181 protein-coding genes, 3 tRNA genes and 8 pseudogenes (1 of these 192 running past the window's edge) are annotated in these 184,287 nt (G+C 56.5%); 103 read left to right on the top strand and 89 right to left on the bottom strand.

Annotation, left to right across the window (positions count from 1 at the left end):
* Nucleotides 1-316 precede the first annotated feature (316 nt).
* Together BSF40_RS03130 and BSF40_RS03125 are read left to right on the top strand one after the other, a co-directional pair.
* The gene (locus BSF40_RS03130; RefSeq protein ID WP_095964050.1) at nt 317-1,858 is read left to right on the top strand and encodes an NCS1 family nucleobase:cation symporter-1; all 1,542 of its coding nucleotides are present in this window, start codon (nt 317-319) and stop codon (nt 1,856-1,858) included.
* 56 nt (nt 1,859-1,914) lie between these two features.
* Entirely contained in the window at nt 1,915-2,643 is a 729-nt protein-coding gene (locus tag BSF40_RS03125) for an aspartate/glutamate racemase family protein (RefSeq protein ID WP_095964049.1), read from the top strand.
* A gap of 115 nt (nt 2,644-2,758) precedes the next feature.
* Here BSF40_RS03125 and BSF40_RS03120 read toward each other — a convergent pair whose 3' ends face one another.
* Nucleotides 2,759-3,682 carry a LysR family transcriptional regulator gene (locus tag BSF40_RS03120; RefSeq protein WP_095964048.1) on the bottom strand — a complete coding sequence of 308 codons (924 nt, stop codon included), beginning with the start codon at nt 3,680-3,682 and terminating at the stop codon, nt 2,759-2,761.
* Nucleotides 3,683-3,806: 124 nt separating this feature from the next.
* Here BSF40_RS03120 and BSF40_RS03115 point away from each other — a divergent pair, with 124 nt between their 5' ends.
* The gene (locus BSF40_RS03115) at nt 3,807-4,553 is read left to right on the top strand and encodes a 3-oxoacyl-ACP reductase family protein (RefSeq protein ID WP_095964047.1); all 747 of its coding nucleotides are present in this window, start codon (nt 3,807-3,809) and stop codon (nt 4,551-4,553) included.
* A gap of 120 nt (nt 4,554-4,673) precedes the next feature.
* Here the strand turns inward: BSF40_RS03115 and BSF40_RS03110 are convergent, their stop codons facing one another.
* Nucleotides 4,674-5,369, bottom strand: coding sequence for an HAD-IA family hydrolase (locus tag BSF40_RS03110; protein WP_095964046.1), 696 nt, complete (start codon nt 5,367-5,369; stop codon nt 4,674-4,676).
* Nucleotides 5,370-5,616: 247 nt separating this feature from the next.
* Between BSF40_RS03110 and BSF40_RS03105 the strand changes: the two genes are divergently transcribed.
* Nucleotides 5,617-8,829, top strand: coding sequence for an RHS repeat-associated core domain-containing protein (locus BSF40_RS03105; protein WP_095964045.1), 3,213 nt, complete (start codon nt 5,617-5,619; stop codon nt 8,827-8,829).
* Here the strand turns inward: BSF40_RS03105 and BSF40_RS03100 are convergent.
* The 7 genes from BSF40_RS03100 to BSF40_RS03070 form a co-directional block, all read right to left on the bottom strand.
* Nucleotides 8,792-9,034, bottom strand: a complete 243-nt coding sequence (locus BSF40_RS03100) for a hypothetical protein (protein ID WP_095964044.1) — start codon at nt 9,032-9,034, stop codon at nt 8,792-8,794. The genes BSF40_RS03105 and BSF40_RS03100 overlap by 38 nt on opposite strands.
* 107 nt (nt 9,035-9,141) lie before the next feature.
* Nucleotides 9,142-9,324: a hypothetical protein gene (locus tag BSF40_RS03095; RefSeq protein WP_095964043.1), complete on the bottom strand. Its 183-nt coding sequence runs from the start codon at nt 9,322-9,324 to the stop codon at nt 9,142-9,144.
* A gap of 16 nt (nt 9,325-9,340) precedes the next feature.
* Nucleotides 9,341-9,808 carry a YMGG-like glycine zipper-containing protein gene (locus BSF40_RS03090; protein ID WP_095964042.1) on the bottom strand — a complete coding sequence of 156 codons (468 nt, stop codon included), beginning with the start codon at nt 9,806-9,808 and terminating at the stop codon, nt 9,341-9,343.
* Between the two features lie 111 nt (nt 9,809-9,919).
* Nucleotides 9,920-10,288, bottom strand: a complete 369-nt coding sequence (locus BSF40_RS03085) for a hypothetical protein (RefSeq protein ID WP_015096085.1) — start codon at nt 10,286-10,288, stop codon at nt 9,920-9,922.
* 310 nt (nt 10,289-10,598) lie between these two features.
* Nucleotides 10,599-10,787: a hypothetical protein gene (locus BSF40_RS03080; protein ID WP_033047548.1), complete on the bottom strand. Its 189-nt coding sequence runs from the start codon at nt 10,785-10,787 to the stop codon at nt 10,599-10,601.
* Nucleotides 10,788-10,931: 144 nt separating this feature from the next.
* Complete coding sequence (locus BSF40_RS03075; RefSeq protein ID WP_015096087.1) at nt 10,932-11,252, bottom strand: YbjQ family protein; 321 nt, start codon at nt 11,250-11,252, stop codon at nt 10,932-10,934.
* Nucleotides 11,249-12,592, bottom strand: a complete 1,344-nt coding sequence (locus BSF40_RS03070) for a serine hydrolase (protein WP_095964041.1) — start codon at nt 12,590-12,592, stop codon at nt 11,249-11,251. Before BSF40_RS03070 ends, BSF40_RS03075 begins: the two co-directional genes overlap by 4 nt.
* A 131-nt stretch (nt 12,593-12,723) precedes the next feature.
* Between BSF40_RS03070 and BSF40_RS03065 the strand changes: the two genes are divergently transcribed.
* The gene (locus BSF40_RS03065; RefSeq protein WP_095964040.1) at nt 12,724-13,308 is read left to right on the top strand and encodes a hypothetical protein; all 585 of its coding nucleotides are present in this window, start codon (nt 12,724-12,726) and stop codon (nt 13,306-13,308) included.
* Nucleotides 13,309-13,452: 144 nt separating this feature from the next.
* Here BSF40_RS03065 and BSF40_RS03060 read toward each other — a convergent pair whose 3' ends face one another.
* The 3 genes from BSF40_RS03060 to BSF40_RS03050 all read right to left on the bottom strand — a co-directional run bounded on the left by BSF40_RS03060 (nt 13,453) and on the right by BSF40_RS03050 (nt 14,443).
* A complete protein-coding gene (locus BSF40_RS03060) occupies nt 13,453-13,785 on the bottom strand; it encodes a type II toxin-antitoxin system HicB family antitoxin (protein WP_008017639.1) in 333 nt (110 codons plus the stop codon).
* Nucleotides 13,745-14,035, bottom strand: coding sequence for a type II toxin-antitoxin system HicA family toxin (locus BSF40_RS03055; RefSeq protein ID WP_095964039.1), 291 nt, complete (start codon nt 14,033-14,035; stop codon nt 13,745-13,747). Before BSF40_RS03055 ends, BSF40_RS03060 begins: the two co-directional genes overlap by 41 nt.
* A gap of 318 nt (nt 14,036-14,353) precedes the next feature.
* Nucleotides 14,354-14,443, bottom strand: a tRNA-Ser gene (locus BSF40_RS03050).
* Between the two features lie 308 nt (nt 14,444-14,751).
* Between BSF40_RS03050 and BSF40_RS03045 the strand changes: the two genes are divergently transcribed.
* The 3 genes from BSF40_RS03045 to BSF40_RS03035 all read left to right on the top strand — a co-directional run bounded on the left by BSF40_RS03045 (nt 14,752) and on the right by BSF40_RS03035 (nt 17,512).
* Nucleotides 14,752-15,441, top strand: a complete 690-nt coding sequence (locus BSF40_RS03045; RefSeq protein ID WP_095964038.1) for a crotonase/enoyl-CoA hydratase family protein — start codon at nt 14,752-14,754, stop codon at nt 15,439-15,441.
* Between the two features lie 214 nt (nt 15,442-15,655).
* Entirely contained in the window at nt 15,656-16,378 is a 723-nt protein-coding gene (locus tag BSF40_RS03040) for a 1-acyl-sn-glycerol-3-phosphate acyltransferase (RefSeq protein ID WP_095964037.1), read from the top strand.
* 162 nt (nt 16,379-16,540) lie between these two features.
* The gene (locus BSF40_RS03035) at nt 16,541-17,512 is read left to right on the top strand and encodes a magnesium and cobalt transport protein CorA (protein WP_095964036.1); all 972 of its coding nucleotides are present in this window, start codon (nt 16,541-16,543) and stop codon (nt 17,510-17,512) included.
* Between the two features lie 147 nt (nt 17,513-17,659).
* Here BSF40_RS03035 and BSF40_RS03030 read toward each other — a convergent pair whose 3' ends face one another.
* From BSF40_RS03030 to BSF40_RS03020, 3 genes are all read right to left on the bottom strand, one after another.
* Nucleotides 17,660-18,382, bottom strand: coding sequence for an amidotransferase (locus tag BSF40_RS03030; RefSeq protein ID WP_007971914.1), 723 nt, complete (start codon nt 18,380-18,382; stop codon nt 17,660-17,662).
* A 95-nt stretch (nt 18,383-18,477) separates the two neighbouring features.
* The gene (locus BSF40_RS03025; RefSeq protein ID WP_095964035.1) at nt 18,478-20,622 is read right to left on the bottom strand and encodes a 3-hydroxyacyl-CoA dehydrogenase NAD-binding domain-containing protein; all 2,145 of its coding nucleotides are present in this window, start codon (nt 20,620-20,622) and stop codon (nt 18,478-18,480) included.
* Nucleotides 20,623-20,646: 24 nt separating this feature from the next.
* Nucleotides 20,647-21,852 (bottom strand): acetyl-CoA C-acetyltransferase, encoded by a 1,206-nt coding sequence (locus BSF40_RS03020; protein ID WP_015096094.1) that lies wholly within the window; start codon nt 21,850-21,852, stop codon nt 20,647-20,649.
* Between the two features lie 625 nt (nt 21,853-22,477).
* On the opposite strand from BSF40_RS03020, the gene BSF40_RS03015 reads away from it, so the two are divergent.
* A complete protein-coding gene (locus BSF40_RS03015) occupies nt 22,478-23,278 on the top strand; it encodes a cytochrome c (RefSeq protein ID WP_095964034.1) in 801 nt (266 codons plus the stop codon).
* A gap of 105 nt (nt 23,279-23,383) precedes the next feature.
* Here BSF40_RS03015 and BSF40_RS03010 read toward each other — a convergent pair whose 3' ends face one another.
* The 10 genes from BSF40_RS03010 to BSF40_RS02965 form a co-directional block, all read right to left on the bottom strand.
* On the bottom strand, nt 23,384-24,193 hold the full coding sequence (locus BSF40_RS03010; RefSeq protein WP_095964033.1) for a transglutaminase family protein: 810 nt from the start codon (nt 24,191-24,193) through the stop codon (nt 23,384-23,386).
* The gene (locus tag BSF40_RS03005) at nt 24,190-25,140 is read right to left on the bottom strand and encodes an alpha-E domain-containing protein (RefSeq protein WP_007971901.1); all 951 of its coding nucleotides are present in this window, start codon (nt 25,138-25,140) and stop codon (nt 24,190-24,192) included. The genes BSF40_RS03010 and BSF40_RS03005 overlap by 4 nt, the downstream gene beginning before the upstream one ends.
* Before the next feature lie 12 nt (nt 25,141-25,152).
* The gene (locus BSF40_RS03000; protein WP_007971899.1) at nt 25,153-26,562 is read right to left on the bottom strand and encodes a circularly permuted type 2 ATP-grasp protein; all 1,410 of its coding nucleotides are present in this window, start codon (nt 26,560-26,562) and stop codon (nt 25,153-25,155) included.
* A 404-nt stretch (nt 26,563-26,966) separates the two neighbouring features.
* Complete coding sequence (locus BSF40_RS02995) at nt 26,967-27,311, bottom strand: ribonuclease E inhibitor RraB (RefSeq protein ID WP_007971898.1); 345 nt, start codon at nt 27,309-27,311, stop codon at nt 26,967-26,969.
* Between the two features lie 210 nt (nt 27,312-27,521).
* The gene (locus BSF40_RS02990) at nt 27,522-27,755 is read right to left on the bottom strand and encodes a hypothetical protein (protein ID WP_095964032.1); all 234 of its coding nucleotides are present in this window, start codon (nt 27,753-27,755) and stop codon (nt 27,522-27,524) included.
* Between the two features lie 201 nt (nt 27,756-27,956).
* Nucleotides 27,957-28,832 (bottom strand): polyamine aminopropyltransferase, encoded by an 876-nt coding sequence (speE, locus tag BSF40_RS02985; protein ID WP_095964031.1) that lies wholly within the window; start codon nt 28,830-28,832, stop codon nt 27,957-27,959.
* Nucleotides 28,833-29,085: 253 nt separating this feature from the next.
* Nucleotides 29,086-29,277 carry a PLD nuclease N-terminal domain-containing protein gene (locus tag BSF40_RS02980; RefSeq protein WP_095964030.1) on the bottom strand — a complete coding sequence of 64 codons (192 nt, stop codon included), beginning with the start codon at nt 29,275-29,277 and terminating at the stop codon, nt 29,086-29,088.
* Between the two features lie 83 nt (nt 29,278-29,360).
* Nucleotides 29,361-29,891, bottom strand: a complete 531-nt coding sequence (locus BSF40_RS02975) for a hypothetical protein (protein WP_095964029.1) — start codon at nt 29,889-29,891, stop codon at nt 29,361-29,363.
* A gap of 232 nt (nt 29,892-30,123) precedes the next feature.
* Nucleotides 30,124-30,642, bottom strand: a complete 519-nt coding sequence (locus BSF40_RS02970) for an ankyrin repeat domain-containing protein (protein WP_015096102.1) — start codon at nt 30,640-30,642, stop codon at nt 30,124-30,126.
* 97 nt (nt 30,643-30,739) lie between these two features.
* The gene (locus tag BSF40_RS02965) at nt 30,740-32,578 is read right to left on the bottom strand and encodes a long-chain-acyl-CoA synthetase (RefSeq protein WP_095964028.1); all 1,839 of its coding nucleotides are present in this window, start codon (nt 32,576-32,578) and stop codon (nt 30,740-30,742) included.
* 367 nt (nt 32,579-32,945) lie between these two features.
* On the opposite strand from BSF40_RS02965, the gene BSF40_RS02960 reads away from it, so the two are divergent.
* The gene (locus BSF40_RS02960) at nt 32,946-33,224 is read left to right on the top strand and encodes a DUF3509 domain-containing protein (protein ID WP_095964027.1); all 279 of its coding nucleotides are present in this window, start codon (nt 32,946-32,948) and stop codon (nt 33,222-33,224) included.
* Nucleotides 33,225-33,335: 111 nt separating this feature from the next.
* Here the strand turns inward: BSF40_RS02960 and mtnC are convergent, their stop codons facing one another.
* From mtnC to aroC, 5 genes are read right to left on the bottom strand one after another with little or no spacing between them, the layout of a single operon-like run.
* Nucleotides 33,336-34,019, bottom strand: a complete 684-nt coding sequence (gene mtnC / locus BSF40_RS02955; RefSeq protein ID WP_095964026.1) for an acireductone synthase — start codon at nt 34,017-34,019, stop codon at nt 33,336-33,338.
* A 4-nt stretch (nt 34,020-34,023) separates the two neighbouring features.
* Complete coding sequence (locus BSF40_RS02950) at nt 34,024-34,569, bottom strand: acireductone dioxygenase (RefSeq protein WP_007974895.1); 546 nt, start codon at nt 34,567-34,569, stop codon at nt 34,024-34,026.
* Between the two features lie 20 nt (nt 34,570-34,589).
* Nucleotides 34,590-35,216: a methylthioribulose 1-phosphate dehydratase gene (locus BSF40_RS02945; protein WP_095964025.1), complete on the bottom strand. Its 627-nt coding sequence runs from the start codon at nt 35,214-35,216 to the stop codon at nt 34,590-34,592.
* Nucleotides 35,213-36,364, bottom strand: a complete 1,152-nt coding sequence (locus BSF40_RS02940; protein WP_095964024.1) for an MFS transporter — start codon at nt 36,362-36,364, stop codon at nt 35,213-35,215. Before BSF40_RS02940 ends, BSF40_RS02945 begins: the two co-directional genes overlap by 4 nt.
* Nucleotides 36,365-36,393: 29 nt before the next feature.
* Nucleotides 36,394-37,485 carry a chorismate synthase gene (gene aroC / locus BSF40_RS02935; protein ID WP_085716874.1) on the bottom strand — a complete coding sequence of 364 codons (1,092 nt, stop codon included), beginning with the start codon at nt 37,483-37,485 and terminating at the stop codon, nt 36,394-36,396.
* Nucleotides 37,486-37,568: 83 nt separating this feature from the next.
* On the opposite strand from aroC, the gene BSF40_RS02930 reads away from it, so the two are divergent.
* Nucleotides 37,569-38,567 carry an alpha/beta hydrolase gene (locus tag BSF40_RS02930; RefSeq protein WP_095964023.1) on the top strand — a complete coding sequence of 333 codons (999 nt, stop codon included), beginning with the start codon at nt 37,569-37,571 and terminating at the stop codon, nt 38,565-38,567.
* A gap of 152 nt (nt 38,568-38,719) precedes the next feature.
* On the top strand, nt 38,720-39,511 hold the full coding sequence (locus BSF40_RS02925) for a hypothetical protein (protein ID WP_095964022.1): 792 nt from the start codon (nt 38,720-38,722) through the stop codon (nt 39,509-39,511).
* A 133-nt stretch (nt 39,512-39,644) separates the two neighbouring features.
* On the opposite strand, the gene prmB is transcribed toward BSF40_RS02925, so the two are convergent.
* Nucleotides 39,645-40,553 (bottom strand): 50S ribosomal protein L3 N(5)-glutamine methyltransferase, encoded by a 909-nt coding sequence (gene prmB / locus BSF40_RS02920; RefSeq protein WP_095964021.1) that lies wholly within the window; start codon nt 40,551-40,553, stop codon nt 39,645-39,647.
* A gap of 239 nt (nt 40,554-40,792) precedes the next feature.
* On the opposite strand from prmB, the gene BSF40_RS02915 reads away from it, so the two are divergent.
* The 5 genes from BSF40_RS02915 (at nt 40,793) to BSF40_RS02895 (ending at nt 43,570) form a co-directional block, all read left to right on the top strand.
* Nucleotides 40,793-41,383 (top strand): cysteine hydrolase family protein, encoded by a 591-nt coding sequence (locus tag BSF40_RS02915; protein WP_007974909.1) that lies wholly within the window; start codon nt 40,793-40,795, stop codon nt 41,381-41,383.
* A 131-nt stretch (nt 41,384-41,514) separates the two neighbouring features.
* Nucleotides 41,515-41,835, top strand: coding sequence for a hypothetical protein (locus tag BSF40_RS02910; RefSeq protein ID WP_015096113.1), 321 nt, complete (start codon nt 41,515-41,517; stop codon nt 41,833-41,835).
* Nucleotides 41,836-41,913: 78 nt separating this feature from the next.
* Nucleotides 41,914-42,471 carry a Smr/MutS family protein gene (locus tag BSF40_RS02905; protein ID WP_095964020.1) on the top strand — a complete coding sequence of 186 codons (558 nt, stop codon included), beginning with the start codon at nt 41,914-41,916 and terminating at the stop codon, nt 42,469-42,471.
* A 77-nt stretch (nt 42,472-42,548) separates the two neighbouring features.
* Complete coding sequence (gene folE / locus BSF40_RS02900) at nt 42,549-43,094, top strand: GTP cyclohydrolase I FolE (protein ID WP_007988130.1); 546 nt, start codon at nt 42,549-42,551, stop codon at nt 43,092-43,094.
* A 104-nt stretch (nt 43,095-43,198) separates the two neighbouring features.
* On the top strand, nt 43,199-43,570 hold the full coding sequence (locus BSF40_RS02895; protein WP_007988133.1) for a glutathione S-transferase N-terminal domain-containing protein: 372 nt from the start codon (nt 43,199-43,201) through the stop codon (nt 43,568-43,570).
* 168 nt (nt 43,571-43,738) lie between these two features.
* On the opposite strand, the gene BSF40_RS02890 is transcribed toward BSF40_RS02895, so the two are convergent.
* Nucleotides 43,739-44,905 (bottom strand): PLP-dependent aminotransferase family protein, encoded by a 1,167-nt coding sequence (locus BSF40_RS02890; RefSeq protein WP_095964019.1) that lies wholly within the window; start codon nt 44,903-44,905, stop codon nt 43,739-43,741.
* Nucleotides 44,906-44,987: 82 nt separating this feature from the next.
* On the opposite strand from BSF40_RS02890, the gene BSF40_RS02885 reads away from it, so the two are divergent.
* The 3 genes from BSF40_RS02885 (at nt 44,988) to BSF40_RS02875 (ending at nt 47,828) form a co-directional block, all read left to right on the top strand.
* Nucleotides 44,988-45,434, top strand: coding sequence for a MarR family winged helix-turn-helix transcriptional regulator (locus tag BSF40_RS02885; protein WP_095964018.1), 447 nt, complete (start codon nt 44,988-44,990; stop codon nt 45,432-45,434).
* Nucleotides 45,435-45,779: 345 nt separating this feature from the next.
* Nucleotides 45,780-47,129, top strand: a complete 1,350-nt coding sequence (locus BSF40_RS02880; RefSeq protein ID WP_095964017.1) for an NCS2 family permease — start codon at nt 45,780-45,782, stop codon at nt 47,127-47,129.
* A 72-nt stretch (nt 47,130-47,201) separates the two neighbouring features.
* Nucleotides 47,202-47,828, top strand: a complete 627-nt coding sequence (locus BSF40_RS02875; protein WP_095964016.1) for a LysE family translocator — start codon at nt 47,202-47,204, stop codon at nt 47,826-47,828.
* 192 nt (nt 47,829-48,020) lie between these two features.
* Here BSF40_RS02875 and uraH read toward each other — a convergent pair whose 3' ends face one another.
* Nucleotides 48,021-48,374, bottom strand: coding sequence for a hydroxyisourate hydrolase (gene uraH, locus BSF40_RS02870; RefSeq protein WP_007974925.1), 354 nt, complete (start codon nt 48,372-48,374; stop codon nt 48,021-48,023).
* 434 nt (nt 48,375-48,808) lie between these two features.
* Between uraH and puuE the strand changes: the two genes are divergently transcribed.
* The 9 genes from puuE to BSF40_RS02830 all read left to right on the top strand — a co-directional run bounded on the left by puuE (nt 48,809) and on the right by BSF40_RS02830 (nt 57,009).
* Entirely contained in the window at nt 48,809-49,735 is a 927-nt protein-coding gene (gene puuE / locus BSF40_RS02865; RefSeq protein WP_095964015.1) for an allantoinase PuuE, read from the top strand.
* Nucleotides 49,732-50,247, top strand: a complete 516-nt coding sequence (gene uraD, locus BSF40_RS02860) for a 2-oxo-4-hydroxy-4-carboxy-5-ureidoimidazoline decarboxylase (protein ID WP_095964014.1) — start codon at nt 49,732-49,734, stop codon at nt 50,245-50,247. The genes puuE and uraD overlap by 4 nt, the downstream gene beginning before the upstream one ends.
* A 90-nt stretch (nt 50,248-50,337) precedes the next feature.
* A complete protein-coding gene (gene alc / locus BSF40_RS02855) occupies nt 50,338-51,333 on the top strand; it encodes an allantoicase (RefSeq protein WP_007974931.1) in 996 nt (331 codons plus the stop codon).
* A 147-nt stretch (nt 51,334-51,480) separates the two neighbouring features.
* Nucleotides 51,481-51,984, top strand: a complete 504-nt coding sequence (locus BSF40_RS02850) for an ureidoglycolate lyase (RefSeq protein WP_007960046.1) — start codon at nt 51,481-51,483, stop codon at nt 51,982-51,984.
* Between the two features lie 50 nt (nt 51,985-52,034).
* Entirely contained in the window at nt 52,035-53,339 is a 1,305-nt protein-coding gene (locus BSF40_RS02845; protein ID WP_095964013.1) for a urate hydroxylase PuuD, read from the top strand.
* 193 nt (nt 53,340-53,532) lie between these two features.
* Nucleotides 53,533-54,891: a nucleobase:cation symporter-2 family protein gene (locus tag BSF40_RS02840; protein ID WP_095964012.1), complete on the top strand. Its 1,359-nt coding sequence runs from the start codon at nt 53,533-53,535 to the stop codon at nt 54,889-54,891.
* A 170-nt stretch (nt 54,892-55,061) separates the two neighbouring features.
* Nucleotides 55,062-55,847, top strand: a complete 786-nt coding sequence (locus BSF40_RS02835) for an outer membrane protein OmpK (protein WP_095964011.1) — start codon at nt 55,062-55,064, stop codon at nt 55,845-55,847.
* Nucleotides 55,847-56,191, top strand: a complete 345-nt coding sequence (locus tag BSF40_RS31450) for a hypothetical protein (protein WP_141249696.1) — start codon at nt 55,847-55,849, stop codon at nt 56,189-56,191. Before BSF40_RS02835 ends, BSF40_RS31450 begins: the two co-directional genes overlap by 1 nt.
* A gap of 32 nt (nt 56,192-56,223) precedes the next feature.
* The gene (locus tag BSF40_RS02830) at nt 56,224-57,009 is read left to right on the top strand and encodes an outer membrane protein OmpK (RefSeq protein WP_095964010.1); all 786 of its coding nucleotides are present in this window, start codon (nt 56,224-56,226) and stop codon (nt 57,007-57,009) included.
* Between the two features lie 98 nt (nt 57,010-57,107).
* Here the strand turns inward: BSF40_RS02830 and BSF40_RS02825 are convergent, their stop codons facing one another.
* Nucleotides 57,108-58,262, bottom strand: a complete 1,155-nt coding sequence (locus tag BSF40_RS02825) for a patatin-like phospholipase family protein (RefSeq protein ID WP_095964009.1) — start codon at nt 58,260-58,262, stop codon at nt 57,108-57,110.
* A 164-nt stretch (nt 58,263-58,426) separates the two neighbouring features.
* On the bottom strand, nt 58,427-59,359 hold the full coding sequence (locus tag BSF40_RS02820; RefSeq protein ID WP_095964008.1) for a lipid A biosynthesis lauroyl acyltransferase: 933 nt from the start codon (nt 59,357-59,359) through the stop codon (nt 58,427-58,429).
* Nucleotides 59,360-59,477: 118 nt separating this feature from the next.
* On the opposite strand from BSF40_RS02820, the gene minC reads away from it, so the two are divergent.
* The 7 genes from minC (at nt 59,478) to BSF40_RS02790 (ending at nt 66,294) form a co-directional block, all read left to right on the top strand.
* Complete coding sequence (gene minC, locus BSF40_RS02815) at nt 59,478-60,215, top strand: septum site-determining protein MinC (protein WP_095945248.1); 738 nt, start codon at nt 59,478-59,480, stop codon at nt 60,213-60,215.
* Between the two features lie 202 nt (nt 60,216-60,417).
* Nucleotides 60,418-61,230, top strand: a complete 813-nt coding sequence (minD, locus tag BSF40_RS02810; RefSeq protein WP_007974946.1) for a septum site-determining protein MinD — start codon at nt 60,418-60,420, stop codon at nt 61,228-61,230.
* Nucleotides 61,231-61,233: 3 nt separating this feature from the next.
* A complete protein-coding gene (gene minE, locus BSF40_RS02805; protein ID WP_007974947.1) occupies nt 61,234-61,488 on the top strand; it encodes a cell division topological specificity factor MinE in 255 nt (84 codons plus the stop codon).
* A gap of 91 nt (nt 61,489-61,579) precedes the next feature.
* Nucleotides 61,580-62,215 (top strand): RluA family pseudouridine synthase, encoded by a 636-nt coding sequence (locus BSF40_RS02800; RefSeq protein WP_007974948.1) that lies wholly within the window; start codon nt 61,580-61,582, stop codon nt 62,213-62,215.
* Between the two features lie 209 nt (nt 62,216-62,424).
* Entirely contained in the window at nt 62,425-63,714 is a 1,290-nt protein-coding gene (locus BSF40_RS02795) for a M18 family aminopeptidase (RefSeq protein ID WP_007974949.1), read from the top strand.
* Nucleotides 63,715-63,885: 171 nt separating this feature from the next.
* Complete coding sequence (locus BSF40_RS32660) at nt 63,886-64,062, top strand: hypothetical protein (RefSeq protein WP_015096128.1); 177 nt, start codon at nt 63,886-63,888, stop codon at nt 64,060-64,062.
* A gap of 78 nt (nt 64,063-64,140) precedes the next feature.
* The gene (locus BSF40_RS02790; protein WP_095964007.1) at nt 64,141-66,294 is read left to right on the top strand and encodes a mechanosensitive ion channel family protein; all 2,154 of its coding nucleotides are present in this window, start codon (nt 64,141-64,143) and stop codon (nt 66,292-66,294) included.
* 131 nt (nt 66,295-66,425) lie between these two features.
* Here BSF40_RS02790 and phnR read toward each other — a convergent pair whose 3' ends face one another.
* Nucleotides 66,426-67,139: a phosphonate utilization transcriptional regulator PhnR gene (phnR, locus tag BSF40_RS02785; protein ID WP_095964006.1), complete on the bottom strand. Its 714-nt coding sequence runs from the start codon at nt 67,137-67,139 to the stop codon at nt 66,426-66,428.
* A 363-nt stretch (nt 67,140-67,502) separates the two neighbouring features.
* Here phnR and BSF40_RS02780 point away from each other — a divergent pair, with 363 nt between their 5' ends.
* The 6 genes from BSF40_RS02780 (at nt 67,503) to BSF40_RS02755 (ending at nt 72,925) form a co-directional block, all read left to right on the top strand.
* Complete coding sequence (locus BSF40_RS02780; protein WP_095964005.1) at nt 67,503-68,567, top strand: ABC transporter substrate-binding protein; 1,065 nt, start codon at nt 67,503-67,505, stop codon at nt 68,565-68,567.
* Nucleotides 68,568-68,745: 178 nt separating this feature from the next.
* Nucleotides 68,746-69,552 (top strand): alkaline phosphatase family protein, encoded by an 807-nt coding sequence (locus tag BSF40_RS02775; RefSeq protein ID WP_095964004.1) that lies wholly within the window; start codon nt 68,746-68,748, stop codon nt 69,550-69,552.
* 5 nt (nt 69,553-69,557) lie between these two features.
* Nucleotides 69,558-70,394 carry an ABC transporter permease subunit gene (locus BSF40_RS02770; RefSeq protein WP_165824810.1) on the top strand — a complete coding sequence of 279 codons (837 nt, stop codon included), beginning with the start codon at nt 69,558-69,560 and terminating at the stop codon, nt 70,392-70,394.
* Nucleotides 70,381-71,181, top strand: a complete 801-nt coding sequence (locus tag BSF40_RS02765; protein ID WP_095964002.1) for an ABC transporter permease — start codon at nt 70,381-70,383, stop codon at nt 71,179-71,181. Before BSF40_RS02770 ends, BSF40_RS02765 begins: the two co-directional genes overlap by 14 nt.
* Nucleotides 71,178-72,167 carry an ABC transporter ATP-binding protein gene (locus tag BSF40_RS02760; protein WP_095964001.1) on the top strand — a complete coding sequence of 330 codons (990 nt, stop codon included), beginning with the start codon at nt 71,178-71,180 and terminating at the stop codon, nt 72,165-72,167. Before BSF40_RS02765 ends, BSF40_RS02760 begins: the two co-directional genes overlap by 4 nt.
* Nucleotides 72,168-72,271: 104 nt before the next feature.
* Nucleotides 72,272-72,925, top strand: coding sequence for an HAD family phosphatase (locus tag BSF40_RS02755; protein ID WP_095964000.1), 654 nt, complete (start codon nt 72,272-72,274; stop codon nt 72,923-72,925).
* 113 nt (nt 72,926-73,038) lie between these two features.
* Here the strand turns inward: BSF40_RS02755 and BSF40_RS02750 are convergent, their stop codons facing one another.
* Nucleotides 73,039-74,001 carry a zinc-binding dehydrogenase gene (locus BSF40_RS02750; RefSeq protein WP_095963999.1) on the bottom strand — a complete coding sequence of 321 codons (963 nt, stop codon included), beginning with the start codon at nt 73,999-74,001 and terminating at the stop codon, nt 73,039-73,041.
* Between the two features lie 138 nt (nt 74,002-74,139).
* Here BSF40_RS02750 and BSF40_RS02745 point away from each other — a divergent pair, with 138 nt between their 5' ends.
* Nucleotides 74,140-76,221, top strand: coding sequence for a carboxy terminal-processing peptidase (locus BSF40_RS02745; RefSeq protein ID WP_172435661.1), 2,082 nt, complete (start codon nt 74,140-74,142; stop codon nt 76,219-76,221).
* A gap of 146 nt (nt 76,222-76,367) precedes the next feature.
* Nucleotides 76,368-78,152 (top strand): bifunctional diguanylate cyclase/phosphodiesterase, encoded by a 1,785-nt coding sequence (locus BSF40_RS02740; RefSeq protein ID WP_095963997.1) that lies wholly within the window; start codon nt 76,368-76,370, stop codon nt 78,150-78,152.
* Nucleotides 78,153-78,623: 471 nt separating this feature from the next.
* Here the strand turns inward: BSF40_RS02740 and BSF40_RS02735 are convergent, their stop codons facing one another.
* From BSF40_RS02735 to BSF40_RS02715, 5 genes are all read right to left on the bottom strand, one after another.
* Nucleotides 78,624-79,031: a hypothetical protein gene (locus BSF40_RS02735; protein ID WP_095963996.1), complete on the bottom strand. Its 408-nt coding sequence runs from the start codon at nt 79,029-79,031 to the stop codon at nt 78,624-78,626.
* The gene (locus tag BSF40_RS02730; RefSeq protein ID WP_003223109.1) at nt 79,032-79,403 is read right to left on the bottom strand and encodes a hypothetical protein; all 372 of its coding nucleotides are present in this window, start codon (nt 79,401-79,403) and stop codon (nt 79,032-79,034) included.
* On the bottom strand, nt 79,400-79,741 hold the full coding sequence (locus tag BSF40_RS02725; RefSeq protein ID WP_015096140.1) for a helix-turn-helix transcriptional regulator: 342 nt from the start codon (nt 79,739-79,741) through the stop codon (nt 79,400-79,402). Before BSF40_RS02725 ends, BSF40_RS02730 begins: the two co-directional genes overlap by 4 nt.
* A 114-nt stretch (nt 79,742-79,855) precedes the next feature.
* Complete coding sequence (locus BSF40_RS02720) at nt 79,856-80,311, bottom strand: YkvA family protein (RefSeq protein WP_095963995.1); 456 nt, start codon at nt 80,309-80,311, stop codon at nt 79,856-79,858.
* Nucleotides 80,312-80,603: 292 nt separating this feature from the next.
* Nucleotides 80,604-81,320 carry an FKBP-type peptidyl-prolyl cis-trans isomerase gene (locus tag BSF40_RS02715; protein WP_007997283.1) on the bottom strand — a complete coding sequence of 239 codons (717 nt, stop codon included), beginning with the start codon at nt 81,318-81,320 and terminating at the stop codon, nt 80,604-80,606.
* A 267-nt stretch (nt 81,321-81,587) separates the two neighbouring features.
* Here BSF40_RS02715 and BSF40_RS02710 point away from each other — a divergent pair, with 267 nt between their 5' ends.
* Both BSF40_RS02710 and BSF40_RS02705 read left to right on the top strand, forming a co-directional pair.
* On the top strand, nt 81,588-83,390 hold the full coding sequence (locus BSF40_RS02710; protein ID WP_095964061.1) for a di-heme-cytochrome C peroxidase: 1,803 nt from the start codon (nt 81,588-81,590) through the stop codon (nt 83,388-83,390).
* A 28-nt stretch (nt 83,391-83,418) separates the two neighbouring features.
* Nucleotides 83,419-84,552, top strand: a complete 1,134-nt coding sequence (locus BSF40_RS02705; RefSeq protein ID WP_095963994.1) for a catalase family protein — start codon at nt 83,419-83,421, stop codon at nt 84,550-84,552.
* A gap of 128 nt (nt 84,553-84,680) precedes the next feature.
* Here BSF40_RS02705 and BSF40_RS02700 read toward each other — a convergent pair.
* The 3 genes and pseudogenes from BSF40_RS02700 to BSF40_RS02690 all read right to left on the bottom strand — a co-directional run bounded on the left by BSF40_RS02700 (nt 84,681) and on the right by BSF40_RS02690 (nt 86,736).
* Nucleotides 84,681-84,757, bottom strand: a tRNA-Asp gene (locus BSF40_RS02700).
* 19 nt (nt 84,758-84,776) lie between these two features.
* A tRNA-Val gene (locus tag BSF40_RS02695) sits at nt 84,777-84,852 on the bottom strand.
* Nucleotides 84,853-85,293: 441 nt separating this feature from the next.
* Nucleotides 85,294-86,736, bottom strand: a pseudogene (locus BSF40_RS02690) (IS66 family transposase).
* Nucleotides 86,737-87,161: 425 nt separating this feature from the next.
* Between BSF40_RS02690 and BSF40_RS31435 the strand changes: the two are divergent.
* Complete coding sequence (locus BSF40_RS31435) at nt 87,162-87,359, top strand: hypothetical protein (protein WP_141249694.1); 198 nt, start codon at nt 87,162-87,164, stop codon at nt 87,357-87,359.
* Between the two features lie 164 nt (nt 87,360-87,523).
* Here the strand turns inward: BSF40_RS31435 and BSF40_RS02685 are convergent, their stop codons facing one another.
* Nucleotides 87,524-88,246 carry a hydrolase gene (locus BSF40_RS02685; RefSeq protein ID WP_080957002.1) on the bottom strand — a complete coding sequence of 241 codons (723 nt, stop codon included), beginning with the start codon at nt 88,244-88,246 and terminating at the stop codon, nt 87,524-87,526.
* 28 nt (nt 88,247-88,274) lie between these two features.
* Nucleotides 88,275-88,970 carry a pirin family protein gene (locus BSF40_RS02680; protein ID WP_158231151.1) on the bottom strand — a complete coding sequence of 232 codons (696 nt, stop codon included), beginning with the start codon at nt 88,968-88,970 and terminating at the stop codon, nt 88,275-88,277.
* 180 nt (nt 88,971-89,150) lie between these two features.
* On the opposite strand from BSF40_RS02680, the gene BSF40_RS02675 reads away from it, so the two are divergent.
* A complete protein-coding gene (locus BSF40_RS02675; RefSeq protein WP_095963993.1) occupies nt 89,151-90,065 on the top strand; it encodes a LysR family transcriptional regulator in 915 nt (304 codons plus the stop codon).
* A 420-nt stretch (nt 90,066-90,485) separates the two neighbouring features.
* On the opposite strand, the gene BSF40_RS02670 is transcribed toward BSF40_RS02675, so the two are convergent.
* On the bottom strand, nt 90,486-90,680 hold the full coding sequence (locus tag BSF40_RS02670) for a hypothetical protein (protein WP_046816069.1): 195 nt from the start codon (nt 90,678-90,680) through the stop codon (nt 90,486-90,488).
* Nucleotides 90,681-90,904: 224 nt separating this feature from the next.
* On the opposite strand from BSF40_RS02670, the pseudogene BSF40_RS02665 reads away from it, so the two are divergent.
* Both BSF40_RS02665 and BSF40_RS02660 read left to right on the top strand, forming a co-directional pair.
* Nucleotides 90,905-91,152 (top strand): annotated as a pseudogene (locus BSF40_RS02665) (TraI domain-containing protein); the annotation flags it as partial.
* A gap of 198 nt (nt 91,153-91,350) precedes the next feature.
* Complete coding sequence (locus BSF40_RS02660; RefSeq protein WP_080956999.1) at nt 91,351-91,800, top strand: N-acetyltransferase; 450 nt, start codon at nt 91,351-91,353, stop codon at nt 91,798-91,800.
* 66 nt (nt 91,801-91,866) lie between these two features.
* Here BSF40_RS02660 and BSF40_RS02655 read toward each other — a convergent pair.
* A pseudogene (locus BSF40_RS02655) lies at nt 91,867-92,106 on the bottom strand (transposase); the annotation flags it as partial.
* Nucleotides 92,107-92,122: 16 nt separating this feature from the next.
* Here BSF40_RS02655 and BSF40_RS02650 point away from each other — a divergent pair.
* The 6 genes and pseudogenes from BSF40_RS02650 to tatC all read left to right on the top strand — a co-directional run.
* Nucleotides 92,123-92,770: pseudogene (locus BSF40_RS02650) on the top strand (IS630 family transposase); the annotation flags it as partial.
* Between the two features lie 264 nt (nt 92,771-93,034).
* A complete protein-coding gene (locus BSF40_RS02645; RefSeq protein WP_013973850.1) occupies nt 93,035-93,544 on the top strand; it encodes a RidA family protein in 510 nt (169 codons plus the stop codon).
* Nucleotides 93,545-93,877: 333 nt separating this feature from the next.
* Nucleotides 93,878-95,203: an OprD family outer membrane porin gene (locus tag BSF40_RS02640; protein ID WP_064614977.1), complete on the top strand. Its 1,326-nt coding sequence runs from the start codon at nt 93,878-93,880 to the stop codon at nt 95,201-95,203.
* A gap of 250 nt (nt 95,204-95,453) precedes the next feature.
* Nucleotides 95,454-95,732, top strand: a complete 279-nt coding sequence (locus BSF40_RS02635) for a twin-arginine translocase TatA/TatE family subunit (protein ID WP_024087607.1) — start codon at nt 95,454-95,456, stop codon at nt 95,730-95,732.
* 10 nt (nt 95,733-95,742) lie between these two features.
* Nucleotides 95,743-96,147 (top strand): Sec-independent protein translocase protein TatB, encoded by a 405-nt coding sequence (gene tatB / locus BSF40_RS02630; protein ID WP_095963992.1) that lies wholly within the window; start codon nt 95,743-95,745, stop codon nt 96,145-96,147.
* A complete protein-coding gene (tatC, locus tag BSF40_RS02625) occupies nt 96,144-96,938 on the top strand; it encodes a twin-arginine translocase subunit TatC (protein ID WP_064614978.1) in 795 nt (264 codons plus the stop codon). The genes tatB and tatC overlap by 4 nt, the downstream gene beginning before the upstream one ends.
* 174 nt (nt 96,939-97,112) lie before the next feature.
* Here tatC and ccmI read toward each other — a convergent pair whose 3' ends face one another.
* The 17 genes from ccmI to BSF40_RS33430 form a co-directional block, all read right to left on the bottom strand.
* The gene (gene ccmI, locus BSF40_RS02620; RefSeq protein ID WP_095963991.1) at nt 97,113-98,327 is read right to left on the bottom strand and encodes a c-type cytochrome biogenesis protein CcmI; all 1,215 of its coding nucleotides are present in this window, start codon (nt 98,325-98,327) and stop codon (nt 97,113-97,115) included.
* Nucleotides 98,320-98,793 carry a cytochrome c-type biogenesis protein gene (locus BSF40_RS02615; RefSeq protein WP_095963990.1) on the bottom strand — a complete coding sequence of 158 codons (474 nt, stop codon included), beginning with the start codon at nt 98,791-98,793 and terminating at the stop codon, nt 98,320-98,322. The genes ccmI and BSF40_RS02615 overlap by 8 nt, the downstream gene beginning before the upstream one ends.
* Nucleotides 98,790-99,326, bottom strand: a complete 537-nt coding sequence (locus BSF40_RS02610) for a DsbE family thiol:disulfide interchange protein (protein ID WP_095963989.1) — start codon at nt 99,324-99,326, stop codon at nt 98,790-98,792. The genes BSF40_RS02615 and BSF40_RS02610 overlap by 4 nt, the downstream gene beginning before the upstream one ends.
* On the bottom strand, nt 99,323-101,311 hold the full coding sequence (locus BSF40_RS02605; protein ID WP_095963988.1) for a heme lyase CcmF/NrfE family subunit: 1,989 nt from the start codon (nt 101,309-101,311) through the stop codon (nt 99,323-99,325). Before BSF40_RS02605 ends, BSF40_RS02610 begins: the two co-directional genes overlap by 4 nt.
* Nucleotides 101,312-101,314: 3 nt before the next feature.
* The gene (ccmE, locus tag BSF40_RS02600; protein ID WP_095963987.1) at nt 101,315-101,770 is read right to left on the bottom strand and encodes a cytochrome c maturation protein CcmE; all 456 of its coding nucleotides are present in this window, start codon (nt 101,768-101,770) and stop codon (nt 101,315-101,317) included.
* A complete protein-coding gene (ccmD, locus tag BSF40_RS02595) occupies nt 101,767-101,943 on the bottom strand; it encodes a heme exporter protein CcmD (protein ID WP_007939192.1) in 177 nt (58 codons plus the stop codon). The genes ccmE and ccmD overlap by 4 nt, the downstream gene beginning before the upstream one ends.
* On the bottom strand, nt 101,940-102,695 hold the full coding sequence (locus BSF40_RS02590; RefSeq protein WP_095963986.1) for a heme ABC transporter permease: 756 nt from the start codon (nt 102,693-102,695) through the stop codon (nt 101,940-101,942). Before BSF40_RS02590 ends, ccmD begins: the two co-directional genes overlap by 4 nt.
* 496 nt (nt 102,696-103,191) lie before the next feature.
* Nucleotides 103,192-103,818, bottom strand: a complete 627-nt coding sequence (locus tag BSF40_RS02585) for an isochorismatase family protein (RefSeq protein ID WP_013973861.1) — start codon at nt 103,816-103,818, stop codon at nt 103,192-103,194.
* Between the two features lie 37 nt (nt 103,819-103,855).
* Complete coding sequence (locus tag BSF40_RS02580; protein ID WP_095963985.1) at nt 103,856-104,887, bottom strand: leucyl aminopeptidase; 1,032 nt, start codon at nt 104,885-104,887, stop codon at nt 103,856-103,858.
* A gap of 11 nt (nt 104,888-104,898) precedes the next feature.
* Nucleotides 104,899-105,666: an alpha/beta fold hydrolase gene (locus BSF40_RS02575; RefSeq protein WP_013973863.1), complete on the bottom strand. Its 768-nt coding sequence runs from the start codon at nt 105,664-105,666 to the stop codon at nt 104,899-104,901.
* Entirely contained in the window at nt 105,666-106,367 is a 702-nt protein-coding gene (locus BSF40_RS02570; protein WP_135848050.1) for an Asp/Glu racemase, read from the bottom strand. The genes BSF40_RS02575 and BSF40_RS02570 overlap by 1 nt, the downstream gene beginning before the upstream one ends.
* Before the next feature lie 267 nt (nt 106,368-106,634).
* Nucleotides 106,635-107,552 (bottom strand): alpha/beta hydrolase, encoded by a 918-nt coding sequence (locus tag BSF40_RS02565; RefSeq protein ID WP_046816067.1) that lies wholly within the window; start codon nt 107,550-107,552, stop codon nt 106,635-106,637.
* A gap of 219 nt (nt 107,553-107,771) precedes the next feature.
* Nucleotides 107,772-108,953, bottom strand: coding sequence for a 6-hydroxy-3-succinoylpyridine 3-monooxygenase HspB (gene hspB / locus BSF40_RS02560; RefSeq protein ID WP_013973865.1), 1,182 nt, complete (start codon nt 108,951-108,953; stop codon nt 107,772-107,774).
* Between the two features lie 546 nt (nt 108,954-109,499).
* Entirely contained in the window at nt 109,500-111,590 is a 2,091-nt protein-coding gene (locus BSF40_RS02555) for a methyl-accepting chemotaxis protein (protein WP_095963984.1), read from the bottom strand.
* 587 nt (nt 111,591-112,177) lie between these two features.
* Nucleotides 112,178-113,134, bottom strand: coding sequence for a radical SAM protein (locus tag BSF40_RS02550; protein WP_046816057.1), 957 nt, complete (start codon nt 113,132-113,134; stop codon nt 112,178-112,180).
* Complete coding sequence (locus BSF40_RS02545; protein WP_024087615.1) at nt 113,124-114,104, bottom strand: XdhC family protein; 981 nt, start codon at nt 114,102-114,104, stop codon at nt 113,124-113,126. The genes BSF40_RS02550 and BSF40_RS02545 overlap by 11 nt, the downstream gene beginning before the upstream one ends.
* Before the next feature lie 966 nt (nt 114,105-115,070).
* Nucleotides 115,071-115,538: an FAD-dependent oxidoreductase gene (locus tag BSF40_RS33430; RefSeq protein ID WP_327127016.1), complete on the bottom strand. Its 468-nt coding sequence runs from the start codon at nt 115,536-115,538 to the stop codon at nt 115,071-115,073.
* Between BSF40_RS33430 and BSF40_RS02540 the strand changes: the two genes are divergently transcribed.
* A complete protein-coding gene (locus tag BSF40_RS02540; protein ID WP_135846678.1) occupies nt 115,419-115,712 on the top strand; it encodes a hypothetical protein in 294 nt (97 codons plus the stop codon). The genes BSF40_RS33430 and BSF40_RS02540 overlap by 120 nt on opposite strands.
* A gap of 312 nt (nt 115,713-116,024) precedes the next feature.
* On the opposite strand, the gene BSF40_RS31430 is transcribed toward BSF40_RS02540, so the two are convergent.
* Nucleotides 116,025-116,243 (bottom strand): hypothetical protein, encoded by a 219-nt coding sequence (locus BSF40_RS31430; protein ID WP_052760631.1) that lies wholly within the window; start codon nt 116,241-116,243, stop codon nt 116,025-116,027.
* A 106-nt stretch (nt 116,244-116,349) separates the two neighbouring features.
* Between BSF40_RS31430 and istA the strand changes: the two are divergent.
* From istA to BSF40_RS33420, 3 pseudogenes are all read left to right on the top strand, one after another.
* Nucleotides 116,350-117,786, top strand: a pseudogene (istA, locus tag BSF40_RS02535) (IS21 family transposase).
* A gap of 3 nt (nt 117,787-117,789) precedes the next feature.
* A pseudogene (gene istB, locus BSF40_RS33425) lies at nt 117,790-118,580 on the top strand (IS21-like element helper ATPase IstB).
* A gap of 215 nt (nt 118,581-118,795) precedes the next feature.
* Nucleotides 118,796-118,924, top strand: a pseudogene (locus tag BSF40_RS33420) (hypothetical protein); the annotation flags it as partial.
* Between the two features lie 289 nt (nt 118,925-119,213).
* Here the strand turns inward: BSF40_RS33420 and BSF40_RS02525 are convergent.
* The 14 genes from BSF40_RS02525 to BSF40_RS02460 all read right to left on the bottom strand — a co-directional run bounded on the left by BSF40_RS02525 (nt 119,214) and on the right by BSF40_RS02460 (nt 138,593).
* Nucleotides 119,214-120,479, bottom strand: coding sequence for an OprD family porin (locus BSF40_RS02525; RefSeq protein ID WP_095963983.1), 1,266 nt, complete (start codon nt 120,477-120,479; stop codon nt 119,214-119,216).
* 494 nt (nt 120,480-120,973) lie between these two features.
* Complete coding sequence (locus tag BSF40_RS02520) at nt 120,974-122,308, bottom strand: MFS transporter (RefSeq protein WP_095963982.1); 1,335 nt, start codon at nt 122,306-122,308, stop codon at nt 120,974-120,976.
* 112 nt (nt 122,309-122,420) lie between these two features.
* Nucleotides 122,421-123,599, bottom strand: coding sequence for a 2Fe-2S iron-sulfur cluster-binding protein (locus BSF40_RS02515; protein ID WP_013973876.1), 1,179 nt, complete (start codon nt 123,597-123,599; stop codon nt 122,421-122,423).
* Nucleotides 123,596-124,429, bottom strand: coding sequence for a xanthine dehydrogenase family protein subunit M (locus BSF40_RS02510; protein ID WP_095963981.1), 834 nt, complete (start codon nt 124,427-124,429; stop codon nt 123,596-123,598). Before BSF40_RS02510 ends, BSF40_RS02515 begins: the two co-directional genes overlap by 4 nt.
* On the bottom strand, nt 124,429-126,771 hold the full coding sequence (locus BSF40_RS02505; RefSeq protein ID WP_046816054.1) for a xanthine dehydrogenase family protein molybdopterin-binding subunit: 2,343 nt from the start codon (nt 126,769-126,771) through the stop codon (nt 124,429-124,431). The genes BSF40_RS02510 and BSF40_RS02505 overlap by 1 nt, the downstream gene beginning before the upstream one ends.
* Before the next feature lie 1,194 nt (nt 126,772-127,965).
* Nucleotides 127,966-129,390, bottom strand: coding sequence for an aldehyde dehydrogenase family protein (locus tag BSF40_RS02500; RefSeq protein ID WP_080956994.1), 1,425 nt, complete (start codon nt 129,388-129,390; stop codon nt 127,966-127,968).
* A complete protein-coding gene (locus tag BSF40_RS02495; protein ID WP_013973879.1) occupies nt 129,383-130,873 on the bottom strand; it encodes an NAD(P)/FAD-dependent oxidoreductase in 1,491 nt (496 codons plus the stop codon). Before BSF40_RS02495 ends, BSF40_RS02500 begins: the two co-directional genes overlap by 8 nt.
* 32 nt (nt 130,874-130,905) lie before the next feature.
* Complete coding sequence (locus BSF40_RS02490; protein ID WP_080563818.1) at nt 130,906-131,304, bottom strand: cytochrome c family protein; 399 nt, start codon at nt 131,302-131,304, stop codon at nt 130,906-130,908.
* A 31-nt stretch (nt 131,305-131,335) separates the two neighbouring features.
* Nucleotides 131,336-132,784 (bottom strand): NAD(P)/FAD-dependent oxidoreductase, encoded by a 1,449-nt coding sequence (locus BSF40_RS02485; protein WP_095963980.1) that lies wholly within the window; start codon nt 132,782-132,784, stop codon nt 131,336-131,338.
* 60 nt (nt 132,785-132,844) lie between these two features.
* On the bottom strand, nt 132,845-133,357 hold the full coding sequence (locus BSF40_RS02480) for a RidA family protein (RefSeq protein WP_024087621.1): 513 nt from the start codon (nt 133,355-133,357) through the stop codon (nt 132,845-132,847).
* Nucleotides 133,358-133,988: 631 nt separating this feature from the next.
* Complete coding sequence (locus BSF40_RS02475) at nt 133,989-135,485, bottom strand: PucR family transcriptional regulator (RefSeq protein WP_047934606.1); 1,497 nt, start codon at nt 135,483-135,485, stop codon at nt 133,989-133,991.
* A gap of 61 nt (nt 135,486-135,546) precedes the next feature.
* Nucleotides 135,547-136,719 (bottom strand): aromatic amino acid transport family protein, encoded by a 1,173-nt coding sequence (locus BSF40_RS02470; protein ID WP_371914707.1) that lies wholly within the window; start codon nt 136,717-136,719, stop codon nt 135,547-135,549.
* Nucleotides 136,720-136,827: 108 nt separating this feature from the next.
* Nucleotides 136,828-137,175: a cupin domain-containing protein gene (locus BSF40_RS02465; protein WP_046816048.1), complete on the bottom strand. Its 348-nt coding sequence runs from the start codon at nt 137,173-137,175 to the stop codon at nt 136,828-136,830.
* 11 nt (nt 137,176-137,186) lie between these two features.
* On the bottom strand, nt 137,187-138,593 hold the full coding sequence (locus BSF40_RS02460) for an FAD-binding oxidoreductase (RefSeq protein ID WP_095963979.1): 1,407 nt from the start codon (nt 138,591-138,593) through the stop codon (nt 137,187-137,189).
* Nucleotides 138,594-139,787: 1,194 nt separating this feature from the next.
* On the opposite strand from BSF40_RS02460, the pseudogene BSF40_RS32925 reads away from it, so the two are divergent.
* Nucleotides 139,788-140,276 (top strand): annotated as a pseudogene (locus tag BSF40_RS32925) (IS5/IS1182 family transposase); the annotation flags it as partial.
* Between the two features lie 657 nt (nt 140,277-140,933).
* Here BSF40_RS32925 and BSF40_RS02450 read toward each other — a convergent pair.
* A complete protein-coding gene (locus tag BSF40_RS02450) occupies nt 140,934-141,938 on the bottom strand; it encodes an AraC family transcriptional regulator (RefSeq protein WP_095963978.1) in 1,005 nt (334 codons plus the stop codon).
* A gap of 1,207 nt (nt 141,939-143,145) precedes the next feature.
* Here BSF40_RS02450 and BSF40_RS02445 point away from each other — a divergent pair.
* The 12 genes from BSF40_RS02445 to BSF40_RS02385 all read left to right on the top strand — a co-directional run bounded on the left by BSF40_RS02445 (nt 143,146) and on the right by BSF40_RS02385 (nt 154,773).
* A complete protein-coding gene (locus BSF40_RS02445; protein WP_095963977.1) occupies nt 143,146-143,862 on the top strand; it encodes a TetR/AcrR family transcriptional regulator in 717 nt (238 codons plus the stop codon).
* Between the two features lie 284 nt (nt 143,863-144,146).
* Nucleotides 144,147-144,545, top strand: a complete 399-nt coding sequence (locus BSF40_RS02440) for a nuclear transport factor 2 family protein (protein ID WP_024087625.1) — start codon at nt 144,147-144,149, stop codon at nt 144,543-144,545.
* Between the two features lie 580 nt (nt 144,546-145,125).
* Nucleotides 145,126-145,872: a hypothetical protein gene (locus BSF40_RS32920; RefSeq protein ID WP_046816045.1), complete on the top strand. Its 747-nt coding sequence runs from the start codon at nt 145,126-145,128 to the stop codon at nt 145,870-145,872.
* A 115-nt stretch (nt 145,873-145,987) separates the two neighbouring features.
* A complete protein-coding gene (locus BSF40_RS02430) occupies nt 145,988-146,218 on the top strand; it encodes an AlpA family phage regulatory protein (RefSeq protein ID WP_046816044.1) in 231 nt (76 codons plus the stop codon).
* A 4-nt stretch (nt 146,219-146,222) separates the two neighbouring features.
* Nucleotides 146,223-147,065 carry a ParA family protein gene (locus BSF40_RS02425; protein WP_095963976.1) on the top strand — a complete coding sequence of 281 codons (843 nt, stop codon included), beginning with the start codon at nt 146,223-146,225 and terminating at the stop codon, nt 147,063-147,065.
* A gap of 292 nt (nt 147,066-147,357) precedes the next feature.
* Nucleotides 147,358-148,941 carry a ParB family protein gene (locus BSF40_RS02415; protein WP_095963975.1) on the top strand — a complete coding sequence of 528 codons (1,584 nt, stop codon included), beginning with the start codon at nt 147,358-147,360 and terminating at the stop codon, nt 148,939-148,941.
* A complete protein-coding gene (locus BSF40_RS02410) occupies nt 148,938-149,486 on the top strand; it encodes a DUF2857 domain-containing protein (RefSeq protein ID WP_095963974.1) in 549 nt (182 codons plus the stop codon). The genes BSF40_RS02415 and BSF40_RS02410 overlap by 4 nt, the downstream gene beginning before the upstream one ends.
* Nucleotides 149,483-150,673, top strand: coding sequence for an STY4528 family pathogenicity island replication protein (locus tag BSF40_RS02405; RefSeq protein WP_095963973.1), 1,191 nt, complete (start codon nt 149,483-149,485; stop codon nt 150,671-150,673). The genes BSF40_RS02410 and BSF40_RS02405 overlap by 4 nt, the downstream gene beginning before the upstream one ends.
* Nucleotides 150,674-150,851: 178 nt before the next feature.
* Entirely contained in the window at nt 150,852-151,607 is a 756-nt protein-coding gene (locus tag BSF40_RS02400) for a PFL_4669 family integrating conjugative element protein (RefSeq protein WP_095963972.1), read from the top strand.
* On the top strand, nt 151,604-152,122 hold the full coding sequence (locus tag BSF40_RS02395; RefSeq protein WP_095963971.1) for a DUF3158 family protein: 519 nt from the start codon (nt 151,604-151,606) through the stop codon (nt 152,120-152,122). Before BSF40_RS02400 ends, BSF40_RS02395 begins: the two co-directional genes overlap by 4 nt.
* Nucleotides 152,119-152,574, top strand: coding sequence for a single-stranded DNA-binding protein (locus BSF40_RS02390; protein WP_095963970.1), 456 nt, complete (start codon nt 152,119-152,121; stop codon nt 152,572-152,574). The genes BSF40_RS02395 and BSF40_RS02390 overlap by 4 nt, the downstream gene beginning before the upstream one ends.
* Before the next feature lie 231 nt (nt 152,575-152,805).
* A complete protein-coding gene (locus tag BSF40_RS02385) occupies nt 152,806-154,773 on the top strand; it encodes a DNA topoisomerase III (RefSeq protein ID WP_095963969.1) in 1,968 nt (655 codons plus the stop codon).
* A 38-nt stretch (nt 154,774-154,811) separates the two neighbouring features.
* On the opposite strand, the gene BSF40_RS02380 is transcribed toward BSF40_RS02385, so the two are convergent.
* On the bottom strand, nt 154,812-155,165 hold the full coding sequence (locus BSF40_RS02380; RefSeq protein WP_237149618.1) for a hypothetical protein: 354 nt from the start codon (nt 155,163-155,165) through the stop codon (nt 154,812-154,814).
* Between the two features lie 95 nt (nt 155,166-155,260).
* On the opposite strand from BSF40_RS02380, the gene BSF40_RS02375 reads away from it, so the two are divergent.
* From BSF40_RS02375 to BSF40_RS02360, 4 genes are all read left to right on the top strand, one after another.
* Nucleotides 155,261-155,602, top strand: a complete 342-nt coding sequence (locus BSF40_RS02375; RefSeq protein ID WP_095963968.1) for a helix-turn-helix domain-containing protein — start codon at nt 155,261-155,263, stop codon at nt 155,600-155,602.
* 868 nt (nt 155,603-156,470) lie between these two features.
* Complete coding sequence (locus BSF40_RS02370; RefSeq protein ID WP_095963967.1) at nt 156,471-157,028, top strand: STY4534 family ICE replication protein; 558 nt, start codon at nt 156,471-156,473, stop codon at nt 157,026-157,028.
* Nucleotides 157,029-157,098: 70 nt separating this feature from the next.
* The gene (locus BSF40_RS02365) at nt 157,099-157,356 is read left to right on the top strand and encodes a hypothetical protein (RefSeq protein WP_095963966.1); all 258 of its coding nucleotides are present in this window, start codon (nt 157,099-157,101) and stop codon (nt 157,354-157,356) included.
* Between the two features lie 89 nt (nt 157,357-157,445).
* Nucleotides 157,446-157,916 carry a JAB domain-containing protein gene (locus BSF40_RS02360; protein WP_095963965.1) on the top strand — a complete coding sequence of 157 codons (471 nt, stop codon included), beginning with the start codon at nt 157,446-157,448 and terminating at the stop codon, nt 157,914-157,916.
* 3 nt (nt 157,917-157,919) lie between these two features.
* Here BSF40_RS02360 and BSF40_RS02355 read toward each other — a convergent pair.
* Nucleotides 157,920-159,088, bottom strand: a protein-coding gene (locus BSF40_RS02355) for an IS3 family transposase (RefSeq protein ID WP_095963964.1) whose coding sequence is annotated in 2 segments (ribosomal slippage) — nt 157,920-158,827 and nt 158,827-159,088 — 1,170 coding nt in all. Because the reading frame shifts where the segments join, the coding sequence is not laid out codon by codon here.
* Nucleotides 159,089-159,238: 150 nt separating this feature from the next.
* Here BSF40_RS02355 and BSF40_RS02350 point away from each other — a divergent pair.
* The 18 genes from BSF40_RS02350 (at nt 159,239) to BSF40_RS02265 (ending at nt 174,611) form a co-directional block, all read left to right on the top strand.
* Nucleotides 159,239-159,988, top strand: coding sequence for an ABC transporter substrate-binding protein (locus tag BSF40_RS02350; RefSeq protein ID WP_095963963.1), 750 nt, complete (start codon nt 159,239-159,241; stop codon nt 159,986-159,988).
* A gap of 102 nt (nt 159,989-160,090) precedes the next feature.
* Nucleotides 160,091-160,633: a PilL N-terminal domain-containing protein gene (locus BSF40_RS02345; protein ID WP_095963962.1), complete on the top strand. Its 543-nt coding sequence runs from the start codon at nt 160,091-160,093 to the stop codon at nt 160,631-160,633.
* Complete coding sequence (locus BSF40_RS02340) at nt 160,630-161,298, top strand: chemotaxis protein (RefSeq protein WP_095963961.1); 669 nt, start codon at nt 160,630-160,632, stop codon at nt 161,296-161,298. The genes BSF40_RS02345 and BSF40_RS02340 overlap by 4 nt, the downstream gene beginning before the upstream one ends.
* Nucleotides 161,299-161,307: 9 nt before the next feature.
* On the top strand, nt 161,308-162,027 hold the full coding sequence (locus BSF40_RS02335) for a TIGR03759 family integrating conjugative element protein (RefSeq protein ID WP_095963960.1): 720 nt from the start codon (nt 161,308-161,310) through the stop codon (nt 162,025-162,027).
* On the top strand, nt 162,009-162,557 hold the full coding sequence (locus BSF40_RS02330; RefSeq protein ID WP_095963959.1) for a lytic transglycosylase: 549 nt from the start codon (nt 162,009-162,011) through the stop codon (nt 162,555-162,557). The genes BSF40_RS02335 and BSF40_RS02330 overlap by 19 nt, the downstream gene beginning before the upstream one ends.
* Complete coding sequence (locus tag BSF40_RS02325) at nt 162,554-163,069, top strand: integrating conjugative element protein (protein ID WP_095963958.1); 516 nt, start codon at nt 162,554-162,556, stop codon at nt 163,067-163,069. Before BSF40_RS02330 ends, BSF40_RS02325 begins: the two co-directional genes overlap by 4 nt.
* A gap of 9 nt (nt 163,070-163,078) precedes the next feature.
* Nucleotides 163,079-165,184: a type IV conjugative transfer system coupling protein TraD gene (gene traD, locus BSF40_RS02320; RefSeq protein WP_095963957.1), complete on the top strand. Its 2,106-nt coding sequence runs from the start codon at nt 163,079-163,081 to the stop codon at nt 165,182-165,184.
* A 90-nt stretch (nt 165,185-165,274) separates the two neighbouring features.
* Nucleotides 165,275-166,006: a TIGR03747 family integrating conjugative element membrane protein gene (locus tag BSF40_RS02315; protein WP_095963956.1), complete on the top strand. Its 732-nt coding sequence runs from the start codon at nt 165,275-165,277 to the stop codon at nt 166,004-166,006.
* A 495-nt stretch (nt 166,007-166,501) separates the two neighbouring features.
* Nucleotides 166,502-166,903, top strand: a complete 402-nt coding sequence (locus tag BSF40_RS02310) for a helix-turn-helix domain-containing protein (RefSeq protein WP_095963955.1) — start codon at nt 166,502-166,504, stop codon at nt 166,901-166,903.
* 240 nt (nt 166,904-167,143) lie between these two features.
* On the top strand, nt 167,144-167,479 hold the full coding sequence (locus BSF40_RS02305) for an RAQPRD family integrative conjugative element protein (RefSeq protein WP_095963954.1): 336 nt from the start codon (nt 167,144-167,146) through the stop codon (nt 167,477-167,479).
* Complete coding sequence (locus BSF40_RS02300) at nt 167,476-167,715, top strand: TIGR03758 family integrating conjugative element protein (RefSeq protein ID WP_095963953.1); 240 nt, start codon at nt 167,476-167,478, stop codon at nt 167,713-167,715. The genes BSF40_RS02305 and BSF40_RS02300 overlap by 4 nt, the downstream gene beginning before the upstream one ends.
* A gap of 17 nt (nt 167,716-167,732) precedes the next feature.
* Entirely contained in the window at nt 167,733-168,104 is a 372-nt protein-coding gene (locus BSF40_RS02295; protein WP_095963952.1) for a TIGR03745 family integrating conjugative element membrane protein, read from the top strand.
* Nucleotides 168,105-168,111: 7 nt separating this feature from the next.
* Complete coding sequence (locus BSF40_RS02290) at nt 168,112-168,525, top strand: TIGR03750 family conjugal transfer protein (RefSeq protein ID WP_095963951.1); 414 nt, start codon at nt 168,112-168,114, stop codon at nt 168,523-168,525.
* The gene (locus tag BSF40_RS02285; protein WP_095963950.1) at nt 168,522-169,163 is read left to right on the top strand and encodes a PFL_4703 family integrating conjugative element protein; all 642 of its coding nucleotides are present in this window, start codon (nt 168,522-168,524) and stop codon (nt 169,161-169,163) included. The genes BSF40_RS02290 and BSF40_RS02285 overlap by 4 nt, the downstream gene beginning before the upstream one ends.
* Nucleotides 169,160-169,972 (top strand): TIGR03749 family integrating conjugative element protein, encoded by an 813-nt coding sequence (locus tag BSF40_RS02280; RefSeq protein ID WP_095963949.1) that lies wholly within the window; start codon nt 169,160-169,162, stop codon nt 169,970-169,972. Before BSF40_RS02285 ends, BSF40_RS02280 begins: the two co-directional genes overlap by 4 nt.
* Nucleotides 169,962-171,479, top strand: a complete 1,518-nt coding sequence (locus tag BSF40_RS02275; protein ID WP_095963948.1) for a TIGR03752 family integrating conjugative element protein — start codon at nt 169,962-169,964, stop codon at nt 171,477-171,479. The genes BSF40_RS02280 and BSF40_RS02275 overlap by 11 nt, the downstream gene beginning before the upstream one ends.
* On the top strand, nt 171,442-171,858 hold the full coding sequence (locus tag BSF40_RS02270; protein ID WP_095963947.1) for a TIGR03751 family conjugal transfer lipoprotein: 417 nt from the start codon (nt 171,442-171,444) through the stop codon (nt 171,856-171,858). Before BSF40_RS02275 ends, BSF40_RS02270 begins: the two co-directional genes overlap by 38 nt.
* A complete protein-coding gene (locus BSF40_RS02265; protein ID WP_095963946.1) occupies nt 171,858-174,611 on the top strand; it encodes a conjugative transfer ATPase in 2,754 nt (917 codons plus the stop codon). Before BSF40_RS02270 ends, BSF40_RS02265 begins: the two co-directional genes overlap by 1 nt.
* Nucleotides 174,612-174,653: 42 nt before the next feature.
* Here BSF40_RS02265 and BSF40_RS02260 read toward each other — a convergent pair whose 3' ends face one another.
* Nucleotides 174,654-174,911 (bottom strand): LasR-specific antiactivator QslA, encoded by a 258-nt coding sequence (locus BSF40_RS02260; protein WP_095963945.1) that lies wholly within the window; start codon nt 174,909-174,911, stop codon nt 174,654-174,656.
* Nucleotides 174,912-175,060: 149 nt separating this feature from the next.
* Here BSF40_RS02260 and BSF40_RS02255 point away from each other — a divergent pair, with 149 nt between their 5' ends.
* The 5 genes from BSF40_RS02255 (at nt 175,061) to BSF40_RS02235 (ending at nt 179,617) form a co-directional block, all read left to right on the top strand.
* Nucleotides 175,061-175,315 carry a helix-turn-helix domain-containing protein gene (locus tag BSF40_RS02255; RefSeq protein WP_095963944.1) on the top strand — a complete coding sequence of 85 codons (255 nt, stop codon included), beginning with the start codon at nt 175,061-175,063 and terminating at the stop codon, nt 175,313-175,315.
* Between the two features lie 105 nt (nt 175,316-175,420).
* Complete coding sequence (locus BSF40_RS02250) at nt 175,421-176,377, top strand: TIGR03756 family integrating conjugative element protein (RefSeq protein WP_095963943.1); 957 nt, start codon at nt 175,421-175,423, stop codon at nt 176,375-176,377.
* Nucleotides 176,374-177,756, top strand: a complete 1,383-nt coding sequence (locus BSF40_RS02245; protein ID WP_095963942.1) for an integrating conjugative element protein — start codon at nt 176,374-176,376, stop codon at nt 177,754-177,756. The genes BSF40_RS02250 and BSF40_RS02245 overlap by 4 nt, the downstream gene beginning before the upstream one ends.
* A gap of 3 nt (nt 177,757-177,759) precedes the next feature.
* The gene (locus BSF40_RS02240; RefSeq protein ID WP_095963941.1) at nt 177,760-178,068 is read left to right on the top strand and encodes a hypothetical protein; all 309 of its coding nucleotides are present in this window, start codon (nt 177,760-177,762) and stop codon (nt 178,066-178,068) included.
* A gap of 10 nt (nt 178,069-178,078) precedes the next feature.
* Nucleotides 178,079-179,617, top strand: coding sequence for a conjugal transfer protein TraG N-terminal domain-containing protein (locus tag BSF40_RS02235; protein WP_095963940.1), 1,539 nt, complete (start codon nt 178,079-178,081; stop codon nt 179,615-179,617).
* Here the strand turns inward: BSF40_RS02235 and BSF40_RS02230 are convergent.
* The 3 genes from BSF40_RS02230 to BSF40_RS02220 form a co-directional block, all read right to left on the bottom strand.
* Nucleotides 179,610-180,017, bottom strand: a complete 408-nt coding sequence (locus BSF40_RS02230; RefSeq protein WP_095963939.1) for a DUF3742 family protein — start codon at nt 180,015-180,017, stop codon at nt 179,610-179,612. The genes BSF40_RS02235 and BSF40_RS02230 overlap by 8 nt on opposite strands.
* A gap of 175 nt (nt 180,018-180,192) precedes the next feature.
* Nucleotides 180,193-180,786, bottom strand: a complete 594-nt coding sequence (locus tag BSF40_RS02225; protein ID WP_095963938.1) for a hypothetical protein — start codon at nt 180,784-180,786, stop codon at nt 180,193-180,195.
* Nucleotides 180,786-181,517 carry a hypothetical protein gene (locus BSF40_RS02220; RefSeq protein ID WP_095963937.1) on the bottom strand — a complete coding sequence of 244 codons (732 nt, stop codon included), beginning with the start codon at nt 181,515-181,517 and terminating at the stop codon, nt 180,786-180,788. The genes BSF40_RS02225 and BSF40_RS02220 overlap by 1 nt, the downstream gene beginning before the upstream one ends.
* A gap of 440 nt (nt 181,518-181,957) precedes the next feature.
* On the opposite strand from BSF40_RS02220, the gene BSF40_RS02215 reads away from it, so the two are divergent.
* Nucleotides 181,958-182,287, top strand: coding sequence for a hypothetical protein (locus BSF40_RS02215; RefSeq protein ID WP_095963936.1), 330 nt, complete (start codon nt 181,958-181,960; stop codon nt 182,285-182,287).
* A gap of 130 nt (nt 182,288-182,417) precedes the next feature.
* A complete protein-coding gene (locus BSF40_RS02210) occupies nt 182,418-183,377 on the top strand; it encodes an ArdC family protein (protein ID WP_095963935.1) in 960 nt (319 codons plus the stop codon).
* A 130-nt stretch (nt 183,378-183,507) separates the two neighbouring features.
* Here BSF40_RS02210 and BSF40_RS02205 read toward each other — a convergent pair whose 3' ends face one another.
* A complete protein-coding gene (locus BSF40_RS02205; protein WP_007901093.1) occupies nt 183,508-183,705 on the bottom strand; it encodes a hypothetical protein in 198 nt (65 codons plus the stop codon).
* Nucleotides 183,706-183,925: 220 nt separating this feature from the next.
* Between BSF40_RS02205 and mobH the strand changes: the two genes are divergently transcribed.
* Nucleotides 183,926-184,287, top strand: partial view of a MobH family relaxase gene (gene mobH, locus BSF40_RS02200; RefSeq protein ID WP_095963934.1) — the 5' portion only. It continues 1,366 nt past the right edge of the window; the window shows 362 of its 1,728 coding nt (coding positions 1-362); its start codon is at nt 183,926-183,928; its stop codon lies beyond the right edge, outside the window.

Here is a 184,287-nt window from a genome sequence, read left to right as displayed (position 1 = left end):
AAATAAATACCTGTTCAATCGGTCAATTTATATTGTCAATTTTTCAATAACTTGGCGAAAAGCCATAACAAAACGAAATGAACAGCGCCGTTCATAGAACGCTCGACTGGCATGGATCTGGCTTAAGTGCATACATGTTTTGTATACAATAATCTCAAAACATACACACACCTTAGATCCGCAAGCCTGAAGCGCCCTATCCCGTACAGGCTGCAGATGCCCCGTAACCAATGATATTCGCCACCCGCGACGAAGATTTGTCGAGCCAAGGCTCATGCACAGTCATCGCGGCGTCGAGCATCAGGAGCCTGCCGGAATGCGTACCAGTCTCTCCAATAACAATATCGCTCTGGATCTACCCTCCCCCCATTCCACCCACACCGCCGACAATCAGGCGCATGACTCCCCCGTGGTGCTCAGTCCTCGACTGCACAACAAGGACCTGGCACCGACCAAGGCCGAAGGCCGACGCTGGGGCCGCTACAGCATCTTTGCCTTGTGGACCAACGACGTTCACAACATTGCCAACTACTCCTTTGCCATCGGCCTGTATGCCCTGGGCCTGGGCGGCTGGCAGATCCTGTTGTCCCTGGGGATTGGTGCGGCGCTGGTTTACTTCCTCATGAACCTGTCCGGCTACATGGGCCAGAAAACCGGGGTGCCGTTTCCGGTCATCAGCCGGATCAGTTTCGGTATTCATGGGGCGCAGATTCCTGCGTTGATCCGCGCAGTGATCGCCATCGCCTGGTTCGGTATTCAGACGTACCTCGCGTCCGTCGTCTTTCGTGTGCTGTTGACGGCGATCCATCCCGGGTTCGCCGACTACGACCACAATTCGATCCTCGGCCTGTCGACCCTGGGCTGGGTGTGTTTCGTCGCGATCTGGTTCGTGCAACTGGCGATTCTTGCCTATGGCATGGAGATGGTGCGGCGCTACGAGGCGTTTGCCGGCCCGGTGATTCTGCTGACCGTCGCCGCCCTCGCCGCGTGGATGTACTTCCAGGCCAACGCGACCATTGCCTGGTCGATCCGTGAGCCGCTGACCGGTGGCGAGATGTGGCGCAACATCTTTGCCGGTGGCGCACTGTGGCTGGCGATCTACGGCACACTGATCCTCAATTTCTGCGACTTCGCCCGCTCTTCACCGTGCCGCAAGACCATCAAGGTCGGAAATTTCTGGGGCTTGCCGGTGAATATCCTGGTGTTCGCCAGCATCACTGTCCTGCTGTGCGGCGCGCAGTTCCAGATCAACGGCCGGATCATCGAAAGCCCGACCGAAATCATCGCCTCGATCCCCAACACCTTCTTCCTGGTGCTTGGTTGCCTGGCGTTCCTGATCGTCACCGTGGCGGTGAACATCATGGCCAACTTCGTCGCCCCGGCGTTCGTCCTCAGTAACCTGGCGCCGAAGTACCTGACGTTCCGTCGCGCCGGACTGATCAGCGCGACCATTGCCGTGCTGATCCTGCCGTGGAACCTCTACAACAGCCCACTGGTGATCGTGTACTTCCTGTCCGGCCTCGGTGCCCTGCTCGGCCCGTTGTACGGCGTGATCATGGTCGACTACTGGCTGATTCGAAAAGGCCAGGTCAACGTGCCGCAGTTGTACAGCGAAGACCCCAACGGCCCTTATTACTACAGCCGCGGGGTTAATTTGCGCGCCGTGGCGGCGTTCATTCCCGCCGCGTTGATCGCCATCGTCCTGGCCCTGGTGCCGGGTTTCCACAGCGTGTCGCCGTTCTCCTGGCTGATTGGTGCCGGCATCGCCGGAATGCTCTACCTGATCATCGCCAAGCGCCAGCCGCACTACGCCGACGTCAGCGGTGAAGCCATCGCGGTCGAAAACGTCAGCCATTAACTCCATGGCGGCCCGGCAATGTCGGGCCGCAGAACCATCCGCAATAAGGACTCCCCATGCGTATTCTCGTGGTCAACGTCAACACCACCGAATCCATCACCCAGGCCATCGCCCGCTCGGCGCAGGCCGTGGCCTCACCCGGCACGGAAATCGTCGGCCTCACCCCGCACTTCGGCGCCGACTCCATCGAGGGCAATTTCGAAAGTTACCTGGCGGCCATCGCGGTCATGGACCGGGTGATGTCCTACGACCAGCCGTTCGACGCGGTGATCCAGGCCGGCTACGGCGAGCACGGCCGCGAAGGCTTGCAGGAACTGCTCAACGTGCCGGTGGTGGACATCACCGATGCCGCCGCCAGCACGGCGATGTTTCTCGGTCACGCCTATTCCGTGGTCACCACCCTCGACCGCACCGTGCCCCTGATCGAAGACCGCCTCAAGCTCTCGGGCCTGTGGGACCGTTGCGCCTCGGTACGGGCCAGTGGCCTGGCGGTGCTGGAGCTGGAACACCAACCGCAACGCGCACTGGAAGCCATCGTGCACCAGGCCGAACTGGCGGTGACCCAGGACAAGGCCGAAGTGATTTGCCTCGGTTGCGGCGGCATGGCCGGGCTGGACGAGCAGATTCGCCGGCGTACCGGGGTACCGGTGGTGGATGGGGTGACGGCGGCGGTGACCATTGCCGAATCGCTGGTGCGGTTGGGACTGTCGACCTCGAAGGTGCGGACCTATGCGACGCCGCGGCCGAAAAACATCATCGGCTGGCCCGGGCGGTTTGCCCGGTAGACCGCGGCGCCCCCTTCGCGAGCAAGCCCGCTCCCACACTGGATATGCGCCGTTCACAATCCCCTTGTGGGAGCGGGCTTGCTCGCGAAGGGGGCAACTCGGTCCTGAGCCTGACTCAAAGAGCACTAAACCTCTGCCCCAACCCCCGCTCGGCAAACTGCTCGATGACGAAATCGACAAACGCCCGGGTCTTGCCAGGCAGCAGTTTGTGTTCGGCGTAATAGATAGAGGTGTAGCCGTCGTCGATGTACCAGTCCGGCAACACCCGCTGCAACCTGCCCGCCTCCAGGTAACCCGAGGCGAACGGCATACTCACCAGCGCAATGCCCAGACCTTGTGCGGCGGCGACGCAGGCGGCCTCGGAGTCGCTCATGGTCATCCGCGCCTTGAGCGTCAACGGGCTGTGTTGCTGATTGCGGTGGGTCAACTGCCAGGAGCGCACGCGACCGGTTTGCGGCGAGCGGATCAGAATTCCGTCGTGGTGCTTGAGGTCGTCCGGCTCGGTGATTGACGCATGTACCGCCAGGTAATCCGGCGAAGCCACCAATACCCGATGCGCCGGACTCAGCTTGCGCGCGACTACGCCCTGGGGTAATTCGAAGCCGCCGCCGATTGCCGCGTCGAACCCCTGCCCGATCAGATCGACCTGGCGGTTGTCGAAGTGCCAGTCCGGGTTGATCGCCGGGAATCGCCGCAGAAACTCGCCGAGCATCGGCACGATGTACAGGCAACCGAATACCGTCCCCATGCTGACTTTCAATGTACCCGCTGGCTGCCCACCGGCGCTGGCGAGGTTGGCCACGGCATTCTGGATGGTGTGCAGGCTGGTGCTGACTTCGCCGAGAAACAACTGGCCGGCCTCGGTCAGCGTCAGGCTGCGCGTGCTGCGCTGAAACAACCTGACGCCCAGGCGCGCCTCAAGCTTGGCAACGCTCTTGCCCACCGCCGCCGGTGTCAGGCTCAAGCGTCGCGCCGCTTCGGCGAAGCTGCCGACCTCGGCGCTGCGCACAAAGCATTCGATACTGCTGAAGGTTTCCATAGACGCCACTATAAACTTTTGGTTTACACAGACTATCGCAATTATGGCCTACACAGCTCGTAATCCTGAATCGATACTAGCCTCCATCAACCGGGACATCTCGCCTCGGGACTTGGAGATCGACATGACTACTCAGAACCTCAGCGGCAAAGTGGCATTGATTCAAGGTGGTTCCCGCGGTATCGGTGCAGCCATCGTCAAGCGCCTGGCCGCTGAAGGCGCGACCGTTGCCTTCACTTATGTCAGCTCGACAGCCAAAGCTGAAGAGTTGCAACACAGCATCACCGCCAAAGGCGGCAAGGCCCTGGCCATCAAGGCCGACAGCGCCGACGCCGACGCGATCCGCGGCGCCGTGTCCGCCACGGTGGAAGCCTTCGGTCGCCTGGATATCCTGGTCAACAATGCAGGCGTGCTGGCCGTCGCACCACTGGCCGACTTTAAACTCGAAGACTTCGACCAGACCCTGGCCATCAACGTACGCAGCGTGTTCATCGCCACCCAGGCCGCCGCCAGACACATGACCGAAGGCGGTCGCATCATCAACATCGGCAGCACCAACGCCGACCGCATGCCCTTTGCCGGTGGCGGCCCGTACGCCATGAGCAAGTCGGCACTGGTCGGCCTGACCAAAGGCCTGGCCCGTGACCTCGGCCCGCAAGGCATCACCATCAACAACGTGCAGCCGGGTCCGGTCGACACCGACATGAACCCGGCCGAGGGTGACTTTGCGGAAAGCCTGATCCCGTTGATGGCCGTGGGCCGTTACGGCAAGGCCGAAGAGATCGCCAGCTTCGTCGCCTACCTCGTCAGCCCGCAAGCCAGCTACATCACCGGGGCCAGCCTGACCATCGACGGCGGCTTCGGCGCCTGATGCGTTGAACGCAAAGCAAATGTGGGAGCGGGCTTGCTCGCGAAGGCGGTGGATCAGACGACATCAATGTTGCCTGACACACCGCCTTCGCGAGCAAGCCCGCTCCCACACTTTCCTTTGTCAGGCCCACTCAAGCGCAGGCAAACCAAAGGCGTCCGGCTCGAACGCCTTCAACGTACGAAGAATGCCATCGGCGTGTGCGTATCGGGCGTCGGCCATTGCCGCATCCGGAATCGCGATCGCCGTCATCCCCGCCGCTTTCGCCGCGGTGACACCAAAGGGCGAATCCTCGAACACCAGGCAATCCTCGGGCGCGACGCCCAGACGCCGCGCCGCCGTCAGAAAGATATCCGGCGCCGGTTTGGCTGCCCCCACCTCGGGGTCATCGGCGGTGACGATGAAGTCGAACAAGGTGAACCAGTCGCGGTGCAGGGTGGTTTTCTGACCAAACGACTGGCTCGATGAACTGGTACCCACGGCAATGGGAATGTTGTTGGCCTTCAGATGCCGCACCAGTTCCTGTGCGCCAGGCATCGCCTGTGCTGTAGGAAAGCGCTCGCGCATCAGCGGCTCGCGGATCACCAGAAACTCTTCGGCGGTAATCGGCAGGTCGAGCGCTTCAACCACATAGCGCGCCAGATCCCCTGCGCCCCGGCCAATGATGTTCTGCTTGATGCTCCAGTCGAACGTTCGGCCATAACGCGCGGCGATGATGGACGTGACTTCGGTGTAGATGCCCTCTGTATCCAGCAGCAAGCCGTCCATATCGAAAATCACGGCCTTGATCGGGCCGAATGTTTTGAGCGGTGCATTCATCGCATCTGATCCGTTTTCCAAGGCATCCCGGGCGGCGCAGGTGAGGCCCGCACCCGAATGGATTAAAGGATTCAGCAGCATAACGAGCGTGGCCGTCTCAGAGCAACGTTGAAATCCCGATCCACGCCGAATGGCTCTCGTGATTTAGCGATTCGCCCTACATCAAACGCCAACTTTCCCGACTTCTTTCCTGGAAGATCCTCCGCAGAGTCTCAGGTCCTACATTCCGCCAAGCGAAAGTCTGCAGATGTTCGATCCCCAAAAGGTATTGGCATGTCCCGCCAGCGGCCCCCTGAGACAGGTGCACAGGTTCCCCGCCAGTATCGATACCCTCGAGCGCACCACCCCGCACAACGGCCCGGTGTCGATGGTCACCGGCGAAGTATCGCTGGCCCTCACGGACGGCACCCTCGACGGGATCTTGCCGTTCGACTTCACCCGCCTCTATCGCACCCGTACCGTCGAACTCGACAGCGGGCTCGGTTTCGGGTGGCGGCACTCGCTGTCCCAGCATCTGGAATTCCACGGCGAGCAGGTGCTGTGGATCGACGCCGAAAACCGCCGCACGCCATTTCCATGGCCGACGACGGCGCGCCCATTGATCCGTAACAGACTGTCGCGGGCGGCGATTTACCTCGGCGAAGAACCGGGCGAACTGATCCTCGCCCAGGCTGGCGACGCGGCGCGTTTTTTTCATTTCCGCGATGGCCGACTGATCGCGATCAGCGACGCCTACGACAACCGCCTGACGGTACATCGGGACGGCCTTGAGCGGATTCAGCGCCTGGACAACGGCGCTGACCGTGCCTTGCTGCTGCGTTATGACCTCAAGCACCTGGTGGCCGTCGACTATCAGGTGTTTCAGCGCTGCGGGCCCAAGGCGTACTCCTGGTGCACCGAACAGACACTGGCCAGCTACCGCTACGACGCCCGCCAGCGTTTGGTCGAGGTGACCAACGCCGCGGGTGAAAGCGAGCGTTATGACTACGACGAGCAGCACGTGATCCTGCAACGGCAACTGGCGGGCGGCGCAAGTTTCTTCTGGGCGTGGGAACGCTCCGGCAAAACCGCCCGTTGCGTCCATCATTGGGCCTCGTTTGCGCAGATGGAGGCGCGTTACGTCTGGGACGATCAAGGCACCGTGACGGTGAACAACGCCGACGGCAGCCAAGAGGTTTACGTTCATGACCCATACGCGCGACTGGTGCGCCACATCGGGCTGGACGGCGGCGAACAGCACAAGGCCTACGACAATCTGGGCCGATTGATCTTCGAGCAGGACGCCCTCGGCGCCGTCACCCAATACCATTATGACGAAGCCGGTCGACTGAGCGCGCTGCTTGCGCCGGATGAGGCGCCCACGTCCTACAAATATCGCCACGGTTTCCTGCACGCCCGCACCCGCGCTCAGTCGACGTGGAGCTACCAGCGCAATGCCCAGGGAGACATCACTGCCGTCACCGATCCCGACGGACAGATCACCCACTATTCCTACGACTCGCTGGGGCGCTTGCTGACGATCCGCTTTCCAGACCAGAGCATTCACCGGTTTGTCTGGAGCGTCCTGGGGCAATTGCTGGAAGAAACCTTGCCCGATGGTTCTCAGCGCATTTTTTCCTACGATGCGTTGGGGCGGCGGATTACCGGGCAGGACGAACACGGTGCTATCACCCGTTATGAGTGGGACGCCGTGGGTCGACTGAGCCGGACCACGCTGCCCACGGGCGCCTGCCGTGCCTGGCGCTACAACGCCTACGGTCGGATCACCGCCGAGACTGACGAACTGGGACGGGTAACCCGTTACGAATACGCCGACGACCTGCATTTGATCAGCCGTCGGATCAACCCCGACGGCAGCGCGCTGAAGTACCGCTACGACCATGCGCAATTGTTGCTGACCGAGATCGAAAACGAGGTGGGCGACACTTACCGCCTGGACTACACCCCGGGAGGATTGATCCGACAGGAAACCGCCTTCGATGGACGTCGTACCACTTACAGCTACGACCCCAAAGGCCAATTGCTGAAGAAAACCGAGTTTGGCGACGAAGGTTCGCAACTGGTTACCGGCTATCAGCGTGACAGCGCCGGGCGGTTACGGGTCCAAACCTTGCCCGACGGAGTCAGGGTCGAGTACCACCACGACACGCTCGGGCGACTGGTCAGCGTCGATGACGGCCGGGACCCACCGTTGCAGTTCGAATACGACCTTCAGGACCGACTGATCACCGAGTATCAGGGCTGGGGCACCCTGCGTTACGACTACGACGTCTGCGGTCGACTCAAGTGCCTGCACCTGCCCGACGCCTGTATCCTCGTCTACCACCACGCCAAGGGAGGCGCCCTCACGGCCATCGACCTCAACGGCACACCCCTGACCCGCCATCGCTTTGTCGGCGGGCGCGAACAGCAGCGCCAACAGGGCCTTCTGCTCAGCGATTACGCCTACGACGAGCAAGGCCGTTTGCAGGCCCATGTCATCAGCCAAAAACAACGGCCGCTGTACCGCCGTGAGTATGCCTACAGCGCCAAGGGCAACCTCTTGAAGGTTACCGACAGCCGCCACGGTTCACGCCGCTATCAATACGATGCACTCGACCGCCTGACCGGCGTACATCACGCCCGCGACCAGTGCGCAGAGCACTTCACCCACGACCCGGCCGGTAACCTGCTGATCCACGAGCGTCCCGGCCCGTGTGCTTTCCAGAGCAACCGCCTGCAGCGCAGTGGCAGTGGCAATGACGGCAGCTATTACGACTACGACGCCTTCGGCAATCTGATCCGCGAACGCCGCGGCCTGCCGCCCCAGGTCACCGAATACACCTACGACAGCCAGCACCGCCTGATCAGCGTCAGCCCCCCGGACGGCAAAGGTGTCAGCTATCGCTACGACGCTTTCGGCCGGCGTATCCAGAAAACGGTTGAAGGCTACACCACGCAATACTTCTGGCAAGACGACCGGCTGATCGCAGAAAGCGGCCCCCGGCACTACCGAAGCTACATCTACGAACGCAGTGAAGCCGGTAGCTTCCGCCCGTTGGCGCTGCTCGACGGCAAAGGCCGGGCACAAGCCTGCGCCTACTACTTTCAACTCGACCACCTCGGCACCCCGCAGGAACTGACCGGCCACGGCGGTGCGATCGTCTGGTCGGCCAAATACACCGCCCACGGCAAACTCCGCAAATCGAGCCGCGAATGGCTCGAACAACCCTTACGGTTTCAGGGGCAATACTTCGACGCTGAGAGTGGCCTGCACTACAACCGGCATCGCTATTACCATCCGGACTTCGGTCGTTTTCTGACACCGGATCCGCGCAAGTCGGGCGGTGGGTTGAACCCGTATCGGTACACCCGCAACCCGACGGGGTGGGTGGACCCGCTGGGATCGGGCGACCCCCTCGGCTCGATTCGCTCAGCAAGCATTAAGGACCCGGATGCCCTCGCCGCCGCTTCGAAGTAGCCGGCTCTCCCGAGCCGTCGGTATCTGCATCGCGCTGATCGTGCGGATCTGCCTCGACATTCTCGTCGCTCTCGTCGCTCGGCACTTGCTCCACGCCGGCATCATCGTCCGGCGGTCGTTGGTCGCGGCTCAAGGAGTCGGTAGGTGACGGCAGCGGATATTCCGGAGTTTCATCAACGTCGAAGGCCTTTGGATCAGTGTTCATATCGCACCTCTCATCTGACCTCAAGAGCAGGTCATGACATATCGAAGACTGCGCGATGGACGCGTTCGACCCGGTAGACGATCGGTTGATTCGGCAACAGGGTTCAATCAGTCTTCGTCCTCTTCCTCATCATCAAACTCGATATTTCCCACATCGCCTGCATCATCAGCATCGTTAAGTGGCACCGTCGCATCATCCATCAGCGATCCCGGATCTTCATTGCCGGGATCGTTGATGGATGGCTGTCCACTTGGGTCTTTGTCTTGCGTGCCTTCGGATTCCAGAGTCATGGTATGCCTCACTCAATCAGTGATGCTTTTTGTGGTGCTTGTTCGAGTGTTTATGGCTGCCACCGGAATGGGAATGACCACTGTCATCCCCCAGATCATTGCCGATCGCGCCGCCGGCTGCACCGCCAAGGCCGGCACCGATGGCCGATCCGGTCGAACCGCCAAGACTGTTGCCGACCACCGATCCGCCTGCCGCGCCCAAACCGCCGCCTACTGCCGCTTCGGTGCGATTGCGCTTGGGCGCGGCAACGGCACTGCCGGCTGCTCCGCCGACACCCGCGCCAATCGCTGCGCCAGTACTGCCACCCACCTGGCCACCAACCACGTTACCCAGCACCCCTCCGAGACCACCGCCCACCGCGGCATCTCCATTACCGCCTGCCAGCGCCACCTGGGAGAGCAGCAATCCAAAAACAATCGCAGGCAACATCAATCGTCGAGTCATCGGGCTTGCGTTCTGTTTGCCGTCGGTTTGGGAGTTCATGGCACGCCTCGCATCTTCAGGGGTATGGAAGATTTGAGCCGCTACGGCGGGAATCGTTCATATATGAAAAAGCCCGGCATCAAGCCGGGCTATTTCAAATCTGGATCAGCATCAGTGACGCTTGTGACCGTTGGCCAGGTTGCTGCCTACGCCGCCGCCCAAGGCACCGCCCAGGCCTGCGCCGATGGTGGCACCGGACTTGCCACCCAGGCTTTTACCGATCACCGATCCACCCGCTGCGCCGACACCGCCACCGATGGCTGCGCTGGTGCGATGACCTTTTTTGGCGGCAACTGCGCTGCCCGCCGCGCCAGCAACGCCCGCACCGATCACTGCGCCAGTGCTGCCGCCCATCTTCTGGCCGACCACGTTACCCAATGCGCCGCCCAAGCCACCACCCAACGCGGCAGTACCGTCACCGGCCATTGCACCTTGAGCAACCAGAAGCCCCAGAACCAGAGCAGGCAGTGTTAAACGCATGACAAAAACCTCAAAAAATAGGGGTACACACAAGGGGGCGAGATTGAATGCTTTGGCGCGGATAGAGTCCAGCACGCCGGTCCAACTTCGCGATTGGCGACGGTTGGACAGCTATTTTGGAAAAGGTTTTACGACGGGCAAAAAAAAGCCCGCTGGGGAAACGGGCCAGGTGTTGCTTTCTAACGGATAAGTCGAGACTACGGCAGCTGTTGTGAAAAGTTTGTGAAAGATCTCCACTTTAAAAAACTCGTCATGAAAACCTTTCCGACACGAAAAACCCCGTTCAATGACGGGGTCTGCCTGCGTTCGTCTACTTCCTGACCGGTGCTGTCACCTTGGGCAGGAACTTGCCCTTCAGGACCCGGCACGCCCTGGTCTTGATCTTGTCGACCTCTGTCTGGTCCTCACCGAAACTGGCCACATACTGAGTCTGGCCACACTGCACGCAATTGTTGATCGGAAACTCTGCGCCATCGTCCTCGATATACGGATCAGCCATCTCTTCACCCCTTTCAAAGAGCGGGATCGACACCGGCAAGCCCTTTGCCTGAAAAATATCGATCGCCAAGGCTTTTGAGACTAGCCGGTCACTAATGGACTGTCCGTTCGAATCTCCATGTGACCGACGAATGGCTGCGATCCCTCATCGCAACTTGACCGCTGTCCCGGTCACAAACACGACGACCATTCCGCCCTTGCCGGCCGGCATGCTGATCTCATAGTCAAGCCCCACCACTGCGTCCGCCTGAAGCGCCCGCGCCCGCTCCTTGATCTCATCAGTGGCCTGAATGCGGGCTTCCTTCAACGCTCGCTCCAGCGTCTGGGAGCGCCCGCCGAAAATGTCGCGCATCCCGGCAAATACGTCACGAACAACGTTGATCCCTTGCACTGACTCGGCGCTGACGATGTCCAGGTAGGCGGTAATTTGCCGGCCTTCAATGGAGTGGGTTGTGGTGGTGATCATTGCTGTTTATTCCTGTTCAGATATTCAGCCAGCGCATCAAACGCCGGCAAAGTCACGGGATCATTGGCCGAGTTGCCGGTCACCGGGTGTGATGCGTAACGGACGATGACCATCTCGGCCTTCGGGTCGACATAGATACGCTGCCCGTGAACCCCGCGCGCCATGAACGCCCCGCCCTCCTTGTCCGTCACCCACCACATCGACCGGTAACTCCAGTCTTTGAGCAATGTGTACCCCGCCTTGGCGAAAGCCTGTTTATCGGCACCAGCACGGATATCGGCAATCACGGCCTCAGGCACGATCTGCTGACCATTGAACCGACCGCCGTTACGCAGCATCTCGCCAAACCGCGCCAAATCCCGAAGCCCCGTATTCAGGCCACCACCGGCGAACGGCGTGCCGATGGAGTCCACGGTGAAATAGGCGTCCTGTTCGGCGCCCAATCGACTCCAGATTTGCTCCGACAGCAGTTGCGCCACATTGCGTCCGGTGGCACGGGCAATGACCCAGCCCAGCACATCGGTGTTGACGGTTTTGTAGGCAAACGCCTTGCCGTGCTCGCCTTGTGGTTGCACCGTCTGCAGAAACTCGTAGTAACTGCGAGGGCCGTCATAACCCTTGGGTTTTGGCACCGGGCTGCCTGCCCTGGCATGGGCCCAGACCTCGGCATCCGGGTCCGCGTAGTCCTCGCTGTATTTGAGGCCCGTCGTCATGTCGAGCACCTGCCGTACCGTGGCGCCACCAAACGCGGAGTCCTTCAGCTCCGGTACATATTCGTCAACCCGTTTGCCAGCATCGATACGCCCTTGCGCCACCAACATGGCGCCCAGCGTGCCGACCACAGACTTGGTCACCGACATCGCGGCGTGTTGACCGTCCGCCTTCAACACACCGAAATAACGCTCATAGACAACCTTCCCGCGGTGCATCACCACAATGCCATCGGTGTAGGTAGCCGCCAGGGATTGCTCCCAGGTCATAGGCAACTGGGCACCAAGGGGGACGAAACTGATCGTGTCGATGTCGTCGCGCAACGTGGATACCAAGGGAACAGGCGAACCAAGCCCACGCGAAACATTGATCGTCGGCATCAGTTGCCGGAAATTCGAGACGCTCCAGCGCATTGCCGGAAACCGGAAATAGCTGCCGTCTTCAAAACGCACAGTGCGATCAGCGGGAGGTGGAGACCCGACCATCCAGCCCAGCCTGGCGGGGTCGCTGGCTTCGGCGTCGGGAAAGGTTGCAGGAACGGAAGCGAGGGCCAGTGATGACAGGGCGACCACCCACACAGTCACTATGAACCTGGCGGTACCACGAAAACTGACGCGAGGAGGGAGCATGATGTCGATTCCATTCGAAGAATCCGCACAGTCTAACAGCCGGCTCGCCTTGTTCACTGCTTGCGTGGCCAATGCCAGAGTGCCCTGCTGCTATGCTGAAACATCGGTTCCCTGCGCTGGAGACCATCAGCATGGCGGCAGAAGGCAATCATTCCCCGTTCACTTGCAAGGCTATGGCCTACTCGGCTGCAGGCTTCCTTATTGCCCTGATCATTGCCACAAAGCTGCTCGACACTTACTTCGAGCTGACGTTGTTGGCAGAGATCAAGGGCTGGCTGCTACGCACATGGAGCTGGCTTCAACTGGAAACGCCAATGCCGAACTGGTCGCTGCTGATGATTATCGGGGCGTTCGTCAGCACACTGACCTTAGTGATTTACTACTACCGCAGCAACGACGGAGCCTACAGTGAGCTACATGAGATAGAGCGAAAAATTTACAAAAAGAACAACCCACAATTTCCACAGCTGACAGATAACCAAACGCTACTGATGGAAGTGTTGGCCTATCACGCAAACTTCAGAAAAGTTGCAAACCTGGACTCGATTTGCAAGCTGGTCTCACTCAGCAAGCTGGAAGTTGAAGAGGGTCTGAAGCAACTCCAGGCTAAACGTCTTGTGAATCAAAAAGTGACTCGGGGTACGTTCGGCGCCACCATTTTTGAACTTACCCTGGCAGGTAAGGATTATGCGCAAGAGCGGTTTGAGCTGACGTAGTGGCTTTTTCTGCCACGATTTAAAATGAATGTGGTGCAGGCCAGTGAACTTGGCCATTTCTCTGCAAAAGCACTGATGCCAGTGCAGCAGTCCGATTCCGCAGTCACACCTGACCAGATACCGCAGTGAACAAATAACACAACCTTAGGCATGCGCTTCGCGATCAAGCACGTCGGCGACCCACTGATTGATACTCTTGTGAGCTAACTGCGCTTTTACCGCGACCGTCGCATGCAGTGCGGGGGCCAGACGCAGACTCAGGTTGCCCGAGTAGGGCTTCTGCGGTGCACGTCCGAGCTTGGCGCACGTTTCCAGATAGTCAGTGACGGCCTCTTCGAACGCCGCTCGGAGTTCCTGGACTGACTCGCCGTGAAACCCAACGACATCCTTGATGCCTGCGATGTGGCCGACAAACAGGCCATCTTCGTCGCTGTACTCAATTCTGGCTGCATAGCCGTTGTAATTCATCACGTTCACGCGTAACTCCTGCTTGTTCAAGGAAAGTCCGAGCGTCTCGCACCTGGTAGGGCTTGGCTTCTTTGTCGGGGTGGGGACGGTGAAAGGTGGCCACCACGCCATTGAGCTCAAAACGTACTCGCGATCCATGGCCTTCAATGGTTCTGGCGCCTGCTGCGCCGAGCAAGGACTCGATACGCGCCCACTCCAGCGTGGCTGGGGCAGGCCTTGAGAACACGGCTTTGAGCGTACTGAGCTGTTTATTATTCATGGTATTATATCATGATACCGCGTCGAATTTAGCAACCGCGAATGACATCGCTGATGCATGAAGCGCCCCTTCAACACGTGCGAAGAAAACGCCGCTTACCCAGCAATAGGAAAGCGGCGTTTTCGTGTCTGAGGTTCAGATTTTGTTTGGGCCGGTTACAAGAATATCCGGTGGGTCTCGCTGAAGTTGTAGGCAAAATCTGAGAGTTGCGTAAGGAGGTACGCTGCTTATTGTTCCCATATCGCCTTTTTTCAGACGCAAGAAATCACAAAACCCCGACTCTCTCTAGGAAAATCAGGGGTTTGTGTTTACTAAATGTGGCGGTGAAGGAGAGATTCGAACTCTCGATACAGTTTCCTGTATACACACTTTCCAGGCGTGCTCCTTAAGCCACTCGGACACTTCACCGTATCTCTTCAAACATGTTCTGTCTGTCGAGGCGCGCTAATGTAGTCGAAAGCTTTTCCGATGGCAAACATTTTTTTCAGAATTTTCATGCGGTTAACGCGATTCAGCGTTTGCGCTCCCTCCGGGCCATGGCAAACCGGCCAATCTCCGGCTTCGTGCCCTCCTCTATATAGAGGGGAATGCGCAGCAGGCGCGGCGGGCTGCGCCTGGCGAGCGGGCAAAGGGTGACTGGCGGGTCAGTCACGGCGCTTTACCTGGCCTGCGGCGGTGGGTAACGTCTGCCCAACTTTATTGAAAGGAATAGCGTCATGAGTGAGTTGATTTCATACCATCTCGAAGACGGTATCGCGACCCTGACCTTGAGCAATGGCAAGGTCAATGCCATCTCCCCGGATGTGATTGCCGAGTTCAACGCTGCGCTGGATCGGGCAGTGACTGATCGTGCGGTGGTGATCATTACCGGCCAGCCGGGCATTCTCTCTGGCGGCTATGACTTGAAGGTGATGACGGCCGGCCCTAGAGAAGCCGTGGCACTGGTGACCTCCGGCTCGACCCTGGCCCGCCGCCTGCTGTCGCACCCCTTCCCGGTGATCGTGGCGTGCCCGGGGCATGCGGTGGCCAAGGGTGCGTTCCTGCTGTTGTCGGCCGACTATCGCATCGGCGTAGACGGTCCGTTCAGCATTGGCCTGAACGAAGTGCAGATCGGCATGACCATGCACCACGCGGGCATCGAGATTGCCCGTGACCGCCTGAACAAAGTGGCGCTTCAGCGCTCGGTGGTCAACGGTGAGATGTTCAATCCACAAGGCGCCGTGGCTGCCGGCTTCCTGGATGTCGTGGTGTCGGCGGAAGAACTGCAAGGCGCGGCACTGGCGGCGGCTCGTCAGTTGAAGAAGATCAACATGACCGCGCACAAGAACACCAAATTGAAAGTGCGCAAAGCACTGCTGGAGGCCCTGGACAACGCGATCATCCAGGACCAGGAGCATTTGGGTTAAGCCCGGATCTGCTGCAACGAAGAGCCCGACCGTCGTGTCGGGCTTTTTCGTACCTGTCCTGGTAAAACTTCTGTGACCGCTCTAGACCGCATCTGACCAATTGGTCGGAAACATCAACACAAACATCGGCTATCTCTCACTACTCTGGCAGCAATTGCCGAAAACAGTGCACATCCGTACACTGCGCCACCTTTTGTCCCGGTGGGGCCTGTAAATGCTGTTTTTGTTCCGTATGTCATTGATGGGTCTGCATTTTATCGTGGCGGGCGTGCTGGGTGTAATCCTCGGCCTGTGCCGGCCTTTCAACCCGGACAACAGCCGCCTGTGCGCACGCCTGTATGCGTGGCCGGCCATGTGCATTTTGCGTTTGCGGGTGAAGGCCGAAGTCGGGCCGTTGATGGATAAACCTGACAGCTGCGTGATCATCGCCAATCATCAGTCCAACTATGACTTGTTTGTGTTTGGCAACGTGGTACCCCGCCGTACCGTGTGCATCGGCAAAAAGAGCCTGAAATGGGTGCCACTGTTCGGGCAGTTGTTCTGGCTGGCCGGCAATGTGCTGATCGACCGCGGCAATGCGCAAAAGGCGCGCAAGTCGATGTTGACCACCACCCACACCCTGCAAAACAAAGACACTTCGATCTGGGTATTCCCGGAAGGCACGCGCAACCTGGGTGAGGAGTTGCTCCCCTTCAAGAAAGGCGCATTCCAGATGGCCATTGCCGCCGGGGTACCCATCGTGCCGGTGTGTGTCAGCAGTTACGTCAAACACATGCAATTGAACCGCTGGCGCAGCGGGAAAATCCTGATTCGCTCGTTGCCGGCGATTCCTACCGCCGGATTGAGCCTGGACGACATGCCCCTGCTGATTGCCCAGTGCCGCGAGCAGATGCGTGAATGCATCGAGTCGATGGACCGGCAACTGCAAGCCGCCTGAACAAGAAACCCGCCTGGTGCGGGTTTTCTTTTGCCTGCGAGACTTTACCGGCGAACTCGGAAGATTTAACTGACTCTCAAACCCTTGCGAGGCTAAGCTGATCGACACTGCCATTGCATTTGTTGCCAATTGAAAGCTGCCAAGAAGAAGTGAAGCACCATCATGGGTAGAGTTGTTGCTGCTGCGGTTTATAGCGCCGGTAAGAAAGTCACCAATATCACCCTCGACGAAGGCGCAGCCTGGGCGGCAAAGCCCGGGCACTTTGTCTGGATCGGCCTCGAGGAGCCGAACGCCGAGGAGCTCTACAACCTGCAACGCCAGTTCAACCTGCACGAGCTGGCCATTGAAGACGCCCTGGAAAAACACAGCCGGCCGAAGCTGGAAACCTTCGGCGATGCGCTGTTCATCGTTACCTACTCGCCGATTCGTAATGAAGGCAAACTCGAGTTCATCGAAACACATATCTTTGCGGGCAAGGGTTACATCATTACCGCACGCAACGGCCATTCGGCTTCCTACGCCTATGTCCGACAGCGCTGTGAGGCACGTCCCATTCTGCTGGAGCACGGAGAAGATTTCGTACTTTACGCCATCCTCGACTTCGTCATCGAAAACTACCAGCCAATGGGTGAAGCCATCCATGCTGAAATCGATGAGCTGGAACACAACGTACTTTGCAGTGCGCTGAATGAGCATGACATTCAGAAACTTCATGGCTTGCGCCGGGATGTCTTGCGCCTGCGTCGTTACGCGGCGCCGATGGTGGAGATTGGCGAGGAACTGCAAAAGCTGAGCTTCCCGTTCATCGACAAGAACATGCGTCCGTACTTTCGCGATGTGCAGATCCATGTAACGCGGCAGATGGAAGACCTCACGACCCTGGCGGATATTGCCAGCCAGACGATTGAGGTCGGGGTGCTGCTGGAGGCCTCTCGCCAGAGCGTGGTGCAACGCAAGTTTGCGGCCTGGGCGGCGATTCTGGCCTTTCCGACGGCGGTGGCGGGGATTTACGGGATGAACTTCCAGAACATGCCGGAGTTGAGCTGGCACTACGGCTATTTCGGGGTGCTGGGGTTTATTACGGTGGGCTGCGTGGGGTTGTGGACGAGTTTCAAGAAATCGGGCTGGTTGTAGGAGCGAGCTCGCTCGCGAAAAAGCCAGAGGCGCCGCTGTCTCCCTGGTTCAACGCGCTATCGTTCACGACCTTCGCGAGCAAGCCCGCTCCCACATGTTGATCGCATTTCAATGTGGGAGCGGGCTTGCTCGCGAAGCATTCAGGTTTTAAACAGCTGCCGGTTTGTGCGCGACAAACCGCATCATCCATTCGGCAACCGTGGTGCCGTGGTGCTCCTGCTCCAGGCTCGCAATGCCTTTGGAGTAAATCTGCTGGCCCAGCGCATCCTGACGAATCTCCAGCAAGGCGCGGGAGTAGTCGTGGATGAATTCCGGATGCCCCTGGAAGCACAGCACCTGATCGTTGATGTGGTAGGCAGCATAGGGGCAGAAATCGCTGGAGGCGATGACTGTGGCGTTCTCCGGCAGCGACGTGACCTGATCCTGGTGGCTGATCAGCAGCGTCAGTTCCTCGCGTACAGGACTCATCCACGGGGCCTTGGCGGCCAGTTTGTAGTTGTGGGTGCCGACACCCCAACCCTGGGTCGCACGTTCGCTCTTGCCACCGAGCAGCAATGCCAGCAACTGATGACCGAAGCAGACGCCGAGCAACTTGTCGCCACGCTCGTAGCGGGTCAGCAGGTACTTCTTGAGGGTTTCGATCCACGGGTCGGTGCCGAAGGAATCGGCCTTGCTGCCCGTCACCAGGTAAGCGTCGAATGTCAGGTCGTCGCTTGGGTACTCACCCTGCACCACGTTGTAGACGGTGAACTCGGCGGCAATCGGCTGCTGCGAAAACAGGTGTTTGAACATCTGCCCGTAGCCCTGATATTGGTCAACCAATTCCGGACGCAGGTGGTCGGTTTCCAGAATGCAGATGCGTAACGACATAAAAAATACCTGACACGTGATGGGAATAATGCACACCCCAGAGCCTGCCTCGAAACACGGTAACAAGGCAAGCCCCGAAATGTGTCATCGCGCCCTTAGAAGGTCTCCCCTTTCGCCGCTTTTTCCAGGAGCAGTGCAGGCGGCGCGAACCGTTCGCCATATTGCTTGGCCAGGTACTGGGCGCGGGCGACAAAGTCCTGTACGCCGTACTGGTTGATGAACTGCAGTGCACCGCCGGTCCAGGCGGCGAAACCGATGCCGAAGATCGAGCCGACGTTGGCGTCCGCCGTCGAGGTCAACACACCCTCCTCCACACAACGCACGGTTTCGATGGCTTGCACGAACAGCAGGCGATCACGCACATCCACTGGCGAAATCTGCCCATCGACTTTCTCGAAGCGTTTTTTCAACTCCGGCCACAGGTATTTCTGGCCGCCCACCGGATACTCGTAGAAACCTCCACCGGCAGCCTTGCCCGGACGCTTGAACTCATTGAGCAGCAAGTCGATGACGGCAAACGCAGGATGTTCTGTCAGCGGCTTGCCTTCTGCTTGCAGGTCCTTGTCCGTTTGCAGGCGGATATGGTTCATCAGGCTGAGGGAAACTTCATCAGAGATCGCCAGCGGTCCTACAGGCATGCCGGCCTTGCGTGCTTCAGTCTCGATCATCGCCGCGTTCACACCTTCGCCCAGCATGGCAATGCCTTCGTTGGTGAAGGTGCCGAACACCCGCGACGTGAAGAAACCGCGGCTGTCGTTGACCACAATCGGGGTTTTCCTGATTTGCAGGACGTAATCGAATCCGCGGGCCAGGGTTTCGTCGCTGGTGTTGGCACCCTTGATGATTTCCACCAGCGGCATTTTTTCCACGGGGCTGAAAAAATGCAGGCCGATGAATTTGCTCTGATCGGGCACGGCGCACGCCAGGCCGCTGATCGGCAAGGTCGAGGTGTTGGACGCGATCACCGCGTCCGCGCCGACGACCTTCTGCGCGGCCAACGAGACTTTGGCCTTCAGGTCACGATCCTCGAACACCGCCTCGATGATCAGGTCGCAACCGGCCAGGTCAGCATCGTTTTCGCTGGCTTGAATACGCGCCAGCACCGCGTCACGCTGCTCGATGCTCATTTGTCCGCGGCCGACTTTCTTGTCCAGCAGCGCTGCCGAATGCGCCTTGCCCTTCTCGGCTGCGGCGAGATTGATGTCCTTGAGTACCACATCGATACCCGCCGACGCGCTGACAAACGCAATACCGGCGCCCATCATCCCGGCGCCGAGCACGCCGACCTTGCGGGTGACATAAGGCGCAAATCCTTGAGGCCGCGAGCCGCCGGCGTTGATTTCATTGAGCTGGAACCAGAATGTACCGATCAGGTTTTTCGAGACCTGGCCGGTGGTCAGCTCGGTGAAGTAGCGGGTTTCGATCAGGTGCGCGGTGTCGAAATCCACCTGCGCGCCCTCGACCGCTGCGCAGAGGATTTTCTCCGGCGCGGGCATCGTGCCCTGGGTTTTGCTGCGCAGGATAGACGGAGCAATCGCCAGCATCTGGGCGACTTTCGGGCTTGACGGTGTGCCGCCAGGAATCTGATAGCCCTTCACATCCCAGCGTTGGACCGCCACCGGGTTGGCGAGAATCCACGCCCGCGCCTTGACCAACAGATCTTCGCGGTCGGTCGCCAAGGCGTCGATCAGGCCTGCCTGCAATGCCTGTTGCGGCCGCACCTTCTTGCCTTCCAGCAGGTACGGCAGGGCTTTTTCGATCCCGAGCATACGCACCATGCGCACTACGCCACCACCGCCCGGCAACAGGCCGAGGGTGACTTCCGGCAGGCCGAGTTGCACCGCAGGATTATCCAGCGCCACCCGATGATGGCAGGCCAGGCAGATTTCCCAGCCGCCGCCGAGTGCCGCGCCGTTGATCGCCGCAACCACCGGCTTGCCCAGGGTTTCCAGGGTGCGCAACTGCCCCTTGAGGGTCAGCACCATGTCGTAGAAGGCTTTGGCTTCGGGCTTGCCGACCTTGATCAATTCATTGAGGTCGCCACCGGCAAAGAAGGTTTTCTTGGCCGACGTGATGATCACACCGGCGATGTTGTCCTTGTCGCCCACCAGGCGCGCGACGCAGTCGGCCATGGCCTCGCGGTACACCGCGTTCATGGTGTTGGCGCTCTGGTCCGGCAGGTCGATGGTCAGGACGACAATGCGGTCCTGGTCTTTTTCATAACGAATGGCTTCGCTCATAACGGGGTTCCTTGAAGTCCGGGCTCAGAGGCGTTCGATGATGGTGGCAATGCCCATGCCGCCGCCGACACACAGGGTCGCGAGGCCATAACGCAGGCGCCGGGCTTCCAGTTCATCCAGCAGCGTGCCGAGAATGGCGCAACCGGTGGCGCCCAGCGGGTGGCCCATGGCGATGGAACCGCCGTTGACATTGACCTTGTCCGGGTCGATCGCCATGTCCTTGATGAATTTCAACACCACCGAAGCGAACGCCTCGTTGACCTCGAACAGGTCGATGTCTTCGACCCGCAGCCCGGCCTTGGCCAACGCCTTGCGGGTCGCCGGCGCGGGGCCGGTGAGCATGATGGTCGGGTCGGTACTGGTGACCGCCGTGGCGACAATCCGCGCCCGGGGCTGCAGCCCCAGCTCCCGGCCCTTGGCTTCGGAGCCGATGAGCATCAGCGCCGCACCATCGACAATCCCGGAGCTGTTGCCGGGGGTGTGAACATGATTGATCCGTTCGACATGGCTGTAGACCCGCAGCGCGGTGGCATCGAACCCCATCTGCCCCATCATCTCGAAACTCGGCTTGAGCTTGCCCAGGCCTTCCAGGGTCGATTCGGCGCGGATGAACTCATCATGATCGAGCAGGATGATGCCGTTCTGGTCCTGCACCGGCACCAGCGACTTGTTGAACGAACCGTCGGCCCGCGCCCGCGCTGCCTTCTGCTGGGAATGCAGGGCATAGGCATCGACGTCCTGACGGCTGAAACCTTCAAGGGTGGCGATCAGGTCGGCACCCACCCCTTGCGGCGTGAAATGGCTGTGCAGGTTGGTCGCCGGGTCCAGCGCCCAGGCGCCGCCATCGCTGCCCATCGGCACCCGTGACATCGACTCGACACCACCGACCACCACCAGATCCTCGAAGCCGGAACGCACTTTCATTGCGCCGAGGTTGACCGCCTCCAGCCCCGAAGCGCAGAAACGGTTGATTTGTACCCCCGCCACACTGACATCCCAATCGGCCACCTGGGCGGCGGTTTTGGCGATGTCAGAACCTTGATCGCCAATCGGCGTCACGCAGCCGAGCACCACGTCATCGACCTGGCTGGTGTCCAGCGCCGTGCGCTGCTGCAGCGCAGTGAGCAAACCGGCCACCAGGTTCACCGGCTTGACACTGTGCAAGGCGCCGTCGGCCTTGCCTTTGCCACGGGGCGTGCGTAATGCGTCGAAAATCAATGCTTGGGTCATGACGTCCTCGAACCGCAGTGCAGGAGAGTAAATGCAGAGCGCTCACTCTTGGCCCGAGTCGCGTTTGATTCAATGACCGCAGCGCTCATAGATGTTGACGCACACGCTCAGACGGACGGTCGTCAACGATCGGATTAACCGATTCAGGATACCAAGCTGTCTAGCCAACGGGCGGCAAAGAAGCTGGCAATAGGCCTCATACCTTTTTTAAAGCTAATCGTAACTTCACCATACGAAATGGATCTAAACCAAGCGCGGCGCGGGCTCTAAGGTGAACTTGTACGAAGTTGTCGTCGGGTTTTGCCGAGGCGCTCGTCATTACAGGAAGTGCAACGCGCTGCCAACATGGAGATATGCAGGCAGGCATCAGGAAATAACAATAAAGGCGGTCAAGCCATGTTCAAACAATCGAAAGTACGTCAAGCCGGGCTCATCCTTTTTGCCACCACGCTGTTGTTGATACTGCCAAACCTGACCAAGGTCATCGGCTAGTCGCGTCTGAAAGATACGGCGTCACAGTTTTTGAATTGCCACTATCAAAATGTGACTGGCCCGCTTCCCGGGCCAGCGTGGCTGTGCCAACCTTCATGGCACTTCCACGACATGGACCGCGATCACTTTGAAAATGCTCATTCTGCTCGGGGCCCTGCTGTTCGGCTCGCCCCTTTATGCCGCACAGCTGAATCTGGATCTGGGCGCGAACAGTCGCACCTGGCAGACGGAGGAATTGCTCAAGCATCCTCAGGTGCAAACCCTCAACATCAGCAACGACGTTTCCTACAAACGGGACATGAGCTACCGCGCCGTACCTCTGTCCGCCCTGCTGACCGGCATCAGGCCTGACGACCACCTGCAAGCCGTGGCCCTGGATGGCTTTGCCGCCGAAATGGCCGCGGCGCCGCTGCTCAATACCCAAGGGGCGCGGGCCTGGCTGGCAATTGAAGACCCGGCCAAACCGTGGCCAGCGCTATCGGAAGGCAAGCCGGGTGCCGGGCCGTTCTACCTGGTCTGGACCGATCCGCAGGCCGGTAACATCAGCCCGGAGCAATGGCCGTTCCAGGTGGCGAGCATCAAGCGCCTGGCGCCCGTGGCCGAGCGTTTTCCTGCCCTGCTGCCCGATCCGTCCTTGAAGGCGGATGATCCGGTGAACAAGGGTTTTGTGTTGTTCCAGAAGAACTGCCTGGCGTGCCATCGACTCAATGGTGCCGGGGATGCGCAGTTCGGGCCGGACCTGAATATTCCATACAGCCCGACCGAATATTTCGGCGCGGACTTCCTCAAACGCTACATTCGCGATCCACAGAGTTTGCGTCAGTGGCCGCAGGCGAAGATGCCCGGGTTCTCGGCCGAGGTGTTGCCGGATGGGGATCTGGGGATGCTGGTGGGGTATTTGCAGCATATGGTCGGGCGCAAAATCAAGCCCTGAGTCTTGTGCTGCATGGACCGGCGTCTTCGCGAGCAAGCCCGCTCCCACATTGGAATGCGTTCCCCCTGTGGGAGCGGGCTTGCTCGCGAAGCGGTATCCCCGATTCTACTGTTGTTGCACTGAAATCACCGGCGCGGGCGTCGGTGAGACCAGCACCTTCGCGTGCATCTGCTCACACCCGCCGCCCCGGCGCATCCCGCGTACCGGGCAGGCATCCAGGTAATCCAGGCCCACGGCCAGTTTCAGGTGACGCTCCGGCCGGGCCAGTTCGTTGGTCACGTCGAAGCTGTACCAGGCGTCATCCAGCCAGGCTTCGGCCCAGGCGTGGCTGGCCAGGTGTTCGCTGCTTTCGCTGTACAGATAGCCCGACACATAACGTGCAGGAATGCCCAGGCTGCGGGTGCAGGCAAGAAACGCATGGGTATGGTCCTGACAGACGCCGGAGCGTCCGGCAAAGGCCTGGGCCGCGCTGGTGTCCACTTCCGTGGAACCGGGCGTGTAGGTCATATGCTGGTTGAGTCCATGCATCAGATCGATCAACGCCGTGCGGTCGCGGCGTTGCTTGCACGCCTTCTCCGCGAACGCTCGCAGGGCGGCATCAGCTTCAGTCAAACGGGTGAATCGCAGAAACGGCAGTGCCGACTGGCTTTCGTGTTCGGCCTCACGCCACTCATCGATATCGACCTGGCCGCGGGCACCGATGATGATCGCCTCGTGAGGCTCATCCATGGTCAGCACATGCAGAATATTGCCGAACGGATCGAGTTGCGCCCGCACCGGACGCGGCAGGTCGAGCTCCCAGCTGAGCACGTGCTGGCGCTCGCTGTCGTGGGGCGTCAGCCGCAGATACTGGATGCTCGCCCGCACCTTGTCTTCGTAGTGATAGGTGGTCTCGTGGCTAATGGAAAGTCTCATGCCGCCTCCAGATAAGAACTGTGAATCGCGTTACCCAACTGGCGCACCAGCGGGATGAACTCGGTCAGCCAGGCGTGCAGGCCTTCTTCGAGAATTTCATGGATGCCGGTGTAGCGCAGGCGTGCATCCATTTCTGCCGCCAGGCGCTGTGCAGGACGACCGTTGGCCCCCGGCAATTGTGCGAGGATCTGGTCGATTTCTTCGGTGCAGGCGCGCAGGGAACGCGGTACATCGGCGCGCAGCAACAGCAATTCGGCAACATGCCGGGCGCCAGGGGCGTCGCGGTAGATTTCCGTGTAGGCCTCGAACGATGACAACGCCCGCAACAACGCGCTCCACTGGTAATACGCGTGAGCGGTGCCATCGCTGACTGCTTCGGCCTGGTCGCCGGCCATTTCGTAGCGGGCATCGAGCAGGCGCAAGGTGTTGTCCGCCCGCTCGATGAAGGTCCCCAGACGAATGAAGCGAAACGCATCGTTGCGCATGATGGTGCCGTAGGACGCGCCCCGGAACAGGTGGGAACGCTCCTTGATCCACTCGCAGAAACGGCTCATGCCGTAGCGACTGAGGCCCTGTTCGGCGATGCCGCGAATCTCCAGCCAGGTGGCATTGATGTTTTCCCACATGTCGGCGGTGATGCGCCCACGCACCGCATGGGCGCTGGCCCGTGCGGCACCGAGGCAGCTGTAGATGCTCGCCGGGTTGGCCGCATCCAGGGCGAAGAAATGCAGCAGCCGTTCGGCATGCAGTTCGCCATGGCGTTCCAGGTAATCGTCCAGGGTGCCGGTGATCAACAGTGGCATGGCCAATTCGTGCAAACCGTCGCCACGGCCGTCTTGCGGCATCAACGACAGCGAATAGCTGATGTCGAGCATCCGTGCGAGGTTTTCCGCCCGCTCCAGGTAACGCGACATCCAATACAAATCCGAGGCAGTTCTACTTAACATGGCAGGCTTCCTTTAATCCTCGACCACCCAGGTGTCCTTGGTTCCGCCGCCCTGGGAGGAGTTGACCACCAGGGAGCCTTCGCGCAGGGCGACACGGGTCAAGCCGCCGGGCACCACCCGGGTCTCGCGACCCGACAGGACAAACGGCCGCAAGTCGATGTGGCGTGGCGCGATGCCGTTTTCGACAAAGGTCGGACAGGTCGACAGCGACAGCGTGGGTTGTGCGATATAGGCATGGGGCTTGGCGATGATGCGCGCGCGGAAGGCTTCGATTTCCGCCGCCGTCGCGGCCGGCCCCACCAGCATTCCGTAACCGCCGGAGCCTTGGGTTTCCTTGACCACCAGTTCTGGAAGATTGGCCAGCACATGGGACAGCTCAGACGGATTTCGGCACTGCCAGGTCGGCACGTTCTTCAGGATCGGTTCTTCATCGAGGTAGAAACGGATCATGTCGGTCACGAACGGATACACCGATTTGTCGTCTGCCACCCCCGTGCCGATGGCATTGGCCAACACCACGTTGCCGGAACGGTAGGACGACAGCAGCCCCGGCACACCGAGCATCGATTCCGGGTTGAAGGCCAGCGGATCGAGGAAGGCGTCGTCGAGGCGACGATAGATCACGTCGACCGCTTTCGGCCCGTCGGTGGTGCGCATGAAGACCTTGTCGTCACGCACGAACAGGTCCGCGCCTTCCACCAGTTCCACACCCATTTCCCGCGCCAGAAACGCATGCTCAAAGAACGCGCTGTTGAAGCGACCGGGGGTCAGCACCACCACGCTAGGGTTGTCGATGGGGCTGGAGCTTTTCAGGGTATCGAGCAACAGGTTCGGGTAATGGTCGATGGGCGCGATGCGTTGCGCCGCGAACAGTTCGGGGAACAGGCGCATCATCATCTTGCGGTCTTCGAGCATGTAGCTGACGCCGCTCGGTGTGCGCAGATTGTCTTCGAGCACGTAGTAGGTGCCGTCACCGTCGCGCACCAGGTCGACACCTGAGATGTGCGAGTAGATATCGCGGTGCAGGTCCAGCCCCTGCATCGCCAACTGGTACTGCTCGTTGGCCAGCACCTGCTCGGCCGGAATGATGCCGGCCTTGATGATGCGTTGCTCGTGATACAGGTCGGCGAGGAACATGTTCAACGCCTTGACCCGCTGGATGCACCCGCGCTCGACGACCCGCCATTCACTGGCGGGGATACTGCGGGGGATGGTGTCGAAAGGAATCAGGCGCTCTGTGCCCTGCTCGTCCCCATAGAGCGTGAAGGTAATCCCGGCGCGATGAAACAACAGATCGGCCTCGCGTCGCCGTTGTGCCAGAAGCTCGTCAGGCGTCTCGGCCAGCCAACGGGCAAACTCCCGATAATGCGGGCGGACCTGGCCGCCGGCATCGTACATCTCATCAAAATAGGTGCGGATCATGCCGTACTCCTTGTCACTCGGACGTCCAGACCTTCGCAAGGCCCGTGCCAGCGGCATAAACGCTTTGATATCAATCAGTTGGATAATCAACGCGCAAGTACCGCACCATTCCTGTGCGGCAAATGCTCCAATCTGATCGCCCCCGCTTCATTGCAAGGCGTGGTTATCGCCTATCACCAGCATAGCCAGAGTTGATTTCACTGCCCGGTAACAGGTGCGGATAATCCAGGCATTCGCTGAAAAGCCCACCGAACTTCCCTTTTAGCCGCCTGCTCAGGCGGTTTTTTTTTTGCCTTCTTGAAACAAGATCAAAAGATCGCAGCCTTCGGCAGCTCCTACAGACCAAAATGAAAACGGCCAACCCGAAGGTCAGCCGTCAATACCGGTTGTCACTGTTCATAAGCCTATGCGAGTCGCCCTCGTACCTCCTGTTTCACACCCCAGCCTTCGATGATGCCGCCCAACGGCTCGACCACCGCTTCGAAACCCTGTTCGAAATCGCCGATGTCGTCGTAGGTGGCATACATGACTTTGCACAACTCCAGCGCCCAGGCGCCATCGTCGCGCACACTGACTTGCGCATCCAGAGATTCACCACGGTGGAAATGACCTGCCGCCCTGCGTGCCCGCTCCTCGTCCGGGAAAATGGCGTAGAACTCGATGGGATGAAACCGCGAAAAGTCAAAACCGCCTTCTTTCATGCGGCGTAGCACGCTGCTGCTGATGTCTTCTTGATAGGCTGTGCTCATGAAACGTCCTCCTCAAAACGATGGATAGACTTTCCGTACTCCCTCACCCGCAACCGAACAGCGCGAGCGACGGCAACCGATGTGCCGGCGGGAAACAAGCATGGAGCTGACAAGACCAGACCTTAGCGATTCATTCGCTGATCTCGCTTGCAGAGTAGCCTCAAGATAGAGCCTCTGCCAAGGCCTGGATGTGAATGCGACAGGTGTCGTTCAGATTGGAGTAATGCCGAGGATTTCAATGCTGTTCTGGGACTTGAGCTCTTTGACGCTCGCATCGGCGGTCCGCCCTTCCAGATCGTTCAGATCCAGTTCGGCAGCGACAGGAAGAAGCCGGGACTTGATGAGCTTGGCGGCACGCTCGTTGTCCGGGCACTCATCGCACTCAAAGACCTCGTTAACGGTTTCGCCATGATCATCCACGAAAGTGATTTTCCACTTTGGCATTGATGCCTCCTCGATAAAACCCATGGATGGGCTTACCTTTATCTCGACCTTGTTAGCTGGCTAATTGTTCCGCCTGTTCTGCCGCAATTCAATGTGTGAGCGGGCTTGCTCGCGAATAAGGTGTGTCAGTTGACAGAATTGCTAACTGATACACCGCTTTCGCGAGCAAGCCCACTCCCACAGGTGTTGCATTTCATCCAATCAGTCGTTGCTTGGCTTGTTCACTGCCTGCAACACGTATTGCGGCAGGGCGAACGCGCCGATGTGGATTTCAGGATTGTAGTAGCGCGTGACGATGCCGCTGCCCGTGAAACGCTGTTGCAGGGTTTCGCGGGACAACTTGCGATAAGCGGCATCGGTCGCACCCCAGGCGAAGGTCATCGAGCCGCCGATGTAGGTCGGCACAGCGGCCTGGTAGAAGTGCCAGTCCGGGAACAGGCTGCGCAGGCGACCGGCGGTCGTCTTCACTTCTTCGATCTGCATGAACGGCGTGCCGTTCTGGGTCACCAGGATGCCGCCTTCGTTCAGGCAGCGGTGGCAAGCCTGGTAAAAGTTTTCCGAGAACAGCACTTCGCCCGGCCCGATCGGGTCAGTGGAGTCGGAAATGATCACGTCGAACTTTTCAGTGGTGGTGGCGACGAAACGCATGCCGTCGTCGATCACCAGGTTCAGGCGTGGATCGTCGAATGCACCCTTGGAGTGATTCGGCAGGAATTCCTTGCACATGTCGACCACGGTGCCGTCGATCTCGACCATGGTGATGTGCTCGACACTGCGGTGCTTGGCCACTTCACGCAACATGCCGCCGTCGCCGCCGCCGATGATCAGCACGCGCTTGGCGGTGCCGTGGGCGAGGATCGGTACGTGGGTCAGCATTTCGTGATAGATGAATTCGTCGGCTTCGGTGGTCTGGATCACGCCGTCCAGCGCCATCACGCGACCCATGCGCGGGTTCTCGAAGATCACCAGGTGCTGGTGTTCGGTGCGCACTTCGTGCAGCAGTTTTTCCATGCGAAAACGCTGGCCGTAGCCTTCGTAGAGGGTTTCCAGGTAGTCGCTGGTCGGGGTGATGCTCATGGGAAGTGCTCCGATGAATGCGGGTGGCAACGGACGGTTACCCGCCCATGATGGCCATTCGTTTGTCTCGAATGACCGGGAAAGGCGCGCATTCTACGTTGCGGAACATGACAGGTCGAACCTCACTTGTTCGACTTGCCACAATCCTGTGGGACGGGCTTGCTCGCGAAGGCGTAGTGCCAGTCACTATCGATGTTGACTGACTCACCGCTTTCGCGAGCAAGCCCGCTCCCACAGGTTCAGTGCCGCTTGTTCAGGCCCGTACGTTGCCCCGCGGCCCGGCGATAGCCCAAATGATCAGCCCCAGCACCGGTAACAGTGCGATCAACAGTACCCAGAGGACTTTCATCCCGGTCCCGGCACTACTTTTGAATACGTTGATGATGGCCCAGATGTCCAGGACAAAAATGATCAAGGCAACCAGGCTGTTGAACGTGGAACCCATGGTGACGCTCCTGAAGAGTGATTTGCCCTCTTAGGATAGACGGTCGTCGTGAGGGTTCCCTTTGATTTGACAGTATTTGGCTATCAGACGTGGATCGCCACTTTCAGGGCTTCCAGGGCGGGCGCGGCTGCGATGCCGGTTTCTGCGCACAATTGCAGCACGCGGGGCACGTCATTGCCGTACACCAGCACCACCTGCAATTCGTCATCGAGCAACTGGCTGAAGTTCATCAGCGTGTAGCCCCCGTTTTCCTTGTTCAGGCTGCTCATTTGCACCTGGATGCGGTTGAGCGCGGTCAAGGCTTCGGTCTTGGCCAGTTGCTTGGGCTTGAGATTGAATTCCACGCCCGGGCCGAACGAGGCGACGATCTGCGCGAACAGGTCCATGTAGGTGTCAGCCTGGAACAGCACCGTTTCCGGCAGGCTGCCGACCACCACCCATTCACCCAACGGGATCGGGAAGGTTTCGTCGTAGTTGATGTCCGGATTGGCGCTCAGAAAAGCCTGCGGATCGGCGTAGGCCTGGGCCGCTTCGTCTGCGACCTTGAGGATTTCGTCTTCGCCCATGCACCCGGAGCTGATTTTGCTGATGAGTTCGACGAGTGCGGCTTTCATGGGGAGGATCCTGTAGCGAGGGGGATTTTGAGGGCGCGAAGGATAGCGCATTAATGAGGGAAATGCGGACCTGTGGCGAGGGGGCTTGCCCCCGTTGGGTCGCGAAGCGGCCCCGAAACATTCAATTGGGGGTACATCAGAAAGACCGCATATGCTGACTTTACGACTGCTTCGCAGCCGAACGGGGGCAAGCCCCCTCGCCACAAAAGCTCCCTCGCCAAAGGGTTCAACGTCAGCCCAGCAGTTTTTCCAGTTGCGCAACCGTATCGGCAGCCCCCATGGTCCTGGCAGCCTCCAGCGCAGTGATGCCATTGGCGTCCTTGGCCTGCGGGTCGGCCCCCTTGCTGATCAGGTAGTCGACCACTTCGACGCGGTTGAACATCGCCGCCATCATCAGCGCCGTGCGGCCATCGAAGGACGAGCCTTCAACCTGCGCGCCGCCCTCGACCAAGGCCTTGATCACCGCCAGGTCACCCTTGAAGGCGGCGCCGGCAATCGGGCTCTGGCCGTTGTCGTTGCGGATCTCCGGATCGGCCTTGTGCTCCAGCAGGACTTTCACCGTGTCCACATGACCGTGGTACGCGGCCAGCATCAGCAAGGTATCGCCCTTGTGGTTACGCAGGTTCGGCGGCAAACCCTTGGTCAGCAGCGCGGCCATCATCGCCGCATCGCCCTCCCGTGCCTTGTTGAATACCTGTTCGGCAAATTCGGCGGCTTCTTCGGGGGTCATCTGGCGGCTTTTGTCTGACATTGGGCACTCCCTTTTCTGTCATTCGTAAAAGCCGACAGTTTCCCGAGCGGTCCCGGCACTGTCACTTGTTTTTTCTCATGGGCGGCCATAGCCAGATTCAATAGCGGTACTTGCCGCCGTGAATGTCGGACAACAACTGCTCCGTGACCTGCACGTAAGTCTGGGTTCCCGGCAGCCAGGCATAGATCGGATCATCACCGGTTCTACCCGGGTCGAAGGCTTCGTCCTTGAGCCGGGTCTTCTGATACTTGAAAGTCCCGGTGGTTTCCATTTTCACTTTCACCCGCAGGAACAATGGCACCGCATAAGCCGGCATTTGCTCACGGGCAAAGGCCAGCAATTCGCTGAAGTCCAGGGTGGCCAGGGATTCGGCGGGCGTGATCGCGGCCATCCCGGCCCGGCCATTGGTGTTGCGGATTTCCACGCCGTAGGCCACGGCTTCGGAAATATGCGGGTGCCGCAGGAGGATGTTCTCGACCTCCGTGGTCGACACGTTTTCCCCCTTCCAGCGGTAGGTGTCGCCCAGGCGGTCGACAAACTGCGCATGACCAAAGCCGATGTTGCGCAACAGGTCGCCGGTGTTGAAGTAGCGGTCACCCTTATCGAACACATCCTCAAGCACGACCCTGGCGGTTTTCTGCGGGTCGGTGTAACCGTCCAGCGGAGCCTTGTCGTCGATTTTTGCCAGCAACAACCCTTGCTCGCCCTTGGCGACCTTGCGCATCAGCCCATTGGCCTGACGAATCGGCGCCCCGCTGTCGTGGTCGTACGCGACCAGTTCCCAGGACATCAGGGAAAAACCTATGGTGTTGTCGAAATTGAGAATGTTGGTGAACCCGATATTGCCGTCGCTGGCGGCATAGAGTTCGCAGATGTGATTCACCGCAAAGCGGGTCTTGAACTCGTTCCAGGCGCCGGGACGCAGGCCGTTGCCGATCATCTTCTTCACATCGTGCCGGCTGTCGTTGGCGCTCGGTGGTTGATCGACCAGGTAGCGGCACAGTTCGCCGACATAACCGATGGTGGTTGCCTGGTATTTGCGTACGTCGCTCCAGAATTGACTGGCGCTGAATTTGCGGCGGATGGCGAACCCGCTGGCACCACTGACGGCCGAGCCCCAGCACACGCAAAGGCCCGTGGCGTGGTACAGCGGCAAGGTGCAATAGACGACATCCTCCGGGCGCATGTCCAGCGCGATCATGCCGAAGCTCGCGCAGCTGCGCATCCAGCGGCCATGCTTGAACACGCCGGCCTTGGGCAGCCCCGTGGTGCCCGAGGTGTAGATATAAAAGCAGGGATCGTCGAAGAAAATCTGCCGGCTGCTGGCCGGATTATCGCAGGCGTCGTCGAGGCTGACAGTCATCAGGTTGATGAACCCTTCAGGCGCGATACCCGGTTGGCGAGAGGTGTCCTGATCGGCGACGAACCAGGTTCGGGCAGACTGGATCGCCACCCGATCTCGTATCGCCAGATACGCCGGAACCAGCTCCTCACCGACAACGATCGCCACCGGCGCCACCAGATTCACACTGTGCACCAGGGTATCGCGGGTCTGCGAGGTATTGAGCAAGGCACTGATCGCGCCGACCTTGGCCACCGCCAGAATCGTCACCAGCAGTTCCGGGCGGTTCTCGATGAAGACCGCCACCACGTCGCCCTTGCCGATACCTTGGCCGATCAGGTGATGGGCGATGCGGTTGGCCCACTGGTTGACCTCGCAGTAACTGAGCGTGACGTCGTCCTGCAACAGCGCCGGGCCATCCGGGTTGCGCAATGTGGCTTGTTCGAAACTCCAGCCCAAACCACACGCCTGGGTCGGGTCCTTGACGTTGGCGGCCTTCATGCCCTTGACCACCCGGGGGATGGCTTTAGCGATGGAAGGCAGCTTGCGGAGCATCATGCCCCAGGTAATCGTGTCGTTCGACGTGCGGCTCATGATGCTCCCGTTCGCTGTTTTTTTATTGTCGGGCGGCGATGTCTGAGGCCGAAAATACGTCAACGGTTCTTGAGCTGTACACGCGGTTTTTGAAATGTTTTGTATCCGCGATCTTGATCCACGATCTGATCCACGGTCGATACGATGCCCCGCGTGAACCCTGCCATGAACAATGGTTCCATCGAATCGCCGAGCGACCTCGCAAAATGCAGGATGCACGATGGCCATTCATGCAGATTGCACGAATGCAAAAATCACAAGAAACAGTAAGCCATTGATTTTTATTGATATTTCTCAAATAAAAACACTGGCACAAAGGCTGCAACGGTCTCTCCACGCCATTCAAGTCATCACGGAGCTGAACGACATGAGCCTGATCCAGGAAAAATTTACGTCCCTGTTCTCCAACTACAAGGTCACCACCCAGGCCCGTCCTGACGGCGGGATCCTGCTGACCCTGAGCGGCGGCGAAGGCAAAGAGTTCAAACGCTCGATTTCCTACCAGCAATTGCACAACGGCGACCAACTGACGTGGGTCATCAGTGCGATTCGCCGCGACCTCGCCGAACAAGCCAGTGAACTGCCGCAGATTTCCTTGCTGCAAAGCCAGCAACGGTTTGCGTTGCCGACTTATCACTCGCTGTAAAAAACAATGTGGGAGCGGGCTTGCTCGCGAAGAGGGAGTGTCAGTCAACATCAACGTTGACTGGTACACCGCTTTCGCGAGCAAGCCCGCTCCCACAGGGGTTTGTGGCGTTTAGAAATTAGCGGGATCGATCCGCGCAAAACTGTCCACGGTGACATGCCCCGCCAGCTCCCCACCTTCGCGAGCCAGGCCGCAAGTGGCCATTCCTGCCGCGCGCGCCGCGTCGAGCTCTTCGACGATATCCGACAGAAACAGAATCTGCCCCGCCTCGAGGTTGATCACCTGGGTGATGTTGGCGTAGGACTGCGCCTCGCGCTTTGGCCCCGAAGTCGTATCGAAGTAGCCGCTGAACAGCGGCGTCAGGTCCCCCGCCACCGAACAGCCGAAGATCAGCCGCTGGGCCTGGATAGAGCCGGACGAATAAACAAACAGTTGAAAGCCATCCTGATGCCAGCGCTTGAGCGCTTCGACGGCGTCCGGGTACACGTGACCCTGCAACTGCCCGGCCTGATAGCCCTGCTCCCAGACCATGCCCTGCAACGCTTTCAACGGCGTGGCCTTGCGGTCTTCGGCAATCCAGCCCAACAGGATCTCGACGACCCGTTCGACGTCGGCGTCCGGCTCATTGCTGTCGCGGCGTACGGCGGCCAGTTGTTCGGCGACGTCAGCGCGCCCGGCCTGCTGACGAACAAACGCCGGCAGGTGTTTGGCGGCATAGGGAAACAGCACGTCGAAGACAAAACTCACCGCGCTGGTGGTGCCTTCGATGTCGGTGAGAATCGCTTTGATCGGCATCGACTCAGTCCTCCAGACGCGGGAATTGGCTGGCGATGTCTTCACCGGTGAAATTGGCCACCCAGCCTTCCGGGTTGTTGAACAGGCGGATTGCAATGAAATGCGGGTGCTCGCCCATGTCGAACCAGTGTTTGGTACCGGCCGGCACCGAGATCAGATCGTTTTTCTCGCACAGCACGGCGTAGACGTAATCGTCGATGTGCAGGGTAAACAGGCCACGGCCGGCGACAAAAAATCGTACTTCGTCTTCGCCATGGCGGTGCTCGTTGAGGAACTTGGCGCGCAGTTCGGCTTTTTGCGGGTGATCGCTGTTGAGGCTGATCACATCGACTGTGATGTAACCGCGCTCGGTCATCAGCTGGTCGATTTGCGCTTGATAGGCGCCAATCACTTCTTCCTGAGTGGCGCCCGGCTGAAGCCGGGTGGCGGCTTGCCAACGGTCGAAGCGCACGCCTTGTTCAGCCAGGGTCGAGGCGATGTCTTCGAAATGGGTCAGCACCTTGTTGGGGATTTCAGGGCTGGAGACGTGATAAACGGACAGGCTGCTCATCAGGGCAACTCCTTAACGGTTCATGCTTTAACGTTCAAGAGCGAGCGCATCTTCAACTCGCACTCGAACAAAAATTCAAAGGCCTCGATCTGCCGCAGGGCATCGCTCATACGCGCACCCCAGGTGTACAGGCCATGGCCACGAATCAGGTAGCCGACGCAATCGGGATGGGCGTCCAGCCAAGGCTGCACCTTGGCGGCCAGGCGCGCAATGTCCTGGTCGTTGTCGAAAATCGGCACACGCACCCGGGACTCGTGGGTCGTCACACCGCTGAAGGCTTTTTGCAGTTCGTAGTCTTCGAATTCGATGAAGTCTTGCGGCGTCAGGCGTGACAGTACGGTGGCATTCACCGAATGGGTGTGCAGCACCGCGCCGATCTCGGGCCGCCAGCTGTAAAGCTGAGTGTGCAGCAGGGTTTCGGCGGACGGCTTCTTGCCCGGCTCCAGGCTATTGCCTGACAGGTCGGTGGCCAGCACGTCGTCCATGCCCAACTGGCCCTTGTGCTTGCCGGAGACGGTCAGCAAGGCTTCGGTCGGCGACAGACGGGTCGAGTAATTGCTGCTGGTGGCCGGCGACCAACCGCGGCCATAGAGAAAACGCCCGGCGTCGATGATTTCCTGGGCGAGGTGTTCACGGGTAAGGCTCATGGCCTGTCCTCTTGCATACATGTGGCAATGATAACGGCAGCCGCGAGCGCTGCGAGGCTGGCAATACTAAAGGTCAATGAGGCGCCAAGGGCGTTCCAGCTGTAGCCGGAATACAAGGCGCCCATTGCGCCACCAGTGCCGGCCAGGGCGGCGTACAGGGCCTGACCCTGACCTTGCTGGCGCGCACCGAAGCTACGTTGCACGAATTGAATGGCAGCGGCGTGAAAGCTGCCGAATGTCGCCGCGTGCAACACCTGGGCAAACAACAGCACCCAGAGAAACTCCGCCAGCGAGCCCAGCAACAGCCAGCGCAACGCCGCCAGCAGAAAACTGGCCATCAGTACCCGACGCAATGAGAAGCGCGTGAGGATCCTGCTCATGGCCAAGAACATCAAAACTTCAGCCACCACGCCGACCGCCCAGAGCATGCCGATCACGCCGCGGCTGTAGCCCAGCCGCTCGAGGTGCAGGGTCAGAAACGTGTAATACGGCCCATGGCTCATCTGCATCAGCGCCACGCAGGCGTAAAACGCCAATACCCCGGGGCTGCGCAGTTGTTTGAGGAATCCTTCCCCCGCTACCCGGTTGCCCGGCGTCGGCTGGGCATTGGGCACCCACAGGCTGCTGAGCACGATGCCGGCCAGGATCAGCACCAGCGCCGCGGGGTAGATGTCGAGGCTCAGCCATTCGAACAGCCGGCCCAGCGCGACCACGGTGATGATGAAACCGATCGATCCCCACAGACGAATCTGGCTGTAGCGCGCGGTCTGCCCCTGCAGGTGCGCCAGGGTGATGACTTCGAACTGCGGCAACACCGCGTGCCAGAAGAACGCATGCAAGGCCATGACCATCGCCAGCCAGGCGTAGGTCTTGCTGACGAAAATCAGCGAGAAGGTCAGCAGTGTGCACACCGCGCCAAAACGCACGATGGCCAGCCGCTGCCCCGTGAAGTCGCCCAGCCAGCCCCAGATGTTCGGCGCCACGCAGCGCATCAGCATCGGGATCGCCACCAGTTCGCCGATGCGTGCGGCGCTGAATCCCAGATGATCGAAATACAGCGCCAGAAACGGCGCTGTCGAACCGAGCAAGGCGAAATAGAACAGATAGAAACTGGAGAGCCGCCAGTACGGGAGCGCCGCAGTCGCCATCAGACGGCTGCGACCAGGAGGTCAGCCATTTACAGCTGACCCAGCACCGGCGTGCTCACACGCACATCGGCATTCTGCCCACGGTGACGCAGCAGATGATCCATCAGCACGATGGCCATCATCGCCTCGGCGATCGGCGTGGCACGGATACCGACGCACGGGTCGTGACGGCCCTTGGTGATCACTTCCACCGGGTTGCCATGGATGTCGATGGAACGGCCCGGCGTGGTGATGCTCGACGTCGGCTTCAGCGCCAGGTGCGCAACGATAGGCTGCCCGGAGGAAATACCGCCGAGAATGCCGCCGGCGTTGTTGCTGAGGAAACCTTGCGGGGTCATTTCATCGCGATGCTCGGTGCCGCGCTGGGCGACGCTGGCGAAACCGGCGCCGATTTCCACGCCTTTGACCGCGTTGATGCTCATCAGCGCATGGGCCAGTTCGGCATCGAGACGGTCGAAGATCGGTTCCCCCAGGCCTGGCATCACACCTTCGGCCACCACGGTGATTTTCGCGCCGACCGAATCCTGGTCGCGGCGCAACTGGTCCATGTAGGCTTCCAGTTCCGGCACTTTATCCGGGTCCGGGCTGAAGAAGGCGTTCTGCTCGACCGATTCCCAGGTCTTGAACGGGATTTCAATCGGCCCGAGCTGGCTCATGTAGCCGCGAATCACGATGCCCTGGCTGGCCAGGTATTTTTTCGCAATCGCACCGGCCGCGACGCGCATCGCGGTTTCACGGGCCGAGCTGCGACCGCCACCGCGGTAGTCGCGCTCGCCGTATTTGTGGTGGTAGGTGTAGTCGGCGTGGGCCGGGCGGAACAGATCCTTGATCGCCGAGTAGTCCTTGGACTTCTGGTCGGTGTTGCGAATCAACAAACCGATGGCGCAACCCGTGGTGCGACCTTCGAACACGCCAGAGAGAATTTCGACTTCGTCGGCTTCCTGGCGCTGGGTGGTATGGCGGCTGGTGCCGGGCTTGCGGCGGTCCAGGTCACGCTGCAGATCCTCCAGGGATATCTCCAGGCCCGGCGGGCAGCCATCGACAATGGCGACCAACGCCGGGCCATGGCTTTCGCCCGCGGTGGTGACAGTGAACAGCTTGCCGTAGGTATTGCCGGACATGCAGGACGCTCCGTGAAATGAACCTGAATACGTAATGCGCGCCAGTATACGCAGGCTACCCAAGTAGTTCATCCTCGAACCTTATGGGTGCCTGTGAGTCCAACCGGCATCTTCTTGATGATGGCGTGATGATGCTGCGAGTTCTAGCCTTGAGCCTTACCCTGATTTCCGGCTTCGCCCAGGCGACTGTCCTGCAACGGCCGATCACGTTGGACACCGGCACCGGCGAGCTTTTCGGCTCTTTGCTGCTGCCCAAGTCCGACAACCCGGTACCCGTTGTCCTGATCATTTCCGGCTCCGGCCCTACGGATCGCGACGGCAACAACCCTGACGGCGGACGTAACGACAGCCTCAAGCGCCTGGCCTGGGTGCTGGCCAAACACAACATCGCCAGTGTGCGTTACGACAAACGCGGTGTTGCAGCAAGCCTGGCCGCGACGCCGGACGAACGCAATCTGACGGTCGACGCGTACGTTTCCGACGCCGAGGCCTGGGGCCAGAAGCTCAAGACTGATCCGCGTTTCGGCAAACTGATCGTGCTCGGACACAGCGAAGGCGCCTTGATCGCCAGCCTGGCCGCGCCAACCATCGACGCCGATGCGGTGATTTCCGTCTCGGGTAGCGCGCGACCGGTCGATCAGGTGATCCGCCAGCAACTGGGCAATCGCCTGCCACCGCCGTTATTACTGCGCAGTAATGAGTTGCTCGACAGCCTCAAGGCCGGGAAGCCCGATGACAATGTGCCGCCCCCCTTGCAGGCCATTTTCCGTCCGAGCGTGCAGCCGTACCTGATTTCCCTGTTCCGCCAGGAACCGGCTGCAGCGTTTGCCAGGTTGAAGATGCCAGCGCTGATCATCCAGGGCAGCAACGACATCCAGGTCGGCGTCAATGACGCCAGGCTGCTCAAGGCCGCCAAACCGGACGCCGAACTGGCCCTGATCGAGGGCATGAACCACGTCATGCGCATCGTGCCCAACGACGTCAAACGCCAGCTGGCTTCCTATAAGGACCCGCAATTGCCTCTGGCGGCGGAACTGGGCACGCGAATCCTTGGGTTTATCGACGGACTTCGCACCAGTTAAGCGCTACTGGGGGTGTTATCAACCCGTTTTCACGGCGTGAAAAATAGTTGATAACACCTCCTACCCTCCAGTCTTGGGAAAAACGGCCGATAAGCCTTTGTCGCCAACACATTGGTTGGCAACAAGCTGAGCTTGGACAGGATCTCGCCGTTATGACTGACACCCAGACTTCACCCGACAACCCCGCTGAAACAGAAGCACCGCCAGCGGTCGAGCTGCCCTGGGCGGACGTCCACGTCGAGCACCACAAGATGCTCCGTCTGGCACCGCTGAAGACTGATCGCAATACAGGCGGGCGCCCATTGCGCTTTGTCGAGTTCGGCTATGCCGAGCGCAACGACAAGGCGCGCAGCCTGATGCGCATGAGCATCACCCTGCCCGCCCAGCGCGTGCGCAAGGAACAGAATCATCTGGATGTGTGGGTCGATCACGCGGAAAAGCGCATGCATTTCGGACCGGAAAGCGGTTTGCAGGTCGAACCGCTGAACCGCGGCATCGGCCGATTCATGGCTGCCCAAGGCATCAACTGGGCGAAGAAGCGCTGGCCCACCTACACCGTCGACGGCTTTGACCTGAACAACAAGGAAGCGCTCAACGAAGACACCCGCCAGCGCCGCGATCATTTTTTGCGTGTGCACGGTTTCGACGTGGTGTATGCCGATGCCCAGCATTTGAAAGGCAGCGTCAAAGCAGTCAAGGTCGGCGACCTCGCGGGGGACTGGAACAGCGAAAAACTGCAGGTCGTGGAGATTCTCGAGGCGGCACAGATGCTCCAGCAAGCCGAGCAGAACCTGGCCGAGCAGGAAGTCAAACTCAAGAAACACGAAGAGAAGGTCAGCAAATACAAACGCGAAGACGCCGGACTGCGTTTCACCATTACGTGCCTGGTGGCGTTTGCGGTGTTTCAGGCGGGGTTGCTGATCTGGATTGCCACGCACCGTTAAAATTTTGAGCGCGCGGCGCACTCGTACTTTGTAGGAGCGAGCTTGCTCGCGATGGACTTGAGGGCGACGCGTTTATCCAGAATAAGCGCGTCATCGTTAACCTCCATCGCGAGCAAGCTCGCTCCTACAAGGGTCAAACGCGGGAAGCGAACAACGCCTGATGCTCCCGGCACTGCTGCGCGCTCAGCATGAACACACCGTGACCACCGCGCTCGAACTCCAGCCAGGCGAAGTCGACTTCCGGGTACAACGCCTCGACGTGCACCTGGCTGTTGCCCACTTCGACAATCAGCAAGCCTTTCTCGGTCAGATGATCCGCCGCTTCGGCAAGCATGCGACGCACCAGGTTCAAACCGTCATCGCCGCACGCCAGGCCCAATTCCGGTTCGTGCTGGTATTCGTCCGGCATGTCGGCGAAATCTTCCGAATCGACGTAGGGCGGGTTCGACACGATCAGGTCGAAACGTTGTCCCGGCAAGCCCTCGAAACCGTCACCCTGCACCGTGTACACGCGCTCATCGACACCATGGCGCTCGATGTTCTGGTTGGCCACTTCCAGCGCTTCGAACGACAGGTCCGCCAACACCACTTCGGCATGCTGGAACTCGTAGGCGCAAGCAATGCCGATGCAACCGGAGCCGGTGCACAAATCGAGAATCCGCGCCGGCTCGTTGGCCAGCCACGGGGTAAAACGGTTTTCGATCAGCTCGCCAATCGGCGAACGCGGGATCAACACACGCTGATCGACGATGAACGACATGCCGCAGAACCAGGCCTCGCCCAGCAGGTAGGCCGTTGGCACGCGCTCTTCGATGCGGCGCTTGAGCAGCAGCTGCAGGTGAACCACTTCGTCTTCTTCCAGATTGCAGTCGAGGTAGCTGTCGGCGATTTCCCACGGCAGGTGCAGCGCGCCCAGCACCAGTTGACGGGCTTCGTCCCAGGCATTGTCGGTGCCATGGCCGAAAAACAGATCCTCCCCATGGAAGCGGCTGACGGCCCAACGGATATGGTCACGCAGGGTGCGAAGGCGGGAAGTGATCACGACGGCAAACTCCAGAAAAATCGACGGGCGATTCTACCAGTCAAACGGCGCCACGACGACGCAGGAAAACGACCGACTCAAATGTAGGAGTTATCCGTTTTTTCGCCAGGCTATTGAACAAAACGTGACTATTGACAAGGCTAGAGGCCAGCAACCACGGCACCTACGATCGTAGCGATTCACAGAACCGCTCAGCCAGAGGACAATGGCGCAAAAGCCCCACTCCAAGGAGCCCCAGAATGTCCGTTCCAAAAACGATGTTTCAACTCAGCGGTCGCGGTTATCCGGCAGCCAAACTGAGTCATGCGACCCTTATCATCATCGATGCCCAGAAAGAGTATTTGAGCGGGCCGCTGGCCCTCAGCGGCATGGATGAGGCCGTCGCGAACATCAAGCAGTTACTCGCCGCGGCCCGTGCCGCCGGCCGGCCGATCGTGCATGTGCGCCACCTCGGCACGCTCGGTGGCATGTTCAACCCGCAAGGCGTCGGTGGTGAATTCATTCCGGGCCTTGAGCCACAGAGCGACGAAACCATCATCGGCAAATTGCTGCCGAGCGCGTTCCACGGTACCGAACTGGCCAAACGCCTGGAGGACCTCGGCGCCCTCGACCTGATCGTATGCGGCTTCATGAGTCACTCGAGCGTCAGCACCACGGTGCGCGCCGCGAAGAACCTGGGCTTCCGCTGCACGCTCATCGAAGACGCCTGCGCCACACGCGACCTGCCCTACAAGGGCGGTGTCCTGAGCGCCGCGCATGTTCATCAGACCGAAATGGCGATCATGGGCGACAACTTCGCCACCCTCGCGCTGACCTGTGAACTGATCTGATCGACGCTCAATGAGCGGCCTGGGGCGCCGCTCATCCGCAAAAACCTCTCATTTGCCGTAATTGTCTTAGCCTCAGGAACATCCCGGTCAACTCCCGGTCGAAGGGCCGATACCCATTGAGGAAGGTCGGAATGAAGTTATCCGATGGTTTTGACGCTCGCCGCTTGCGGCCCAAAGGCCAACGCAACTGGCGTTTTCGAATCGGCGCGACGTTCGCGGCATTGCTGGCGATGTGCGGCGTGTTGCTCGCCATGGCCGGTGCCGCCAGCCTGTTCGGCCACGTACCTGCCCTGGGTGAACTGAACACCAGCCGCACCGGTGCTGCCGTGATCCTGGCCATTGGCCTGTTCGTGCTGTACCTCGGTGTCTGGCTGTGGCGCCGTTGCCGCCGTCGCTCGCGGCAGTCGCGGGAACTGGCCATGTCCCCGCACTTGATGAAAAAACACGACTGAGCCAAGCGCCGCGCGCGTTTTTGTCGCGCCCGATTCGCTTCGAGTTGGGTAAACTGGCCGCCCTTCGCGGAGGCTGACATGCAAGACGACGATTTTTCCCTGTTCAAAAGCGCGATCCAAGGCGTCAAGCCGATCAAGCACGATCGCGCCGAAACCGGCAAACCCAAGAGTGACCGTGCGCAGATTGCCAAACTGCGTCAAGCGGCCACCGTGCGCACCGATGCCACCACCGTTGACGGTCTGTCCGATCAGTTCGTCATCGACGTCGGCCCTGAAGACGAGCTGATGTGGGCCCGCGATGGCGTGCAGGAAAGCCAGATGCGCAAGCTCAAGATCGGTCAGATTCCATTCGAAGGCAGCCTCGACCTGCACGGCATGAGCGTGGAAAAGGCCCGGGAAACCCTCTGGGCGTTCCTCGCCGAAGCAACCAGATTCGAAATCCGCTGCGTGCGCGTCACCCATGGCAAGGCGGTACGCCTGGACGGCAAGCGGCCGATGATCAAAAGCCACGTCAACACCTGGCTGCGCCAGCATCCGCAGGTGCTCGGCTTCACCTCGTGCCAGGCCAAACACGGCGGTGCCGGGGCGGTCTATGTGATGCTCAAACGCACCATGATGGAAGGTCGCGACGAGTAAAGCTGATGCGCCACGCTTGCAGCGTCGTGTCCGTCACCGTACCCTTGCCCTTTGCGTAAAATCCCACAGGTAGTTTCATGTCCCTGGAACAGAATTACACGGCGATCCTCGGCCAGCTCGGCGAGGACGTTTCCCGCGAAGGCCTGCTCGACACGCCAAAACGTGCCGCCAAAGCCATGCAGTACCTCTGCCGCGGCTATGAACAGACACTGGAAGAGGTCACCAATGGTGCCCTGTTCAGCTCCGACAACAGCGAAATGGTGCTGGTCAAGGACATCGAGTTGTACTCGTTGTGCGAACACCACCTGCTGCCGTTCATCGGCAAGGCGCACGTTGCCTACATTCCGAGCGGCAAGGTCCTGGGCCTGTCGAAGGTGGCGCGGATCGTTGATATGTACGCCCGTCGCCTGCAGATCCAGGAAAACCTCAGCCGCCAGATCGCCGACGCGGTCCAGCAGGTCACCGGCGCCCTGGGCGTTGCGGTGGTGATCGAGGCCAAGCACATGTGCATGATGATGCGCGGTGTGGAGAAGCAGAATTCGACGATGATCACCTCGGTGATGCTCGGTGAGTTCCGTGAGAACGCCGCGACCCGCAGCGAATTCCTCAGCCTCATCAAGTAATTCGCGGCACGAAGAAAACCGGCACTCATCGCCGGTTTTTTTTCGTCCGTGAAAAATCAGGTAAGCTGCGCGCCCTTCTTCATTTGCACCGTGAGGCTTTCAACGTGTTCGTAAAAGCGCTTCGTGTCGGCCTTGGCCAACTGATCATCTTCATCGACTTCATCACGCGCCCAGGCAAGAAAAAGCGCCCCGCCGCGGCTCAGGCCCAGGTCGAAGCGGCCGCCAAGGGCCTGACCCTGTATCAATTCCACGCCTGCCCGTTCTGCGTGAAGACTCGCCGCACCCTGCGCCGCCTGAACGTGCCGGTGGCCCTTCGCGATGCGAAGAACAACGAACAGGATCGCCAGACCTTGCTCGAGCAAGGCGGCAAGATCAAGGTGCCGTGCCTGCGTATCGAAGAAAATGGCCAGACCACCTGGATGTATGAGTCCAAGGTGATCATTGATTATCTGGACAAGCGTTTCGCGGCAGCCTGATGTTTTTTCGGTGAGGCTGATGGCCTCTTCGCGGGCAAGCCCGCTCCCACAGGTTTTGTGCACGCCACAGTTCCTCTGTGGGAGCGGGCTTGCTCGCGAAGAGGCCGGCACAGACACCGCAACACTTCAGACAAAAATAAACCGGCCCTTGCGCCGGTTTATTTGTTTTCAGGCCGCTTGCGCCGCCTGTGCCTGACGCACCACCGCCGCCAGCCGCTTGAGCCCCTCCTCCAGCCGCGCCGGGTCAATGTGGCTGAAGTTCAACCGCAAATACCCGTGATGCTTGTCCGGATCGGGGAAGAACGGCTCGCCCGGCATGAACGCCACATCCTTGGCCAACGCCGCATTGAGCAAGGTTCGAGTGTCTAGCGGCTGCTTGAGTTTCAACCAGAAAAACAGCCCGCCCTGTGGCTCGTTCCAGTCCGCCAGATCACAGAAGTGGGTTTGCAGCGCCAGCTGGAGCGCATCCCGGCGTTCCCGGTAAAAATCCCGTAGTTCACTGCGATGCTGCTGATACTTCTCGGTTCCGATCCATTGCAGTGCCTGCCACTGGCCAACCCGGTTGGTGTGCAGGTCCGCCGACTGCTTGAGTTTCAACAGATGGGGAAACAGATCCGGGCTGGCGATCAGATAGCCAACGCGCAAACCTGGCAACAGGGTTTTCGACACCGTACCGGTATAGATCCAGCTGGCCTTCTTCAAGCGACCGGCAATCGGCGTGGCGCTACCACCATCGAAAGTCAGTTCGCGATAAGGCTCGTCTTCGATCAGGGTGACGCCGAACTCATCGAGCAGCGCTGCCACCGCGTCGCGTTTGGCTTCGCTGTAACGCACCGCCGAAGGATTCTGGAAGGTCGGGATCAGGTAGATGAAGGCCGGGTGGTGGTGTTCCAGGCGAGCACGCAGCTCTGCCAGGTTCGGCCCGTCAGCCTCCAGCGGCACGGTCAGGCAATCGGCGCCGAACAGCTGGAAAATCTGCAATGCCGCCAGATAAGTCGGCGCTTCGAGCAGGATTTCGGTGCCCTTGTCGATGTAGAGCTTGGCGGCCAGATCCAGGGTTTGCTGTGAACCACTGACCACCAGCACCTGACTTGCCGCACATGCCACTCCCAACGCTCGCGCCTCGGCGGCCAACGCCTCACGCAACGCCGGTTCGCCCTCGCTCATGCCGTATTGGCCCATGGAAAGCGGCATGTCGGCCCAATCGACCTTCGGCAACATGGCTTCAGCCGGCAGACCTCCGGCGAACGACATCACTTGCGGGCGCTGGGCCGCGGCAAGGATTTCACGGATCAAAGAACTTTTAAGGCGTGAGACACGTTCGGAAAAAGCCATGGGGATCACCGGTAGCGAGGCATGAGGAAAATGAGTCAAACTTGTTGACCGAAATTACGCTTCTTCGAATGGATACGTCAACATGCTTGACCTTAAAAACCCGCTTTCCCAACAGCAAGCCATGGAAGCGTTTTTCTTCGGCTACCAGGCTTTCACCGCCAAGGCCGATGAAATGCTCGAACGCCGCGGCCTGAGCCGGGTGCATCAACGCATCGTGTTTTTCATCGCCCGCTATCCGAACCTGAGCGTCAAGGAATTGCTGGCCTTGCTTGGCGTGAGCAAGCAGGCGCTGAACATGCCGTTGCGGCAATTGCTGGAGATGCATCTGGTCGACAGCGTCGCGTCCGAGTCGGACAAGCGTAAGCGGTTGCTGGAGTTGACTGCTGAAGGTGTGCGGTTTGAGCAGGCATTGAGGCGTGAGCAGGTGAAATTGCTGGAGCGGGTATTTGCCGAGGCTGGGGAGACGGCGGTGAATGGGTGGCTGGCGGTGAATCTGGCGTTGGGGAAAAGTCAGGCGCTTACCGACTGAATCAGTCTGCCTGCTGATTTTTATGCTGGCTGTTCCGGCCTCTTCGCGGGCAAGCCCGCTCCCACAGTGATGGATGGTGTCCACAAATCTTGTGCCTGACCGGGTTTCCTGTGGGAGCGGGCTTGCCCGCGAAGGGGCCGGAACAGGCGATATATCCCTAAAGCCAAACTTTTCGTCGACAAAATCAAAAACATTATTTGCATTCTTTGTATACAAAAGCATAATCCACTTCGTGCGAGTTCCTGACCAAGCGGTCAACAAATTCGCAAATGCCTCAAAGGGCCGCTGCCACCCTCATGGGTCCGGCCCTGGAAATAAAAATAAAACTCTTGAGGAGTATTCGCTGTGGAAAGCCGCAAATCCGAAGCATCGACGCTGGATCTCTCGCCGCCATTACGCAATGGCTTGCTGGAGCGTCTGTTCAAACTCAGCTTGCATGGCACCACGGTGAAGACCGAGCTGATTGCCGGTCTAACAACCTTCATCACCATGGCTTACATCATTTTCGTCAACCCCAACATCATGGCCGACGCCGGGATCGATCATGGTGCGGCATTCGTCGCCACCTGTATCGCTGCCGCACTCGGTTGCCTGTTGATGGGCCTGTACGCCAACTGGCCGGTCGGCCTGGCGCCAGGCATGGGGCTCAACGCCTTCTTCACTTACACCGTAGTCGGCACCATGGGCTACAACTGGGAAACCGCCCTCGGCGCGGTGTTCGTGTCCGGTGTGTTGTTCATGATCCTGACCTTCTCGCGTATCCGCGAATGGCTGCTCAACAGCATCCCGGTCAGCCTGCGCTTCGCCATGGGCGCCGGCGTGGGTCTGTTCCTGGGGCTGATCGGCCTGAAAACCGCGGGTATCGTCGTCGATAGCCCGGCCACGCTGATCAAGCTCGGCTCCCTGCGCGAACCCGGCCCACTGCTCGCCGCCGTGTGCTTCCTGATGATCGCCATCCTCAGCTATCACAAGGTGTTCGGTGCGATCCTCATCAGCATCATCACCGTGACCCTCGCCGGTTGGGGCCTTGGGCTGGTGCACTACGAGGGCATCATGTCCGCCCCGCCGAGCCTGGCTCCGACCTGGATGGCCATGAACATCGCCGGCGTGTTCAACATCAGCATGGTCAGCGTGGTCCTGGCCTTCCTCTTCGTGCACATGTTCGACACCGCCGGCACCCTGATGGGTGTTGCCCAACGCGCCAACCTGGTAGGCGCTGACGGCAAGATCGAAAACCTCTCCCGCGCCATGAAAGCCGACAGTGCTTCCAGCGTATTCGGTGCAGTAGTCGGCGTTCCGCCGGTCACCAGCTACGTGGAAAGTGCAGCCGGTGTTGCAGCGGGTGGTCGGACTGGTCTTACCGCAGTGACCGTAGGTGTGCTATTTATTGCAGCCATGTTCTTCGCGCCGCTGGCCGGGATGATCCCTGCCTATGCAACCGCGGGTGCACTGATCTACGTAGCGATGCTGATGATGGGCGGCATGGCCCACATCGAATGGGATGAAGCGACCGACAGCATTCCGGCGATCGTTACCGCAATCATGATGCCACTGACCTTCTCGGTCGCCGACGGCATCGCGCTGGGCTTCATCACCTACGTGGCGATGAAGGCCGGTACCGGCAAGCACAAGGAAATTTCGGTGAGCCTGTGGGTGCTCTGCGCGATCTTCATCGCCAAGTTCATCTTCTTGTAAGCCACACGCGGTACACGCTTGAAAACAGCCTCACCCCGTCGGGTGGGGCTTTTGTGCAAATGGAGGAAAGTGATGAGTCTGGAAACCTGGCTGCTGTTCAGCGGCGCTGCGCTGATAGTGATCCTGATCCCGGGGCCACTGTCGTTGCTGATGATCAGCAACAGTCTGAATTACGGCCTGCGCCGCTCTTACCCGGCCTTTCTCGGCGGCGTGTCCGCATCGATCTGCCTGCTGAGTGCTTCGGCGCTGGGCCTGGGTGCGTTGTTGCTGGCGTCGGAACAGCTGTTCAGTGCCCTGAAGATACTTGGCGCCCTTTACCTGTTCTACCTCGCCTGGCAGAGCTGGCAGCAATCGCGCCTGCCTTCCCATGGCGCTGAAGTGCCACAGGCCGCGGCGGTGCCACGCTTTCGTGCGCTGTTCGGGCGTGCGTTCATGCTGGGCGCCAGCAACCCGAAGGACATCCTGTTCTTCGCCGCTTTCCTGCCGCAGTTCCTGAGTGCCGAACAGCCGTTCCTGCCGCAGCTGCTGGTGATGATCGTGACCTGGACCCTGCTCGACCTGCTGTGCAAGCTCGCCTACGGCCTCGGCGCCCATGGCGCGGCCCGGTATCTGCGCAGCGGCAAGGGGCAGAGCTGGTTCAACCGGATCAGTGCGGGGTTGTTCAGTGGTGCGGGGGCTGCGTCCCTGCTGAGCCGCTAAAGCTGTAGGAGCGAGCTTGCTCGCGATGGACGTTAACGATGACGCGGGCCATCTGAATGCCCGCGTTGTCTGGGCCTCCATCGCGAGCAAGCTCGCTCCTACAGACGAAAAAAAGCCCGCAGTGTGAGCGGGCGAAAGACCAAAGAAGCTATATGCGCAGTCGCTTCCAGGGTGCAGCTGCTGCTTGGGGGATCAGCTGCCGCGATAGGTGGAGTAGCTGTAAGGCGAAATCAACAACGGTACGTGGTAGTGATCCTGCTCGGCAGAGATGCCGAAACGCAGCACCACCACATCCAGGAAAGCCGGCTCCGGCAGCTTGACGCCGCGGGCGCGGTAGTAATCGCCGGCATGAAACTGAACCTGATAGACCCCGGTGCGGTAGTCATCGCCTTGCAGCAGCGGTGCATCGACACGGCCATCGCTGTTGGTTATCGCGCTGGCGACCAATTCCAGGTGCGACCCTTCAACGCGGTACAACTCGACCTTGATCGAGCTGCCCGGGCAACCGTGTGCTGCGTCCAAAACGTGTGTAGTCAAACGTCCCATTGATTCTGCGCGCCTGCCTGCGTGGAGCAGTCAGACTTCGCGCCTCCCGAAGTCAGTTGAAAAGGAGACCGCACCGATTCGGAGCACGAAAAGTTGCGGCGAGCGATTGATTAAGACACTTTTCAAAAAAATTGTACACAATAAAAACGACATTTTTCGCGTTATACCCCGCACCTGCACATTTACCGTCGATTTCCCGCCGAACCGCACACTCTGTGAACCCTTCATCAAATTACTGACCAGTCAGGCAGATTTCTTGCAGGCTCACGCCAATAGCAGTAAAAGATGACAGTCGGTTAAAAATGCGAAAATTCAGGCTTACAAAGTGAATATAAAGTTGTATACAATCAGCCCATCGCTGTGACGCCAGCCTGCCAACCAATCTTCAGCTGCGTCACACCAACCGTCATCATCGAACAAGAAGGAAGCCTGCAGTGAGCGCTGACTACCCACGCGACCTGGTCGGTTACGGCAGTAACCCTCCTCATCCACACTGGCCGGGCAATGCCCGCATAGCCCTGTCGTTCGTACTCAATTACGAAGAAGGCGGCGAGCGCAACATCCTGCACGGCGACAAAGAGTCCGAAGCCTTCCTCTCGGAAATGGTGTCTGCCCAGCCGCTGCAAGGCGCGCGCAACATGAGCATGGAATCGCTTTACGAGTATGGCAGCCGTGCCGGCGTGTGGCGGATCCTGAAGCTGTTCAAGGAATTCGACATTCCGCTGACCATTTTCGCCGTGGCCATGGCCGCCCAGCGTCACCCGGACGTGATCCGCGCCATGGTCGATGCCGGCCACGAGATCTGCAGCCACGGCTACCGCTGGATCGACTACCAGTACATGGACGAAAACCAGGAACGCGAGCACATGCTCGAAGCAATCCGCATCCTCACCGAAATCACCGGCGAACGCCCGCTGGGCTGGTACACCGGCCGCACCGGCCCGAACACCCGTCGCCTGGTAATGGAGGAAGGCGGTTTCCTCTACGACTGCGACACCTACGACGACGACCTGCCCTACTGGGAACCGAACAACCCGACCGGCAAGCCGCACCTGGTGATCCCGTACACCCTGGACACCAACGACATGCGCTTCACCCAGGTCCAGGGTTTCAACAAGGGCGACGACTTCTTCGAATACCTCAAGGATGCGTTCGACGTGCTTTACGCCGAAGGCGCCGAAGCACCGAAGATGCTGTCGATCGGCCTGCACTGCCGCCTGATCGGCCGTCCGGCGCGTCTGGCTTCGCTCAAGCGCTTTATCGAATACGCTAAAAGTCATGAACAGGTGTGGTTCAGCCGTCGCGTCGACATCGCGCGCCACTGGCAGCAAACCCACCCGTACCAAGGGGCCGCGAAATGAGCGCCTTTCAAACATTGAAACCCTCGACATTGAGCCGCGACGCCTTCGTCAAAGCCTTCGCCGACATCTACGAACATTCGCCATGGGTGGCCGAAAAGGCCTTCGACCTGGGCCAGGACGCTTCGATCGACGAGATCGAAACCCTGCACCAGCGCATGAGCGACATCCTGTTGAGCGCCGATCACGCCAGCCAGTTGGCTCTGATCAACGCTCACCCGGACCTGGCCGGCAAAGCCGCCGTCCAGGGCCAGTTGACCGAAGCCAGCACCCATGAACAGGCTGGCGCCGGTATTCACCAATGCACGGCCGAAGAGTTCCAGCGCTTCACCGAGCTGAACGACGCCTACAAAGCCAAGTTCAAGTTTCCCTTCATCATGGCGGTAAAAGGCAGCAACCGGCATCAGATCCTCGCAGCGTTCGAAACGCGCATCCACAACCCGGTCGACACCGAGTTCAAGTGCGCGCTGGCGCAGATCAACAAGATCGCCCTGTTCCGATTACTGACCCTATAGCAAGCCTGGCCCTCGCGAATTCAAGAACGCCGAATCCGCACAGGGCCTCGCAAGCATCCCAAGCCACTTATTTAAAGGCAGACAAGAAGAATGAAAGCTTACGCCGTACCTTTCGAGAAGTTCGTCAACCTGGCCGACGCCCGCCTGGGCACCAAAATCATCTCGGTCACCGATGACTGGTTCGCAGACGCCAACCGTCTGTTCCAACCGACCCCGGCCGTATGGAAGGAGGGCGTGTTCGATGACAACGGCAAGTGGATGGACGGCTGGGAATCGCGCCGCAAGCGCTTCGAAGGCTTCGACAGCGCCGTGATCCGCCTGGGCGTACCGGGTTCGATCAAGGGCGTCGACATCGACACTTCATTCTTCACCGGCAACTTCCCGCCATCGGCGTCCCTGGAAGCCTGCTTCCTGGCGTCGGGCGAGCCTGATGAAAACACCCAGTGGACTGAAGTGCTGTCTGCCGTGGAGCTGCAAGGCAACAGCCATCACTACCACGAAATCAGCAACGACCAGGCCTTCAGCCACCTGCGCTTCAACATCTACCCGGATGGCGGCGTGGCCCGTCTGCGTGTGTACGGCGTGCCGTTCCGCGACTGGTCGGCCATCGGCGACAACGAGCAAGTCGACCTGGCCGCGGCCCTCAACGGTGGCCGCGCCCTCGCCTGCTCCGATGAACACTTCGGCCGCATGAGCAACATCCTCAACCCGGGCCGCGGCATCAACATGGGCGACGGCTGGGAAACCGCGCGTCGCCGTACCCCGGGCAATGACTGGGTCATCGTCGCGCTGGGTCATGCCGGTGAAGTCGAGAAAGTCATCGTCGACACCCTGCACTTCAAGGGCAACTACCCAGACAGCTGCTCGATCCAGGGCGCCTTCGTGAAGGGCGGCACCGACAGCCAGATCGAAACCCAATCGCTGTTCTGGCGCGAACTGCTGCCAAGCCAGAAGCTGGAAATGCACGCCGAACACACCTTCGCCGAGCAGATCAAGGCACTGGGCCCGATCACCCACATCCGCCTGAACGTGTTCCCGGACGGTGGTGTGAGCCGCCTGCGCGTTTTAGGCAAGGTCGCGAAGTAATGCTGAGCCTGTAGGAGCGAGCTTGCTCGCGATGGTCGTCAACGAAAACGCGCCCAATCTGAATGAATGCGGTGTCTTGACGTTTTTCGCGAGCAAGCTCGCTCCTACAAAGAACCATCAATACCTAAACAGATTAAGAAGAACAGCATGCGCACACTGACGATTGAACCGCTGACCAAAGAAGCCTTCGCCCCTTTCGGTGACGTGATCGAAACCGACGGCAGCGATCACTTCATGATCAACAACGGTTCGACCATGCGCTTCCATAAACTGGCGACGGTGGAAACCGCCACGCCAGAGGACAACGCGATCATCAGCATTTTCCGCGCCGACGCGCAGGACATGCCGCTGACCGTCAGCATGCTGGAGCGTCATCCGCTGGGCAGCCAGGCTTTCATTCCGCTGCTCGGCAACCCCTTTCTGATCGTGGTCGCGCCACTTGGCGATGAACCTGTATCAGGCTTGGTCCGCGCCTTCGTCACCAACGGCAGGCAGGGCATTAATTACCATCGCGGCGTCTGGCACCACCCGGTGCTGACGATCGAAAAGCGGGATGACTTCCTGGTGGTTGATCGCAGTGGCACAGGCAATAACTGCGATGAGCATTTTTTCAAAGAGGATGAGCGTTTGATCCTCGCCCCCCACCAATAAGAGAAGGTCTGATCACTCGACAACAGAGTGACAGGCGAGAGGTAAAGACTGTGGAAGCACATCTGTTGGAATGGCTGAACCTGAGCGTGCGCTGGGTTCACATGATTACTGGCGTGGCCTGGATCGGTGCGTCGTTCTATTTCGTCTGGCTGGAAAACAACCTCAACCGGGTCAACCCGAGAACCGGCCTGGCCGGCGATTTGTGGGCGATCCACGGCGGCGGTATCTACCACCTGGAAAAATACAAACTGGCTCCACCGACCATGCCGGACAACCTGCACTGGTTCAAATGGGAAGCCTACTTCACCTGGATGTCGGGGATCGCGCTGCTGTGCGTGGTGTTCTACTCCAACCCGACGCTCTACCTGCTGGCTCCGGGCAGCACCCTGAGCGGTCCTGAAGGCGTGGCCATCGGTCTCGGCTCGCTGTTCATCGGCTGGTTCATCTACTCCTTCCTGTGCGACTCGGCCCTGGGCAAACGCCCTGCCCTGCTCGGCTTCATCCTGTTCGTGCTGATCATCGGCGCGGCCTATGGCTTCAGCAAGGTGTTCAGCGGTCGCGGTGCGTACCTGCACGTCGGCGCGATCATCGGCACCATCATGGTCGGCAACGTGTTCCGCATCATCATGCCGGCACAGCGCGCACTGGTGGCGGCGATCGCCGAGAACCGCACGCCGGATCCGGCCCTGCCGGCCAAAGGCCTGCTGCGTTCGCGTCACAACAACTACTTCACCTTGCCGGTGCTGTTCATCATGATCAGCAACCACTTCCCGAGCACCTACGGCAGCCAGTACAACTGGTTGATCCTGGCCGGGATCGCGGTACTGGCGGTGTTGGTGCGTCACTACTTCAACACCCGTCATGACAGCCACAAGTTTGCCTGGACCCTGCCGGTGGCAGCGGTGGGCATGATCTGCCTGGCCTATGTGTCCGGTCCGAAGCCGATGTCCAGCGCCCCTGAAGTGGCCAACGCTCCAGCGAAAATCGAATACCAGCCGCTACCGGAAACCGCAGTGGGCGGTGGTTTGAAACCCGCCGAAGCCAAACCTGCAGAAACGCCAGCCGCCGCTCCGGCGCAAGCGTCCAACGCCGGCCCTGGCTTTGACAAAGTGCACAGCGTGATTCAGGAACGTTGCACGGTCTGCCACTCGGCCAAGCCCACCAGTCCGCTGTTCAGTGCAGCACCGGCAGGTGTGATGCTGGACACTCCCGAGCAAATCCGCCAGAACGCACCGCGGATCCAGGCGCAAGCCGTCACCAGCCAGATCATGCCACTGGGCAACATCACCCAGATGACCCAGCAGGAACGCGACCTGATCGGTGCCTGGATTGTGCAGGGAGCCCAGACCAATTAATCGCTGAACGCTTCGCGAGCAGGCTCGCTCCCACATGGACACCATCAATCCCTGTGGGAGCGGGCTTGCTCGCGAAAGCGTCGGGTCAGTCAACAACGATGTTGAATGTTATGGCCTCTTCGCGAGCAAGCCCGCTCCCACAGGTTTGCCTGACACACAAAATCACAAGAATAAAAAAGATCCGAGGTGTTGCATGTCCGAGCTATCCGCAGCGCGCATCCCCGACGCACCCGCCATTCAGCGTTTGCCCCTCTTGCAACTGATCCTGGTCGGTTTGCAACATGTTCTGCTGATGTACGGTGGCGCCATCGCGGTGCCGCTGATCATCGGACAGGCCGCTGGCCTGAGTCGTGAAGAAATCGCCTTTCTGATCAATGCCGACCTGCTGGTGGCCGGTATTGCCACCATCGTCCAGTCCCTCGGCATCGGCCCCATGGGCATTCGCATGCCGGTGATGATGGGGGCCAGTTTCGCCGCCGTCGGCAGCATGGTCGCCATGGCCGGCATGCCTGGTATCGGCCTGCAGGGGATCTTCGGCGCGACCATCGCCGCCGGTTTCTTCGGCATGCTCATCGCGCCATTCATGTCCAAAGTCGTGCGCTTCTTCCCTCCTCTGGTGACCGGCACGGTCATCACCTCGATCGGTTTGTCGCTGTTCCCCGTGGCCGTGAACTGGGCTGGCGGCGGTGCCAGCGCCGCTCAATTCGGCTCGCCGATCTACCTGGCCATCGCCGCCCTGGTGCTGGGCACCATCCTGTTGGTGCACCGTTTCATGCGCGGCTTCTGGGTCAATATTTCCGTGCTGATCGGCATGTGCCTGGGCTATGTGCTCTGCGGCCTGCTCGGCATGGTCGACCTCAGCGGCATGGCGCAGGCGCCATGGCTGCAATTCGTCACCCCACTGCACTTCGGCATGCCGAAATTCGAACTCGCACCGATCCTGTCGATGTGCCTGGTGGTGGTGATCATTTTCGTCGAGTCCACCGGGATGTTTCTTGCGCTGGGCAAGATCACCGGCCAGGAAGTCAGCCCACGGATGCTGCGTCGCGGTTTGCTGTGCGATGCCGGCGCCTCGTTCTTCGCCGGGTTCTTCAACACCTTCACCCACTCCTCCTTTGCCCAGAACATCGGCCTGGTGCAGATGACCGGTGTGCGCTGCCGCTCCGTGACCATCGTCGCCGGCGGTTTGCTGATCGTCCTGAGCCTGCTCCCCAAGGCCGCGTTCCTGGTGGCCTCGATCCCGCCGGCCGTCCTGGGCGGCGCAGCGATTGCGATGTTCGGCATGGTCGCCGCCACCGGGATCAAGATTCTCCAGGAAGCCGATATCGGTGATCGTCGCAACCAATTGCTGGTGGCGGTGAGCATCGGCATGGGCCTGATCCCGGTGGTGCGCCCGGAGTTTTTCGCCCACCTGCCCGTGTGGATGAGTCCGATCACCCACAGCGGCATCGCCATGGCCACCCTCAGCGCGCTGACGCTGAACCTGCTGTTCAACATCCTTGGCGGTGCCGAACGCGCGGCCATCAACGACTGCCACGCTCACCAACATTGACTGAATAGGCACTGCCCCCCTGTAGGAGCGAGCTTGCTCGCGATGAACGCAAGAACACCGCGTTTATCCAGCTAACACGCGTAATCGTTAGCGACCATCGCGAGCAAGCTCGCTCCTACAGGGGCAAGGGCTGCCTGCGCCTCAAAAATAAAAACAAGAGGGAGCAACAGATGATTCGGACACAAACCAACCTGCTGTTGGGTGCTGGCCTGCTGGCTGCGAGTCAGGCCATGGCCGGCGATTTACTGCTGTGGCAGACCAACAGCCTGAGCTATCTGTACGGCAAGGATTTCGTGGTCAACCCATCAATCCAGCAGACGATAACCTTCGAGCACGCCGACCGCTGGAAGTACGGCGACAACTTCATGTTCATCGACAGCACCTACTACAACGGCGAGAAAGACCGGAACAAAGGCGTCCACGCCTACTACGGCGAGTTCAGCCCGCGCCTCTCCCTGGGCAAGATCCTCGACCGTCGCTTCGAATTCGGCCCGATCAAGGACGTGCTGCTGGCCATGACCTACGAGAACGGCGAAGACGACACCGAGGCCTACCTGATCGGCCCCGGATTCGACCTCGCGGTACCGGGCTTCAATTTTTTCACCTTGAACTTCTATTACCGCCAGACCGAAGGCTCGCGTCCCGGCGACGATGTCTGGCAGATCTCGCCGGCCTGGTCCTTCACCCTGCCATTGGGCAACTCGAACCTGTTGATCGACGGCTACATGGACTGGGTCGTGGATAACGACCAGAACGCCCATGGCACCTATCACGCCAACCTGCACTTCAACCCGCAGATCAAGTACGACCTGGGCAAGGCCCTGGGCTGGCGGGAGAAACAGGTGTACGTCGGCGCTGAATACAGCTACTGGAAAGACAAATACGGCATCGAAAACAGCGGCAAATTCGACACCAATGAAAACACCACCAGCCTGCTGGTGAAGGTGCATTTCTGATGCTGCCCCGCAACCGTGCGCCAAACCTGTCGTCGGTGCGCCGTTGCGGAGCACTTGAGACCTGGCCGAGGAGTCAGTATTCTCCGCGGCCGCCCGAATCCGGTTTAAAAAAAAGCCCGGATGTAAAACCTGACCAGCAGGCCAACTTATCCCGGCGCTGGCAGGCACCAAGGCACTCCACCCCCCCTCTCAATCGACCGCTTTTGAGCCGTCGAGCGGGAGTTTTTTTGCTTTTTGAAAGCCTTGGCTCAGCTCTTGCTATCAGCACAAAGCTGACCGACTGGATGATTTTTTACCGCTACGGAAAAAGGCGCCACACCAGAGCGTCGACCTTAAAAAAATAACGTGGAACCACCTACTTTTTGGGAGCAACCGAATGAAACGTACGTGCACTAGCCTGATGCTGGCGGGATCGATGCTGGCCGGGGGCCAGGCCATGGCCGGCGATTTGCTGCAGTGGCAGAACAACAGCCTGACCTACCTGTATGGCAAGGATTTCCAGGTCAACCCGCGCATCCAGCAGACGGTGACCTTCGAACACGCCGATGGCTGGAAGTACGGTGACAACTTCTTCTTCATCGACAAGATCTTCTACAACGGCAAGGAAGACCACTTCGCGGGTGAAAACACCCACTATGGCGAGCTCAGCCCGCGCCTGTCGTTCAACAAGATCTTCGACCAGAAGTTCGAGTTAGGCCCGATCAAGGACGTCCTGCTGGCCATGACCTACGAGTTCGGTGAAGACGACACCGAGTCGTACCTGATCGGTCCGGGTTTCGACCTGGCCATCCCGGGCTTCGACTACTTCCAGTTGAACTTCTACAACCGTCACACCGAAGGCGACCGCCCGGGCGACAACATCTGGCAGGTCTCGCCGGTCTGGTCCTACACCATCCCGGTGGGTGACTCGGACGTGCTGATCGACGGCTTCATGGACTGGGTCGTCGACAACGATGTCAACAGCAAAGGCGAGTACCACGCCAACCTGCACTTCAATCCGCAGGTCAAATACGACCTGGGCAAGGCGCTGAACCTGGGTGCCAAGCAGCTGTACGTCGGTGTCGAGTATGACTACTGGAAAAACAAGTACGGGATTGAAGACAGCCAGGGCTTCAAGACGGATCAGAGCGTGACCAGCTTCCTGGTCAAGGTTCACTTCTGATCTTGTAGGAGCGAGCTTGCTCGCGATGGACTAGAGAGCGCCACGGGGTGTCAGGCTCCCAGCGTCATCGTTAACGTCCATCGCGAGCAAGCTCGCTCCTACAGTAAGCCGAGAAACCGGCACAACTCCCCGCGCTTGGCCAACGCATCGCTGCGCCCCAACTCGATCAACTCGCTGCAATACCCCGACTCGAACAGCAGGTAGCTCAGTACCCCTGCCCCGCTGGTCTTGGTCGCGCCCGGCCCGCGTAAAAACAGGCGCAATGCCGGCGGCAACTCCTGACGATGTCGCGCGGCAATCTCATCGATCGGCTGGCTCGGTGAAATCACCAGCACGTCCACCGGCGCCACGCCCAATGCGCGGGTCGGTGTGCCATCAGGCATCAGGTGACTGAACTGGTTCAGGCGCTGCAACAGTTCGATGTCACTTTCCAGGCTGTCAATGAACGTACTGTTGAGCATGTGCCCGCCGATCTGCGCCAGGGTCGGTTGCTGCCCGGTGTAGCTGCGCTGCAAGGGTTGTTGCGGGTCGATACCGCGGGGGTTGCCGCTGACGCCCACCACCAGCACCCGACTGGCGCCCAGATGCAGCGCCGGGCTGATCGGCGCCGACTGACGCACCGCGCCATCACCGAAATACTCTTCGCCGATTTTCACCGGGGCGAACAGCAGTGGAATCGCCGAACTGGCGAGCAAGTGTTCAACCGACAGTCGGGTGGGAACGCCGATGCGTCGATGGCGCAACCAGGCATCGATCTTGCCGCCGCCCTGATAAAAGGTGACGGCCTGGCCGGACTCATAGCCGAACGCCGTGACCGCCACCGCATGCAATTGCTTCTGTGCGATCGCTTCGGCGATGCCCCCCATATGCAGCTTGTCGTTGAGCAGATCCCGCAGCGGCGAACTGTTGAGCAGCGCCACCGGAACCTGGGAACCGATGCCGAGCAAACTATGGCTGACAAAGCGAGTGGCCTGGCGAATGACCCCGGGCCAGTCACTGCGCAATACCAGAGGGCTGCGAAAGCCCTGCCAGAAGGCCGTCAGGCGCTGGATGGCATGACGAAAGTCCATTGCCCCGCTGGCGAGGCTGACGGCGTTGATCGCGCCTGCCGAAGTGCCGACGATCACCGGAAACGGATTGCTCGCCCCCGGCGGCAGCAATTCGGCAATCGCCGCCAGCACCCCGACCTGATAAGCCGCCCGAGCCCCGCCGCCGGAAAGAATCAACCCTGTAACCGGTTCAGCTGGACTCATGCACAACTCTCCATGGTGCTTGATGGGATTTCGTTGTTTCGACCTGTTCCCTTGTGGGAGCGAGCTTGCTCGCGATGGACGTTAACGATGACGCTGGGAGCCTGACGCCCCGTGGCGCCCTTTGGTCCATCGCGAGCAGGCTCGCTCCTACAGGGGATCGGGGTTCAACGGCGTTTGGCGTACAGCTTCGGCTCGCCCGGTGGACGGCTCTTGAAGCGGCGGTGGGCCCACAGGTATTGCTCGGGATATTGGCGCAGGACGCCTTCGATCCATTGGTTGATGCGAATGCAGTCTTCTTCCTCGGTTTCACCGGGGAAGCCTTCGAGCGGCGCATGGATCACCAGGCGATAACCGCTGCCGTCCGCCAGACGCTCCTGGGTGAACGGCACCACCAGTGCCTTGCCCAGCCGCGCAAACTTGCTCGTGGCGGTGACGGTCGCCGCCTGAATGCCGAACAGCGGCACGAAGATGCTTTGCTTGGCGCCGTAGTCCTGATCCGGCGCGTACCAGATCGCGCGGCCCGAGCGCAGCAATTTGAGCATGCCGCGCACGTCTTCACGCTCTATCGCCAGCGAATCGAGGTTGTGCCGCTCGCGGCCCTGGCGCTGGATGTAGTCGAACAGCGGATTCTTGTGCTCGCGGTACATGCCGTCGATGGTGTGCTGCTGACCGAGCAACGCCGCGCCGATTTCCAGCGTGGTGAAGTGCAGCGCCATCAGGATCACGCCTTTGCCTTCGCGCTGGGCCTGCTGCAGATACTCCAGCCCTTCAACGTGAGCGAGACTCGCCAGGCGCTTGCGCGACCACCACCAGCTCATCGCCATCTCAAAAAATGCGATGCCGGTGGAGGCGAAGTTTTCCTTGAGCAGGCGTTTGCGTTCGGCGGCGGTTTTTTCCGGAAAACACAGTTCCAGGTTGCGCTTGGCAATGCGCCGTCTGTCGCAGGCCACGCGATACATCAATGCGCCCAATGCTCGACCGATCCACAGCAGTGCCGGATACGGTAACTGGACGATGAGCCACAACAGCCCCAGGCCACACCACAGCGGCCAGAAACGTGGAGATAGAAATGCTTTTCGAAAACGCGGGCGGTCCATTAATGCTTCCGGAATGACAATGGCCGCGCATTCTACATCGTTCGACCCGGCTTGCGGCCTGCGGGCGTTCTCGTTATAAGTCTCGGCACTTTTAGTGACAAGTCGTTGTATGCCGACCATGAGCCAAACCGAACCGCTAGACCAAGATCCCGTGTTCCAGTTGAAGGGCAGCATGCTGGCCATTACGGTGCTGGAACTGGCCCGTAACGACCTCGAAAGCCTTGATCGGCAACTGGCCGCCAAGGTCGCCCAGGCGCCCAACTTCTTCAGCAATGCGCCGCTGGTACTGGCCCTGGACAAACTCCCGGCCAGCGAAGGCGCGGTCGATCTGCCAGGTCTGATGCGCGTTTGCCGCCAGCATGGCCTGCGCACCCTGGCGATCCGCGCCAGCCGCATCGAAGACATCGCCGCCGCCATTGCGGTCGACCTGCCGGTGCTGCCACCGTCCGGTGCCCGGGAGCGTCCACTGGACCTGACCGAAGGCGAACCGAAGAAAAAACCGGAAAAACCGCCTGAACCGACCATCAAACCGACAAAAATCATCACCTCGCCAGTACGTGGTGGCCAGCAGATTTATGCCCAGGGCTGCGATCTGGTGGTGATCTCCTCGGTCAGCCCGGGGGCGGAACTTCTCGCCGATGGCAACATCCATGTATACGGCCCGATGCGGGGTCGCGTGTTGGCCGGCGTCAAGGGCGACACCAAGGCGCGGATTTTCTGTCAGCAAATGAGTGCTGAACTGATTTCCATTGCCGGACATTACAAGGTTTCCGAAGATCTGCGCCGCGATCCTCTGTGGGGTTCGGGTGTGCAGGTCAGCCTGTCCGGCGACGTGTTGAACATCATTCGGCTTTAACGGATACTGCCGCATTTTCCAAGCATCTCTAAAACATAGCGAAAACGGCTCAAACGAAGTAGGAAAAAGGCCGAAAGCAGTGTTTACCGGGGGTAAGCGCCGCTCAAAACCGGATTCCAGCCAAGGCTGTCCGACTGCAGTAGTTTTTCAGGAGATGTTTTTCAGGGGCTGAAAAGTCCTTTTTCCTTAGGGGTGAAACACCTTGGCCAAGATTCTCGTGGTTACATCCGGCAAGGGTGGTGTGGGTAAGACCACCACCAGCGCCGCTATCGGTACCGGCCTCGCTCTGCGCGGCCACAAAACAGTGATCGTCGACTTCGACGTGGGCTTGCGTAACCTCGACCTGATCATGGGTTGCGAGCGCCGCGTGGTGTATGACTTCGTCAACGTGGTCAACGGCGAAGCCAACCTGCAACAGGCCCTGATCAAAGACAAGCGCCTGGAAAACCTCTACGTGCTGGCCGCCAGCCAGACCCGCGACAAAGACGCGCTGACCGTCGAAGGCGTGGAAAAAGTCCTGATGCAACTCAAGGAAGACTTTGAGTTCGTGGTCTGCGATTCCCCGGCGGGCATCGAGAAAGGCGCCCACCTGGCCATGTACTTCGCCGATGAAGCGATCGTCGTGACCAACCCGGAAGTGTCCTCGGTACGTGACTCCGACCGCATGCTCGGCCTGCTGGCCAGCAAGTCCCGTCGTGCCGAACGCGGCGAAGACCCGATCAAGGAACACCTGCTGATTACCCGTTACCACCCGGAGCGTGTGAGCAAAGGCGAAATGCTCGGCGTAGAAGACGTCAAGGAAATCCTTTCGGTGACCCTGCTCGGCGTGATCCCTGAATCCCAGGCGGTGCTCAAGGCATCCAACCAGGGTGTTCCGGTGATTCTCGACGACCAGAGCGATGCCGGCCAGGCCTACAGCGATACCGTTGACCGCCTGCTGGGCAAGACCGTGGATCATCGATTCCTTGATGTACAGAAGAAGGGATTCTTCGAGCGCCTGTTTGGAGGCAACTAAGCAATGAACCTTTTTGACTTCTTTCGTGCCAACAAAAAGCAAAGCACCGCGTCGGTAGCGAAAGAGCGTCTACAGATCATCGTGGCGCACGAACGCGGCCAACGCAGCACCCCGGACTACCTGCCGGCCTTGCAGAAGGAACTGGTCGAGGTGATCCGCAAGTACGTCAATATCGGGTCCGATGACGTGCACGTCGCACTGGAAAGCCAGGGCAGCTGCTCGATTCTGGAACTCAACATCACCCTGCCTGATCGCTGAGTCGATCCGCCAGGAGCCACGGCGGCTCAGGCCCCTTCTGCAACCGGAAGGGGCCTGAGCCGCCGTTGGCGTTTGTTACGAGGCTGTTTTAATGCCGTTGTCCAACATCCACATCATCCATCAGGACGCTGCCGTACTGGTGGTGAACAAGCCGACCCTGTTGCTCTCTGTCCCTGGCCGGGCCGATGACAACAAGGACTGCCTGATTACCCGCCTGCAGGAAAACGGCTACCCGGAAGCGCGAATCGTCCATCGGCTGGACTGGGAAACGTCCGGCATCATCCTGCTGGCCCGCGACCCGGATACCCATCGCGAGCTGTCCCGGCAATTTCACGACCGCGAAACCGAAAAGGCCTACACCGCCCTGTGCTGGGGTCAGCCGGAACTGGACAGCGGCAGCATCGACCTGCCCTTGCGCTACGACCCGCCAACCAAGCCGCGGCATGTGGTCGATCATGAATTCGGCAAACATGCGCTGACCTTCTGGCGTGTGCTGGAGCGTTGCGGCGACTGGTGCCGCGTTGAGCTGACACCGATTACCGGCCGCTCCCACCAGTTGCGCGTGCACATGCTTTCGATCGGTCATCCGCTGTTGGGCGACGGGCTCTATGCCCACGAGCAGGCGCTGGCGGCCTGGCCGCGCCTGTGCCTGCATGCGAGCATGCTGACCTTCACCCATCCCCAGACCGGCGAGCGCCTGCGCTTCGAGTGCCCGGCACCGTTCTGAACGCAACGCACTCCCCCCTGTAGGAGCGAGCTTGCTCGCGATGGTCGTCAACGATAACGCGGGAAGCCTGGCGCCCTGCGGTGTTCTTGGGACCATCGCGAGCAAGCCCGCTCCTACAGGGCGGGGCGGGGCGCCACTCCACCCGCACACCACCGCCAATTCCCTGACCAATACGTTAAACTGGCGCCACTGCTGTCTGGAGCTACTTTATGCGCGAAGAGTTGAACCAAGGCCTGATCGATTTCCTCAAGGCCTCCCCTACCCCGTTCCATGCCACCGCCAGCCTTGTTCAGCGCCTGGAAGCGGCGGGCTATCAACGCCTCGACGAGCGCGAGCCGTGGAATACCGAAGCCAACGGCCGCTACTACGTCACCCGCAATGACTCTTCGATTGTCGCGATCAAAATGGGCCGCCATTCGCCGCTGCACGGCGGCATTCGCCTGGTCGGCGCCCACACCGACAGCCCGTGCCTGCGCGTCAAGCCGCAACCGGAGCTGCAGCGCCAGGGTTTCTGGCAGCTGGGTGTCGAAGTCTATGGAGGCGCACTGCTGGCACCGTGGTTCGACCGCGACCTGTCCCTGGCCGGCCGCGTGACCTTCCGGCGTGACGGCAAGGTCGAGAGCCAGTTGATCGACTTCAAGGCCCCGGTCGCGATCATTCCGAACCTGGCGATTCACCTCAACCGCGAAGCCAACATGGGCTGGGCCATCAACGCCCAGACCGAACTGCCACCGATCCTCGCGCAATTCGCCGGTGACGAGCGCGTGGACTTTCGCGCAGTGCTCACCGACCAACTGGCCCGCGAACATGGCCTGAATGCCGACGTGGTGCTCGATTACGAGCTGAGTTTCTACGACACCCAAAGCGCTGCGGTCATCGGTCTGCATGGCGACTTCATCGCCGGCGCGCGCCTGGACAACCTGCTGTCGTGCTACGCCGGCCTGCAAGCGCTGCTGACGGCCGACACCGACGAAACCTGCGTGCTGGTCTGCAACGACCACGAAGAAGTCGGTTCCTGCTCGGCCTGCGGTGCCGACGGCCCGATGCTTGAGCAAACCCTGCGTCGCCTGCTGCCTGAAGGTGATGAATTCGTACGCACCATTCAGAAATCCCTGCTGGTTTCGGCTGACAACGCCCACGGCGTGCATCCGAACTACGCCGACAAGCACGATGCCAACCACGGCCCGAAACTCAACGCCGGCCCGGTGATCAAGGTCAACAGCAACCAGCGCTACGCCACCAACAGCGAAACCGCCGGGTTCTTCCGTCATCTGTGCATGGCTGAAGAAGTGCCGGTGCAAAGTTTCGTGGTGCGCAGCGACATGGGCTGCGGCTCGACCATCGGCCCGATCACCGCCAGCCACCTGGGCGTGCGCACCGTGGACATCGGCCTGCCGACATTCGCCATGCACTCGATCCGCGAACTGTGCGGCAGCCACGACCTGGCGCACCTGGTCAAGGTACTGAGCGCGTTCTACGCCTGCCGCGAATTGCCGTAAACCCTGTAGGAGCGAGCTTGCTCGCGATGGACGTGAACGGTCATGCGTGCTTACTGGATAAACGCGGCGCCCTGAAATCCATCGCGAGCAAGCTCGCTCCTACACACACATCACGCCGGCCGCGTCAAAAGCGGCCTAGACTTCAAGTATCCCTTCGACAAGGCTGTCTCCATGATCTCGATGTCCTCCTTTCACGCCATGCTGATCCCGATTCTTGCCGGGATGCTCCTGCTGGCCGTCGGTTTCAACTTTCGCGACAAAAATGCCGGTGTGTTCGCCATGTGGATCGGCATGCTGACCATCCTCGCGACCGTGGTGATCAAGATCCTCGCCAAACTCAACGAATAATTCATCGCCCTTGGCTCGCATTGATTTTGACGGGCTCGTACACTCGGTCGATCCGCTCCTTGCGAGGTTGACCGCCTAGTGTTCGCTCGTCTTTTTGCCCTTCCGTATTTTTTCCTTGCCTGCCTGATGCTGCTGCCAGTGGCACCTGCCCAGGCGGCCGGCCTGCCAAGCCTGCTCGGCGGCCAGGCCAAGGCACAGCCCGAAGCACAGGAACCGCTGGGGCAGTCCCTGGACGAAGTGATCAAGTCACTGGAAAACGATCAGCAACGCACCCAGCTGCTGGCCGATCTGAAAAGGCTGCGTGACACCACCAAACAGGCCCAGCCGATTACCGAAGAAGGCGTGCTGGGCCTGATTGGCGGAACCCTGGCCACGATCGAAAAGAAATTTTCCGGCGACGACAGTCCGCTCACGCGCTGGTCCAGCGAGTTCGACCAGGCCCAGGAAGAGTTGATGGCCCTGGCGCTGCCGGCCAATGAATGGCTGCCGATGCTCTTGGCGTTCGCCATGATCCTGATGGTCTGGAGCCTGCTGGCCGCCGCGCTGATCTGGATCAGCCACCGCGTGCGCATGCGTTTCGGCCTGACTGAAGAACTGCCGCAGCACCCCCGTGCCCTGGACATGTTGCGCTTTGCCTTGCGCAAGCTCGGGCCATGGCTGATCGCCCTGGTGATCACGATCTACATGAGCTATGCCCTGCCCTCGTCCCTGGGCAAAAGCCTGGCCATGGTGCTGGCCTATGCATTGGTCGTCGGCACCTGCTTCTCGGCCATCTGCGTGATTGCCTTTTCCCTGCTCGACGGCCCACACCGCCACCGCGCCTTGTACATTCTGCGGCACCAGGCGTTTCGACCGCTGTGGCTGATCGGCAGTTTCGCCGCGTTTGGCGAAGCACTGAGCGATCCAAAACTGGTCGCCAGCCTCGGCAGTCATCTGGCCCATACGGCAGCCACGATTGCCAACGTCCTGGCAGCCTTGTTCACTGCGCGGTTCATCTTGCGTTTCCGCCGCCCGATCGCCCACCTGATCCGCAACCAGCCGCTGTCCCGACGCCTGACCCGCCGCGCCCTCAACGACACTCTGTCGATTCTCGGCACCTTCTGGTACGTGCCGGCGCTGGTGCTGGTGGCCATTTCCCTGTTCGCGACCTTCATTTCCGCCGGCGACACCAGCACGGCCCTGCGCCAGTCGCTGATCTGCACCGTGTTGCTGGTGTTGTGCATGGTCATCAACGGCCTGGTACGCCGCCACGCCCTCAAGCCCCAGCGCGGCATCCGGCGTTACGCCGTGTATTCGGAACGGTTGAAGAATTTCTTCTACACAATCCTCCACCTGTTGGTGTGGCTGGCCTTTATCGAGCTCGGCCTGCGGGTCTGGGGCATGTCCTTGATCCGCTTTACCGAAGGCGACGGCCACGAAGTCAGCGTCAAGCTGTTCAGCCTCGCCGGCACGCTGCTGTTCGCCTGGTTGATCTGGATTCTCAGCGACACCGCCGTTCACCACGCACTGACCCGCTCACGCAAAGGCCTGGCCAATGCCCGCGCGCAGACGATGATGCCGCTGATTCGCAACGTGCTGTTCGTGGCCATTTTCATTGTCGCGCTGATCGTTGCCCTGGCGAACATGGGCATGAACGTCACGCCCCTGCTGGCCGGTGCCGGTGTGATCGGTCTGGCCATCGGCTTTGGTGCGCAGTCGCTGGTGGCCGACCTGATTACCGGGTTGTTCATCATCATCGAAGACTCCCTGGCCATCGACGACTACGTGGATGTCGGCGGCCACCTCGGTACGGTCGAAGGCCTGACCATCCGCACCGTGCGCCTGCGGGACATCGACGGCATCGTCCACACCATTCCGTTCAGTGAAATCAAAAGTATCAAGAACTACTCCCGGGAATTCGGCTACGCGATCTTCCGGGTCGCGGTGCCGGCCAACATGGACATCGACAACGCCATCAAACTGATGCGCGAAGTCGGCCAGAAAATGCGCACCGATCCGTTGCAGCGGCGCAATATCTGGTCACCGCTGGAGTTCCAGGGGGTGGAAAGTTTCGAGTCGGGCAACGCGATCCTGCGCGCCCGCTTCAAGACCGCGCCGATCAAGCAGTGGGAAGTGTCGCGAGCGTTCAACCTGTCACTCAAGCGGCACATGGATGAAGCCGGACTGGATCTGGCGACACCACGGATGAGCATTCAGGTAATGACCACCGGTGGTGGCCCGCAGAATGAATAGCCCCTGTAGGAGCGAGCTTGCTCCGGGCGGCGTTCCGACGATGAACTCAAGAACACCGCGTTTTGCCAGTAAACACGCGTAATCGTTAACGACCATCGCGAGCAAGCTCGCTCCTACAGGAAGGTCGGACGCTAGACAACATCCACACCGACATGAATCGCATCATGCCGCCAGAACTCCAGGTCACAGTCGATCAGGCGTTCATGCTGGTCATAATTGACGCGGGCAATCCGTAAGCCCGGGCTACCCGCCGACACCTTCAACGCCGCCGCCGCATCCACCGACAACGCCGTGGGCACAATCTCGAAGCGCACCCGCCCGTAGTGCAAGTCGTAATGCCGCGAATACAACTCGGTGATCGACTGATTCAAATCGAAATCGAGGATGCCCGGAAAGTACTGCGGGTTCAGATAGTGCTCCACATACAGCACCAGCCGCCCGTCGATCCGCCGTGAGCGGCAGATCTGGATCACGCTCGACAGCGCCGGCAATTGCAGCCAGGCACAAACGGCCGCCGACGCCGGTTGCAATCGCGCAGAAATCACCTCGGTGGACGGTACCCGCCCCTGGGCACTGACCATCGCGTGAAAGTGGCTGCGCTGCATCAGGTTGTACGCCAGGCGTGGCGGCGAGACGAACCAGCCACGACGCTCCTCGCGGTAGATTTGCCCCTGCGACTCCAACTGCAACAACGCCTCACGCAAAGTGATCCGCGTGGTGCCGAACAATTCACTGAGCTTGCGCTCGGCCGGCAATTTGCTGCCAGGGGTCAACAGTCCGTGGTCGATCTGCTCCTGAAGCACCTGACCGATGGCTGTTACCGCTTTTGTTGCCTCTTCACGCATCAACGTTTCCTTTCTGGACTAGACCAGCACCAAATCAGGGCAGAACCGCCGCGCAAACCGGCTCATTCAATAGTCTGCAAGCGTAGGCAGCGTAGATGACCGAGATGTGACAAAGCTGCCCAACGGTCGCCATTCTGCGAGCTCAAAAACCTGCAATTCATCGGCCAAGTCCCTTGCCAGCCGAGGCCTTGACCATGGTCTACGCTTATCAGGCCAGTCGCGATACCGCTGAACAAAAAGTCCTCCAGGGCGACGAGCGACATCAAAGTGTCATCCAGCCCCCTTAAATTGGCTCAGGTATTGCTGACCTAGACCAACACAAACCGCAATCGCAGCGTTGAACACGACCCAAGGAGCTTCGGAATGAAAAAGCTTTTCCTGGCATCACTGTTAGGCTCGACCATCGCAATGTGCACTGCCGCCATGGCGGCCGATGATTTGAAAACCCTGGAAGCCGCTGCGAAAGCGGAAGGCGCCGTCAACAGCGTCGGTATGCCCGATGACTGGGCCAACTGGGCCGGCACCTGGAAAGACCTGAGCGACAAATACGGCCTCAAGCACATCGACACCGACATGAGTTCGGCCCAGGAAATCGCCAAGTTCGCCGCGGAGAAAGACAACGCCAGCGCCGACATCGGCGACGTCGGTGCAGCGTTCGGCCCGATCGCGGTCAAGCAAGGCGTGGTCCAGCCCTACAAGCCTTCCACCTGGGATCAGGTGCCAGCCTGGGCCAAGGACAAGGACGGCAACTGGGCACTGGCCTACACCGGCACCATCGCCTTCATCGTCAACAAGAAGTTGCTGCACGGCTCCGAAGCCCCGACCAAATGGGCTGACCTCAAGAACGGCAAATACAAGGTGTCCATCGGTGACGTGAGCACCGCGGCCCAGGCAGCCAACGGCGTACTGGCCGCGGCACTGGCCAACGGTGGCGACGAGAAAAACCTCAAGCCCGCCCTGGATCTGTTCGCCGACATCGCCAAGCAAGGTCGCCTGTCGATGTCCAACCCGACGATTGCCACCATGGAAAAAGGCGAAATCGAAGTCGGCGTGGTCTGGGACTTCAACGGCCTGAGCTACAAGGCCAAGATGGCCAACCCGGATGACTACGTGGTGCTGATCCCGTCCGACGGCTCGGTGATTTCCGGTTACACCACCATCATCAACAAGTACGCGAAAAACCCGAACGCCGCCAAGCTGACCCGCGAATACATCTTCAGCGACGCCGGCCAGATCAACCTGGCCAAGGGCAACGCCCGCCCGATCCGTGCCGAGCACATCACACTGCCGGCCGACGTGAAGGCCAAGCTGCTGCCTAATGAGCAGTACAAGAAAGTGACGCCGATCAAAGACGCGGATGCGTGGGAAAAGACCTCCAAGGCCCTTCCTCAGAAGTGGCAGGAAGAAGTCATCATCAATATGCAATAACCGGGAAGATCCCCATTTCGGGATCTGATGGTGATCCAAATGTGGGAGCGGGCTTGCTCGCGAAAGCGGACTGACATTCAGCATCGATGTCGACTGACACACCGCTTTCGCGAGCAAGCCCGCTCCCACAGTGGATCGAGTGAGCTTCGAATATCTGTAACACGGAGTTTTTGCCCCTATGAAGCACAACGTCATCCTTGTGGTGCTCGACGGCCTCAACTACGAGGTCGCCCGTCACGCCATGGGGCACCTGCAGGCGTACGTCGGTGCAGGACGTGCGGCACTCTACAAACTGGAGTGCGAGTTGCCGGCCCTGTCCCGCCCGCTGTACGAATGCATCCTGACCGGCGTTGCGCCCATCGACAGCGGTATCGTCCACAACAACGTTTCGCGCCTGTCCAACCAGCGCAGCATCTATCACTACGCTACCGACGCAGGTCTTGTCACCGCCGCGGCGGCCTATCACTGGGTCAGCGAACTGTACAACCGTTCGCCCTTCGTGGCGGCACGGGACCGCCACACCGATGACCCGCAACTGCCGATCCAGCATGGACATTTCTACTGGAACGATCACTACCCCGATTCGCACCTGTTCGCCGACGCCGAAAACCTGCGCCAGCGCCATGCGCCGCACTTCCTGCTGATCCACCCGATGAACATCGACGACGCCGGGCACAAGCACGGCCTCGACACCCCGCAATACCGCAACAGTGCCCGCTCGGCCGACATCATCCTGGCCGACTACCTGCAAGGCTGGCTCGATGCCGGCTATCAGGTGCTGGTCACCGCCGACCACGGCATGAACAACGACCGCTCCCACAACGGCCTGCTGCCGGAAGAACGTGAGGTGCCGTTGTTCGTTCTCGGCGACGCATTCACCTTCGACGCCGGTGCAGCGCCGAAACAGACCGAGATCTGCGGCACCGTCTGCGAGTTGCTGGGCGCGCCCCACGACAAACCGGTTTGCCGGGAGCTGCTCAAGTGAATGCCATGACCCGCAGTAAATGGCTGGCAGCCTTATGCCTGGTCCCGTTCGCACTGTTCTTCATCGTGTTCGAGATCGCACCGCTGACCTGGGTGATGATCAACAGCCTGCAATCGGAAGAGTTCGGCTGGGGCCTGGCCAACTTCAGCAAAATCTTCAGTTCGAAGTTTTACCTGCAGGCGATCCAGTACAGCCTCGAGATCAGCTTCTGGTCCAGCGTGTTCGGGATCATCATCGCGATACTGGGCGCCTACTCCCTGCGCCGGGTCGATTCGAAACTGCGCAACTTCGTCAACGCCTTCGCCAACATGACCAGCAACTTCGCCGGCGTGCCCCTGGCCTTTGCGTTCATCATTTTGCTCGGCTTCAACGGCAGCTTCACCATCATGCTCAAGCAGGCCGGCATCATCCAGGATTTCAACCTGTACTCGAAAACCGGGCTGATCATTCTCTACACCTACTTCCAGATTCCCCTCGGCGTGCTGCTGCTGTACCCGGCCTTCGATGCGCTGCGCGAAGACTGGCGAGAGTCCGCTGCGCTACTGGGCGCCGACGGTTGGCAGTACTGGCGGCACATCGGATTGCCGGTGTTGACGCCGGCACTGCTGGGCACCTTCGTGATCCTGCTGGCCAACGCCCTCGGCGCCTACGCCACGGTGTACGCCCTGACCACCGGCAACTTCAACGTGCTGCCGATCCGCATTGCGGCGATGGTGTCCGGTGACATTTCCCTGGACCCGAACCTGGCCAGCGCCCTGGCCGTGGTGCTGGTGGCCTTGATGACCCTGGTGACCATCGTGCATCAGTTGCTGTTGAAGAGGAGCTACCATGTCTCGCGCTGAACTCGGGCCCGCCGGTGTCTACCACCGCGTCGTGGTTTACCTGTTGTTTGCCATCCTGCTGTTGCCGCTGGCCGGCACGCTGATCTATTCGATCGCCAGCAGTTGGTCGGCGACCATTCTGCCCAGCGGCTTCACCCTCAAGTGGTACATCCAGCTGTGGAGCGATCCGCGCTTCCTGCATGCGTTCGGGCAATCGCTGCTGGTCTGCGTCGGTTCACTGGTTCTTTCCGTGGTGCTGATCCTGCCGCTGCTGTTTGTGGTGCATTACCATTTCCCGAAACTCGATGCGCTGATGAACATCCTGATCCTGCTGCCCTTCGCCGTGCCACCGGTGGTGTCGTCGGTGGGGCTGCTGCAGCTCTATGGTTCCGGACCGTTCGCCATGGTCGGTACACCCTGGATCCTGATCGGTTGCTACTTCACCGTGGCGCTGCCGTTCATGTACCGGGCGATCACCAACAACCTGCAAGCGATCAACCTGCGCGACCTGATGGACGCCGCCCAGTTGCTCGGCGCCAGTACCTGGCAAGCCGCCTTCCTGGTGGTGCTGCCGAACCTGCGCAAGGGCCTGATGGTGGCGCTGCTGCTGTCGTTCTCGTTCCTGTTCGGTGAGTTCGTGTTCGCCAACATCCTCGTCGGCACCCGCTACGAAACCCTGCAGGTCTACCTCAACAACATGCGCAACAGCAGCGGTCATTTCACCAGTGCGCTGGTGATTTCCTACTTCTTCTTTGTGCTGGTTCTGACCTGGATTGCCAATATCTTGAACAGGGACAAAAGCGAATGAGCTATGTCAGCGTCCAACATCTTCAGAAAAGCTTCGCCGGCACCACAGTGTTCAGCGACATCAATTGCGAAATCCAGAAAGGTGAGTTCGTCACCCTGCTCGGCCCCTCCGGCTGCGGCAAATCCACCCTGCTGCGCTGCATCGCCGGCCTGACTTCGGTGGATGGCGGAAAAATCTTGCTCGATGGTGCCGATATCGTGCCGGTGAGCCCGCAGAAACGCGGGATCGGCATGGTGTTCCAGAGCTATGCGCTGTTCCCCAACATGACCGTGGAGCAAAACGTCGCCTTTGGTCTGCGCATGCAAAAGGTCAATGCCGATGACAGCCAAAAACGCGTCGCCGAAGTACTGAAACTGGTGGAGTTGCAGGACTTCGCCGCACGCTATCCACATCAGCTGTCCGGTGGCCAATGCCAGCGCGTCGCCCTCGCCCGCTCGCTGGTGACCCGGCCACGCCTGTTGCTGCTGGACGAACCGCTGTCGGCGCTGGATGCGCGCATTCGCAAGCACCTGCGCGAACAGATCCGTCAGATCCAGCGCGAACTGGGCCTGACCACGATTTTCGTCACACACGATCAGGAAGAAGCCCTGACCATGTCTGACCGGATTTTCCTGATGAATCAGGGAAAAATCGTACAAAGCGGCGACGCCGAAACCCTCTACACTGCGCCGGTGGATGTGTTCGCTGCCGGCTTCATCGGCAACTACAACCTGCTGGACGCCGACAGCGCCTCGAAGCTGCTGCAGCGGCCAATCAACAAGCGCATCGCCATTCGCCCGGAAGCCATCGAACTGAGTCTCAACGGTGAACTGGACGCGCAGGTACGCAGCCACAGCCTGTTGGGCAACGTAATCCGCTACCGGGTCGAAGCCCGGGGCGTGGAACTGGTGGTGGATGTGCTGAACCGCTCGGCGGCCGACCTGCATCCCGATGGTCAGCGCCTGGCGCTTTCCATCGATCCGACGGCCCTGTGTGAGGTAGCTTGAAGGCAGCGGCAAGTTTCAAGCTGCAAGCTTCAAGTTGTAGACTGCTGACCACCTAACCCAATTCTTGCAGCTTGCAGCTTGCAGCTGTTCTCAGAGAGAACCCGATGGCCCTGGCAATTTTTGATCTGGACGAAACCTTGATCCACGGCGACTGCGCCACCCTTTGGAGCGAGCAGATGGGTCGCCTGGGCTGGGTCGACCCCGAGTCGTTCATGCGACAGAACAACGAGCTGATGGATGCCTACAGCCACGGCAAATTGCGCATGGAAGACTACATGACCTTCAGCCTGGAGCCGATGATCGGCCGCACGCCACAAGAGGTCGAGCATCTGGTTGGCCCCTGGGTGGAAAACTACATCGAGCCGATCATTTTCAGTGACGCCACCAAAGCCATCGCGGCACACCGCAAGGCCGGCGACCGGATCCTGGTGATCTCGGCCTCGGGCACCCACCTGGTCCGCCCCATCGCCGAGCGCCTGGGCATCGACGAGATTCTGGGCATCGAACTGGAAGTGGTTCAGGGCGTTTACACCGGCCATACCGTGGGCACCCTGACCTATCGCGAAGGCAAGATCACCCGCTTGCTGGAGTGGCTGGATGCGGAGGAGGAAAACCTCGAAGGCGCGAGTTTCTATTCCGACTCACGTAATGATTTGCCGCTGTTGCTGAAGGTGGACTACCCGCATGTGGTCAATCCTGACCCGGTATTACTGGAACACGCCGAAAAAGCCGGATGGCCGATCCACCTCTGGAAATAACCCGGCCCCCCTGTGGGAGCGAGCTTGCTCGCGATGGCGGCGAGTCAGTTGCATTAATATCAACTGACACTCCGCTAATCGCGAGCAAGCTCGCTCCCACAGGTTTCTCGTTGTCAGTTCAGACTCTCGTCAATCACCAACACCACCTTCCCCGCCACGTTATTGCTCGCCAACTCGGCAAACGCTGCCTCGGCATCCTTGATCGGGAATGTCCTGGCCAGTTGCGCACTCAAGCGCCCCTCGGCGAACAACGGCCACACGTGCAGGCCCAGATCGCTGAACAGATCTGCCTTGAACTGATCATCCCGGCTGCGCAGGGTCGAGCCCAGCAACTGCACGCGCTTGGCCAGCACCAGGGCCAGATCCAGCTTGGCCTCGCGCCCGCCCATCAGACCGATCAACACCCAGCGACCATCCTGAGCCAGCAACTTCAGGTTCAATGCCGCGTAATTGCCGCCCACCGGGTCGAGAATCACGTCGAACGGCCCCAGATCCCGCAAGCCCTCCAGATCACCGTTACGCACCACGCCGCCCTGGGCACCCAGCGCTTCGCAGTACGCCAGTCGCTCGGCAGAGCCGACGCTGACCCAGCACGGGTTACCGAAGGCCTTGCACAGCTGAATGGCCGCTGAACCAATGCCACTTGCTCCGGCGTGCAGCAGAACTTTCTGTCCCGGCTTGAGCGCAGCCAGTTGAAACAAATTCAGCCAGACTGTTGCATAAACTTCGGGCAATGCCGCCGCTTCCACCAGTGACATTCCGTCGGGAACCGGCAGCACATGCCGCCCGTCGACAACCACCTCTTCGGCCATCCCGCCCCCGGCCAGCAAGGCGCAAACCCGATCGCCCACCTGCCAGGAGGAGCCGGCGCCGACCTCGCTGATGACCCCCGAGCACTCTAGACCGAGCACCTGGCTGGCCCCTGGCGGTGGCGGATAAAGACCGGCTTTCTGCAACAAATCGGCACGATTGAGGCCCGCTGCCGCCACTCGAATACGAACTTGCCCTACATCGCATGCAGGACTGGGTTCATCAACCCATACCACTTGACCGTCAACGCCTTGCAATGCTTTCACAGTGCCTCCATAGTGAGTCTGGACTGAGCCCGAAGCTGTATCGCCGGGCTTTTTGCATTATGCGACCGGCTCCCAAAGAGCCGGCGACTTCAAAGACGGCCTAATATGCGTTATCAATTGTCCCCGCGTCGAATCAGCATGAAGCATCTGTTCCCCAGCACTGCCCTCGCCTTATTCATCGGTATCGGCTTGCTGCCGATGTCGAGCAATACATTCGCAGCCAATAGCTGGGACAAGCTTCAGCCCGATCGTGACGAAGTGATCGCCAGTCTGAACGTCGTGGAATTGCTCAAACGCCACCACTACAGCAAGCCGCCACTCGATGACGCGCGCTCGGTGATCATCTACGACAGCTACCTCAAGCTGCTGGATCCATCGCGCAGCTATTTCATGGCCAGCGACATTGCCGAATTCGACAAGTGGAAGACGCAGTTCGACGACTTCCTCAAGAGCGGCGACCTGAACGCCGGGTTCACCATCTACAAGCGCTACCTGGACCGTGTGAAGGCGCGTCTGGACTTTGCCCTTGCCGAGCTGAACAAGGGCGTCGACAAGATCGACTTCACCGCCAAGGAAACCTTGCTGATCGACCGCAAGGACGCCCCTTGGCTCAAATCCACCGCGGAACTCGACGACCTGTGGCGCAAACGCGTCAAGGACGAGGTCCTGCGCCAGAAGATCGCCGGCAAGGATTCCAGGCAGATCCAGGAAACCCTGACCAAGCGCTACAAGAACCAGTTGGCGCGCCTGGACCAGACCCGCGCGGAAGACATCTTCCAGGCGTACATCAATACCTTCGCCATGTCCTACGACCCGCATACCAACTATCTGTCGCCGGATAACGCGGAGAACTTCGACATCAACATGAGCCTGTCCCTCGAGGGCATCGGCGCCGTGTTGCAGAGCGATAACGACCAGGTGAAAGTCGTGCGCCTGGTGCCGGCAGGTCCGGCGGACAAGACCAAGCAGGTGGCACCGGCCGACAAGATCATCGGCGTTGCCCAGGGCAACAAGGAAATGGTCGACGTCGTGGGCTGGCGCCTGGACGAGGTGGTCAAGTTGATCCGTGGTCCGAAAGGCACCGTGGTGCGCCTGGAAGTGATCCCGGCCAGCAATGCGCCGAACGACCAGACCACCAAGATCGTGCCGATCACCCGCGAAGCGGTGAAGCTCGAAGACCAGGCCGTGAAGAAATCGGTCTTGAACCTGAAGCAGGACGGCAAGGACTACAAGCTCGGCGTCATCGAGATCCCGGCGTTCTATCTGGACTTCAAGGCCTTCCGTGCCGGCGACCCGGATTACAAGAGCACCACCCGCGACGTCAAGAAACTGCTGACCGAACTGCAGAAAGAGAAAGTCGACGGCGTGGTCATCGACCTGCGCAACAACGGTGGCGGCTCCTTGCAGGAAGCCACCGAGCTGACCAGCCTGTTCATCGACAAAGGCCCGACTGTGCTCGTGCGTAACGCCGATGGCCGTGTAGACGTGCTGGAAGACGAAAACCCGGGCGCGTTCTACAAAGGCCCGATGGCGTTGCTGGTCAACCGCCTGTCCGCTTCGGCTTCGGAGATTTTTGCCGGCGCCATGCAGGACTACCACCGCGCACTGATCATCGGCGGCCAGACCTTCGGCAAAGGTACCGTGCAGACCATCCAGCCACTCAACCATGGCGAGCTGAAACTGACCCTGGCCAAGTTCTACCGGGTTTCCGGACAGAGCACCCAGCATCAGGGTGTCTTGCCAGACATCGATTACCCGTCGATCATCGACACCAAGGAAATCGGTGAAAGCGCCCTGCCCGAAGCCATGCCGTGGGACACCATCAAGGCGGCGATCAAGCCGGCGGTCGACCCATTCAAGCCGTACATTACGCAACTCCAGTCCGAGCATGACGTGCGTACGGCCAAAGATGCGGAGTTCGTGTTCATCCGCGACAAGCTGGCCCTGGCGCAGAAACTGATGGCCGAGAAAACCGTCAGCCTCAATGAAGTCGAGCGTCGTGCCCAGCACGCCGACATCGAAGCCAAACAGCTGGCCATGGAGAACATCCGTCGCAAGGCCAAGGGCGAAGAACCGCTCAAAGAGCTGAAGAAAGAAGACGAGGACGCCCTGGCGGCCGAGGACGACAAGACCAAACCGGAAGACGACGCCTACCTCAGCGAAACAGGGCGGATTCTGCTGGACTACCTGAAACTCAATACGGCAGTGGCGAAGCACTGAGTGCTTACAAACAGGTGATGGCAATTTAATGCTAACGCCCTCCGGGGCGTCATCAAACAGTCATCATTCTGTCGTGAAATACGGGACTGGCGTGCTCCTTGTCGAAAGGGACCACGCCAGTCCTTTTTTTATCGCCAGAGATCGCCATGACCACAACCGAACAACTGAGTGCATTGAGCTCGATCCTGACTCAAGGCGGTTTGCACAGTTTGTTCCAACCGATCATCAGCCTCTCTGAGCGGCGCATTCTCGGCTACGAAGCCCTCAGTCGCGGGCCGTCCAACAGCCCTTTGCACTCCCCTGTCGCCCTGTTCGCCGTCGCCCGCCAGGCCGGTCGTTTGAGCGAGCTGGAAATTGCCTGCCGCCAAAGCGCTTGCCGACGTTTCAATGAACAACAACTGCCCGGCCTGTTGTTCCTCAACGTATCCCCCGAATCCCTGCTCGAAGCGGCCCATCAACCGGGACGCACCCTGCAATTGCTGCAGGACTTCGGCATTGCGCCGAGTCAGGTGGTCATCGAGCTCACGGAACAGACGCCAACGGATGATTTCCAGCTGCTGCAAACCGCCCTGCATCACTATCGGGCGATGGGATTTTCGATTGCGCTGGACGATCTGGGAGCGGGTTATTCGAGCTTGCGTTTGTGGTCCGAACTGCGGCCGGATTACGTCAAAATCGACCGGCATTTCATTGATGGCATTCATCAGGATGCGCTCAAGCGCGAGTTCGTCGGCTCGATCCTGCAAATCGCCAAGGCCTCGCGGGCGCAAGTCATAGCCGAAGGTATCGAGTTACCGGAAGAGCTCACGGTACTGACCGAGATGGGCGTCGATCTGGTCCAGGGCTATCTGCTCTGTCGCCCCCAGGAACACCCGCCACGGGATGCCCGGGCAATGATGCCCCGCCAGGACAGCACCAGCGTTGTACTGAGCGAAGACGGCAGCGACCTCAGCGCACTGCTCAACGAGCAACCCGCCGTGAACCGGGACACCCCGACCGCCACGGTGCTCGAAGCCTTTCGCCGCCAGGCCAACCTGAACTCGCTGGCGGTCCTGGATGCACAGGGTCAGCCTTGCGGTATCGTCCATCGGCATTCGCTCTCCGATGCCCTGCTCAAGCCCTTTGCCACCGATCTGTTCGCCCGCAAACCCATCAGTCGCCTGATGAACGATGACTTCCTCGCCGTCGAGCTGAGTCAGTCGCTGCAACAAGTCAGTCGCCTGATCACAGGCCGTGCCCGCCAGCGCATCGAAGAAGATTTCATCATCACCCTCAATGGCGGCTATCTTGGGCTGGGCCGCGTGATAGACGTACTCAAACTGATTACCGAACTGAAGATCCAGCAAGCCCGCTATGCCAACCCGCTGACCTTGCTCCCAGGCAACGTGCCGATCCAGCAATGCCTGACGCGTCTGCTGCAACAGCAACGGGAATCGGTGATCTGCTACGTGGACATCGATAGCTTCAAACCCTTCAACGACATCTACGGCTATGGCCGCGGCGACGAAGTCCTGTTGTGCCTGGCGCAATGCCTGAACGACCGCATCGACCCGTCCCGCGACTTTGTCGGCCACATTGGCGGTGATGATTTCCTGCTGGTGCTCGGCCCGGAAGACTGGCGCAAACGATTGAACCAGTTGCTCGACGACTTCCAGAGCCAGTGCCGGCGCTTCTACCGCAGCGAGCACCTGGAAGCCGGCTGCTTCATCGCACCGAATCGCCAGGGCATGCGGCAGGAGTTTGCGCTGTTGTCGCTGTCGATCGGCGTGGTGCATCTTCATCCACAGGCCTGTGGACAACTCGATGCGAGCCAGCTGGCGGAAATGGCGTCACAAGCCAAGCACCATGCGAAGAATGTGCAGGGGTATAGCGTGCATGTGATTGACAGCCGGGTGGTGCAGGAACGTGAAGGTGCTTGCCTGATGGGGTAGCGGTGATTGGCAGGACGCCTTCGCGGGCAAGTCGGATCGCCGCACCGCCGCTCCCACAGAAGAGCAGAGCAAAAGCAGATCCGCGTCCCCCCACGCTCCTCACCATTCAACAGGCCGAGCGTTAGCTCGCCTGCCGCTCTTGATCTTGATCCACCCGCCCCCTCGGCAGGCTGAGCGGAGGTGTTCATCCGGGGATGGGCGCGCAGCGCCGTTCGACGCAGTCGAACTCATTGCATGTAGGTCGAAGCGAAGCCGACCGGAGGGCAATGCCCCCGGATGAATACCGGAGTGAAGGAACCCCGAGCCTCAGCGAGGGGCCGTACGTAAGGGGCGAGCGTTTTTTGCTTCCTTTTTTAGGCGCTTGTAAAAAAGGGAGTCGCCGTAAGGGCGAAACCATAAGCCGCCGTTACCGAAGAAACGGATATGTACACAGTCAACAAAAGACAGGTCGCCTTGCAGACAGGCCCAGGGTTATAGCTCAGCCTCGCGAGACGCCAACTCTTGCAACTTGATCGGCGCCAACGGATGCCCGGCCTTCGCCGCGATCTCCCAGAATCGCGCCGCTTCAAGGGGATCCGGCGCCTTGCTCGCCGTCCCGGCCAGACTGATCACGCCCACTTGATACGCTGCCTTGCCATCGCCCGCCAATGCCGCCAGGCGCAACAAACGCGCGCCCTCCTCACGAGCACCGAGGCCGACACCGCGAAACGTCAGGATGTGCCCATAGAAGCTCTGGGCGCCGACGTCGCCCAGGTTGGCCATGCGTGCAAACTGACCTTCGAGCCAGCGCCAGCCCTGCGGCTGGCGAACAAACCACGACCAGTGAAACAACCGACGCGCGAGCCAGTACCCGGCTCGCGCCTTGATTTGCAAAAACATTCAGGCCTCGGCCGATTCCGGGTATTCGTACTCGAACACCCGCACCACTTCCGAAGCGTGCCAGGACGCGGCAGCAACGCCGTCCGACGGCCCGGAAAAACGCCCGAGACGCTCGACACACTCAAAGAATCCGGTGCGCGGCAAACGGCTGGCGCCCTGACTGATCACCAGCGAACTGCGCAATGGCTGCTCCGCCTTGGCGTCCAGAGCCGCCAGATGCTCAAGGGCCGCCGTCAGGGTCTGCATGGCCGGGGTCGGCAACTGCAAACGCTCCAGCAATGCCCGATACGTCAACAGATGGCGCTGGCGCCGCGCCTGATCCAGTTCGCCCAGCAATCCGTCCCAGTGTTGACGGCTGATGCGTACACTCACGATTCATCCCTCCATCCTGGCACCGTCAATTCCCAAGCCAGGCTGCGGCGAATCGCGGCGTCGGGCAGACGCTCGCCACTTTCGATCATGGCCAGGTAAGACGGGCTGATGCCTACCGTGCGGGCCAGCGCCTCGATGGCGATGCCCTTCCCCTCGCGCAAACTGCGTAGTTGATCCAGACCCGGAAGAATCGCGTCTGGTGTCGCCGCCTGAGGCTTCGTGGCTTGAGGCGACGCTTGCTCCTTGATACCCGCTGCGTTCAATAACGCCTGATATTGAGCCCATGGCAGAACCGCATACTCGGGCTCGCCTTCGCGTGTAATTATCTGAATATCCATCACTACCCCGTAGGACAACAACACTTAGCGAGTCGGCACTTTTCCCTAGAAGTGTAATCCTAACAGCGGCCAAGGTCGCGGGGGGCATCAATCTATGAAGTCGTGAAAATCGACTCAGCGTTTTTTCGAGCCTTGCAGTTGAAGTTGCTCGGGGGTATCGGGCAGGCGCTCAACCACCGCGAGCTTCTCCGGGACCTGCCGTTTGCGCCAGGCGCGGAAGGCATTGAGCTCGTCGTCGAGTACTTTCACCAACCACGCCAGGACTGCGATGTCGTCGAACATGCCGAACAGCGGAATGAAGTCCGGGACCGCATCCAACGGGCTGAGGAAGTACATCAGGCCCGCGACAACCGAAACCAGCGCCTTGGGGCTGATGGCGCGATACTCGCCACGCCAGTAGGCCAGGCAGAGTGCCTGCAACAGCTTCAGGTCGTCCTTGATCTTGCCAAGTCGATTGCCCTGGCTTGCACCTTTACTGGCGACTGCGAACAACAGGGTCGGCAATCGACCGCGTGCCAGCAGACGTCCGGCCAGTGGCAGGAAACGAGCGAAACTCCAGGGTGCTTTCATCATTCCTCCCGTTGAAATGTTATCCACACAAATTGTGGATAACCTTGTGAACAGAGCTGCTTTTCATCGCTGCAAGCCCCGTTTTACAAGGCCTGCGTTCAGATCGGGCGTTTTTTACTCATCAAAAAAAACCCATAATTTCATTGACTTGGCGGCCTTGTGCATCTACCGCCGACACTACTATGCCTAAGACTCCGACCTAGAGCGCCTGTTCGTTTTTTTTACCCGTGCCGAACGCCAGATGCAACAACGCCCCGCATAAGCGAGGCGTTGTTATCGAAGCAGACGCTGGTTACTTGGCAGCGGCGTCTTCTTTTGCCGGATCCTTGATGGCCAGCAGTTCCAGGTCGAATACCAGCACCGAGTTGGCTGGAATCGCCGGGCTCGGGCTTTGAGCGCCGTAAGCCAGGTCAGCAGGGATGTACAGTTTGTACTTCTCGCCAACGTGCATCAGTTGCAGGCCTTCGACCCAACCCGGGATCACACCGCTGACCGGCAGATCGATCGGGCTGCCGCGCTCGACGGAGCTGTCGAATACGGTGCCGTTGGTCAGCTTGCCGGTGTAGTGAACGGTCACTACATCAGACGGCTTTGGCTGAGGGCCATCGGCTTTCTGCACGACTTCGTACTGCAAGCCCGAAGCGGTGGTGGTCACGCCGGCTTTCTTGCCGTTTTCTTCGAGGAATTTCTTGCCGGCAGCGGCCGACTCTTCGCTCATCTTGGCCATGCGTTCTTCAGCACGCTTTTGCAGTGCGGCGAACGCTTCAACCAGTTCTTCGTCCTTGAGCTTCTGCTCTTTCTTGCCGACGGCGTCTTCGATGCCCTGGGCTACAGCTTTGGAATCCAGATCATCCATGCCTTCCTGAGCCAGGCTCTTGCCCATGTTCAGGCCAATGCCGTAGGAAGCTTTTTGCGCCGGAGTTTTCAGCTCTACGCTGGTCTGCGAATCACAACCCGCGAGTACCAGGCTAACCAGGGCCACCGCCGCCGCCAACCGATGCTGTTTCATGCTATTTCCTTGTTCATGCGCCTAAAGGGCAATCGAGTAAAGCCGCGAGCTTATCAGGCCGCCACGACCAATGGCTACCGGCATGAGAGCCGGAATCAATTGATAAGTTCAGGTGTTTAAACGCTTTTCACAATTGGAGTGATGAAGCTTCTTTCATCTTGTTCCGACAGAGGCTGATTCCTGAACCTGCAATCTGGCGTAATGGCCTCTTGCCGCACCTTGGGCACTCGGGCATAACAGCATGATAATTCGACAAGGATGTTTATCTTGCGCCTCTTCCTACGCTTGCTGGCTCTCATCACAGTCCTGCTCGGGCTGGCCCTGGCCGTGATTCTCTATTACGTCGCCAACCCGAAATTGCCGGCCTGGTCGCCTGCTCAACAGGTGCATTACCTGGAGCAATGGAGCGCCGTCGACCGAGAGACTTATTACTTCACCCCCCAGGGCACCCAGGTCAAAGGCTTGCGCTATGACTGGTTCACCGCCCTCGAACTGCCCTTCTCGCAGCAACGCTTTGCCGCCCCCGACTACCTCGCGCGCTTCGGCTTTCTGGTGGACCCCGGCCAGAAACCGACGCCGAACAACCCCGGCAACCTCCCCGCAGGCTTTACCCGGCATCAGAATGCCGACAGCCCGGATGTGTTTCTGGATATCACCTGTGCGGCCTGCCACACCGGCGAACTGCGCTTCAAGGGGCAAGCCGTGCGTATCGACGGCGGTTCGGCGCAGCATGTCCTGCCGTCCAGCGTTCCTACGCTCAAAGGGGGCAGTTTCGGACAAGCCCTGGTCGCCAGCCTGGTCTCGACCTACTACAACCCGTGGAAATTCGAACGTTTCGCACGCAACGTACTGGGCCAGGACTACGAGACGCGCCACAAACAACTGCGCAAAGAACTCAAGACTTCACTCGATACATTCCTCAAAGTGGCCTGGAACGACACCCATCGCGGGCTCTATCCAACCGAGGAAGGACCGGGGCGCACCGACGCCTTCGGGCGCATTGCCAACGCCAGCTTCGGTGACGCGATTTCCCCCGACAACTACCGCGTGGCCAATGCTCCGGTCGATTATCCGCAGTTGTGGGACATGTGGACGTTCGAATGGGTGCAGTGGAACGGCTCGGCGAAACAACCGATGGCCCGCAACATCGGCGAGGCGTTGGGCGTCGGTGCCACGCTGAACTTCTTCGACCAGAACGGCCAGCCGCTGATGGGCGATGCCCGCTACCCCTCCAGTGTCCGCGTGCGCGACCTGCACCTGATCGAACAAACCCTGCAACGACTCTCGCCTCCGGCCTGGCCGGAAGACCTGCTGGGCACCATCGACAAGCCGCTGGCAGCCAAGGGGCGCACCTTGTTCGCGGAAAACTGCGCGGGCTGTCATGTACCGCGCACTACCCAGGGCGAGGGACGATACGTTCAGCACCTGAAAATGCTCCCGGTGGATGACATCGGCACAGACCCGGGCGCGGCCAACAACATCGCCGACCATCGCTTTGACCTGACGGCGCTGCAGTGGAAGCAGGCGGAACTGGAAAAACTTGATGTAGAGCCAAAACCCGACGAACCACTGGACCTGAGCAAGCTGTCCGTAGCCAAGGGGCTGGCCTATGTCACTGCATTTGTCCGCGACCGCGCCTATCGGGACGCCAATGTCACCCCCGCCGAGCACCCGGAAATGGACGGTTTCGGCCTGCCAATTGGCGTACGCGAATTGCGTTCGTACAAGGCCAGGCCGTTGGCGGGTGTATGGGCGACAGCGCCGTTTCTGCACAACGGCTCGGTACCGAGCCTTTATCAATTGCTGTCGCCGCAGGATGAGCGTGCAACCACGTTCTACAAAGGCACTTTCGAATATGACCCAAGGCACCTGGGTTACCGCACCGAAGCCTTTGCCAACGGTTTCCTGTTCGACACGCGAATCACCGGCAACCACAACAGTGGTCATGAATTCCGTGCCGGCAAACCCGGCAATGGCGTGATCGGCCGCTGGTTGCAGCCGCAGGAGCGTTGGGCACTGCTGGAGTATCTGAAAGTGCTGGGCGGCCCGCTGGAAGCGCAATTGCCATGACCACGGACTCAGCCAAAAGGACGCTCTCATGCTGATTACACTCTGGCTTCGCCTGGGCGCCTTCCTCGGCAAGCTGTTGCTGTGGCTGCTGGTTCTCGGCGTGCTTGGCTGGGCATTGGCCGCCTGGTTTGCCTGGCAGCAGCGCGGACCGGTGTCGGCGCAGGAGTCGATTGCGGACAATGAAGCCGCGATGACCCGGGACATCATCCAGACCGCCGTGCGCATCGTCGATCAGCACCGCGAAAGCACCCGCTACCTGCGCGATGCCCACGCCAAGGCCCACGGCTGCGTCAAAGCCGAAGTCCAGGTGTTGCCGGAACTGGCCAGCGAATTGCGCCAGGGCGTGTTCAGCGAGCCGGGCAAAACCTGGCAAGCGACGATGCGCCTGTCCAATGGCAATGCCTACCCGCAGTTCGACAGCATCCGCGATGCCCGGGGCATGGCGATCAAGCTGTTCGATGTACCGGGCAAACAACTATTGAGCGATCAGCCGGGGCGAAGCGAACAGGACTTTGTGATGTTCAGCCATCCGAACTTCTTTGTAAGTGACGTGGCCGAATACCGTCAGAACGTCGCTGCCCAGGCCGAGGGTAAAAAAATGATGGCGTTCTTCCCGGGGTGGGATCCGCGTTCGTGGCAGGTTCGCCACCTGTTTATTGCCCTGGCGACGTTGTCCCCTGCTCCATCGAGCCCAACCAGGACAACGTACTTTTCGGTTTCACCCTACAAATTCGGTGAGACCAATGCGAAGTTCCGGGTCATGCCCGATCCGGGCAGTTGCCCGGCCTACAACCTGCCGGAACAAAACCGCAAGTTGCCGAACTTCCTGCGCAATGCGCTGAATCAACAGTTGTCGACCGACCGGGTACCCGCGTGTTTCGTCTTGCAAATCCAGCGACAGGACGCCAACAAGTACATGCCGATTGAAGACACCAGCATTGAATGGCGCGAAAGCGATGCGCCCTTCGAGACGGTGGCGCAGATCAGGGTGCCGGCGCAGGACTTCGATACACCGGCACTGAACCTGCAATGCGACAACCAGTCATTCAATCCCTGGTTCGGTATCGAGGCACACCGCCCCATCGGCGGGATCAATCGCCTGCGCAAAGCCGTGTATGAAGCTGTCAGCGACTACCGACACAGCCGCAACGCCGAGCAATAACTGCGCAGACACAAAAAAAGCGATCCCGGGATCGCTTTGAAGGCCGGCCAAATGCCAGACAGCAAAAAGCCCGCACAAGGCGGGCTTTCTGTGGTGACCTGGCGTTCAGTGTTCCAGGTTACCGAATATGGCGCAGCGGACGGGACTCGAACCCGCGACCCCCGGCGTGACAGGCCGGTATTCTAACCGACTGAACTACCGCTGCGCGAAACGCTTGAAACGAATGGTGGGTGATGACGGGATCGAACCGCCGACATTCTGCTTGTAAGGCAGACGCTCTCCCAGCTGAGCTAATCACCCTTCGCTTCGTTACGGGACGCATTATGCCACAAGTTTTCGTAAAGTGTTGATTTATTTGAAGTTTTTTTCAAATAAATCCGAAAACCGGAAAAACGACACATCCCGCGGGTACAACGTACAAACTTGAGGCAGAAAAAAACCCGCTATCGCGGGTTTTTCCGTGGTGACCTGGCGTTCAGTGTTCCAGGTTACCGAATATGGCGCAGCGGACGGGATCATAACTCATCCTCTAACCTATTGAAAGACTTTGGATTCCAAAGCCAAGCTTATGATTGGTGGACTCAATTGTGTGCTTCTAATGACCGGCTGGCAATCGCTGACTGCGTGGCCGGCACGCTATGCTTTAAGGCTCAGAAAGGATTCTTCGGGGTTCACCAATCCAAACGGATCAAAAGCTAGCTTTATCAACTACATGCTCGCCACCCACGGCAATAGTGCTTCTTACTCGACAACCGACTGCGCATGCGGCTGCCGTTCTAGTACGTGGAGCAACCCCAGATAGGCCTCCTGTCCGTTCGCCCTGGCGGTCTAGACCGGCTGTAGATCTGAGCGCTGGCGGTGGCGTCCTTCGGCGCATCGCTGAACAGCTAAGCTTTACCCCGATGACAAAAGGCCTTATCGCTCTTTCTGCCAGTTTGTCGTCGATCGGCAGATGGCCCGCCTCTACATAACGTTTGAGCTTGTTCCAGTTGCTTGCGGATAATAAACGGCTTTCTCCAGGGCATTCTGCGACGTTACCTATGCAGTTTTCTCCAGCCACTTTGTATTTCACTCAGAACCGAAATGCTCCATGCTTGACCAATCACCAGGCGCTCAGCGTCGCCGACATCCTTGATTTCACGCTCGATCCTGAGAGTTTATTGATCAGACTCAACGCAACATCAGCACGCCGTGCCTTGCCCGTAAGTTGTACTTTCTGCGCGTCGACGAACTAACACGTGCATGCGTCCAGCATCCCATGCGCTCGAAGCCCTCATTTAAAGTGATAGCGTTATAGCCGGCATAATCATGACATAGCCGCGATAGCCTTCAAGCAGGTGCACAGGCAAGTCCCCCCACAACTGGATGCATAATCGAAAGTACATCAGGGTGTGCAGGAATCCCACCCTTTTGAACCCAAATCAAGGACTGGCTGTTGGGCTCGTGAACTTCGTCCTTGAGTACGTGAACACAGATTTCATCACAATGGATAACGCGTCCTTCAAGCAGGTTATCGCCCTTCACATTCAGCAGCGGCTGCAGGTGCGCCACATTGAATGACCCATCGCGCCAGGATTTGCCGAGGGATGTCGATCACGTGTCGCAACAGCACTTTCTCGAAACGATGAAGTGGCAATCCGTCGACGTACTTAGTGGTCAACAGCATCGCTAAACATGGCTGAGGCGAGGCTCTTTTCAATTAACTGAGCAGGTTTATCTACGGTGACCGTCGCAGCTTCAGCCACGGCAGTCATACACTTTGCGGATGTATTTGATCACCCGGATCAGCAGCGGCACGATCTCTAGCGGTTCGCTAGTACACTCGCCCATAATGGGCTTGCGGCAGCCGCAGTCGCAATTCAGGTCATGCTTGGGAAATTCGTGAATGACTTCAGTCCGGAAGAGCTCGGGCGGAAGCGGCTTACGTTGCCGCGATGTTTGAACGGTGCAACGACTTCTTCGTCCGGGTCTGGATTCGCAGCCGCCACAAGCTCAGCTTCTTCCTCATTGAACAAGGCCAACTGTGGCGTTAGCGAGTCGGCAGATTGTTCGGACTTGCGACAAACAGGCGCTGACGCCGCAGGACATTCTGCTCTTCGAGATAGGCGACTTTGGATTGCGATTCACAAAGCAACCGCTTGAGTAATGCAAGGTCGCCGGGAAGACGTCAGGCATGGAAATCATGCTGTGGATTATACCGGGTCAGGCAACGACGGCCTCGTCGGTGGTATCGACGGCGATTCTAAAACGGTCGGCGTCGAGGCGCTTGAGCCAAAGGCCCAGAAGCCGTCGCGCTCCCGATAAAGAGTTTTCATCCGATTACTGTGGCGATTCAGAATAACGAAGAACAGGGTGCCGAGAATGGCACCCTATTTTACGTTCGACCAGGGCCACTAGGCCGTCGAGGAGTTTTCGAAAAGTCCACAGACTTAGGATGGAGATAGCTTTTTTTTTTTCCACTTTAGCGTCGGGGCGCATAATCGAGGGCAGGCTCCAGAAAGAAATCGGGAGCGCAGCATCAGGGATCGACTGGTGACAGTGAATGTAGGGTTCAAGGCGCGCTTACATTCAGTCAGGTGGAAAACGGCAAATGATGAAGAGGAGCAGGCATGCAATTCGCCGCCACGGTAGGTGTGGTTGCCAACCCACACGAACTCAATTGGGCGTGCCAGTCGATCATCGCTGCACCGGTCGGTCGTCCATATCCTACCTACATGGCTAGGAAAAAAATTAAAGTTTGTTTAGGTAGTATCAGTCAAGCCGATGTAATCGTGCACGCCCCACCGACTATAAATTTAATGGTTTAACCAGTGTTCAACAATCAATCAGCACACGAGAAGGAGGCCTTAACTATTACCCTAGATCGCATCACATCACCCAGAACGCTTAATTTTTACCACCGAGCTTCATAGGCACCGCGCGGAGAGAATCTAGACGTATCTATGAGGCTCGCCGCGACGGTTCAAACGAGCTACTTTGTACTTAAAAACTGTTTATAAAAGGCGCCAATACCCATTGCCCCAGCATGATCGCGCAAAATATTGTAAACCTCGCCGTTCGTTTTATCTTTAGTCCAATCAGTTTCAAGTTCCAACAGGACAGGCAACCAAGTTATAGGGACTGCTCCAGCTTGCACAAGACGCTGCACTGCCCGCTCATGCGAGACAGCGTCAGAATCCCCACTTGCATCAGTGACCACGTAAACTTCATAGCCCTCTTTAAGTGCATACAAGGCTGGTAGCATTACACAATTATCAGTCCACAGACCTGCAATCAGTAATTTCTTCCGTCCTGTGGCATGAATTGCTTTACGAACTTTTTCATCCTGCCAAGCATTAATCGGCGTCCTATCAATAACTTCAGCATCTGGCATAACTGCTCTGATTTGCGGAAACATAGGTCCGCCATAGCTGTCCGCGGTGATCGTTGTAATGACTGTAGGAAGCTTAAATACCTTGGCAACTTTCGTCAGCGCAGTCGCGTTGTTAATGAGAGCATCAATACTTATTGATTGTGTAGCAAAAGCATATTGAGGTTGATAATCCACCAATAGCAACGCTGTATTTTCTGGCGTGAGTTGGTCTAAAACCTTAGCCGCCGATAACGATTCTGCTGCTTTCGCATCACCAAGACCGAGGACAAGACCGACAACAATTAAAGCGACTGACAAAATTGATTTTGCATAGCCGAACATATTCCTTCTCCCAGACCAGTAATTTAGATTAACGAAGATCAAACAGCAACACTTCCGCACTATCTAGCGAACTTATTGCAATTGTCGTGCAGTTTCCCACAAAGATGGCATCTCCTGCCGATAGCGCAAAATCATTAATAGCTACACCGCCACTTAACACATGAAGATATGCACGGCGATTCATAGGCACCTTCCACACCAACTCGATCGGCGTTAATATGGAGGCGTAAATCCTAACGTCCTGATCAACGCAAAGCACCCCGTCCGCCGAATTATCTGAAGCTATAAGGCACAACCGTCCAACTTTATCTTCAGGCGTAAACGTGCATAGCTGATAGGAAGGATCACTGTCCAAATTTTTTGGCTTAATCCACCATTGTACATGATGCTCAATCTCACTGTCCGAAGGATTCATTTCACTGTGTGAAATGCCTTTTCCTGCGCGCATTAAGTGTACATCACCGTAACTAACTCTTTGGCAGTTACCTATACTGTCTCGATGTTCAATTTCACCCATTAAAGGGTAAGACATCACCTCTACGTTTGAATGTGAATGCTCTGTAAATCCAGACTTCGGCTGAACGATATCATCATTAAAAACAATTAAATCCGAAAACCCTCGGCGCTCGGAATTTCGGTAAGATCCAAATTCAAACGAAAATTTTGCATCCAACCAGCTATTTTTGAATGATCCACGGTCCTCGGATTTATTTATTACGATCATAAAACCCACCTTTATTTGATGCATCAATCGTGCGGCATGATCACCGCCAAGATAAGCGCTTCAAACTAGAATGCAGTGTTCTCTTAAAGTTACTAATCACTGTGATTGCCTTGATGCTATCCTCTAACGGCCAACAGCACATGCTCATCAGCGGCGAAAATAGAGGGGGAGGACTGTAAAGTGGAGAACCTAACGGCAATTTCCATTTTTATAACGGTGATTGAGGCGAAATCTTTTTCCGCCGCAGCCAAAAAGCTCGGTATGGTTCGGTCAGCTGTGAGCAGGCACATCACGGCACTAGAAACCACACTTTCCACAAGGTTAATCCATCGTACTACACGACAATTATCTCTCACCGCTGCTGGGGAACGATATTACGCACGCGTATCAGTAGCTGTTCAAGCAATCCGAGAGGCAGAAAAAGAAATTGATGAGGATCGTATTGAGCCAATAGGCAAGGTAGTTGCAGCCATTCCGATGAGCTTTGGGTTGATGCACATATTGCCAGGAATGGCTGAGTTCCAACAAAAACATCCAAAAATAACCATTGACCTCCGTCTGGATGACAAAAAAATCAACTTGCTCACCGAAGGTGTGGATGTGGCTTTACGAATTGCCGAACTAAGTGACTCAACTTTAGTAGCTAAACGTATCGCTCATGTTCGCCATATCTTAGTTGCTACCAAGTCATACCTCGATGCAAACGGCACTCCCACTACTCCGCAAGACCTCCAGGACCACGCCTGCTTGTTGTATACTTTAGGTGCAAGCCCAGCAAAATGGAGCTTTCATAAAGAAAATCACGTTAGTGACATCAACATTTCTAGTCAATTTTCAGCTAGTAATAGTTTAGCTATCCGAGAAATGGCGTTGGCGGGCATAGGCATTGCGCTAATACCTGATTTTCTTGTGATAGAAGACCTAAAAACAGGACGCCTGATGCAACTTCTGGATGATTGGCAGTCGCGGACCCTGGAAATTTCTGTCGTTTATCCATCACGCCGATACGTACCAAAATCAGTGCGGGAATTTATCGCCTTTCTCGAAGAGCGTACTCTTTTGGTTTATCCACTAGTAAGTCCAGTCTCTGGTTAAGCCCGCCTTCCCACGGCGTGAGCCAACCATTCTCTAGAAGAAACTCGACTACGGGAACATTACGCACGATCGTTGCCCCCTCAACGAAACCAAGAAGGCCGGAGAATACCTTCGTAAAGGTGAACTGAGGACTTCTGGCGGTTCTGGGCAACCGACGGAAACGTGAACAAAATCGAACTACTAAACACTCGAATTGCTCGAGAGTGCCCGATGGGAATTTGGCTTTGCTCTACGGGCAAAGACGCATCTAGGTTTCAGCTACTACAAACGCGCTGCTCAGTTAGTAATCCTCCTATCGTAATCAGCGTACTTCATGGCACGCAGAGTTTTATCCATTGATATACCCACGTTTTCCGCGGACAACTTTACCTACTTCCGAGAGCCTCCTAGGACGCAGCGGGCTACGGAAAAGATCGCAGGTCAGTTATTTAGGTTTTCTGCCAGAAACCCGACTAGGTCGAGCGGACTTCGGCTGTCGATAACCTTGTAGATCAGATCGCGCTTGCTGCGCGGCAACTTCTTGGCCACGCTCTTCGCTGAGGCCCTGACAACCTCGTCTGTTCCATGGATGCGTGCTGCGAGGAGCAGCACGAGCGTAGCGTCAGTAAGGTTCATAGCAGGCCCCGCAAATTATGCAGCCGCAGTGTACTGAATCTTTTCTTGTCAGTACCAGCTCAAGAAACCGATGTCAGGCGATTTCAATATTCCGAGTACCGCGTAAAAAAGGACAGCAGTCAAAAGGAGATCAAAGGTCGAAGGGGAATTGGGAGTTCAAGGGTAAGAGCTCTATCCAAAAAGGCTAAAAGGCCATAGGTCCGGCCGCCACCCTGGAGACCACGATGCTTCTCAACCTATTTCTTCGCAAAAGGCAAAAGCCTCCTCCCTGCTGTCCGCGAACGTCACTGAAGGTTACCTGTCCGTCGAGTCAGCTCAAACTCTACTGGCGGTCGATCACCGCCGCCAGTTACTGGATCGTATCTGGCAATACACCGCCCTCTCCCATACCCAATTCACTCAGCTCTGCTTGTATCCAATCCATCGTTACGCCGAGCAGGTTCAGCTACTCCCGGCCAGCGAGGCGCACCATCAGTAAGCGTCCGGTCATCCCGTCTGGTTTCTTTGACTGTGGCTGTCAAACAGCGAGATGTCCATCGTCATCCAGCGGGTCATGCGTAGCCTGTATTATATTGAGACTGCAATTTGTCTGATCGCATGGTGTGAGGCTTGGTGCCGTGTCTTGATAGACTTCTTACCTTCGCCACTGCTCCCTATCCGAGGAACTCTAATGACAAATCAACCCATATTGATCGAGTTGGTTCGAGAGACAAATCCGGTATTGCTCAAGTCTTTGAATGACCTACTCCCCCAGCTTTCCATGAATGCGAAGGCGATGACAATGCAAGAATTGCAGCAGATCGTAGGTGCAGAATGCTCGGATTTATTGGTCGTAAAGGGGGCAGGTGGAGAAGATATCTTGGGAGCGCTAACCCTCATTCATTTCCGTATTCCGACAGTAGTTCGTGCGTGGATCGAGGACGTTGTTGTGGATGCTGGTGCCCGGGGACAACGGGTCGGCAAAGCACTCATTCAGGCAGCTGTAGAAAGAAGTCATGCTCTGGGCGCAAAAAAACTGGATCTTACGTCTAACCCAAATCGAGAATCTGCTCATCGTTTATATGAGGGAGCAGGATTTTCTGTTAGAGAAACAAAGGTCTATCGCTATCTTCCCGCTTGATGGATATTCCCAACGATCAGCCTCCCTGTTTGACCCAGCGAAAAGGGAGCAAGTCGGTAATTTCGCTTGACGTGGCTCCGCCGGTGCGGCCTGTGGATTGGCTGCCTTCAGCTCGGCTTCGATAGCTGCGATATCGGTATCGAGCAGATCGTCGAGCAGACTGCCTTGGTCGGGGCTCAGTTGCTCGCTGCGCTTGGCGAGCTTGTGTCGCTTGAGGATGGCGATTTCGTAAGCAAGTTGCTCGTTGACCGTTTCAAGGCGGTGGATCTTCTGGCCCATCGCGTCGACCTGGGACAGCAACTGCATAGCTTAGCACACCGAACTGAGCCGGCGTGTCCGTTCGGCCACCATCAGCCAGCGCGACGGTCGTCGGGCACGAGTGATTCTGTTGGCGGCCCAAGGTTGCACGCGGGTAGAAATTGCCCGGCTGACCGGGTTCTCGCTTCCTGTCGTCACGTGTTGGTGTCGACGTTTTCAGGATCAGCGGCTAGACGGTTTGATCGATAAGCCAGGTCGCGGTCGTAAACCCTTCCTGCCCCTTGACACTGTACAACGCGTGCTTGAGCAAGTCACACAACCCCGGATCCGTGAACGTCGCTGGAGCCGCCGAAGCATGGCCCGGGCGGCTGGAATTTCAGCCACCAGTGTGGACAAGATCTGGGCTGCCAACGATTTGGAGCCGCACCTAACCCGCACCTTCAAACGGCCCAATGACCCGCATTTCGAAGAGAAGTTTTGGGACGTCATCGGCCTCTACCTGGATCCGCCGGACAAAGCGCTGGTGCTCTGTTGCGATGAAAATAGCCAAGTTCAAGCACTTGAGCGGACCCAACCGGGGTTTGCCCTGACGATCGGTCACATCCGTACGTAGTCACACAATTATGCGCGCCACGGCACCGTCACCTTGTTCACGGCTCTGGACTATCTTCAAGGACGCTTGATCAGTTGCATCGAGCGAGAACACCGGCATTTCCAACGGGAGGATTGCTCTGCAGCATTGAGTCATCGCACATGCAACCAGTAAAAAGAAATATAAATTTAACTCGCCCCGAGAGCACGCGCAAACCTCTTTCCAACCCAGGTTTTGCAATTTCCTCAAGAAGGCACCTTAAAATTCAGAATCCCGGCGATGGCTGGCCCCGTGGCGCAAAATGTATAAGCATATGGCGGCTCATGTCTAACACCTGAAGCACAAGCTAGCGTAGCTTAAGAAAAAACAAAAAGGAGCACATGTATGACCACTCTAACAACACCTACCCCGCATCCATCTCATTTCAACAAGTTCAGAACGCGTAAAATTCTATTACTAGCTCTATTGCCATTCTTATCCACGCAATTGTTTGCAATGGAGCCCAAAGCAGCGTTTCATTTGAATGCTGAATTTGAGAAGCAGTACAGCTTTTCAATTGCAGTCAAAGCTGGGGATTTTCTACGCATTGGAGGCGTCACCTCCGTTGACAAGGACGGAAAAGAGGTCTATGCCGGCGATGCTACAAAGCAGATGCAGCTAATTTACGAGCGAATGGCAGCTATCCTAAAAGCCCATGGCGCGGACTTTAGCAATGTTGTAAGCGAAACTATTTACTATAAAACAGACAATGACATTTACTTTAAGGCCCTAGAGACCAGAGCAGCCGTTTATAAAGGATTGGTAGCGCCAAGTGCGTCCGGCGTGAGAGTAGTTGACTTTGCCAGCGATAGTGCGCTCATTGAAATAACGGCAGTGGCGTACCTGGGGAAGTGACCGCTTAATTCGGCCTGACACTAATAACCAGGAACACTCATTATCCTCATCAAAAAATAATACATAAGGACGCGACTAAATCCAGCAATAGTCGCCAGCGCAATATCGCCTAGCAAGTAAAACAAGCCAAAAAAATTAAGATAGGATAACAGCTCCAAAAGTATAATGATTTTATACCCAACTGGAAGCTAACATGCTATGAAATCCGATCATGCTGGCTGCACCATGCAAATTATCCAACCAGAATAACAACCAACTCTTTATTTAAATAAATATAACCAGCAAGCGAATTTTACGCTACACCCAACTAAACTCTCCTCTCGAGATCAGCTAATGAATAACAAAATCTACCATAAAGGTTTAGCTGCAGGGGCCGTACTAGTACTAATGCCTACAGGCATTTGTTATGCAAACTCCCAATCGGAGTCTGCTGGATTTTTAGAAGACAGTCATCTCAACCTCCTTTCCCGCAATCACTATTGGCATCAGACTGGCGATTTGGGTACACAGCGTGATTGGACACAGGGTGAAATGCTTGATTTCAACTCTGGATTTACCCAGGGTGTGGTGGGCTTCGGCATCGATGCTTTCGCCTATGGAGCCATAAAGCTCGACGGAAGCGGCAAACGGACAGGCTCTGTGACGCTCCCTGTTCGCGACAACGGTCAGCCGGCGGATAGCTATAGTAAAGCGGGGGGCAGCATCAAGGTTCAACTGTCCAATACCACACTAAGATACGGTGACTTACAACCAAAAGTTCCTGTGTTCGCTACCGGCAGCTCTAAGTTACTGAACCAGACCGCAACTGGCTGGATGCTCGATAGCGGAGAGCTAAAGGATATCGTCCTATCCGCTGGACTTTTCACCTCAGGTACAAGTTACCTTTCTACCAATCGAAGCGGCGATCTCGGACTGGCTTTCGCAAGGGTCAGCACCCCACAGGTGGGATATATTGGTGGTACGTACGCGCTCAGTGATCAGACATCTATATCGTTTTATGGCTCTCGGTATGAGAACCTCATGGATCAGTATTATACCAATATCAACCAAGCTATCGCATTATCCGAATCACAATCATTAACGCTTGACTTTAACTTATACCGCAGCCTCAACTCGGGAGAAGCAAAGGCAGGTGATATTAATGTCACAGCAGCGTCAATTTCAGCAGCACTTGCAACGGGTCCTCACACATTCGCACTGGCGTTTCAGCGCAATGATGGTGACCAGCCCCACGATTACGCAGCGATAGGAAGCGTCAGTCCCGGAGTGGCAGCAGGTGTTTTTAGCGACGGTCTATACCTAGCAAACGCCGCTGAATTGTCAGACTTTAATGCACCAAATGAGCAGTCAGTTCAGCTTCGCTATGAGCTGGACATGCAATCGTTTGGAGTACCGGGTTTGACTTTGACAGCCAAGCATATTCGTGGGACGGACATCGACGGCAGTAAAGTTAACGCAGACTCAGCTTATTTTGGACTTTATGGGAAGTCTGAAGAAGAGCGGGAGACCGATTTGATTGCTCAGTATATCATCCCGAGCGGTCCGGCTAAGGCATTGACGACTAAATTAATACAATCTTGGCACTCAGGCGACATCAGTACAGGCGGTAGGATCACTCGAACTCGACTGATTATCTCCTACCCATTTGAATTTTTTTGAATTTCAAGTATCTCAAGGTAGAGCCTTATAGTTTATATGGTATCAAAAATGAGACACTGGCAGTTCGTAAGGAATGGCGGTTCGCCTCGAGCCGTCAGCTTACGGGGAGAATACTCAGAAATAATTGGAGTTTGAAAGGCCAAGTCATAGTGATGACGATGTAATAGCTCAGATAGCCGATCGCAGAACTATTGGATCTGTTTTAATACAATTAAAAATTTAGCTAATTCAACTTAAAGAGAACAGGCATATGGGTATTTTTGACTGGAAACATTGGATTGTTATATTAGTCGTTGTGGTGCTGGTGTTTGGCACCAAGAAATTGAAAAACCTCGGCACCGATGTCGGCGAATCGATTAAAGGCTTTCGCAAAGCCATGAACGATGATGAACCACCATCCGCCCCCAACATGTCTGCGGAGCAACCGACCGAATCGATATCACCGAAGACCACCCAGCCTGTGAATGGGCCAAGCACCTTAGACGTGCAGGCGCAAAGAGTTGAAGAGCCAACTCGTAACAACGCGTGAGCACTGACTAATGTTTGGGATCAGCTTCACTGAATTGTTGCTCGTTGCCCTAGTCTCCCTGTTAGTGCTGGGCCCCGAGCGCTTGCCAGGTGCTGCACGTGCGGCCGGTATGTGGGTAGGCCGCCTCAAACGCAGCTTTAATGCCATCAAAGAGGAACTTGCACGTGAAATCGGCGCTGACGAAATTCGTCGGCGGCTACACAGCGGACGCATTATTTCCCTAGAGGATGAGGCGCGAAAAATCTTCGCACCAACCAACCAGGAACTGACCTTGGTGGCGCACGTTACCGATCAAAAGATCGTGCTTCAGACGCCTGCGGTGGATGAATCTGCATCTGCGGTCGATACGCCGCCTCCAGCGACTCCAGCGCCTAACAATTCAAATCTCCCTAATTTGCTACCGCGAGCCTCATGAGCGAAACCCCAGAGAACGACCAACCAATGCCGCTGGTATCGCACCTCACCGAGCTGCGCTCACGACTGCTGGTCTGCGTGGCAGCGGTCTTCACCATTTTCGCCGGGTTGTTTTCCTTCACCCAGCAGATCTACACATTCGTCTCCACACCACTGCGCCAGTACCTGCCGGTAGGCGCGACAATGATCGCCACCGACGTGTCGTCGCCGTTCCTGACACCATTGAAGCTGACGATGACGGTCTCGCTGTTCCTGGCGATCCCGGTGATCCTGCACCAGATCTGGGGCTTCATCGCACCGGGCCTGTACAAGCATGAAAAGCGCATCGCCGTGCCGCTGTTGGTGTCCAGCATCCTGCTGTTCTACACCGGCATGGCCTTCGCCTATTACCTGGTGTTCCCGCTGATCTTCAAGTTCTTCGCCGCCGCCACCCCGGCGGGCGTGGAGATGATGACCGACATCAACAGCTACCTGGATTTCGTCATGACGCTGTTCTTCGCCTTCGGCGTGGCGTTCGAAATCCCCGTGGCCGTGGTGTTGCTGGTGTGGATCGGCGTGGTCGACGTGGCCTACCTGAAGAGGATCCGCCCCTACGTGATCATCGGTTGCTTCGTGGTCGGCATGATCCTGACTCCGCCGGACATTTTCTCCCAGACCCTGCTGGCGGTACCGATGTGGCTCCTGTTCGAGATAGGTCTCCTCTTTGGAGGCTTAGTGCGCAGTCGAAATAACAATCTGGACGACGAGCCCATATGCGACCAAGATGCTCAACCTCCAGCCACCCAAGCGTGAATCCCGACGAACGTGCTATGTATCGAGACTAACCGGCTATGATTGGCGCTCCCCCTGACGACCATAAGTTGAAAGAATGACGGCGAGGGTAGCGCTGGACCGCATAAACGCTCAGGCCCAGGACGAGCGTGAGCAAAGTGATACGAGCGATGGCGGTCATTGTGCGAATTCCTGTTATTGGTCCGGGCTGTCGATGGTCAGGTGCTGCGGCGCGGTGGTGCTGCTCGCCAGGGGTTGGCTGCGGCCGATCCATTCACCGGCGGTGGGTTGACCGGCACGGGAGATCCGCGCCACCAGTTGGACTTCAGGGAAGTTCGACAGTTTCAGTTGCGGCATCATCGCGTCCGCATCCCCCAGCTCTACGGTCACCGGCAGGTCGGCGACGGTCAGGCGCTTGGCCGCCAGCGGGGCCGGCGGGCCGGACGCGGCGCGGGCGAAAATGAACACGCTGTCGCCTGGCTGCACCTTGGCCTTGAGCGCCGGCGCCAGCTCGACACGCACCTTGAGCACGGCGGCCGTCTTGGCGGCGGGTGCCTGGGCCTGCGCCGGCGCAACCTGGTCGCCAGCAGCCTGGAGCTTCTCGGTGGCGCGGGCGATACCGCCCTGCAACGCCTCGCGGGACTTGTCACCCTCCGGCAGCTCCACCAACAGGCGGCTCCAGTAATCAATCGCGTCCTGGTAGCGTTCGCCTTCGAACGCGGCGATGCCCAGCAGGCCGAGGCTGGTGACCTCCTTGGGATCGAGCTTCAGCGCTTCGTCGGTCAGGGCCTGGACCTGGTCCGACCATTTCTTGCCATCGGCGAAGTACTGCGCCTGGGCCCACTGGCCCAGCAGTTCGGGTTGGCGGCCCGCCACCGCCACGGTGCGCTGGAAGATCTTCGCTGCATCCGCGGGCCGGTCCTGGGCCATGTACGTACGGCCAAGGAAATACAGGCCCTCGGCGTTGTCCGGTTGCGCCGCCACCGCCCGCTCCAGGCGTTGGGTCATTTCTTCCATCGACTGCGGCGCCAGGGCGAACTCACGGGTCAGTTCGACCTTGTCGCTGGCACCGAAATGCAGGTACAGCCCCAAGCCCAGCAACGGCACCAGCACGGCGGCGAGCAACGGCAAGGGCTTGCCCAGGCGCGACTCGCGCGGCGCCTCGGCGCCCTCGGTGTCGGCCAGCAGCTCACGGGCGGCTTCGGCGCGGCCGGTTTCCAACTGCGCGGCGTTGAGCACGCCCTCCTCCCGCTCGGCCTGCAGTTCGGCGACGCGCTCCTGGTACAGCGCCACGTTCAACGCAGTACGGTCTTCTTCCAACTGGGCGCGACGGCCACGCAACACGGGGATCAACAGAAAACTCAGGGCAACCAGGAGAAGCAGACCTGCGGCGAGCCAGAAATCAATCATGCTTGGTTTTATCCAACAGTTGGTCGAGGCGCTGGCGCTCTTCGACAGAAAGCGTGTCCGGGGCGGCAGTGCGCTGGACCCGGCGGCGACGCACGATCACTGCAATGACGACGAAACCACCGACCAGCAGCCCGGCGGGGCCGAACCAGAGCAGCGCGGTCTTGGAAGACAGCGCCGGGTTGTAGCGCACGAACTCACCGTAGCGATCGACCATGAAGTCGATGATCTGCTGGTTGTCCTTGCCCTCGCCGAGCATACGGAAGATCTCCTTGCGCAGGTCGGCGGCAATCGGCGCGTTGGAGTCGGCGATGTCCTGGTTCTGACACTTGGGGCAACGCAGTTCCTTGGTCAGTTCGCGAAACCGCTCGCGCTCGCCATCGTTGGCAAATTCGTAGGTGTCGATGGCGGCGTGGGCCACGCCGGCCAGGCTCAAGCCCAGGATGGCGGCAATTAACCAGCGCTTCATGGCTTGGCCTCATCCACGAGCGCCTGATATTTGCCGGCCAGCTTCTCGCGCCAGACCTGCTCGTCGATCACCCCGATGAACTTGTCGCGAATGATGCCCTTGGCGTCGATGAAGAAGGTTTCCGGCGCACCGTAGACGCCCAGGTTCAGGCCGAGGGTGCCCTCTTCATCACGGATGTCCAGTTGATACGGGTTGTGGAACTCGGCCAGCCACTTCAAGGCATCGGCGTTGACGTCCTTGTAGTTGACGCCGTAGATCACCACGCCGTTCTGGGCCAGTTTGTTCAGCACCGGATGTTCGACCCGACAGGAAATGCACCAGGTGCCCCACACGTTGACCAGCGCCGGCTTGCCCAGCAGGTCGGCGCGGGTCAGGGTCTTGTCGCCTTGTACCGATGGCAGGGAAAACTCTGGAAACGGTTTGCCGATCATCGCCGAGGGCAATTCGGACGGGTTCAGGTAAAGCCCCCGATACAGGAACACCGCCATCACCAGAAACAGCGCCAGCGGCAACACCATCAACCAACGTTTCATGCAGTGGCTCCCGTCACGCCCAGGGCTTCGCGCACCCGGGTTTTCACTTTGACCCGATAACGCCGATCCAGCGCCGCGAGGACGCCGCCCAGGCCGGTGAGCAAGCCACCGAACCAGATCCAGCGTACGAACGGCTTGACGTGGACGCGTACCGCCCAGGCGCCATCACCGAGGGGTTCGCCCAGCGCCACGTAGAGGTCGCGGGTGAAGCCGGCGTCGATCCCGGCTTCGGTCATCACCGAGTTCTGTACGGTGTAGAGGCGTTTTTCCGGGTGCAGCACGGTGATCTCCTGGCCGTCGCGAATGACCCGCACGGTACCTTTGTCGGACGTGAAGTTCGGACCTTCGAAATGCCTGGCGCCCTCGAAAACGAACTGATAACCGCCCAGGTCCATGGACTCGCCCGGTGCCAGGCGCAGGTCGCGTTCGGCGCTGTTCTGGCTGGACAGCACCACACCGAGGGCGCAGACGGCGATCCCCAGGTGGGCGAGTTGCATGCCCCAGTAACTGCGGGTCAGGGTCGGCAGGCCTTTGACGAAACCTTTATGGCGAGTCTTGTCGAAAATATCCCGCACGCCCGCCAGCAATACCCACGCCGCCAGCACGAATGTCGCCAGCACCGCCCAGTTGAAATCGCCATAAGCGATGCCCGCCACCACGGCCAGGGCGGCGGTGCCGAGCAGCACCGGCGTGAGCATGCCCAGCAGCCATTTGACCGGCGTGTCCTTCCAGCGCACCAGCACACCGATCGCCATCACCACCATCAGGATCGCCATCAGCGGAATGAACAATGCGTTGAAATACGGCGGGCCGACCGACAGCTTGGCGCCGGACAACGCATCGAGCACCAGCGGATACAGTGTCCCGAGGAGGATCATCGACGCTGCCACTACCAGCACCAGGTTATTGCCCAGCAGCAGGGTTTCCCGGGACCAGAGGTTGAAGCCGACCTGGCTTTTCACCACGGGTGCCCGCAGGGCGAACAGCGTCAGCGAACCGCCGACCACGAACAGCAGGAACATCAGGATGAATACGCCACGCTCGGGGTCCGAGGCGAAGGCATGCACCGAGGTGAGCACGCCGGAGCGCACCAGGAAGGTCCCGAGCAGGCTCAGCGAAAACGCCGCGATCGCCAGCAGCACGGTCCAGCTCTTGAACACGCCGCGTTTTTCGGTGACGGCCAGGGAGTGGATCAGCGCCGTGCCGACCAGCCATGGCATGAAGGAGGCGTTCTCCACCGGGTCCCAGAACCACCAGCCGCCCCAGCCGAGTTCGTAATAGGCCCACCACGACCCGAGGGTGATGCCGATCCCGAGGAAGGCCCAGGCGACAATGGTCCATGGCCGCGACCAGCGCGCCCACGCGGCGTCGAGGCGACCACCGAGCAACGCAGCGATGGCGAACGCGAAGGCCACGGAAAAGCCGACGTAGCCCATGTAGAGCATCGGCGGATGGACGATCAGACCGATGTCCTGAAGCAACGGGTTGAGGTCGCGGCCGTCCATCGGCACTTGCGGCAGGATGCGCTCGAACGGGTTTGACGTGAGGATCAGGAACAGCAGGAAACCGATGCTGATCATGCCCATCACCGCCAGCACCCGGGCCAGCATCACTTGCGGCAACTGTCGGGAGAACACCGACACCGCGAAGGTCCAGCCGGCAAGAATCAACGCCCAGAGCAGCAACGAACCTTCGTGGGCACCCCACACCGCGCTGAACTTGTAGTACCAGGGCAAGGCGCTGTTGGAGTTGCTGGCGACATAGGCCACGGAAAAGTCGTCGGCCATGAACGCATAGGTCAGGCAACCGAACGCGAACAGCATGAACGCAAACTGCCCCCATGCGGCCGGCTGGGCGAGGCTCATCCACAAGCGGTCGGCACGCCAGGCCCCGAGCAACGGCACAACGGCCTGGACCAGGGAAAAACACAGGGCCAGGATCATCGCCAGATGGCCCAGCTCAGGAATAAACAGACCGGCATTCATCGATCAACCCTCCTTCACGGGAGCGGGCGCCGACTGGCCGCTGTCTTTCAAGGCTTTGGTCACTTCCGGCGGCATGTATTTCTCATCGTGCTTGGCCAGCACCTCATCGGCCACCACCACGCCGTCGGCGTCGAGTTTGCCCAGGGCAACAATGCCCTGCCCTTCGCGGAACAGGTCCGGGAGGATCCCGCGATAGGTGATGGTCACGGTCTTGTTGAAGTCGGTGACGTTGAACTTCACGTCCAGCGTATCACCGGAACGCACCAGCGAGCCCTGCTCCACCATGCCGCCAGCGCGGATGCGGGTATCCTTGGGCGCTTCGCCATTGGCGATCTGGGTCGGGGTGTAGAACAGGTTGATGTTCTGTTGCAAGGCGCTGAGGGCGAGGCCGACCGCCGCGCCGACGCCGACCAGGATCGCCAGAATGATGACAAGACGTTTTTTGCGCAGCGGATTCACTGACCGTTCTCCCGGCGCAGACGACGCGCCTCTTGTTGCAGATACCGCTTGCGAGCCAGGATCGGCGCCGCCACGTTGAGGGCCAGCACCGCCAGGCAGATGCCATAGGCTGACCAGACATACAGGCCGTGATGGCCCATGGCGAGGAAGTCGCCGAATGACGCGAAACTCATCGAGCGGCCTCCAGGCTGTTCTGTACTTCGGCTTTCACCCAGCTGGCCCGGGCTTCGCGCTTGAGCACTTCGAGGCGCATGCGCAGCAGCAGCACTGCGCCGAAGAAGCAGTAGAAACCCAACACGGTCAGTAGCAGCGGCAGCCACATCTCGACCGGCATCGCCGGTTTTTCGGTGAGGGTGAAGGTCGCGCCCTGGTGCAGGGTGTTCCACCATTGCACCGAATACTTGATGATCGGGATGTTGATCACGCCGACAATCGCCAATACCGCGCAGGCCTTGGCGGCGCTGTCACGATTGCTGATGGCGTTGCCCAACGCAATAAGACCGAAGTACAGGAACAGCAGGATCAGCATCGACGTCAGTCGTGCGTCCCAGACCCACCACGAACCCCAGGTCGGCTTGCCCCAAATCGCCCCGGTGACCAGCGCCACGGCGGTCATCCAGGCACCGATGGGCGCTGCGCATTGCAGGGCGATATCGGCCAGTTTCATCTTCCACACCAGGCCGACCACACCGCAGATCGCCAGCATCACGTAGACCGACTGGGCCAGCATCGCCGCGGGGACATGGATATAGATGATGCGAAAGCTGTTGCCCTGCTGATAGTCCGGCGGCGCGAAAGCCAGGCCCCAGGCCAGGCCGATGCCGATCAGCAACAGGGCCGCGACGCTCAGCCAGGGCAACAGTCTGCCGCTGATGCCGTAGAACCACTTGGGTGAGCCGAGCTTATGAAACCAGGTCCAGTTCATTGCTATTTCCATCACAGTTGCGGCTCGCCCAAACTTGCCACCAGAACGGCATTACAGAAGAAATGGAAGCTCTTCAATGTGTTAGCTTCCAACGATATAGAAGACTAGGGAGTCGGCTGCTCAATGAACCCGCGACAAGAAATTAGGATCGTCTAATTGTGGATCAGCCCTGAAAGCGATGAGATTAAATACCCCCCCGAACACGCATATAAGCCTTACTTGCCACACTTATTTGCAAAGTACTCTATCCATCACACACCAAACCTAAAATTCAATTAACTCACGGACAGATCACCAAAATTCTCAACCGAATACAGAATCAAAAACTGCGTCATCGAGACAAATAAAACATAAATCGCGATAACACTATGACTTAAATAATTGACTCAGCGAAGCATCTGAAATTACATGCGTACTTAAAAAGTAGAAATGTGCGTTCGGCGCCCATTATATGTGCCGAGACGCACCAAATTAAGGACTACAATTAATAAATCGACTAGCCCGCAACCGATCGCAGCCATTTTAAAATGTCGTCGGAATCGGTTACATCACCATACTTTTGCTGTATGTCGTACAGACTCGCTTCATGTGGCCCTTTCGCACGATCCGCACAGCAGTCCGCTGGCACAAGCACTTTGAACCCGGATTGTACAGCGTCTACAACAGTAGCGCGGACGCAACCCGAGGTCGTTGCACCTGTCACCACAACTGTATCAGTATTTGTCCCTGCCAGCAGGCTGGATAACGTCGACCCAAAAAAAGACGAGGCTCCTTTTTTTACAACAACTACATCGTTTGGCTGAATACCTGTTGCCATATCTATTTCAACTAATCGGGACCCATAGAGCAATGCAGCCATACCAGAAGATTTCTCCAACCACGGAAGCATCGGAATCTCCCCTGGATGATATGCGATTGTGGTAAATATCACCGGAAATTCTAATGCCCTTGCCAAGTCACAAATTTCTTTTGTGCGGGACATCTGGAGTGAGGCATCAGAGGCAGTTGGATATTGAAGATCAGTAAATCCATACGAAAAATCAACAACAATGATAGCTGGGTGCACGCCTCTAGACACCGGATTACCGAAACCTGCAGCGTCATATACTTCTTTTTGTGACATATAATACTCCTTGCGTCCGCACAATTTAGCAGCACGTCTACCTTTGCACTAGCTGAATTTCTTTAACAACAATGTCGCCATCAATGACCACTGGCGTATCATCAAGGAACAATGAACAGTTACGCATTGGAATATCAAGATGACAGGCGGTATCATTCGATCCGCCAAGCTCATTGTTTGGACCGGTTGAAAACATTACATTGCCGTAAAAACTTCTGAGCTCCATTCCCATTCCACCTGTAAATTGCCCCGGAACAAAGCTGTGCCATTTAGCATGTGGATTCATTCCCCAGCCTACATGACTCATTCCTTTACCACGGGGATCATTAAATGAGTCCATATAGGAATTAACGATCTGAGCTTCAAGACCGCCGCGAATATCGACTATCCAACCTTTTTCTATAGTGTAAGTTATTGGCTCCCTAACCATGAGATTTTGCGGTAAAAGAACATCACCTGGGGCGACAACTATGGTTCCATCCACACCGTCATCGTCACCGCCAGTGAATACAAACCCCGAAGGCCAATGATCCCAACGACCTGGTGTATCTGTACAAGCGTACTCTGCTATAGTAGGATAGATATTCAGCTTGTATGTAATATCTGTCCCATACGGGGATGTGATCCGCATATCCTTAGCGTTTTCAACTAACTCCGCTGCAATAGAAACTTTCTCTCGCAGCTCTGGAAATGGCAGCATACGGGCCAGAAGCTCAGGAGGTTCCACCGCAGTTAAAATACGCGTACCTGCCGCTTGGATTTCAAACTGTTCAGCAGAAAACAAAAGGAATACGCAGTCAATCAACATGTCGCAGTTCTTAAGCGCCTCCACAGCACCGGGTAAATCGGCAAGTCCCGTAACCCCGACAGCCCAGCCATTAGAAGGCAATGGCGAAGGTAGCCTCATATGATACATCTCGGCTCCAAGTCGCTGGCCTGCGGCCATAAATGCGTCGGCGTACGCTAGACGTTCATGCCCCTGGGTTAGAACGATCAGTCGCTCCCCTTCATGTACACCTGACATTTTCAACTGATGTAGGCATATCTCGGTAAAACTCACATGGTCCATATCGCGCCTCTCTATCGATTGCTGACTGCAGTTATGAAGCCTTCTAAATTATCCCACGGAATCATGTGCCCAGCTTCTTCAACAACATACGTCGTAGTTTGAGGAGCTAAACTAATAATCTCCGCGATATCATCAGGCTGAATAACTTCTGCTCCACCAGCTACAACGAGTTGAATAGGAAGCGTCAATTGCGCCAAGTCGGTATGAATATCATCTGTGTGGAAGCCATCGAATGCGGTTTTGACCGCTGTGTACTGGCAGGTATGTAGCCACTCAGCCCGGAGCTCGATCTGTTCGTCCGTCCAAGTCGGGCAGTAAGACCGCATTTCCATCGCCGTACAGCCTCTTTGTGCTAAACGAATGGACTCCGCATACCATGACCACTTTGCAGGATATGGACGTCTACCTGGGCCAGAAACAGGTGGATCAACTAAGATCAATCGAGAAAACACCTGAGAATCTTTCCTAGCTGCTCGAATGGCAATTCGCGCACCCATTGAATGTCCTAAAACTACCACTCCTTCCATCCGCTGGGCTAACGCAACTAAATCATCAGCCATTGCGTCCAATGAGTAATCTAAATCACCCGATTCACTCAAACCTCTGCCTCGAACGTCTACCACGTGGACATCAAAATATTTGGCAAGACGCTCGGCCACAAACCCCCATGTTACTGCAGGAGAGGTGATACCTGGGATTAACAGCAGCGGTGAACCCGTTCCCGGAAAATGAATGATGTGCTGACGAATGCCATTTGCATAAACGTTGTACCCTTTCATTAGTAGGCACCTGAAAGAAGAGTTCCACCACCAGGAACTCGTGTAGGGAGATCTAATGCAGTTAACATCGCCCAAGTAGTAGCAACTGCGGCTGAAATAACTGGCTTTCTGGTTTGCGCCTCAACCATTGTGATGGCATTTAATGATGGCATCTGGACACATGCAGAAATAACAATTGCATCAACGTCGTCCGTGCGCATGCTCGCAATTATTCCAGGCAAATTCATTGGATCATGGGCCGCAACCGCCAGATTATCCGAGATTTCTAGTGCTCGATAGTCACCTACTTCGATACCTTCATGTCGAATGTAATCAACTACCAATTCTGTTAACGGTTTCATGTAAGGAGTAACCACAGCCACGCGCTTCGCACCAAGAGCACGGATGCCATCTATAAGCGCCCCCGCCGAGGTAATAATTGGTGTTGCTGCATCATTATTCTCGGTCACATTTCGTAAGCGCTCCGCCGATACTCGGTGATAACCATGCCCCATGGACATAATCGCGACCAGGCAAGCGTATCCCATCACGTCGACGCGAGCGTCTGATAGTTCGAGTGCACAACGATCACTGTCGCCATCCATTCGAGCTAGTTCCTCCTTCGTTACATGTTTCATACGCATACGAGATGAATGGAAAGTGAATCGCTCAGGAGCTACCAGCTCCCGCGCCTTAAGCAGCGCCGGGATCTCCGTTTCCATAGTGATATTAGAGCTTGGGACAATTTGACCAACGCGTACAACCTTCATAGCTTCCACCTTTAGACGAAGTTAATATTCAGTACCGCGCATAAACCAAGATTTGAATTATTTATTTACCTTCCAAAGCCATTTGTACCAGACTACCACCCGCCGCACCCCTCCTAGATAATCCATCCTATGCATGGATAGAATCACCTTGACCACGAACATAAGGGTCTTATGAGTGTGGCCCTACCAGCACTCACATATACCACGGAGTTATATAACTCAAAAAACCGACTCATTGACCCAATCAATTATAATTGCTGCGATATCGCTACTATTTTTCTCAGACATCATCATATGCCCATTACCTAAAACCCCGTAATCCTCAAGGAGAAAATGAGTGACGTCGTAATTTTGGTCTTGTAAATACTTTGCGGCTTTCAAATTTGCTTCTCGCATCCAACTAGCATGCCCGGTCACCAATGCGACTGGACGCTCATAAGGATCATGCGAGCCAGAGAATTCAACTGCACATAAACCATTTTCAAAATCTCCTAGTGAGTGTTGAAGGCCCGGATAGCCTAACGGCTCGACCGCGACTACAGCTTTTACCCTCGCCCCCCCTATTGCTGCCAATGCCCAGCCACATGGCCCACCTGCCGAGTGCGAGACTAAAATCGTGTCTCCAGTTACTTCAAACAACTGAGGTGCAATCGCTTCTACATGCTTTTGAGCTGCGGCCAGCGTTGTTGCCATTACTCCTTGGCTTGCCATGAATCTGTCTCCAGCGATTGGCTCATGATCCGGCCACTGATCATGATGCCTCGACTCCGGCCAGAGATTCTTGATTTTGGGCTCTACGAACCTTGGATAAAGCGTTTCATAGTCTGGATGCGGTACGTGAGCCCCTAAAATCTCACTGTTCCAACTATTTCGTCCATGACCAGGCCTATCTAATATAAATACTGGAAAACCTGCTTGCAGGAAATTATGAACCCATCCTGGACGCCCATCTGGAGTAGTTAAAAACTCTGAACCCTGCCCTCCACCACCATGTATAAATGTCACCGATACTGGCAGGGGATTAGCAGGCATAAACCATTGAACATAGGCGCTTACACCTGGATAGCTTTTACCCGCACTAAAGTGCGGAGGACTAGTCAGAAACTTTCCGCCAAAATCGGTAAGTTTGTAGTACATATTGCCACCACCACTGAGCAAGAAGACGTTGTCCGTGCCGACCGGATACCAGAGTGACACTTATTCACGCCTGTTGGGCGGGACCCAATAACGTATAGAACAATTAATAAAACAGACCACTAAACAACCATTGAAACCTTGCTTCATCAACAGATGACAGGCTCGCAAAATTTTATTATTGAACTATAGCAATCAGAATCCCACCAACTAATCAGCCGTCTACAGAAAGGTTTCCATAGTCTCTGGAAAACGTAAAGCATCGCGCATCCTATCTATATCCTTTGAAATGCTTCTAGTGTTGTTTACCCAGTCATTTTTTCCTTCACCAGGCTTCTGATGATATAAATTACGCAAATTGTCGCTTGCTCTAGGTGATACCAGTTCAATAAATTTCCGTCGGCGGTCGGCTTCGAACACGTCGAGAATGTCTTCACTACGACCGTCGTGTATGACCTGATTCAACACCGATGTTAGTGCAAAGGCGTCGAACATGCCCCCCGTCAAACCAAGCCCTCCAGTTGGGTTGGTTACGTGTGCAGCATCACCTATAAGGATCACACGACCATTGCGCATTCTATCCGTAACGCGCTGGTGCATTCTATATGGTGAGAAGGCGACTACTTCGTATGGATCGTTCGTCGGCAACAACTCTTTAAACACTTGATCGATGCGCCCACGAATGCCTTCCATAGGCAAGTTCGGATCTTCCATGAAAGTGACCCGCCATAGAGAATCAGCATCGATATTGCATATTACAGATCCATACACGTCGTCCACTTGCATAGTAGTTTTTCCAAAACCAAGCTTGTCAAAGTCGAACCTGGTATTTGTAGCTACATATCGTTGCGGCCAAGTTATGCCAAAGAAATTTTGATTCAAAACCTCTCGACGCACGAAGCTATTAGCGCCATCAGCTCCGATTAACCAATCCCCTTCGACAATCACGCCCGGCGACTCGCCCCCAAGAACTACCCGAACAGACCGCGGGCCCACTTCGCAATCAACGACTGGCGATGAGTATCGCACTTCAACATTCGGCAAGGCTTTGAGATGCTCGATTAGTATCCTGGAAAGCTTGTCCTGACCCAAATGCAGCGCGTAAGGCAATTCAACATCGCCCTCAAGACAACTGAGGTCCCAGAAGATCATTTCACTGGTAGAGTGAACGCGCCATGCAAAATTCTGCCTCATTAAACCAGCCGCGACGCAGTCATCAAGCACGCCCAACCGCTTCAGGTGTGGCAGTACCGGAAAATGATAAACGAGCGCGCGCGGACTATCGCTGGGTTGGCTCTCAGCTTCCAGCACCACCACATTTGTCCCCGCCTTTGCTAGGCCCAAGGCAGTCAGCAGCCCTACCGGCCCCCCTCCTACGATAATTACGCGCTGTTTCATGCTCATTGTGCTTCCTCATTTTTTGGGCGAATGCCTTGTTATGCGCTTAGGCGTGGGCACTTAAGGGCGCCGACACCTTGGGCTCCAGACGATACAGAATAATTATATGGCTGTACATATAGTTGTCAACTCAAAACTGATGTAGTCATCGGTGCGCTCACCGCCTTACCTCACGGCATGACCAGCGCGCCGATCCGGGCGCAGCCTTGACCGAAAGATGGAGCGGTAGCGCGACTTCAAACCCACCTTGCTAGGCCTCGCGTCGAGCGCCTCTGGCGAAGCTATGAAGGCAACCGACGTGACACGCTCTTGATCAGCGACAAGAAGAGTAATCGCAGTGACGCCGGTCACACGACGGTCCCGGATGTAGCAAATAATCACCTAGGGGGTGCTGGCCACCCACTTATACCTGCAAGATTTTGAAGAACGTCTAATGCACCTATCACCCTCCCAGTTTCGACTGGCGGTTTCGTTCGCACGCCCTTAGGGCTTCGATCTCGTATCGAATAGATAAATCGGCAACACACCACCATCGTTACTGCCCAACGCCACTTAATATTTAAACTGCTTTATTAATAGCCTTTGCTGAGTACTCAGCTTGGTAAGCCCCGCACTCACAGAGGCACTGTTCTGCGCCTCTCGCGCCACCTCTGCAGCAGCACTATTAATACTCTCAATGTTCCTGCTAATATCTTCAGCGACCATACTTTGTTCTTCAGCCGCACTAGCGATTTGTAAATTCATATCATTAATAAGCGATACAGCAACCGCTATACTACTTAACGCCGTAGTCGTATCGTCGGAGTGGCGAATGCTCTCATTCATTCGACTACCGCTATGCTCCATAGCCACTACAACCTCTCGAATACCTATATTCAGCTTCTCAACCATAGCGTTGATTTCCAACGTAGAACTTTGAGTCTTCATTGCAAGACTTCTAACTTCGTCCGCAACGACAGCAAAACCCCGACCTTGCTCTCCGGCCCGAGCTGCTTCGATTGCAGCATTTAACGCCAACAAGTTTGTTTGCCCTGCTATAGTCTGAATACTGTGGAGTATTTTGTTGATCTCAGAACTTCCCGCAGCCAGTGCTTGGACCATGTCAGAAGCATGAACCAGATCCTCTTGAAGCTTTTGCGTAGCTAGAGCGCTTGCTAACACAACAGCCTGACCTGACCTTACAGATTGGTCAGCATTGTTTGCTGCATCGGCGGCCCTACCTGCACTTTGAGATACTTCGTGAGCAGTAGCAGCCATTTCCTGGGCCGCCGCCGCGATAAGCTCGACTGCTTCCAGTTGCTTTTCTACTTTGGTCACAGTTACGTCAGAGTTTGCGCGCATAGTGTTCGCAGTATCAGCGATATCCGCAGTAAGCGAAGCAACTTGACCTATCAAAAGCCTAAGCTTGACTAAGAAATTATTGAATCCAGCACCGATTGCACCTAGTTCATCACGACGATCAATGTTCAGAGAGCGTGTCAGGTCCCCCTCACCATCAGCGATATCTGAAAGTCGATTTGCTGCTTGCTTAAGCGGGCGCCCAACTCCTAAGCTGATGAACCACAACAGGCAAACGCCTACCACTGCGACAAATGTACTAATCAACGCCATTGCTCGAAGATCCCGCACGCTATTACTCACCAGTTCCTGCTGCAAATCCCACGCCTGCTTCATGACAACTTCAAGCGGAATTTTCACAAATAACGTCCAAGATAATCCCGAATCAGTGACCTCTAAGGGCATAGACAACTTGACAACCCCAGCTTTTTCATCAACCTCGTAACGTACAAATTGGTTTTTAGCAGTTTGTAATAAAGAGATATCATCTGGAGAAAGAATATTAGAGGCGAGCTTCCCCATTTCTTCCTCATTAGCTGTGCTTGCCACAATACGATTGTTTGCTGACAGCAAGGTCATGGTTCCTACGCCCTTATAAAGAGCACTATTGCTTTCAACCAACAGACGCTGAATAAACGATAACGGTACGTCGACTCCCGCCACACCAAAGAAAGCATTATCTATGATAATCGGAACCGTAAAAGAGGAAAGTAATTCTTTTTTACCTGACCCCATGTCATATACAGCTGGATCAGTAACACATGGCAACTTTCTTTCTTTAGCGCAAAGATAATATTCACCTTCCCGATCCCCAGTCCCCGTCTTGGTGCGACTATCAACAGAGGGGGCGGCCATAATTTTCACCTGTTGTTTGGCGTCACGGTACCAAGTGGTTAGAAATCTACCTGAGCCATCGTAACCATTTGATACTTCGCCTGAATAAAGCGCATCTTCATTGTCAAATGCTCCAGGTTCCCAAGCAAGGTAGACACTTGACAGGTCCGAGTTCGCAATCAGCATCTCTTTAATCAAGTTGGAAAGATGCTCCCTAGATAAGGTTGCAAGAGGATCACCTGAGGGATTTTTCTTTCCTAGCAAAGAGTTAGTTACGGCGAGATCTTTTGCCACTTGTAGTGATGATTTAAGTTTGGCGCTTATTTCGGTCGCTTTGGATTTTGCAAGATTGGTGAGTTCCGCCTGAGCCTTGTCCGCAGCCAAAATGTTTGTAGCCTTTTTAATCTCCTCGGTATTGGTTTTGCCAAACAAAAAACTTAAGCCTAACAACGTTGCTATAATTAACACCATTGCCACTCCCGACTGAGCGACAAAAAAAGTCTGAACTGATCTAAACTTTATCACCCTTCACCCCCGCACCTTTATGGTAGCCATCGCTTATGTTAGCTGATCACTTCTTCTACAAATCATTACCTATCGGATACGGAATTTTTTTGTCGACACCGAAGAACAAGGAGTAACCTCTATAGCAATGTAGATGAACCCATTAAAATAAATAGGCAATCCATTCTTACGATAGACTCTACAGAGCAATAGAACCGCAATCGAAGCACCAACCATCCAAGTCTAAAGCTTTGAAATAACCACTTGTGAAGGAGACCAGAAGCGAGAAGTTCCGACGCCATCAACTGTTTATCTATAGCAAACGCCTGTAAAAATTGGTCATTCAAATCATTGTGATTCAGATACGTTTTAATCGCTAAGAACTGACGGGGCCTGCTGTATTGAATACGACGTTGCCGTTGATAGAAACAATGCACATTATAACTTTCGCTCGTTTGCAGTGCGCGTGTTGTCGCGAGCGGTTGAAAAGACTTAAACTAGAGTAAGTTACACCACAAACCGGTCCCGCAAGATTCCTTCTGTCGCTATGTCGATCAACCACCGATTAATTTCATCAACAGAATATCGCCAGTAAGCTCCTGCCTCTGCTTATCCGCCAAGGCACGTTTAGATGACTCTCTAATCGCCGTCAACGCCTCATTCTTGGGTAGATCCAGTAGGCTGCAAAAATAACGGCTGCGACTAAACGAAAGGCATCTATAAAGCCAGCCTGTTGAGGTAAGTCGTAGGCAAGTGCAACTGACGCAGAACGGAGCGCTCTCATTTGCGATTATGCCAAAGCAACCTCGACCAGGGATCTCGGAACGCTGCGTAGTGGCATCCGTCGTACCTGCTAATGGTGCGAAGAAATGCCTCTGCGATACAAGAGCAAGGATCTTTTGCATACCAATGAATTGCTGCGAAAAGGACTCGCAATCGCTCGCTAGATGCCCCATCCGTATTAGCTCGATAAAACGTAGCCCAGCTCCCAGGGCGAGGCAGAAGTCAAGCAGAATTTGCTCGTAGTTATGTCCACGCATGGGGACAATGTTAATCTTTAACTGCAGTCCAGCGCCGAGTGCCTTTTCGATGCCACTGAGCACCTCACTCAAATCCCCTCCACGGGCGATACGACGAAAGTCTCGTGGATTGAGGGTCTCCAGCGAGACGTTGATGCGCTTAATTGCGGCGTCGCGCAACATGCCAACCTTACGAGACAGTAATTGATCATTATTGGTCAGTGACACGCCCTCAAAGTCAAGAGACCCGAGTGCCACTTCCAAGCGATCAAACAGCGGACTGATCGAAGGCTTACCCCCAGCGAGACGCAAGGTACGTAGGTCATGAACCTGCTTAAGGTACTCCACTGCTGTCAAAAATTTTTCAAGCGGCAGAGCACCGTTTTCAGAACGCAAGCGCGCGCAATTGCAGGCACTGATCGAACTTAGCTGGAGGCTGCGAAATCGCCTGCCTCGTATATCTACAATCCGATAGGAAGCCTCAGAGCTCATCGCGCGGCCGTGCCCGGTATACGCGAATAATATCGGCCATCGCAGCCAACGCAATTTCAGCAGGGGTCTTGCTACCCAGCGCCAAACCAATAGGCATATGCAAGCGGGCGATATCCGCCTCACTCAACCCCCCAGAGCGTCGCAGTCGCTGAGCTCGGACTGCTGAAGTGCGTACAGATCCCATAACACCGATATAAAATGCTGGCGTACGTACCGCTTCGATAATGGCAAGGTCGTCAATACGGGGGTCGTGGGTTAATGCCACGACGGCTGTGGCTTGATGACAACCGTTGGCAGCAATGAATTGTGAGGGCAGTTGTTTGCGAACCTCAATGCCAGACACGTTGAAACCTATGTGAGCCTCCTCTCGCGGATCACAGACTATAACCTCAAAACCTAGAGTACGCGCAAAGTCTGCGCAGACCACAGAAACAGGCGAGATACCGGCAATTATAAGACGAATAGATGGACCGAATCGGATCTGCAGAGACATACCATCCGGCCCCTCAATCACGCGAGGACCCAAACCAACATCCTCACTCAAGTGTACTTTACCGTCGCGCAAATCAACGTGGCGAGTCACGCGGAGCTGCCCTCGCAAAGTTGCAAGTAAACACTCCATTTGAGACCAACTTTCAGGGACAGCCGAAAAACGCTCCACCAAAACTTTGAGGATGCCGCCACATGGCAGTGATATCCGTGGACCTTGTGGTCCTGAAGAGTCACCATAGCGCAGAATAGTTGTTGGATGATTAAACTCACCAGCTTGAAGTCGCTCGATAAAATCTTCTTCGACACAACCACCCGACAAGGAACCAATATGCCCGCCATCTCGCCGCGCGACTAACATCGATCCGGGTTCGCGCGGTGACGAGCCAAAAGTACCCAAGACAGTGCACAGCCACACAACCTCCCCCGCAAGAGACCAAGCTAACGCATGCTCAATAACCTGTAGATCAATATGCTGCATAGCTCTGCGCCCCATCTTACTAAATTACCAGTTCGATACTCACCCTACCTCTCCGCGGGAAGACATGTGCTAACAATCAAATATTTAAGCAACATGAAACGGCAACGACGCTCGCAACGCGGCAACACAGCTGCCACCACCTCGACCAGATAACGCACGCAATAGGATGATAAATATGCGCCAATAACTTACTGCACCTACGCCTGACGTATCAGCAATGTTGTTAGATAGCGCAATCAATGCATCTTTTAATGTTTATGTTTTATCCTCTAGATAAATCTTACCAAAACCTTAATATACCATTTCCTATAAAATCTCTCATCAACTGGAAAGAATCGGTATTAATAACTATTGGTATCTGATAACCACTATGACAGACCATGAGAATCTCGAATTGACAATAGATGTCATTTACATTGACTCTACGCGCCAATTAACTGCTACTTATCCTTTTATGCACAGACGCACTCATCTTAAACACTCAAGCTAGATGATATCGGCATCACCGGTACACCGATTCTGCTAAATTACAGGAACCATAACGGGCGCTGCACTGGATCCCCCCCGGGGAGATCGTCACTCCTCAAACTCTACTCGCAACGGCAGTCACCAGATTTAGGGCATGATCACGAAACTCTTGCGCACGGTTTCGCGGATATCCCAGACGCCGTGACAGTTCACAGGAAACAACAATGCGTCACCCACGTGACGTTCAATGGCTGGCCTCCGCCCGGATGAAAATGCAATGACTGGCAATAAAATGACTAAACTCACGCGCCAGCACCTTGCAAAGCCAGCGCTTAGGCGATCACTCCCAGATACCGGCCTGCAGGCCGACTGGCCCCTCTCCAGCATGGGTGTCGGTGCTCATCACAGGTTTGTCGATGGTCACTTACCGGGCCAGCGACAGGAAGGACCAAATCGGCGGTACTCGCTAATACAATCGGTTGCAGCATGACCCTTTCTTTATTCTAACGATTCTTGTCTTCCAGCCCCGCCGACTCCAGGCCAGCGACCGCAGGGTCCAGTCGAACGAGGCTGCGACTGTCCGCTTCTGCCGCCTCCTTGCGCTGCATTGCGCACCATCAATCCGCCGGCAGGGTGGAAACAGTTTCGGTTTACGACCGACCAATCCGCAGTGGCCTCACTCACCTCCAGCCCTAGCGCCAGGCTGGCGAGAATGCGTCCGCCCAGACGGCTCGGCCCCACGCCATTGCCGCTCCAACCAATGCCGTACTCTATGTTCGTCGCTCCCTTCAGGTGACCAACCACCGGAAGGCTATCGAACGTTCGATCGACGGGACCGCACCACGAATGAGTGATCGTCACGTTACTGAGATGCGTATAAGGACGTCGAAAATCCTGTTTGATGTCTTGGCTGAGTTGAATATTATCGTCGTAGCTAGCATATATCCGGCTGCCGTAGCCGATCATCCGGGTGCCTTTACCGAACGCAATTCACCCGTCCTGGGTGGTGCGGTAGTAATCGACCATCAGTTGCGAATCGGTAATGGCCTCCTCGCCTATCCAGCCAATCGCTTCCAAACTTTCGGGAATAGGCGCGATATCGATTATCGTTCCAGTTACTGGCAAGACGGTGCGGCGTAGCGCAGGGGATCGCCGCCGCCAACACGTTGTTCTCCAGCACGACGTTCTAAGTTGTGAGCTGTCCTCTTGTTACCTGCAGCACGGCAGGCTCGCCACGCTCCAGACCAATTAAGGCGTGTTCGCGAAATCTTTGCACCATGCTCCAGCGCCACACGGCGTAGCCCGCGTACCAACCGCGCCGGGCGCGCGGTGGCATTACTGATTTCCAACACGCCTTCCAGATGCATTGGCGAGTGCGACGGGCGATTTCGCGGTTGGACAAGGGCATGGACAGGGCTTCGCCGAGTCGCTGGCAGGTCTGCAAAACGTCCTTCATGCACCCCGCAGGGCATCGCTGGTAGCCGTTGACGACCAGCCAGCCCGTCGGAAGTGAGCGTATATCCCATGGGCCTCGCAGAACTCCTCGATTTCACCAATGGCCGCAGCCGAGCCGCGTGCCAGGCGCACCGCTTCGCCTTCGCTGTTGCCGCTGAGCGAGAACTGACCCAGTAAAGGCTTTTCTGCCGACTGAAAACTGACCCAGGTGTTCAACTGCTCCTGCTCACTTTCCGTGTATGAGAATACGGGGTGATCAGCATGGGAAATGTTGGAAAAAACCCGGCGGATGTACTTCCGCGGCGGGCTCTCGCTGCACTAGATAGCCAAGCGTACCGGGTTGTCGAGAAACACTATCCGAAAATGGATCAAAGCGCCCGAAGCTACTCGGCCAGCGTACCAGCGGTGCTCGACCTTCAACAACCTCAGCCCTTTCCACGACACGTTGGAACAGATGCTGACAGTCGATTCGTTCGGAGCAAAGCACAATCGCAGAAGTGCGAAAGCACTTTTTGAGCAGGTCAACACCGAGGGTTATGAAGGCTGCTATAGGCAGCTCACGGCGTTTGTAAGCTCTTGGCGAGGTGAGCAAGGCAAGTCTTTACGAGCTATTAGCACCGCTGACGTTTGCGCTCGGTGAAGCCTTTCAATTTGACTGGAGCGAAGAAGGGCTGCTGATCGGTGGTCTGTTTCAAAGAAACCAGGTCTCCCACATGAAGCTGTGCGCCAATCGCGCATTCCGGTTGGTTGCGTACCCGCCAAGGTCACGAGATGCTGGTCGATGCCCATATACGCTCGTTCGGAGCGTTAGGTGGCGTGCCGCGTCGCGGCATCTACGACAACCTGAAAACGGTTGTCGATGACGTCTATAAAGGCAAGGGCCGCATAGTCAATGCTCGGTTTTCCGGGATACCCGCGCACTACCTGTTCGATCCGGATTTCTGCAACGTAGTCTCTGGATGGGAAAAGGGCATTGTCGAAAATAACGTTTAAGACGGTCGCCGGCGCATTTGGCTTGACACTCAAAACTGCATGCTCCACACCTTTGAGGAACTGAGTGCCTGGCTCGGCCCACGCTGTCGTGCGCCCTAGAAAGAGCTGCTGCATCCGCTTTACAACGGGCTGACGGTGGCGGAAGTTTTGGAGCTGGAGCGCGTCGAAATGATGCCGATGCCGACCGCCTTTGATGGCTTCGTAGAGCGCACCGTGAGGGTCTCCAGCACCTGCCTCATCAGTGTCGCACGAAATCGCCACTCGGTGTCTTGTGAGCAAGTCGGCCAGTGAGTGAGCAGCCGTCTTTACACATCCCGGATCGTGGTCATCGCCGATGACATGATGATCGCCAGCCACGAGCGTCTCTTTGATCGAGATCAGGTCAGTTTTGACTGGCAGCATTACATCCCACTCATCGAGCGCAGCCGGGTGCACTGCGCAATGGCGCACCGTTTACCTATCTGCCCCAGCCGTTGCGGCTTTTAAAACGGGACCTGAGACTTCATAGCAACGGTGAACGAATCATGACGCAGGTGCACACTGCCGCGCCCATCGCCGGTCTTGATCCGGTGCTAGTAGCGTAGAACTGGTGCTTGACTCGGGAAGTCTGAGCGCCGATCACATCTTAAATGTTCTCGTCCGGCTCACCGCTACTGCACAGCCGCCTTCCGTAGAAACCAGCCTGCAACTCAGGGTGGGTCCCGTTGCCAACACGGCCCGATCTGACCAATTCCGTACAACAGATGAGGAGAGCCGCAATGCGTGATTGATGGCAGAACTTAAAGAACTGCGTCTACGTGGCATAGCTCAAGCTTGGGAAGAGTTGGAGGCGAAGGGAGAAGCTTCGACGGCATCCTCGAAATGGCTGCTTGAGCATCTACTCCAACAGGAGCAGGCAGATCGCGCCGTGCGCTCTGTGAATCATCAGATGAACGTGCCAAAGCTTCCCATGTACCTTGATTTAGCTAACTTTGACTTCAGCGTTTCTAGGGATGATTGTCTTTCTGGTCAAGGAGTTATCCTACCAGAAGGTTAGGGAGCCAGCGTAAAAATGTGGTCTTCATCGGCCGGCCTTGAACAAGGAAAAGACACCTGACCAGTGCCTTGGTTGTGTCAGGAAAAACGACGCATAAGAACGAGTAGGGTTCTTCTCCACGGTGGTTCTGGTCAATCTGCTGGAGCGTCAAAAGTAAGATGGTAAGGCAGGCCGAATCGCCCAAAAGCTACTTCGCACAAACCTGATGATACTCGATGAGCTTGGGTACTTGCCTTCAGCCAAAATGGTGGCGCATTGTTATTTCACCTGCTTTCCAAGCTGTACGAACACACCAGCGTGGTCATCACCACCAACTCAATTTCTCGGAATGGTCGAGTGTGTTGGCTGACGCCAAGATGACCACAGCGTTACTGGACCAGCTTACACACCACTGCTACATCGTCCAAACGCGCAACGAGCCCTACCGCCTGCAACACAGCACCTTGGCAGACCAGACAAAGTTCAAATCGCGTGAACGAAAGCGCAAGAATGCAGAGGATATCGAGGACGACGCACCGTTCTGACCGGCACCATAAATACCCTGCTGCATGCCTACATGCGGTCGGGCTTGATCAGCCTTCAAGCGGAACACGACTGCTAAGCTTATCCACAATTGTTGGGGCAAAAATCAGCAATCCGCCCCGGGTCATTTTTCAATCGGCAGTGTGGGTCAGCTTTCAATCACCGCCTACAGTGTATGCTCCCTAGAGGAGGCTATTGCCTATAGGCCAATGATGCCGATTTTGGTCTGGATGCGACGATCTTTACCTCGAGCCTCGAATCGGCCACGCGTGCGGCCACTGAGATCGACAGGGGCCATGTATGGATCATACGACCCGATCAAAGACAATGTCGCAGCTCCATTTAGGGGTAGAAAAATATCCGGGTTGGGGTGTGAATTAGGTCAGGACGGTATTCATCCCTATACTGACGTAAGACACGTGCATATGCAGTTTAAGCCCACAGAACAAATCGGGTAGTACCCGTACACCCGTCCGGATTTGATCGATAAGCGACTGCGTCGCGTGATCCTTCATACGACGCGCTCACTCCTCCGGTCATACCACCTGCGGACTTATTGACATGGCGGCCACATTCATTAACGCTTCAATCTTACTGCCCGCATTGTAACTCCGATTGCTCCATATGTCAGATCATCAGTAAAGAGACACAGTGTAACTTAGAATCAAACGATTTTCGTCAAAGTCATTTGCGAAGTTGTTACGTACTGTAGCGTTGCGCCATTTCAACATGAGGTTCTTCAAAGGCCCTTGCTGGACAACATAAACTATATCCATATTCCGTTCCCACTCCTTCCCCTCAGCAAGCCCTGTGCCTTGGTCGATGTTAGTACCTCTGATATACCGAGTCATAAATGTCAGGCCCGGTACTCCAACGGAAGCAAAATCGAAATCGTAGCGCGCTTGCCAAGAAAACTCATCTTTACTTGCAAAGTCACCTATCTGAACGTAGTTCACCAAAAAAGCACCTGCACCATTGAGATAGGCGTAGCCAGTGTCCCCACTCATCCTTTGATAACCCAAACCAAGAATGTGACCGCTCAGCGAGTAGGAAAGCATTGCACCGAAAGCCCTATTATCAACATTGCTCCCGCCGTCATCAGTCGAATATGCATAACGAAGATCGGACTTCAGTGACTGATTGGAGGCAATAGGAAGTACGTAGGTCATGTTGATAATATGCTGTTTATAAAGTTTTTCTAGCTCTCCATAGTTGTATGCAGTTGTGAGACCACTATGCCATTTGTAAGACACACCACCAAAACTGAAGTCTTCCCCCTGATTGCGGTTACTACCAAATTTGAAGTTACGCCTACCCCCAACAGAATTTAGACTCAAGTCCTGGAAGTCGCTAGAGTCCTGTTGATTGACCTTTCTAATTTGACCCACATCGAAATTTAGCCCCGCTATTTCCTGGGAGTTAACGTGCCCCCCAAGGAAATTCTGAGGTAAAAGGCGGGAGTCATTTGCAGTTACGGTCGGCAGCCGAGGCATCAAGCCGCCGAGTTTGACCGCTGTTTTGGAAATTTTCGCTTTCAACGTGACGGTTGTCTCTGAATATCCACCAGGACCATCGTCTCCGAATTTACTGGGCAGCAAATTAGTGCCGGCCCGCTCGTCTGAAGAGTCAAGTTTTAAACCGAGACCAGCATAAGCATCCAAACCGAAGCCGACGGCTCCAGAGGTATATCCGGATTCCGCCTTGAGGATAAATCCCTGCGCCCATTCTTCGCGTTTTGATTGCTGTGCATCCATAGTATCATGCAGATCACGATTAAAGTAAAAGTTGCGCGCTTCGACACTAGCTTTGCTATCTTTTATTAGTTCAGCGCTGGCAATCTGACTTGTAATCAAACCCGGAGTACAGATAGATGTTACGAGTGCCATGGAGTAAGTTTTCATTATTGTTTTCTCCAGAATTATCAGCAGTAAATCAGAGCAAAGAAGTTTAAACAGCTAATTATCATGCAAGCATCGAATCACTTCCATTCACTCAACAACGCCTCCGCTACGACCGCACCCGAAGACCATATCAAACGAATTGAGGAGAGCTGAGGTGAATTGGCGTGGGAGACGCTTATTCATATAAAAAGCACGAAACACCGCATGATACTTCTCTACAAATTCAATATTTCAGAGCATTAAATTATTAACAACCGAAATAGAGAACAAGACACGCCACCAAGCACCACACCCTTTCCTCATAGAGAATAGCGAAACCCTTATGCAAACTGGACTCCATCATTAATCGACACAAAGAGCTTAGTCAAAGAAACTGCCAGGCAACTTGTTTATATTTAAATAAGTGCAAGATAGGACCGAGTGCACCGCCCCATCCTGACTCATCACCATTTCGTACGGGACAGCAACTTAAGTCATTTCAGCACAAGTCACTATTAGTTAACGTCCCGCAAATCAATACCCTTAGTTTCGCGCCAAGTCGCGACGACAGCAGCAGCCACCAGAACTATTGTGATTACGTAAATGTTAAATACCCACCCGCGATCTGATCCAGAAAGCCAAGAGTTTAGATAAGGTGCAGTACCTCCGAAAACCGCTACCCCGATAGACAATGCCCCCCCCATAACACGTGCTCGATATCGAGTGGGAATTTGCTCAGTTATGGTGGCTGGCATTGTTCCCCCTATGCAAGCCACAAGCGCCAACATCCCGCCTTGTGCAACGAATAGCGTCCAGCCCTGATTCGTGATCATGGCCATCGCTGGGAAGGTCAATAACGCAACAGCTACGAAGTAAAACAGGGTGACTGGCTTACGTCCCACGCGGTCAGATACATATCCCCAAAATGGCACCCCGACGATATAGACCACCTGGGCAAGTACTGTAGCCACGAAGGCGTCACCGGAATCCATACCTCGCTGGGTGATGGCAATGACTACTGCATAGCCTGTCCAGATATAAAACGGAATACCCACTCCCGCTTGATAGAAAAAAATTCCAAGTGAACGCTGGAGTATCTTCTTATTTGACCACTCGACCACCCTGGCAGCCCCTGGGCTTACAGGATCAGACTTCTTGGCATAATCTTCTAGGACTTCACTTTCAATCATATTCCTTCGTAAAAAAAGGACAATTACGGTTAACGTAGCTCCTAAATAGAAGGGGATACGCCAACCCCACATGCTCATATCTTCAGGGGATATAATGTGAGTAAGAAAAGCGCCTACCAATGAAGCCAAGAGACTACCCATACCAGCGAAAAAATACATACTACTGGACCATAAGCCACGCCGCCCTTTAGGTGCAATTTCAGCCAGGTAGGTGTAAGAAGCTGTAGCCTCACCCCCGTGTGCAAAGCCCTGGAGCAATCTGGCAGATAAAATAATAAACGACGCAACACCCCCAATTGATGCATACGATGGTGCAACTGCGATGACAAGGCTGCCGATCCCCATAAGCAGCATCGAGATAAGGAGCACCGCTTTGCGGCCTCGAGAATCCGAAAGGGTGCCAAATACAATCCCGCCTAGCGGCCGTGAAATAAACCCGACAGCGAATATAGCCAACGTTCCTAATAGCGCTGAGGCGGGATCTCTAGGATCAAACATAGCTTTTGCGATATAGGACGCGAAAATCGCGTAAATTGTCCAATCAAACCACTCCAGACAATTTCCAAGACCGGTCGCTATCATCGAGCGCTTCCGTAACACACTCCCGAGTTTATAATCGAACTCAGACCCACCGCTATTCAGTGTAGTTGTAACAGTCATGATGCTGCTCCGCTTCTTATTGGTATTGGTTTCGCAGAAATTTTTTTAGATATTTAGATACCATATCTCCTGCTAAATAGATTTAATCTTCCATAAAATCTACAGAGATTGGTCACTTAGAGTCATTTCTTTTGAAAAGCCCCGCGAACCACGACTTAATGACCGGCCAGATTAGTGATTTCAGCCCTACAGGAAGGTTTCGATTATCTCCTAATGTTCCTTCACGTAAAAGCTGCTCGAGGTTCTCTCCAAACATAATTGCTAGACGCCTAACGGTTTCTGTGACAATTCCACCCCGCCCAAACTGTGCGAGTGCACCTGTTAGTTTCCATGCAAGCCCCACATCAATTATCGAGCCTGTTGAGCCGTCTGTTTTGACAGTCCAGGTAATTCGCCCAGTTACTGTGGAACCAGTTAACGCGTCTCGTCCACCTGCGGTCATCAATCCCTGACGGTTATCATCATCAATTTCATAAGTTCCGGAGCCTGTAAATTGGGCTCTAATAGGACCTAGTGCCATGTGCATCTTACCAGTCACCTCATGATGATCTAAGCTAACTACCTCCGCTCCTGGAATGCAGCTAGCTGCTGTCCTCAAATCTCGCATGACTGCCCAAGCATCATCGGGCGACAGGTCTACCTTTACACTTTGTAGAATCGCATTAGGAAAATCGTCGGAATTGCCATGCGGTTTCGTCTCTGATTGCGGTTGACGTAATGGCTGTTGCTCTGTCAACACCCCAGCTTGAACAATCTCGGGTTCAGAAAGTGTGGCAGGCCCTGCGCTACCGGTTGGTTCTTTTCCTAAACCAACTGCACGAATAGCATCAACAATTCCCGTATAGCCAGTACAGCGGCAAAGGTTACCTGCCAGCTCCATTCGGATCTGCGGCTCCTGAATTTCTCCTAATCTTAGAACCATATCGCGAGCGGTTATTAGCATGCCGGATGTGCAAAAACCACATTGTAACGCATGGTTATCTCGGAACCCCGCCCTCATGCTCTGCATAGTCGGGTCATCGTTGAAACCTTCAATCGTAGTAATCTCTACGTTTTCACAATCTACAGCAAAGGCGATACAGGATCGTTGAGGGGTGCCATCGATAAGAATGGTACAAGCCCCGCACACCCCTTGATCGCACCCAATGTGGGTCCCTGTCAGGCGGAACTTTTCCCGGATGACATCCGCCAGTACATCGCGAGAAGAAACACGCGCGACACACTTTTGACCGTTCACCTTCAATGTAATAGAACGAGTTTCCTGGTCAGATACATCTAGGATATTTATCATCGAGAGAAAGCCTCCAATCGGGCCAATGCCCTTTCGATCATTGTCAAATGAAAACTCAAACTATCAGGTTGAGCGTCAGGTAAACTCGCCCGAATTTCTCGCTGTGCGATACTTAGTATTTCGGTATAATCCTCCGTCGCCAATGCTGAGGATGCCTCTCTTAAAAAGAGAGGCGGACCATCAGTTCCACCAATGAATATACGGTAAATTTTATTACTCGGATCAACAACAATAGCGCAGATCGATTTGGCAAATTCACCTGCTTTGTGGCAGAACTTAACATAAGCCCATCGGGCCTCAACCGAAAGACAAGGTAGTTCTACTGATACCAGTATTTCGTCAACCCCGAGCGCACTTACAAATGGTGCAATCATGAAATTTTCAATAGGAATCTCGCGCTTGCCACTAATACCCTCGACATGGCACCGGGCACCAAGCGCGCTTAAACTACTAAGCCAATCGGCGGCAGGGTCAGCATGACATAGCGACCCGCCTACTGTACCCCGGTTCCGTATTGCACGGTATGCAATACCTTTCGCAACATATGGGAGATAGCCGCATGTCACATCCTTAATTTTACAGTCTTCAATATCTGCATGGGTTGTCGCTGACCCTACATGAATTGAAGTTTTACTTTCTACAACCGATAACAGCTCTGGCAGCTTTCGGAGGGATACCAAAGCATTTGGGCGAGCCAGCCGTAGGTTCATCATTGGAACCAACGATTGCCCCCCTGCAATTGGTTTCGCTAATCCACCGGAGGCACTAAGGTACTTAATGGCCTCCGCAATCGAGTTAGCCTTTTCATAGACAAATACGGCAGGCCTCATTATCGATCTCCAGCAGCGGTGATTGCCGCTAATATGCGCGACGGACTCATTGGAAGCATACGAAGCGTTGCACCAAGCGGCGATAACGCGTCATTAACTGCGTTGGCAAGAGCAGCAGCGGCTGGGATGGTACCGGACTCTCCGGCCCCTTTTATCCCGAAACTCGTGTGAGGAGATAGATTCGCCATGTGATCTAATTTAAAACGTGGCACCTCCGCAGCGCCCGGAAGAAGGTAGTCGAGAAGCGTCGAGGCAAGAGGTTGGCCATTCTCATCATATGGACTTTCCTCGTACAATGCTGTTCCAATGCCCTGAGCAGCACCACCAATTGTCTGTCCGTCCACGATCATCGGATTAATGCGCTGTCCACAATCTTCTACAATTATATAATCGAGAATACTAACGTGCCCAGTTTCCGTATCGACGCTAACTTTCACAGCATGAGTTCCGTACGCAAAAATACCACTATCTACGGGCACCTTATAACCGTCAGTCACTTCCAAACTGGTGATTGCCTGAGTCAACTGAGGGATTAGATAAGGCCTGTTATAAAAAATATCAGTAATTTCTTCAAAAGCGATGCTTTTAGCTCCCAATGCGGCAACACCGTCGTTTAACTGCACTTCGTCTGGATCCCCGCCGCCCAAGAGCGCTGCTGCTAGTGTACGAATTTTAAGTGTCAAAATTTTGGAAGCCGCATCTATAGCACCTGCACCGATCACAGCAGAGCGAGATGTGAACGAACCTACGGAATGGGGTGTACACTCCGTGTCACCCAGACAAATCCGAATCTTATCCAGGCTAAATCCGGTCGTTGTGGCCGCCACTTGAGCTAGAGCAGTTTCGAGTCCTTGGCCGAAACTTTGCAAGCCAATGTTTACTTTCAATGTTCCATCGGGCCCCACTTTCAACGTTACTTGATCAAACCCAGGAACCACAGGCATTCCCCATGATGCGAAGAAACCTGCACCGTTGGCAGTCTGTTCATAAAATGTCGCGAAACCGATACCCGTGAGGGCTCGTGTGGGTTTTATGCCTGAGCGCGATCGCTCGAGCCTGAACTCGTCGAACCCGATAAGTTGCCTAGCACGACGCAAGCTCTTGCCGTAATCGCCTACGTCAAACATTTTTCCAGTGACATCCTTATAGGGCATTGCGCTGGGCGGCACTAAATTTAACGCTCTAACGTCGCAAGGCTCACGTCCGACGGCATTGGCAACCGCATCAATGAGTGATTCTATTGCGAAGCAGGTCCCCACTCGCGCAATACCGCGGTAAGGACAAAAACTCGGTTTATTTGTAGCGACTACACTTACCCGTGATTGATAATGGGTAATCTGATAGGGACCTGGCAAATTGCTTCTAGCAGAGTATCCTTCTAAAACGGCAGTAAAAGGCCAAGCGGAATACGCGCCGTTGTCGATAAATATGTCAGCGTCCAGCCCGATTAGGCGCCCCTCTGGTGTCGCATAACCAGTTAACTTGTACTTCGCTTGTCTCGTACAGGCCCCTGCTACTAAATGCTCACGCCTATCCTCAACCCAGCGAAAAGGCGATTTATGGGTCAGAGCTAACCATGCGACTGCGATTTCCTCTGGAAGAAGTTGAAGCTTGTAGCCGAACCCCCCCCCAATATCGGGTGGAGCAACCCGAATTTTCGATTCAGAAATTCCTAGAAACTGGGCCATACCAGTGCGAATAGGGTGCGGAATTTGGGTTGACATTATCAAAACTAATTGATCAGCTTCAAAATCCCAATATGCAACTATACCTCGACCTTCGAGCGGATGTATTGTCTGACGGGAGAGTTCAAGTTCTACATCTACGACAATAGGCGCTTCCTCCGTTATGGAAGAAAAATCAACCTCAGTTACCATATGAACAAAGCGATTATCCGTCCACCCCTCGTGCAATAAAGGCGCTCCTATAGAAAGCGCATCTGCAATTGTCGTCACTGCTTTTGACTCGTCTATATCAAGCAGTACGGAATCAACCAGATCTTCAGCTCTAGCACGGTTTGATGCCACGCATAGAGCGACAGGCTCACCCACAAAACGCACGCGATCTGCCGCTAGCACTGGACACTCGCTGTGCTGAAAACCCGGCGTAGTGACAGGTGTAGTAATGGGCCTTACGCCAACAAGATCTGCATGAGTGAATACTTGGTTCTCGGCCCCCTCGGGCTTACCAATCCCGCGAATAGTGCCGTGCGCAACTGGGCTTCGGACGAAGGCAACCTCAAGCATTCCAGGTAGCTTTATGTCCGCGACGAAGCGCCCTCGACCGTGAAGATGACGTTCATCCTCTCTTCTAGTCACTCTGGATCCAACGAAGTTTGTCATCTGGGCTAAATCTCCTGCAATGCAATGAAGCTCATTGGGGCATCCAAGCCTGAGGACCCCCATTTATTATATGTACGACGGTATAATTAGTGCCGTAATCTGTCAAGCACTGACCAGATCCGCCACTGCCGACCTTCCCTCAACTCAAGACGTGGCGGGATGGGACTGGGTGGGATGCCGTGGAACACTCGACTTCAACCACCCTAGCGAACACCTATCAGTCCCAGCCAACCGGAAGCACTTCTGTACCAAGACAGCGGTGCGTATATGCACCGTGGTCGATGATGATGGTCTGGATGACGTCAACCACTGGATCCGGACATTGAATTCCGCGATTCCTGTACGTGCTCGGTTGACCACTATCGAAATATCTTCGCCATAAATTTGATCACCGACTGGCAGTCTGAAAAAAACCTAGTTGGCGCGTATTGGCATAAAAAAAAACATTAGCGCATTAATAGAGTTTAATATCGTTTTTATATTACGCCCTCATGAATTAAACCAGAAATATTGGCTCGCAAATATTCGGCAGCTTCTACTTCTTCGATTTAATTTTATAAATTTACGTCTAAGATATAGCTCGACCTGACCGCGACGTGAACTGCAATCGCACGCTCCTTACGCGTGCACGAACCGCGACAAACTCCATCCCACAAAATCGTATCCGCAGGTGAAAAGATATAAATGATTACCCACCCCAAAAAAAACAAATAACAGCGTTCAATAACAAAACCGACCATTGGTTTCACGAGTCATAAATATTTTTAGAAGACCCACAATTAACATTCAGCCTGGATATTTATTGAAAACCGAATTTCTGGGAGTCTAGGTGCATTCTGAAAACCACCCCGACAAGACATTTATAGTTACAGCATCTCAACGTGCAGATATATGCCATTTGCTCGCAGCGCTCAGAATCGGGACATAAGTCTCACCAATTAACTGACAAATCTAGCATCAGGAAGAAAGGGATACTCATAAAACAAAGTCATATCAGATGGAGAATGAAGCCGAGAACCTGAAGACAGCCTGACATACACTGATATCAGGCTCCCGGACTTTCATCTTATTTCGAATTGTAAGCTCCGCAAGACAAACCGACGATAGCCACATCAAATAGTGAACATGTATTAGATGCCAGCTACACCATGCGCGCAACTTACCACACGCTAAATTATTCAATAGTTATTTTAGTTAACAGCCCATAATTGACTTGATTTCGAGATACTCTTCAAAGCCGTATTTACCCCATTCGCGGCCGTTACCTGACTTTTTATAACCACCAAACGGCGCTGAAAAATCCAGAGGTGCCCCGTTAAGATGTACACTTCCTGTACGCAGTCTATTTGCGACCTCGCGCGCACGCGCCAGACTCCCCGAACTAACATATCCGGACAGACCAAAACAACTATCATTTGCTATTGCGATCGCATTTTCATCATCTGTATAGGGGATAATGCAAAGTACAGGGCCAAAAATTTCCTCCTGTGCAATCGCCATATCGTTCGCGACATTGCTAAAAACTGTCGGTTTAGCATAATACCCAGCTCTTACTCCGTCCGGGACGCCTAAACCTCCACAGACTAGCTTTGCACCTTCAGCTAAGCCATTTCGTATACAGACCTGAACTCTCTCATACTGCACGGCGCTCGCCAGCGGCCCGAGACTTGTGCGTTCGTCTAACGGGTTCCCAACTATTATTTCTTCACATAGCTTCTTTGCTATCCGCTCTACTTCCAACAATTTCGATGCCGGAACTAGCATGCGTGATGGAGCATTGCAACTTTGCCCGGTATTGAGCATCATAGTCATAACGCCATGCGAAACAGCAGATGCGAGATCAGCGTCGTCGAGTATAATGTTTGCCGATTTTCCACCCAACTCTAGTGCTACTCGCTTGACAGAATCTGCTGCTGCTTTCGAGACGAGCGCGCCAGCAGTAGTAGAACCAGTGAAAGAGATCAAATCCACATCCACGTGTGCAGCCAGAGGAGCGCCCACACCGGAACCATTTCCATTAATAAGATTGAAGACACCAGGCGGAAGACCCGCCTCATCCAAAATTTCCGCAAGTAAATAAGCTGAAAATGGGGCAATCTCGCTGGGTTTTAATACTACAGTACAACCAGCTGCTAATGCTGGTGCGACCTTCGCCGCCACTTGGTTCATTGGCCAGTTCCAAGGTGTTATTAACCCGCAAACTCCGACCGGCTCACGTACTACACGAGTCGTGCCCGAACATTCCTCAAATTGGTAATTACGCAATACAGAGATTGCCGTTAGGAAATGCCCCAAGCCAGATGGTGCCTGGAGAGGGCGGGCTAACTGCTTGAACGGAGCTCCCATCTCTTCGGTAATTGCGTCAGCGATATCCTCCATCCTGGCTTCAAATATCTGACATACTTTCTCAAGTAACTCAAGTCGTTGTTCTTTGCTCGTACGGGACCAGCTTTCAAATGCAAGGCGCGCTGATTTTACCGCAAGGTCAACATGATCAGCTGTTCCTAGTGTAATTACACCAGCTATACTTTCAGTGGCGGGGTTAATCACTTCGAGTTCTTCGCCCCCCACTGGCATTATCCATTCGCCGTTTATATAAAACTTCCGATAATCACGCATTGTCATTTTCTCTTTTTAGATACGTAGCGACTTGATGCCCTACCTCTCTACCGTTCTCGATTGCTCCATCAATGAATCCACGCCAACCATTGGCCATGTCCGAGCCTGCAAAAAATAGCCGTCCTTCGCGCTTCTGCAGCTCAGTCAAGTATCGAGTCGTCTGGTTAGGACGGTAAGTGCACCAAGTGCCCTTAGAAAAGGGATCGAGGTTCCAGTCGTAGCCATAACTAGCAGTTACTTCGACGCCTGGCAAAAGTGGTTGCAAAGCCTTTTCGACGGCTTTGATATCATTGATATCAATCAACTTAGGGTCGGCTGAAAATGCAATGAGTAACGTACCGCTCTCGTCCACGTGATCTGTGAATACTGAGGTAAATGGTGTGAGCTTATTCCGGGCAGGAGCATATGTCATTACATTGCCGACATTTTGTTTTACGCGAATATAGCCCTTTACACCAGCACCAGCATGCCGTTGCGATCCCATATCCACTTTAGCTGCCGACAACTTCGGCGAGTACTCAATATCATGCAAAGTGTTGATAGGGACGGCTACAATTACCGCTGATGCCGTGAAGACACCGTCTTCAGTGGTAACTGTTACTTTATCTTTATCTTGATTAACCTTAGTCACTGGCGTCGAAAGTTTAACTTCCGAGTTACCATCCGCCATTATGGCCTCTAAAAGACTATGCGTACCGGTTTTAATTTTGTACCGCGCAATGGAATCGAACATTGTGGGCATATTAAAGTTACTGAGTGCAAACCAACGCATAATCTCGCTATATGCAATAGTTTCCGGATAATTATGTCCATTTCCACTGAGCCAGGAATCCATCATATCCTTTTGCTCCCTGGTCAAAGGCAATTTTTCAAGATAATCTGCCGCGGAAAGTCCATCAACATGCTGCAGCTTCTTTCGCTCAAAAAATGGTTCAAACGGGCGCGGATAAATATTCCGTGCTTCTTTGTAGTATTCGTTACAGGCAGAGCCAAAAATTTCAAACGCCTCTGCTGCAGGTGCTCTTTTGACATTATCCTCTGTTACCCAAATGACGGTCTCTGGATTCGCAAGACCGACCGTCTCCTCCACCTCTAGGCCATAGTGCATAATCTCAGTCCAAACATTCGGCTGGGTCCAATGTACCCAGGTACCTCCCAACTCAACTTTTTGATTCTGAAGCTTAGACGTAAAAGTTCGGCCGCCCAACCGACTTCTACCTTCAAGAATTAGAGTTTTCAAGCCAGAACGGCTTGCTTCTCGCGCCGCAGTAACACCCGCGAAGCCTCCACCGATTACAATAACGTCATAACCCACGCCTGCGCGTGATGGACCAACATTGGTCTTCACCGCCGCTTCCGCGGGCGCCGACAGAGTCAGAAGCTGCGAGGCTATGCCCGCTGTTGCCACTCCGACCGCGGCGCTACCAAGGAACTTTCGGCGTGATACTCCGCTTTTGCTGCCTTCATCACCATCTTTTGTCATGTTGTGGAAACCCCGATAGACTTTCAAAAGTTTCAGTTAGAGGATTTGCTCAAAAAACAAAGCACGTCACGTCGATCTTTTTCATTTTTGAGGCCTGAGAAAGCCATACGGGTTAGGGGATATACGGCCATAGGATTCTCCAGGAACTTATCTAAATGCTGCGGGGTCCAAGTGTCCCCAGAATCACGTAGCGCTGAAGAAAATTTGAAACCCGGCACCGAGCCGACTTTCCGGCCCTCCAGACCGTGTAGATTGGGCGCCGCTGCGCCGTGAACACCAGTAGTGTCATTTGAGTGGCACACACTGCAAATTTGGTAAACCTTTTTCCCATTTTCCGGATCACAGTTATCTGCACCTACAGCTACACCAGATAATGCTAGAAGAACTAACGAACCAAAATGACGAGTAACAACTTGCAACGCTTGTTTCATTTTTTATCCTCATTTATTGTAGTTTTACGTACTAGCTTAAGAGCTGCTTAACCTCCCTACCGGCACGTAGTCCACTCTCAACAGCACCATCGATATTCGCGTGCCAACCGTTACTGGTTTCAGCTCCTGCAAATAAAATACGTCCTTCAGCCGCCTGTAGATCTTTGAGACGACTTAGTTGACCTACTCCATAAGCCGCCCATGCCCCCAAGGAAAATGGATCAGCTGTCCAGTCGTAAGCCGCTGTACCAAGAACCTCAACACCCGGAAACATTTTTTGAACTTCGCGAGTTACAGCATCTCGGTCATTCACGTCAATTGTTTCTTTGCGAGCGATGGTGATCGACAGTATTGTCCCCAACTCGTCGCTGTAATCGTGCGTCTGGACCCAGTTTAAAGGTTGCTGTTCATCCGCAAACGCAAAAACCCGTCCGAGATTCTGCTTAACATGAACATAAAGCTTAGCACCTTTGCTAAGCTGCCCCTCTTTGATGAATCGTTGTTTACCTTTAGAAAGGGCAGGCGTAAAACCGATATGTTTATACGTATTGAGTGGAACTGTCATTACGACCACTCCGGCGGTAATAATTTCGCCGTCGTCGGTCTTGATTTTGACGCCACCATTTACTTGCTCAACAGCAGTGACGGGCACAGACATGCGGACCTCGGCACCGCTATCGGTCAACATTGCATTAATGAGGCCTATCGTGCCCCCTTGAATTCTATAATGAGTTTCAGTGTCCATGAAGGCGTCATAGTTCCAACCGCCGCATGCAAACAACTTAAGTACACCAGGCAGGCCAAATTTGTCAGTTGTTTCACCTGCATACAAGGCCATGTAACTATTGATTTGAGCCTGTTGCAGCCGACTTAAGCCCAAAGTTTTGATGCGATCAAGAACAGAAGATTTATCCAATTCCCGAGCGCGCTCAGTAAACATCGGCTCATGCGGACGAGGAAATACTTCCCAGGCATCGTGACAAAGCTTTTCAAAAGCTATTCGAATGTTTTTGCCAAATTCATCGGGCGAAATACTCTCGACGCTTCCGTCGTTATACATGATCAAGGTTTTATCTAAATTAGTAAGTGGATCTTCCACTACACCCAGACCATAACGCTGCATTTCTGCCCAAACATGCGGCTGCAGCCAGTGCACCCATGCCCCGCCAAATTCAATTTCTTGACCTGCAAAGCGCGAGGTAAACGTACGACCACCTAGGCGGGACCTCGCTTCCAATAAAAGCGTTCGATAACCCTGCAAACCACATTCACGGGCGGCTGTCGCGCCAGCAAACCCTCCACCAACTACTACCACATCGTAATCGAAGCCACCTTTGACGGTGCTTGCTCGGTTCGTTTTTTGCGTAGCCGAAGCCGCATCAATAGCTCCCAATCCCGCAACACCTGCTGTTACGACTGCCGCGCTTCCGATAAAAGACCTGCGGCTAAAGCCTTCATTTGTTTTTGTTTTATCACTCATGTCCCGGCGCCTTCTAGTTAGGTCGTAGTAGTTGTAAACCCAAAATCAGCTATATCTAGGCTACTCCCCCAAATATGCCACTGCCGTTATTTCAACTAGTGCGCTATCGCTAGCAAAGTCTGCTACCCTTACGCCCGACGCGCTGGGCGCTACTACTCCATTATATGCAGCGGCCCTCGCTTCGAGAGCCTTATAATAAGTATCATTATCAGTCTTATAATAAATCGTCTCGCTTACAACCTTACTGAAGTCAGCGCCATGTGCTTTTAAAATGGCTGACATTCGCTCGTAGATTAGCTGCATCTGTTTACTAGCGTCACCGGCGTACACTTCCCTCCCTTCCTTATCAACTGCGGTAACACCACCGATATATAAATAACTTCCAGCTTTAATTGCGATCGAAAAGTTGTATTTTTTTTCGAAATCAGGATTCAGATGAAATGCAGTCTTAGCATCATTGGCGAACAACTGAGGAGACAGCAAGGTCAGGAACGTCACCAACAGAAAACTGTGCCTCAAACTGCACTTATTATGCTTAGGAAAATGGCGACGGGGTTCTTGCGGGATAATCATACGGGCACTCCTTTTTTATGTTTTTTTGTAAGGTACCCGATCCTTTGGACCGCACGTTTGACATGAGACGCCATTTCACATGCCTTCACGCGCCAACGCCTTAGGAAACACTGAACACGATTTGAGACTAGGCCCTGATTCTGGACGCTTTCGCAAGCCGAATTACATATTTCCGAACCGCGCTTAGTTCTATTAGATATCCTTGGAAGGCACGACGATCACCGAGTCAACCTACATGTTTAATATTTATTACCCACCAACACATTGGCCGGTTGTGAAATTTATTCCGAACGCTTTCCAATTCACCGTATGCAGAAAAGGCGTGCTAACTATCAAGTCTATATTAAACAATTGTCCGGTAGCTCATTAGAGTCTGTGGGGAGGGATGTTCAAATCGTCGACGATTTTCGGCGAGCTGATCGGAGTATTTCTTTTGATTTGGTGCGGTGAAAGAATGATGCGGTCTGCGGCGTCCCGACTGCTGCCGACATGAGATGCGAATTCTGGCTGACCTCTGCCAGTCGTGCCACCGGACAGAGGCCCTAGACGGTCATCGGTTGATCGCTGGGAACGTATTACTGCACCCTGTCAGCACTAGTTGAATCCGGCAAAAGCAGAGGTTCATATTTATCTAACAGGTTAGGGGCGATTTGGACACTACCCAGCGACTTTGGAGTGCGAGCCACAGCGCTGCCACATCAGCGGTGCTGTCCATAGAGCGTCCACTGATCTCTTCGATGCGGCGAACGCGATAAACCAGAGTTTGCTTGTGCACATGTAGACGTTTCGCCGCATGCAGCCACGAGCGGTTCTCTTCGAGAAATACCTGCAACGTCTGCAACAAGGTTGTACGTTGGGCTTGGTCATAATCATGAATTGCACCCAGCACCGTGTGGAAGGCGCGCTTTGCTTCGTCCGGTGTTCTGGGCAACCAAGGCGTGTCGGTTTCCAGCTCTGCATAACGGCAGATGCGCCGTTGTGCATGGGTGTGAGCGCTGGCTAACAGTGCTTCGCGTAGCGCTTCCGCACTGCGTGTCAATGTCTGCAATGGCGCGCTTGAGCCTAGGTTGATGTCAAGTTTTTCACCGAGCAACGGCTGTAGGCCGTCGGCGTGCATTAGGATGAGTTCATCACCCTGAATGCGCGCCAGTACGCTGTTGTCCAGTATCCTGAGCAGCAGTTCCGTTTTTCTCCGTAGTCCATGTCCTCGCGCCACGGTGATGACCGCACGCTCAAGGGCTAGGCCAGACAGTTGACCGTCCAGGCGCTGGATTGCCTGATCAAGGCTCAAGCGTTGTTGCAGCAGGTCGTCCAGTAATTCCGAGCCGAGGCGCAAACGGCGTTCACGCTCGGCCTGACGTCGCTGAATTTCCAACCCAAGCACAGCGGTGAGATGGTGCAGCAGGCTATAGTCAGGCAGTCGCTCGCCGGTCACCACCAACAAGCAGTTCTGTTCGGTATGCAGTTCGATACTAAGCGCTTCGCCATCCGCCAAAGTAAGGCGGCGCAGCATGGGCTGCTGCTCTACCTGTTTGCGGCGGCTGCCTAGGAGTGCCAAACGGACTGACTCGGATAGCGGGGCAAGGTCGTCCGCCCAAGGTTCTAATGTTTCGAGCAAAAGCACATGAAGACGACAGTGGATATCAGCCTCAAGGCGTAGGACCAACCCCGCCAGGCTCAGGCCAGACATGCTCAGCCGGGCACTCTCATATACCCGCACCAGCGCATTGCGGCGTTGGTACTCTTCCTTCTGGTTCGCATCGATGATCGCCCGGGTCACCGCAGCGAAAGGCACGCCATATTCTGTGAGGATTACCGGGAAATTCATCTGCTCGGCCCGCTCGCAGAGGGCATGGAGGTTGGCCGGCGCCTGCATATGTTCACCGATCATCATCCCGGCCAAGCCCGCTTCAGCCAGGCGTTGCACGTACTCGCGTTGCTGCAGGGGGTCAGCAGGAATGCCGAGCCCCGTGGTCATCAACACATCGCCCTCTCCCAGCCATTCGGTGGGGTCGGGCAATTCGCAGACATGTGCCCAGCGCACTTCGCGGTCAAGGCCTTCAGCACCGCTCAAGAGGCGTGAGCGGAGCTCGGTGTGGGCAATCAAGTCACGGACGTGATGAGACATGTGCGGGCTGCTCCATTGGATGACTCGAGGTTTCAGGCTCATCCCGCCTTGCCTCGAGTCATTACCAACTGGCAGGCAGCATTCCTATGGCTGATAGCACGGCGTAGACGCCACTCGAGGCGAAGACCAGGATAATACCGGCTTGCATGAGTGGATGAGCATACCAGCCACACTTGAACGCCGGTTCCTTATCGCCACGTTTGCGTGCGGCATTAAGCAAAAGGATTGGAATAATACCCATGAGTACGCCGCCGAAGGTTCCAGCAAAATACAGCGCGTTGACAAAGCCGCTGATACCCGAGTATGCCAGGATGAACGGCGGGATTGCCACCACAGCCAATACCATGAGTCGCTTGCCACGATGGCTTTCGTCACCGAGCCGGAAGTGGTCGAAAATGTTGGTGAACAGGCATCCACCAAGCCCCCAGTAGGAGGTCAACATCGCAAGCAAGGCAAAAGTGTTGGCAACATAGTAGGCCCACTGACCCAGCGACCGCCCCCAACTGAGCGTAGCCACTTCACTGAGGTTTTCAGTGCCTACTAGCGCGATCACTGAAGCAGGAATGGCGGCCACCACAACGAAAGTCAGCAGCATACCGCCGATGATCAGGCGTGGGACACGCTTGGGTGAATCCAGGTTACCGCGCACTAGTTCTGGCACCAGGAATTGCGCGCCGAAAACAAATACAGCTAAGTTGAAAACCGGCACCACGTATTGCCACTGGCTTTGCCATAGATGCATGAAACGAGTGTCGTCATGGACCACGGTTGCGCCTATCAGCAAGCAGACAATCATCACCATACCGACGCTGATCAACTTTTCCGCAACGCCCAAGGCCTTCAGTCCCAGATACAGCACCAACGCCGAAGGTATGAAGAACAGCAAGCTGCCCATTTGCCGGCTCAAACCGAACCGACTGAAGAAGTCGGTAAGAATGTTGCCGCTGCCAGTCATGTATGCAACAAGAGCGCCATAGCTATTGGCGGCAACGGCGATGAAAATCAGCCAGCCGCCGAAAGCTCCGAGATACTTACGTGACAGGCCACTTAGCTGCTTGTTCTCACAGGTGCGAAGGCACGCTTCGGCGACATAAAGCATGGTAATGATGCAGAACAGGCACGTAATCGCCAGACACACCAGCAGGGGCGCATAGCCGACTTTGCGCGCAGCGAAGGCCATGCTGAGTACGCCTGCACCAATGTTGGTGCCGATGATGATGCCAATGGTTTCCATCCGGCCAAGGGCATGAGCTTTCAACCCCGAGGATTCTTCAATGTGTTGTTGTGTACCCACTTCTTGTTACCTCGTCTTGTTATGTGGGAGGAGTGGCAGACAAATGACTCACTCAAGAATCAGGTATGTCTTGCGAAGGTTCTGGCGAATGACCCAAGTGCCTTGGCTGTTGGCAGGAAAGTACAGCGCGTCACCTGCGCTGAAATTGACAGACTCACCAGTGTCTGGCGTAAAACAGCCAGCGCCGCTGACGATGTAGCTGTACTCGGCCTGGACCACTTGACGTCGGAAGCTGCCAGGGCTGCATTCCCAGACACCAACAGAACCACGGGCGTCCGGCAGCTCCAGGTGCGCAGCGATGCGTGCTTGTGCTACGAGCTCCTGCTCCGAACTGCCGAGAGTAATAGCTTCGCCGAAGGTCAGCGGCGCACTGGCAGGGATACGAACAATCGACATGGTTTACTTCCTCAGGCTTTGTCTTCGAGTCCAGCCGGTGCAAAGCGAGCCAGGAAAAGATCGAGGGCGGCTGGAGTGTTACCGGCTAGTTCCGAGCGTTCTTTGCGCATTACGGCGTTGCGCACAAGAGAGCCGCCCCAATAACGAATCGGCTCAGGCGGGAACGTGCGGCAGCTACGCTCCACCAGCGAGCAGGAGCTCCAGAAATCCGTGCGCCCCAGGGTCAAACTGGCGAGAATGCGTCCGCCCACTCGACTCGGGCCGACCCCGTTGCCGCTCCAGCCGATGCCATAATGTATGTTCTCTTGGCTATTGAGCCGACCGAACACCGGCAGGCTGTCGTAGGTTCGGTCAATCGGGCCAGACCACTGCGCGGCGATGCATGCATCGTCGAGCATGGGATAGGTACGGCGTAGGTCCGCTTCGACGAGTGCCAAACTCTGCATATCCTCGCTGAACACATCGCCGATTTTCGAACCGAAGCTCAAGGCGCCTGTGCCTTTACCAAAGACGATGCGGCCGTCGCGCGTGGTGCGGTAATAATCCACCATCAATTGCGAGTCGGTTACGGCTTCGCCTCCGGTCCAGCCGATTTGCTTGAGGCGTTGTGGGATAGCCTCGGTGGTCACGATAGAGCTGTTGACCGGCACGATCACTTTCGCCAGAGCTGGTATTGTTGCTGCCCAAGCATTGACCGCAAGCACGACCGAACGGGCACGAATAGCGGCATGAGCGGTTTTTACCAAGGCTGGTTGACCCGGCTCGATGTCGGTCACCCCCGTCCCTTCATGAATCTCGACGCCATTGGCCAACGCAACCTGCCGCATACCCTCAACCAGTAACGCGGGCTGCACGGTGGCATTACTACGCTCGAATACACCTGCTAGGTGTACCGCCGAACCGGTGCGTCGCGCCACCTCGCGGGGATCCAGACGCTCGAATGGACGTACGCCGAGGCGCTCGCAGGCGGCAAGGGTGCCGTTCCATGTGTCGACGTGTTGTTGGGTCGTTGCGGTCCATAGCCAGCCGCTCTGCTGGAAATGGGCATCAATACCATATCGCTCACAAAATTCGCCCAGTTCCGTGATTGCTTGCTCGGCACTACGCCCCAGGAAGAGGGCTTGCTCGTCATTACAGAAGCCGCGCAGGGTGCCAATCTTCGGCCACCAAGACATGACAAAACCACCGTTGCGACCTGAGGCGCCCCCCCCGCAGACGTGCTGTTCAAGTAGCATCACGCGGGCGTCCGGCTCATGTTCCTTGATCGTTATCGCAGTCCAGAGCCCAACAAACCCGCCACCAATTATGGCAACGTCAACGGCATGCTCGCCCTTAAGAGGCAGCGTTGCGCCGTCGGTCAAGGCAGTCGCTGCCATCCAGTGGCTTGGTTTCAAGGGCGGGGTAATATTTAGCTTCATTCTGAGCCCTGGTCAGTGGAATTTGGGCCAGTTTCGATGAGCTTGAGCAGGGCGACAATTAGACTCAATTAGGAAAACACGTTAGACGCTCATACGATCGTACAAGTGAATCGTTTTGCTTTTGCAGAGTTGATGAAGGAGCGGTTTGACCGTTGACGGCTTTTGCATAGAAGCGCGCACTTCCGTTGTTAGTCAGGTTTTCCCCAGAGCCTGGATCGATGGCTGCCCTCGCATCGACCGCGTGGGAGGGGATTCCAAATCCGGAATATCCGATCAGGAGCAGCCAGCCCTATTGTATGTGTATGCCTGAAATGCACCAGAGCCAGCAACAAGCCAAGCGGATGGGTTTGTGATCTTACCTCAGCGGCCAATAAGGCCTGGTCGACATCCAAACCGCAACCTCTACTGTTGACGCACGAGCTTGCAAAGTAATGGCGGAATCCACGGCCCGCCGCCACGTGCGGTCAATCTCCGAGATAGGATATCGATCAACACATAATTTTAACTGGTATCCGGTGGCAAGACGTTAAGGGATATCGACAATTAGGGGGCAGACTCTATGAGTCTACCAGTCATGGTTGCCAACAGAGTCGCCGAGAGGTTTGAGCTAATACTTATTGGTCGCCTGGACTTGCGACCCGGCAGAGGCGAGTCATCAGTAGAAATATCGAATAATCGCGACCTCCATGTTTCAAGCTGACGCCCACTGCAGCCAGGACGGCCTCCAGCTGAGTTGGGAGCCCCATATCGCGGAAGCCTCAAGCGGCGCTCACTCTTCCAATAACACATTTTACTGAGAGACTTAAGACAAACTTAACAAAAGCAGTCGCAATATCCATAGCTTCAGCATGAGTGACCAGGCGTTACGATATCAAAGCGATATCACACAGAGTTTGATGTCGAGCCATCATCGCAGCGCCATGGAATCGATCATTTGTTGACGATTTCTCATGCCCTACCCCTCCTCGTACCGTTACGCTGAATGAGATGGCAAGATTGGCCATCGTGGGGTGATTGGTGAGATTTAGGAATTCTCTGAACAATTCAGTAGACGCACTGAACTTTGTCGATCCTTGATTCGAGCTACCTATCAGCCAGATGGGCTTTTTCGGCTTTGAATACGCCGGCAAGCGTAAGCAGCCCCCGGGAACGCTTCCTTGCCGAGATGGATCAGGACGTGCTCTAGATCGATTTGCGGTCATCAATGGCTACTTGCAGGAGAGAGGTCTGTCGCCGCGTGAGGGCACGATCGTCGATGCCACCGTTATTCATACCGCAGTTTGACCGAGAACGAAGATGGACAGCGCGATCCCGAAATGCATCAGACCAAGAAAAGTAACCAGCATTTCTTGGGGCTGAAGGCTCATATCGGCACCGATCCCGAGTCGAGACTGACTAATCACGTTTCATGGCGCGGCGGACAATAATGGCCGATGCACAGCACAGCACGTATTTCATGCTAAATAAACGCAGCGTGCTCTACAAGGCCAAGCGCAAGCTCGAGCACTGAAAAGCTCAGACAAGGGCCGCAGTCGAGCATCCGCTCGGATGATCAAGCGTCATTTCGGCTACGTGAACGCGCGCTGTCGTGGGCTGATGAACGACACAGCGCAGCTGTCCACGCTGTTCGCCCAGTCAAATCTGTGGATGGCTCGAAAACAGCTCACGGGCATGGGTGAGTGAGGCTCCTGGCGCCAAAGGGCGGGCGCAAACTCCTTCCCTGTACTAATCATGGTGCGTTTTTCAGCGAATAACGTGGTTTGCTGGGTGATTCTTCAACTTGCCGATAAAATGTGCCAAGTTGATTGGCGCATCTCTAGGTGCATTAATTGAACAAGATGCATTACACGGAGGCCTGTTGCAGAATATGCTGAGAGTTTTTCTTGACAAAACCGTTTTTTTGGCAAAATGGTCCTAAACACCTGTATACAAGCAAACGCTGATTTACCGTATTAAAGCGATCAAGGTGCGTTCGCTAGATGTAACAGTGGACGTCGCAATTCTTTGGAGAGCCATAAGCGCGGCAGAAACTGGAGTGGTTTTGTTTGAGCGAATGAAAGCCTGACTTACCCGCCAAGTCTGAACGGATAGATACGACTTCCGTGGTTACATAATAGACGGATCGATGACACTCGCTCGCTGGTCGATACGGTAGCTTATTTTACTTGATAAAAGCGACCTTGCCAAGCGCGCCGATTTATTACGCGCTTAAGCGGGCATAAGTAGATATTTTTTATCCAAAAAGCAACTTCCAAGACCAACACCGTAAAACAAAGGAAATCTTTCAATCTATAACAGCCTACAACAGGACAAGTATCAAATTAAAAATGCCATTAGATATCAAAGCATGCGTTTATTATAAGTATTTCGGTACTCCATCGGCGTTAATCCAGTCCAGCGACGGAACGCCCGACTGAATGCGCTTAGTTGAGAGTAACCAAGCTCAGAAGCTATATCTGTAAGGTTTTTTTCGCTATTCTTAAGATGATCAAGAGCCGTGTTTCTCCGTATATCGTCAACAAGGTGCAGGAAATCGACACCCTCCTCTCTGCAGCGGCGCTGTAGCGTTCTCTCACTCATATGCATAGCGTCCGCCACCTCTGCCAATGTCGGCACCCCGTCAGCCAGCTTGCGCCCGACGATATGTGATACCCTGACAATTACGCTGCGTTCCACCCGGCGCTCCAATAGCCTTTCCTTTAAATATTGCATAGAAAGGCGATACAATCTGGGATCGGCATCAACGATTGGAATGGCCAACACCGAACGGCTAAACATGATCGAATTTATAGATTGTTGGAATTTGGGAGCTACACCAAAAACCTCTTTATATAGTTTCGCCCCAGCAGATCCGGAGTGTTCAAATCGGACCTGTTTCGCTTTTATTTCCATGCCTGTTGCTTCACGAAGCATTATAATAATTGCCGTTATAGAAAACTCAGAATCTTGCCGACGATACCCTATAGAAGAGTCGATCAAACGATAGCTAAGCCCAATAGCGTCACTTGTCTCGACGAACCTTTCTTCTACAGCTTGGGAGAAAACATTGACAAAACCAGCCATAACGTTCAGAAAAGTCGCTACATCTGGAGCATTGCGAACCGCGTGGCCAAATATCCCCCAGTTACGTGACCGAAGCTTCATTGCCATATGTATGCCAATAAAATCATCTTGCTCTTTGGAAATCAGCTCTAATAATTCGACGAATTTTCGATCCGGTATTTCCATATCCGGATCTGCCAATATTGATTTTTCGAGACCGACCCGTTCAAGATAAGGCTCAATGAGCTCTTGAAAAGGACTGAGTACTGTCTCCGCGATCTGGGTTGTGTCTCTTCCACTCATTTGGCTGCTCCGAATTCTTGTTATTTTTAGATGTATCGTGACTGACGTTTATACGATTAAGTCCATTGAGTATTTTTTCTCAGACGAGAATATTGGTGCCAGGCCGACCTACGCGAGGGGCCAAAATCCTCCCCCAAGCTGGCGAGCTCTCTGCTTCAGCAGCTAACGTCGTGAATTCCGCTCTAGCGCTTCCATGGGTGTCATTTCGCAACGCTCGCATCACCTGTGAGATAATGCGCCACAGATCACAGTGTTATCAATACCTTAGTAAATTCAACATCCTAGATGATGCCAGCGGCTAATTGCACCTCGTGACGCATCAAACCAGCCCGAATGCATCGAACCAGTTTTCTGGTGCCTCACTGAATGTTGACAATCAACATCCCTCAGCCTCAAAACTCAATGCACGTCGCGGTCCTGGGACGTTCGGGAGACGAGAGGAGACTGGTGAATGACGTCACTAGACCACACAGCAATATCCCACACGAGTCCGGCCTTCAGACGTCTCACCATTCCCGGAGCCTCAGCTCATTCCGCTGTTATCTGGGACGAATGAGAAACTGGTGAGACTCGCGCCCTACCGCACGCCATACCCCCGGCTACAGCTATGCGCTCAATTGGACTCATCACTAGAGCTCTTACGCTTCCCCGAACCGGACCTGCGTGCTGCGTCCCCGCGTGGTACTGCCTCAATCTGAGAACCTCTCGCGAAAGGTCTTAGAGCCCTCCCACCTTCAAGCTAGATATCCAGCCCCGTACATTGACAGGTGATGCTCGCAACAAAAGCTTCGACGTTCGAATAACCAACAAAAGACATATCAGAACAATTGAACGAGTATAGATAGCTCGATATCCGCGAAGTATAAATAATTAATAGCCAAGAGTATCGGCAAGCTTTCTAAACATATAATCACGCCCGAGCAGTACGGGCTATTCTTTACTTTAGAGCAGTCCACCCCCCCCACCGAGAGACACACTTAAATTACACATCCTGCCAGCTAATGACTTACACCCTAACAGCAACAACATTAGCCCGACAATCTATTAGCGCAAGCGTTCTGGTGAAATGCAAGATTAGAATATGCTCATACTTCCTAGTTAAACATCCTCCCCCCCCAAATCTCACCATGTCAACCGAGGGTATTTAAAACCCTAAATTTTCAATGTATAATCCCCTGATTATTTTATAATCCAGCTGGAAAATCCTATGGCAGACTCGAAATCAGCACAAAATTCCGCAGTTGGGCCTAAACTCGGTAGGCGCCGATTCTCTGAACTCGGCGAGGTCGTTAATAAAGAGCTCATCTTAAATGAGGCTGAAAAGGTTTTCGCTATGCACGGGTTCCTAGGAGCGACCCTTAAGCAAATAGCGCAAAACTCAAACGTTACTCAAGCACTAATTACTTATTACTACGGAACGAAACAGAATCTTTTTATGGAAGTATATCGACGGGGATTGTCCGATATAGACAAGAAGCGTCAGAACTACCTTGATGAACTTAAATGCCGTCCTGAAGGCTATAATACCTATGACATCGTGCGAACCTACTTAAGACCACAATTTGAACACAGGGAAGGAGGACAAGCATGGATGCATTTTGCACGCTTGCAGTCCCGGCTAGCTAGCGAACCTGAAGAGGTGGCCGTACCCTTGAGGAAAGAGCTATATGATCATACATTAAAGGCCTTCATTCATGAAATTATGGAATGTGAGGGTGAAGACGACGCAGCTGCCGTGAGTTGGGGAGCAGTATTTATGGTTTCCATGATTCTTTATATGCTGAGAGGCGTTGATCGTATTGCTGAGCTTACTGACGGACACCTTCACGCAGAATCAGAAGATGACATTGTTGAAAGAATGACGATATTTATCACGGGCGGCATCAACTCTCTCAAGCAAGCAACTCAAGACAAGTATAAATAAAATTTCACTTCAATAGATCTCCCAAGTGCCACTCAAGGGGCAGACAACTCCGCCCCCTGAAATTTACTACTCATACTGCACTCGACGCTCATATGCAATTTTTTTGGTATTTCACCCTCTCCATCTGCAAATATAACGAACTCTGCACCAACCACAAAAAATCAATGTCGCGCCGAGTCAAAAAATTTGGCGTTTGATGTCAATCCCCAGCAGAAATACTGTGTTTATGATTATAGACCGTCGCAGTGGCGGTTAAATAACTTTTAATGCAAAGGTGATTTGAATTGGATAACACGACATCTTCCGAAAGAGCAACGCTGACGCAAGCGACCCAGAGGTTTGTTGAGGCAAATAATGCCGTTAATCTCGAGGTCGTCATGGCTTTTTTTAGCGATGACGCAGTCTACGAAGATATCTATGGTGGGAGCCATATCGGTAAGGTGGAAATACGTCAGGCCTTGGCACCTTTTTTTGACGGTTCTTTCGGAAAAATTGAGTATGTAGGAGAGGATCTTTTCGTTGATGCTGATTCGAGCAAAATAATGATACGGTGGCGGTGCGATATGCATCTGAATGGAGTATCCACATCGTTGCGAGGGCTAGATCTTCTACATTTCCGTGAAGGTAAAATTATTGCGAAACTTGCTTATAGCAAGGCTAAGGAAGCGCTCTTTCAGTCTTGAGTCTGTCCTTCCCACCAGCATATATCGCTTCATACCTTGGCGTCATTTACGACCCTAGACTATTAACGGATAGAATGGGCTCCGAATACGCTCCTACTTGTGTTAGATGGCGGCACTCACCGGCTAGAAGATGAGTGCCACGCTGGTCCGACTAGGAAATAAGCTGTCAGTCTTAAGATGCTAGCGTCGGAAGACAAATGCTCACTTCTGACAGATGACCAGTTTTATTAGCGAGACTTTTCGACATGCACTGGACTAATCATTTTCTTCCTAAACCGTCCCAACTGCACAGCTGCTTGGACACATAAAAAAACCAGAAACGATGCCAGGCCGATAGTTCATATCAATATCCGCGATTTACAAATTACATCATTTTTCGTGAATTATTCCCTGATAGAAAAGCGCCCTAGTCGAGGCAATACCTCTACAACGTTTAACTATTTGAACTGCAAAGAAAGAGACAATGACGACTTAGTTACTCACTGCGATATTAGGACAGCAACCGCACGGAAGCCTTGGCCATGACCGCCAACATTTAGACTGTACCTAGCGGGGCCTGCCCTTTTTAAAAGGCTGCCCTATGTACACATCGAACGGATTCAATCCTCTTGCCAAGCTGTTCTATAGACCCATTGACGTTGCAATCCGCTGGTGCGACTTAATCGCTTTTGAAACCCAGATCCTCGGGTCCTCGTGGGAGTGCCCTGCTCTACTCGCCAAAGCTTTCCCGCAGTGGCCATGCCTACACGCTACTACTGAAAAAATTCTCGACGCGATTCGAAATCATGAGCTACGTTATGGCGCTTTAGGTACGACCGTTCCCTCAGGCACGCCAATTGATTACAAACTGCTGACCATCAGGCATTCGGATCTGAAATGGTGGATGTTCAACCACCATCCGGATCAGCGACCGTTTTTTTTATTTGGCCTCCCTACTGAGCAGGAAAATATACGCTACGAGACATACCTGACCTTGCAAGCAGATAGAGAAGCGCTAGAAGTACAATTAAAAGCAGCCGAAGCAACACTTCAGACGCTAATGAGCGAACTTCAGTCCGCAGGTATAGAACGCGAGAACCTACGCGCACTTGCTGAAAATGGAAAGCACCTCAGCGACCAAAGCAAAGCAAGCTTTCTTAACGTGATCGGAGCATTGGTAAACACGATGCTGAGCTCATCCGAGGCAGGAAGACGACATTCGATATTCGACAACCAAGCAGCCATCGTCGATTCTATAACTGCACATTACAGTGGCGTGCCAGGGTTGAGTAAGCGTTCGCTAGACGAGAAATTTGCAGCCGGCAGGCGTAGCCTTTCCCGAACATAATTTGGAGTATTGCACTGCAACCCTCTTGATTGCGTTGCAATGACATTGTTCACTTTCAGATGTTGAATTCAGGTTACTTCCCATCACGCGCCAACCAGCGCCAGGAGTGACCAGAATGTCCAGCCAAGACTCACTCGTCACTGGAACACCTCAATCGCTGATAGAGCGTCATATCATGCGGCGCGAAGAGGTCGAGCGTAGGACCGGCTTCAAACGTGCGCATATCTACAATTTGATGAAGAAAGGAGAATTCCCCCAAGCTAAACGCATCGGCATGCGTGCGGTCGGTTGGGACTCCCTAGAGATCGAACGGTGGGTAACCGAACGCCTGACACAGCAGGATTGATGTCATGCGTGTGGCATCGGTGGTTTCAACGAAAGGTGGGGTAGGCAAGACCACGGTAACCGCCAATCTTGGTGGTCTACTCGCAGATGCGGGTTTGCGCGTCCTCCTACTGGACTTGGATAGCCAGCCCACACTCTCCAGCTACAACGCATTGAGCCATACAGCTGCCGCCGGAGTGTTTGAGCTGCTCGCACTTAATCTTTCGGATCCCGCACAGGTCATCTCCACGACCGCGATTACCGGACTCGACCTGATCCATTCCAACGATGATGAGGGTCGACTATGCACATTGCTATTGCATGCTCCTGACGGACGCCTCCGGCTGCGCAACCTGCTCGATGCTTTCCGCCCCAGCTATGACCTGCTTCTGATCGATACCCAAGGCGCGCGGAGCGTGCTGTTGGAGATGGCCATACTGGCCTCTGACCTTGCCCTCTCCCCTATTACTCCTGAAATGCTCGCTGCTCGTGAACTACGCCGGGGAATTCTGAAACTGCTCAACGAACTTGAGCCCTTTCGCGACTTGGGTATCGCTCCACCTCCTCTGAGGCTTTTGCTGAATCAAGTGAACGACATCAAATCGGACACTCGCATGATCATGCGCAGCCTGCGCGAAACGTTCATAGGGACTTCAGCCATCCAGGTCCTGCAGACCGTAGTTCCCGATCGAGTGGCCTATCTGAATGCTGCCTCCCTGGGTCTACCCGTTCACCGCGTCGAAACTCGTCGCCCTATTGGCCGTCGATCTGCGTCGGCCTTGGAGACCATACAAGCCTTGGCCATAGAGTTATTTCCTGAGTGGCGCCAAGCAATCTGCTCAGTGAGTGGTCCTCAGGTGCGCTCATGACAACCCGCTCACGTCGTCATCGCTGTTGCATCAGCGTTGATCTCAAGCACTAGGCAAGGAGTTCTGTAATGCTGAATTACAGCCATCTCATCGTTCAACCGCTCGAACTATCAGAGCCACCTCCTAGCGATGAGTACTGCACCGTGGTCGTTCGTCTACGGGGTGGCCGCTCGGCTATGGGATGGTTCCTCGCAGAACTTTCACAACATTTCGAAGGATCGGGTACGGCCGAGGTCGTTGAATTCGAGATAGGTGACCACTTGCGCGGTCGGCGTTAACTGAGGTTTTTCCAATGAAGAAGCCCAGCCAAGAGGAGATCACCGACAAGCTGCAGCAGGGCCACTTCCCACAAGGGCCGAACTTGGAGCAACCGTCCGATCCGATCACCGATACCCCCATGCTGGTGACGTTAGAACAGCTAAGACCCTACGACCTCAACCCACGATTCATTCGTAATCCGATGTACGACGACATCAAGGCCTCAATCCGCGAACGAGGGTTGGATCAGCCACCGCCGATCACCCGCCGCCCGGGTGAACCGACCTTCATCATCCGCAACGGCGGCAACACCCGCCTGGCGATTCTCGGACAGCTGTGGCAAGAGACCCATGACGAACGCTTCTTTCGTATCCACTGCCTGTTTCGACCTTGGACCAATGAGGCTACCGCCCTGCTCGGCCATCTGGCTGAAAGCGACTTGCACGGCCAACTCACTTTCATCGAACGTGCCATCGCTGTCGCAAAACTCAGGGCCATGTTTGAGCTAGATGGGGCTGCACTCTCGCAGCGCGAACTGGCAAAACGCCTTGCTTCCGGGGGCTATCCGATTTCGCAATCGCATATCAGCCGGATGCTCGATACCTTGGAATATTTGCTGCCGGCTATCCCGCAAACACTGTATGCCGGATTGGGTAAATCGCAAATTGAACGCCTAATAGGTCTGCGTAGCCAGGCAGAAAAAACCTGGAATCGCTATCCGGCCAATAGCCGTGAGTTCACCGAGCTCTGGTTGGACACCCTGGCCTCTTTTGATGCCGAGCCCGAGTCATTCGACCTTGAGCAGATCCAGGACGAACTGCTCGAACGAATGAGCCAATTGCTCGGGCAGTCTTACCGCATGCTGGCTTTGGAGCTGAGCGACACCCAACGCCCTCTGCCGATACCTAGCGTTGCCGTGACCACGCAAGCAACGCACATGCCTCCATCAGGTGAAGATGGAGTTACAAAATCCCCTCTCCGTTCCGAGCTTGAACCCTCGGACCATAAGCACCAGTCGAAGACCGGCGCTGCGCCAAAACCCTCCACGCAGCCTGAGGCCAACGTCACACCAGAGCTAAACCCTCCATCGCGAGTTCAACAGATTCGTGACCAGATCAATCGCGAAACGCCCGCCGAAACAGTAAGAGAAGTCGATACTCGTGTGAGCCACGACATCTGGAGCATCGCCCCTGCGCTCGATACTCCCGAGCAACTGCGTTCAGCCATCGCTGCGCTGGCGAGGGAGATGGCAGCCTATGCCGGGCGGCCCGAGATCATCATCAATCAGCAGGACGGCTTGGGCTTCATCCTCGACATGGAGCAGGTTGATCTGACGACACCGCGCGCGACCGGTGTTCATCTACTGCTTCTGGCCCTGTTGCGTGCTCAGGATGAGGTGGACTGGGAGGACCGCAAACTGTTGCCCTCAGCCCTGTTTGGGCAACTGTTGCTGGGGGTGTATCAGTTGCCCCTGGCAGATCAACCAACCATGGATGTGGGGTTGGAACGCCTGCCGGACCATTTACTGATCAAGCTGTATCGCCTGATCCGCTTGGCCCGGCGCCTGATCGAATTAACGCTTACCGTTGAAGACGACTCACCGGAGAAGCTGCCATGAGCTTGTCGTTCAATGTACTCAATCAAGCCATGTTGACTCAGGTCCTGCATGAGCTGCGGTTGGGTAATCTGCAGCGCTGCAAAGCGTTAGGGCTGGGTGAGGATGACATCTACTTGTTGCAGTCCCTACCGCCGACCACCCTGGCGCGTCTGGCGCACGCGACCGTACCTTGGGTCGAGGTCAAGATCGACTCGCCGGTGCTGCACAGGTTAATTGAGCAAGCCGATCGCGATGAACAGAATGAGCGCTTGATCAACCGAGCTCTGAAACTCGGCGCCAGCAGCACCATCATGTATCAGAACTTCGGCTTGGCCCATTCGGAAACGGCAATGCGTCGACGTCTGCTCAAGATAGAAACCCGCAAGGGACGACCGCAGAATTTGAGCGAAGCGCAAGAGCACGCACTGTGGCAACGCTGGTGTCAGCTACGAGCACAAGACCCTACCGAAGATCAGCTCGACGCCATGATGATGTTGGCTGAGGAACAACAGATCAGCTTGACCATCGTCTGGCAGCAGATCGAGCACTACAGCAAGAACACATGAACACCCGCCCGCTCAGCCGTTGGCAACGCGTCCTGCAGCAATGCGCGCAGCAATTGAGCGAACGTTGGCCCACTCGCCCTACCATCGAGAAACCTTCCAACCAAGCGCTGGAGGCTGGATTTCTGTTCAGTGGCCAATCACACGAAGTCGTACCGCGTCGTTTGCTGCTGGATAACCGTTTGACACCGTTGGAGCGCAATGCCTGGCAGATCTTTCGATTCATGTTACAAGGCCAGGGCCTGGTCACACCGCGCTATGAGGATCTGCAACCGTATCTGTCGAGTATCCCCTATGGGACCTCAGCCTCACGTGAAACCATCGCTCGCGTATTGACAATGCTCAGGCTCACTCGTTGGCTCAGCTTGGTGAGTCGCGGGCGTGACCAAGTTAGTGGACGTCTGCAAGGCTCTTTGTATGTTCTGCACGATGAACCGTTAACACTCGCCGAAGCCATGGAACTGGATCAGGACTATCTGGAGCTGGTTGGACATTGCCTTGATCATGCCACCAAGGCGGTGCGTATCGTCGCTCAGCACCTTCTGGATGAAATCAGCCTTGATACCAGTATCGACCTGAGCCAACTCCCCACCCGCCTCGACACCTGGGGTGATCGGTGGGTAGATCAGAATTCTAACTCGCAAACAAAAGGTTCGATGCACGATGCCGAACAAAGCGGCGATCACCCCGTTCGGAATCATGCAGCCCCTCGTTCGGATTCCGAACCAGGTGTAGAGGCCAATATTCCCGGCGACGTTCGGAATCCGAACGTCGCCTGTACAGTAGTAAAAGAAAGTATTTGTACAGTACCGCACGCGAGCCCGGCGGTGGATAACGTGCTCTGGCCCACTGCGCTGACCCTGAGCCCGAACGAGCGTCAAGCCATCACCGTGGCGCTCAATAAACTCAAGCTGTCAGAGAGGCAGGCGGTGCTCAACGAAGCCGGGGCACGTTGTGCTGCGGGCGGCATCCGCAAACCTGCGGCTTATCTGATGGGTCTGATTCAGCGTGCGCTAAAAGGCGACTTTCATCCGTGGGCGGGCCAGGCAGAAACGACGCCCATTGCAGCGCATCCTCAATCTGCTCCAGCGCGGACCACTCGAAAAAAAGGTGAACCCGCCTCTGCCGTTGCTCAAGCCTGCCTGGATGAACTGCGCCAACTGCGTGGGAAACGTTCTGGACGTCAGTAGATTTGATGCCACTGGCATCAAATCCAGGGAGTTCCAGAGCGCAATCCCTGTAGCGCCGTAGGCATCGGGTGAATCATCTCCCAGAAGCTCAAACCGAACAGGCAGCATTCAAGTTTTTCGCTGCCCTCAAGGCTCATCCGTCACAAGGTGCTCGCCAAGCTTATGCGAGGACTCCACCGTGGCCGATCACTACCAGCTCAACCTGGGCTCATTGCGCAGCAGCATTACGTTAACGCTGCACACCCATCACGCCGCTCGCATCTGGCAAGGCCGGACTGCACGCGAAGGTGTTCACTCGATTATGGGCATGGCCGGCTATATCAGCGTCACTAACCTGATAAAGCAAACCGCGGCACAGGACGACCCGTATGCCGACTGGGCCATGGTGCAACTCGAAGAAAAACTGCTGCAGGCCAAGGCTGGGATGCTGGAACTGAGCCAACAGCTTGATCGGATCAGACAAGACCTGCCGACCCAAATCGACATGGGCGACAACCTCAACATCCACCCCGTAACCTTGCCGTTGTACATCGGCAGCCAGTTGGGCTTCCTAGCGGTGTACCTGTTGACCGACTACGACACGCTGGTGCGCCATACCCTATTGGCGCATCACACCGCTCTTATCGGTCGCACGGACATGGAAACCTGGATCGATGACGGCGCCCATCTACTGCGAAGCCTATTCGGCTTGGCGCAGCGTTACCGGCATGCCGGTGTTACGCGCGATGACATGGCAGCGAACAACGCTCGCGCCCTGGCGGCCATCGACAAACTGGGGTTGCCCCCCATGGACATCCTCGGGGGTCATCGCCGCTCCCAGTTTGCGCCACCGATCATTCGCCGAGGTGCTGTGCCTAAGGATGACGCTGAGACTCTGGCTGAGGAGCCCAGTGGACCATCAACGACCGTGGATGAGCCTGAGGGCGACGCATGAATCTCAAGCACCCTGTTCAACCGATAGCCTTCGCAGGGCTGACATCAGATGCCTATCGACAGCTCGAACACGCAGCCTCCCTAAAAGGCCTTTTAAAACCATTTAAGGGTAAGGGGGAGTTGGAGCACCTGGCGCAAGTTGCGAGGGAAATCGAGGCGCAACTATGTCGTTTGATGGAAACCGTGGCGCAGCAGGCAGAACGCCTTCCTTACTCGCTGCTGGATTTTCGCCTGGTGTTGCAGAACACCAGCGCTGGCAGCACCTTCCTGCGCTGGCGCTCCCGTGATTTCTCCCGAATGGGCGTTGTGGTCTGGGAACAGCAACTCAGCAACAGAGCCTTGCCGCAGCTGGTACGCGAGGGCTTGCACCGATTCGAATGCGACCGCATTGTGCTGAACCTGCAGATGAGCGTGATGCATTCAATACTGCGCCAGGCCACCACCTGCGCGATCAAAATGGCCAGTGCCGACGAGCGGCTGCGCCAGTTCACTACAGCAGTGGAGGTATCACGATGAGTACTTTTTTTGTCGGCGAAGGCAACATCGGCAGTGCGCCAGAATTCCAGGAGTTTGCCTCAGGCAATGACGAGCCACGGCGTCTGCTGCGACTGAACGTGTACTTCGATAATCCCGTGCCGCGCGATGGTAGCTATGAAGATCGGGGCGGTTATTGGGCACCGGTTGAGCTCTGGCACCGCGAAGCCGAGCATTGGAGCATGCTGTATCAGAAAGGCATGCGCGTGCTGGTCGAGGGGCGTACGGTCAAGGATGAGTGGGAGGACAGTGAGGACAATGCGCGGGTGACCTTCAAGATCGAGGCTCGTCGGGTCGGTATCCTGCCTCACCGTGTACAAAATGTGGTCATGCGCGAGCGTTCCAGTGAACAGTCGGTGACTGGAAAAAACGGAGGACAAGGTACAGAGCCAGCCAGTCCACCAGCATCGAAGCCCAAGAAGCGTCGAGGGTAGCAACCTACGGATTGATGGGCTGGCATTAAAAATGCGCCTTTACGCGGGTCTGCTGTACTACGCGTACTCCCTACGCGTGAATATGCGCGTTATGCCCAGACGGCAGAGGGGCAGCAACCTCTCTTCAAGACTGTTCCACTGACTAATATGAGAAGCCTGCAATTCGGGTTTCTCATACCCCGCATTAGCTGATTCAACAACTCTGCTTCGGACCTTATCTGGAGCAGTCTTATGCGCTTATTCCTTTGCGAGAAACCCTCTCAAGGTCGAGACATCGCCAAAGTACTCGGAGCCACCCGTCGCGGCGAAGGCTGCCTGCTCGGTATCGAAACAGCCGTCACCTGGTGCATCGGCCACCTACTCGAAGCAGCCCCACCGGAAGCCTATGGCGAACAATACAAACGCTGGTCGCTGGAGCATTTGCCGATCATTCCCTTGGAGTGGAAAGTCGAGGTCAAGCCCAAAACTGCTACCCAATTCAAAGTCATCAAGCGCCTCCTAAAAGAAGCTTCCACCGTAGTGATCGCGACCGATGCTGATCGCGAAGGTGAGATGATCGCTCGCGAACTGCTGGAGCTCTGCAAGTATCGAGGCCCCATTCAAAGGCTCTGGTTATCCGCTCTCAATGAGACCTCCATCCGCAAGGCATTGTCCTCGCTGAAACCCGACCACGAGACCTTCCCCCTATACCATTCAGCCCTTGCCCGCAGCCGCGCTGACTGGTTGATCGGCATGAACCTCAGTCGCTTGTTTACCCTTCTCGGCCGGCAAGCGGGCTACGATGGTGTGCTGTCGGTTGGACGGGTCCAGACACCGACATTACGTCTGGTGGTTGATCGGGATCGCGCAATTGCCAGCTTCATCCCCGTGCCTTACTGGCAGGTGGAGGTGCAGCTATCGTCGAGAGAGCAGCAGTTCCTTGCGTCGTGGTTACCACCAAGCTCGGGGCGGGATGAGGCAGGTCGTTGCCTGCAACAAGGGCTTGCCGTTAAGGCAGTCCAGGCGATCAAAGCAGGCAAAGTTGCCACGGTGCTCTCGCTGCAGACTGAGCAGCTTCGCGAAGCGCCGCCCCTACCCTTTGACTTGAGCACGCTGCAAGAAGTCTGCTCACGCAAGCTGGGGCTCGGCGTCCAAGAGGTGCTGAATATCGCCCAGGCCCTGTACGAAACACACAAGGCCACCACCTATCCGCGCAGTGATTGCCGCTATCTGCCAGAGAGTATGTTCAACGAGGTGCCCGCGGTGCTCGATGCCTTGCTCAAAACAGATCCCGCACTGCAACCCGCCTTAGACAAACTCAATCGATCATTGCGTTCACGGGTGTGGGACGATGCCAAGGTCACTGCGCATCACGGCATCATCCCTACCACCGCCCCCACGAATCTTGCGCGGATGTCCGAACCGGAGCGCAACGTCTACGAACTGATTCGCAGCCATTACCTAGCGCAATTCCTTCCTCACCATGAATTTGATCGCACCGAAGTCGAATTGGCGTGCGGCGGACAGCGGTTGACCACCGTGGGCAAGCAGATCCTGGTCCAGGGTTGGAAGAGCCTGCTCTACGACACCACAGAGGATGAAGAATCCGCTCAAAAGTCCCAGGTACTACCGGTTCTGCAACAGGGCACGCCGTGCAACGTGATAGACGCTGGACTCAAGGCCATGCGCACCGCGGCTCCCAAACCACTCACCGAGGGCGGTCTGATCAAAGCCATGAAAAACGTGGCCAAACTGGTCAGCGATCCACGGCTGAAACAGAAACTTCGAGACACCACCGGTATCGGTACCGAAGCCACGCGGGCCAACATCATCAAGGGATTGATCGACCGTGGTTATTTGCTGAAGAAAAAACGCGCCTTGATGTCTTCGGCCGCGGCTCATACGCTGATCGAGGCGGTGCCTGCAGCGGTCGCAGATCCGGGAATGACGGCGATTTGGGAGCAGGCCCTGGACGAAATCGAAGCCGGACGCCTACCTCTTGATGCGTTCGTCGCCAAGCAAGCGAACTGGATTGCGCAGCTGGTCGAGCATTGTGGAACGCTTAGACTGGTAGTGCCTACGGACAACGGGCCAGCCTGCCCAATGTGCAACGACACGATGCGCAAGCGTAAGGGGAAGTCCGGACCGTTCTGGTCTTGCGCCCGTTATCCTAACTGCAAGGGCACCTTGCCCATCAAAAACAAGGCCCAGCGCACCTGATACTGATCCGTCGTACGACTCTGAGATCGATGCGCGGGTTAGTGCATCATCAACGGCCGCTGGTCCTGCTCCAACTCGCTCAAGGGCTGTCCGATTTCACGGGCCAAGGCGATACCTGCCGAGATCCATATCTGCCCCAGTTCGTTGAACGCTTTCAGATGAGCAGGACTCTCATTGAGCCAGTGAACAAGACTGTCGAAGTGTTCGGGGTTGCCCGGGGAATCATGGATCTCGATGACCAGTTCCACTGCTCGATCCCAAATGGGGTCCATGACGTCCTCGCTCTCATCTTCCATGCTCAACCAGTCCTCACCTTCATTCACACTGACCACTACGCCTCTGGAGCCCAAAGGACCAGAAACCACGTCGCGGTAAATGTCGATTTCAGTCAAAATAACAACCCATGTAGTCGATATTCAACTTTTAAGGATGTTCATGTCAACGAGTCTTTGCTCAACCATTCGGGTTGAACTGGAGAACTCATCACTTGGCACATAAGCATCCCACCCAAACCCAAATCGGGCGCATGATCGCGAAGCACCGAACCGAGCGCCATCTGACCCAGGAAGAGGTCGCTGAACGCTTGGGGATCGGCAGCGAAGCGATATCGCGCCTGGAGCGAGGGGTGGTGGAGCTGTCCGTCGCCAAACTGATGCAATTGGCGGACATCTTCGACTGTCGAATGGATGAATTGCTGACGGAGTCCAGCAGTCGCCCCAACGACCAGAGTCAGATGATCATGGGGCTGCTGAGCGGACTGAAAGAACATGATCGCGCCTTTATCCTCGCCACCGTCGAACAGTTGGCCGCTCATCTCGGAAGTAAGTGAGCATTGGCCTCTGGCTTGACGCTGTGACGCTCTTTCTGCTGTAGTCATTCGGGTTCATCGCCGTTGGCGACCCAAGACCGATTAGCTCCGGGCAGCTCGGTCGGACTCAATGAGTTCGGAGCCTTCTTCTCCGTGGATCATATTCCGCCCTCATGCGTTGCTGATCGTGGCAGCGGATGACCACTGCTGCCGCACAGCGACAGCAGTGGTCATCCGCTTCGGCGGTCGTATTCAATTCCGGAGCCCGCCGGCGAAACACTGGGCACCCTTTGTGCGCGGATGCGTGCCAGTACGTTCCGATCCAGGCCACGACAAGGGTCGGTTGGCGAATCGTTACGCAGTGAAGCAAGCTTTGCGAGGAGCTTTTCGACTGCATAAGATCGCCAAAGGTGGCTTGTCTCTTCCTCGCCTGGCGACACAGCCAGGCTTGCTCTTCATTTTTTTCATTCCAGTGATTGCCACTGTATTCCGGGTGTAAAAAATCGGGTTGCAGCGTCTTGACGCTCCCCTTTGACAGGCTTATAGAAAGGGCGTGGTCCGCTGTCGTTGACAGCCCAGCCCAGGTAGCCAGAACCTTCAAGGCTACGCCACGTTTGTGGTGGTTTACCCAAGTGCGATTAGCGTTCGGAAGCTCGCACGGTTACCGCTTCAGCGGTGATGAATGCCCACTCCCCCCCTGTCTACGGACTTTTGCCGCAGACATCCTTCTGCTGTAGCGCTGTTCACCCAGACGCATCGTCCTGTTCGTCATCGGTTTACCGATGGCGGGTCGTTCATTGCGGATCTTCACCTTACCCACCCTGACGGGGCTCACTTTCCTGTCAGGGATCGTGCGTCGCCGTTTTTTTCTTGAAACAGGAGAACCACCATGGCCCACGCCAACCACCCCCAAGAAGCGACCACTTACTTCAATCTACACACCGCCGGTATCGGCTATCTCAACCGTGTTCGTGAAGTACAGGTTCGCCGCGGACAGCCGTTCATGGCCTGTGATATTGCAGCCCTGCACGGTGCTAGCGATGCGGTGGAATACACCCGCTTCGATTGCAAGGTCGCTGGAGGCGAAGCAGAACGTTTGATTCGCCTCTACATGGACGCCGTCAACGCTGAGAAAAAGGTGTTGCTGTCGTTTCGTATCGGCGACCTGTGGATCGACCCCTTTCTCTACGAGAAGGGCACCAAACAAGGTCAACCTGGCGCCAGCCTGAAAGGTCGTTTGCTGTTCATCGACTGGATCAAGGTCAATGGCAAGTTCGAATACAAAGCGCCCGCCAGGCAGGAAGCAACAGCACCTGCTGAGCAGGCGCCTACCAATGAGTCCGCTCCAACCTCGGCTGATACCGAAGCTGAAGAGAACGAACCCGAAGCCAAACCTTCGCCACGCACGGCTCGCCGTGGCTCTACTCAAACCGCTCAGTCCGCCTGAACGGTTCGTAACGCCCTCACCAAGGCGCTCCTTTGAGCGCCTTTTTTTTAACCGACATAGGAGTCCTCTCATGGAATCCTTCTGGCTTTGCGACGAATGCTTGTTCGCTGCCGCTTATGAGGACTACGGCGCGATTTCGCTCTACTACACGGTGGATCAAATCGCTCAACGCATCGCCGCTCTCCAAGCTGGATTGGCTCGACTGATGCCCATCAGCGCCGACTTCGATGCCGAGGCCGGCTGGGGAGTCAAAGCCTTTTCCTCGCTGCCCTGCGATGGCTGCGGCTCTCCCCTACACGGTCAACGTCACCAGTTCACCAGGTTGTAAACAGCCTACAACCGCAACTTCATACCCACCGAGGGGACATCACTCCCCTTGGGTGTGAGCCCCTGAAGATCCAATTCGGAGGCACTACCATGAGCAATCAACTCACCCTGATTGACACAACTGAGCTTGAGACTGATCGGCTCGCGCAAGAAAACCGCGTGATCGATGAAGCACTGCATATTCTGGATCGTCGGTTGTTCAGTCGCGGACCCGGTCTGACCTCTCCCGACGTCGTGGCTTCGTTCCTGAAACTGCATTTAGCTCAGCAGGATCATGAAGTCTTCGGCGTGATCTTTCTTGATGCCAAGCACCGAGTGCTGACGTTCGAAGTGCTCTTTCACGGCAGCATTGATGGGGCCAGCGTATACCCCCGCCAGGTCGTTAAGCGCTCCATGGCCCATAACGCCGCAGGCGCCATTTTTGTTCACAACCACCCCTCTGGTTGCACCGAACCCAGCCAAGCAGATCGCATTCTGACCGTTCGGTTGAAGGAGGCCTTGGCGCTGATCGAAGTGCGTGTATTGGACCACTTCATCGTGGGCGAAGGTCGTCCGCTGTAATGGTCAACAATTCCCGGACACAGAATTGAGTTTTTCTTCCGCAACCGCCGGCGGTACGAAGCCGTTGTGCTGATGCGGCCTTATCCAGTTGTACCGCTGCATGAGGTAGCGGCCGATGTCCTGCTCGGCCAAAGCTGTCGTCATATAACCCACTGTCGGCACCCACTCCGTTTTCAGGCTACGAAACAGTCGTTCCATGGGCGAATTGTCGTAACAGTTTCCCCTTCGGCTCATGCTCTGAATCATCCGATAGCGCCAGAGCCGCTGGCGGAAACTACGGCTGCCATATTGGCTGCCCTGGTCGCTGTGAAACAGCACGCCTTGTGGTCTGCCACGCATCTCGTAAGCCCTGTCGAGCGCTTTGACGACGAGTTCTGCATCAGGCTTGGCAGACATCGCCCAACCCACCACTCTACGGCTGTACAAGTCCAAGACCACCGCCAGATAGCTCCACCGACCCTCTGCCCAGATATACGTAATGTCGCCACACCAGACCTTGTTTGGCGCAGCCACGGTGAACTTGCGATCAAGCACATTGGGAATATCGGGTCGCTCGACCGTGGCCTTCTTGTACGCATGAGAACCGGGCTGTTTGCTGATCAGTCCTTGTTCCTTCATCAATCTTCTGACTCTGAAACGCCCGACGTTAACGCCTTCATCCCGCAGCATGGCAGCCAGACTGCGACTGCCCGCTGAGCCACGACTTTGGTTGAACAGTTCGTTGACACGACTGCGTAGGTTCACGCGGCGGACATCGATATGACGCCGCCGGGCCAAGTGAGCGTAATAACAGGACCGGGGTAGCTCGAAGACTGAACACAACAGTTGAACAGGGTAATGCTTTGCCAACTGCCGAATCGACTTCAACGTCTGCGCCCGTGTTCCTCGGCCATCAAGAGCGCAGTGGCCTCCTTTAATATTTTCTTCTCAAGCTCCAGCCGGTTGATGCGGGCCTGAAGCTCCTGAATGGTCTGCTGCTCCGGCGTGAGCGCTTTGGCAGTGGGCGTAACGCCCCCGCGCTCCAGCTGCAACTGGGCAACCCAGCGGCGCAACAAGCTCTCACCTACATCGAGGGATCTGGCGGCCTCGGGACAACTGTAGCCTTGGTCGAGCACCAGGCTAGCAGCCTCACGCTTGAAAGTCGGGGTAAAGGTACGTCGTTGTCTGCTCATCGAACACCTCTGTATGGCGAGCATTCTTGCCTAAAAAGGTGTCCGGGGTTAGTAGATCACTACACCGCTGTCCTTTGCCGAGTACGGTTGGCTTTAACCCTTACAGGCACCCTCGGGTGCCTTGTTCATTGTTAGCCTGGAGAACCTCTTATGAACCCTATCCATCAAGTCTCCGCGCTGCGGGTAGATTCAAATCCTTTTATGCGTGGCTATCACAGCCTGGCTATCGAGCGGCTGCTGCAAATCACCTATGACAACTACTGCCCACCCTGCCTTCGCCCCTTGCATCACTCACAAGCCCATCTGTCCGACGATGAACTGCAACTGTTGTCCTGCGTATTCAATGACGATTTCGCCCTGATCAGCGAAGGCCAATCCATTCCGGACGAACTGGATGACCGCTGCCAGTCTATCGGACAGGTCCGCCAAGTCATCTACTCGGTGATCGGTGAAAGACTCAGCCAGAAGCACCATGTCGGTGACCTGTACTCACTGGAAGAAGCTCAAACCGTGATCCGTCACTTGAGCTTCGAAACCGGGCACTACAGTCGGTCCTGGGAGATCAGTACGGCCCATCTTCCCGCAGAGGCGATGTCTTATCTGCAGGAACGGGTGTCCAACGAGCCCAAGCTAACGGGGCTGTTTTTCGAGCTGTTCACATTGCCAGACTGCGACGGCATCGGATGCAAGCTGATCGGCACACCCTGGACCGATGAGCACCTGTTGAAAATCGACAGCGGTTCTTACTTGTCCCTCAGACAACAACAACTCGATGCCGGTACGCCAGAAGCCTTGGTCAAGGTGTTGTACCTGGCGGCGTTGGCGGATGTGCGAATGTTGATCTTCGACCCCTGGGCATCCGTCTTACCCGGACTCGAGGTTTTCAACGAACAACCATGAAACGTGCCGCAGTAATACGCGGCTCCCTGAATCGCCTTTCTCACTGAATCACCCTTCCCCTCATGTCAGGTTCTGCACTGAATCTGACATGAGGATCTTTCCATGACCCGCTTTTTCACGCCGATTTGCCTGCTGGGCGCACTGAGCGCGTGTACTGCACAAGTCCCCAATACATCGCCACCCAAACCATCGACCGAGAGTGAGATGAGTCGGGGCCCATCCAAAATGGGTGCGGATGATGACGGTCATCAGGCAGAACTTCGCTATGGCCGCTATACGTTGGTGAGCACCGCAGCCACCACGGAGCAACGGGACCTTCTCGCCCAGATCATCGACGTAAACATTCCGTCGAACCTGAGTCCTTCGGTGCAGGATGCGCTGCACTATGTGCTGCTGCGCTCGGGTTATTCGCTCTGTCCTGATGCCGCGTCAATGAAAGTGCTCTTCAGCCGTCCATTGCCGGCGGCTCACTACCGACTTGGTCCGATTCCTTTGCGCGGCGCACTTCAAGTGCTGGCCGGTCCGGCCTGGCAACTCACGGTCGACGACTTCAACCGCTCAGTCTGCTTCGAGCCACAAAAAGTCGACACCCGCGCCACGCCAGTCGCCTCTACTTCGTCCCGCCAGCCGGGGACTCGCCCATGAAACCTGCAACGTTTCAAACCCTGATCGTTGGAGGGCTGTGCCTGGCTGTCGCGGGCCTGAGTGGCGGTTTATATAACCAAACTCAGCGCATGGCGGCGTTACAGGACAGTAGCGCCCAACACCAACAGATTCTAGATACCCTGCAGCATGACTCGAACGCTCTCAAGGATACGCAGGAAAAATTGCACTACACAGTGAAAGACCTGAGACAGATGGTCGATGCCGGCGAGCAACAAGCCAGTGTCCTCGACCCGATGCTGGATCAGTGGGCACAAGAAATTCAGGAACTGCGCGACGGTCTGGCCGCCCGAGCTACCGAGGCAGACATGACTGCGTTACGGGCACGCCTGGAGCAGATCGAGAAGCAGCTCCTGGACCTCAACTCCAGACCACCACTACCACCGTCACCCTCTGCTGCCAAACCGAAAAAAACCGCTCTACCCAAGCTCATCCCACTCCTGCCTCCATTTTCGGTGTTGGGTGTTGAGTCCCGCGGTGGAGAGCGCTTTCTGGCGATTACCCCGCATGACAGTCGCACTCTCGCTGATGTTCGACTGCTGCATAGCGGCGAGCAATCAAACACCTGGCGCTTGAAAGCGCTGGAACCCACCTCGGCCATTTTTGCGGTGACCGAGCATCCAGACCAAACCGTGCAGTTTCCTTGAGCAATTGGCATGAACAGAGCGCTGCTAGCAACCGTATTCTGCCTCGCGTCAATGATTGCCATTGGCTCTGCACACGGAGAAACCGCTGCGATCCACTCGCAGATTCAGGACACTCAGTCCATTCCCTTAGAGCGCTCCAGCACGGCACAGGCTGCGACCTGGGGATTGTCAAAGCAGGAGTGGTCACGCTTCGAGCAAATCCAAGCGGGCCCTCGCGGTTTCTGGAGCCCAAATCTCGATCCATTGACGGCACTCGGGGTCGAAGCCGAAACCGATCAGGAGCGCCAGCGTTATGCCGAGTTGCAAGTCACGCTGGAGGCTAAACGCGCCGAGCGCGAACTGGCCTACCAGAACGCTTATACCGCCGCCTGGGCCAAGCTGTTTCCCGGGCTGCTGCCGATCCAGGGCATGGCGTCCGTGTCCCCTGCCAGCTCACCCGTCGCACCTCGCCCAGCCTTATTCGTGGAGGACCAATGCCAACCGTGTATCGCCGAAGCGCTGCGCCTGCAAAGCAGTGACACAGCGTTCGACATCTACCTGGTGGGCAGCCAAGGCAAGGATGAACCGGTCCGCACCTGGGCGCGGCAAGCAGGCATCGACCCGACTCGGGTTCAACGCCGACAGATCACCCTGAATCATGACCGCGGCCACTGGTTCAGCCTGGGCGCGCCGGGGCCGCTGCCCGCCACGTTCCAACAGGTGAATGGACAATGGCAGCGTCTCGACTGAGTGGACTTGTCCTCATGCTGATGATGCTGTCGGCTCAGGCCGACGAGCTGCCGCCACCGGCCTACCAACTGGCGGCGCATGGCGCTGACATTCCCTCTGCGGTGCTGTTCGCCATTGCCTTGCAGGAGAGTGGTATCCGCGTCCGTGGTCGGCTACTGCCCTGGCCCTGGACGCTGAATATCGCCGGAACACCCTACCGTTTCGCCAACCGCCAAGCGGCGTGCCACGCCTTGCTTCAGGCCCTCGTCCGACATGAGGCCAAGCGGGTCGATGTCGGGCTCGGACAAACCAACCTGGGTTACCACGGACAACGCTTTTCCAGCCCTTGCGAAGCCCTTGATCCCTACCGAAATCTCGCCGTGACCGCCGCGCTGCTACGTGAGCATCACGCCGCCACCGGTGATTGGGTATTGGCTGCCGGACGCTATCACCGCCCGGCAGGAGGTGCGCCGGCCGCGCGCTACCGCGTCGGCTTTTCCCGGCAGCTCGAACGGCTGCTGGTTTCCTTTGAACAGGTCACTCCACCATGAAACCAATCGCCCTTACCTGTTACTCCATCCTGCTCTTGGCACCTCTGGCCCAGGCGGAACTGACGACTGACGAGGACTGGCGTGGCGATTTCCCACAGCCCCATTTTCAATCGACGGGTATCCGTATAAATGACAGCGCCCCGTCTGATCGGACCAGTCCTGCAGACCTGTCCACCTTTGCAGACGAGGCCTGGATACTGCCGGTCAGCAGCTCTCAATTGAGCCCAGGCCCGATCACGCCTCGCCCGCTGAACATGCCGGGCTTGCAGCCGTTCTTTCTGGTGGGCGACGATCCTCAGTCGCTGGCCTGGCTGCGTCAACGCGCTGCTGGACTGCGCGAAATGGGCGCGGCCGGCCTGGCCGTCGAAGTCGCTGATACCGCAGCCCTGTCGCGGATCAGAGCCGCGGCTCCGGGCATCACCATCTTGCCAGTCAACGGCAACGACATCGCCAGCCGTTTGCAGATCGAGCACTACCCCGTCTTGGTCACCCCCACCTCGCTGGAACAGTGAGTCCGAGCCATGGCCGAGCATGTGATGGAGTCCAAGCTCCGGCCCGCCGTGGAGCTGTACACCGTCGCGATCTGCATCGCTGCTGCGACGCTGTGCATGTATTCGCCCTGGGCCGTGGCCCTGTCTCCCGAGATCGGCAGGTTCGCGGCGCTGGCCTATGCCTTGTTCGGCTTCATCCGGTTGCGCCAAGCCTGGGAGGTACTGCGTTATCGTCGCAATATCCGCCGGCTGCCCCGCTTCGAATTGACCAGTCGACAGATCCCTGTCAGCCGCAGGCGTCTGTTCATGGGCCGCGGCTTTCGCTGGACTCGACTGCACACCCAACGTTTAGTCGAGGCCCAAGATCCGGCCGTCGCCCGTTATGTCGACCAACCGGCCAGCTACCGTCTGGCGCGTGGGCTTGAGCGGCGTTTAGAGCATGCGCCATTTCCGCTCTCGGCCCTGGCGCGTGTCACGGCCTGGGACCATGTTTTCAATCCAGTGCGTCCGCTACCACCGGTAGGCGGTTCACCTTTGCTGCATGGCGTCGAACCGGACGAGATGGAAGTCAGCCTGCCGCTGGGCGAACGCGTGGGACATACCCTGGTGCTGGGCACCACCCGTGTCGGCAAGACGCGACTGGCTGAGGTGTACATCACCCAGGACATCCACCGCGTCGACCACGAAGTAGTGATCGTCTTCGACCCCAAGGGCGATGCCGACCTGCTCAAGCGCATGTACGTCGAAGCGCGTCGAGCCGGCCGGGAGAAAGAGTTTTATGTCTTCCATCTGGGTTGGCCGGAGATCTCGGCCCGCTACAACGCCGTGGGACGTTTCGGGCGTATTTCGGAGGTGGCATCGCGCATCGCCGGACAGCTTAGCGGCGAAGGGAACTCAGCCGCCTTCCGCGAGTTTGCCTGGCGCTTCGTCAACATCATTGCCCGCGCCCTGATCGAACTGGGTCGGCGCCCGGACTACCTGCAGATTCAACGGCATGTGGTCAACATTGACGCGCTGTTCATCGAGTACGCCCAGCAGTTTTTCGCCAAGACTGATCCGAAAGCGTGGGAGGTCATCGTCCAGATCGAGGGCAAGCTCAACGAGAAGAACACGCCGCGACATATGGTGGGACGAGAAAAACGCGTGGTGGCCATCGAACAATACCTGGCGGCGAAACGGGTATTTGATCCGGTGCTGGACGGACTGCGTTCGGCCGTACGGTATGACCGGACCTATTTCGACAAGATTGTCGCTTCGCTGCTGCCATTGCTGGAGAAACTCACCACCGGCAAGACCGCGCAATTACTGGCCCCCAACTACACCGACCTGAATGACCCGCGCCCGATCTTCGACTGGATGCAGATCATTCGAAAACGCGGCATCGTCTATGTTGGTCTGGATGCCCTGACCGATGCCGAGGTCGCCGCTGCGGTGGGCAACTCGATGTTTGCCGATCTGGTCTCGGTTGCCGGGCATATCTACAAACATGGCATTGATCAGGGGCTACCGGCAGAGAGTAGTAGCACAGAAAAACTGCCCATCAACCTGCACGCTGATGAGTTCAACGAGTTGATGGGCGATGAGTTCATACCGCTGATCAACAAGGGCGGCGGCGCTGGCATCCAGGTGACAGCCTATACCCAGACCCTCAGTGACATCGAAGCGCGCATTGGTAACCGTGCCAAAGCCGGCCAGGTCATCGGCAACTTCAACACCCTACAGATGCTTCGCGTGCGTGAGACCGCCACCGCCGAGCTGCTCACCCAGCAGTTGCCCAAGGTCAATGTGCTGACCAAAACCCTGGTCTCGGGCGCCACCGACACCTCCGATCCTGAGGCCACTACGGACTTCACCTCGTCCTCGCAGGATCGTGTCAGCAGCACCAGCGTACCGTTGATCGAGCCTGCTCACATCGTCAGCCTGCCCAAGGGACAAATGTTCTCCTTTCAAGCCGGCGGCCAACTCTGGAAGGTGCGAATGCCGTTGCCTAAACCCTCCAATGACGATGCCATGCCCAAGGACCTGCAGGAGCTCACCCAGCGGATGCGGGCAGCCTACAACGAGAACGCGGGGCAATGGTGGAGTGCGAGCGGGGGTGGCCCAACCATTGTGTTCAATCTGGATCAGGTGGGGTAGCCCTACTCTGCCGGCGGTTTCAGACTCGAGAGAGCACATTTAGAAGGCACTCTGACAACGTTAGTCCTGCCGTGCGCGACGGAGCGAAAGATGGCGACTTCTACACAAAATACGCCTCCACAACCGATGCAGCGCCCAGGATTGATCGTCTCGGCGATCAGCCTGGTCCTGCGCATCATTGGATTATTGATCGCCTCGCTCCTGTTCTCGATCCTGGTCGAGTTCGCTGGCTTGCTGCTGTTCTGGGGTGACCAGGGCTGGCGACACAGTCAGACCATGTTGACCAATGAACTGGGCTGGCTCAGCGAGAACTTTAAATCGTCACTCATCATTCAACAGCCCGGGCAAACCACTGCCCAGTGGCTGGATTTTCTCAATCAGTGGTTGTTGGTCAAGACCGGCTTTGCGGACTTTGCCCTGCTGGCACGGGTATCGAGTCAGGGCAACGGTATATGGAGTTGGATCAACCAGCTCTACGTGAGCATCGAGGATTTTGTCTTGGCGGCGGTGTATGTCACCTTTACCTTCGTCGTGCGCCTGACCATCCTGGCTCTGGCTACACCGCTATTTCTGCTGGCCATGTTCACCGGTTTTGTGGATGGTTTGATACGCCGCGACCTGCGCAAGTTTGGCGCGGGCCGGGAAAGCAGCTTTGTTTATCACCGCGCCAAACGAGCAGTGATGCCACTGCTGATAGTGCCCTGGATCATTTACCTGTCCTTACCCTTTTCGCTCAATCCAATGGCCGTATTTTTACCTTGCGCCGCGATGCTTGGTATGGTGATGGCGATCACAGCAGCGACTTTTAAGAAGTACCTTTGAACTGCCGAGCTTGAAAATTGAGTATCACTTGTTTACGGATGTGCTCGCCAACCGATGCATCACCTGTGATCTTCGTTTCTCCTGGACGTCAACCGATGACACTAATCCATCGCTCGCTGAGGGCACGCGCTAGCGTCTGATGAATCAACTGAAAGCATCACGTGAGGCCGTCAAGGATGCGAAGGTACGATACCGTCAAATCAAAATTGCAAGGTCCAGTGTTCACTCGGACAAGGTAGCCCTTGAAAAAAGGTGGCCGGCCCGGTGAAATGGCGAGCATCTGATTTTTATTCAACGCAGAGTCGTCGATGCCGCCTGTGCAGAGTGGTATATGAAAACAGTGACGGGATTTGCGCTTTCTAAGACCCGAAATATCGGCAGGTGCGCGCTCGGAGATCCGAAAGTCGCGGCTCGGTTGCCATTCCCGCCGCCCTTTCTCTGCAATTGACATAAAACTTTTAACCCGGCTACAAACCAATATACCTAGGGACGCTCATGTCGCTCAAAACAGCATTTGCTTCGGTACTCAAAGCAACCCGCGCGGCTCGCGGGCTTTCCCAGAAAAATCTTGCCGAAGTAAGTAGCCGGACGTACATCTCGAAATTGGAGCGCGCCCAGTGCAGCCCCACTCTAGAGATGATGAGCGCTTTGAGCGTACCGCTGAATTTGAGTCCTCTGACGTTGATTGCTATGACCATGAGTGTTGAAACAGGCCATTCCGTCGCATCGATCGTGAATCGTATTGAGGACGATCTAGCTGAACTCGCCCAAGCAGGCATTAACGAAGGTTTACAGGTGCTGGCACCAGCGAAGCCCCATAAAACCAAGGCTTTCTCTCTGCAGGGTAGGCAACCAATGAAATCTCACAAGCAAACTGAATTTTTATTTCTCGAGTAAGCAACTAAAACGATTCGCGGAAGGTGAGCTCACACTCCACGCGCCTAACCCTATTCTCAAAAACTAGCTGGAACCCAAATTCAGAGCTTGAACACTCCGTGTGTGCTGCTACAGAAGTAAACCTGGTTAAAATTCCAACGTCGTCCCCCTCAGCAAAACGATAACTTTCGCCTCAGTTTTTTTGCAGTTATTTTGCTCCCCTTTCTCGATTCTGCCCCTAATGCACTTAGGGCCATAATCATGCCTGCTTCTATTAATCAATGTCTGTTACTCCTCTCGTTGGCCGTCTTTAGTGGCATCAGCTTTGCCGCATCTGCTCATGAGCAAAATCAGCTCAACCTAGTCCAACAGCAGCTTGACACTATCGAACGTCTTGCCACTCGCGCCGAAACAAACCGTACATCAGAACCCAACGAGCGCTACCGCTTCGATTATCCCCGCTTGACCCAGGACATCCAGCGCATTCGCCGAGGGGTACAGGGTTACCTGTCCCCCTCCCGCGCTCAACCCCGCGACCCCGGCGAGCTGACCGGCGATTACCGTCTCGACGCTCCGCCCGCGGAGCCCTCGCCATGAGCATGACTGACGCCCAGTCCTCAGCTTTCCAAAACGCCTCCGGTTTCTCGGCACAGAACAGTTCGACGCTGTGGCTGTCCCTGGTTCTGGTCCTGGCGTTGCTCTGGTGTGCCTGGGTGATGTGGACCGCTTACCGGGGTTGGGCGGTCGGCAGCGTGCGCTTCGGCGCATTTGGCGGGAGTACCGCACGGGTACTGCTCGTCTTGCTGATTTTGATGTTTTTCACCTTGTCCTAACCCAGGAGATCGCCGTCATGCTCAAGTGCCTTGTCCCTCTGATACACAATCTGCGTGATCGCACCAACCAGCGCTTGATCGGTCTGCTGCTGGTGCTTGGTCCCAGCCTGGCTTTTGCCGAACTTCCGACCATGGAGGCCCCTTCGCGTGGCGAAGGCTCCGGTTTGATCGAAACCATCAAAAACTACGCCTACGACGGCGGCATTCTGCTCGGCCTGCTGATCGCCCTACTCGCCTTTTTGGGCGTGGCCTGGCATTCGCTCACCGTGTATGCCGACGTGCAAAACCAGCGCAAAACCTGGAAGGATCTCGGCGCGGTGGTGGGTATCGGCGCCCTGCTGGTGGTAATCATCATCTGGTTCCTGACCAAGGCTGCTGCGATTTTGTGAGGTCGACATGAACGACACAATCGAACATCTTGCCGACGGCACCTTGGTCTTTCTGCCGGAGCGACTCAATCGTGATCCCGCCGTATTGCGGGGGTTAACCAATGATGAGATGTGGATAGCGCTTGGCACCGGCGCCGTCATTGGCCTGCTGCTGGGCGTGCCTCTGGCGATCGCCACCGCGTCCATTGCGGTGGCGCCGACCGGCATGATCGTGGGTATGGCGTTGGTATTATTTGCCGGCGGCACGCTTTTGCGTCGGGCCAAACGGGGTCGCCCCGAGACCTGGTTGTACCGCAAGCTCGAATGGATACTCGCCAGCCGTTGGAGCCTGGGGCGCGGCAGTTTGATCCTACACTCCGGCGCCTGGACGGTTCGCCGTTCGCGTCGACTGAGCCCTGCCCTGTCTCGGTGGCAGCCATGAGCCGTTTTCGGAACAAGGTGGACGCCCAGCAAGCCCATATCTTCAGCCTGCGTCTAGCGGTGGTGACCCTCGCCCTGCTCTGTGCCGGGCTCTGGTACGGCTGGCGCGCGGCACCGACCGATCTGACCGTGCATGTACCTCCGGATCTGCGCTCGGGTAGCACCCGCAAGTGGTGGGATATCCCCTCGGAAAATGTCTATGCCTTTGCCTTGTACATTTTTGGTCAGCTCAACCGCTGGCCCTCGGATGGCGAACAGGACTATCGCCGCGCCATCTATGGCTTGCAGTCTTACCTGACACCTGCCTGCAAGGCCTTCCTCGATGGCGACTACGAGTATCGCAAGGCCGCCGGCGAACTGCGCCAGCGAGTGCGTGGCGTCTACGAAATTCTGGGCCGAGGCTACAGCGAAGATCCAGAACTCAGAGTCAAGCAGCTCGATCGCGACAGCTGGCTAGTCAAGCTCGACCTCAACGCCGATGAGTATTACGCCGCCGAACCGGTGAAACGGGTGGTGGTGCGGTACCCATTACGCGTGGTGCGTTTTGACGTGGACCCCGAGCGCAATAAGTGGGGGCTGGCACTGGATTGTTATCAAGGCACTCCGCAAAAAATCTCCCTGCCTGGAGGTGAGCCATGAAACGGATTTCTACCTTGGGATTCACCGTTGCGCTGATGTTATTGGGCGCTGCAGCGCACGCCGTCGAACTGATGCACTGGGAACGCCTCCCCCTCGCGGTCCCGTTGGTGATCAATCAGGAACGGGTGATCTTTGTTGATGAGGATTTTCGAGTCGGCGTGCCCTCGACACTGACGGGCAAGCTGCGCGTGCAATCAACCGGTGGCACGCTGTACCTGCGCGCATCGGAAGCCATTGCCCCGACCCGACTGCAACTGCAATCGGTCACGACAGGCGAGATCATCCTGCTGGACATTGTGGCCACGCCTGGTGATCAGCCGCTGGAGCCCGTGCGTATTCTCAAGAATGCTCAGGTGCAGGCTAACGAGGCTGAATCTAATACCGTCCCTGTTCCAGAACGCACACCGATCCCGGTCGCGTTGACGCGCTATGCCGCGCAGAGCCTGTATTCGCCTCTGCGCACCGTGGAGCCCCTGCCCGGCGTACGCCGTGTGCCGCTCAAGTTGCGAACTGAACTGCCGACCCTGCTACCGACCGAAAACGTGTCCAGCACACCCATCGCCGCCTGGCGACTCGGTGACTACTGGGTAACGGCGGTGATGTTGCGCAATCGTAATTCAGAGACGGTGCAACTCGACCCGCGTCGGCTTCAGGCCACCCTGTTCGCCGCGGCCTTCCAGCATGCATACCTCGGACCGGTCGGCAGTGCTGAAGACACCACAATTGCCTACCTTGTCACCCGCGGGGCGGGACTAGAACACGCCGTGCTTATTTTGCCTGTTGCGCGAGGTGCTGGCGATGAAAGCTAACGCCTTGCTCAAATGGCTGGTACCGGCTGCGCTGCTGGCCGTGGTGTTGATCATTCTGAAAAGCTGGGTCGCGGGTGGCAGCACGCCCTCTGCAGAGCATCCCTCCGATCAGGGCAATATTCAGTTATCCGCCGAGCAAGCCAAGTCGCTCGGCATTGCTGGCGATACCCCACGCGACACGGTCGCCACCCTGGTCGGCCAGGTGAAAGCCATGCGCAGCGACATGCTCGGTTTGAAGAAACACAACGATTCACTGCAGACGGAAAACAACCGCCTGCGCGAGCGGGAAAACAGTGTGGATTCGCGTATCCAGACGGCGCTTGGCAGCGTGACCCAGCAGGTCGACGAAGGTCGCCGCCAAGCCAACGAGGCCCGGCTCAAAGCTGAACAAGACAGTCGTCAGGCCCGTGGGTTGCTGACGCAATTGCAGGAGCAGTTGTCGGGGTTGACCGGCAAAGGCAAGGACATGCCGATCGGATTGGGTCTTGAGTCCGGCGACGGGGCTCAGTTCGAGGGGCCGCACACAGCCAATGATGCCCTGCAATGGATTGAGCCCTCAGATACTCGGCCCACCGACGCCCGAGGCAAAACCAAGACTTCCTCCACACTGAGTCTGCCTACCGCCTTCAACTCATTGGAAGGCTTGAACGATAACGCGATTGATCGCAGCCAGAAACAGCTACGTGCAGTCACCCAGGGTGAACGTGACCTGACGCGATCCGTTGATCGTACCGAAGGCGCGAAGCCGGTGTACACGATCCCCGAAAACGCCACGCTGATGGGCTCGGTCGCCATGACCGCGCTCATCGGCCGAGTCCCGGTGGACGGTACCGTGAATGACCCCTATCCCTTCAAGGTGCTGGTCGGTCCGGAGAACCTGACCGCCAACGGCATCGACCTGCCGGACGTCGCGGGGGCCGTGATGAGTGGCACGGCGTCTGGTGATTGGACTCTGTCCTGCGTCCGTGGACAGGTCGAGTCGATCACCTTTGTGTTTACCGACGGCACCATCCGCACGGTGCCTCAGCCGAAGGCGGTAGCCAGCCGGAATGCCTCCACCCCCCAGAGCTCGAACACCGACAAGATCCGCGGCGGACTCGGTTACCTGTCCGATCCGTATGGCATTCCTTGCATCGCCGGAGAGCGCCGCTCGAACGCCCAACAGTACCTCGGCAGCCAGAGCCTGATCACCGCGACCGGCGCGGGGGTCGCCGCCCTGCTCGGGGATGAGCAGAACAATAGCAGCGTGATCAGTTCGGGCGGCAGTACGCTCGGAGTCACTAACAGCACGGGCAACAGCGCATTGAACTCAGTCCTCAGTGGTGGCGTCAGCGACATCCGCGAGTGGATCAACAAACTGTATGGCGAGGCCTTTGCGGCCGTGTACGTACCACCGGCCGCACATGTCGCCCTGCACATAGACCATGAGATCACCATCGACTACGAGCCCAAGGGCCGGAGCGTTCGCCATGAAAAAGACCATGCTCCGCTGCCTGACCTGGATTAGTCTGCTCTGCTGGGTTCTGTCTGGGTGTTCCACCGACAAAGAGACGATGCTGCCGCATGGCGAGCAAACCATGCTGGACATCTGGAACGGTGCCGGTTCGCTGGGTACTCAGCAGCAACTGTTGGATGCTCGGCAGCAGTTACGCCGTCCCCTGGCTCAGGCAGATTTCTCCGTCTCTGCCCAAGAACCGTACACTCGCACCGCTGTGAACGAGATCCACAATTTGTTCCCTCGCCTGCCCAATCCGGATCTGGTGTTGTACATATATCCGCATTTGAGTGGCACCGAGCAGGCGCCGGTCCCGGGGTACTCGACCGTCTTTCCGTTTTACCAACGCGTGCAGTACGCATTGCCCGGCGAACGTCAGGAAGACTTGTAGTGCGTAACGGCGATTCGGGCACGCGCACTCCTGCGTGGAAAGCCTGGCGCAACCCATTGCGCCCTCGCGCCACGGTGGCCGATGACGCCGCACTCTATGCGCACAACCCCAGCTTCACCGATCACCTGCCTTGGGTCGAATACCTCGACACCGAGCAGTGCTTTCTGCTGGATGACAACCGCTCGGTGGGTGCGGTGTTCGAATTACTGCCCATTGGCACCGAAGGGCGCGAACCCGATTGGCTGATGGCTTCGCGCGATGCCCTTGAGGATGCCCTACAGGATAGCTTTGATGAACTGGATCAAGCGCCTTGGGTGGCGCAGTTTTTCTGCCAGGACGACAACGACTTCACCCCCTATCTGTCCCAGCTCACCGACTATATTCAGGACAGCGCGCGAGGCACGGTCTTCACCGAGGCCTATTTGGAGCTCAGCCGCCGTCATCTGAAGGCCATTGCCAAAACCGGTGGTCTGTTTGAGGATAAGGTGGTGACGCGCCTGCCCTGGCGTGGCAATAACCGCCGGGTGCGCCTGGTGGTCTATCGCTGGCTTGAGTCTGAGACTGAGCAGACAGGACTGACCCCGGTGCAGTCCCTGCAACAGGCTTGCGAACGAATCGCTGCCTCGCTGCAAGCATGCGGAGTACAGTCGACGCGCGTCGCTGGCCGCGGTCTGTATGCCTGGTTAGTGCCCTGGTTCAATCCGGCGCCCAGGCTCACCGATGAAGCGCCCGAGGAGTTCTACCGCCGCGTGGCCTATCCGGAGTCGGGCGACGGTGAGTCGCTGGAACTGCCCTTCGATCATGACTTCGCCGAGCGGCTGTTCTTCAATGAACCGCGTTCGGATGTAGATCGCGGACTCTGGTTTTTTGACGATCAACCCCATCGAGTCGTGGTCGTAGACAAGCTGCGGCGGGCGCCCTGGATTGGCCAACTCACTGGCGAAACCCGCAAGGGTGACGCGGTGAACGCGCTGTTCGACCAGTTACCCGAAGGTACGGTGATGAGCCTGACCGTGGTGGTCAAACCGCAGGATGTACTCGAGGATCAGTTGAACCGCCTGGCGCGCAAAGCCATCGGTGAAAACCTGGCCTCGACCCAGACCCGCCAGGATGTCGAAGAGGCTCGCGCTATCATCGGCCGTCAGCATAAGCTGTACCGCGGCGCCTTGGCGTTCTACGTGCGCGGTCACGATGAACAGCAACTGCACCAGCGCTCGGTCAGCCTGGCTAACGCACTGCTGGGGGCGGGCCTGCAACCGGTACGTGAAGGCGACGAGGTCGCCGCCTGCAACAGCTACCTGCGTTGGTTGCCGATGGCTTACAACCCAGCCCGCGACACACGCAACTGGTACACCCGCCTGATGTTCGCCCAGCACATGGCGAACCTCGCTCCAGTCTGGGGCCGAAGCACCGGCACCGGCCACCCGGGTTTCACCCTGTTCAATCGGGGTGGCTCGCCGTTGAGTTTTGATCCGTTATCACGCCTGGACCGGGCCATGAACGGCCATCTGCTGCTATTCGGCCCCACCGGTGCCGGCAAGTCGGCGACCCTGGTCACCCTGCTGATGCAGATCATGGCTATATACCGCCCTCGCCTGTTTATCGTCGAGGCCGGTAACTCATTCGGCTTGCAGGGCGACTACTTCGCGACACAAGGCCTCTCGGTCAACAAGGTCCAATTGAAACCTGGCGCCTCGATCAGTCTGGCGCCCTTCGCCGATGCTTGGCGCCTGGTCGAACAACCGGATCAGGTGGCGAGTCTGTCGATTGATGAGCTGGACGATGAAGTGGTAACCCGTCGCGAAGACCAGCGCGATGTTCTCGGTGAACTGGAAATCACCGCCCGGCTGATGATCACTGGTGGCGAGGCCAAGGAAGAAGCGCGCCTCAGTCGGGCCGATCGTAGCTTGATCCGCGAGTGCATTCTGGATGCGGCGCAAACCTGTGTCGCAACGAACCGTCAGGTACTGACCCGCGATGTGCGCAACGCTCTACTGCGCGTCGCCACGGACTCGCACTTACCGGAAAAGCGTCGCGAACGAGCACAGGAAATGGGCGAGTCCATCGATCTCTTTTGCCAGGGCTTCGAGGGTGAGCTCTTCGACCGTGAAGGCACTCCGTGGCCGGAGAGCGATGTGACCATCGTTGATCTCGCCACTTACGCTCGCGAAGGCTATGAGGCGCAGATGTCCATCAGCTACATCAGCCTGATGAACACCGTGAACAACCTCGCCGAGCGCGATCAGTACCTGGGTCGTCCAATCATCATGGTCACCGACGAGGGCCATATCATCACCAAGAACCCGCTGCTGGCACCCTTCGTGGTCAAGGGCACGAAGATGTGGCGCAAGCTCGGCGCTTGGTTCTGGTTAGCGACGCAAAACCTGGCCGACTTTCCCTCTGCCGCGCAGACCATGCTCAACATGATCGAATGGTGGATCTGTCTGAACATGCCGCCGGCGGAGATTGAAGAAATCGCGCGCTTTCAGAAACTCACACCGGCACAAAAAGCGCTGCTGCTCTCCGCCAGCAAGGAACCGGGGAAATACACCGAAGGTGTGGTGCTGTCGAAAAAGCTCGAAACGCTATTCCGAGCGGTACCGCCCAGTCTCTACCTCGCCCTGGCCATGACCGAGCCCGAGGAGAAGGCCGAACGCTGGACATTGATGCAGGAGCACGGCTGCTCGGAGTTGGAAGCCGCCTTCCGCATTGCTGATCGGATCGATAGTGCGCGTGGGATAGAGCCACGATAGGACGGTCTATTCAGGCCTCGCGCTCCTGAAAGCGGCGTCAGGTTATTGTGCTACGCCGCGCAACCGCTGTTGAATCCTCAGCAGGAATCCGGCTTCAAAAGCATCTTGGCAGTCACCGACCGGAAAGGTCTTACGCGCTTGTGCCAACGCCCACCACAGTGGAATCTCACCGGCTGACTCAAGCCAAGCCTGGGCACATTGCACGCCACGTTCGATCATCGGAGCAAATTCGTCGCCCCATGGCGTCGGAAGGCTGGCGCATCCATCGGCCGCAGGAATTGCAATGTAGTTGTTGTCCATGTGCACCTTTTCTAATTTTATTGTTAGACGCTGGATCCAGTCCCAAAGGTCATCGCGGACTGGTTGACGCTCGACGCAATTGCCTAGATTAATGCCAATGTAGACTATATCCCGTGGATTGAGAGTCCCTCAAGGCGCAAGTTGCGCGCATGGCTCAAGACTACGAACAGCTTCGTCTGCAGCTGGCGGAAAACATCCGCTGGATGCGACGCGTGAAAAACCTTACCCAAGAGCAGCTGGCGCTCATGGCCGAGGTGGATCGTACCTACGTCAGTCAAATCGAACGCTGCACGGGCAATCCCTCGCTGATGGTCCTGTGCAAACTCGCCAATATTTTCGAAATCACCGCAGATCAGCTACTTGTAGACCCCGATATCCTGCGTCGCTCCCCTTACGTCAAATAATAGTCCCTCGCCTCACAAATCCGATAGACCCGCCTTCATAATTTCCACTGACAGTCTTTATTCCCTAAGCGAACCTGCCCAGGCCATTCACCGAGAGCCTGGATCATGCCCATTGCCTGCTCGTCCATCCCGCCCACCAAGCTACGGCCCTTAGCACTGAGCATCCTGTTGGTGTGCGGCCCAAGCATGGCGCTGGACACCGGCAGCATCACGTCGTCCGTGCTTTCGCCAAATTGCCTCGCATACAGGGTCGTCGGCATTTGTTTCTGGCTGTTCTGCACGCCCTTTGGCTGCACAGTCAAAACCTCGCACAAGGTGCGTCATTTCATTCCTGAACTGGTGGTCTCAAGCTATACCACCACCGGCAATAACCCTTGGAGCGAGATGGCCGCCCTCTCCTCGCCCATCGGCGGTGCGGAAGGTGGCGGCAATCTAATAACGCCTAACACCCGCCGCAATAACCTGCCTCGTTTCAAAAACGTTGACGGCATCGGTCACCCCGGTGGCTGGGCCGCGACGCAACTGGCTTCACAGTCCGGCTATGCCTGCGCCAGCGGTGCAACGGCATTCATGCCCTACTACCAGAGCACCCTGGACTCGCTGGCCTGGCGCCGGGGTATCCCGGAAAGTGTCTATCCCGAGTCGCTCATGCCGGGGATCCGGGAAATCGGTAGTCAGGTCTCGGGAAACATGTGGGGCAACATCTATCCCCGGCAGGGCTATCTGGTACAGCCCGACGATTTCAAGGCGGCCGCCGTCATGGCGCAACGGGCCGGCGATGTGATGACCCGCAACGGGCAGCCCCATGTGTACGTACCCCTCACCCCCGCCAAACGCGACGGCTACTGGCCGCCTGGCCCGATCATTGAAAACGACGCTTCGACCCACAAATGGCAATTGCTTTACCCCCAAGCTCAACCGACTTGCGCCATCTTCCCCAGCAATCCGGTACAGAGCGCAGATGGCGGCTACGCCTGGTCGCTTTGGCGTCCCTATAGCTGCTGCAACCGTGAGGGACAGACCTTTCTGTTCAGCATCGACTTCGAAGGAGATGCTTCATGACTCCGCTTCTCGCACGGCCCTGGTTGAGCGCGATGAGTCTGCTGCTCTATGGACTGCTCGCCATGGTCTCTCATGCCTACGCCGCCGAAGGCGATTACCGCCTGGGTACTCAAGGCGAAGTGCTCGACGACCGGGTGATGTACACCATTGGTGGCGGCTCGGCCGTGGGCTCACCGAGCTCGCTGTATCGACCCAGCGGTCTCGGCGCCGGCGTCTCCTGGCGAGCGAACATGATGTGCGGCAACATGAGCCTTACCAATACCCTGCAAAACCAGTTGAACGGCGTCACCGAAGGCTTCCAGCAGATCATGGGCAGCATCGTGCAAAACGCGACCCAGGCGGTGATGTCGCTGCCAGCATTGATCATCCAGCGCGCCAACCCCGGCCTCTATGAGTTGCTCAGTAACGGAGTGATGCAAGGCCGTATCGACTTTGATCGCTCCAAGCTGACCTGCCAGGCCATGGCCGAGAAAATGGCCGACAAGGTCGGTCAGGCCGGCTGGGGCGCGCTGGCCAAGAACCAGGAGATGCAGGGCAATCTCGAACAAAGCGGCGGTGATGCGGTGGCTGCGGTGAAAAACACCGAGGCCCATAACGGCAACAATGGGGTGTCCTGGGTCGGCGGGCAGAAGGCTGGAGGTAGCGGGCAAATGCCCATCCGGGTGACCGCCGACGTGGTGCGCGCGGGTTATAACCTGCTGCATAACCGATCCGTGGATGACAGTTCATCGATCAGTAGCAGCGATTGCTTAGGCGGTGCTATTTGCCAGATCTGGGCCTCGCCCCAGGAGGCGTCCGAATGGGCCGTTCGGGTGTTGGGCGAGAGCGAAGTCACGACCTGCGACACCTGCGAAACCCTGCGTGCTACCGCGGGCAGCGGATTGACGCCACTGATTCAGGAAGCCTACAGCGAACGCCTCAAGGCCCTGCAAGGGTTGTTGTCGGGCTCTCTGCCACCTATACCTGACAATCTGACTAAAGCCTCCAGCCCGATGCTGCCGGTGACCCGTGGTGTGGTTGAAGCCCTGCGCGACGATCCCGATCAGGATCTCCTGGCACGGCGCCTGGCCAGTGAGACGGCCCTGTCCAGTGTGCTCGACAAGGCGCTCCTGCTACTGCGTACCCTGTTGGCGGGCAGCCACGAACCGAACATCGCTTCCACCGAACCGGCGCAGACAGCCTTGACGAAAAACATCGACGCTCTGGAGCGCGAAATACGCCTGCTGCAGACCGAACTGCAGGTCCGGCAGATGCTGGCCACCAATACCGCCAGCCTGGTGCTCGATCGGCATGTCGGTGGTGCCGATGCTTCGCGCACCGTCGAGCAAGGCGACCCCGAGCCCGGTCGGCTCAATGATGCTGACGCCAGGCGGAAGTGAGCCATGAAACGCTCATGGCTATTCACTTTGCTTTCAGGCCTGGGGATTGCTGTGGTGATGATCCTGAGCGCCGCACTGGTCGCCTGGATCGGCCGCACTGCGCTGGGCAGCTTCGAGGTCTGGCAGCATGCATTCGAATCAGCACGACCTTATCTGCGATGGTGGCGTGCCCTGCTCTATGGCGCCCTCTTTGCGCTTTGGTGGGATCTGCTTCGGCGTTACCGACATCGACCACAGGATCGACAACGCGTGAAACGCATCGGGACCGTAGGGCTCCTGCTCTTTACCTGCGTCGAACTCACCCAACTGTGAGGTCACCACCATGCTCATTAGCACCAACAGCTACCTAGAGTTTTACCTCTCCCTACTGGCCTGGATCATCAACAACGGCCTCTGGAGCGTCCTGTCCGACACTGGGCTATTTGCCGCGCCCTTCGGTGCAATCATCCTGCAAGAATGGTTGTCTGCTCGTCAGCAAGGTGCGGATGAGGGCAACAAGGGACTGCTCTCAGTACCGCGGATCGAGAACCGGTTGTGGCTGGCCTACATCGTCGTATTGTTCGGCTGCGCGCCGGTCTTTCCGTTGAGCCTCTCGTCAATGGCGTTCGATGATGCGGCGAGCCAGCGCTGCGGCGTGAGTGTGGCCAAGCCAGCGGAAACCGCCTGGGGGACGACCTTCAATACCATCGGCGAACGCTCCGCCAACGTACCAATCTGGTGGTTTCTGGTGCATGCCCTGAGCAAAGGGGTGACCGCGGCGGCCACCGCCTCCATTCCTTGCGCACCGGATATCCGGCAGATGCGCATGGAGATCGACAGCTCGCGCATCGACAGTCAGGTACTGCTGCAGGAAGTTGCCGACTTCACTCGCGATTGCTATGGCTACTCCCGTTCTCGGCTATTCACCAACCGCCCTCAGTTGGACAAGGTACAAAGTCATGACGCAGCGTGGATCGGTTCAAGCTATTTTCTGGACACGCCCGGCTACTACGACACCGATCGCTCACGCACGCCGCGAGTCAGTTGGCCGTATGACGACAACCGCGATGTTTCTTTGCCGCGGCTGGAGAATGATGCGGGCTACCCCACCTGCAAGCAATGGTGGAGCGACAGCGGTGTCGGGTTGCGAGAGCGTTTGATCGGGCAGGTTGATCCTTCGTTGCTGACTCAGCTGAAAGGTTGGCTGGCTGGCCGTTCGAGCAACGAAATCGAGGATGCCACCCTGCGCGATCTGGTCAGCCCGCGCCAGCAATCGATGTCCATGTCGCCCGGACAGGTGTACCAGGACTATGGTTCCAGCGCCCGCGGGGGCTCAATCAATCAGGGTCTCAATAACCTGGCCACCAACACCGGGCTGGCCCTCGGCTCCTTCAGCAACTTCCCGGCGATGAATGCGCTACGCGCCGCCCTACCGATGGTGCAGGCTTTCCTGATCATGGGCGTCATCATCAGCTTGCCGCTGATTCTGTTGGTCAGTACCTACCAGTTGAAGACCGTCATGACGGTGACGTTCGCGCTGTTCACCTTACACATGCTGACCTTCTGGTGGGAACTGGCGCGTTGGGTCGACTCCAGCATGCTCGATACCCTGTACAACCAGGTTTCGGCGTCCAATCAGGTGCTGTTGTCTCTGCCCACATCCGGGTTTATGGATGGGACTGTCACCGCACAGGTGATCGAGTATGTGATGGGGGCGATGTTCTTGGTGCTGCCTGGAATGTTTTTAGTCGCCATGAGCTGGGCTGGCTACTCAATCGGCAACAGCCTTGAGGGGATGCTAGGTGGTGCAAGCAAAGCCGCACATGGCGCAGCGGGCAAAGGCACAGATCAGTTGATAGGTGCTACGAAGAAGCTTATCTGACGTCATCAGATGATTTGAAATGACCTATGTAGTGGCCATTGTCATCGTAGTTGCCAAGGTAGGAGTTAGCACCAAGGTAGTCAGGACCTGGATTGTCCTCTTCAAAACCCGTGTCGATGAGAGCCTTGGACTGCAGAAGGGCAATCAAAGCGATCACTACCACAACAGAAGCTACCATCCAGAAACCGATAAAGAGCAGCCATCCGACCAACGCTAACTTGATAACTAGAAAACTCCCGCGAATTAATAATTTACCTGCGGGCATACCTACCGTCTCCGCACGCTCAACCACGTGGGATTCAAACGTTTTCAACTTACGACAACTACGCTTCACCGACAGACCGCAGGCGTACGCCCAGCGGTGAGCACGTGAGCTTTGAACAGGTTGCTGAGTCGGCATGGCCTCGCCCTCTTCTGAGCGTTTTCATGGTTGGGGCAAGAGTATTAGCCTACTACTGAAAGCGGTCCATATCTGACCGTTTATCAGTTTGTTCAGACGGCGCCGCGAGCGTTTGGGCTGCGCGTTGGAAACAGCTCCCATATCCTATTCCGCCAAGAATAGGACCGGGAAACGGCTAGTAACCTTTCGGTATGCGATAGGTCTTGCCCTTTTTTGTGCGGTCTTCGAAAAAGTCCTCATGCTCCGATTCGTCCGTGCGTATGCAATCGCGCGTCTGACCATTCCCAACATTGCATTTCGACCACTCAACCCGACGGCCTAATTCGTCCAGCCTCGCCACCTCGCCTCGACGCGCTTTTATTTCGTCTAACGACGGCACCCACAGATAGAGAGACACTACTACCAATGTAAGGATCGTAGCCTGCGCCGACAGGAAATAGAGCCAACGCCTGCTATTCAATTTCTTTGCTGCCATGTTGTACAGTTCAGTAGCCCGCTGAGCGGCAGCATCTGCCTCCGTAAATCTCTTGCTCAACAGCTCAGCGGCTTGATTCGCAGTTGACTTCGCAGAACTCTCGATGCTCTGTTTGACGCCCGCCTCCAGTCGAACCAGCTTCTTTTCGACGCTATCCTGCAGCTCACGCAACGCTTCAGTGGCCCGTCGAGACTTTCTCTCATCGATCTCTACAGCTTCGAGAACTTTGCGAGCCGCGCCAAAGAGGGCCTGAAAATTTCGATCGTGCGATTGCTCTTGACTTGTTCCGGCCATCAATATCTTCCTAAAGTTGGACCTTTTAGATCGGGCATCTCGTGATCTGGTTGCTTCATCTCTCTCTGAAGGGAAAGATATCGCTCCTGGCTGTACTCAATCCATTGTTTGTGGGACAGGTTCAAATCCATCAAATCCTGTAAAGCGGCGAAATGCAGACCTCCACCGCTGCCGGCCACCAGCACCAATCCGCCGGTTCCGGTCTCCTCTGGCCCTTGAGCAAGCCGCACCAGATCGATGTAGTCGCGCTCAGCCCTTGTGATCTCAACCGATCTGCGTTGCAGAATGCCAGCAGCCAGCTCCTCGATAAAATTTTGGAACCTCTCGCTTGACTTAGGCCGTTGCCTGGCGCCTTCGCCAAATGCATCGAGATAGGGCTCAATGCGTGCCGACAGTGCAGCGCTGGGAAGAGGCGCCGTTTCGATGTACCAATGCACCCGCCGCGAAGTACCTGGCAGGTCAGGCAATTCGTCCAACTTTTCGGAAAAAATTCGAGATAGAAACTGGTGACGACCAGCCTCTTTTTTTGACTTGTTAGCCTCAGTTTTAAACTCGATCAAACGTACTGTGCCAGGGAATGCCATCAGCAAATCCCCCAATCGTTTATCGTCTGGCGTTTGTTGAAGCAAGTTCACCATGCTTGGTAACTGACCGGATCTCAGCTGTGAACCAAGAGCGAATCCCAGCCCGTAGAGAAAATTTCCGATAACCACATTTTCATACAACTTCATTGAACATCATCACCCTAGTGTCACGCCCTTTAGAAGCTTGCCGGTAGCGCTCCAAGCCTAACCGTTTGTCAGTCAATCCGGTCGAAAAAACAAGGCTGGCTTTCAGTAGACTCAGCTCGTCTAACGCGTTGGTTTATTTCGTTGCTATTCACGAACAGCTCGGCTAAACCCGAGGTACGGATCGCTGTTATCGACAGCACCCGCCCAGATAGTCAGGACCTTCGAGACTATGTCACCCCGGTGATGGTTCTCCCCAAGTGCGATTAGCGTTCGGTGGCTCGCACGGTGACCGTAGCTACGGTGATGAATGCCTACTGCTCTTCTGAGCGCCTTTCGAGCTCTGAATCGTGAGATGCGCCCTCTTGTTTTTCTTCAACCCACTGCGGGGAATCTTTCCCCGCACAGGACAGGTTTCTTCGCGTTTTCAACGGAGACATACCATGCCCGACTCACTTATACCCGAAACACTGAACCCCCGTCGGTTGCCCATCGTGTTCACCCCTGGCGCATGGCACCGCGCAGTACTGCTCGAGCAATCCGATCACTCTGAGAAGCTGCAGATCGATCGGTTGAGCCACGTATTGCGCGCAGCCTTCGAAGCCCACCTGGCCTATCCACACAAGCCTTACGTGCTGTTCGAGGTAGTCCACATTGAACCAACCGATCACTTAGACCACGACCCGTTGCTGCAATTGAGTCTGAGCCTACTCCAGGAACCGGGTCAGCCTGGCGCCTTGCTGATAGCGCTTGCAGGAGAACACCAGCGCTAAGCGCAATGGGCGGCGCCCACCTCCACATTCGGAAGGCATGCAAGACCTGCATCAATCCAGTTCATCAACCAACCGGGGAACCCTCCCCGACGGGCACGGCGTTCCTCCGTTTTTTCTCGAGGACATTGCCATGCGCGATATCTACCAAGACGTAACTGACAAGATCGTTACCGCGTTAGACCAAGGCGTTGCTCCCTGGATCAAACCCTGGTCCTCAAGTGGCTCCGCTGACATCGGTCATCAACCCTACCCCGTCAACGCCATCACGCGACGTCCGTATTCGGGCATCAATTTACCGCTGCTCTGGGCCGAGGCCAGGTTGCAGGGGTTCACTCAAGATCGTTGGCTGACCTTCAACCAAGCCAAAAAGACCGGTGGGCACATTCGTAAGGGTGAGCACAGCACTCTGGCGGTGCTCTACAAGCCGATGGAGCGCGAGGAACAGACCGAGTCAGGCCAACCCGTACTGGATGAAAACGGTCAACCCAAGGTCGCTCACTTCGGTATTCTCAGGACACATTCTCTGTTTAACATCGAGCAAACAGAGGGGCTCGAAATGCTCAATGAAACCCAGCTCGAGACGGAGCAGAGTGAACCTTTCCAGCCCAACAGCGCTGCGGAAAATCTGCTGTTAAGTTCGGGGGCCCACATCGTTCATCGATCTGCCAACGAAGCCTTTTACCACCCGATCAGGGATCTCATCCAACTGCCGACAAAAGCACAATTTCACGATGAAGGCGGGTACTACGCCACCGCACTGCACGAGTTGACGCACTGGACCGGGCATCACGCTCGGTTGCAGCGCGAGGGGGTGACGTCATCCTGTCCGTTCGGCTCGCCAGGCTACGCGTTTGAGGAGTTGATCGCCGAGATGGGCGCTGCGTTTTTATGTGCTTACGCCGGCATTCAGGGGGAGCTGCGGCACGAGGGCTACATCGACTCCTGGCTCGGCCTGCTCAAGGCAGACAAACGCGCGATCTTTCGCGCCAGTGGTCAGGCCCGAGGCGCCTCGGAATTTATACTCAACCTGAAGCAGCAACGGAAGCAGATGGTAATGGAAGACTCACGATGCATGAATGATGGAGTTTGACTATCACCTCACCGCTGCAATCGCATCAAAGGGCCCAACGTGAGTTGGGCCCTTTTTTTCTGCTCCCAGAAAACCCATGCCGCGGGGCTCTGATGCAAAGAATCAGAGATGGGCACACACCCGCAGCCTGTCATTCCGCATCCAGGTTCTGAGCCAGGAAATCCACCAGCTCGAGGGGACTTCGGCTATCGATTACCTTGTAGATCAGATCGCGCTTACTGCGCGGCAACTTCTTGACCACGCTCTTCGCAGAGGCCCGGACGGCTTCGTCGGTCCCGTGGATACGTGCCGCGAGCAGCAGCACGAGCGTGGCGTCAGTGAGGTTCATGGCAAGACCCAAAAAATAGGCATTGCAGTGTAGCGACTCTTGTCTTTGCCGTACTAGCCCCGACAAAACGATGCCTAGCCGTATCCATATTCCGATTGCCGCGCAAAGGGACACGCGCCAAAAGGACGGTAAAGGTTGGAAAGGAATGGGGGATCAAGGGTAAGAGCCCTAACCGAAAAGGCTAAAAGGCCACCGACCCAGCCACTTCCCGGAGGTCACGATGTTCAGTCTTTTTCGCCACAAAAGGCGGAAGCCCTCTCCGCCACCGACCGTCAACGTCGCCGAAGGTTACCTGCCCATCGAGTCGGCTCACAGCTTGTTAGCTGCGGAGCACCGCCGCCAGTTGCTCGATCGCATCTGGCAGTACACCGCCCTCTCCCACGCGCAGTTCACCCAGCTCTATTTAAATCCGATCCATCGCTACGCCGAACAGGTCCAGCAACTCCCGGCCAGCGAGACCCACCACCATGCGTATCTCGGCGGCATGCTCGACCATGGCCTAGAACTGGTCGCTTGCAGTTTGAAACTGCGTCAGTCGTATCTGCTTCCCACTGGCGCCGCGCCCGAAGACCAAGCCGCCCA

It is taken from the genome of Pseudomonas sp. ACN5 (genome assembly GCF_002303975.1).
GTDB lineage: Bacteria > Pseudomonadota > Gammaproteobacteria > Pseudomonadales > Pseudomonadaceae > Aquipseudomonas > Aquipseudomonas laurylsulfatiphila.
This window is presented reverse-complemented; position numbering and strand designations above follow the sequence as displayed.

What these genes read in the sequence shown, in the direction of transcription:
- BSF40_RS03130 (WP_095964050.1), top strand. Translation starts at nt 317, where the DNA reads ATGCGTACCAGTCTCTCCAATAACAATATCGCTCTGGATCTACCCTCC.
- BSF40_RS03125 (WP_095964049.1), top strand. Translation starts at nt 1,915, where the DNA reads ATGCGTATTCTCGTGGTCAACGTCAACACCACCGAATCCATCACCCAG.
- BSF40_RS03120 (WP_095964048.1), bottom strand. Translation starts at nt 3,682, where the DNA reads ATGGAAACCTTCAGCAGTATCGAATGCTTTGTGCGCAGCGCCGAGGTC.
- BSF40_RS03115 (WP_095964047.1), top strand. Translation starts at nt 3,807, where the DNA reads ATGACTACTCAGAACCTCAGCGGCAAAGTGGCATTGATTCAAGGTGGT.
- BSF40_RS03110 (WP_095964046.1), bottom strand. Translation starts at nt 5,369, where the DNA reads ATGAATGCACCGCTCAAAACATTCGGCCCGATCAAGGCCGTGATTTTC.
- BSF40_RS03105 (WP_095964045.1), top strand. Translation starts at nt 5,617, where the DNA reads ATGTTCGATCCCCAAAAGGTATTGGCATGTCCCGCCAGCGGCCCCCTG.
- BSF40_RS03100 (WP_095964044.1), bottom strand. Translation starts at nt 9,034, where the DNA reads ATGAACACTGATCCAAAGGCCTTCGACGTTGATGAAACTCCGGAATAT.
- BSF40_RS03095 (WP_095964043.1), bottom strand. Translation starts at nt 9,324, where the DNA reads ATGACTCTGGAATCCGAAGGCACGCAAGACAAAGACCCAAGTGGACAG.
- BSF40_RS03090 (WP_095964042.1), bottom strand. Translation starts at nt 9,808, where the DNA reads ATGAACTCCCAAACCGACGGCAAACAGAACGCAAGCCCGATGACTCGA.
- BSF40_RS03085 (WP_015096085.1), bottom strand. Translation starts at nt 10,288, where the DNA reads ATGCGTTTAACACTGCCTGCTCTGGTTCTGGGGCTTCTGGTTGCTCAA.
- BSF40_RS03080 (WP_033047548.1), bottom strand. Translation starts at nt 10,787, where the DNA reads ATGGCTGATCCGTATATCGAGGACGATGGCGCAGAGTTTCCGATCAAC.
- BSF40_RS03075 (WP_015096087.1), bottom strand. Translation starts at nt 11,252, where the DNA reads ATGATCACCACCACAACCCACTCCATTGAAGGCCGGCAAATTACCGCC.
- BSF40_RS03070 (WP_095964041.1), bottom strand. Translation starts at nt 12,592, where the DNA reads ATGCTCCCTCCTCGCGTCAGTTTTCGTGGTACCGCCAGGTTCATAGTG.
- BSF40_RS03065 (WP_095964040.1), top strand. Translation starts at nt 12,724, where the DNA reads ATGGCGGCAGAAGGCAATCATTCCCCGTTCACTTGCAAGGCTATGGCC.
- BSF40_RS03055 (WP_095964039.1), bottom strand. Translation starts at nt 14,035, where the DNA reads ATGAATAATAAACAGCTCAGTACGCTCAAAGCCGTGTTCTCAAGGCCT.
- BSF40_RS03045 (WP_095964038.1), top strand. Translation starts at nt 14,752, where the DNA reads ATGAGTGAGTTGATTTCATACCATCTCGAAGACGGTATCGCGACCCTG.
- BSF40_RS03040 (WP_095964037.1), top strand. Translation starts at nt 15,656, where the DNA reads ATGCTGTTTTTGTTCCGTATGTCATTGATGGGTCTGCATTTTATCGTG.
- BSF40_RS03035 (WP_095964036.1), top strand. Translation starts at nt 16,541, where the DNA reads ATGGGTAGAGTTGTTGCTGCTGCGGTTTATAGCGCCGGTAAGAAAGTC.
- BSF40_RS03030 (WP_007971914.1), bottom strand. Translation starts at nt 18,382, where the DNA reads ATGTCGTTACGCATCTGCATTCTGGAAACCGACCACCTGCGTCCGGAA.
- BSF40_RS03025 (WP_095964035.1), bottom strand. Translation starts at nt 20,622, where the DNA reads ATGAGCGAAGCCATTCGTTATGAAAAAGACCAGGACCGCATTGTCGTC.
- BSF40_RS03020 (WP_015096094.1), bottom strand. Translation starts at nt 21,852, where the DNA reads ATGACCCAAGCATTGATTTTCGACGCATTACGCACGCCCCGTGGCAAA.
- BSF40_RS03015 (WP_095964034.1), top strand. Translation starts at nt 22,478, where the DNA reads ATGCTCATTCTGCTCGGGGCCCTGCTGTTCGGCTCGCCCCTTTATGCC.
- BSF40_RS03010 (WP_095964033.1), bottom strand. Translation starts at nt 24,193, where the DNA reads ATGAGACTTTCCATTAGCCACGAGACCACCTATCACTACGAAGACAAG.
- BSF40_RS03005 (WP_007971901.1), bottom strand. Translation starts at nt 25,140, where the DNA reads ATGTTAAGTAGAACTGCCTCGGATTTGTATTGGATGTCGCGTTACCTG.
- BSF40_RS03000 (WP_007971899.1), bottom strand. Translation starts at nt 26,562, where the DNA reads ATGATCCGCACCTATTTTGATGAGATGTACGATGCCGGCGGCCAGGTC.
- BSF40_RS02995 (WP_007971898.1), bottom strand. Translation starts at nt 27,311, where the DNA reads ATGAGCACAGCCTATCAAGAAGACATCAGCAGCAGCGTGCTACGCCGC.
- BSF40_RS02990 (WP_095964032.1), bottom strand. Translation starts at nt 27,755, where the DNA reads ATGCCAAAGTGGAAAATCACTTTCGTGGATGATCATGGCGAAACCGTT.
- speE (WP_095964031.1), bottom strand. Translation starts at nt 28,832, where the DNA reads ATGAGCATCACCCCGACCAGCGACTACCTGGAAACCCTCTACGAAGGC.
- BSF40_RS02980 (WP_095964030.1), bottom strand. Translation starts at nt 29,277, where the DNA reads ATGGGTTCCACGTTCAACAGCCTGGTTGCCTTGATCATTTTTGTCCTG.
- BSF40_RS02975 (WP_095964029.1), bottom strand. Translation starts at nt 29,891, where the DNA reads ATGAAAGCCGCACTCGTCGAACTCATCAGCAAAATCAGCTCCGGGTGC.
- BSF40_RS02970 (WP_015096102.1), bottom strand. Translation starts at nt 30,642, where the DNA reads ATGTCAGACAAAAGCCGCCAGATGACCCCCGAAGAAGCCGCCGAATTT.
- BSF40_RS02965 (WP_095964028.1), bottom strand. Translation starts at nt 32,578, where the DNA reads ATGAGCCGCACGTCGAACGACACGATTACCTGGGGCATGATGCTCCGC.
- BSF40_RS02960 (WP_095964027.1), top strand. Translation starts at nt 32,946, where the DNA reads ATGAGCCTGATCCAGGAAAAATTTACGTCCCTGTTCTCCAACTACAAG.
- mtnC (WP_095964026.1), bottom strand. Translation starts at nt 34,019, where the DNA reads ATGCCGATCAAAGCGATTCTCACCGACATCGAAGGCACCACCAGCGCG.
- BSF40_RS02950 (WP_007974895.1), bottom strand. Translation starts at nt 34,569, where the DNA reads ATGAGCAGCCTGTCCGTTTATCACGTCTCCAGCCCTGAAATCCCCAAC.
- BSF40_RS02945 (WP_095964025.1), bottom strand. Translation starts at nt 35,216, where the DNA reads ATGAGCCTTACCCGTGAACACCTCGCCCAGGAAATCATCGACGCCGGG.
- BSF40_RS02940 (WP_095964024.1), bottom strand. Translation starts at nt 36,364, where the DNA reads ATGGCGACTGCGGCGCTCCCGTACTGGCGGCTCTCCAGTTTCTATCTG.
- aroC (WP_085716874.1), bottom strand. Translation starts at nt 37,485, where the DNA reads ATGTCCGGCAATACCTACGGCAAGCTGTTCACTGTCACCACCGCGGGC.
- BSF40_RS02930 (WP_095964023.1), top strand. Translation starts at nt 37,569, where the DNA reads ATGGGTGCCTGTGAGTCCAACCGGCATCTTCTTGATGATGGCGTGATG.
- BSF40_RS02925 (WP_095964022.1), top strand. Translation starts at nt 38,720, where the DNA reads ATGACTGACACCCAGACTTCACCCGACAACCCCGCTGAAACAGAAGCA.
- BSF40_RS02915 (WP_007974909.1), top strand. Translation starts at nt 40,793, where the DNA reads ATGTCCGTTCCAAAAACGATGTTTCAACTCAGCGGTCGCGGTTATCCG.
- BSF40_RS02910 (WP_015096113.1), top strand. Translation starts at nt 41,515, where the DNA reads ATGAAGTTATCCGATGGTTTTGACGCTCGCCGCTTGCGGCCCAAAGGC.
- BSF40_RS02905 (WP_095964020.1), top strand. Translation starts at nt 41,914, where the DNA reads ATGCAAGACGACGATTTTTCCCTGTTCAAAAGCGCGATCCAAGGCGTC.
- folE (WP_007988130.1), top strand. Translation starts at nt 42,549, where the DNA reads ATGTCCCTGGAACAGAATTACACGGCGATCCTCGGCCAGCTCGGCGAG.
- BSF40_RS02890 (WP_095964019.1), bottom strand. Translation starts at nt 44,905, where the DNA reads ATGGCTTTTTCCGAACGTGTCTCACGCCTTAAAAGTTCTTTGATCCGT.
- BSF40_RS02885 (WP_095964018.1), top strand. Translation starts at nt 44,988, where the DNA reads ATGCTTGACCTTAAAAACCCGCTTTCCCAACAGCAAGCCATGGAAGCG.
- BSF40_RS02875 (WP_095964016.1), top strand. Translation starts at nt 47,202, where the DNA reads ATGAGTCTGGAAACCTGGCTGCTGTTCAGCGGCGCTGCGCTGATAGTG.
- uraH (WP_007974925.1), bottom strand. Translation starts at nt 48,374, where the DNA reads ATGGGACGTTTGACTACACACGTTTTGGACGCAGCACACGGTTGCCCG.
- uraD (WP_095964014.1), top strand. Translation starts at nt 49,732, where the DNA reads ATGAGCGCCTTTCAAACATTGAAACCCTCGACATTGAGCCGCGACGCC.
- alc (WP_007974931.1), top strand. Translation starts at nt 50,338, where the DNA reads ATGAAAGCTTACGCCGTACCTTTCGAGAAGTTCGTCAACCTGGCCGAC.
- BSF40_RS02850 (WP_007960046.1), top strand. Translation starts at nt 51,481, where the DNA reads ATGCGCACACTGACGATTGAACCGCTGACCAAAGAAGCCTTCGCCCCT.
- BSF40_RS02840 (WP_095964012.1), top strand. Translation starts at nt 53,533, where the DNA reads ATGTCCGAGCTATCCGCAGCGCGCATCCCCGACGCACCCGCCATTCAG.
- BSF40_RS02835 (WP_095964011.1), top strand. Translation starts at nt 55,062, where the DNA reads ATGATTCGGACACAAACCAACCTGCTGTTGGGTGCTGGCCTGCTGGCT.
- BSF40_RS31450 (WP_141249696.1), top strand. Translation starts at nt 55,847, where the DNA reads ATGCTGCCCCGCAACCGTGCGCCAAACCTGTCGTCGGTGCGCCGTTGC.
- BSF40_RS02830 (WP_095964010.1), top strand. Translation starts at nt 56,224, where the DNA reads ATGAAACGTACGTGCACTAGCCTGATGCTGGCGGGATCGATGCTGGCC.
- BSF40_RS02825 (WP_095964009.1), bottom strand. Translation starts at nt 58,262, where the DNA reads ATGAGTCCAGCTGAACCGGTTACAGGGTTGATTCTTTCCGGCGGCGGG.
- BSF40_RS02820 (WP_095964008.1), bottom strand. Translation starts at nt 59,359, where the DNA reads ATGGACCGCCCGCGTTTTCGAAAAGCATTTCTATCTCCACGTTTCTGG.
- minC (WP_095945248.1), top strand. Translation starts at nt 59,478, where the DNA reads ATGAGCCAAACCGAACCGCTAGACCAAGATCCCGTGTTCCAGTTGAAG.
- minE (WP_007974947.1), top strand. Translation starts at nt 61,234, where the DNA reads ATGAACCTTTTTGACTTCTTTCGTGCCAACAAAAAGCAAAGCACCGCG.
- BSF40_RS02800 (WP_007974948.1), top strand. Translation starts at nt 61,580, where the DNA reads ATGCCGTTGTCCAACATCCACATCATCCATCAGGACGCTGCCGTACTG.
- BSF40_RS02795 (WP_007974949.1), top strand. Translation starts at nt 62,425, where the DNA reads ATGCGCGAAGAGTTGAACCAAGGCCTGATCGATTTCCTCAAGGCCTCC.
- BSF40_RS32660 (WP_015096128.1), top strand. Translation starts at nt 63,886, where the DNA reads ATGATCTCGATGTCCTCCTTTCACGCCATGCTGATCCCGATTCTTGCC.
- phnR (WP_095964006.1), bottom strand. Translation starts at nt 67,139, where the DNA reads ATGCGTGAAGAGGCAACAAAAGCGGTAACAGCCATCGGTCAGGTGCTT.
- BSF40_RS02780 (WP_095964005.1), top strand. Translation starts at nt 67,503, where the DNA reads ATGAAAAAGCTTTTCCTGGCATCACTGTTAGGCTCGACCATCGCAATG.
- BSF40_RS02775 (WP_095964004.1), top strand. Translation starts at nt 68,746, where the DNA reads ATGAAGCACAACGTCATCCTTGTGGTGCTCGACGGCCTCAACTACGAG.
- BSF40_RS02770 (WP_165824810.1), top strand. Translation starts at nt 69,558, where the DNA reads ATGACCCGCAGTAAATGGCTGGCAGCCTTATGCCTGGTCCCGTTCGCA.
- BSF40_RS02765 (WP_095964002.1), top strand. Translation starts at nt 70,381, where the DNA reads ATGTCTCGCGCTGAACTCGGGCCCGCCGGTGTCTACCACCGCGTCGTG.
- BSF40_RS02760 (WP_095964001.1), top strand. Translation starts at nt 71,178, where the DNA reads ATGAGCTATGTCAGCGTCCAACATCTTCAGAAAAGCTTCGCCGGCACC.
- BSF40_RS02755 (WP_095964000.1), top strand. Translation starts at nt 72,272, where the DNA reads ATGGCCCTGGCAATTTTTGATCTGGACGAAACCTTGATCCACGGCGAC.
- BSF40_RS02745 (WP_172435661.1), top strand. Translation starts at nt 74,140, where the DNA reads ATGAAGCATCTGTTCCCCAGCACTGCCCTCGCCTTATTCATCGGTATC.
- BSF40_RS02740 (WP_095963997.1), top strand. Translation starts at nt 76,368, where the DNA reads ATGACCACAACCGAACAACTGAGTGCATTGAGCTCGATCCTGACTCAA.
- BSF40_RS02735 (WP_095963996.1), bottom strand. Translation starts at nt 79,031, where the DNA reads ATGTTTTTGCAAATCAAGGCGCGAGCCGGGTACTGGCTCGCGCGTCGG.
- BSF40_RS02725 (WP_015096140.1), bottom strand. Translation starts at nt 79,741, where the DNA reads ATGGATATTCAGATAATTACACGCGAAGGCGAGCCCGAGTATGCGGTT.
- BSF40_RS02720 (WP_095963995.1), bottom strand. Translation starts at nt 80,311, where the DNA reads ATGAAAGCACCCTGGAGTTTCGCTCGTTTCCTGCCACTGGCCGGACGT.
- BSF40_RS02715 (WP_007997283.1), bottom strand. Translation starts at nt 81,320, where the DNA reads ATGAAACAGCATCGGTTGGCGGCGGCGGTGGCCCTGGTTAGCCTGGTA.
- BSF40_RS02705 (WP_095963994.1), top strand. Translation starts at nt 83,419, where the DNA reads ATGCTGATTACACTCTGGCTTCGCCTGGGCGCCTTCCTCGGCAAGCTG.
- BSF40_RS31435 (WP_141249694.1), top strand. Translation starts at nt 87,162, where the DNA reads ATGCAATTCGCCGCCACGGTAGGTGTGGTTGCCAACCCACACGAACTC.
- BSF40_RS02685 (WP_080957002.1), bottom strand. Translation starts at nt 88,246, where the DNA reads ATGTTCGGCTATGCAAAATCAATTTTGTCAGTCGCTTTAATTGTTGTC.
- BSF40_RS02680 (WP_158231151.1), bottom strand. Translation starts at nt 88,970, where the DNA reads ATGATCGTAATAAATAAATCCGAGGACCGTGGATCATTCAAAAATAGC.
- BSF40_RS02670 (WP_046816069.1), bottom strand. Translation starts at nt 90,680, where the DNA reads ATGAACCTTACTGACGCTACGCTCGTGCTGCTCCTCGCAGCACGCATC.
- BSF40_RS02660 (WP_080956999.1), top strand. Translation starts at nt 91,351, where the DNA reads ATGACAAATCAACCCATATTGATCGAGTTGGTTCGAGAGACAAATCCG.
- BSF40_RS02645 (WP_013973850.1), top strand. Translation starts at nt 93,035, where the DNA reads ATGACCACTCTAACAACACCTACCCCGCATCCATCTCATTTCAACAAG.
- BSF40_RS02640 (WP_064614977.1), top strand. Translation starts at nt 93,878, where the DNA reads ATGAATAACAAAATCTACCATAAAGGTTTAGCTGCAGGGGCCGTACTA.
- BSF40_RS02635 (WP_024087607.1), top strand. Translation starts at nt 95,454, where the DNA reads ATGGGTATTTTTGACTGGAAACATTGGATTGTTATATTAGTCGTTGTG.
- tatB (WP_095963992.1), top strand. Translation starts at nt 95,743, where the DNA reads ATGTTTGGGATCAGCTTCACTGAATTGTTGCTCGTTGCCCTAGTCTCC.
- tatC (WP_064614978.1), top strand. Translation starts at nt 96,144, where the DNA reads ATGAGCGAAACCCCAGAGAACGACCAACCAATGCCGCTGGTATCGCAC.
- ccmI (WP_095963991.1), bottom strand. Translation starts at nt 98,327, where the DNA reads ATGATTGATTTCTGGCTCGCCGCAGGTCTGCTTCTCCTGGTTGCCCTG.
- BSF40_RS02615 (WP_095963990.1), bottom strand. Translation starts at nt 98,793, where the DNA reads ATGAAGCGCTGGTTAATTGCCGCCATCCTGGGCTTGAGCCTGGCCGGC.
- BSF40_RS02610 (WP_095963989.1), bottom strand. Translation starts at nt 99,326, where the DNA reads ATGAAACGTTGGTTGATGGTGTTGCCGCTGGCGCTGTTTCTGGTGATG.
- BSF40_RS02605 (WP_095963988.1), bottom strand. Translation starts at nt 101,311, where the DNA reads ATGAATGCCGGTCTGTTTATTCCTGAGCTGGGCCATCTGGCGATGATC.
- ccmD (WP_007939192.1), bottom strand. Translation starts at nt 101,943, where the DNA reads ATGAGTTTCGCGTCATTCGGCGACTTCCTCGCCATGGGCCATCACGGC.
- BSF40_RS02590 (WP_095963986.1), bottom strand. Translation starts at nt 102,695, where the DNA reads ATGAACTGGACCTGGTTTCATAAGCTCGGCTCACCCAAGTGGTTCTAC.
- BSF40_RS02585 (WP_013973861.1), bottom strand. Translation starts at nt 103,818, where the DNA reads ATGTCACAAAAAGAAGTATATGACGCTGCAGGTTTCGGTAATCCGGTG.
- BSF40_RS02580 (WP_095963985.1), bottom strand. Translation starts at nt 104,887, where the DNA reads ATGGACCATGTGAGTTTTACCGAGATATGCCTACATCAGTTGAAAATG.
- BSF40_RS02575 (WP_013973863.1), bottom strand. Translation starts at nt 105,666, where the DNA reads ATGAAAGGGTACAACGTTTATGCAAATGGCATTCGTCAGCACATCATT.
- BSF40_RS02570 (WP_135848050.1), bottom strand. Translation starts at nt 106,367, where the DNA reads ATGGAAACGGAGATCCCGGCGCTGCTTAAGGCGCGGGAGCTGGTAGCT.
- BSF40_RS02565 (WP_046816067.1), bottom strand. Translation starts at nt 107,552, where the DNA reads ATGTACTACAAACTTACCGATTTTGGCGGAAAGTTTCTGACTAGTCCT.
- hspB (WP_013973865.1), bottom strand. Translation starts at nt 108,953, where the DNA reads ATGAGCATGAAACAGCGCGTAATTATCGTAGGAGGGGGGCCGGTAGGG.
- BSF40_RS02555 (WP_095963984.1), bottom strand. Translation starts at nt 111,590, where the DNA reads ATGGTGTTAATTATAGCAACGTTGTTAGGCTTAAGTTTTTTGTTTGGC.
- BSF40_RS02550 (WP_046816057.1), bottom strand. Translation starts at nt 113,134, where the DNA reads ATGAGCTCTGAGGCTTCCTATCGGATTGTAGATATACGAGGCAGGCGA.
- BSF40_RS02545 (WP_024087615.1), bottom strand. Translation starts at nt 114,104, where the DNA reads ATGCAGCATATTGATCTACAGGTTATTGAGCATGCGTTAGCTTGGTCT.
- BSF40_RS02540 (WP_135846678.1), top strand. Translation starts at nt 115,419, where the DNA reads ATGAGTGATCGTCACGTTACTGAGATGCGTATAAGGACGTCGAAAATC.
- BSF40_RS33430 (WP_327127016.1), bottom strand. Translation starts at nt 115,538, where the DNA reads ATGATCGGCTACGGCAGCCGGATATATGCTAGCTACGACGATAATATT.
- BSF40_RS02525 (WP_095963983.1), bottom strand. Translation starts at nt 120,479, where the DNA reads ATGAAAACTTACTCCATGGCACTCGTAACATCTATCTGTACTCCGGGT.
- BSF40_RS02520 (WP_095963982.1), bottom strand. Translation starts at nt 122,308, where the DNA reads ATGACTGTTACAACTACACTGAATAGCGGTGGGTCTGAGTTCGATTAT.
- BSF40_RS02515 (WP_013973876.1), bottom strand. Translation starts at nt 123,599, where the DNA reads ATGATAAATATCCTAGATGTATCTGACCAGGAAACTCGTTCTATTACA.
- BSF40_RS02510 (WP_095963981.1), bottom strand. Translation starts at nt 124,429, where the DNA reads ATGAGGCCTGCCGTATTTGTCTATGAAAAGGCTAACTCGATTGCGGAG.
- BSF40_RS02505 (WP_046816054.1), bottom strand. Translation starts at nt 126,771, where the DNA reads ATGACAAACTTCGTTGGATCCAGAGTGACTAGAAGAGAGGATGAACGT.
- BSF40_RS02500 (WP_080956994.1), bottom strand. Translation starts at nt 129,390, where the DNA reads ATGCGTGATTATCGGAAGTTTTATATAAACGGCGAATGGATAATGCCA.
- BSF40_RS02495 (WP_013973879.1), bottom strand. Translation starts at nt 130,873, where the DNA reads ATGACAAAAGATGGTGATGAAGGCAGCAAAAGCGGAGTATCACGCCGA.
- BSF40_RS02490 (WP_080563818.1), bottom strand. Translation starts at nt 131,304, where the DNA reads ATGAAACAAGCGTTGCAAGTTGTTACTCGTCATTTTGGTTCGTTAGTT.
- BSF40_RS02485 (WP_095963980.1), bottom strand. Translation starts at nt 132,784, where the DNA reads ATGAGTGATAAAACAAAAACAAATGAAGGCTTTAGCCGCAGGTCTTTT.
- BSF40_RS02480 (WP_024087621.1), bottom strand. Translation starts at nt 133,357, where the DNA reads ATGATTATCCCGCAAGAACCCCGTCGCCATTTTCCTAAGCATAATAAG.
- BSF40_RS02475 (WP_047934606.1), bottom strand. Translation starts at nt 135,485, where the DNA reads ATGTCTCATCACGTCCGTGACTTGATTGCCCACACCGAGCTCCGCTCA.
- BSF40_RS02470 (WP_371914707.1), bottom strand. Translation starts at nt 136,719, where the DNA reads ATGGAAACCATTGGCATCATCATCGGCACCAACATTGGTGCAGGCGTA.
- BSF40_RS02465 (WP_046816048.1), bottom strand. Translation starts at nt 137,175, where the DNA reads ATGTCGATTGTTCGTATCCCTGCCAGTGCGCCGCTGACCTTCGGCGAA.
- BSF40_RS02460 (WP_095963979.1), bottom strand. Translation starts at nt 138,593, where the DNA reads ATGAAGCTAAATATTACCCCGCCCTTGAAACCAAGCCACTGGATGGCA.
- BSF40_RS02450 (WP_095963978.1), bottom strand. Translation starts at nt 141,938, where the DNA reads ATGAGTGGAAGAGACACAACCCAGATCGCGGAGACAGTACTCAGTCCT.
- BSF40_RS02445 (WP_095963977.1), top strand. Translation starts at nt 143,146, where the DNA reads ATGGCAGACTCGAAATCAGCACAAAATTCCGCAGTTGGGCCTAAACTC.
- BSF40_RS32920 (WP_046816045.1), top strand. Translation starts at nt 145,126, where the DNA reads ATGTACACATCGAACGGATTCAATCCTCTTGCCAAGCTGTTCTATAGA.
- BSF40_RS02430 (WP_046816044.1), top strand. Translation starts at nt 145,988, where the DNA reads ATGTCCAGCCAAGACTCACTCGTCACTGGAACACCTCAATCGCTGATA.
- BSF40_RS02425 (WP_095963976.1), top strand. Translation starts at nt 146,223, where the DNA reads ATGCGTGTGGCATCGGTGGTTTCAACGAAAGGTGGGGTAGGCAAGACC.
- BSF40_RS02415 (WP_095963975.1), top strand. Translation starts at nt 147,358, where the DNA reads ATGAAGAAGCCCAGCCAAGAGGAGATCACCGACAAGCTGCAGCAGGGC.
- BSF40_RS02410 (WP_095963974.1), top strand. Translation starts at nt 148,938, where the DNA reads ATGAGCTTGTCGTTCAATGTACTCAATCAAGCCATGTTGACTCAGGTC.
- BSF40_RS02405 (WP_095963973.1), top strand. Translation starts at nt 149,483, where the DNA reads ATGAACACCCGCCCGCTCAGCCGTTGGCAACGCGTCCTGCAGCAATGC.
- BSF40_RS02395 (WP_095963971.1), top strand. Translation starts at nt 151,604, where the DNA reads ATGAATCTCAAGCACCCTGTTCAACCGATAGCCTTCGCAGGGCTGACA.
- BSF40_RS02390 (WP_095963970.1), top strand. Translation starts at nt 152,119, where the DNA reads ATGAGTACTTTTTTTGTCGGCGAAGGCAACATCGGCAGTGCGCCAGAA.
- BSF40_RS02385 (WP_095963969.1), top strand. Translation starts at nt 152,806, where the DNA reads ATGCGCTTATTCCTTTGCGAGAAACCCTCTCAAGGTCGAGACATCGCC.
- BSF40_RS02370 (WP_095963967.1), top strand. Translation starts at nt 156,471, where the DNA reads ATGGCCCACGCCAACCACCCCCAAGAAGCGACCACTTACTTCAATCTA.
- BSF40_RS02365 (WP_095963966.1), top strand. Translation starts at nt 157,099, where the DNA reads ATGGAATCCTTCTGGCTTTGCGACGAATGCTTGTTCGCTGCCGCTTAT.
- BSF40_RS02360 (WP_095963965.1), top strand. Translation starts at nt 157,446, where the DNA reads ATGAGCAATCAACTCACCCTGATTGACACAACTGAGCTTGAGACTGAT.
- BSF40_RS02350 (WP_095963963.1), top strand. Translation starts at nt 159,239, where the DNA reads ATGAACCCTATCCATCAAGTCTCCGCGCTGCGGGTAGATTCAAATCCT.
- BSF40_RS02345 (WP_095963962.1), top strand. Translation starts at nt 160,091, where the DNA reads ATGACCCGCTTTTTCACGCCGATTTGCCTGCTGGGCGCACTGAGCGCG.
- BSF40_RS02340 (WP_095963961.1), top strand. Translation starts at nt 160,630, where the DNA reads ATGAAACCTGCAACGTTTCAAACCCTGATCGTTGGAGGGCTGTGCCTG.
- BSF40_RS02335 (WP_095963960.1), top strand. Translation starts at nt 161,308, where the DNA reads ATGAACAGAGCGCTGCTAGCAACCGTATTCTGCCTCGCGTCAATGATT.
- BSF40_RS02330 (WP_095963959.1), top strand. Translation starts at nt 162,009, where the DNA reads ATGGCAGCGTCTCGACTGAGTGGACTTGTCCTCATGCTGATGATGCTG.
- BSF40_RS02325 (WP_095963958.1), top strand. Translation starts at nt 162,554, where the DNA reads ATGAAACCAATCGCCCTTACCTGTTACTCCATCCTGCTCTTGGCACCT.
- traD (WP_095963957.1), top strand. Translation starts at nt 163,079, where the DNA reads ATGGCCGAGCATGTGATGGAGTCCAAGCTCCGGCCCGCCGTGGAGCTG.
- BSF40_RS02315 (WP_095963956.1), top strand. Translation starts at nt 165,275, where the DNA reads ATGGCGACTTCTACACAAAATACGCCTCCACAACCGATGCAGCGCCCA.
- BSF40_RS02310 (WP_095963955.1), top strand. Translation starts at nt 166,502, where the DNA reads ATGTCGCTCAAAACAGCATTTGCTTCGGTACTCAAAGCAACCCGCGCG.
- BSF40_RS02305 (WP_095963954.1), top strand. Translation starts at nt 167,144, where the DNA reads ATGCCTGCTTCTATTAATCAATGTCTGTTACTCCTCTCGTTGGCCGTC.
- BSF40_RS02300 (WP_095963953.1), top strand. Translation starts at nt 167,476, where the DNA reads ATGAGCATGACTGACGCCCAGTCCTCAGCTTTCCAAAACGCCTCCGGT.
- BSF40_RS02295 (WP_095963952.1), top strand. Translation starts at nt 167,733, where the DNA reads ATGCTCAAGTGCCTTGTCCCTCTGATACACAATCTGCGTGATCGCACC.
- BSF40_RS02290 (WP_095963951.1), top strand. Translation starts at nt 168,112, where the DNA reads ATGAACGACACAATCGAACATCTTGCCGACGGCACCTTGGTCTTTCTG.
- BSF40_RS02285 (WP_095963950.1), top strand. Translation starts at nt 168,522, where the DNA reads ATGAGCCGTTTTCGGAACAAGGTGGACGCCCAGCAAGCCCATATCTTC.
- BSF40_RS02280 (WP_095963949.1), top strand. Translation starts at nt 169,160, where the DNA reads ATGAAACGGATTTCTACCTTGGGATTCACCGTTGCGCTGATGTTATTG.
- BSF40_RS02275 (WP_095963948.1), top strand. Translation starts at nt 169,962, where the DNA reads ATGAAAGCTAACGCCTTGCTCAAATGGCTGGTACCGGCTGCGCTGCTG.
- BSF40_RS02270 (WP_095963947.1), top strand. Translation starts at nt 171,442, where the DNA reads ATGAAAAAGACCATGCTCCGCTGCCTGACCTGGATTAGTCTGCTCTGC.
- BSF40_RS02260 (WP_095963945.1), bottom strand. Translation starts at nt 174,911, where the DNA reads ATGGACAACAACTACATTGCAATTCCTGCGGCCGATGGATGCGCCAGC.
- BSF40_RS02255 (WP_095963944.1), top strand. Translation starts at nt 175,061, where the DNA reads ATGGCTCAAGACTACGAACAGCTTCGTCTGCAGCTGGCGGAAAACATC.
- BSF40_RS02250 (WP_095963943.1), top strand. Translation starts at nt 175,421, where the DNA reads ATGCCCATTGCCTGCTCGTCCATCCCGCCCACCAAGCTACGGCCCTTA.
- BSF40_RS02245 (WP_095963942.1), top strand. Translation starts at nt 176,374, where the DNA reads ATGACTCCGCTTCTCGCACGGCCCTGGTTGAGCGCGATGAGTCTGCTG.
- BSF40_RS02240 (WP_095963941.1), top strand. Translation starts at nt 177,760, where the DNA reads ATGAAACGCTCATGGCTATTCACTTTGCTTTCAGGCCTGGGGATTGCT.
- BSF40_RS02235 (WP_095963940.1), top strand. Translation starts at nt 178,079, where the DNA reads ATGCTCATTAGCACCAACAGCTACCTAGAGTTTTACCTCTCCCTACTG.
- BSF40_RS02230 (WP_095963939.1), bottom strand. Translation starts at nt 180,017, where the DNA reads ATGCCGACTCAGCAACCTGTTCAAAGCTCACGTGCTCACCGCTGGGCG.
- BSF40_RS02225 (WP_095963938.1), bottom strand. Translation starts at nt 180,786, where the DNA reads ATGGCCGGAACAAGTCAAGAGCAATCGCACGATCGAAATTTTCAGGCC.
- BSF40_RS02220 (WP_095963937.1), bottom strand. Translation starts at nt 181,517, where the DNA reads ATGAAGTTGTATGAAAATGTGGTTATCGGAAATTTTCTCTACGGGCTG.
- BSF40_RS02215 (WP_095963936.1), top strand. Translation starts at nt 181,958, where the DNA reads ATGCCCGACTCACTTATACCCGAAACACTGAACCCCCGTCGGTTGCCC.
- BSF40_RS02210 (WP_095963935.1), top strand. Translation starts at nt 182,418, where the DNA reads ATGCGCGATATCTACCAAGACGTAACTGACAAGATCGTTACCGCGTTA.
- BSF40_RS02205 (WP_007901093.1), bottom strand. Translation starts at nt 183,705, where the DNA reads ATGAACCTCACTGACGCCACGCTCGTGCTGCTGCTCGCGGCACGTATC.